This is a genomic window from Bradyrhizobium sp. 141, assembly GCF_023074055.1.
Classification (GTDB): domain Bacteria; phylum Pseudomonadota; class Alphaproteobacteria; order Rhizobiales; family Xanthobacteraceae; genus Bradyrhizobium.
This window is the reverse complement of sequence record NZ_JADPKR010000082.1, coordinates 342,810-562,184: the sequence shown is the minus strand read 5'-3', so window position 1 is coordinate 562,184 and position 219,375 is coordinate 342,810. Positions and strand designations below refer to the sequence as shown.

The 219,375-nt window shown below is 64.8% G+C and carries 193 protein-coding genes, 1 other RNA gene and 1 riboswitch (1 of these 195 cut by a window edge); of the genes, 98 read left to right on the top strand and 96 right to left on the bottom strand.

Features of this window, described 5'->3' with window-relative positions; all coding sequences use genetic code 11:
• Positions 1-188: 188 nt before the first annotated feature.
• Positions 189-512: a hypothetical protein gene (locus IVA81_RS25970; RefSeq protein WP_247323181.1), complete on the bottom strand. Its 324-nt coding sequence runs from the start codon at positions 510-512 to the stop codon at positions 189-191.
• Positions 513-815: 303 nt separating this feature from the next.
• Here IVA81_RS25970 and IVA81_RS25965 point away from each other — a divergent pair, with 303 nt between their 5' ends.
• Together IVA81_RS25965 and IVA81_RS25960 are read left to right on the top strand one after the other, a co-directional pair.
• Positions 816-1,613, top strand: coding sequence for a L,D-transpeptidase (locus IVA81_RS25965; protein ID WP_247323180.1), 798 nt, complete (start codon positions 816-818; stop codon positions 1,611-1,613).
• A gap of 67 nt (positions 1,614-1,680) precedes the next feature.
• Complete coding sequence (locus IVA81_RS25960) at positions 1,681-2,664, top strand: glycerophosphodiester phosphodiesterase (protein ID WP_247323178.1); 984 nt, start codon at positions 1,681-1,683, stop codon at positions 2,662-2,664.
• Between the two features lie 146 nt (positions 2,665-2,810).
• Here IVA81_RS25960 and IVA81_RS25955 read toward each other — a convergent pair whose 3' ends face one another.
• Positions 2,811-5,090 carry a fused MFS/spermidine synthase gene (locus IVA81_RS25955; RefSeq protein ID WP_247323176.1) on the bottom strand — a complete coding sequence of 760 codons (2,280 nt, stop codon included), beginning with the start codon at positions 5,088-5,090 and terminating at the stop codon, positions 2,811-2,813.
• A 239-nt stretch (positions 5,091-5,329) separates the two neighbouring features.
• On the opposite strand from IVA81_RS25955, the gene IVA81_RS25950 reads away from it, so the two are divergent.
• Positions 5,330-6,940: an NAD(P)/FAD-dependent oxidoreductase gene (locus tag IVA81_RS25950; RefSeq protein ID WP_247323174.1), complete on the top strand. Its 1,611-nt coding sequence runs from the start codon at positions 5,330-5,332 to the stop codon at positions 6,938-6,940.
• 281 nt (positions 6,941-7,221) lie between these two features.
• Here IVA81_RS25950 and IVA81_RS25945 read toward each other — a convergent pair whose 3' ends face one another.
• A complete protein-coding gene (locus tag IVA81_RS25945) occupies positions 7,222-7,386 on the bottom strand; it encodes a Flp family type IVb pilin (RefSeq protein WP_247323173.1) in 165 nt (54 codons plus the stop codon).
• A gap of 153 nt (positions 7,387-7,539) precedes the next feature.
• Here IVA81_RS25945 and IVA81_RS25940 point away from each other — a divergent pair, with 153 nt between their 5' ends.
• Entirely contained in the window at positions 7,540-8,427 is an 888-nt protein-coding gene (locus IVA81_RS25940; protein WP_247323219.1) for a 50S ribosomal protein L11 methyltransferase, read from the top strand.
• Between the two features lie 182 nt (positions 8,428-8,609).
• Here IVA81_RS25940 and IVA81_RS25935 read toward each other — a convergent pair whose 3' ends face one another.
• Positions 8,610-8,789: a hypothetical protein gene (locus IVA81_RS25935; RefSeq protein WP_247323171.1), complete on the bottom strand. Its 180-nt coding sequence runs from the start codon at positions 8,787-8,789 to the stop codon at positions 8,610-8,612.
• 186 nt (positions 8,790-8,975) lie between these two features.
• Here IVA81_RS25935 and IVA81_RS25930 point away from each other — a divergent pair, with 186 nt between their 5' ends.
• Together IVA81_RS25930 and IVA81_RS25925 are read left to right on the top strand one after the other, a co-directional pair.
• Complete coding sequence (locus tag IVA81_RS25930) at positions 8,976-10,805, top strand: aminopeptidase P family protein (protein WP_247323170.1); 1,830 nt, start codon at positions 8,976-8,978, stop codon at positions 10,803-10,805.
• Between the two features lie 327 nt (positions 10,806-11,132).
• Positions 11,133-12,407 (top strand): multidrug effflux MFS transporter, encoded by a 1,275-nt coding sequence (locus IVA81_RS25925; RefSeq protein ID WP_247323168.1) that lies wholly within the window; start codon positions 11,133-11,135, stop codon positions 12,405-12,407.
• 117 nt (positions 12,408-12,524) lie between these two features.
• On the opposite strand, the gene ligA is transcribed toward IVA81_RS25925, so the two are convergent.
• The 19 genes from ligA to rsmH form a co-directional block, all read right to left on the bottom strand.
• Complete coding sequence (ligA, locus tag IVA81_RS25920) at positions 12,525-14,672, bottom strand: NAD-dependent DNA ligase LigA (RefSeq protein WP_247323166.1); 2,148 nt, start codon at positions 14,670-14,672, stop codon at positions 12,525-12,527.
• Positions 14,673-14,845: 173 nt separating this feature from the next.
• A complete protein-coding gene (gene recN, locus IVA81_RS25915; RefSeq protein ID WP_247323164.1) occupies positions 14,846-16,516 on the bottom strand; it encodes a DNA repair protein RecN in 1,671 nt (556 codons plus the stop codon).
• A gap of 13 nt (positions 16,517-16,529) precedes the next feature.
• A complete protein-coding gene (locus IVA81_RS25910; RefSeq protein WP_247323162.1) occupies positions 16,530-17,420 on the bottom strand; it encodes an outer membrane protein assembly factor BamD in 891 nt (296 codons plus the stop codon).
• Between the two features lie 244 nt (positions 17,421-17,664).
• Positions 17,665-18,627, bottom strand: coding sequence for a UDP-3-O-acyl-N-acetylglucosamine deacetylase (gene lpxC, locus IVA81_RS25905; protein WP_247323160.1), 963 nt, complete (start codon positions 18,625-18,627; stop codon positions 17,665-17,667).
• 361 nt (positions 18,628-18,988) lie between these two features.
• Positions 18,989-20,782 carry a cell division protein FtsZ gene (gene ftsZ / locus IVA81_RS25900; RefSeq protein WP_247323158.1) on the bottom strand — a complete coding sequence of 598 codons (1,794 nt, stop codon included), beginning with the start codon at positions 20,780-20,782 and terminating at the stop codon, positions 18,989-18,991.
• A 90-nt stretch (positions 20,783-20,872) separates the two neighbouring features.
• Positions 20,873-22,195 carry a cell division protein FtsA gene (gene ftsA / locus IVA81_RS25895; RefSeq protein ID WP_247323156.1) on the bottom strand — a complete coding sequence of 441 codons (1,323 nt, stop codon included), beginning with the start codon at positions 22,193-22,195 and terminating at the stop codon, positions 20,873-20,875.
• A complete protein-coding gene (locus IVA81_RS25890; RefSeq protein WP_247323153.1) occupies positions 22,192-23,208 on the bottom strand; it encodes a cell division protein FtsQ/DivIB in 1,017 nt (338 codons plus the stop codon). The genes ftsA and IVA81_RS25890 overlap by 4 nt, the downstream gene beginning before the upstream one ends.
• Before the next feature lie 350 nt (positions 23,209-23,558).
• On the bottom strand, positions 23,559-24,545 hold the full coding sequence (locus IVA81_RS25885; protein ID WP_247323151.1) for a D-alanine--D-alanine ligase: 987 nt from the start codon (positions 24,543-24,545) through the stop codon (positions 23,559-23,561).
• Between the two features lie 22 nt (positions 24,546-24,567).
• Positions 24,568-25,488 carry a UDP-N-acetylmuramate dehydrogenase gene (murB, locus tag IVA81_RS25880; RefSeq protein ID WP_247323149.1) on the bottom strand — a complete coding sequence of 307 codons (921 nt, stop codon included), beginning with the start codon at positions 25,486-25,488 and terminating at the stop codon, positions 24,568-24,570.
• A 5-nt stretch (positions 25,489-25,493) separates the two neighbouring features.
• Complete coding sequence (gene murC / locus IVA81_RS25875) at positions 25,494-26,897, bottom strand: UDP-N-acetylmuramate--L-alanine ligase (RefSeq protein WP_247323148.1); 1,404 nt, start codon at positions 26,895-26,897, stop codon at positions 25,494-25,496.
• Between the two features lie 166 nt (positions 26,898-27,063).
• Entirely contained in the window at positions 27,064-28,164 is a 1,101-nt protein-coding gene (gene murG / locus IVA81_RS25870) for an undecaprenyldiphospho-muramoylpentapeptide beta-N-acetylglucosaminyltransferase (protein WP_247323146.1), read from the bottom strand.
• Between the two features lie 184 nt (positions 28,165-28,348).
• Positions 28,349-29,500 (bottom strand): putative lipid II flippase FtsW, encoded by a 1,152-nt coding sequence (ftsW, locus tag IVA81_RS25865; protein ID WP_247323145.1) that lies wholly within the window; start codon positions 29,498-29,500, stop codon positions 28,349-28,351.
• Positions 29,501-29,712: 212 nt separating this feature from the next.
• Complete coding sequence (murD, locus tag IVA81_RS25860) at positions 29,713-31,110, bottom strand: UDP-N-acetylmuramoyl-L-alanine--D-glutamate ligase (protein ID WP_247323143.1); 1,398 nt, start codon at positions 31,108-31,110, stop codon at positions 29,713-29,715.
• A 7-nt stretch (positions 31,111-31,117) separates the two neighbouring features.
• The gene (gene mraY / locus IVA81_RS25855) at positions 31,118-32,221 is read right to left on the bottom strand and encodes a phospho-N-acetylmuramoyl-pentapeptide-transferase (RefSeq protein ID WP_063202105.1); all 1,104 of its coding nucleotides are present in this window, start codon (positions 32,219-32,221) and stop codon (positions 31,118-31,120) included.
• A 168-nt stretch (positions 32,222-32,389) separates the two neighbouring features.
• Complete coding sequence (gene murF, locus IVA81_RS25850) at positions 32,390-33,769, bottom strand: UDP-N-acetylmuramoyl-tripeptide--D-alanyl-D-alanine ligase (protein WP_247323142.1); 1,380 nt, start codon at positions 33,767-33,769, stop codon at positions 32,390-32,392.
• Positions 33,766-35,223, bottom strand: a complete 1,458-nt coding sequence (locus IVA81_RS25845; RefSeq protein WP_247323140.1) for a UDP-N-acetylmuramoyl-L-alanyl-D-glutamate--2,6-diaminopimelate ligase — start codon at positions 35,221-35,223, stop codon at positions 33,766-33,768. The genes murF and IVA81_RS25845 overlap by 4 nt, the downstream gene beginning before the upstream one ends.
• An 85-nt stretch (positions 35,224-35,308) precedes the next feature.
• Positions 35,309-37,051: a penicillin-binding protein 2 gene (locus IVA81_RS25840; RefSeq protein WP_247323139.1), complete on the bottom strand. Its 1,743-nt coding sequence runs from the start codon at positions 37,049-37,051 to the stop codon at positions 35,309-35,311.
• Positions 37,048-37,440, bottom strand: coding sequence for a hypothetical protein (locus IVA81_RS25835; protein WP_247007354.1), 393 nt, complete (start codon positions 37,438-37,440; stop codon positions 37,048-37,050). Before IVA81_RS25835 ends, IVA81_RS25840 begins: the two co-directional genes overlap by 4 nt.
• A gap of 3 nt (positions 37,441-37,443) precedes the next feature.
• The gene (gene rsmH, locus IVA81_RS25830; protein ID WP_247323138.1) at positions 37,444-38,433 is read right to left on the bottom strand and encodes a 16S rRNA (cytosine(1402)-N(4))-methyltransferase RsmH; all 990 of its coding nucleotides are present in this window, start codon (positions 38,431-38,433) and stop codon (positions 37,444-37,446) included.
• A 525-nt stretch (positions 38,434-38,958) separates the two neighbouring features.
• Here rsmH and IVA81_RS25825 point away from each other — a divergent pair.
• A complete protein-coding gene (locus IVA81_RS25825) occupies positions 38,959-39,741 on the top strand; it encodes an N-acetylmuramoyl-L-alanine amidase (RefSeq protein ID WP_247323137.1) in 783 nt (260 codons plus the stop codon).
• A 125-nt stretch (positions 39,742-39,866) separates the two neighbouring features.
• On the opposite strand, the gene IVA81_RS25820 is transcribed toward IVA81_RS25825, so the two are convergent.
• Both IVA81_RS25820 and IVA81_RS25815 read right to left on the bottom strand, forming a co-directional pair.
• Positions 39,867-41,099: an RNA polymerase sigma factor gene (locus IVA81_RS25820; RefSeq protein ID WP_247323136.1), complete on the bottom strand. Its 1,233-nt coding sequence runs from the start codon at positions 41,097-41,099 to the stop codon at positions 39,867-39,869.
• Positions 41,100-41,118: 19 nt separating this feature from the next.
• Positions 41,119-41,472, bottom strand: coding sequence for a YciI family protein (locus IVA81_RS25815; RefSeq protein WP_246923026.1), 354 nt, complete (start codon positions 41,470-41,472; stop codon positions 41,119-41,121).
• Positions 41,473-41,622: 150 nt separating this feature from the next.
• Between IVA81_RS25815 and rnpB the strand changes: the two genes are divergently transcribed.
• An RNA gene (gene rnpB, locus IVA81_RS25810) (RNase P RNA component class A) lies at positions 41,623-42,040 on the top strand.
• 182 nt (positions 42,041-42,222) lie between these two features.
• On the opposite strand, the gene IVA81_RS25805 is transcribed toward rnpB, so the two are convergent.
• Both IVA81_RS25805 and IVA81_RS25800 read right to left on the bottom strand, forming a co-directional pair.
• Positions 42,223-42,936 carry an alpha/beta hydrolase gene (locus tag IVA81_RS25805; RefSeq protein WP_247323135.1) on the bottom strand — a complete coding sequence of 238 codons (714 nt, stop codon included), beginning with the start codon at positions 42,934-42,936 and terminating at the stop codon, positions 42,223-42,225.
• A gap of 168 nt (positions 42,937-43,104) precedes the next feature.
• Complete coding sequence (locus IVA81_RS25800; RefSeq protein WP_247323134.1) at positions 43,105-43,545, bottom strand: DUF983 domain-containing protein; 441 nt, start codon at positions 43,543-43,545, stop codon at positions 43,105-43,107.
• Positions 43,546-43,624: 79 nt separating this feature from the next.
• On the opposite strand from IVA81_RS25800, the gene IVA81_RS25795 reads away from it, so the two are divergent.
• Complete coding sequence (locus IVA81_RS25795) at positions 43,625-44,995, top strand: PLP-dependent aminotransferase family protein (protein ID WP_247323133.1); 1,371 nt, start codon at positions 43,625-43,627, stop codon at positions 44,993-44,995.
• Between the two features lies 1 nt (position 44,996).
• Here the strand turns inward: IVA81_RS25795 and IVA81_RS25790 are convergent, their stop codons facing one another.
• Positions 44,997-45,260, bottom strand: coding sequence for a hypothetical protein (locus IVA81_RS25790; protein WP_247323132.1), 264 nt, complete (start codon positions 45,258-45,260; stop codon positions 44,997-44,999).
• Between the two features lie 224 nt (positions 45,261-45,484).
• On the opposite strand from IVA81_RS25790, the gene IVA81_RS25785 reads away from it, so the two are divergent.
• Positions 45,485-46,228: a sulfite exporter TauE/SafE family protein gene (locus IVA81_RS25785; RefSeq protein WP_247323130.1), complete on the top strand. Its 744-nt coding sequence runs from the start codon at positions 45,485-45,487 to the stop codon at positions 46,226-46,228.
• On the opposite strand, the gene IVA81_RS25780 is transcribed toward IVA81_RS25785, so the two are convergent.
• From IVA81_RS25780 to IVA81_RS25760, 5 genes are all read right to left on the bottom strand, one after another.
• Positions 46,225-47,496, bottom strand: coding sequence for an O-antigen ligase family protein (locus tag IVA81_RS25780; protein ID WP_247323128.1), 1,272 nt, complete (start codon positions 47,494-47,496; stop codon positions 46,225-46,227). The two genes, IVA81_RS25785 and IVA81_RS25780, sit on opposite strands and share 4 nt — an antisense overlap.
• Positions 47,497-47,562: 66 nt before the next feature.
• A complete protein-coding gene (locus tag IVA81_RS25775) occupies positions 47,563-48,969 on the bottom strand; it encodes an MATE family efflux transporter (protein ID WP_247323125.1) in 1,407 nt (468 codons plus the stop codon).
• 55 nt (positions 48,970-49,024) lie between these two features.
• Entirely contained in the window at positions 49,025-50,824 is a 1,800-nt protein-coding gene (locus tag IVA81_RS25770) for an ABC transporter ATP-binding protein (RefSeq protein ID WP_247323123.1), read from the bottom strand.
• A 348-nt stretch (positions 50,825-51,172) separates the two neighbouring features.
• The gene (locus IVA81_RS25765) at positions 51,173-52,756 is read right to left on the bottom strand and encodes a DHA2 family efflux MFS transporter permease subunit (protein WP_247323122.1); all 1,584 of its coding nucleotides are present in this window, start codon (positions 52,754-52,756) and stop codon (positions 51,173-51,175) included.
• A gap of 30 nt (positions 52,757-52,786) precedes the next feature.
• Positions 52,787-54,088: an HlyD family secretion protein gene (locus IVA81_RS25760; protein ID WP_247323115.1), complete on the bottom strand. Its 1,302-nt coding sequence runs from the start codon at positions 54,086-54,088 to the stop codon at positions 52,787-52,789.
• 195 nt (positions 54,089-54,283) lie between these two features.
• Between IVA81_RS25760 and IVA81_RS25755 the strand changes: the two genes are divergently transcribed.
• Positions 54,284-54,919, top strand: coding sequence for a TetR/AcrR family transcriptional regulator (locus tag IVA81_RS25755; protein WP_247323113.1), 636 nt, complete (start codon positions 54,284-54,286; stop codon positions 54,917-54,919).
• Positions 54,920-54,973: 54 nt separating this feature from the next.
• On the top strand, positions 54,974-55,315 hold the full coding sequence (locus IVA81_RS25750) for a DUF6665 family protein (RefSeq protein ID WP_247323110.1): 342 nt from the start codon (positions 54,974-54,976) through the stop codon (positions 55,313-55,315).
• 81 nt (positions 55,316-55,396) lie between these two features.
• Here the strand turns inward: IVA81_RS25750 and IVA81_RS25745 are convergent, their stop codons facing one another.
• Positions 55,397-56,611 carry an extensin family protein gene (locus tag IVA81_RS25745; RefSeq protein WP_247323107.1) on the bottom strand — a complete coding sequence of 405 codons (1,215 nt, stop codon included), beginning with the start codon at positions 56,609-56,611 and terminating at the stop codon, positions 55,397-55,399.
• A 350-nt stretch (positions 56,612-56,961) separates the two neighbouring features.
• Positions 56,962-57,858 carry a DUF2147 domain-containing protein gene (locus IVA81_RS25740; RefSeq protein WP_247323106.1) on the bottom strand — a complete coding sequence of 299 codons (897 nt, stop codon included), beginning with the start codon at positions 57,856-57,858 and terminating at the stop codon, positions 56,962-56,964.
• A gap of 195 nt (positions 57,859-58,053) precedes the next feature.
• On the opposite strand from IVA81_RS25740, the gene IVA81_RS25735 reads away from it, so the two are divergent.
• Positions 58,054-58,833: a DUF2147 domain-containing protein gene (locus IVA81_RS25735; protein ID WP_247323102.1), complete on the top strand. Its 780-nt coding sequence runs from the start codon at positions 58,054-58,056 to the stop codon at positions 58,831-58,833.
• 294 nt (positions 58,834-59,127) lie between these two features.
• Entirely contained in the window at positions 59,128-60,591 is a 1,464-nt protein-coding gene (locus IVA81_RS25730) for a FecR domain-containing protein (RefSeq protein ID WP_247323218.1), read from the top strand.
• A gap of 378 nt (positions 60,592-60,969) precedes the next feature.
• Here the strand turns inward: IVA81_RS25730 and IVA81_RS25725 are convergent, their stop codons facing one another.
• Complete coding sequence (locus IVA81_RS25725) at positions 60,970-61,539, bottom strand: NUDIX hydrolase (RefSeq protein WP_247323099.1); 570 nt, start codon at positions 61,537-61,539, stop codon at positions 60,970-60,972.
• A 66-nt stretch (positions 61,540-61,605) separates the two neighbouring features.
• A complete protein-coding gene (gene asd, locus IVA81_RS25720; RefSeq protein WP_247323098.1) occupies positions 61,606-62,469 on the bottom strand; it encodes an archaetidylserine decarboxylase in 864 nt (287 codons plus the stop codon).
• A gap of 35 nt (positions 62,470-62,504) precedes the next feature.
• Between asd and IVA81_RS25715 the strand changes: the two genes are divergently transcribed.
• A complete protein-coding gene (locus IVA81_RS25715) occupies positions 62,505-64,169 on the top strand; it encodes an aminotransferase class III-fold pyridoxal phosphate-dependent enzyme (protein ID WP_247323084.1) in 1,665 nt (554 codons plus the stop codon).
• A gap of 143 nt (positions 64,170-64,312) precedes the next feature.
• On the opposite strand, the gene IVA81_RS25710 is transcribed toward IVA81_RS25715, so the two are convergent.
• The 3 genes from IVA81_RS25710 to IVA81_RS25700 form a co-directional block, all read right to left on the bottom strand.
• Positions 64,313-64,972 carry a hypothetical protein gene (locus IVA81_RS25710; protein ID WP_247323083.1) on the bottom strand — a complete coding sequence of 220 codons (660 nt, stop codon included), beginning with the start codon at positions 64,970-64,972 and terminating at the stop codon, positions 64,313-64,315.
• Positions 64,973-65,098: 126 nt separating this feature from the next.
• Positions 65,099-65,788, bottom strand: a complete 690-nt coding sequence (locus IVA81_RS25705; RefSeq protein ID WP_247323082.1) for a methyltransferase domain-containing protein — start codon at positions 65,786-65,788, stop codon at positions 65,099-65,101.
• Positions 65,789-65,823: 35 nt separating this feature from the next.
• Positions 65,824-66,876, bottom strand: coding sequence for a glycosyltransferase family 1 protein (locus IVA81_RS25700; protein WP_247323081.1), 1,053 nt, complete (start codon positions 66,874-66,876; stop codon positions 65,824-65,826).
• Between the two features lie 274 nt (positions 66,877-67,150).
• Here IVA81_RS25700 and IVA81_RS25695 point away from each other — a divergent pair, with 274 nt between their 5' ends.
• Both IVA81_RS25695 and IVA81_RS25690 read left to right on the top strand, forming a co-directional pair.
• Positions 67,151-67,867 (top strand): L,D-transpeptidase, encoded by a 717-nt coding sequence (locus IVA81_RS25695; protein ID WP_247323080.1) that lies wholly within the window; start codon positions 67,151-67,153, stop codon positions 67,865-67,867.
• Positions 67,868-67,975: 108 nt separating this feature from the next.
• Positions 67,976-68,386, top strand: coding sequence for a c-type cytochrome (locus IVA81_RS25690; RefSeq protein ID WP_247323079.1), 411 nt, complete (start codon positions 67,976-67,978; stop codon positions 68,384-68,386).
• A 36-nt stretch (positions 68,387-68,422) separates the two neighbouring features.
• On the opposite strand, the gene IVA81_RS25685 is transcribed toward IVA81_RS25690, so the two are convergent.
• Positions 68,423-68,698, bottom strand: coding sequence for a hypothetical protein (locus tag IVA81_RS25685; RefSeq protein WP_247323078.1), 276 nt, complete (start codon positions 68,696-68,698; stop codon positions 68,423-68,425).
• Positions 68,695-69,489 carry a DUF899 domain-containing protein gene (locus IVA81_RS25680; protein ID WP_247323077.1) on the bottom strand — a complete coding sequence of 265 codons (795 nt, stop codon included), beginning with the start codon at positions 69,487-69,489 and terminating at the stop codon, positions 68,695-68,697. Before IVA81_RS25680 ends, IVA81_RS25685 begins: the two co-directional genes overlap by 4 nt.
• A 144-nt stretch (positions 69,490-69,633) precedes the next feature.
• Between IVA81_RS25680 and IVA81_RS25675 the strand changes: the two genes are divergently transcribed.
• The 9 genes from IVA81_RS25675 to IVA81_RS25635 all read left to right on the top strand — a co-directional run bounded on the left by IVA81_RS25675 (position 69,634) and on the right by IVA81_RS25635 (position 79,489).
• Complete coding sequence (locus tag IVA81_RS25675; protein ID WP_247323217.1) at positions 69,634-70,854, top strand: helix-turn-helix domain-containing protein; 1,221 nt, start codon at positions 69,634-69,636, stop codon at positions 70,852-70,854.
• Between the two features lie 28 nt (positions 70,855-70,882).
• A complete protein-coding gene (locus IVA81_RS25670) occupies positions 70,883-71,521 on the top strand; it encodes a PQQ-binding-like beta-propeller repeat protein (RefSeq protein ID WP_247323076.1) in 639 nt (212 codons plus the stop codon).
• A gap of 138 nt (positions 71,522-71,659) precedes the next feature.
• Positions 71,660-73,222, top strand: coding sequence for a DUF4403 family protein (locus tag IVA81_RS25665; protein ID WP_247323067.1), 1,563 nt, complete (start codon positions 71,660-71,662; stop codon positions 73,220-73,222).
• A gap of 127 nt (positions 73,223-73,349) precedes the next feature.
• Positions 73,350-74,459, top strand: a complete 1,110-nt coding sequence (locus tag IVA81_RS25660) for an ABC transporter ATP-binding protein (protein ID WP_247323066.1) — start codon at positions 73,350-73,352, stop codon at positions 74,457-74,459.
• A gap of 82 nt (positions 74,460-74,541) precedes the next feature.
• Positions 74,542-75,600 (top strand): ABC transporter substrate-binding protein, encoded by a 1,059-nt coding sequence (locus IVA81_RS25655; protein ID WP_247323065.1) that lies wholly within the window; start codon positions 74,542-74,544, stop codon positions 75,598-75,600.
• A 22-nt stretch (positions 75,601-75,622) separates the two neighbouring features.
• Positions 75,623-76,885 carry an ABC transporter permease gene (locus tag IVA81_RS25650; protein ID WP_247323064.1) on the top strand — a complete coding sequence of 421 codons (1,263 nt, stop codon included), beginning with the start codon at positions 75,623-75,625 and terminating at the stop codon, positions 76,883-76,885.
• On the top strand, positions 76,882-77,712 hold the full coding sequence (locus IVA81_RS25645) for an ABC transporter permease (protein WP_247323063.1): 831 nt from the start codon (positions 76,882-76,884) through the stop codon (positions 77,710-77,712). The genes IVA81_RS25650 and IVA81_RS25645 overlap by 4 nt, the downstream gene beginning before the upstream one ends.
• 344 nt (positions 77,713-78,056) lie before the next feature.
• Complete coding sequence (locus tag IVA81_RS25640; protein ID WP_247323062.1) at positions 78,057-79,268, top strand: ABC transporter substrate-binding protein; 1,212 nt, start codon at positions 78,057-78,059, stop codon at positions 79,266-79,268.
• Positions 79,269-79,348: 80 nt separating this feature from the next.
• A complete protein-coding gene (locus IVA81_RS25635; RefSeq protein WP_247323061.1) occupies positions 79,349-79,489 on the top strand; it encodes a hypothetical protein in 141 nt (46 codons plus the stop codon).
• A 15-nt stretch (positions 79,490-79,504) separates the two neighbouring features.
• Here IVA81_RS25635 and IVA81_RS25630 read toward each other — a convergent pair whose 3' ends face one another.
• Both IVA81_RS25630 and IVA81_RS25625 read right to left on the bottom strand, forming a co-directional pair.
• The gene (locus IVA81_RS25630; RefSeq protein WP_247323060.1) at positions 79,505-80,035 is read right to left on the bottom strand and encodes a PRC-barrel domain-containing protein; all 531 of its coding nucleotides are present in this window, start codon (positions 80,033-80,035) and stop codon (positions 79,505-79,507) included.
• Positions 80,036-80,261: 226 nt separating this feature from the next.
• Positions 80,262-80,831: a hypothetical protein gene (locus IVA81_RS25625; RefSeq protein WP_247323059.1), complete on the bottom strand. Its 570-nt coding sequence runs from the start codon at positions 80,829-80,831 to the stop codon at positions 80,262-80,264.
• A gap of 180 nt (positions 80,832-81,011) precedes the next feature.
• Here IVA81_RS25625 and IVA81_RS25620 point away from each other — a divergent pair, with 180 nt between their 5' ends.
• Positions 81,012-81,797 (top strand): response regulator, encoded by a 786-nt coding sequence (locus tag IVA81_RS25620; RefSeq protein WP_247323058.1) that lies wholly within the window; start codon positions 81,012-81,014, stop codon positions 81,795-81,797.
• A 13-nt stretch (positions 81,798-81,810) separates the two neighbouring features.
• Complete coding sequence (locus IVA81_RS25615; protein WP_247323057.1) at positions 81,811-83,130, top strand: ATP-binding protein; 1,320 nt, start codon at positions 81,811-81,813, stop codon at positions 83,128-83,130.
• A 63-nt stretch (positions 83,131-83,193) separates the two neighbouring features.
• Here IVA81_RS25615 and IVA81_RS25610 read toward each other — a convergent pair whose 3' ends face one another.
• Positions 83,194-83,394: a hypothetical protein gene (locus IVA81_RS25610; protein ID WP_247323047.1), complete on the bottom strand. Its 201-nt coding sequence runs from the start codon at positions 83,392-83,394 to the stop codon at positions 83,194-83,196.
• Between the two features lie 255 nt (positions 83,395-83,649).
• Here IVA81_RS25610 and IVA81_RS25605 point away from each other — a divergent pair, with 255 nt between their 5' ends.
• From IVA81_RS25605 to thiC, 6 genes are all read left to right on the top strand, one after another.
• The gene (locus IVA81_RS25605; RefSeq protein ID WP_247323045.1) at positions 83,650-84,213 is read left to right on the top strand and encodes a lytic transglycosylase domain-containing protein; all 564 of its coding nucleotides are present in this window, start codon (positions 83,650-83,652) and stop codon (positions 84,211-84,213) included.
• Positions 84,214-84,346: 133 nt separating this feature from the next.
• A riboswitch (TPP riboswitch) is annotated at positions 84,347-84,475 on the top strand.
• On the top strand, positions 84,463-85,473 hold the full coding sequence (locus IVA81_RS25600; RefSeq protein WP_247323043.1) for an FAD-dependent oxidoreductase: 1,011 nt from the start codon (positions 84,463-84,465) through the stop codon (positions 85,471-85,473). Its footprint overlaps the riboswitch before it by 13 nt.
• Positions 85,464-85,661: a sulfur carrier protein ThiS gene (gene thiS, locus IVA81_RS25595; RefSeq protein WP_247323040.1), complete on the top strand. Its 198-nt coding sequence runs from the start codon at positions 85,464-85,466 to the stop codon at positions 85,659-85,661. The genes IVA81_RS25600 and thiS overlap by 10 nt, the downstream gene beginning before the upstream one ends.
• 190 nt (positions 85,662-85,851) lie before the next feature.
• Positions 85,852-86,634 (top strand): thiazole synthase, encoded by a 783-nt coding sequence (locus tag IVA81_RS25590; protein ID WP_247323039.1) that lies wholly within the window; start codon positions 85,852-85,854, stop codon positions 86,632-86,634.
• Complete coding sequence (locus IVA81_RS25585; RefSeq protein ID WP_247323037.1) at positions 86,621-87,229, top strand: thiamine phosphate synthase; 609 nt, start codon at positions 86,621-86,623, stop codon at positions 87,227-87,229. The genes IVA81_RS25590 and IVA81_RS25585 overlap by 14 nt, the downstream gene beginning before the upstream one ends.
• A 280-nt stretch (positions 87,230-87,509) precedes the next feature.
• Positions 87,510-89,408: a phosphomethylpyrimidine synthase ThiC gene (thiC, locus tag IVA81_RS25580; protein WP_247323035.1), complete on the top strand. Its 1,899-nt coding sequence runs from the start codon at positions 87,510-87,512 to the stop codon at positions 89,406-89,408.
• Between the two features lie 154 nt (positions 89,409-89,562).
• On the opposite strand, the gene IVA81_RS25575 is transcribed toward thiC, so the two are convergent.
• The gene (locus IVA81_RS25575; RefSeq protein ID WP_247323033.1) at positions 89,563-90,015 is read right to left on the bottom strand and encodes a hypothetical protein; all 453 of its coding nucleotides are present in this window, start codon (positions 90,013-90,015) and stop codon (positions 89,563-89,565) included.
• Between the two features lie 113 nt (positions 90,016-90,128).
• Between IVA81_RS25575 and IVA81_RS25570 the strand changes: the two genes are divergently transcribed.
• Positions 90,129-90,650 (top strand): mismatch-specific DNA-glycosylase, encoded by a 522-nt coding sequence (locus tag IVA81_RS25570; RefSeq protein WP_247323031.1) that lies wholly within the window; start codon positions 90,129-90,131, stop codon positions 90,648-90,650.
• Positions 90,651-90,777: 127 nt separating this feature from the next.
• Here the strand turns inward: IVA81_RS25570 and IVA81_RS25565 are convergent, their stop codons facing one another.
• A complete protein-coding gene (locus IVA81_RS25565) occupies positions 90,778-91,323 on the bottom strand; it encodes a phosphohydrolase (protein ID WP_247323029.1) in 546 nt (181 codons plus the stop codon).
• 327 nt (positions 91,324-91,650) lie between these two features.
• On the opposite strand from IVA81_RS25565, the gene IVA81_RS25560 reads away from it, so the two are divergent.
• Positions 91,651-92,301 (top strand): glutathione S-transferase family protein, encoded by a 651-nt coding sequence (locus tag IVA81_RS25560; RefSeq protein ID WP_247323027.1) that lies wholly within the window; start codon positions 91,651-91,653, stop codon positions 92,299-92,301.
• Positions 92,302-92,423: 122 nt separating this feature from the next.
• On the opposite strand, the gene IVA81_RS25555 is transcribed toward IVA81_RS25560, so the two are convergent.
• Positions 92,424-92,858, bottom strand: a complete 435-nt coding sequence (locus IVA81_RS25555) for a hypothetical protein (RefSeq protein ID WP_247323025.1) — start codon at positions 92,856-92,858, stop codon at positions 92,424-92,426.
• A gap of 517 nt (positions 92,859-93,375) precedes the next feature.
• Here IVA81_RS25555 and IVA81_RS25550 point away from each other — a divergent pair.
• From IVA81_RS25550 to IVA81_RS25540, 3 genes are all read left to right on the top strand, one after another.
• Complete coding sequence (locus IVA81_RS25550) at positions 93,376-93,759, top strand: RidA family protein (RefSeq protein WP_247323023.1); 384 nt, start codon at positions 93,376-93,378, stop codon at positions 93,757-93,759.
• 147 nt (positions 93,760-93,906) lie between these two features.
• Positions 93,907-94,167 (top strand): hypothetical protein, encoded by a 261-nt coding sequence (locus IVA81_RS25545; protein ID WP_247323022.1) that lies wholly within the window; start codon positions 93,907-93,909, stop codon positions 94,165-94,167.
• A gap of 240 nt (positions 94,168-94,407) precedes the next feature.
• On the top strand, positions 94,408-94,659 hold the full coding sequence (locus tag IVA81_RS25540; protein WP_247323020.1) for a hypothetical protein: 252 nt from the start codon (positions 94,408-94,410) through the stop codon (positions 94,657-94,659).
• Between the two features lie 199 nt (positions 94,660-94,858).
• Here the strand turns inward: IVA81_RS25540 and IVA81_RS25535 are convergent, their stop codons facing one another.
• Complete coding sequence (locus tag IVA81_RS25535) at positions 94,859-95,344, bottom strand: J domain-containing protein (protein ID WP_247323019.1); 486 nt, start codon at positions 95,342-95,344, stop codon at positions 94,859-94,861.
• Between the two features lie 111 nt (positions 95,345-95,455).
• Here IVA81_RS25535 and fabG point away from each other — a divergent pair, with 111 nt between their 5' ends.
• From fabG to IVA81_RS25520, 3 genes are all read left to right on the top strand, one after another.
• Complete coding sequence (gene fabG / locus IVA81_RS25530; RefSeq protein ID WP_247323018.1) at positions 95,456-96,223, top strand: 3-oxoacyl-ACP reductase FabG; 768 nt, start codon at positions 95,456-95,458, stop codon at positions 96,221-96,223.
• Between the two features lie 187 nt (positions 96,224-96,410).
• The gene (locus IVA81_RS25525) at positions 96,411-96,659 is read left to right on the top strand and encodes a helix-turn-helix domain-containing protein (protein ID WP_028145592.1); all 249 of its coding nucleotides are present in this window, start codon (positions 96,411-96,413) and stop codon (positions 96,657-96,659) included.
• 112 nt (positions 96,660-96,771) lie between these two features.
• Positions 96,772-97,293, top strand: coding sequence for a collagen-like protein (locus IVA81_RS25520; protein ID WP_247323017.1), 522 nt, complete (start codon positions 96,772-96,774; stop codon positions 97,291-97,293).
• A 150-nt stretch (positions 97,294-97,443) separates the two neighbouring features.
• On the opposite strand, the gene IVA81_RS25515 is transcribed toward IVA81_RS25520, so the two are convergent.
• Positions 97,444-97,665 carry a hypothetical protein gene (locus IVA81_RS25515; RefSeq protein WP_028145595.1) on the bottom strand — a complete coding sequence of 74 codons (222 nt, stop codon included), beginning with the start codon at positions 97,663-97,665 and terminating at the stop codon, positions 97,444-97,446.
• A gap of 97 nt (positions 97,666-97,762) precedes the next feature.
• Positions 97,763-98,029: a DUF2277 domain-containing protein gene (locus IVA81_RS25510; protein WP_247323016.1), complete on the bottom strand. Its 267-nt coding sequence runs from the start codon at positions 98,027-98,029 to the stop codon at positions 97,763-97,765.
• Between the two features lie 130 nt (positions 98,030-98,159).
• On the opposite strand from IVA81_RS25510, the gene IVA81_RS25505 reads away from it, so the two are divergent.
• The 3 genes from IVA81_RS25505 (at position 98,160) to IVA81_RS25495 (ending at position 100,410) form a co-directional block, all read left to right on the top strand.
• Positions 98,160-99,236 carry an alpha/beta fold hydrolase gene (locus IVA81_RS25505; protein WP_247323015.1) on the top strand — a complete coding sequence of 359 codons (1,077 nt, stop codon included), beginning with the start codon at positions 98,160-98,162 and terminating at the stop codon, positions 99,234-99,236.
• A gap of 146 nt (positions 99,237-99,382) precedes the next feature.
• Entirely contained in the window at positions 99,383-99,736 is a 354-nt protein-coding gene (locus tag IVA81_RS25500) for a hypothetical protein (protein WP_247323014.1), read from the top strand.
• Positions 99,737-99,807: 71 nt separating this feature from the next.
• Complete coding sequence (locus tag IVA81_RS25495; RefSeq protein ID WP_247323013.1) at positions 99,808-100,410, top strand: MSMEG_1061 family FMN-dependent PPOX-type flavoprotein; 603 nt, start codon at positions 99,808-99,810, stop codon at positions 100,408-100,410.
• Positions 100,411-100,623: 213 nt separating this feature from the next.
• Here the strand turns inward: IVA81_RS25495 and bfr are convergent, their stop codons facing one another.
• From bfr to IVA81_RS25480, 3 genes are all read right to left on the bottom strand, one after another.
• Entirely contained in the window at positions 100,624-101,112 is a 489-nt protein-coding gene (bfr, locus tag IVA81_RS25490) for a bacterioferritin (RefSeq protein ID WP_011089420.1), read from the bottom strand.
• A 132-nt stretch (positions 101,113-101,244) separates the two neighbouring features.
• On the bottom strand, positions 101,245-101,517 hold the full coding sequence (locus IVA81_RS25485; RefSeq protein ID WP_247006817.1) for a (2Fe-2S)-binding protein: 273 nt from the start codon (positions 101,515-101,517) through the stop codon (positions 101,245-101,247).
• Positions 101,518-101,678: 161 nt separating this feature from the next.
• The gene (locus IVA81_RS25480; protein WP_247323012.1) at positions 101,679-101,972 is read right to left on the bottom strand and encodes a hypothetical protein; all 294 of its coding nucleotides are present in this window, start codon (positions 101,970-101,972) and stop codon (positions 101,679-101,681) included.
• A gap of 145 nt (positions 101,973-102,117) precedes the next feature.
• Between IVA81_RS25480 and IVA81_RS25475 the strand changes: the two genes are divergently transcribed.
• Positions 102,118-102,441, top strand: coding sequence for a hypothetical protein (locus tag IVA81_RS25475; RefSeq protein WP_247323011.1), 324 nt, complete (start codon positions 102,118-102,120; stop codon positions 102,439-102,441).
• A gap of 228 nt (positions 102,442-102,669) precedes the next feature.
• The gene (locus tag IVA81_RS25470) at positions 102,670-102,954 is read left to right on the top strand and encodes a hypothetical protein (protein WP_247323010.1); all 285 of its coding nucleotides are present in this window, start codon (positions 102,670-102,672) and stop codon (positions 102,952-102,954) included.
• An 81-nt stretch (positions 102,955-103,035) separates the two neighbouring features.
• On the opposite strand, the gene IVA81_RS25465 is transcribed toward IVA81_RS25470, so the two are convergent.
• Both IVA81_RS25465 and ettA read right to left on the bottom strand, forming a co-directional pair.
• On the bottom strand, positions 103,036-104,262 hold the full coding sequence (locus IVA81_RS25465) for a lytic murein transglycosylase (RefSeq protein WP_247323008.1): 1,227 nt from the start codon (positions 104,260-104,262) through the stop codon (positions 103,036-103,038).
• Between the two features lie 7 nt (positions 104,263-104,269).
• Positions 104,270-105,919 (bottom strand): energy-dependent translational throttle protein EttA, encoded by a 1,650-nt coding sequence (gene ettA, locus IVA81_RS25460; protein ID WP_247323006.1) that lies wholly within the window; start codon positions 105,917-105,919, stop codon positions 104,270-104,272.
• Positions 105,920-106,152: 233 nt separating this feature from the next.
• Between ettA and IVA81_RS25455 the strand changes: the two genes are divergently transcribed.
• Together IVA81_RS25455 and IVA81_RS25450 are read left to right on the top strand one after the other, a co-directional pair.
• A complete protein-coding gene (locus tag IVA81_RS25455; RefSeq protein WP_247323005.1) occupies positions 106,153-106,368 on the top strand; it encodes a hypothetical protein in 216 nt (71 codons plus the stop codon).
• Between the two features lie 129 nt (positions 106,369-106,497).
• Complete coding sequence (locus tag IVA81_RS25450) at positions 106,498-107,460, top strand: D-2-hydroxyacid dehydrogenase family protein (protein ID WP_247323004.1); 963 nt, start codon at positions 106,498-106,500, stop codon at positions 107,458-107,460.
• Between the two features lie 57 nt (positions 107,461-107,517).
• Here the strand turns inward: IVA81_RS25450 and IVA81_RS25445 are convergent, their stop codons facing one another.
• Entirely contained in the window at positions 107,518-108,720 is a 1,203-nt protein-coding gene (locus IVA81_RS25445; RefSeq protein ID WP_247323003.1) for a L,D-transpeptidase, read from the bottom strand.
• Between the two features lie 320 nt (positions 108,721-109,040).
• Between IVA81_RS25445 and IVA81_RS25440 the strand changes: the two genes are divergently transcribed.
• On the top strand, positions 109,041-109,874 hold the full coding sequence (locus IVA81_RS25440; RefSeq protein ID WP_247323001.1) for a hypothetical protein: 834 nt from the start codon (positions 109,041-109,043) through the stop codon (positions 109,872-109,874).
• A gap of 165 nt (positions 109,875-110,039) precedes the next feature.
• Here IVA81_RS25440 and sseA read toward each other — a convergent pair whose 3' ends face one another.
• The 3 genes from sseA to IVA81_RS25425 form a co-directional block, all read right to left on the bottom strand.
• Positions 110,040-110,900, bottom strand: a complete 861-nt coding sequence (gene sseA, locus IVA81_RS25435) for a 3-mercaptopyruvate sulfurtransferase (RefSeq protein WP_247322998.1) — start codon at positions 110,898-110,900, stop codon at positions 110,040-110,042.
• Between the two features lie 141 nt (positions 110,901-111,041).
• The gene (locus tag IVA81_RS25430; protein WP_247322996.1) at positions 111,042-111,455 is read right to left on the bottom strand and encodes a rhodanese-like domain-containing protein; all 414 of its coding nucleotides are present in this window, start codon (positions 111,453-111,455) and stop codon (positions 111,042-111,044) included.
• 155 nt (positions 111,456-111,610) lie between these two features.
• The gene (locus IVA81_RS25425) at positions 111,611-112,786 is read right to left on the bottom strand and encodes a VWA domain-containing protein (RefSeq protein WP_247322995.1); all 1,176 of its coding nucleotides are present in this window, start codon (positions 112,784-112,786) and stop codon (positions 111,611-111,613) included.
• A 123-nt stretch (positions 112,787-112,909) separates the two neighbouring features.
• Between IVA81_RS25425 and IVA81_RS25420 the strand changes: the two genes are divergently transcribed.
• Together IVA81_RS25420 and IVA81_RS25415 are read left to right on the top strand one after the other, a co-directional pair.
• Positions 112,910-113,155, top strand: a complete 246-nt coding sequence (locus tag IVA81_RS25420; protein ID WP_036028526.1) for a GlsB/YeaQ/YmgE family stress response membrane protein — start codon at positions 112,910-112,912, stop codon at positions 113,153-113,155.
• Between the two features lie 95 nt (positions 113,156-113,250).
• On the top strand, positions 113,251-114,093 hold the full coding sequence (locus tag IVA81_RS25415) for a MoxR family ATPase (RefSeq protein ID WP_008140272.1): 843 nt from the start codon (positions 113,251-113,253) through the stop codon (positions 114,091-114,093).
• A 1,059-nt stretch (positions 114,094-115,152) separates the two neighbouring features.
• Here the strand turns inward: IVA81_RS25415 and IVA81_RS25410 are convergent.
• The 4 genes from IVA81_RS25410 to IVA81_RS25395 form a co-directional block, all read right to left on the bottom strand.
• The gene (locus IVA81_RS25410; RefSeq protein ID WP_247322994.1) at positions 115,153-116,799 is read right to left on the bottom strand and encodes a GMC family oxidoreductase N-terminal domain-containing protein; all 1,647 of its coding nucleotides are present in this window, start codon (positions 116,797-116,799) and stop codon (positions 115,153-115,155) included.
• Positions 116,800-116,815: 16 nt separating this feature from the next.
• On the bottom strand, positions 116,816-117,409 hold the full coding sequence (locus IVA81_RS25405) for a GNAT family protein (protein ID WP_247322993.1): 594 nt from the start codon (positions 117,407-117,409) through the stop codon (positions 116,816-116,818).
• A 201-nt stretch (positions 117,410-117,610) separates the two neighbouring features.
• A complete protein-coding gene (locus tag IVA81_RS25400) occupies positions 117,611-118,537 on the bottom strand; it encodes an SMP-30/gluconolactonase/LRE family protein (RefSeq protein ID WP_247322992.1) in 927 nt (308 codons plus the stop codon).
• 136 nt (positions 118,538-118,673) lie between these two features.
• Positions 118,674-119,519 (bottom strand): AraC family transcriptional regulator, encoded by an 846-nt coding sequence (locus IVA81_RS25395; protein WP_247322991.1) that lies wholly within the window; start codon positions 119,517-119,519, stop codon positions 118,674-118,676.
• Positions 119,520-119,690: 171 nt separating this feature from the next.
• On the opposite strand from IVA81_RS25395, the gene IVA81_RS25390 reads away from it, so the two are divergent.
• Entirely contained in the window at positions 119,691-120,794 is a 1,104-nt protein-coding gene (locus tag IVA81_RS25390; protein WP_247322990.1) for a mandelate racemase/muconate lactonizing enzyme family protein, read from the top strand.
• Between the two features lie 9 nt (positions 120,795-120,803).
• Here the strand turns inward: IVA81_RS25390 and IVA81_RS25385 are convergent, their stop codons facing one another.
• Positions 120,804-121,160, bottom strand: a complete 357-nt coding sequence (locus tag IVA81_RS25385; protein WP_247322989.1) for a hypothetical protein — start codon at positions 121,158-121,160, stop codon at positions 120,804-120,806.
• 185 nt (positions 121,161-121,345) lie between these two features.
• On the opposite strand from IVA81_RS25385, the gene IVA81_RS25380 reads away from it, so the two are divergent.
• Positions 121,346-121,570, top strand: coding sequence for a hypothetical protein (locus tag IVA81_RS25380; RefSeq protein ID WP_247322988.1), 225 nt, complete (start codon positions 121,346-121,348; stop codon positions 121,568-121,570).
• A 280-nt stretch (positions 121,571-121,850) separates the two neighbouring features.
• Here IVA81_RS25380 and IVA81_RS25375 read toward each other — a convergent pair whose 3' ends face one another.
• Positions 121,851-122,507 carry a glutathione S-transferase family protein gene (locus IVA81_RS25375; RefSeq protein ID WP_247322986.1) on the bottom strand — a complete coding sequence of 219 codons (657 nt, stop codon included), beginning with the start codon at positions 122,505-122,507 and terminating at the stop codon, positions 121,851-121,853.
• A gap of 154 nt (positions 122,508-122,661) precedes the next feature.
• Here IVA81_RS25375 and phaZ point away from each other — a divergent pair, with 154 nt between their 5' ends.
• Positions 122,662-123,885 (top strand): polyhydroxyalkanoate depolymerase, encoded by a 1,224-nt coding sequence (gene phaZ, locus IVA81_RS25370; protein WP_247322984.1) that lies wholly within the window; start codon positions 122,662-122,664, stop codon positions 123,883-123,885.
• A gap of 47 nt (positions 123,886-123,932) precedes the next feature.
• Here phaZ and IVA81_RS25365 read toward each other — a convergent pair whose 3' ends face one another.
• On the bottom strand, positions 123,933-127,262 hold the full coding sequence (locus IVA81_RS25365) for an adenylate/guanylate cyclase domain-containing protein (RefSeq protein ID WP_247322982.1): 3,330 nt from the start codon (positions 127,260-127,262) through the stop codon (positions 123,933-123,935).
• Between the two features lie 312 nt (positions 127,263-127,574).
• Positions 127,575-128,090: a hypothetical protein gene (locus IVA81_RS25360; protein WP_247322981.1), complete on the bottom strand. Its 516-nt coding sequence runs from the start codon at positions 128,088-128,090 to the stop codon at positions 127,575-127,577.
• A 651-nt stretch (positions 128,091-128,741) separates the two neighbouring features.
• Between IVA81_RS25360 and IVA81_RS25355 the strand changes: the two genes are divergently transcribed.
• Complete coding sequence (locus IVA81_RS25355; protein WP_247322980.1) at positions 128,742-129,437, top strand: XRE family transcriptional regulator; 696 nt, start codon at positions 128,742-128,744, stop codon at positions 129,435-129,437.
• Positions 129,438-129,455: 18 nt separating this feature from the next.
• On the opposite strand, the gene IVA81_RS25350 is transcribed toward IVA81_RS25355, so the two are convergent.
• The 3 genes from IVA81_RS25350 to IVA81_RS25340 all read right to left on the bottom strand — a co-directional run bounded on the left by IVA81_RS25350 (position 129,456) and on the right by IVA81_RS25340 (position 134,209).
• On the bottom strand, positions 129,456-130,919 hold the full coding sequence (locus IVA81_RS25350; protein ID WP_247323216.1) for an aldehyde dehydrogenase: 1,464 nt from the start codon (positions 130,917-130,919) through the stop codon (positions 129,456-129,458).
• A 108-nt stretch (positions 130,920-131,027) separates the two neighbouring features.
• Positions 131,028-132,230 carry an ABC transporter substrate-binding protein gene (locus IVA81_RS25345; protein WP_247322979.1) on the bottom strand — a complete coding sequence of 401 codons (1,203 nt, stop codon included), beginning with the start codon at positions 132,228-132,230 and terminating at the stop codon, positions 131,028-131,030.
• Between the two features lie 44 nt (positions 132,231-132,274).
• On the bottom strand, positions 132,275-134,209 hold the full coding sequence (locus tag IVA81_RS25340; protein ID WP_247322978.1) for an autotransporter domain-containing protein: 1,935 nt from the start codon (positions 134,207-134,209) through the stop codon (positions 132,275-132,277).
• Positions 134,210-134,347: 138 nt separating this feature from the next.
• On the opposite strand from IVA81_RS25340, the gene IVA81_RS25335 reads away from it, so the two are divergent.
• Both IVA81_RS25335 and IVA81_RS25330 read left to right on the top strand, forming a co-directional pair.
• Complete coding sequence (locus tag IVA81_RS25335) at positions 134,348-135,541, top strand: CaiB/BaiF CoA-transferase family protein (protein WP_247322976.1); 1,194 nt, start codon at positions 134,348-134,350, stop codon at positions 135,539-135,541.
• Positions 135,538-136,467, top strand: coding sequence for a hydroxymethylglutaryl-CoA lyase (locus IVA81_RS25330; protein ID WP_247322974.1), 930 nt, complete (start codon positions 135,538-135,540; stop codon positions 136,465-136,467). The genes IVA81_RS25335 and IVA81_RS25330 overlap by 4 nt, the downstream gene beginning before the upstream one ends.
• A gap of 139 nt (positions 136,468-136,606) precedes the next feature.
• Here IVA81_RS25330 and IVA81_RS25325 read toward each other — a convergent pair whose 3' ends face one another.
• Positions 136,607-137,935, bottom strand: a complete 1,329-nt coding sequence (locus tag IVA81_RS25325) for an FAD-binding oxidoreductase (RefSeq protein ID WP_247322972.1) — start codon at positions 137,933-137,935, stop codon at positions 136,607-136,609.
• Positions 137,936-138,000: 65 nt separating this feature from the next.
• Between IVA81_RS25325 and IVA81_RS25320 the strand changes: the two genes are divergently transcribed.
• Together IVA81_RS25320 and IVA81_RS25315 are read left to right on the top strand one after the other, a co-directional pair.
• Positions 138,001-138,162, top strand: coding sequence for a hypothetical protein (locus IVA81_RS25320; protein ID WP_247322971.1), 162 nt, complete (start codon positions 138,001-138,003; stop codon positions 138,160-138,162).
• Between the two features lie 69 nt (positions 138,163-138,231).
• The gene (locus tag IVA81_RS25315) at positions 138,232-140,106 is read left to right on the top strand and encodes an ATP-binding protein (protein ID WP_247322969.1); all 1,875 of its coding nucleotides are present in this window, start codon (positions 138,232-138,234) and stop codon (positions 140,104-140,106) included.
• Between the two features lie 203 nt (positions 140,107-140,309).
• Here IVA81_RS25315 and IVA81_RS25310 read toward each other — a convergent pair whose 3' ends face one another.
• Positions 140,310-141,335 (bottom strand): AraC family transcriptional regulator, encoded by a 1,026-nt coding sequence (locus IVA81_RS25310; protein ID WP_247322968.1) that lies wholly within the window; start codon positions 141,333-141,335, stop codon positions 140,310-140,312.
• A 188-nt stretch (positions 141,336-141,523) separates the two neighbouring features.
• Here IVA81_RS25310 and IVA81_RS25305 point away from each other — a divergent pair, with 188 nt between their 5' ends.
• From IVA81_RS25305 to IVA81_RS25290, 4 genes are all read left to right on the top strand, one after another.
• Positions 141,524-141,973 carry a cupin domain-containing protein gene (locus IVA81_RS25305; protein ID WP_247322967.1) on the top strand — a complete coding sequence of 150 codons (450 nt, stop codon included), beginning with the start codon at positions 141,524-141,526 and terminating at the stop codon, positions 141,971-141,973.
• A 98-nt stretch (positions 141,974-142,071) separates the two neighbouring features.
• Positions 142,072-143,562, top strand: a complete 1,491-nt coding sequence (locus IVA81_RS25300; RefSeq protein ID WP_247322966.1) for an NAD(P)/FAD-dependent oxidoreductase — start codon at positions 142,072-142,074, stop codon at positions 143,560-143,562.
• Positions 143,563-143,657: 95 nt separating this feature from the next.
• Positions 143,658-144,725, top strand: coding sequence for a hypothetical protein (locus IVA81_RS25295; RefSeq protein ID WP_247322965.1), 1,068 nt, complete (start codon positions 143,658-143,660; stop codon positions 144,723-144,725).
• A gap of 65 nt (positions 144,726-144,790) precedes the next feature.
• A complete protein-coding gene (locus IVA81_RS25290; RefSeq protein WP_247322964.1) occupies positions 144,791-145,774 on the top strand; it encodes an NAD-dependent epimerase/dehydratase family protein in 984 nt (327 codons plus the stop codon).
• Here IVA81_RS25290 and IVA81_RS25285 read toward each other — a convergent pair.
• From IVA81_RS25285 to IVA81_RS25275, 3 genes are all read right to left on the bottom strand, one after another.
• Entirely contained in the window at positions 145,771-147,114 is a 1,344-nt protein-coding gene (locus IVA81_RS25285; protein WP_247322959.1) for a cytochrome c peroxidase, read from the bottom strand. The genes IVA81_RS25290 and IVA81_RS25285 overlap by 4 nt on opposite strands.
• A 16-nt stretch (positions 147,115-147,130) precedes the next feature.
• Positions 147,131-148,855, bottom strand: a complete 1,725-nt coding sequence (locus IVA81_RS25280) for an alkaline phosphatase family protein (RefSeq protein WP_247322957.1) — start codon at positions 148,853-148,855, stop codon at positions 147,131-147,133.
• A gap of 189 nt (positions 148,856-149,044) precedes the next feature.
• Entirely contained in the window at positions 149,045-149,836 is a 792-nt protein-coding gene (locus IVA81_RS25275) for a transporter substrate-binding domain-containing protein (RefSeq protein ID WP_247322955.1), read from the bottom strand.
• A gap of 245 nt (positions 149,837-150,081) precedes the next feature.
• Here IVA81_RS25275 and IVA81_RS25270 point away from each other — a divergent pair, with 245 nt between their 5' ends.
• Both IVA81_RS25270 and IVA81_RS25265 read left to right on the top strand, forming a co-directional pair.
• A complete protein-coding gene (locus tag IVA81_RS25270) occupies positions 150,082-151,275 on the top strand; it encodes an efflux RND transporter periplasmic adaptor subunit (protein ID WP_247322953.1) in 1,194 nt (397 codons plus the stop codon).
• 10 nt (positions 151,276-151,285) lie between these two features.
• Positions 151,286-154,444 carry a multidrug efflux RND transporter permease subunit gene (locus tag IVA81_RS25265; protein ID WP_247322951.1) on the top strand — a complete coding sequence of 1,053 codons (3,159 nt, stop codon included), beginning with the start codon at positions 151,286-151,288 and terminating at the stop codon, positions 154,442-154,444.
• Between the two features lie 192 nt (positions 154,445-154,636).
• On the opposite strand, the gene IVA81_RS25260 is transcribed toward IVA81_RS25265, so the two are convergent.
• Both IVA81_RS25260 and IVA81_RS25255 read right to left on the bottom strand, forming a co-directional pair.
• Entirely contained in the window at positions 154,637-156,904 is a 2,268-nt protein-coding gene (locus IVA81_RS25260; protein ID WP_247322949.1) for a cation:proton antiporter, read from the bottom strand.
• Between the two features lie 567 nt (positions 156,905-157,471).
• Positions 157,472-158,644 carry an MFS transporter gene (locus IVA81_RS25255; protein WP_247322946.1) on the bottom strand — a complete coding sequence of 391 codons (1,173 nt, stop codon included), beginning with the start codon at positions 158,642-158,644 and terminating at the stop codon, positions 157,472-157,474.
• 62 nt (positions 158,645-158,706) lie between these two features.
• On the opposite strand from IVA81_RS25255, the gene IVA81_RS25250 reads away from it, so the two are divergent.
• Positions 158,707-159,504, top strand: a complete 798-nt coding sequence (locus IVA81_RS25250) for a helix-turn-helix transcriptional regulator (protein ID WP_247322945.1) — start codon at positions 158,707-158,709, stop codon at positions 159,502-159,504.
• Positions 159,505-159,515: 11 nt separating this feature from the next.
• Here IVA81_RS25250 and IVA81_RS25245 read toward each other — a convergent pair whose 3' ends face one another.
• Entirely contained in the window at positions 159,516-159,740 is a 225-nt protein-coding gene (locus IVA81_RS25245) for a hypothetical protein (protein WP_247322943.1), read from the bottom strand.
• Between the two features lie 52 nt (positions 159,741-159,792).
• On the opposite strand from IVA81_RS25245, the gene IVA81_RS25240 reads away from it, so the two are divergent.
• Complete coding sequence (locus IVA81_RS25240; protein ID WP_247322941.1) at positions 159,793-161,145, top strand: malonyl-CoA decarboxylase; 1,353 nt, start codon at positions 159,793-159,795, stop codon at positions 161,143-161,145.
• Positions 161,146-161,293: 148 nt separating this feature from the next.
• Here the strand turns inward: IVA81_RS25240 and tarD are convergent, their stop codons facing one another.
• From tarD to IVA81_RS25215, 5 genes are all read right to left on the bottom strand, one after another.
• Positions 161,294-162,463: a mandelate racemase/muconate lactonizing enzyme family protein gene (tarD, locus tag IVA81_RS25235; protein ID WP_247322939.1), complete on the bottom strand. Its 1,170-nt coding sequence runs from the start codon at positions 162,461-162,463 to the stop codon at positions 161,294-161,296.
• Between the two features lie 120 nt (positions 162,464-162,583).
• On the bottom strand, positions 162,584-162,826 hold the full coding sequence (locus IVA81_RS25230; protein ID WP_041748727.1) for a DUF3297 family protein: 243 nt from the start codon (positions 162,824-162,826) through the stop codon (positions 162,584-162,586).
• 11 nt (positions 162,827-162,837) lie between these two features.
• A complete protein-coding gene (locus IVA81_RS25225; RefSeq protein WP_247322938.1) occupies positions 162,838-163,314 on the bottom strand; it encodes a glutathione peroxidase in 477 nt (158 codons plus the stop codon).
• Between the two features lie 2 nt (positions 163,315-163,316).
• Positions 163,317-164,717 carry an amidase family protein gene (locus IVA81_RS25220; RefSeq protein WP_247322936.1) on the bottom strand — a complete coding sequence of 467 codons (1,401 nt, stop codon included), beginning with the start codon at positions 164,715-164,717 and terminating at the stop codon, positions 163,317-163,319.
• A gap of 194 nt (positions 164,718-164,911) precedes the next feature.
• On the bottom strand, positions 164,912-165,169 hold the full coding sequence (locus IVA81_RS25215; protein WP_247322934.1) for a hypothetical protein: 258 nt from the start codon (positions 165,167-165,169) through the stop codon (positions 164,912-164,914).
• Between the two features lie 249 nt (positions 165,170-165,418).
• Here IVA81_RS25215 and pqqA point away from each other — a divergent pair, with 249 nt between their 5' ends.
• The 10 genes from pqqA to IVA81_RS25165 all read left to right on the top strand — a co-directional run bounded on the left by pqqA (position 165,419) and on the right by IVA81_RS25165 (position 175,541).
• A complete protein-coding gene (gene pqqA / locus IVA81_RS25210) occupies positions 165,419-165,499 on the top strand; it encodes a pyrroloquinoline quinone precursor peptide PqqA (RefSeq protein WP_007595659.1) in 81 nt (26 codons plus the stop codon).
• Positions 165,500-165,632: 133 nt separating this feature from the next.
• Positions 165,633-166,562: a pyrroloquinoline quinone biosynthesis protein PqqB gene (pqqB, locus tag IVA81_RS25205; protein ID WP_247322932.1), complete on the top strand. Its 930-nt coding sequence runs from the start codon at positions 165,633-165,635 to the stop codon at positions 166,560-166,562.
• Positions 166,559-167,338, top strand: a complete 780-nt coding sequence (pqqC, locus tag IVA81_RS25200; RefSeq protein ID WP_247322930.1) for a pyrroloquinoline-quinone synthase PqqC — start codon at positions 166,559-166,561, stop codon at positions 167,336-167,338. Before pqqB ends, pqqC begins: the two co-directional genes overlap by 4 nt.
• A gap of 10 nt (positions 167,339-167,348) precedes the next feature.
• A complete protein-coding gene (pqqD, locus tag IVA81_RS25195; RefSeq protein ID WP_247322928.1) occupies positions 167,349-167,660 on the top strand; it encodes a pyrroloquinoline quinone biosynthesis peptide chaperone PqqD in 312 nt (103 codons plus the stop codon).
• Positions 167,657-168,838, top strand: coding sequence for a pyrroloquinoline quinone biosynthesis protein PqqE (gene pqqE, locus IVA81_RS25190; RefSeq protein WP_247322925.1), 1,182 nt, complete (start codon positions 167,657-167,659; stop codon positions 168,836-168,838). The genes pqqD and pqqE overlap by 4 nt, the downstream gene beginning before the upstream one ends.
• Positions 168,828-169,814, top strand: a complete 987-nt coding sequence (gene pip / locus IVA81_RS25185) for a prolyl aminopeptidase (protein ID WP_247322924.1) — start codon at positions 168,828-168,830, stop codon at positions 169,812-169,814. Before pqqE ends, pip begins: the two co-directional genes overlap by 11 nt.
• Before the next feature lie 13 nt (positions 169,815-169,827).
• Positions 169,828-170,505, top strand: a complete 678-nt coding sequence (locus IVA81_RS25180; RefSeq protein WP_247322922.1) for a DUF4286 family protein — start codon at positions 169,828-169,830, stop codon at positions 170,503-170,505.
• 236 nt (positions 170,506-170,741) lie between these two features.
• The gene (locus tag IVA81_RS25175) at positions 170,742-172,541 is read left to right on the top strand and encodes an FAD-dependent oxidoreductase (RefSeq protein ID WP_247322921.1); all 1,800 of its coding nucleotides are present in this window, start codon (positions 170,742-170,744) and stop codon (positions 172,539-172,541) included.
• Positions 172,511-174,358, top strand: coding sequence for a 2-oxoacid:acceptor oxidoreductase subunit alpha (locus IVA81_RS25170; protein WP_247322919.1), 1,848 nt, complete (start codon positions 172,511-172,513; stop codon positions 174,356-174,358). The genes IVA81_RS25175 and IVA81_RS25170 overlap by 31 nt, the downstream gene beginning before the upstream one ends.
• A gap of 127 nt (positions 174,359-174,485) precedes the next feature.
• Entirely contained in the window at positions 174,486-175,541 is a 1,056-nt protein-coding gene (locus IVA81_RS25165; RefSeq protein ID WP_063201775.1) for a 2-oxoacid:ferredoxin oxidoreductase subunit beta, read from the top strand.
• Positions 175,542-175,545: 4 nt separating this feature from the next.
• Here IVA81_RS25165 and IVA81_RS25160 read toward each other — a convergent pair whose 3' ends face one another.
• On the bottom strand, positions 175,546-175,992 hold the full coding sequence (locus tag IVA81_RS25160) for a DUF4399 domain-containing protein (protein ID WP_247322917.1): 447 nt from the start codon (positions 175,990-175,992) through the stop codon (positions 175,546-175,548).
• Positions 175,993-176,009: 17 nt separating this feature from the next.
• The gene (locus IVA81_RS25155) at positions 176,010-177,563 is read right to left on the bottom strand and encodes an SUMF1/EgtB/PvdO family nonheme iron enzyme (protein WP_247322915.1); all 1,554 of its coding nucleotides are present in this window, start codon (positions 177,561-177,563) and stop codon (positions 176,010-176,012) included.
• Positions 177,564-177,889: 326 nt separating this feature from the next.
• Here IVA81_RS25155 and IVA81_RS25150 point away from each other — a divergent pair, with 326 nt between their 5' ends.
• The 6 genes from IVA81_RS25150 to IVA81_RS25125 all read left to right on the top strand — a co-directional run bounded on the left by IVA81_RS25150 (position 177,890) and on the right by IVA81_RS25125 (position 180,713).
• Entirely contained in the window at positions 177,890-178,510 is a 621-nt protein-coding gene (locus IVA81_RS25150) for a hypothetical protein (protein ID WP_247322913.1), read from the top strand.
• 40 nt (positions 178,511-178,550) lie between these two features.
• A complete protein-coding gene (locus IVA81_RS25145) occupies positions 178,551-179,000 on the top strand; it encodes a DsrE family protein (RefSeq protein ID WP_247322911.1) in 450 nt (149 codons plus the stop codon).
• Between the two features lie 253 nt (positions 179,001-179,253).
• On the top strand, positions 179,254-179,577 hold the full coding sequence (locus IVA81_RS25140) for a metalloregulator ArsR/SmtB family transcription factor (protein ID WP_247322909.1): 324 nt from the start codon (positions 179,254-179,256) through the stop codon (positions 179,575-179,577).
• On the top strand, positions 179,574-180,005 hold the full coding sequence (locus IVA81_RS25135; RefSeq protein WP_246918837.1) for an SRPBCC domain-containing protein: 432 nt from the start codon (positions 179,574-179,576) through the stop codon (positions 180,003-180,005). The genes IVA81_RS25140 and IVA81_RS25135 overlap by 4 nt, the downstream gene beginning before the upstream one ends.
• Before the next feature lie 43 nt (positions 180,006-180,048).
• Positions 180,049-180,273 carry a hypothetical protein gene (locus IVA81_RS25130; RefSeq protein ID WP_247322908.1) on the top strand — a complete coding sequence of 75 codons (225 nt, stop codon included), beginning with the start codon at positions 180,049-180,051 and terminating at the stop codon, positions 180,271-180,273.
• On the top strand, positions 180,270-180,713 hold the full coding sequence (locus IVA81_RS25125; protein WP_247322906.1) for a DUF1801 domain-containing protein: 444 nt from the start codon (positions 180,270-180,272) through the stop codon (positions 180,711-180,713). The genes IVA81_RS25130 and IVA81_RS25125 overlap by 4 nt, the downstream gene beginning before the upstream one ends.
• Positions 180,714-180,921: 208 nt before the next feature.
• Here IVA81_RS25125 and IVA81_RS25120 read toward each other — a convergent pair whose 3' ends face one another.
• From IVA81_RS25120 to IVA81_RS25105, 4 genes are all read right to left on the bottom strand, one after another.
• Entirely contained in the window at positions 180,922-182,460 is a 1,539-nt protein-coding gene (locus IVA81_RS25120; RefSeq protein ID WP_247322904.1) for a SpoVR family protein, read from the bottom strand.
• Positions 182,457-183,734, bottom strand: coding sequence for a YeaH/YhbH family protein (locus IVA81_RS25115; RefSeq protein ID WP_247323215.1), 1,278 nt, complete (start codon positions 183,732-183,734; stop codon positions 182,457-182,459). Before IVA81_RS25115 ends, IVA81_RS25120 begins: the two co-directional genes overlap by 4 nt.
• Before the next feature lie 31 nt (positions 183,735-183,765).
• A complete protein-coding gene (locus IVA81_RS25110; protein ID WP_246918845.1) occupies positions 183,766-185,709 on the bottom strand; it encodes a PrkA family serine protein kinase in 1,944 nt (647 codons plus the stop codon).
• A gap of 297 nt (positions 185,710-186,006) precedes the next feature.
• Complete coding sequence (locus tag IVA81_RS25105; RefSeq protein WP_247322903.1) at positions 186,007-186,651, bottom strand: hypothetical protein; 645 nt, start codon at positions 186,649-186,651, stop codon at positions 186,007-186,009.
• A gap of 329 nt (positions 186,652-186,980) precedes the next feature.
• Here IVA81_RS25105 and IVA81_RS25100 point away from each other — a divergent pair, with 329 nt between their 5' ends.
• The 6 genes from IVA81_RS25100 to IVA81_RS25075 are packed head-to-tail and all read left to right on the top strand — an operon-like array spanning position 186,981 to position 194,484.
• The gene (locus IVA81_RS25100; protein WP_247322901.1) at positions 186,981-189,830 is read left to right on the top strand and encodes a bifunctional transaldolase/phosoglucose isomerase; all 2,850 of its coding nucleotides are present in this window, start codon (positions 186,981-186,983) and stop codon (positions 189,828-189,830) included.
• 12 nt (positions 189,831-189,842) lie between these two features.
• Positions 189,843-190,841, top strand: coding sequence for a phosphogluconate dehydrogenase (NAD(+)-dependent, decarboxylating) (gene gnd, locus IVA81_RS25095; protein WP_247322900.1), 999 nt, complete (start codon positions 189,843-189,845; stop codon positions 190,839-190,841).
• A gap of 27 nt (positions 190,842-190,868) precedes the next feature.
• Positions 190,869-192,380: a glucose-6-phosphate dehydrogenase gene (gene zwf, locus IVA81_RS25090; RefSeq protein ID WP_247322899.1), complete on the top strand. Its 1,512-nt coding sequence runs from the start codon at positions 190,869-190,871 to the stop codon at positions 192,378-192,380.
• Complete coding sequence (gene pgl, locus IVA81_RS25085; RefSeq protein ID WP_247323213.1) at positions 192,380-193,129, top strand: 6-phosphogluconolactonase; 750 nt, start codon at positions 192,380-192,382, stop codon at positions 193,127-193,129. The genes zwf and pgl overlap by 1 nt, the downstream gene beginning before the upstream one ends.
• Complete coding sequence (locus IVA81_RS25080; RefSeq protein ID WP_247322898.1) at positions 193,116-193,646, top strand: gluconokinase; 531 nt, start codon at positions 193,116-193,118, stop codon at positions 193,644-193,646. Before pgl ends, IVA81_RS25080 begins: the two co-directional genes overlap by 14 nt.
• A 25-nt stretch (positions 193,647-193,671) precedes the next feature.
• Complete coding sequence (locus tag IVA81_RS25075; RefSeq protein WP_247322897.1) at positions 193,672-194,484, top strand: HAD family hydrolase; 813 nt, start codon at positions 193,672-193,674, stop codon at positions 194,482-194,484.
• A 273-nt stretch (positions 194,485-194,757) separates the two neighbouring features.
• Here IVA81_RS25075 and IVA81_RS25070 read toward each other — a convergent pair whose 3' ends face one another.
• Together IVA81_RS25070 and malQ are read right to left on the bottom strand one after the other, a co-directional pair.
• Positions 194,758-196,557, bottom strand: a complete 1,800-nt coding sequence (locus tag IVA81_RS25070; protein WP_247322896.1) for a glycoside hydrolase family 15 protein — start codon at positions 196,555-196,557, stop codon at positions 194,758-194,760.
• Positions 196,558-196,601: 44 nt separating this feature from the next.
• Positions 196,602-198,593, bottom strand: a complete 1,992-nt coding sequence (malQ, locus tag IVA81_RS25065) for a 4-alpha-glucanotransferase (RefSeq protein WP_247322895.1) — start codon at positions 198,591-198,593, stop codon at positions 196,602-196,604.
• Between the two features lie 205 nt (positions 198,594-198,798).
• On the opposite strand from malQ, the gene IVA81_RS25060 reads away from it, so the two are divergent.
• The 6 genes from IVA81_RS25060 to treY are packed head-to-tail and all read left to right on the top strand — an operon-like array spanning position 198,799 to position 212,809.
• A complete protein-coding gene (locus tag IVA81_RS25060) occupies positions 198,799-200,745 on the top strand; it encodes a maltotransferase domain-containing protein (RefSeq protein WP_247322893.1) in 1,947 nt (648 codons plus the stop codon).
• 12 nt (positions 200,746-200,757) lie between these two features.
• A complete protein-coding gene (treS, locus tag IVA81_RS25055) occupies positions 200,758-204,051 on the top strand; it encodes a maltose alpha-D-glucosyltransferase (protein WP_247322892.1) in 3,294 nt (1,097 codons plus the stop codon).
• Positions 204,044-206,191 (top strand): 1,4-alpha-glucan branching protein GlgB, encoded by a 2,148-nt coding sequence (gene glgB, locus IVA81_RS25050; protein ID WP_247322890.1) that lies wholly within the window; start codon positions 204,044-204,046, stop codon positions 206,189-206,191. Before treS ends, glgB begins: the two co-directional genes overlap by 8 nt.
• Before the next feature lie 3 nt (positions 206,192-206,194).
• Complete coding sequence (glgX, locus tag IVA81_RS25045) at positions 206,195-208,273, top strand: glycogen debranching protein GlgX (protein WP_247322888.1); 2,079 nt, start codon at positions 206,195-206,197, stop codon at positions 208,271-208,273.
• Positions 208,270-210,021, top strand: a complete 1,752-nt coding sequence (gene treZ / locus IVA81_RS25040) for a malto-oligosyltrehalose trehalohydrolase (protein WP_247322886.1) — start codon at positions 208,270-208,272, stop codon at positions 210,019-210,021. Before glgX ends, treZ begins: the two co-directional genes overlap by 4 nt.
• A gap of 1 nt (position 210,022) precedes the next feature.
• A complete protein-coding gene (gene treY, locus IVA81_RS25035; RefSeq protein WP_247322884.1) occupies positions 210,023-212,809 on the top strand; it encodes a malto-oligosyltrehalose synthase in 2,787 nt (928 codons plus the stop codon).
• A 2-nt stretch (positions 212,810-212,811) separates the two neighbouring features.
• Here the strand turns inward: treY and IVA81_RS25030 are convergent, their stop codons facing one another.
• Positions 212,812-213,129, bottom strand: coding sequence for a polyhydroxyalkanoic acid system family protein (locus IVA81_RS25030; RefSeq protein WP_247322883.1), 318 nt, complete (start codon positions 213,127-213,129; stop codon positions 212,812-212,814).
• 183 nt (positions 213,130-213,312) lie between these two features.
• On the opposite strand from IVA81_RS25030, the gene IVA81_RS25025 reads away from it, so the two are divergent.
• A complete protein-coding gene (locus tag IVA81_RS25025) occupies positions 213,313-213,477 on the top strand; it encodes a DUF3309 family protein (protein WP_018318514.1) in 165 nt (54 codons plus the stop codon).
• 129 nt (positions 213,478-213,606) lie between these two features.
• On the opposite strand, the gene ligD is transcribed toward IVA81_RS25025, so the two are convergent.
• Positions 213,607-216,294, bottom strand: a complete 2,688-nt coding sequence (ligD, locus tag IVA81_RS25020; RefSeq protein ID WP_247323209.1) for a DNA ligase D — start codon at positions 216,292-216,294, stop codon at positions 213,607-213,609.
• A gap of 117 nt (positions 216,295-216,411) precedes the next feature.
• Between ligD and IVA81_RS25015 the strand changes: the two genes are divergently transcribed.
• Positions 216,412-217,296 carry a Ku protein gene (locus tag IVA81_RS25015; RefSeq protein ID WP_247322881.1) on the top strand — a complete coding sequence of 295 codons (885 nt, stop codon included), beginning with the start codon at positions 216,412-216,414 and terminating at the stop codon, positions 217,294-217,296.
• A 124-nt stretch (positions 217,297-217,420) separates the two neighbouring features.
• Here IVA81_RS25015 and IVA81_RS25010 read toward each other — a convergent pair whose 3' ends face one another.
• Entirely contained in the window at positions 217,421-218,110 is a 690-nt protein-coding gene (locus IVA81_RS25010; RefSeq protein ID WP_247322879.1) for a response regulator transcription factor, read from the bottom strand.
• A protein-coding gene (locus tag IVA81_RS25005; protein WP_247322877.1) for a sensor histidine kinase KdpD crosses the window boundary here: on the bottom strand, positions 218,107-219,375 show its final stretch. The gene runs 1,455 nt beyond the window's last position; 1,269 of the gene's 2,724 nt are visible here — the last part of the coding sequence; its start codon lies off the right edge, out of view; it ends in the stop codon at positions 218,107-218,109. Before IVA81_RS25005 ends, IVA81_RS25010 begins: the two co-directional genes overlap by 4 nt.

The following is a 219,375-nucleotide window of genomic DNA, read 5'->3' as shown; positions in this document are numbered from 1 at the left end:
GACGGCCACCGCGCCGATCCCGTACAGAAGCAAGTGCCCAGCGAGTGGATGACGCAAAAAGGGATTGACTAACCAAGGCCCGTTACAGAAGCCCGGATGGAGCGTCAGCGAAATCCGGGACCGATGTCACGTCAGGGCTCCAGCGGCCCCGGGATTGCGCTTCGCTCCATCCGGGCTACAGGACTGCTTCACCGATAGCAGTGGAAGCGGTGATAGCCGTCATAGTACCCGCGGCAATGGCGGTAATGACGGTGGGGAATCCCGAGCACGCCCTCCACTGCACCGACGGCGCCGCCGACACCGGCACCGACGACGCCTCCGACCGCGCCGCCCACGGGGCCGGCGATCCGGTTACCTTCATAGGATCCGTCCTGGGCGCCGCGGACGATGCCCTGGGCGTGGCCGGCTTGCGGCAGTGACAACAGCGCGAGCAAGAGGGCGGCAGCTGCGAACAGCAGGCGGACGCACAAACCGGCCGGCGACGGCGCGGCGGCGATACGGGCTTTGTTCATCTTCGATCCCAAAAGGTGAATGGCGGCGAGCGCCGCCTGTCAAAGGTAGGCGATCATCAACGCACCGAGCGGCGGAATGGTTGCGCCTTTATGACGAATTGTCGGCGTTGTGAACGCGCGCCGCTCGCGAAAATGTCAGCGTCGCCGCAAGCTACGCGGCACAAAGCGGCCTTGCTTACGCCGGCCGTCGCGTTAACGATGGGCAGGCAGGCCGCTGGAACGAAAGCCGGATTGCAGGCATATTGAACGCCGGGGACGGAGAGCCGCGGCGCTAGCGTGAACAGGCCGGAGGCCAGAATTCAAATGCGTTTCCAGATGCGTTCATTCTTCATTGCTTTTACATCCCTGATGCTTTTGAGCGCGGGCACCGCGCAGGCCAAGGTCGAGATCACCGTCGACAAGGACAATCAGCAGATGACCGTCGCCGTCGACGGCGTCGCGCGCTATCACTGGCCGGTGTCGACCGGCATCCCCTCGCGCGAGACGCCGAACGGCGGCTTCCGCGCCTTCCGGATGGAAGAGGACCATTACTCCAAGGAGTTCGACGACGCGCCGATGCCGCACGCGATCTTCTTCACCAAGGTCGGGCACGCCATCCACGGCACGGACTCGGTTGGCCGCCTCGGCTCGCCCGCCTCCCATGGCTGCGTGCGGCTGTCGCGCCAGAATGCCTCGACGCTCTATGCGCTGGTGCAGCAGCAAGGCGTGCTCAACACCACGGTGACGCTGACCGGCTCGGCGCAAGTGGCGCTTGCGCGCAATCCGCGTGGCCGCGCCAACACTGCGGTGGCGCGGGCTCCGCAGCAGCCCACTGAGGAGCAATACGCCACCACAGGCGATCCCGTGAACCTGACGCCGCCGGCGCAGCCCGCCCGCCGCTACATGCCGCAGGACGACAACTACATCTATCCCGCTGACGGCAGCGACACCGGCGCGCGCTATCCGGCGCCGCGTTCGGCCGGCCGCCCGCTCTATGACGCCCAAGTGTATCAGCAGCAGCCGCAGCAATATTACAATCAGGGCTACGGCCAGCAGGGCACCTATTATCAGCCGCAGCCCCGGCAGGTTTATCAGCCGCGCGGCTATTACTATCAAAACTGACCATCCGCGGTCGCCATCGACCTCTCTCGCCGATTAACACGAACAAACAGATTCACCTCGAGGCACCATGCCATCACGTGCCGCGACCGTCGTGACTGCGTTATCGGTTCTGATGGCGGGACAGGCCATGGCCTTCGATATCGAGGCGCATCGCGGCGGGCGGGCGCTGTTGCCGGAAAACACCCTGCCGGCCTTCGCCAACGCGCTGTCGATGGGCGTGGACACGCTGGAGCTCGACGTCGGCGTCACCGCGGACGGTGAGGTCGTCGTCTCGCATGAGCGTGGGCTCAATCCTGATCTCGCACGTAGCGCCGACGGCGCTTACATGACTGCGCCCGGCACTCCCCTGGTAAAACTGCGGCTCGATGAGGTCAGGAGCTATGACGTCGGCCAGATCCGGCCGGACAGCGCCTATGCGAAACAATTCCCCGACCAGCGCGCCGTGCCGGGGACACGCATTCCTAGCTTGAGCGAGCTGTTCGCGCTGGTACGAAAATCCGGCAACTCGCGTGTGCGCTTGAACATCGAGACCAAGATCGATCCGAACCATCCGGACCAATCCCTCGAGCCGCCAGCCTTTGTCGCGAAGCTGCTGGGACTGATCGAGACCGAAACGTTTTCCGACAGGGTCATGATCCAGTCCTTCGACTGGAGAACCTTGCAGCTCGTCCAGCAGCAGGCTCCGAAGATACCGACGGTGTACCTGACGCTCCAGCGCGGCTCAGGCCAGACAGTGGCGCTGGACAAGGCCACCAACTGGACGGCGGGCTTCAGCCCGGCTGATCACGGCGGTTCGCTGCCGCGGACGATCAAGGCTGCGGGCGGCGCGATCTGGTCGCCCTATCTCGGCGATGTGACCGCCGCGCTCATCTCGGAGGCCCATGGACTCGAATTGCGCGTGGTGGTGTGGACGGTCAACAAGCGCGAAGACATGGCGCGGATGATCGAGCTCGGCGTTGATGGCATTATCTCGGACAGGCCGGACCTGTTGAGAGCCGTCGCGGGCGAGAAAGGAATTGCGCTGCCGGCGGGAACGCCGGTCGAGCCGTAAGAAGATCTCGTGTCCCGGACGCGGTGCAGCGTGCAACGCTGCTCCGCAGAGCCGGGACCCAGGACGCCGCGGCATGGGCCCCGGATCTGCAGCGCATCACTTCGTGCTGCGCGGCGTCCGGGGCACAAGTCTCCGCACGTGCCGCCCTACTCCCCGTCCCGCAAGCGCCGATACAGCGCGCCCAGGATGTTGGAATAGTCGTCGGTCCAGACCCGCACCCTGTCGTCGGCTTCGATCTGCTCCCATGACTTGGAGGCGGCGAGCCGGCCGATATCGGCATCCTCGCGCGCGGAGATGACGACGTCGGTCGAGAAAATGTAGTCACCATCGCGCCCGGAATCTTCGTTGAAGACCCAGCTCTTGAGATCGTTGGCATCCGCTATGCCGACCACGACGGTCTCGAGATCGAGGTGGCGGTTGGAGACGTGCATGACCACGGCTCCGTGCGGCGCGAGCTTATCCTTGTAGATCTTCATCGCCTCTTCGGTGGCGAGATGGATCGGGATCGCATCCGACGAATAGGCATCGACGATGATGAGGTCGTAGGCGCCGTCGGTCTCCTTGGCGAAGGTGAGGCGCGCATCGCCGATCACGGGCATCATGTCCGGCATGCAGTTCGAGATGTAGCGGAAATTTTTGGGGTCACGCGCGGCATCGACCATCGACTGGTCGATCTCGAAAAATTTCCAGTCCTCGCCAGGCGCGGCGGCACAGGCGAGCGTGCCCGATCCGACGCCGATCGCGGCGACCTTGAGGGCTGCGCCCTTGCGCTCGCGGATCGCGCTGACGGCCTGACCGATGCCGCCATCCTTGTGATAATAGGTGATCGGCTCGGGCCGGCCGGCGACCGGCGTGCCGTCATTGTTGCGGAAGCGCTCGGCGCCATGGATGGTGGTGCCGTGCATCAGCACATGGAAATAGCCACCGGGCGTCACCACGATCTTGTGCACGCCGAAGAAGCTGCGCACCGTGGTGACGCGGCCCTCGTCCGCCGGATAGACCCGGATCAACGCCAGCGCGAGCGCGACGGTCGCAAAAATCTTCCAGCGGCCGGCATTGAGCGCCAGCGCGAGCAACGCTGCGAGCACGCCGACGCTGCCCGCGACCCAAACGCGGTGATCTTCGAACCAGGTCGAGAGGCCGCCCGTGGTGGTGGACGGCACAACGAGCGCCACCGCGAGCGCGGCGAGCGCGAGCCAATACCATTTGACGATGCCCGCCAGCCGCTCGTTCGCAAGCGGCCGGCACAATGCCGCGAACGCAATCAGGATCGGATATTCGGCGATCCACGAGAAGGTGAACGGCGCGAGGAGTCCCGCAAACAGGCCGCCGACCATGCCGCCGAACGACAGCGCGACATAGAAGCCGGTGAGATATTTGGCGGCGGGCCGGGTCCGCGCCAGCTCGCCATGGCACGCCATGGCGATGACGAAGAAGCAGAGCTGGTGACCGCCGAGCGTCAGCAGCAGGTTCTGCTCGCCGCCGAAGGCCAGCAGAACGACGACGCCCGCGATCGCGACCGGCTGCAGCATCAGCATCCATTTGTGCGGCAACAGCGGCCGCGACTGGAACACCACCACCCAGGTGAGCAGATACAGCGACAGCGGCAACACCCAGAGCAGCGGCGCCGCCGCGACGTCGGTGGAGATGTGCGCGGTCACCGCGATGAGCAGGCCCGACGGCACCGCGGCGAGGAAGATCCAGCGTAGCCGCGTCACGAAGCCCGGCGCCGGCGCATGCGCATCCTCGGCTCGCGCAACGGCCTCAGCCAGCTTCGGCGAGCGCAACAACAGCACACCGCAGGCGCCGATCAGGAGGATCAGCAGGCCATAGCTGGCGGTCCAGAACCGGTTCTGCGTGTGCAGCGTGAATATCGGCTCCAGCAGGAACGGATAGGACAACAGCGCAAGGAAGCTGCCGATGTTGGAGGAGGCATAGAGGAAGTAGGGATCGTGTCCGGCCGGATGGCCGGTGCGGACGAACCAGGCCTGCAGCAGCGGATTGTTGGCGGCGAGCGCAAAGAACGGCAGACCGATCGAGACCACGAACAGGCCGAGCAGCCAGAACGCATAGCCCGAAGCGGGCGGCTCGCCATAGGCGGAGGCGATGCCGAGGGGCAGCGTGGCGAAGGCTGCGATCAACAGCACGAGATGCACCGCGACCGGAACGATGCGGTTTTTGACCTGCATCAGCAGATGCGCATAGGCGTAGCCCGCCAGCAGCAGCGACTGGAAGAACACCATCGCCACCGACCACACCGCCGGCGAGCCGCCGAGCCGCGGCAGCACCATCTTCGTGAACAGCGGCTGCACCGAGAACAGCAGCAGCGCGCTGACGAAGATCGCCGCGGTGTAGACCGTCAGCAGCAGCCGGTTGCGCGACGAAGACGGCTGCTCCGTGGCGGCAGGTTGCACGATCGAATCCATGAGCGCTCCGGCAAACATTCCCCGGCGGGCGCCGGACGCGCGCAATGGAGCATAAGGCGCCTGAACGGGCAATAAAGGGAGACGTGATGTTGCCGCGAGAAATGCCTGATATACAGATGTCGTTCCAGCGCGATGCGAAGCATCGAACCCGGAACCTCGAGATTCTCCGGTGCGGACCCCCGCACCGTAGCCGCGCTCCGCAACGCCCGGAATGACGGTGGATTGGACTTGAACTGATCATGAGCGAAACCGACGTCGTCATCATCGGCGCTGGCCATAACGGCCTCACCTGCGCGGCCTATCTCGCGATGGCCGGCCTGCGCGCGCATGTGGTCGAGCGCCGCAAGGTGGTCGGCGGTGCCGCGGTCACGGAGGAGTTTCACCCGGGATTCCGCAATTCGGTCGCGGCCTACACCGTGAGCCTGCTCAATCCGCAGGTGATCCGTGACCTCAAGCTCGCCGAGCAGGGCTTGCGGATCGTCGAACGGCGCGCCCAGAATTTTCTGCCCGCGCTAGATGCCACCTATCTCCTCACCGGCGAGGGACGGACGCACGCATCGGTCGCGCGGCTGAGCGCGCATGACGCAGCCGCGCTCGACGGGTTTTCACGCGAGCTGGAAGACATCGCCGACGTGCTACGGCAGTTCGTGCTCCGCGCGCCGCCGAACCTCGTCGACGGTTTTGGCACAGCGGCCGTCCGCGAAGGCGTCAACGCCTGGAAGACTGCCAACATCCTGCGCGGCCTCACCCTGGAACAGAGCCGCAGCCTGCTCGATCTCTTCACCCGCTCGGCGGGCGAGATGCTGGACGAGCGCTTCGAGCATGATCTGGTCAAGGCGCTGTTCGGCTTCGACGCCATCGTCGGCAACTATGCCAGCCCCTACGCCGCCGGCTCGGCCTATGTGATGCTGCATCACGCCTTCGGCGAGGTGAACGGCAAGAAGGGTGTCTGGGGCCATGCCATCGGCGGCATGGGCGCGATCACGCAGGCGATGGCGCGCACGGCCCGAGACCGCGGCGTCCTGATCGACACCGACGCGGGCGTCCGTGAGATCATCGTCGAGCGCGACCGCGCCGTCGGAATCGTGCTGGAGAACGGCGAGACCATCCGCGCGAAATATGTCGCGGCCAATGTCAATCCAAAGCTGCTCTACACGCACCTGGTCGCGGCCGATGCCCTGCCTGCGGACTTCCTCGCTCGCATCCGGCACTGGAAGAACGGCTCCGGCACCTTTCGCATGAACGTGGCGCTGGACCGCCTGCCCTCCTTCACGGCGCTGCCGGGCGAAGGCGATCATCTCTCATCCGGCATCATCCTGGCGCCGAGCCTCGACTACATGGACCGCGCCTATCTCGATGCGCGGGCGCAGGGCTGGAGCAGGTCACCCGTCGTCGAGATGCTGATCCCCTCGACGCTAGACGACACGCTGGCGCCCGCGGGAAAGCACGTCGCGAGCCTGTTCTGCCAACACGTCGCGCCGGAGCTTCCCGACGGAAAGTCGTGGGACGACCATCGCGACGAGGTCGCCGATCTCATGATCGCGACGGTGGATCAATACGCGCCGGGTTTTGCCGCGAGCGTGCTCGGCCGCCAGATCCTGTCCCCGCTCGATCTCGAACGGCAGTTCGGTCTTCTCGGCGGCGACATCTTCCACGGCGCGCTGACACTGAACCAGCTGTTCTCGGCGCGGCCGATGCTAGGCCATGCCGATTATCGCGGGCCGTTGAGGGGCCTCTACCATTGCGGCTCAGGCGCCCATCCCGGCGGCGGCGTCACCGGCGCTCCCGGCCATAACGCCGCGCAGGCGATCTTGAGGGATCATCGGTCGCTATTCGGAAGCCGTGGATAGGCCTGTGGATCTCTTGTGGACAGGCTGTTGAGTGGTCGGTGGGCAGGCCGAGGATGCTCGGACCAAAACGTCGAGACGCCCTGGGGAAAATCGGTGGAAAATCGCAGGGACAATGGCGGGAAAAGCCGGTGGATAGCGTCCCGGCAAGCTGCGGACAACCTGTGAATATCGAAAGCGCGCGCCAAAAACGACCTCGCCCGCCAGGGGAATTCCCCTCGCGGGCGGTGATCAGGAATAGCCTCAAAAGAAAAACAGCCCCCGCTGGGAAATGGAGGCGGAAATTACTTCAAGGAGGTGCTAATCGAAGTGAACTTATCGTTCAGGGTGGTGCCCAGGTTGTTCACCACGGTGATGATCGCAAGGGCGATGCCCGCGGCAATCAGACCGTATTCGATCGCCGTTGCACCCGACTCATCCGACCAGAACTTCTGAACCATGCTTTTCAAGGGTAGCCTCCGTTTCAATTACAAGGTGTATTGGATTAATTCGACACCTGGAAATGTACGGGACACAACCTTCGTCCCAGTTAACCGGGGAACCGCAAGTTATGCGGTAAATTGGGAACAAAAGTTCCAAAAATTGAACCCAACGGAACCATGATGCAGCCTTCACCGACCCATCGCGCCAGCTTTTCGATCGGCAGTGAGGCCGACGCCAGGCGCGTCGTCGACGTGCTCACCGAGGTGTTTTTCGAGGGCGATGCGGCGGTCGCCGCCTTCGAGCGGCCCGACGGACAATGGGACGTTACGCTTCATTTCGCCGAGGCGCCGGACCAGGTGCTATTGCGCGAACTCGTTGTAACTTCGGCAGGAAATGAGATTGCCGGTACGCTCATCTTCGACACGATGGAGGCCAAGGACTGGGTCAAGGCCAGCCTGGAAGACCTCGTCCCGGTGCCGGCCGGCCGTTTCGTCGTGCACGGCAGCCACGACCGCGACCGCGTGGCGGCGAACAAGCTCAAGATTGAGATCGAGGCCGCGCTCGCCTTCGGCACCGGCCATCACGGCACGACCCGCGGCTGTTTACTGCTGCTTGACCATGTCTTGAAGAGTTCCCGCCCAAGGAACCTGCTCGACCTCGGCACCGGCACCGGCGTGCTGGCGATCGCCGCGGCAAAATCGTTGCACCGCCACGTGCTCGCCTCGGACATCGACCCGCCGTCGGTGCGGGTGGCGGCCGAGAATGCGGGGCTGAATGAAGTTGGCAACCTGGTGCGGGTGATCCGCGCCACCGGCTTCGCCGCACCGGATTTTGGCCAGGCCGGTCCGTTCGACCTGGTGCTGGCCAACATCCTTGCCAACCCGCTCAGGCAATTGGCGGGCCCGATGGCGCGGCATCTCGCGCCCGGCGGACTTGTCATCCTCTCCGGCCTGCTGACGCACCAAGCCCCCGCCGTGATCGCCGCCTACCGCGCGCGCGGCCTCGTGCCGTTGAAGCATCTGCGGATCGAGGGGTGGAGCAGTCTGCTGCTGCGGAAGGTGGGATAAATTAACCGCGTCCGCGACGGTGGTGCGCTCCCTCGCCCCGTTCTTACGGGGAGAGGGTTGGGGTGAGGGGCCTCTCTCCACACGCGAGATCGTCGAGAGACCTGTACCCCCTCACCCGGATCGCATCTTGCGATGCGATCCGACCTCTCCCCGCAAGCGGGGCGAGGTGAACAAACACCGTCCTACTCCGCCGGCTTCTCGTCGCCGCGCATCGCGTGCTCGTCTTGCAACGTACGTCTTGCGCGGCGCTCGGCGATGCGGTCGATCATCTGGCTGATGACGCTGCGCGGCTTCTTCGGTACCGCCGCAGTCGGAGCCCGACGCACCGGCGGCGAAATCTTCTCAAACGTGAACGCTGGCATCGTGTGTCCCCTCGTCGTTGAGATGAACCACCTGCTCGAATTTCCCTGTTATCCGGACAAAGCGCGACTGCCGCATCCTTACTCCACTCGACTCGAGTGGAACCATTTCAAGCACGGTCCATGCCAGATGCGACGCAAATGCGCCCAGATTGCGGACTCGTCCTCATGATCCTAAAGTGATCCACCATGTTCGAAGCACACTTTCAGACATTCGAGGAGCCGGAGGCCGGCGTCGCATTGACCGCACGGCTGGCCGCACTTCGCGAAGAACTCGCCCGCCGCAAGCTGACCGGCTTCGTCGTTCCACGCGCCGATCAGCAGCAGAACGAATATGTGCCGCCGTCGGAAGAGCGGCTGGCCTGGCTGACCGGTTTTACAGGCTCGGCGGGGTTCGCGGTGGTTCTGACCCAGGAGGCCGCGGTATTCGTCGATGGCCGCTACACGCTTCAGGCCGCCAAGCAGGTCGATGCAAAGGCTTGGGCCGTGGAATCGCTGATCGACCCGCCGCCGGAGAGCTGGGTGTCGGCGCATCTGAAAGCCGGCGACCGCCTTGGATTTGATCCGTGGCTGCACACTTTTGCGGCAGCCGAACGCCTGTCCGCCGCCTGCGCCAAGGCCGGCGCCGAGCTGGTTGCCGTCGACAGCAATCCCGTCGACGCGATCTGGCAGGATCGTCCGCAGCCGCCGCTCGCCCCCGTCGCCGTGCACGGACTGCATCATGCCGGCGTCACTGAAGCCGAGAAGCTGACGCAGATCAGAAGCGAGATCGGCAAGCTCGGCGTCGATGCGCTAGTGCTGTCTGATAGCCACGCGGTCGCCTGGACCTTCAACATCCGCGGCGCCGACGTCGCCCATACCCCACTGCCGCTGTCCTACGCGCTGGTGCCGAAAGACGGGCGTCCGACCATCTTCATTGACCATCGCAAGCTCTCCAACCTCACGCGCGACCATCTCGAGCAGTCCGCCGACGTGCGCGAGCCCGACGCGATGGCGCCGACGCTGATGGCGCTGGCCAAGAGCGGCGGATCGATCGCGCTCGACAGCGCCACCGCGGCCGACGCGCTCAGCCGGCTGATCGCGGGTGCCGGCGGCAAGCCGGTGCGCGGCAGCGATCCGATTGCCCTGCTCAAAGCGGTCAAGAACGCGACCGAGATCAAGGGGACGCGGACGGCGCATCGGCGCGACGCCGTGGCGCTGGCGCGCTTCCTCGCCTTCATCGACCGCGAGGCCGCAAGCGGCAAGCTCACCGAGATCGACGCGGTCGAGGCGCTGGAAACGTTTCGCCGCGACACCGGCGCGCTGAAGGACGTGTCGTTTCCGACCATCTCCGGCACCGGCCCGAACGGCGCCATCGTGCACTACCGCGTCACCCGCAAGAGCAACCGGCGGATCGCCTCCGGCGACCTGCTGCTGATCGATTCCGGTGCGCAGTACGAAGACGGCACCACCGACGTCACGCGCACCATGGCCGTGGGCGAGCCGACGGACGAGATGCGCGACCGCTTCACCCGCGTGTTGCGCGGCCATATCGCGATCGCGCGCGCGATCTTCCCGGACGGCACCACGGGCGCGCAGCTCGATACGCTGGCACGGCAATATCTCTGGGCCGTCGGCGTCGATTTCGAGCACGGCACCGGCCATGGCGTCGGCAGCTATCTCTCGGTGCACGAAGGCCCGGCGCGGATCTCGAAGCTCGGCACCACGCCGCTGAAGCGCGGCATGATCCTCTCCAACGAGCCCGGCTACTACAAGACCGACGGCTTCGGCATCCGTATCGAGAATCTCGAGCTGGTGGTCGCCGCCGACATCAAGGGCGCCGAGAAATCGATGAACGCGTTCGAGACGCTGACCTTGGCACCGATCGACCGCCGGCTCATCGACGAAGCGATGCTGAGCCGCGACGAGCTCGCCTGGCTCAACGCCTACCATGCGCGCGTAAGAGCCGAGGTCGGGCCGGCGCTGGACGAGGCGACCCGGGCCTGGCTCGATCAGGCCACGGCGGAGCTGAAGGGTTAGCGCGCCGGAGCGCGTTGCATGGCGCCACGCGATTTGCGCAATGCTCCCGCCTCACACTCGCTGTCATGCCCCGCGAAGGCGGGGCATCCAGTATTCCAGAGACAGCAATCGGATGCGGACGGGCCGCGGCGTACTGGATTCCCCGCCCTCGCGGGGAATGACACTGGTGATGCGGCACCACCGCCCAACATCTCAGCACAAGCGCCCCGCAGATCTCCGACCGTCACCACAACCATCCCGGAATCCGTATAGCCGCATTCCGAAACGCCGATGTCGGACTTGCGCGAGCCCGCTACAGTCGGATTTGAATTCGAAAGACGGACACGCATGCACGGCATGATCAGCAAGCCGCCGGGAGCGGCAACCAACCTTGCGACCTCTCGCGTGGTGTTGCTGCTGCTCGTCGTCATGACCGGGGTCGCGCCGATCTCGCTCTACATCCTGGTTCCGGCGCTGCCGGTGCTGGCGACGAATTTCGGGCGCGACATCTCGATCGCGCAGATGACAGTGTCGCTCTACATGGTCGGCATCGCGCTGTCGCAGCTCATCATGGGGCCATTGTCGGACAAGTTCGGCCGGCGCCCGGTGCTGCTGGGAGGCCTTGCGCTGATGGTCGCGGCGAGCATCGCCTGCATCTTCGCCGAAACCCTGCCGCAACTGATCGCAGCGCGTTTCTTCCAGGCGCTCGGCGGCGCCTCCGGCATGGTGGTGAGCCGCGCCATCATCCGCGACATCTACGAGCGCGACCGCGTCGCGTCCATGATCAGCCTCGTGGTCGCAGCGCTGATGATCGGCCAGATGGTTTCGCCGCTCACCGGCGGGCTGATCGAGACTGCGTTCGGCTGGCGCGCGATCTTCTACGCCATCACCGTCGCCGCGATCATTGTCGCCGTCGGCATCGCGCTGGCGCTGCCCGAGACGCGTCGCAGCCGCGCCGCCGGCAGCGGCTTCCGTGGCGACATCGGCATCCTGATCCGCAACCGCGCCTTCGTCGGCTATGTGATGTGCCAGGTGCTGGCCTCGCAGATCATCTTCACTTTCGCCGGCGGCGGCCCCTACATCGTCGTGACGCAGATGGGCCGGAGCAGCGCCGAATACGGCGCCTGGTTTGCGACCTCGGGCTTTGCGTTTCTGGTCGGCAATCTGCTCTGCGTACGCTTTGCGCCGCGGCACTCGCTGGCAAAGCTGATCTGGTTCGGGCTCGCGCTCCAGCTCGCCGGCAGCCTGTTGAATTTGCTGTGGAGTTTTACCGGCTGGAATGAAGCGCCTGCCTGGCTTTTCGGCACGCAGATGATCGTGATGGTCGGCAATGCCTTCGTGATGGCGAATTCCGCGGCCGGTGCGATCAGCATCCGACCCGAAGCCGCAGGCACCGCCTCGGGCGCCATGGGCTTTCTGCAACAGGGGATCGGCGCGCTGATGTCGCAACTCGGCGCCTATCTCGGCGGCCACTCCGCAACGACGCTGCCGCTCACCGCCGCGGTGCTGGCGATCTCATTGCTCTGCGCCTGCATGATGTTCTTCGTCGTTCCTCGCCGCGAGGTCGTGGTCAGCGAGACGCTGATCGGGCAGGCGGAGGAGGAAGAGAGCGGGATGATGTGAGGGGGCCGACGCTCTCTCCCCGTCATTGCGAGCGGAGCGAAGCAATCCAGAATCTCTCCGCGGCGGCAGTCTGGATTGCTTCGTCGCAAGGGCTCCTCGCAATGACGGGGAGAGGCCTCACTCCCCGATCAGCTTCAGCCACTCGTCCTCGGTCAGCACTTGGACGCCGTGCTTGTTGGCCTCGGCGAGTTTCGAGCCGGCGCCCGGGCCGGCGACGACGAGATCGGTCTTCTTCGACACCGAGCCGGACACCTTTGCCCCTAAACGCTCTGCCGTCGCCTTGGCCTCGTCGCGCGTCATCTTCTCCAGCGATCCCGTGAACACCACGGTCTTGCCGGCGACTGCCGAATTGCTCTTCGGCTTCTCGGCGTCGACGATCTCGACTTCCCCGGTCAGCCGCTCGACAATGCCGCGATTGTGGCTCTCGCCAAAATAATCGGCAATGCTCTTGATCACGGTGTCACCGATCTGGTCGAGCGCGTCCATGTCCGCCATCGCCTCCTCGTCGCCGTGAGCGACCTTCAGGCAGGCATCGTGGAAGGCGTCCCACGAGCCGTAGCCGCGTGCCAGCGCCAGCGCCGTGGTCTCGCCGACATGGCGCATGCCGAGCGCGTAGACGAAGCGCTCCAGCGCGATTTTGCGCCGGCTCTCGATGGCGCCGAACAGGTTGCGCACCGAGGTCGCGCCATAGCCCTCGATCTCCTCGAGCTTGAGCTTCGAATTACGCTTCTCCAGCGTGAAGATGTCGGCGGGCTCCTTGACCCATCCTTCGTCGAAGAAATACTGGAGCTGCTTCTCGCCGAGACCGTCGATGTCGAAGGCGCGACGCGACACGAACAGTTTCAAGTGCTCGATCTTCTGATAGGGGCAGGCGAACTCGCCGGTGCAACGGGATCGCGACTCCTCCTCGCCCGCCGCCGTCTCCCCGCGTACGACGTCGGTGTGCAGTGGGCAGGGACACTTCTTCGGGAGGTGAAACTCTTTTGCCGTCTTCGGCCGCTTGTCGAGCACGACGTCGACCACCTGCGGGATGACGTCGCCGGCGCGCTGGATCACGACGGTGTCGCCGATCCTGATGTCGCGGCCCTCGCGCAGCACCTCGCCCTTGTTGCCGATGCCCTTGATGTAGTCCTCGTTGTGCAGCGTGACGTTCTGCACGATCACACCGCCGACCCCGACCGGCTCGAGCTTGCCGACCGGCGTGAACGAGCCGGTGCGGCCGACCTGGATCTCGATGTCGCGCAGCACCGTCATGGCGCGCTCGGCCGGAAATTTGTGCGCGATGCCCCAGCGCGGCGTGCGCGAGACGAAGCCGAGCCGTTCCTGCCAGTCGATGCGGTCGACCTTGTAGACGACGCCATCGATATCGTAGTCGAGCTCGGCGCGCTCTTCCTCGATGCTCTGGTGGAACGCGATCAACTCCTCGACGGAGTGGCACAGCTTGGTCAGCGGATTGGTCTTGAAGCCGCAGCGCTCGAACCAGCCGATCATGCCGCTCTGCGTCCCTTCGGGCATCACGCTCATCTCGCCCCAGGCATAGGCGAAGAAGCCGAGCGGACGCGAGGCGGTGATGGTTGGATCCTTCTGCCGGAGCGAACCCGCGGCCGAATTGCGCGGATTGGCGAAGATGGTATCGCCCGCCGCCTTCTGCCGCTCGTTGAGCGCGAGGAACGCCTTCTTGGTCATGTAGACCTCGCCGCGGACCTCGCAGATGTCGGGGACGTTGCGTCCTTTCAGCTTCTGCGGCACGTCTTCGAGGGTACGGATGTTGGCGGTGACGTCCTCGCCCACCGCCCCGTCGCCGCGCGTCGCCGCGGTGACGAGCTCGCCGCCCTCATAGCGTAGCGACATCGAGAGGCCGTCGATCTTCGGCTCGGCGGAGAAATTGACCTCGTCGTCGTCGAGCTTCAGGAAGCGCACGATGCGGCCGACGAAGTCGCGCACGTCCTCTTCGGCAAAGGCATTATCGAGCGACAGCATCGGGACGGAATGCCGGACCTTCCTAAAGCGGCCTGATGGTGCCGCGCCGACCTTCTGCGAGGGCGAGTCCGCCGTGACAAATTCCGGAAAGCGCTTCTCGATGGCGTTGAAGCGCTCGCGTAACGCGTCGTATTCGGCGTCGGTGACGGTGGGCGCATCCTCCTGATAGTAGCGCTCGTTATGCCCCTCGATATCGAGGGCGAGCCGCATGTGCTCGACCTTGGCCTGGGCCTTGGTGAGGTCGGCGACGTCGCGAAGCGGTTTCGATTTTGCTGCTCTTGCCATGATGCTTGGATACGATGGAGCGGGCGGGAGGGTAAAGGCGTGTGGAAATCTCATGCCCCGGACGCAGCGCAGCGCGAAGCGGTGCGCTGCAGAGCCGGGGCCCATGGGGCAACATTCTGGGCCCCGGCTCTGCGGAGCAGCGCTACGCGCTGCACCGCGTCCGGGACACAGGTCTAACTCGCCGCCTTGAGCAGCCGTTCCGCCGCTGCCCTCGCCTCCGCCGTGATCTCGGCGCCGGCCAGCATGCGGGCGATTTCCTCGCGGCGGTGGTCGGCGGCGAGTGCATTGACGCGGGTGGCGACGCGCTTGCCCTTGTCGAGCGCGTCCTTGGAGATGAGCAGGTGCTGGTCGGCGCGGGCAGCGACCTGCGGGGCGTGGGTCACGGCCATCACCTGGACCTTGCCGGCAAGCCGCGCCAGGCGCCCGCCGATGGCGTCGGCAACCGCACCGCCGACGCCGGTGTCGATCTCGTCGAACACCAGCGTCGGCGCGGAGCCACGGTCGGACAGCACGACCTTGAGCGCGAGCAGGAAGCGCGACAGCTCGCCGCCGGAGGCGACCTTCATCAGCGGTCCCGGCTTGGTGCCCGGATTGGTCTGCACCCAGAACTCGACGCGGTCGATGCCCTGCGGGCCTGGAGCTGCCTCGTCGGTCTCGACCTGGGTCATGAATTTCGCGCGTTCGAGCTTGAGCGGCGCGAGCTCGGCATTGACGGCCTTGTTGAGCTTGTCCGCCGATTTCTGCCGCGCCAGCGACAGCTTCTTGGCGGCGGCGGCATAGCGGCTATCAGCCTCGATCGCGGCCTGCTCCAGCCTTTTCAACCGCGAGGCGCCAGCATCGATCAGGACGACGTCGGCGGCATATCTGGCGGCCAGCGCGGCGAGCCCGTCGACCGGCGTCGAATATTTGCGCGAGGCGGCCCTCAGCGCGAACAGGCGCTCCTCGATGCGTTCGAGCTCTGAAGGGTCGAAATCGGTCGCGGCAAGCGCGGCCTGCAGATGCTGGTCGGCCTCCTCAAGCGCGTTGATCGCCATGTCGATCGCCTTCACGGCGGGCTCAACCAGCGCCGGCGAATTGACGCCACGGCGCTCCAGCCGGCGCACCGCCGCCGACAGCGCCGCCACCGGCGAATGGTTGCCGCCGACCGCCTCCTGCGCCTCGCGCAAATCGGAGGCGATCTTCTCGCCCTGCATCATGCTGGTGCGGCGATGGGCCAGCGAGGTCTCCTCGCCGTCCCTGGGCGCGAGCTGCTTCAGCTCGTCGGAGGCGTGGCGCAGATAATCGGCCTCCCGCGCGGCGCGCTCCATGCCGGCGCGATGCTCCTCCAGCGCGGTGTTGGCGGTACGGCGCGCGTCCCAGAGCGCTTCCACGGCGGCAACGTCCTTCTCCAGGCCGGCAAAGGCGTCGAGCAGGCGGCGGTGGGTGGCGGCATCGACCAGCGCGCGCTCGTCGTGCTGGCCGTGAATCTCGACCAGGGCGGCGCCGACCGCCTTCAGCGTCTGCACGCTGATCGACTGGTCGTTGATGAAGGCGCGGGTGCGGCCGTCGGCGAGTTGCACGCGGCGGAGAATCATCTCGCCGGTATCGTCCAAACCGTTCTCGGCGAGGATCTTCGTCGCGGGATGATTCTTGGGGATATCGAACACGGCAGTGACCTGCCCCTGCTCCGCGCCGTGGCGCACGAGGCCGGCGTCGCCGCGGCCGCCGAGCGCCAGCGCAAAGGCATCGAGCAGGATGGATTTGCCCGCACCGGTCTCGCCGGTCAAAACCGCGAGGCCAGTGGCGAATTCGATATCGAGCCGTTCGATCAGGACGATGTCACGGATCGACAGACGCGCCAGCATGGAACCAAATTTCCTAGCCGAGACCCATCTTCTTGAAGGTCCGGCTGATCCAGGACCCCTGATTCTCGCTCGGTTCGAGACCGCCGGATTTTACAAGATTATAGGCGTCCTTGTACCAGCGACTGTCAGGAAAATTGTGCCCAAGCACGGCCGCCGCGGTCTGCGCCTCGCCGACGATGCCGATCGCCATATAGGCCTCGGTGAGCCGGAACAGCGCCTCCTCGACATGGCGGGTGGTCTGGTACTGCGTGACGACGGTCTTGTAGCGGTTGATCGCCGCGGTGTAGTCGCGCTTCTGCGCGTAGTAGCGGCCGACATTCATTTCCTTGCCGGCGAGCTGGTCACGCGCACCCTCGATCTTGGCCTTGGCCGATGTCGCATATTCCGAGTTCGGATATTTGCGCACCACCTCTTCCAGAGCGGCGATCGCCTTCTCGGTGCGGGCCTGGTCGCGGCTGATGTCCGGGATCTGGTCGTAATGGGAAGCCGCGATCAGATATTGCGCATAGGCCGCATCCGGGCTGCCGGGATGCAGCGTGACATAGCGGGTGGCGGCGCCGATGCAGCCGTCGAAGTCGCCGCCCTGGTAGGACGCATAGGCCGACATCAGCAGCGATTTGCGGGCCCACTCGGAATAAGGATGCTGGCGGTCGACCTCTTCGAACTTCCTGTTCGCCGCCTTCATGTCCTTCTTCTCGTTCATGAGGTACAGGCCCTCATTGTAGATCTTGTCGGCGGGCTCCTCGACGAAGGTGTCGTCCTTGGCAGTGAACTTGTCCCAGAGCGAGCCGGTGCCGCAGCCGGCGAGCGGCAACGCGAGCATGATGAAGGTGACGGCCTGAAGCAGCCCACGGGCTCGCGACGAGCCTGAGAAATATCCGCGCGTCATACGCTGTGCCGACATGAGTTTAAGCCCTGACGCCCTGTGATGCGGTGCCCGCCAGCCCATGAACCCCGTCACGGGCGCGAAATGTGACCGTGGTGCCTGCCATGCGACCACGCCGATGTATCCGAAAAGCGATCTTTAACCAACCGGATAGGCAGGCATTCCGCCCGGATTAAGGCGAAGGTGCCGCAATGCTAGCCGATCATGGTTACCAGGAGTTTCCCGGGGTAAGCCGCGGCCAATGCCTGCGACAGCAAGGCCGTCAGGACACGTCCGGCCCGTAGGCCGCAGCAATCCGGCCGCCGACGATACCGCGACCGACTTCGCCCTGGGGACGCGTGGTGCGGCGGGCCGCCTCGCCCTCGACCACCCGCCAGGCGGTACGGTCGGCGAGCAACGCGGTCAGGACGGCGTGGTTGAGCTTGTGGCCGCCACGCACCGAGCGGTAGGCGCCAAGCAGCGGCAGGCCGGCCAGCGAGAGATCGCCGATCACGTCAAGCACCTTGTGGCGGGCGCATTCATCGGCGTAGCGCAGGCCCTCGGTGTTGAGCAGCCGCTCGTCGTCGAACACGACGGTGTTGTCAAAGGAGGCGCCGAGGGCATAACCCGCGCTCCAGAGCCGCGCGACGTCGGACATCAGGCCGAAGGTCCGGGCCCGGCCGACTTCGCGGCGGAAACGTTCCGGGTTGAGGTCGAAAGCGTAAGCCTGCTGGCCGATGACGGGATTGGTGAAGTCGATCTCGACCTCGACGGAGAACCCGTTGGCGTAGGGCCTGATCTCGCCGAAGGAGTCGCCGATCTTGACCGAGATCGGCTTCAAAACCTGAATGAAGCGGCGCTGTGCCGGCTGGGACACGATGCCGGCCTGGTCGATCGCCGCAATGAAGGCGGCGGCGCTGCCGTCCATGATCGGCACTTCCGGACCGTCGATCTCGATGGTCGCATTGTCCACACCCATGCCCCGCAGTGCAGCAAGCACGTGCTCGGCAGTGGAAACCAGCGGACCGTTGCGATCGCCGAGGACGGTGGCGAAGTCGGTCGCGATCACCTGGTCAGCGGTCGCCTGAACTTCGCGATCACTTCCCTCAAGGCCTGTCCGGACAAAAATATAGCCTGCGTCGACAGGCGCAGGCCCAAGCGTGAGGGTGACGGGAAGACCGGAATGAACGCCCACGCCTGCCACGGAGGCTTGCGCACGAAGCGTTGTTTGCCGGCTAAATTTCATCAGGAACCCGCCCCACTACGACCCACTGCGACTTATACTAGACCCACTTGGCCGGCCAGTGCCGGCGCCGCGAATCCGTATCCCCAAGTCACGGCAAACCATAGTCACTGCCTCAAACAGCGCCAACTCACGCTTTTTTACCGATTGTTACCCCAAACCTGCCGTATTCGCGCCAAGGCTTAACCAAATTGCGCCGAGGTTTTGGGCCGCTGCCGGCAGTTTTACTGAACACCCGAACACGTAATTAATGATTTAAAATCAGTTGTTTGTCTGCGCAATCCGGGCATGCACGGGACAAAAGGAAAGGTCCCGGCAAGCTTGTTGCCGGGACCTTTTTTCGTCTGCCTTATTGTAACAATCCTCAGGTCGCCTGCCGCCGCAGGAAGGCCGGGATATCAAGATGGTCGTCGCCCTGTGGCGCAGGCGCAACAGGCGCGGGACGGCCATGCATGTCCAAGCCCTGCGGCGCGGGCCGACGGGCATACTCTGATACCGGCTCGCTCGACGCGATCTGCTGCGCCACGGTCTTCTGCTGCCGGCGCTCGGGCAGCGGCGGCATCGCGGGACCGGCGGTTCGGGCCGCGACCGGCGGCTCGCTTTCCTCGTCGCGACGGCCGAGGCCGACATTGGCGAGGCGCTGGAGCAGCGACAGGCGGCTCTTCTGCGGCGCCTCCTCCTCGACCTCACCGCGAGCCTGGCGAAGCTCGGCCTGGGCCGGCATCGGCAGCTCGTCAATGCGCGGCATCCGGGGCGCACGGACCGGGCGCTCGGCCTGCGGCGGGATGAAGGTCTCGGGCGTCATCGGCTCCTGCATCGCGACCGGGGCCTGCTCGGGCTCCGGAAACAGGGTCGGCTTTTGAGCGATCGGGCGCACGGTGACGTCGCCGTAGGTCTGCATCGGCGCTGGTGCCTGCGGGACCTCCGAAACGGCGGCGGCGATAGCGGCGAGCGCAGCGCGCTCGACGTTCTGACGGGGCGCGGCAGCGAGCGGAGCCTGTCCTGCGGCCGGGATCTGCGCTTCCAGCTTCTGGGCGCGCTCGGCCATACGCTGATTGTCGGCGCGGAGCCGTGCGGTCAAATCGGCGAGACGGCTCTCGGCAGCCACGGCCGGCGCTGCGGGCGCCTGCTGTGCCTGCGGCGCGGCGTTCGCGACGGGAGCGCTGGTCGCCTGGCTGTTGCGGGCGATCGCGGCCTGCTCGATGCCGGTGGCAACGACCGAGACGCGGATCAGGCCGTCGAGCGCCTCGTCGAAGGTTGCGCCGACGATGATGTTGGCGTCCTGGTCGACTTCCTCGCGGATGCGGGTCGCGGCTTCGTCGACCTCGAACAGGGTGAGGTCCTTGCCGCCGGTGATGGAGATGAGGAGGCCCTTGGCGCCCTTCATCGAGCTATCGTCGATCAGCGGGTTGGCGATCGCAGCTTCAGCGGCGGTCAGCGCGCGCTTGTCGCCGGAGGCTTCGCCCGTGCCCATCATCGCCTTGCCCATCTCGCGCATGACGGCGCGGACGTCGGCGAAGTCGAGGTTGATCAGGCCTTCCTTGACCATCAGGTCGGTGATGCAGGCAACGCCCGAATAGAGCACCTGGTCGGCCATCGCGAAGGCGTCGGCGAAGGTGGTCTTCTCGTTGGCGACCCGGAACAGGTTCTGGTTCGGGATGATCAGGAGCGTATCCACGACCTTGTGCAGCTCGTTGATACCGGCTTCGGCGGTGCGCATGCGGCGGCCGCCCTCGAAGTGGAACGGCTTGGTCACGACGCCGACGGTGAGGATGCCCATGTCGCGCGCGGTCTTGGCGATCACGGGAGCAGCACCAGTGCCGGTGCCGCCGCCCATGCCGGCGGTGACGAACACCATGTTGGCGCCCGAGAGATGGTCGCGCAGCTCGTCGATCACCTCTTCCGCCGCCGCGGCGCCGACGTTCGGCTGCGAGCCGGCGCCCAACCCTTGCGTGACCGCGGTGCCCATCTGCACGATGCGCTGCGCCTTCGACATCGTCAGCGCCTGCGCGTCCGTGTTGGCGACAACGAAGTCGACGCCCTGAAGGCCCGCCGTGATCATGTTGTTGACGGCGTTGCCACCGGCGCCGCCGACGCCGAACACGGTGATTCGGGGCTTCAGTTCGTGAATATCAGGAACGTTGATGCTGATGGTCATGGTTGCTGCCTCTCGATCACGCGCGCGTGGGTTCGCCCCGGCCGGTGGCCGCGGGAGTTGATGAAAATCGATAATTGCGGAAAGGAGTCATCAGAAGCCCTCGCGTAGCCATCGTCCGACCTTTCCGAAATAACCGCCCGTCCCTGTCCTGACCTGCTGCCGCGTATGCCGCGGTTCGACATGCTCGAGGTGAACATATTGCGGGTAGACGAGAAGTCCGGCCGGCACCGCGAACGCGGCGTTCTTCGCCTCGTTCGGCAGCCGGCCAAAGCCGAGCGGACGTCCGACCCGCACGGGCCGGCCGAGAATCTGGGTTCCGAGTTCGACGAGACCGGTGAGCTGCGAGGCGCCGCCCGAGAGCACGACGCGGCCGTTGGGCTCTGCGGCGAAGGGCGAATCCTTCAGCTTGTCCCGAACCATTTCGAAGACTTCCTCGGCACGGTGCTTGACGATGTTGGCGATGGTGGCGCGGGAGACGATCTGCGGCAGATCCTGCTCGTCACCGGCTGTCGGCACAGACATCAGCTCACGCGAGTCCGATCCGCCGGTGATGACGGTCCCGTATAACGTCTTGATTCGCTCGGCATCGGCAATGGTCGCGGAGAGTCCGCGCGCGAGATCCATCGTGATGTGTTGCCCGCCGACCGCAAAACCCGCCGCATGCACGAAACGGCCGCCTGAATAAACGGCAATCGTGGTGGTGCCCGCGCCCATCTCGACGACCGCGGCGCCGAGATCGGCCTCGTCGTCGGTCAACACCGACAGGCCGGCCACATAGGGGCTCGCCGCCATCGCTTCGACATTGATGTGGCAGCGCTCGACCGCCAGCATCAGGTTCCGCGCCACGGTGGCGTCGCAGGTGACGACGTTCATGTCGATGCCGAACTGATGGGCGACCATTCCGCGGGGATCGCGGATGCCCTTGACGCCATCGAGCGTGTAGCCGACCGGCAGCGCGTGCAGCACGGTGCGGCCTTCGCCGGTGGCGTGACGCATGCCGGTGGAGGTGACGCGGCTGACATCGGCCTGCGTCACGGCGCCACCACGGATGTCGGCGGCGGCTTCGACCAGCTGGCCGGAAAGCCGGCCGCCGGAGACCGAGAGCAGCACGGACTCGACCCGCACCTTGGCCATCTTCTCCGCGAGCGCGACGGCCTGGCGCACTGCCTGCTCGCATTCGGTAAGATCGATCACCGCGCCGGCCTTCATGCCGCGCGACTGGATCTGGCTGTATCCGATCAATTCCACTGCGTGGGTACGGCCGCGCAGCGCCTCGCTCGGCGCCGACGGCTTCAGCCGCGCGATCATGCAGGCGATCTTGCTGGTGCCGATATCGAGACAGGCGACCAGGCCGCCGCGCTTGTGCGGCATCGGGCGCGTCTTCGGCGTCTGGGTGCGATCGAGACCGGTCATGCGGAATCCCCGGCCTTCTTTTTCTTCTTGTCCTTGAACAGATCCTCGCGCGCCTTGGCGGCGTCCTCGGACAGCTGCACCACCAACCGATCAGGCAGGCGCATGTCGACGGCGACGATGTCGCGGGAGAACAGCCGGTCCTCCTTGTCGAGCTTGGACAGCATCGCAAGCGCGTTGCCGACGTCCTGCTCCGGCAGGCGGATGTCGAGGCCGTCCTTGAGCCTCAGATTCCAGCGCCGCTCGCCGACGAAGATCGCGGCCTTCGTCACCGCATTGACCTGCGGATAGCGCGCCAGCAGCGCGAGGAAATCGCGGGCCTGGGTTTCGGCGCCCTTGCCGACCACGAGCGGCAACGACAGGAAGCGACGCGAGACGTAGGGCTCGAGCACGGCGCCGTCGTCGGCGATGACCGAGAGCCGGCCGGCCTCCTGCCACAGCGCGAATGCCTTGCGCTCGGTGAGCTCGATCATGAGTTGGCCCGGATAGAGCTTCAGCACGGTCGCATCCGCGATCCAGGGATTGGCCTTGAGCTTGTCGCGCACCGCGTCGGCGTCGAGGAACAGCAGCGAGGAGCGGCCGCTGACGCCGCCGATCGCCAGGATCTCGTCCTGGGTGAGCTGCTTGCGGCCGTTGATCACGACGGAGGTGATGCGGAACCCGGCGGAATTGGCCAGCGCGTTGCGGGTGTCGCTGACCGCGGTGATGAAATCCTGGAGATGGCCGCCCTTGACGATGCCGAAGCCGCAGCTTCCGATCAGCAGCAGCACGGTCATGCTGATCCCGACCCGGCGCGGCAGGTAGCGCTCGACGAGTGCGACCACGCGCGGCGGCGGCTCGCGCTCGACGACGGCCTTTGCTCTGGTCTTGATCTTGGCGGCAGCGCGCCTCTCGTCACGCTTGTCCTGCAGCCACTCGCGCAGAAGCACGACCGCTCCGATCGCGGCCGCCTTCAGGTCAGCTTGGGGCCTCAGCGATCTGAAAAGCGACCGGGTGAGGCTTCCTGCTCCATCCATTGCACGAGCTCGTCAACAGTTTGCCCGCGACACCGCGCGGATCCTGGCGAACATGACGTCTTGGACATGCCGGGCCGGGTGCTGGTCTTCAGCAGAAGAAAACCTCTCCCCTTCAAAGCGTTCGCTGGAGGTGACATCACCCGCGACAGCTCACGCGCCGGCAGCCAAAGCGCCATATTCGCCGCCAGCGTTAACCTTCGGACGTCCTGGTAAACAAAAGGTAAAGTTCGTTAACGTCCGGCGCATTTTGCCCCGCTATGTGAGGCATTTATGCCGCGATGTCCGGCATTTTACCGGCTTTGGGCGCCAAACCGGCCCATTTCGACCATCCGGCCGTTAACCAGTCCTAACTATTTCCGCACGCCCCGCCCGGCGAGCTCCACCAGGCCGCGCAGAAAGTCGACGAATTCGATGCCCTCGGCTTTCAGCGCCTTGGGGTAGAGCGAGGACTTGGTCAGCCCGGGCAGCGTGTTGGTCTCGAGATAAACCAGGCCCCTGTCCGAGACGATGAAGTCCGACCGGGAATAGCCGGTGCAGGACATCGCGCGGTGCGCCAGCATCGCCTGCGCCTTCAGTGCGGCGGTGATCTCGGGTGCGAAACGGCCGGGGCAGATCTCCTGGGTCGACTTCAGGAGATATTTTGCGGCGTAGTCGAAATTACCCTCGCCCGGAATGATCTCGATCGGCGGCAGCGAGATGATCGAACCATCGGCGCGCTCCAGCACGCCGCAGGTCGCCTCGACGCCGACGATATAGGGTTCGATCACATATTCTTCGTGCTTGGCCGCATTGCGGACGGCGACGAGATCCTGCTTGGCGTTGACGAAGATCAGGCCATAGCTCGAGCCGTCCTTCGCAGGCTTGGCGATCAGCCTCCCGAATTCGGCGAAGGCTTCATCGATGTTGTCGAGCGCAACGTTGGCCGGCGGCGTCACGCCGCCGAGGGCGGCGAAGTGCTTGGCGGCGATCTTGTCGAAGGCGAGATGCGAGGAGGCCGAGCCCGATCCGGTGAAGGGTACGCCCCGCGCCTCGCACATCACCTGCAATTCGCCGTTCTCGGCACGCCCGCCATGCAGACCGAGCACCAGCACGCGATCCTCAGTCTTGGCCTGGTCGAGTGCCTGCTCCAGCGGAATGCCTGATGTGCCCGGCTTGAACTCGTCCTCGAACGGACGGGCATGTTCGAGCAGTTGCTTCGATTGCACGACATGCACCTTGTCCTCAACGTCCCACCACCAGAGATCGGCCTCAGGAAGTGCCTGATGCAGCGCCTGGGCCGAGGCGACCGAAACCAGACGCTCCCGGTTGGAGCCGCCGAAGAGGATGGTGATGCGCATGGTCTCTCGTCGCCTGTTCAAATTAGCCGGGAAGCCCGATCCGCTTGATTTCCCAGTGTAGCTCAATTCCGGAATTTGCCTTCACCCGTTCGCGCACGGTCTCGCCCAGCGTCTCGATGTCGTGCGCGGTGGCCTCGCCCGTGTTGATCAGGAAATTGCAGTGCATCTCGGAGACCTCAGCGCCGCCGACACGCAGACCGCGGCAGCCGGCGGCGTCGACCAGCTTCCAGGCGGAATGGCCGGGCGGATTCTTGAAGGTCGAACCACCGGTCTTCTCGCGGATGGGCTGCGCGCTCTCGCGATGGCTTTGCACCTCCGCCATGCGCGCGCGAATGGTATCAGTGTCCCTGATCTCGCCGCGGAAGCGCGCGGAGGTGAAGATGATGGAGGGATCGACGCCGCTGTTGCGATAGACGAACTTCATGTCGGCATTGGAAAACGCGTGCTTGGTGCCGTCACGCCCCACGCCCCGTGCCTCGATCAGAACGTCCTTGGTCTCGCCGCCATTGGCGCCCGCATTCATGCGCAGCGCGCCGCCGATCGTGCCGGGAATGCCGAAGTAGAATTCGAGCCCGCCGATATTGGCCGACGCGGCGACCTCCGCCACGCGCTTATCGAGCGCAGCAGCACCGGCGGTGACGACGTCGCCGCTCGCGCTCGCCTCGCCGAATGCGCGTGGCGCCAGCCGGATCACCACGCCCGCAATGCCGCCGTCGCGCACGATCAGGTTGGAGCCGACGCCGACGACATAGACCGGGATATCGCTGGCGAGACGCGCGAGGAAGTAAGCGAGATCGTCCTCATCCGCCGGTGTGAACAGCACCTGCGCGGGACCGCCGACGCGAAACCAGGTGAGCTCGGCGAGCGACTGGTTGGCCAGCAGCCGGCCGCGAAGCTCGGGCATCGCGGCTTTGAGTTCAGGCGTGATGTCGCGAAAGCCCATCGTCCCTATCCCAGCGCCTTCAATTCACCGGGCAGTGCATAAGCCCATTGCGTGATGTTGCCGGCGCCGAGGCACACGACGAGATCACCGGACTGCGCCAATGCCTTGACGATACCCGCGAGCTCCGACGCTCCCGGCAGCGGGATCACCTCGCGGTGGCCATGGGCGCGCAAGCCGGTGACGAAATGGTCGCGATCGATACCGTCGATCGGCGCTTCGCCGGCGGCATAGACATCGGCGACAACAACCGCGTCGGCGTCGTTGAAACAGGTGCAGAATTCCTCGAACAGTGATTGCAGGCGGGTGTAACGATGCGGCTGCACCACGGCGATGACCTTGCCATCGTAGGAATCGCGAGCCGCTTTCAGCACCGCCGCGATCTCCACCGGGTGATGGCCGTAATCGTCGATGACGGTGACGCCGTTCCACTCGCCGGTCTTGGTGAAGCGGCGCTTGACGCCGCCGAAGCCGGCCAGCGCCTTGCAGATGGCCTCGTCCGAGACGCCGAGCTCATGCGCGACCGCAATCGCAGCCGTCGCATTCGAGGCGTTGTGCCGGCCCGGCATCGGCAGCGCGAGGTCGGCGATCTCGTGCACAGCCCCGCTCTTGCGGTCACGGATCACGACCTTGAATTTCGAGCCCCCGCCGCCCGCCGTGAGATCGACCAGCCGCGCATCGGCCTGCGGATTCTCGCCGTACGTGACGATGCGGCGATCCTCGATCTTGCCGACGAGGCTCTGCACCACGGGATGATCGATGCACATCACGGCAAAGCCGTAGAACGGCAGGTTCTCGACGAAATGGCGGAAGGCGTCCTGAACGGCCTCGAAGGTCTTGAAGTGATCGAGATGCTCGGGATCGACATTGGTGACGATCGCAACATCGGTCGGCAGCTTCAGGAACGTGCCGTCGCTTTCGTCGGCCTCCACCACCATCCAGTCGCCGGCCCCTAAGCGCGCGTTGGAGCCATAGGCGTTGATGATGCCGCCGTTGATGACAGTTGGATCGAGGCCGCCGGCGTCGAGCAGCGTTGCGACCATCGTGGTCGTGGTGGTCTTGCCGTGAGTCCCGGCGATGGCAACGCAGCTCTTCAGCCGCATCAGTTCGGCGAGCATCTCGGCGCGGCGCACCACAGGAATGCGCCGTTCGCGCGCCGCCATCAGTTCCGGATTGTCGCGCTTGATCGCCGTGGAGACCACGACGACCTCGGCACCGTCGACATTCTCGGCCTTGTGGCCGACCGAGACTTTTGCGCCCTTCTTGCGCAGACGGTCGAGATTGTAATTGTCGGACGCGTCCGAGCCCTGCACGGCATAGCCGAGATTGACCAGCACCTCGGCGATGCCGCTCATGCCGATCCCGCCGATCCCGACGAAGTGGATGGATCCGATCTCGCGCGGCAGTCTCATGCTCTATCCCGTCGTTCCATCGTCATGCCCGGGCATAAGCGCGAAGCGCGTCTTTGCGCAAGGCGTCCCGGGCATCCACGAATCCCAAGCTACTTCATGCAAGACGTGGATGGCCGGGACAAGCCCGGCCATGACGGCAAAAATACGAAAATCGGCCCGTTTAGGCTCAGATTCCCGCGACCTTGACCACCAGATCGGCCAGCCGCTCGGCGGCATCGAGCCGCCCTGCCCCCTTCGCGGCTTCGGCCATGGCGGCAAGGCGCGCAGGCTCGGCGGCAAAGTCGGAGATCTCGGACGCCAGCCGATCCGAGCTGAACTCGGTCTGCGGGATGCGGACGGCGCCGTCGACCTTGACCAGCACGCCGGCATTGGCGAACTGATCCTGGTCGATCGAGCCGGGCAGCGGCACCAGGATCGAGGGCCGGCCGATCGCGGCGAGCTCGGCCACGGTGCCGGCGCCGGAGCGCGACACGATCAGGTGGTTGGAGGCAAGCCGGGCCGGCAGATCCGTGAAGAACGGCGCAAGCTCTGCCTTGATCTTGAGCTTGTCGTAGACTGTGCGGACGCGAGTCATGTCTTCGTCGCGCACCTGCTGGGTGAGAACGAGGCGGCTCCACAGCGCGGGCTCGAGGCGCTCGATTGCGCCCGGCACTATGTCGGCCATGATGCGCGCGCCCTGGCTGCCACCGACCACGAGCAGCCGCAGCGGGCCGTTCACCTCGGGCGCGGCATATGGCACAGCAGCGGCAGCGAGGACCGCGGGCCGCATCGGCGTGCCAACCGTCGTGGTCTTTCCAGAGAGCGCCGGATCGCGGTCGAGCACGCCGGGCAAGGACGTCGCGATGGCGCGCACATGGCTCGACAGAAACCGGTTGGCGCGGCCGAGCACCGCGTTGGCGTCGTGGATGATGCCGGGCACGCCGGCGAGTTTCGCAGCGACCAGCGGCGGCAGCGTCGGATAGCCGCCGAAGCCGACGACGGCGACGGGCTTCAAGCGCTTGATCAGCGCGTAGGCTGACAGCGTGCCGGCAACGAGCGTGAGACCGGCATAGGCGAGCTGAAACGGATTGCGGCCGCGTGCGGTCTCGCTTGAGACGACGTCGATCATGTCTTTGCTGAACAGCCCGCTATAGCGCAGCGCGCGCTCGTCCGTGACGAGGCGGACGCGATAGCCGCGCCGGATCAGCTCGACACCGAGCGCCTCGGCCGGAAACAGATGGCCGCCAGTGCCGCCCGCGGCGAGAAGAATCAGGGGGGAATTGTCCATGGTGGAGGCGTTTTACAGGCTGTCAGCGGTCATTGCGAGCCGCAACGACGGTGCTCGTGCCCCGGGCGCAGCGCAGCGCGCCGCCTTCGGCATGGTGAGCTGCTGAACCGGGGCCCATGCCGCGGCACTCTGGGTCCCGGCTCTGCGCTCCGCTTCGCTTCGCTTGTCCGGGACACGAGAGCAGCTAAGCGTAACTCCGCATCGCGTCGGCGTGGCCGCTGGCCTCGACCTCTGTGCGCGGGCGCAGCCGCGTCAGCGCCAGCATCATGCCGACGCCATAGGCCAACGACACGATCGAGGAGCCACCATAGGAGATGAAGGGCAGCGTCATGCCCTTGGCGGGGATCAGCTGAAGGTTCACCGACATATTGATTGCGGCCTGGACACCGAACAGGATGGCGAGCCCTGAAGCCGCAAAGCGCGAGAACATGTCTTCGTTGGCATAGGCGCGCGACAGCGTGCGGATGACGACGAAGGCGAATAGCGTCAGCATCGCAAGGCACAGGATGATGCCGAACTCCTCGGCAGCCACCGCGAACACAAAGTCGGTGTGGCTGTCCGGCAGGCTGCGCTTGGCGATGCCCTCGCCCGGCCCGAGCCCGAACCAGCCGCCGTTATAGAAGGCTTCCATGGCAGTATCGACCTGGAAGGTGTCGCCGGAGGCCGGGTTCATGAAGCGCTTGATGCGCCCCGCCACGTGGGGGACGAACAGATAGGCGCTGAACAGGCCGGCCGCACCGATCCCCGCCAGGCCGAACACCCAGATCATGCGCATGCCCGCGATGAAGAACAGCGAGCCCCACACCATCAGGATCAGCATGGTCTGGCCGAAGTCCGGCTCCATCACCAGCAGCGCGACCAGCATCAGGAGCAGCACCAGCGCCATCGAGGTCGCCGGCATCTCCGGCCGCTTGGTCGATTCCGCGAACAGCCAGGCGGCGATCACGACGAACGAAGGTTTTGCGATCTCGGAGGCCTGGATGTTGACGCCAAGCAGCGTGATCCAGCGCCGCGAGCCCTTCACTTCGGGACCGATCGCAAGGGTCAGCACGATCAGGATGATGCTGGCGGCGAAGATGATCAGGGCCGAGCGGCGGATCGCGCGCGGCGACAGGAAGGACACCCCGAGCAGCACCATGCAGGACGGCGCCAGGAACATGACGTGGCGGCTGAAGAAGTGGAAGGGATCGAGCCCGATGCGGGTCGCGACCGGCGGGCTCGCCGCCAGCGACAGGATCACGCCCGTGAGCATCAGCGCCAGGATGGCGCCCATCAGCGGCTTGTCGACGGTCCACCACCACTCGGAAAAGGGGGTGCGTTCTTCACGGGAGAGCATGGGCGGCCGCTTTCGGACAGAGGTCGCTCCATTGGTCGCCGAGGTTGGTTACCGGGGGGTTAATGGGATCGAGGAACTTGTGGAGAGTCTCGTGCCCCGGACGCAGCGCAGCGCTCTTGCGGTGCGCTGCAGAGCCGGGGCCCAATGTGGCTTCTGGGTCCCGGCTCTGCGGAGCGTCACTTCGTGCCGCACCGCGTCCAGGACACGAGTGCTCACACCACCGGCTTCACACCCGGCAGCGCCTGCACCAGGTCTCGAAACTTGGTGCCGCGGATCTCGAAGTTGCGGTACTGGTCGAAGGAGGCGCAGGCCGGCGACAGCAGCACGACGGCGTCGGCAAGACCTGAGGCTTCTGCATCCCGTGCGGCGTGCTCGACGGCAACCTCCAGCGTCTGGCTGATCTCGTGCGCGACCGCGCCGAGCGTGCCCGAAAATTCCTGCGCGGCTTCGCCGATCAGATAGGCTTTTCGGATGCGCGGGAAGTAGCCGGCAAGGCTCGTGATGCCGCCCGCCTTAGGCTTGCCGCCGGCGATCCAGAAAATATCGGCGAAGGACGACAGCGCATGCGCGGTCGCATCCGCGTTGGTGCCCTTGGAATCGTTGACGAACAGCACGTTGCCGCGGCGGCCGACCTGCTCCATGCGGTGCGCCAGGCCGGGAAAGCTGCGCAGGCCGTTCTGGAGAACATCGAGACTGATGCCCATCGCGAGCGCGGCGGCGGCAGCGCAGGCCGCGTTCTGCGCGTTGTGCTGGCCCCGCAGCGAACCGATGCCGCCGAGCTTTGCGACCGCGCTGCGCGCGCCGCCCGCCGTGCGCACGATATTGCCGTGCTCGACATGGATGCCGCTCGCGAGCGGATTCTTGACGGAGATGCGCACCACGTTCTTGCCGACGCGATCGAGCCGGTCGGCGATGTCGCGGCAAAAGCCGTCGTCGACGCCGACGATCGCAGTGCCGCCACCTTGCACCCCGGCAACGAGGCGCTCCTTCACAGCAGCATAATGTTCGATGGTGCCGTGACGATCGATATGGTCTTCGCTGATATTGAGCAAAATGCCGACCGAGGGATCGAGCGAAGGAGTGAGGTCGATCTGGTAGGACGACATCTCGATGACGTGAACGCGGCCCATGCGCGGCGGCTCCAGCGACAGGATCGCGGTGCCGATATTGCCGCCCATCTGGGTATCGTAGCCGGCGACCTTGGTCAGATGCGCGATCAGCGCCGTTGTGGTCGACTTGCCGTTGGTGCCGGTGATGGCGACGAAGGGCGCATCCGGCGCATGCCGGCGCCGCTCGCGGCAGAACAGCTCGATGTCGCCGATCACCTCAACGCCGGCCTCGCGCGCCTTCAGCACGCTCCAGTGCGGCACCGGATGCGTCAGCGGCACGCCTGGCGCGAGCACGAGCGCGGCAAAGTTGGCCCAGGAGACATTGCGCAGATCCGCCGTGATGAAGCCGGCCTGCGCGGCCTTGGCGACGTTCTCGGCATTGTCGTCGGCGGCGATCACCTCGGCGCCGCCGGCCTTCAGCGCGTGGCAGGAGGCGAGCCCCGAACCGCCGAGGCCGAACACCGCGACGGTCTTGCCGGCAAAGGACGTGACGGGGATCATCGCTCGATCACCGCAGCTTCAGCGTCGACAGGCCGGCCAGCGCCAGCATCACCGAGATGATCCAGAAGCGGATTACGATCTGCGGCTCGGTCCAGCCGAGCTGCTCGAAATGGTGGTGGATCGGCGCCATCCGGAAGATGCGTTTGCCGGTCAGCTTGAACGACACCACCTGCACGATGACGGAGACCGCCTCCAGCACGAACAGGCCGCCGATCACCGCGAGCACGATCTCGTGTTTCACCGCGACCGCGATGGCGCCCAGCATGCCGCCGAGCGCGAGCGAGCCAGTGTCGCCCATGAAGATCGAGGCCGGCGGCGCGTTGAACCAGAGGAAGCCGAGGCCGGCGCCCAGCAGCGCGCCGCAGAGCACCGCGAGCTCGCCGGTGCCGGCGACATATTTGATCTGGAGATATTCGGCGAACACCGCGTTGCCGGCGAGATAGGCGATCATCGCAAAGCTCGCGGTCGCGATCATCACGGGAACGATGGCGAGGCCGTCGAGACCGTCGGTGAGGTTCACCGCGTTGCCGGAGCCAACGATGACGAAGGCACCGAAGATGACGAAGAACCAGCCGAAATGCAGCACCGTGTCCTTCAGGAAGGGAATCGTCAGCGCGGTGGACGCAGGATCGCGGTTCAGCCGCACCAGGGCGTAGCAGGCCACCAGCGCGATCGCGGCTTCGATCAGCAGACGAAGCTTGCTGCCGAACCCGGTCGTGGTCTGCTTGGTCACCTTGAGGTAATCGTCATAGAAGCCGACGAAGCCGAAGCCGAGTGTTACCGCCAGCACGATCCAGACGTAGGGGTTGAGTGGATTGGCCCACAGCACGGTGCCGACGGTGAGGCCGGACAGGATCATCAGCCCGCCCATGGTGGGCGTGCCCTTCTTGGCGAGATGCGATTGCGGGCCGTCGCTGCGGATCGGCTGGCCCTTGCCCTGGCGGATGCGCAAGTGATCGATGATCCAGGGCCCGAACAGGAACACGAACAGCGCCCCGGTGACGACGGCGCCGCCGGTGCGGAAGGTGATGTAGCGGAAGACGTTCAGGAAGGTGCGAACGGCACCGAAGCCCGGAAATGTGTTGGAGAGCTCGATCAGCCAGTAAAACATTCAGTCGGTCCTATGGCGCCTATGCACGCGGTTTTGGCCTTGATCTTGGCCTCAACGTGTCTCACGCGCATTCGCTGGTCTTCATCATGGGTCGCGCGACCTCTGGGGAAACCGGGACGGCTTCGCGCCGCAAAGGGTGGGATTCGGGAACAGCGCCTTCCAAGCAGTTTACGCCTTTGCCTGCAAGGCGGCCACCAGGCCCGGCACAAACTTGTTGACCCAGAACATCTTCTTGCTGCCCTTGACAACCACGACATCGCCCGCCCTCAGCAGATTTGCGACCTCGCCCGGCCTCAGCGTGGCGGGATCGTCGTGCCAGCCGAGGGCCTTGCCGGCCGGGAGCACCTCGAAGAGGTGGCGCATCAGGGGGCCGACGCAGTAGACGCCGTCAATACCGTCGAGATGCTTGGCGAGGGCGGTGTGATAATCGGGTGCATCTTCGCCCAGCTCCAGCATGTCGCCGAGCACCGCAACACGGCGGCCGCCGGTCACGTTGCGCGCTTGCAGGCTTTGCAGTGCGGCAGCAACGCTGGCCGGATTGCCGTTGAAACTGTCGTCGATCACGGTGATACCCCTGACCGCCTGCTCGACGCCGCGGCCGGTCATGATGCCGACCCGGTCGAGCTTGATCGCGAGCGTCGCCGCATCGAGATTGGCCGCACGGATCGCGGCGAGCGCGGCCAGCGCATTCTGCACGCGGTGCGGCGCACCCGGCGTCAGGCTGAAGGCGATCTCCTTCTTGCCGATCATGGCCACGACCTGCCAGCTCTCGCCATGTGGCGCGTGCGCGACCTCATGGACCTCGGCATGCTCGCCGAAGCGGACGACCTTGCCCTTCCATTCTGCCGCCTTGAGCCCAGCAGGCAGCACCAGTACGCCGTCCTCAGGCAGGCCGAGCGCGATCGACACCTTCTCGCGCCTGATAGCCTCGAGCGAGCCGAGCTTTTCCAGATGCACCGGCTGGACGTTGACGACCAGCGCGACGGTCGGCCGCGTCAGCTCGCTGAGCCGCGCGATCTCGCCTTTCTGGTTCATGCCCATCTCGACGACCCAGAGGCTGGCGTCGGGCTTCGCGTTGCACAGCGTTAGCGGCACACCCCAGAAATTATTGAAGCTCGACGGGCTCGCATAGGCGTTTGGATAGGCCGCCAGGAATTCCTTGGTGCTGGTCTTGCCGGCGCTGCCGGTGAGCCCGATCACCGGTCCCTTAAAGCGGGCGCGCGCGGCGCGCGCGAGGCCCCAGAGACCGTCGATCAGCGTGTCCTTGACGACGATCTGCGGAATGCGGATGCCCGCGATCTCGTGCGGCACGATCATCGCGACCGCGCCCGAAGCTTCAGCCTTGTCCGCGAACTCCCATCCGTCGCGCGCACTGGCGAAGGCCGAGACGAAGCCGCCGCTCGGCGTGCCGCTCAGCGCGACGAACAGACTGCCCGGCTTCACCAGTCGGCTATCCTGGGTGACGAAATCGATCGCGGTGTCCGGGAACGATCCGGCAGCGCCCAGCGCGCGCGCCACTTCGGCCACCGTCCATATCGGCGCGTTCATGCAACCCTCGACGCTAATGCGGCGGCGACCGCCTCGTGATCACTGAAGGGCAAAACCTCTGCCCCGACGATCTGCCCGGTCTCGTGACCCTTGCCGGCGATGAGCAGCGCATCGCCATCCTGCAATTCCTCGATCGCGGCGTGGATCGCAGCAGTGCGGTCGCCGATTTCGCGGGCGCCCTTCGCCGTGGCGAGGATCGCGGCGCGGATCGCTTCCGGCTTCTCGCTGCGCGGATTGTCGTCGGTGATGATGACGCCGTCGGCGTTCTCGGCCGCGATCTCGCCCATGATCGGACGCTTGCCGGCATCGCGATCGCCGCCGGCACCGAACACGACGACCAGCCGACGCTTGGCATAGGGACGCAGCGCCTGCAGCGCCTTCGCCAGCGCGTCGGGTTTGTGCGCATAGTCGACGAAGATAAGCGCCCCGTTGCGCTCGCCGACGCGTTCGAGTCGTCCCTTGGCGCCTTCGAGATGCTCCAGGCTTGCGAACACATTGGCCGCATCGCTGCCGGTGCCGATGGCAAGACCGGCCGACACCAGCGCGTTCTCGATCTGGAATTCGCCGACCAGCGGCAGGCGGATCGAATAGCCCTTGCCACGATATTCGACGGTAAGCTTTTGCGAAAAACCCTCGACCACGGCTTCGGTGAGACGGATGCCCTCGCCTGCCCCGTCGCCGTTGCGGCCGACCGTCATCACCCGCAGGCCGCGCGAGCTTGCCGCGCCGATCACGTCTGCCGAGCAATCATGATCGGCCGAGATCACCGCCGCGCCGCCCGGTGAAACGAGTTCCCGGAACAGGCGGAGTTTCGCCGCAAGATAGTGCGCGACCGTCGGATGATAATCCATGTGGTCGCGCGAGAGATTGGTGAAGCCGCCGGCGGCGACGCGCACGCCGTCGAGGCGGTACTGGTCGAGCCCGTGTGAGGACGCTTCGAAGGCGAGATGCGTGACGCCCTCACGCGTAATCTCGTCGATCTGCCGATGCAGCGCGATCGGATCCGGCGTCGTCAGCGAACCGTAGACCGTGCGCTTGGGCGAGACGAGCCCGATGGTGCCGATGCTGGCGGAGGCATGTCCCAGCCGCTCCCAGATCTGGCGGGTGAAGGCTGCGACCGAGGTCTTGCCGCTGGTGCCGGTCACGGCCGCGATGGTCGCGGGTTGGGCGGGGAAGAAGCTCGCCGCGGCCAGCGCCAGCGCGCGGCGCGGATTGGCAACCGTGACAAACGGCACCTTGCTCTGTTCGAGGGCGTGGTCACCGACGACGGCGGCCGCACCTGCGGCAATCGCAGCATCGATGAAGCGTGCGCCATCGGTTTTGCTGCCCGCAAGTGCGAAGAAGAGATCGCCCGGCCTGACCACGCGGCTGTCGAGCGCAAGGCCGGTCACGTCGAGCGCCGCGACAGCGGGCTCGATCGCGGCATCATTGCCTAGCAGGTCGGAGAGCTTCATGGTCTTCCAGTCGACATGCCCTCCCGCAAAGCCGAATCTCCGGGAAAAGCCCCGACTCAGCAGCGGCGATGGCCTACCCCGTTGATTACTGGGTTGTCCTGGATGCTGCAAGAATAAGGCGTTCCGCAGGCGGCAGATCGAACCGCGGCTCGACGCCCAGAAGCGGCGCGATCCGCTCGATCACCTTGCCGCCGGTCGGCACCGCGTTCCAGCCCGAGGTGATGAAACCCTTCGTTTCAGGAATGGCCTGCGGCTCGTCCAGCATGATCAGGATCTGATACTTGGGGTCGTCGCAAGGCATGATCGCCGTGAAGGAATTCAGCACACGCTTCTTGGCATAGCGGCCGTTGATGACCTTTTCGGACGTGCCGGTCTTGCCGCCGACATAGTAGCCCTTGACGTCAGCGGTCTTGGCGGTGCCGATTTCGGCGTTAAGCCGCATCAGGAACCGCATCTTGTCGCTGGTCTCCGGCTTGATGACGCGCTTGGCCATCGCCGCGGCCTCGGACTCGCTGCGCTTCATGAAGGTCGGCGGAATCAAATAGCCGCCGTTCACCAGCGCGTTGATTCCCATCACCGCCTGGAGTGGCGCCACCGACATGCCCTGGCCGAATGCGATGGTGACCGTGTTGAGCTCACCCCAGCGTCGCGGCACCAGCGGAGCCGCGCTCTCCGGCAGCTCGGTGCGCAGCCGCGTCAGCTGGCCCATCTTGGCGAGGAACGCCTTGTGTGCCTCCACGCCCTGGCTCAGTGCGATCCGCGCAGCGCCGATGTTGGACGAGTAGGTGAACACTTCCTTGGTGTTGATGAAACGTCCGAGCGGGTGGCTGTCGTGGATGGTGAACTTGCCGTAGTGCAGGTTTCCGCGCGCGTCCCAGGACGTGTTCAAATTGATCTTTCCGGAATCGAGCGCCATCGCCAGCGTGAACGCCTTGAAGGTCGAGCCCATCTCGTAGACGCCGGTGGTCAGGCGGTTGATGCGGTCAGGATCGTGCGCTTCCTTCGGATTGTTGGGGTCGAAATCCGGAAGGGAAACCATCGCCACGAGCTCGCCGGTCTTGACGTTCGAGATGATGCCGGAGGCGGCCTTGGCGTGGAACTTGTCCTTGGCCTTCAAGAGCTCGTCGCGCAGCGCATGCTCGACGCGCAGATCGATCGAAAGCTCGATCGGCTTTTGCAGCCGGTCGGTGGCAAAGCCGGCGCGGTGGAGATCGGCGAGGCCCTGATTGTCGAGCCACTTCTCCATGCCGGCGATGCCCTGATTGTCGATGTTGACGAGACCGATGAGGTGGGCGACCTCGTTGCCGGTCGGATAGACGCGCTTGTTCTCGCGCAGGAAGCCGATGCCGGGAATGCCGAGCTTGTGAATGGCTTGCTGCTGCTTCGCCGTGACCTCGCGCTTGAGCCAGACGAAGCCCTTGCGCGTCCTCAGGCGCTCTCGCACCTCGGCCTCGTCGAGGTCGGGCACGGTGGCGGTGAGAAGCTCGATCGCCTCGTCCTTGTCGATGATGCGACGCGGCTCGCCGAACAGGCTCGCCGCCTTGACGTCGGTCGCAAGGATGGCGCCGTTGCGGTCGACGATGTCGGGGCGCGCGGTCGCAACCACCTCCTGCGCCGCGGCGCGGCGTGCGCCATGGGCATCCGCGCCGATCGCAAACATCACGAGCCGGCCGCCGATCAGGGCGTAGACCGAGGCGAAAGCGAGCATCGCCAGACCCACGCGCGCGCGCGCCTTCGCGGCGCGATCGACATTGCGCCCGTAGAGCAGGCTGCGGATCAGCCGCTGGCGCCAGGGTTCTGTGGGTTTGGCCGGAGTCGCAGCGCTCATTGCTTGTCCTCGGGCTGAGGCACGGAGCCCGTCACATTGTCAGGATCGCTCGCGGCTTCGATGGTGTTGAGCATGGCCCCGATCGGATCGGGCTCGCCCGGCCTGAACATCCGCGGCGGACGCTCCGGCAGGTTCTTCAGCGAATCATATTGCGTGCCGTTGACCGGCTTGAGCTGCAAATGCCGGTCGGACAGGCCCTGCAGCCGGTGGGGCGCATCGAGCTTGGCCCATTCGGAACGCAGCGAGGCGATCGCGTCGCGCTGCTCGCGGATCTCCGCATGCAGCCGCAGCACCTTCTCGGTGCGCGCCGTGGAGTCCATCTTGATCCGGTAGACATAGGCCGCCGCGAAGATCAGTGCGCCGATGACGAGGAGGTGGATGATGCGCATGCGCTAGCCGCCCCTCATCACGTCGGAGAGCTTTGGCCACGACGATGGCTCGCCATCGTCATGCGCCGGCGCGGAGGTGCGCTCGGCTGCGCGCAGTTTTGCGGAGCGGGCGCGCGGATTATGCGCGACTTCATCCTCGCCGGCGGTGACAGGCCGCCGCGTCAGCAGCTGGAAGCTCGGCGGAACTTGCGCCACCTCCGGCAGATGCCGCGAGCCGCCGCCGGTCTTCGAACGCTCAGAGAGGAAATTCTTGACGATGCGGTCTTCCAGCGAATGGAACGAGACCACGACGAGGCGGCCACCCGGCTTGAGCACGCGCTCGGCCGCAACGAGCGCGGTCTGGAGTTCCTCGAGCTCTTCGTTGACGAAGATGCGCAGCGCCTGAAACGTCCGGGTCGCCGGATGAATGTCCCCGGGCTTCGAGCGCACGACCCTGCCGATGAGATCGGCGAGCGCGCGCGTGGTGGTGAACGGGGTTTCCTGACGGTCCGCGACGATGGCGCGGGCGACGCGACGCGAATGCCGCTCCTCGCCGAGGAGATAGATGATGTCGGCGAGATCGCCTTCCGAAGCGCGTGCGACGACGTCGGCCGCGGTCGGCCCGGCCTGCCCCATCCGCATGTCGAGCGGACCGTCGAGGCGGAAAGAGAAGCCGCGGCCGGCCTGGTCGAGCTGCATCGAGGACACGCCGACGTCCATCACGACGCCGTCGACGCCATCGATGCCCTGCGCCGCGCAGACCTCGGCGAGGTTGGAGAAGCGGTCTTCGACCAGCGTCAGCCGGCCCGCCGAATGTTCGACCAGTTCGGCGCCGCCCGCGATCGCAGTGCGGTCGCGGTCAATGGCAATGAGCCGGGTTCCGGGCACGTCCAGGATCGCACGGCTATAGCCGCCGGCGCCAAAAGTGGCGTCGACATAGATGCCGCCCTCGCGCGGGGCGAGATGGGCGACGGCCTCGCGGCCAAGAACGGGGATGTGCGGAGCCGAGCTCATGCGCCACGCCGGCCGGAGGTCCAGCCTGACGTCCAAGCGAGATCGGGGACGAACAAGCCCATAACGCCTCGAATCATTCCGCGTCGCGGCGGTTCCACGACAAAGCCCCAGTCCAGCATGGTTACCGAACCCGGTCGTCCCGGGCTGCAAACCCAGTGTTGCCAGTGGAATTTGTCGGGCAGCCATGGGATTTCGAGCCAAAATACGCTTTGGCCGCCTCCGGGCACGGGTCGGCTCTTCATCCCTCAGTAACGGCCCTTAGCGTTAAGAAAGCGTTGATCGGCTCATTACAAGACGAAAAGGTGCAGCGGCGGTGATGCTTCATCCACACACATGCGCCAAAATGCATCCGTTAACCGCGCCGCGCGATTGCGCGCAATGGAGGGTAAAGGAATAGTAAAGAGAAGGGCTTGGCCCATTCTCTTTCGACTTGGTTTGTCTATGCCGCCGTCCGGTTCGTCCACACCGTCTGGATCTGATTCGAAACGCCAACGCGTTCTCCCGGTTCCCAAGGCCGCGGCGAACATGCGGACGTTTGAGCCTGACTCCTCGATCGTCTCCGATATCATCCCCTCGCCGAACCATGGCGAGCGCAACAAGGGACGGCAGCCCGACATGATCGTGCTGCACTACACCGGCATGCCCGATGTCGAGGGTGCGCTGGCCCGGCTGTGCACGGCCGGCAGCGAAGTCTCGGCGCATTACGTCGTGCTGGAGGACGGCCGCATCGTGCAATGCGTGCCCGAGACCAGGCGCGCCTGGCACGCCGGCGTCTCGTCCTGGGCCGGCGAGGACGACATCAATTCCTGCTCGATCGGCATCGAGATCGTCAATCGCGGCCATGACTGGGGCTATCCCGAGTTTCCGCTGCGCCAGATCGCCGCCGTGATCGCGCTGTGCCGCGGCATCATGCTCCGCCGCAAGGTGCCGACCCACCGGGTGCTCGGCCATTCCGACGTCGCGCCCGCGCGCAAGAAGGACCCCGGCGAAAAGTTTCCGTGGCACTCGCTGGCCAATTCCGGCGTTGGTCACTGGGTCACGCCCGCCCCTGTCGTGCGCGGCGAGACTCTGATGCTCGGCACCATCAGCGACGAGGTGCTGGGTCTGCAACAGGCGCTCGCCAGATACGGCTATGGTGTGCCGCTGACCGGCAAATACGATGCCGCGACCATGGAAGTCGTCACGGCCTTCCAGCGCCATTTCCGCCCGGCGCGGCTGGATGGTGTCGCGGACCATTCGACGCGGTCGACCTTGCAGGCGCTGCTGGCGAGCTTGCCGGCGGAAGGGACGAACGTCGCATCGAAATAGCAGACGTCTTCGAGAATGCGACCTCTTGCTTTCCGTCATGCCCGGGCTTGTCCCGGGCATCCACGTCTTTGTCTCCGCGCAAGAAGGACGTGGATGGCCGGGACAAGCCCGGCCATGACGAAAACTTAGTCCATCTCCCTCACTCTCCGCGCATACAACCTCCGCAGCGGCTCGAGCTGCGTTGCCTCCGTCGCCGCGTGGTAGGCCTCGCGCGCCTCCTCCGTCCTGCCGAGCCTTCGCAACAGGTCCGCGCGCACTGCGGGCAGCAGCTCATAGCCGCGGAGCCCGCCTCGGGCGCTGATCGCATCGACGAGATCGAGCGCACGGGCCGGCCCATCGACCATCGACAGCGCGGCAGCGTGGTTGAGCTCGATCACCGGCGAGGGACCGATGCGCAGCAACACCTCGTAGAGCCCGGCGATCTGCGGCCAGTCGGTCTGCTCGAAGCTCGGCGCACGCGCATGCAGCGCGGCAATCGCGGCCTGCACGGCATAAGGCTGCGGCCGGCCGGGGACGCGCAGCGCATCGTCGACCAAACGCAGGCCCTCCTCCATCTGCGCGCGATCCCACAGCATGCGGTCCTGCTCTTCCAGCAGCACGATATCGCCGGCCGTCGTCTCGCGCCCGGCGCGGCGCGCATCGTGCAGCAGCATCAAAGCCAGCAGGCCCTTGATGCCGGCGCGATCCGGTATCAGCCGGTCGAGCAAGCGGCCGAGCCGGATGGCCTCAGCCGCAAGATCGGGCCGCATCAGATCCGCGCCGGCGGTCGCGACATAGCCCTCGGTGAAGACGAGATAGATCACGGCGAGCACGCCATCGAGCCGCGGCGCCAGCGCGCCGCGCTCGGGCACCTCATAGGGGATACCGGCGAGCCTGATCTTCTGCTTGGCGCGCACCAGCCGCTGCGCCATTGCCTCCTCACTGAGGAGAAAGGCGCGCGCGACCTGCGTGGTCGACAGCCCGCAGACCGTGCGCAGCGTCAGCGCGACCTGGACCTCGGCTGCGAACGCCGGATGGCAGCAGGTGAAGATCAGCCGCAGCATGTCGTCGTCGAGCATCGAGGCTGGCTCGTCGACGGTTTGCGCGTTCAGCTCGAGCTCGTGCACGAGCGCCTGCTGCTTGCCGCGGAAGGCCGCCTGGCGGCGAACCCGGTCGATCGCCTTGTGCTTGGCGACATTGACCAGCCACGCGCGCGGATTGTCGGGGACCTCGCACGCCGCCCAGCGTTCGAGGGCAACCGCAAAGGCGTCCTGCAGCGCGTCCTCGGCGAGATCGAAATCGCCGACGAGGCGGATCAGCGTGGCGAGCGCCCGCCCCGCCTCGTCGCGGAAGATCGTTTCGATCTCACCGGGGGTCATGCGACGCGCAGCTCAGCTGTCACTTGTCGTAAACCCAGATCGGACGCACCTCGATCGAACCGACGCGCGCGCTCGGAATTCGCGCTGCGATCTCGATCGCAGCGTTGAGATCCTTGGCCTCGATCAGATAGTAGCCACCGAGCTGCTCGCGCGTTTCCGCGAACGGACCGTCGGTCGTCAGCGTCTTGCCGTCGCGCACGCGCACCGTGGTCGCAGTCGTGGTCGGGCGGAGCCGATCGCCGGCCTTGAAATTGCCGTTCCGGATGATGGATTGCGTAAAGGCCTCATACTCCGCCGACATCTTCTGGGTGGTGCCCGTGTCAATCTTCGCGTACTCGACCTCATTCTGGTAGATCATCAGCAGATATTGCATCGCTTCACTCCTGTTGTTCGGCTCTGTCGCCGACACCCAGTCGAACGGGGCACGCTCCAAACGACATCTTCAGGATAATTTATTTCCGATACCGCGTGCGCGGCGATCTCGGCTTGACGGAACCGTCACAAATGCCCCATGCGTAAGGCGTCAGTCGGCCGGACGGCCGCTCCGGCAAGCGCCGAAAGGCCGCCGGGGAGGAAAGTCCGGGCTCCCTTGACATGCGGTGCCGGATAACGTCCGGCGGGGGTGACCCCAGGGAAAGTGCCACAGAGAACGAACCGCTTCCTCCTCGGAGGAAGTAAGGGTGAAAAGGTGCGGTAAGAGCGCACCGCGGTTCCGGCAACGGAGCCGGCATGGCAAACCCCACCGGGAGCAAAACCGAATAGGGACGGCAAATGCGGGCCGATCGCGCAAGCGATAACGCCGCGGGGCGATGTCAGGCCCGCCGTCCGGGTAGGTTGCTCGAGGCCGTGTGCAAACACGGTCCCAGAGGAATGGCCGTCACGTATCGTCCGCGCAAGCGGACGGTGCCTTACAGAACCCGGCTTACAGGCCGGCTGATATCTTGCAACGAGGGGTTCGGCGTGAATGCGCCGGGCCCCTCACCATTTGGGCCGACGCGCAGCCATTCAAATGACGTCATTCCGGGGCGTGCGCTGCGCGAGCCCGGAATCCATTCATCCACCGGCTCTGCCGCCTGATGGATTCCGGGTTCTCGCTGCGCGAGCCACGGAATGACGGCGAGAGTTACGCGACGATCTTCTCCAACACCGCCATCAGCGCCTCCGGCGCCGTCACATTCGGTGCATGACTGGCGTCGAGCTCGAAATAGCGCCAACCCTCCTCGCTCTTCGTCCGCGTCGCGAATTGCCCGAACGCATCGCCCGGCGGAATGCGCGTGCAATAGATGTAGCTGCGCGGCATCGATGGCTCGCCATGTGCGAGCCTCAAGCTCGTCTCGAAGCATTTGATCGGCATGTCCACTCGGCGGGCATTCAGCCAGTCGAGATCAGCTTGCGGCGTATCCGGCGGCGGCGGGTTCGGCGGAACACGATAGCCGTCGCCGGAGCTTGCGGCCTTCCGCATCGGCTCGCGCCCGCCCTCGTGGAGATCGAACAGCGACTGGCCGCTACGCGGCACGAAGGCGTCGAGATAGATCAACTGCGTCACGCGCTCGCGGGCGCGATCGGCGACGCCGGTCGCGACCATGCCGCCGTAGCTGTGGCCGAGCAGCACGATGTCGTTCAGATCTTCGAATCTGATGACGTTGAGGATGTCCTGGATATGCGTCTCGAGGTCGATCGAGGGACTGGCCAGATGCGCGCGCTCCCCAAGGCCGGTGTAGGTCGGCGCCACCAGGCGGTGACCGGCCTTAGCCATCAGCGGATGCATCTTCTTCCAGGCCCACCCGGCGGACCAGGCGCCATGACAGAGCAGGAAGGTCTTCGCGCGCGTGGCCATCGGCGTTTCCATCGTTCTTGTTGATACGATGGAGTGTAGCGGCCGGGCGCGCGATGTAAACGCTGCGGCTCAGAGCGTGATCCGGAAAAGTGTGCAGCGGTTTTCCGAAAAGATCATGTTCAAACAATAACCTAAAGCGCGATGACGATTCATCGATCTCATCGCGCTTTAGGCCGCGCGCGTGTCCGCCTTCACCAGCACCGGCGCAAGCTCATCGGCCTCGCGCCGCAGCTTGCTCGCCTCGAATCCGTGCATGCCGAGTTGCCATTGCAGCCCGACGATGGCGCCCTTGGTCGGCTGCAACAATGCGAGCGAAGCGAACAGCGTCACCGGCAGCCACACCGCGAGTTGCAGCCACTCCGGCGGCGCGTAGGCGGTCTCGACCGCGAGGATCGCCGGCACCACGAGATGGCCGACCACGACCATCACGAGATAGGCCGGAAAGTCGTCTGCGCGCTGGTGAAACAACTCCTCGCCGCAATGATCGCAAGCGCCAGCCACTTTCAGGAAGCGGCCGAACATGTGCCCTTCCCCGCAATTTGGACATTTGCCGCAGAAGCCGCGCCACATCGCCTTTGCCAGAGAGACCGTCGCCAGAGAGACCGCCATGACCACACCTCTTCCTTTCCAATGATCCATACAATAATATCTTGCATCCATACATTCAAAAGAATACGGACCTAATTGCATGGATTGGACTCCTACAATCTCGGAGCTATCAGGGCCGCGCTACCAGCGTATCGTCGAGGCCATGGAGGCCGACATTGCCGCAGGGAGGCTGGTGCGCGGCCAGCAATTACCGACCCAGCGCGCGCTCGCAAAAACGCTCGGCATTGACCTCACCACGGTGACGCGCGCCTACACCGAGGCGAGGCGCCGCGGCATCATGGAAGCTCGCGTCGGGCAGGGCTCGTTCGTGTCGGAGACCAGCGCGCGCCGCGCGGTCGACCTGCCGCATCCCGTCGCGATCGATCTTTCGATGAACGTGCCGCCGCATCCGCTGGAGGCGCAGCTCGACGAGCGCATCATCGCCGGGATGGAAGCCATCCGCGCGCAATCGGGCCTGACGGCGTATCTCAACTATCAGCCGCCCGGCGGCAGCGCACATGAACGCGAAGTCGCCGCGCGCTGGATGCGTTCACGGGTGCCGCACGCGCAGGCCGACAAGCTCGTGGTCTTTCCGGGCGCGCAGACGATCCTGTTCAACCTGCTCGCCCAGCTCGCGCGGCCCGGCGACATCGTGCTGACGGAGGCGCTGACATTTCCCGGCATCAAGGCCGCAGCAATGCGGCTCGGCATCAAGCTCGTCGGCGTCGCCATGGATGACGGCGGCATCCTGCCCGACGCGCTGGCAAAGGCTTGCCGCGTGCACCGGCCAAGGGCGGTCTATCTCATTCCGACGCTGCACAATCCGACCACCGCGACGCTTTCCCCCGAGCGGCGCAGCGCCGTCGCCAAGATCATCCGCGATACCGACACGATCCTGATCGAGGACGACGCCTACGGTCTGCTCGACCGCTCGGCCTCGCCGATCGCGGGCCTCATTCCGGAGCGGACCTATCTTGCGACCACGCTGTCGAAATGCATCGCGCCGGCGCTGCGCGTTGCCTATCTGGTGACGCCCGACAGCGATGCGCAGCGGGAAATGCGGACATACTTGCAGGCGACCGTGCAGATGCCGGCGCCGCTGATGGTCGCGCTGGTAACGCATTGGATCGAAAGCGGCATTGCCGATCGCATCATCACCGCCATCCGGAGCGAGGCGATCGGACGTCAGCAGCTCGCGCAGCGCGCGCTGAAGGGCTTCCAGTTCGTGGCCAAGCCCGCCGCGCATCATCTGTGGCTGCGGCTGCCTGACGACCGGCCCGATGTCGCCGCATATCTCCTGCGGAATGGACTTGCAGTCGTCGCCGGCGATGCCTTCACCGTCGATGGGACACCGCCGCATGCGGCACGCGTCTCGCTGGGGGCGGCGCGGAACAGATCGCAATTGACGGAAGCGCTGCGTATCCTGGTCGGCGCGCTGCAGAAGCCCGCCGACACCAGACAGATCGTCTAGATCAGCGACGATGACGGCGATGGCCGGAGCGCACGGCCGGTGCCACAGGCGACGGATAGGCCTGCGATGCATACGCATCATCAGGCATTTTCTGCAGCCCGCGCGCCGCCCTGCCCGCAGGCGTGAGCTGGCCGCCATTCAGCACATCGCGATCGGGATGAGCGGCCTGATAGGCCGCAGGCTCCGAAAGCTGCGCCTCGGCCATTGTCGGCATCAACGCCGCCGCCAGCAGCGCGGCTGCAACGGCAATCTTGGCGCGGGTCATGGTCATTCTCCATCATCGTATTCGGGACCGATCGATCCGAGCGGATGATTACGTCGGACGGCCCCAAGATTGAGGTACGACCGTCATGTAGGCGCGTCTTCCGCGAAAGCCCGATGCCGCAGATCACGCCTGCGTGCAGCACGGATTGACCCGCACGGCAGCAAGCGTGTTATGCGAGCGATGGCCATCAACACTTCGGGATCGGCCGGGGAAGAGGCAATCTGTTGGAAACGCTCACCTATGTCCTGCTGCTGTTCGGCGCGCTGGCCGGGGGCTTCGTCTCGGGGCTGGCCGGATTCGGCACGGCGCTGATGGCGCTCGGCATCTGGCTCTACGTGCTGCCGCCCTCGCTCGCGGTGCCGCTGGTGCTGATCTGCTCCGTGATCGCGCAGACCTCGACGCTGCCCTCGATGTGGAAGAGCTTCGACCTCTCGCTGGTCTGGCCGTTCCTGATCGGAGGGCTGATCGGCGTGCCGCTGGGCATCATGATGGTCGCCTCTGCCGATCCAAAAGTGTTCAAGCTGAGCGTCGGCGTCCTGCTCTTGATCTTTTCGACCGCGCTGTATCTGAATAAGAAGCCGCTCGCCTTCAAGTTCGGCGGCCGCATCGCCGACGGCGCAATCGGCTTCGCCGGCGGCATTCTGGGCGGGCTTGCCGGACTGTCGGGGCCGCTGCCGATCCTGTGGGCCAACATTCGCGGCTGGAACAAGCACGAACGGCGCGGCATCTTCCAGCTCTTCAATTTCACGGTGCTCGCCACCGCGTTGGTGTTGCAGACGGCCTCGGGCCTCGTCGCGTTCAAGGTGGTCTGGCTCGCGCTGATCGCGTTTCCGGGGACCTTGATCGGCGCATGGGCCGGCGCGCGCGTCTATCACGCGCTGAGCGACAAGCACTTTGGCGATGTCGTGCTCGGCCTCTTATTCCTGTCGGGCCTCGGCCTCGTCTGGAACAGCTTTGGCGCGCATTAGCCTTGCTTTTTTTTGGCGAGCGCCATGCCACCGGCGACACCGACGCCGAGCACATAGATCCAGCCCTCGACGAAATCGAACAAATGCGAGTTGAGCAGCGAGGACAGCATGTTCTGCGCGACGACCAGGAGGCCGATCCAGGAGGCCAACCCCTCGCCGCGAAACAGCGACAGATGCGCGAACCAGAGCGCGTAGAGGATCAAGACGCCGACGACGCCCCACTGCACGGCGACGCTAAAGGTCTGATTGTGCGGGTTGCTGACGATCTCCCCGCGCAGTGGATCGCTCTGCGCATCGACAACCACGCTTGCGAACAGGCCGCGGATCGAGCCGGTGCCATGGCCGACCAGCGGCGCATCGGCGATGAAGCCCAGGGACTTTCGCCAATACTCCAGACGTGAGCCCATACCACTGACCTGACCATCCTGCACGCTCATCTCATAGTCTCCGCTGAACTTGGCCACCGTCGTGCGCAGATTCGGCGAGACGTTCCAGAGCAGCAGGGCCAATAGCGCCATGGCGCCTGCGACGAGCAGCGCCGTACGTCGGCGCAGATGCAGGAGCGCGAAGATCACGATCAGGATCGGCAGTGTCACCAATGCGGTGCGCGAAACCACGACGAAGATCATGTTGGCGACAAATCCGATCGCGAGTGCCGCGAACAGCACCGCGATGGCGACGCGCCGTTGTCGCAGCAACGACACGATCGGATACACCAGCGCGAGCGCGCAGAGCGCGAATTCCTGGCTCTGGTCGATATAGTTGCGCACCGCGATCCCGCTTTCGACCTTGTAGGGCCCGCGCGACAGATGGAGCTTCAGCGAGAGTGCCGGGTCGATGGCGACGGCGAAGGAATAGAGCGCCAATACCGTGCAAGACAGCAGGAAGGCGGAAAACACCCAATGGCCGTAGGGCCAGTGCTCGAACTGGTAGATCAGGAGCGGAATGACCAGCAGCTTCGCTGCCGGCCCGATCGCATGGATTCGTTCCGGCCACGGCGCATCCGACCAGAGCGTGCCGACGGCGGCGAGCGCGACCAGCGCGATCGGCAGCAGGCAGATCGGACGAAGCAGCGAACGGGGAAAATCGCGGAGATCGACGAACGCGAACGCGATCAGCCAGGGTATGAGCGCGAAGATCAGCCCGGTCGTGGTCCACGGCAGCAGCAGCGCGATCAGCGCGACGAAGCGGGCCGGCGTGCGATAGCGCGCCGCCCAGATCGCCGAGAGCCATGACGCCGCCTGCTGTTCGTTCGACACCCCGGTCATCGCGCCCCTTTGGCCAACCCACGGCGCGGCAAATTAACCGGAGCCGTGGGCTGGTCACAAGCGTCGCTACGCCGGCGCACGCGCGGGAGGCGTCACGGGATCGGCCTCGGTCTGCGCCGGAGCCTCGGGCTGGCGAACAGGCGGCAGGCGCTTCCTGAACTCGCGGCGCAGCAGCCACAGGCTCAAGCCCGCCTGGAACGTGGTCGCCGCGATCGACAGATACCAGACGTGCTCCATGCGAAAGCCCGGCCGCGTCGAGAGCCAGATCGCCGGCAGCGAGTAGGTGAACACGCGCGTCGCCGAGCTCAAGAGCACCGGCTTGGTATTGCCGAGGCCCTGGAACATGCTCGAGCAGGTGAAGATCAGACCCTGCGCGACCATGTTGAGCGAGATGATCCGCAAGAACAGGAAAGCGACCTCCATCGTTTCCCGGTCGTTGGAGAACCCGGCGAGCAAGAGTTCGGGCTTGAACTGCGCCACGCACATGAAGCCGATCATCACGATGGTGGTGATCAACGCTGCCTGGACGAAGGTTTCGCGCACGCGCGCGCCGTTTGCCGCGCCGACGTTCTGGCCGGCGATCGGCCCGGCCGCGAGCGCAACCGCAAGCGCCGGCATCTGGATCAGGGCGAGGACGCGCTGTCCGATGCCGAAACCCGCCTGCGCCGCCGCGCCGAAATCGCGCAGCACGTAGTAGACCACCGCCATGAAGATGAACATCATCGCAAACTCGCCGCCGGCCGGCAGGCCGACATCGAGGATGCGCTTCAAATGGCGCGCCTGCGGACGCCACTGCGCCGGATTGAACGCGACGTAGCGCTCGACCTTGCGGAAATACGCCAGCAGCATCAGAGCACCGATGGCCACGGCGATCGAGCTCGCCAGCCCCGCGCCGGCAACGCCGAGCGCGTAGCCGGTGCCCCAGCCTGAGATCAGCACCGGCGCCAGCGCGATGTTGATCACGACCGCGAGCACCCGCACCAACATCGCGGGGCCTACGATGCCGGTCGCACGCAGCGCGGATGCCAACACTTGCATGGCGAATTCCAGCGCGAGCGCCGGCATGAACCACAACAGGTAAGTCGTCCCCGCCTCGATCGTGGCCTGGTCCGCGGCAATCGAGCGCATGTAAAGGCGCGACATGGCTGCGCCCATGACCAGAGTCAGCAGGCCGAACAGCACTGACAGCGCTACCGCCTGGTTGAAGATCAGGTTGGCGTCCTGCCGGTCCTTGCGGCCCACGGCATGCGCGATCAGCGCCACCGTGCCGACGCCGAGCACCTGCATCAGCGCGTTGATGAGAAAGCCGGCATTGCCGGCCGCGGCAACGCCGGCGACGGCGGCATCGCCCAGGCCCGACACGAAGTAGAGGTCGACCAGCTGGCAGATCATGATCGTGACCATGCCGACCATGATCGGAGGTGCCATGGCCAGGATGTGTCTCACGATGGAGCCGTTCGTCAGGTCTTTCATGTCTTCACCCTTAGGCGGCGTGGCGGCGGAACGTTCGCCCCGCCGCCCGTGCCTCTCATTCCGCTGCTGCGATGTGTCCGAGCTCCACCACCTGACGCTCGAACAGGCCGCGATAGATGCCGCCCGGCTTGCCCGCGAGCGTGGCATGGGTGCCTTGCTCAACGATCTCGCCGCGGTCGAACACCAGGATCCGATCGAGGCTGCGCACCGTCGACAGCCGGTGCGCGATCACGATCGAGGTACGTCCCTTCATCAACCGCTCCATCGCCTGCTGGATCAGCGCCTCCGATTCCGAATCGAGGCTCGATGTCGCCTCGTCCAGGATCAGCACCGGCGCGTCCGCCAGGAATGCGCGCGCCAGCGCCACGCGCTGCCGCTCGCCGCCCGACAATTTGACGCCGCGCTCGCCGACCAGCGTGCCGTAACCCTTCGGCAGGCGCAGGATGAAGTCGTGCGCGTTCGCCAGCCGCGCCGCCTGCTCGATTGCCGCCAGGCTGGCGCCGGGCCGGCCATAGGCGATGTTCTCGGCGAGCGAGCGATGAAACAGGATCGGGTCCTGTTGCACGATCGCGATCTGGCTGCGCAGTGATTGCTGCGTGGCGTGCGCGATGTCCTGCCCGTCGATCAGCACGCGGCCGCCGCTGACGTCGTAGAGCCGCTGCACCAGCTTGACGAAGGTGGTCTTGCCGGACCCCGAGCGTCCGACGAGGCCCACACGTTCGCCGGCCCGGACCGTCACCGACAGCCCGTCATAGAGCGGCGTGCGATGGCCGCCATAGTGGAACGTGACGTCGTCGAACAGGATCTCGCCACCCTCGATCGCGATCCGCCGCGCATCGGAAGCATCCGCAATCCCGATCGGCTCGTCATGGATCGCCACCAATTCGTCCATGTCGTTGACCGAGCGCTGGAGGTTGTTGATGTGCATGCCGACGTCGCGCAAATAAGCGTGGATGACGTAATAGCTCGTCAGCACATAGGTGACGTCGCCGGGCGAGGCGTGACCTGACATCCACAGCAGCACCGAGCCGCCGATCACGGAGGCGCGCAGGCACAGCAGCAGGGAAAGCTGCGACATCGCCGTGTAATTGTAGCGATACCAGGTCCGCCGCACGCGCACGCGCCAGCGATTGACGACGCGCGCGAGCCGCGCATCCTCGCGCCCTTCCGCGCCAAACGACTTCACCACGGCGTTGCAGGTCAGCGCGTCCGCCAGCGTGCCGCCGACCTTGGTGTCCCATGCATTGGAGAGGCGTGCGGCCGGCGCGATGTAGCGCGTCGAGAACACGACCGTGATGGTGACGTAGAAGATCGCCCCGATCGCGATCACGAGGCCAAGCGAGGCCCAGTGCACGCCGATCAGGATCATCGAGCCGACCAGCACCAGCAGCGAGGGCGCCAGCGCCATCAGGATGGTGTCGTTGAGCAGGTCGAGCGCCCACATGCCGCGGGTGATCTTGCGCACCGTGGAGCCGGCAAAGGAGTTCGCGTGCCAGTCTGTCGAGAAGCGCTGCACGCGCGTGAACGCGTCCTGCGCGACGTCGGACATGATCTTCAGCGTGAACGGCACGATCGCCTGCAGGCCGATGAGCCGCAACACCATCGAGACCGCGCCGAGCGCCACGATGGCGCCGAATGCCACCAGCGCCGCGTGGCGTGCCTCGGGATCGGACGGGCCGCGCGTCAGCGCATCGACCAGATGTCCGGAGAAAACCGGCATGAACAGGTCTGCGATGGTCGCGCCCAGCAGGCCGCCGGCCACGATGAGGCCGCGCCCCGGCTGCTTCAGCCAGTGCCGGAACACGAAGGGCAGCACCACGCGAATTGCGGCGGGTTTCTTGGACAGAGCGGTCATGACATCATCCGGCCGCACGCGCGGGCCGGCTCCATCGATGGACGCAGGCCGGCCACGATGGCCGAAACGGCGTCACTCAAAACTGACTTTGACTTGGGAAGCGGGGCGATCGGGATGCCTGGTCGAAACCTTGGCCCAATCGAAGCTGGCGGAAGAGGCCTCTAACAGGCCGCGTACATACCGAGCCAGGACATCATCGAAGACATCATCGAGCGCGGGCGTACGATCTGCGAATGCGACGAAACCATGCAAATCCCTCCCGGTTCGATTGAATGAGGTGCGCTTTATAGATGTGTCGCCCGCGCTTTGCAACGGGGCTCGCGCGAGATCACGGATGAGTGTTGCAAATTAGTGCGCGTCGCCGCCGCCCGTCATCGCGGCCGGTTTGTTCAGCAGCGTCACCAGCAGGCTGAGGCCGAGGTAGAACAGCGTCAGGATGAAGAAGGCGTCGCCGAAGCTCATCACCACGGCCTGGCGATGCACGAGCTGGGAGAGCTGCTTCATCGCCATCAGGGTGGAATCGCCGAGCCCCTGGAACTTCTGCATGAACATGGTCAGGGTTTCGGTCGCTGTCGCGTTGCCCCAGGTCACGCGCTCCTGCAGGCGGGTGATGTGCAAATCGGTGCGGTCGTTGAGCACGGTGTTGATGACGGCGAGGCCGACCGCGCCGCCGAGGTTGCGCATCAGGTTGAACAGGCCCGAGGCGTTCTTCACCCTGTCAGGCGCCAGCGTGCCGAGCGCGATATTGTTGGTCGGCACCATCGCGAACATCATGCCGACGCCGCGGAGGATCTGCGGCACCAGCAGCTCGTAGAAATCGTAATCGCGGGTGATCCAGGTCATCTGGTAGGAGCCGATCGCGAACACGACGAGGCCGAACGCGATCATGTAGCGCATGTCGAGCTTCACCATGAGGCGGCCGACCAGCGGCGCGACCAGGAACATGGTGATGCCGGAGACGAACATGGTCTCGCCAATCATCAGCGCGCTGTAGCCGCGCACTTCGGCGAGATAGCGCGGATAGATGTAGGTCAGGCCATAGAGGCCGATGCCGATGCAGAATTGCAGCACGCAGCCCACAGCGAAATTGCGGTTGGAGAAGGTGCGTAAGTTCACGATCGGCTCGGCCGCCGTGAAGACGCGCCAGAAGAAGGCGATCGCCGAGATGACGCAGATCCAGGCGCAGATCGCGACCGAGGTGTCCTGCATCCATTCATATTGCGGGCCCTCTTCCAGCACGTATTCCAGCGTGCCGAGGAAGCCGGCCATGAACAAGAGACCCCACCAGTCGAAGCGGTCGAGCAATTCGAAATGCGGCTCGTCGAAATCGACCAGCGCCAGCACGCCCAAGGTGATGCCGATGCCGGGGACGACGTTGATGAAGAACAGCCAGTTCCACGACATCAGGTCGGTGATGTAGCCGCCGACCGTCGGGCCGATCGTGGGAGCGAGGGTCGCGACAAGCCCGATGATGGGGCCGACGATGTGGAATTTCGATCGCGGGAAGACGGTATAGGCCGAGGCGAACACCGTCGGGATCATGCCGGCGCCGAGGAATCCCTGCAGCGCGCGCCAGAGGATCATCTCCTCGATGGTCGTGGCAAAGCCGCAGAGCAGGCTCGAGGCGGTGAAGCCGGCCGCAGAGATCGCGAACAGCAGCCGCGTGCCGAAGGCGCGCGACAGGAATCCCGACAGCGGAATGGCGATGACCTCGGCGATCAGATAGGCGGTCTGGACCCAGGAGACTTCGCTGGAGCTCGCCGACAGCCCGGCCTGGATTTCACTGAGGGACGCCGAGACGATCTGGATGTCCAGGATCGACATGAACATCCCGAACACCATGATGATGAACGCGAACAGCCGCTTCGGCGCGATGCGCTCCGAAGCGGGATCCGCCATCATGGCAGGTGAAGCAGTCGTGGCGTTGGCCATGGTCCGACCTCGCAGCGCTAGGGTCGCTATTTACTGCGGGTGGATCGCGGTGGGATCGTCGAGGTCGACCTCGCTGTCGGCGTCGGCCGCGCCCTTGTTGGTGTCGACGGTCGCATAGACCGACATGCCGGCACGAAGCAGGTTCTGCTTCGCCACCGACTTCGGCACGCGGATGCGGACCGGCACGCGCTGCACGATCTTGGTGAAGTTACCGGTGGCGTTGTCGGGCGGCAGCAGCGTGAACACCGAGCCCGCGCCCGCCGCGATGCTGTCGACCACGCCGGAGAACTTGCGCATGCCGTAGGCATCGACCTTGATCGTCACCGGCTGGCCGGGACGGATACGCTTGAGCTGGGTTTCCTTGAAATTGGCGTCGATATAGACGTCGTCGAGCGGCACGACGTTGCCGAGCCGCTGGCCGACCGCGACGAAGTCGCCGGTATTGACCAGGCGATTGGAGAACGTGCCGTTGACCGGTGCACGCACCGCGGTGAAGGCGAGGTCGCGCTCGGCCTTGGCCAGCGTGGTCTTGAGCTCGGCGAGCTGGGCCTGCGCTTCGGCCTGCTGTGCCTTGGCGACGTCGACATTGCTGACGGCGACGTCGTAGGCGGCCTGCGCGGCCTTGACCGCGGCAGCGCCCTGGTCGCGTCCGGCTTCCGAGCTCTCGAACACGGCGCGCGAGGCAAAGCCCTTGTTGCTCAGCGCCTGCTGGCGCTCGTAATCGAGATCAGCACGCTTGAGGCCCGCCTCGGCCGAGACGAGCTGCGCCTTTGCCTGCGCGACCTGACTGTCGAGCGCGGCGACCTGACGGCCGATGCGATCGATGGTGGCCTGCTGGGTCGCGATTTTGGTCGCGGCGGCATCGACCGCGATCTTGTAATCACCGTCATCGATGCGGAGGACGATGTCGCCGGCTTTCACCGGCGTGTTGTCGCCGGCGAGGATCGAGGAGATGTGGCCCGCAACGCGCGCTCCCAGCATGGTGTTGTTGGCGCGGACATAGGCGTCATCGGTGGAGATGTAGAAGCGGCCGACCAGCGTGTAATAGCCGGCATAGCTCGCGGCGGCGAGCGCGAGCACCAGACCGACGCCCATCAGGACGAACTTGCGCTTGCCGGATTTGGGAGCGCCGGCGGCGGGTGCGTCTGACGCAGGTGCGGCCGGCTTGTCGGTCACGGGCTTCTCCGGCGCCTCACCGGTGCGGCGTTTGGCTTCATCGGCCACATGCGCGCGCGGAGGTGCAGAGCTCTCGCTCGCAGCATCACCGCCCGCGTGCTCCTCCACCGCTTCTGGGCGAAGGACGCGCGCAGCCTGGTCTCTCGATACGGCCATAAAGGCCTCCCCAAAAAAAGGCGATCAAGGTGACGGCAGGCGTGCGGCCTGTTCCCCACTCTCTGATCAAAATACCATTGACCGAACGGTTCGGTCAATATACATAAATCCTGGCCGCACCCTACTGACGAGAATCCTTTATTCGGATTGCAGGGCCGCAGATTCGACGCGAAAACCTTCCGAGACCCTGAACCAATGGTTGTAGCTGCCAGCGAACATCTGCACGTCATCCAAGAGGAGGACAGCTCCAAACGCCGCCAGATCCTCGACGGGGCTCGCAAGGTGTTCATGGATCTCGGTTTTGACGGCGCCAGCATGGGCGAGATCGCGCGCGCGGCGCAGGTCTCCAAGGGCACGCTCTACGTCTACTTCGCCGACAAGGGCGCGCTGTTCGAAGCCATCCTCGAGCAGGAGGCGCTCCAGCACGGCCAGGTCGTGTTCAATTTCGATCCCGCGCGCGATGCCGAGATCACGCTGAAGGAGTTCGGCCGGGCCTACATCCACCTGCTCTGCCGGCCGGGCGGCGGCTCGGCGATCCGCACCGTGATGGCGATCGCCGAGCGCATGCCTGATGTCGGCCGCCGCTATTATGCGCGGGTGCTGGACAAGAGCATCAACCGCCTCTCCGACTATCTCAAAACTCGTGTCGCCTGCGGCGATCTCAAGATCGACGATTGCGACCTTGCGGCGTCGCAGTTCATGGAACTGTGCAAGGCTTCACTCTTCCTGCCTTTCGTCTTCCAGGCCGCCCCCGCACCGTCGGAGGAGCGCATGACCGAAGTGGTCGACAGCGCGACGCGGATGTTCCTGGCGGCGTATAAGGCGAAGTGACGGCAAGCAGTGCGCGCGTTGCGCCGGCCGGTCCGGCGGCACTATATTGCGATCATGTCTCGTGATCTTCGCCCGCCGGTCGATATCCTCCATTATGAGATCGTCCAGGAACAGGCCTCGGCGCTTGGACGGATGGGCCGCACCCTCGAACAGAGGCTGGCGCGTTTGCGCGAGTTTGATGCTGCCCACGCGCCCGAGAAGGTGCCGGCATCACAGCAGCCGGCCAGGCGCAAGCTGGTGATGGAAGCCGGCCAGGCACTCTGGATGTTCGTGGTGCAGCGTGAGGCGACCGGCTTGCGTGACAGCCGCCACATCATGCGCACCTACAACGTCCCGGGCGAGGTGCAGCTTTGCATGGGGCTGGGCCCCGCACCGTCGAAGCCTGCGAGATCGTAGCCTCGCATGAGCGCAGCGACATGCGGGAGACTTCCCCGATGTCGCTGCGCTCATCCGGGCTACAAGGGAAGCGCACGCGCCCTAATCGTCGGCGTACTCGTCTTCCTCGTGCTTGCGCGTCGCGCTCTTGCGCGCACCGAGCGAGCCGGTCACGGAGGGATCGCGCGCGTTGGCATAGGGGCTGCGCGATTGCGCACGCGCGGCGACCTCGTCGCCGGAGGCGGCGGCCGGCTGGCAGATCAGGCGGCGGCTGGCGCGGCGCATCAGATCGACGTGGATGTGATCGTAGTGATAGACGTTGGAGCCCGGCGCGAGCACCGTGGTGAAATGCGCGCAGGCACCCGCCTGCACGTCGCGCAGGAACCCCTGCTCTTCCGGCATGCCGCGCCAGCCGTCCTTCACGGTGACACGGCGGCCATCGGCAAGCACGAAGGCCGAGATGTCGAGCGCATTGCCGAAGGCGTGCTCGGAAATGTGGGCGCGCGAGTTACCGTTCATGCCGCGGCAGGAATAGGCGGAGATCTGCTTGATCTCGGCGACGCGGACGCCGAACCAGCGCATGGCCGAGGGCTGCACGGTGTCGGCGAGCCAGCGGTCGAGCTCGGACACGATCGGACAAGCCAGCGTCGCCGTCGGCTTGATCGCAACGGGACCGACCGCGGTGACGGGATTGCCCTGCGCCGGGCCAAGACGCGGCAGCGGCTGCTGTACGGGTGCCTGCGAGTAAGGCGCGGGATTTGCCGGCCGTGCCGGATAGCTCGGCGCATTCATGTAGCGGGAGGCCCCCGCAGCATCGGCGCCCTCGGGCGGCAGATCGATCTCGTCTTCCTCCGGCGCGACGCCGGGCGCGTTCAGCGACATCGGCCCGGACGAGGTGCCGTAGCCGGACGGCTGACGCACCGCGCTTTCGGGATAGTTCGAGCGCGACGGATAGGAGGATGACGGATTGTTCTGGCTCTGCGGATAGTTCGAACGCGGCTGCGTCACCGGCCAGCGCGGCTGGTTGCCGATGCTGCCGGGCGGGCGCAGTTGCTCGTCGGCAAAACCGTAAGTGCCGGAAGCTTCGCCGATGGCGGCGACCTTGAGTGGGAATTCGGCGCCGCACTGACCAGGGCCCGAAATGGGGTCGATCCGGACGAGATCCGGCCCCTCCTTCACCGTGCCCGATTTCAGGCAAGCGGCTTCCGCCTCGGCCCGCCACGGTTCGCGTTCGGCCTGGAAGAAGCCGCGTCCGCAACCCGCTAGCGAAACAAGGACGATGGAGCCGACGAGATACAAACGAACTCCGCGCGTCATGAACGCACGTTCGGTGAATTTACTTAAAGACTCTTCAACACGTTGATTTCATGATTCTTTAACCATGCCGGCCTGCGCGCGCCGAAACCTCGGCCGGCCTGAGCGACAGCAAGGCTGACTTTTTCGGAAAGACACTTTCTGTTAACCATAAGGTCGCGCGCCAAGCAGCGCGCATTGAGGGAGGGACCTCATGACGTTCGCCGGGAGACTGAGCGTTGTCACCGCGTACCTCGCCATGGCCTTCGTCGGCGCCATCGTGCTCGGCATGATCTAGACTCATCAAGCGCGTCGAAGACCTCTCTTCCCTTCTCCTCTTGCAGGAGCGGGAGAAACATTGCGCCATCGACGAGCTACGACCGTGCGCCCCACTGCGGCGATGCCGTGATCAGTTTCTCGCGCGGCTCCTCGACCCGCCTCCAGTCGTTGCCCGAGCACCAGAAGCGGCCGATCGCGCAGGCCTCGACATGAAGCGTGCCGGAGCTCTTCAGCGACATCGTTCCGTAATAGGTGCTACCGCTGGAACGACTGTAGATGCTGCCGGTCCAGACGTCGTGCGTCTTCGGCTTCAGGTTGACGAGCACGCTCTCACCCCGGTTCGACGCCTCCGTGAGTGCGAAACCGCACAGTGCAGGTCCACAGCGTTCGATCCGAACAGTGCCCTTGGCACCCAGGCTTTCCCATTCGCCGAGCGGCGAATAGGCCGGCTCGTCGTCGCCGCGCTGTGCGACCGGTGCCGCCGGCTTGATCTCGGTCCTCGGCGCAACGACCGGCGGCTCCATACGCGGCGGATCGAGCGTAACAGTTTTCGGCGGATCGACGCGCGGCAACTCAATCGGTGGCGGATTGGGGCTCAGCGCCTCGGATCTTGCTGCCTCTGATCTCGGCACGGGCGGCGGCACAACCGGCTGCGATGTTGTCGCGGCAAGGACGGGGGCTCGAGCTGGCGGCGATGCCGCGACAAATGTCGCCTGTGGCGGCCGGACGGGAGCAGCTGGATAGACCGACTGCGGCGCCTGCGCGACCGGCGCGCGCGCAGGCGGCGGAGCTGGCCTGGTGTCGACATCCTCCGTCGGCCGAAGGCTGCGATTGGAGGAAATTGAAACGCAGGACGCGGATCGGCAATTCTTTGGCGACTCGACGCGGAAGCGGTGGCCGCCGATCGAGAAGGAATAGGAACCGGCCTCGGCCGCGGGCACGACCGCCATCAATGCGATCAATGTACCAAGCGAAGTCACAAGCCGGGTCATCGGCGCCTCCTGTCGTGTCGCGGCAAGGTTACGCGGAATAAACCGCGGCTGAATGTGCGCTGCCTCACCCAGGCGCCGCCGTCCCTTGTGACGTCTATCACAGAGAGGCTGAGCGGCTGGGCGTAGGGTCGAACCACGCTTCATCCACCAGCGACTTTCGGTCCATATCGGGACCACGCAATTTCGGAGGTTGTCATGAACAAGCTCACCATCGCCGCCACCGCGCTCTTCCTCGCGTCGACCGCCGCCGCACATGCGGGCGGCAATTCGATCTCGTTCCAGATCGAGGGCCAGCACATCCGCATCGAGACGCCGCGCAACTGTGCCTCGCTCAACTGCGTGACCATCGTCGCGCCGGGCCTGTCGGACAAGCCGATCAAGCTGAACAACATCAACCTCAAGGGCCTCGGCGGCTCCAAGGACGATGATGTCGACACCACGCCGGCTCCGGCCACGACGGCGCAGCCCGCGCCGGCTCCGGTGCAGCCGCCCGTGCAACAGGCGCCGGTTCAGGCGACCGCACCGGCAGCTCCCGCCGCGCCCGTGACGACCGCAACCGCCGCGCCATCCGTCGGCTTCGACAACACGACGCAGCCCGCACCGGCGGCGGCGCCCGCTCCTGCGGCTGCACCCGCGCCGGTCGCGGTTGCTCCCGCGCCAGCTCCGGTGGCCGCCGCGCCCGTGGCCGCGCCGAACTCGCCGGTCGGCGTCTGGGCCACCGAAGAGAACAAGGGCAATGTCCGCGTCGAACAGTGCGGCGCCAATCTCTGCGGCTATGCCGAGAAGACCAACGCGCGCATCCTGATCAACATGAAGCCCGAGGGCTCGAAGTGGAGCGGCCGCATCCACGATCCCGACTCCGGCCGCAATTACGACTCCACGATCGCCATGAAGGGCCCGAATGCGATGCGCGTGCAGGGCTGCGCCTTCGGCGGCATGTTCTGCGGCGGCCAGACTTGGAAGCGGGTGAGCTGACGCTGGAGGCGCCGTCTCCGACGATCGTCATCCCGGGCAGAAGCGCGAAGCGCGTCTTCGCGCTAGATGTCCCGGGCATCCACGTTCTTGGTGCCGCAAAACAAGGCGTGGATGGCCGGGACAAGCCCGGCCATGACGGCGTGGAGATATTCGAGCCCTACTCGCTAGACTCGCCTAGCCGTTTGCACACTCACCCCCTCCCTTGCCACACATGTTCATCCGCCATTCAGCCTGATCCGGCTGATATCGCCCGATCTCGCCTCGCGTTCTCACCGGGACATCCTCGTGACTTCATTGGTGGCTTGGCGCCGCTTCGTCCTCGCGTTTGCTCTGGCCTTGCCGCTGGCTGGCAGCAGCGTGGCGTCCGCATCCGATGCCATCGAGCTTGCGCAGGCGCAGCCACAAGCGCAGCCGACACCGGATCCGTCGCCGACTCCATCGGCTTCCCCCACCCCCGCGCCGGACGCACAATCCACCGCCGTCGAGCCGATCGGCAACGTCGCGACCGTCACGGGGATCGCGACCGTGATCCGCGACAAGAATTCCTATCCGCTGCGCGTGCGCGACGACATCTATCTCAACGACGTCGTGCAGACCTCGTCGAACTCCTCGCTCGGCATCACCTTCAACGACGCGACCACGTTCAATCTCTCGGCCAGCGCCAGGATCACCATCGACAATTACGTTTACGAGGACGGCGGCAAGCAGAATTCGGGGATTTTCGACGTCGGCAAGGGCACGGTCGCCTTCGTCGCTGCGGCGGTGGCGAAGACCGGCAACATGAAGATCACGACGCCGACGGCGACGCTCGGCATCCGCGGCACCACCGGCGTCATCGACGTGCCTGAAGGCGCGGCAGCGAACAGCGCGCGCAACGTCAACATCAAGCTCTATCCTGATGCCGACGGCCGCGTCGGTCACATCGACGTCGACGACCGCACCAGCGGCACGCGGCTCGGCGCGCTGACGCAAGGATCAAGCGGCTTTGCGATCCGGCCTGGCGCAGCCACTGCCGGAATCATGCGCTTCGCCGCGGTACCGATCACGATCGCGCCGCAGCAGATCGCGCGCGACCGCGGCTTCGTCGGCCAGGTGCATCTGGCGCAAACCACGGGCCGCCAGATTGTCACCGAGCAGCGCGACTTCCGCCGCGCCAATCCAGGTGCGCTCAGCCGCATTCCGCGGCCGGCCCAGCCGCCGCAGCAGCAACAATTGCGACCGAACGCGGCGCCGGGACAGCAACCGCAGCGGCCGAACGGCCAGCCCGGCCTGAACAACCGTCCGGGTCAGCAGCAACCGGGCACACCGGGCCGCCAGGGAACGCAGCCCGGCGCCCAGCCGCAGCGGCAGGGCCAGCAAGGACAACAAGGCGGCACTGTGCAGCCGGGCAACCCGCGCGCGGGTCAGAGCCAACAGCCGCGAGGCCAACAGGAGCGAGGCGAGAGGCAGCCGGGCCAGCAGCAAGGCGCCGGGCGTCCAGCGCGCCCCGGACAAAGCCCCCTGCCGAACGGCACGCCGCAAACCCAGCCGCGACGTGGCGGGCAAATTCAGCCTGGCGAAGGCACGCCGCAGCCGGGCGTGATGCCGCAGCCCGGCCCGCAGCCGCAGCTGCCACGCACCGGCATGCAGCCGGGCCAGCCGCCCGCGGTTCAGCAGCCAGGCCTACAGCGCCGCTTCCAGCAGCGCCTCCCTGCCGCGCAGCGCCCTGCCGCGCCACGCAAGCCGCCGCCCGCTCCGAGGGACAAGGAGCGGCGATGACCCTCGACGCGGCGGTCGCTTCCGCACGATGATGCCAAAGGAACGCCCCTCTCTTCTCCGTCGTTGCGAGCGCAACGAAGCAATCCAGTATCGTAGGGTGGGCAAAGCGCAGCGTGCCCACGGCTTGGATACTTGTTAGAAGACGTGGGCACGGCGCGAGCGCGCCTTTGCCCACCCTACAAGTTTTCGACGCGCGGAGGGATAGGCCTCACCCCGCTGCTTGCTCCGTCATTGCGAGCGCAGCGAAGCAATCCAGAGTCTCTCCGCGGAAAGATTCTGGATTGCTTCGCTGCGCTCGCAATGACGAGTTGGAAGGAACTGGCGTTACCGCCAAAGCACTGACTTGCGGATGCTGTCCTTGACCAGCACGCGGCGCGCTCACGCCTCGCCGCGCAGCCAGGCCTTCACCTTCTGCAACAGACCGTGCCGCAGCTCGTCGACCGAGGCGGCTTCGGCCGGTGTCAACGTCCGCAAGGCTGCATCGAGATCGTCAGTGGCTCGCATTGGCGTCGCCTCCGGCTCCGACGCAGGCGACAGTCCCGCAGCCGCGAGCGCGATCGGGCCGGTCTGGATCAGGAACACGCGTTCATACTCGCGCGACAGCCGCCCGATCGCATCGTCCAGCGTCAACCAGTCGACCGCCTTGATGTCGTTCATCAGCTTGCGGACAGGACCGCCCTCGGCCTCCATGCGCCAGAAATGCACAACCTTTGAGCGCCCGCCGGATTGATAAACGAGCGTGCCGAGGAATTCATGCACGGCGACGTCGTGGCCGGTCTCCTCCAGCACCTCGCGATGCGCAGCTTCCTTCGGCGTCTCGCCGTCGTCGAGCTTGCCCTTAGGAAGAACCCATTCGTTGCGCTTGCGCTGGCGGACGACCGCGATCAGCGGCGTCGAACCACGCCGCAACACAATACCACCCGCCGCCATCACCGGCGCCCGCGCCATCACCAAATCCGTCGTCTAGAATCGCCCCCACGGACGATATAGGCCGCGGGCGCGGCGGATTGAAGGCTACTTTCTTTTCAACAGAGCTTGACCTGCGCGAATGCGCGTGCCCTCGGCGATGCCGTCGCAGAATGTGAAGTCGCCGGGCGCGAGGATGATGATGGTCGAGCCGTGCTCGAACCAGCCGAGCTCCTCGCCCTTGGTCACGTTGACGTCGCAGGAGAAGTTGACCGGGCCGCGCGTCTGCGCGTTCAGCACCATATCGAGGAAATGCAGGCGGATGCTCGCGACCAGGATTGCCGCGACCGGTACCAGCGTCACGGCTTCGCCGGTCGCTAGACGCGTGCGGATCACGGCACGCTCGTTCTTGCAGAACAGACGTTCGACCCGCTTCAGCGCGATCGGATTGACGTTCCAGACGTCGCCATGGATCAGCGTCACGCGCTCGATATGCGCGTCAAAGGGCGCATGGAAGCGGTGATACATGCTGGAGGTCAGCCGCAGCGTGACGAAGGAGCCATTGCGGTGCTGGTCGACCAGCGCGGAATCGCCGAGCAGGTCCAGCAGCGAATAGGGCGCGCCCTTGACCTGAAACAACTCGGTGTCGGCGATCTTCCCGTGAGCGCCGACGATGCCGTCCGAGGGGCTGGCGATGACGGAGGGATCCGGATCGAACGGCCGCAGGCCCGGCTTCAGCTCCCGGGTGAAGCAGTCGTGCAGGCTGTTGAAATGGCTTTTGCGCGCCTCCGACAAATCGAGGTCGGAGAACAGCTTCCACAGCGCGATTGAGAAGTCCCGCACCAAGGGGTTCTCGATCTTGGAGAACCAGCCCATGAAGCGGGTCAGCGCGGCTCGGGGGATGCGGTTGGTCAACAGGAAGTTGAGGTCTTCCTGCTGGGTGAAAGAGGCGATGAGGGCTTTGACTGTCATGAATCTGTCAGCTCACAGAGTTAGCGCTTGTTGTCATGGAAACGACACTCCCGATTCTCTCGATGTCCGTGGCCGCCGCAGCGTCCGCTGCCGCCGTCCTCCCGAAGCTGAAAGCGCGGATCGAACTCTCCCGCGCCAAGCATCGCTCGCTCGCCGGGCACTCCAAGATGTCGCGCCGGGTGGCAAAGCTGCTCCCGTTCTACGAGTTCAGCGGTGACCAGTATTTCGGTTGCGACGGCGCGCCCGACAACGTGGTGAAGCAGCGCAAGGAAGCCTTCTTCCGCCTTGCAGCCCTCTACGCCGATCGCTACCCCAAGGGCCGCGCGATGACGAAGGAAGCGGCGGAGACGATCTCCGACCTGCACTTCACCGAGAGCTACCGCGTGCCATTCCAGTTCTCGCGTCTCGTGCGCGAGCATCTGGGCACCTCGACCTTCATGGAATCCTCGAGCGGCGTCACCGTCACGGATGTCGACGGCAATACCTCGTACGATCTCACGGGATCCTACGGCGTCAACATCTTCGGCAACGATTTCTACAAGGAGTGCATCGAGGGCTCGGAGAAGCGCGCACACGCGCTCGGCCCGGTGCTCGGCCCCTACCATCCGGTCATCCTCGAGAACGTGAGCCGGCTCTGCCAGATCTCGGGCCTCGATGAAGTCTCGTTCCACATGTCCGGCACCGAAGCCGTGATGCAGGCCGTGCGGCTGGCGCGCTACCACACCAAACGTACGCATCTGGTTCGTTTCGCCGGCGCCTATCACGGCTGGTGGGGCGACGTGCAGCCCGGCGTCGGCAACCCCATCGCCGCGCACGAAACCTACACCCTCGCCGAGATGTCCGAGAAGACGCTGCACGTGCTGCGTACGCGCAAGGACATCGCCTGCGTGCTGGTCAACCCGCTCCAGGGTCTGCATCCGAACGGCAACGCGCCCGGCGATTCCTCGCTGGTCGATTCCTCCCGCGGCGGCAACTTTGATCGCGCGGCGTACACCGAGTGGCTCAAGAGGCTGCGCGAAGTCTGCACCGAGCGCGGCATCGTGCTGATCTTCGACGAGGTCTTCGTCGGTTTCCGTCTCGCCGCCGGCGGCGCCCAGGAATATTTCGGCGTCAAGGCCGACATGGTGACCTACGGCAAGAGCCTCGCCGGCGGCCTGCCGGTCGGCGTGGTCTGCGGCAGACGCGAATTGATGCGCCGCTTCCGCGACGATCGTCCCGCCGATATCTGCTTCGCCCGCGGCACCTTCAACTCGCACCCCTACGTCATGACGGCGATGGACGAGTTCTTGAGCCGGCTCGCCAGCCCGAATTTTCGCGCGGTCTATGAGGGTCTTGAGGAGACCTGGAATGGCCGCGTCCAAAAGCTCAACCAGATGATGACCGACGCCGAGCTGCCGGTGCGGTTCGCCAATTTCTCGTCGATCTGGACGGTGAAATACACCACCCCGTCCCGCTACAACTGGATGCTGCAATATTACCTGCGCGCAGAGGGTCTCGCGCTGAGCTGGGTCGGCACCGGCCGGCTGATCTTCAGCCTCAACTACACCGACGCCGATTTCACCGAGGTCGCCGAACGTTTCGTCCGCGCCGCCGAGAAGATGAAGGCCGACGGCTTCTGGTGGCACGACGGCGTGCTCACCAACAAGAACATCAAGCGGCAGATTTTGAAAGAGATGCTGGCCAAGCGTTTCGGGCGCTGAGGCCGATTCCTCCAACTCCGTCATGGCCGGGCTTGTCCCGACCATCCACGCGTCACCACACGATGGCTCCAAGACGTGGATGCCCGGGACAAGCCCGGGCATGACGTAAATCATGGACATTCGCAGACTGGGCGACGGCCGGATCAGGCGTGCTGCTCTTCGAGCGTGGGCTCGCCGATGAGGCCCAGCGTATGCTCCGGATTGAGGTGCAGGCCGGGATCCATCAGTTCGCCGCGCATCAGGGCGAGCGGAGCGCTGCGATAGAGCATCAGGTCGTGGAACGGGTCGGTCAGGATCTTGGTCATCCAGACGAGGCCGGTCTCGACGTCGCGGATGAAGAACAGGTGCACGGTGCGGAACAGAAGACCGCCGCCGCCGACCACAAGCCAGATCTTGGCAACCTGCCGCATGAAGTCGGTCGCGGTCGCCCAGGGGGTGAACAGGCCGAACAGCGTCGGATCGGCGAACAGCACCAGCGGCGATGCCGCCCAGATCGACATCAACACCACCTTGCGCTGAAGGTTGTAGCCGACCTTGATCTCTTCCTTGTGCTCGTGCGTCGCTTGGTTGATGTGGTCGTAGTCATGCGGCTCGAAGAAGAAGTGCCCGGCCTGGCGCGAGGTCATCGAGACCAGCCAGCCGACCAGCGCGGAGACGACAGGATCGATGAACAGCCAGACATAGGCGAAGAGGAAGCTCAGCGCGCTGACGAAGTGCAGGCTCTGATTAATGCGGCTGTGGTGATAGTAGCGATGGTCGTCCCAGCGCTGGATCCGCAGCTGCTCGAGATAATTCTTGATCATGCTCTCCCCCAAAATGCTTTCGGGTACGGTATTTAAAGGGATTCGATGTAGGCCGTGTGACATCATCATTTTGTCATGTGACGATGTGCAGCGGCGCGATGACGCACGCGACGCGTGAGCTTCAGGTCACGCCGCTTTGGCGACGTCGACCTTGCGGAAGCGCACCAGCGAGAAATGACCGAGCGGCGGGATCAGGCGGCGCTCGGCGAGCTCGATGCCATGGGCACCGGCCAGCCACTTGGCATAACGCGACCAGGCGAACTCGGCGGTGCGGAAGCCGAGCGGACGCACCACCGGCTGCAGCTTCTGCTCGATGAAGCGGCGCACGCCGGCATCCGCGCTGACGCGGGTGAGGATGATCAGCTCGCCGCCCGGGCGCAGCACGCGGGCGAATTCGTCGAGCGCCTTTTCGGGGTTCGGCACCGCGGTGACGACATATTGCGCCATCACGACGTCGAAGGAATTGTCGGAGAATTCGAGCTTCTCGGCGTCCATCACCGCGAGGCCCTCGACGTTCTTCAGCCCGCCCTCCGCAACGCGCTGGCGCGCCTTGTCCAGCATAGCTTCCGAAATGTCGGTGCCGAAGATACGGAGGTTCGGGGCATAGAGCGGCAGCGAGATGCCGGTGCCGACGCCGACCTCGAGCACGCGGCCGCCGATCTTGTTGGTGGCCGCGATCGCGGCCTGCCGGCCCTTGGCGAACACGCCGCCAAACACGAGGTCGTAGACCGGCGCCCAGCGGTCATAGGCCTGCTCGACCGCGCCACGGGTGAGGTCGAGCTGCTGAGTGCCGTCAAGGTTCATGATCTTAGCCATCGGTGAGGTTCTCGCTGTGGTTCAAAACGTAAAGGTCAACCGCGCACCGGCCGCCGCGCCATGCGAGGCGAGGCGCGCAAGGCACGGCTGGGCTGAAGTGAGGTCAGGTTGCCGACGAACTGGCGCGCGCTGTTCTCCCAAGAGCGCTCCAGCGCGAAGTTGCGGCAGGTCTCGCGCGACATGATGAGCGCGCGCAGGCACGCGGTGCGCAGATCATGGTCGATCGCGCCGATCGGATGATCGGCGATGACGTCCTTCGGACCCGTGACCGGAAACGCCGCAACCGGCGTGCCGCAGGCCAGCGCCTCGAGCTGCACCACGCCGAACGTATCGGTCAGGCTCGGAAACACGAACACGTCGGCCGCCGCGAGATGCGCGGTGAGGTCCGCGCCCTTCTTCTCGCCGAGGAAGACGACGCCGGGATATTTCCTTTCGAGCGCCGCCTTCTGCGGGCCGTCACCGACGACGACCTTGGTGCCGGGCAAATCGAGCGAGAGGAATGCTTCGAGATTCTTCTCCACCGCAACGCGGCCCATGGTCATGAAGATCGGACCCGGCAGATCGAGCCTGACTGGGGCGTCGGGATGGAACAGCTCGGTGTTGACGCCGCGGGTCCAGAAGCCGAGCCGCTTAAAGCCGCGCTCGGACAGCTCCTGCCGCAGCGAAGGCGTTGCCACCATGGTCATGGCGGCGGCATCGTGGAAGTGGCGCAGCACGGCATAGCCGACCGCCGCCGGGATGCCGGTCCGCACCGACACATATTCCGGAAAGCGGGTGGTGTAGGAGGTGGTGAAGGCAAGCCGGTTGCGCCGGCAATAGGCGCGTGTGGCCCAGCCGATCGGCCCTTCGGTTGCGATGTGCAGGGCTTCCGGCGCGGCCTTCTCGATCCGCCGCGCGATCTCTTTGCTGCTCGGCAGCGCGAAGCGCAGGCCCGGATAGGTCGGCAGCGGCCAGGACGGAAAGCCATCCGGCGTCAGGAAGTCGATCTCGACATCGAGGGCCTTGGCCGCATTCGCCAGCGAGGTCAGCGTCCGCACCACACCATTGACCTGCGGATGCCAGGCGTCAGTCGCGATTAATACCCGCATGGGAAAATCCCGAGAGTTTGATGATTCTCAGGCATCGACCATCAACGAAGGATATTTCAGGCGTGTGACGTCATAGAAGTGTCGGCGGGCCGTTTTGTTCGTTAACGAGCCGGCACGGCCACGAAACTGTCATGAAACAATCCTTGCCGCGACGAAACCGTTTTCGGTTTTCCGCGCAAATGTCCCGAAACGTTTCGCCCTTAGTGATTGACGCAACGGAGCACCGAAATGGTGCCGCGGTGATCAACGACACCGAGCAAACAGGGGCGATCAAATGTTCAATCTGGATACCTTCAAGACGTTTTCGCGCGCCGTTGCTTTTGGCGCAGTCGCAGTTTCCGCAATTGCTTTCGCAGGAACGGCGAAGGCCGCGCCCGTGCAGCTCTTTCCCTTCTTCCAGCCGCTGCCGCCGCTCGCCGCGCCGCAGCCGTTCCAGCCCTACCAGCCCTACCAGGCGCCGACCTATCAGACCGAACCGTCCGAGGATCAGGACGCGGTCGAGACGCCGGCGCGCTTCCGCCGCCAGACTGTCGCCTACGCGACGCGCGAGGCCCCGGGCACCATCATCATCGATACGCCCAACACCTACCTCTATTACGTGCTCGGCAATGGCCAGGCGTTGCGCTACGGCATCGGCGTCGGCCGCGACGGCTTCACCTGGTCCGGCGTCCAGTCCGTGACCCGGAAGGCCGAGTGGCCGGCCTGGACTCCTCCGCCGGAGATGATCGCCCGCCAGCCCTATCTGCCGCGTCACATGGCCGGCGGCCCCGGCAATCCCCTCGGTGCCCGCGCCATGTATCTCGGCGGCACCATTTACCGCATCCACGGCACCAATGCGCCCGACACCATCGGCAAGCGCGTGTCCTCCGGCTGCATCCGCCTGACCAATGACGACGTGTCCGACCTCTATTCCCGCGTCAACGTCGGCACCAAGGTGATCGTGCTGCCGATGACGGAGCGCCGTGCGGATCTCGGATCTGCCACGCGCTAACGCGACAGGACATTCTGACGCGAACGGCCCCGGAACCCACCGGGGCCGTATTCGTTTGCCCTCGACATCCCCACGCGCTTGTGCGGCGCGGCCCCGATGGAGGCGCAAATGCAACCACGCCTGCAACCCTCGCCATATCAGTGGCTGCACGCGGTCGCCGGCGCCGGAGCACTGACGTTGCTCCTGTCCGCGCCTTCCTCGATACCCGCCGGTGACGACTCGGGCCATCAGGCCTTCAACAATTCCTGCCGCACCTGCCACTCCGTGAAGGAAGGCGACAACCGCCTCGGTCCCAACCTCAACAAGATCGTCGGACGCAAGGCCGGCTCGCTGCCGAACTACAACTACTCGCCGTCGATGAAAGACGCCGGCTTCGTCTGGGACCAGGACAAGCTCACCCGCTTCATGGTCAAGCCGGACGAGGTCGTGTCCGGCAACAAGATGCAGCCCTATGGCGGCGTCTCGGCGGAGGAAGCGGGCAAGGTGGTGGCTTACTTACAGTCAGCCGGTGGAAAGTAGCGCGCCGGCGCGCCGCGCCATTCTGCTTTACTGCATTCACCGACCGACCGCGCGCCGCCGCTCCGCGATCCACCTCAGCCACGCCGCCGAATGAAACGCGCTCATCAAGAGATACATCGGCACCATCCCGCCGAGCACGGATCCATGCCCGGCGGCGCAGAGCATGTCCGCCGGGCCGCCGATCATGGCCGTCAGCACGGCCATGATCGCGAAGGTCGGCATGGCGGCCAGCCCGAGCCATCTGGCGAGGTGGCGCGCGGCCACGACGCCATTGCCGCTGGCGTCAGAAGTCGCGCTGACCGGAGCGGTCATTTCCGTTCTCCCGCAGCCTCCTCGCGAAAAGCCTTCTCGCCGGCGTCGGAGATCTCGACCCACTTCTTGTCGGGCGCCGCGCCTTCCGTGTAGCTGTCATGCCAGTTCCACCATTTGTAGGTCGGCGTCTGCGGATAGCCCGTCGGCGAATCCTCCCAGACCTCCTGCCGGCCGAGCGGCGTGATGTCGAGGTAGTTCCAGGTGCCGCCCATCTGCTCGTCGCCGCGGCTCTTGACGAAATAGGTGCGGAAGATGCGCGTCCCGTCGCGGTAGAACACGTTCGTGCCGTGCCATTCGTCGACGCCGAAATCGGCATCGAAACTGTCGGTGACGGTGACCCACGGCATGGTCCAGTCCATCCGTTGCTTCAGCCGCGCAATGTCGGCCTGCGGCGCGCGCGATGCGAACACGAGCGTGGTGTCGCGGGCGTTCAAATGCGCGACATGGGCTACCTGGTCGGCCACCATGGAGCAGCCCCGGCAGGCGTGATCGGGCCAGCCGAACACACCGGGCTCGAAGAAGGCGCGGTAGACGATCAGCTGCCGCCGGCCCTGGAACAGGTCAGGCAGACTGAGCTTGCCGTCGGGCCCCTCGAACGCATAGGTTTTGGTCACTTCCATCCAGGGCATGCGCCGGCGCTCGGCCGCCAGGGCGTCGCGGGCACGGGTATGCGCCTTTTCCTTCACGAGCAGTTGCTGACGGGCTGCCTCCCAGTCCTGCGGCGACACCACCGGCGGTGTCTGCATGGCGGTCTGTCCGTTCGTCCCTGCTTTGTCTGCTGACGTCATCATGGTTCTCCAAACTTCCTGTCCGGGCGGCCATTCCGCGTCTTGCAGGCGCGGAACCGTTCGCCCCTCGCCGCATGGTGTCGGCCGTCAACGATTTCTGGCACCAAGCGGTTGCGCGGTGGGAGTAACAAGTGTGGCGGGATTGGCATGGAGTCGCTGATCACGGCCGCAGCGCGCGCGCTCGCAGCGGGCGACCCGCTCGGCGCGCTGAACCGTGTTGCGCTGCGCAACGATGCGCCGTCGCTGGCGCTGCGCGGCATCGCGATGGCACAGCTCGGCGATCTCGCCAAGGCCAAGTCGCTGCTGCGCAGCGCCGCGCGCGCTTTCGGTCCGCGCGAGGCGGTAGCGCGCGCCAGATGCGTGGTCGCCGAAGCCGAGATCGCGCTCGTGTCGCGCGACCTGAACTGGCCGGAAAAAACACTCGCCGCGGCGCGTGCGACCCTCGAAAGGCATGGCGATCTTGCCAATGCAACGCACGCGGGCCACATCGAGGCACGTCGTCTTCTTCTCCTCGGGCGCCCGGACGAGGCCGGGCGTACCTTGGCCGATCTCGGCCCCCTCCCGCTCCCGCCCGCATCGCAAGTCGTCCGCGAGCTCGTCATCGCCGGCATCGCGATCAGGCAACTCAGGACGAAAGACGCGCGCGCGGCACTCGGCCGCGCGGCTCGCGCAGCCCGGCTGGCCGGCATCGCTGCGCTCACGGCCGAGGTCGAAAGCACGAGCCTCGTGCTCGATATCCCGGCAGCGCGGCTGATCACGCGCGGCGAGGAGCGGCCGCTGCTGCTCGAACAGATCGAGGATCTCGCCACATCGGCGGCGCTTGTCGTGGACACGTTCCATCATTCTATTCGCAGGCAAGGCACCATCGTGCCGCTCGGCACGCGGCCCGTGCTGTTCGCGCTCGCGCGCATCCTGGCGCAGGCCTGGCCTGCGGATGTCTCGCGCGAGGCGCTGATCACGGGAGCGTTTCAGGCCAGGTATCTCGATGAATCGCATCGCGCGCGGTTGCGGGTCGAGATCGGGCGGCTCCGCGCGAAGCTCAGGCCAATCGCCGATGTGACGGCGACGAAGCAGGGTTTTGCGCTGACACCGCGCAAGACGCGACAGGTTCTCGTGCTGGCACGGCCCGTCGAGGAAAAGCACGCCACCATCCTCGCCCTGCTCTCCGATGGCGAGCCCTGGTCGAGCTCGGCGCTCGCGCTGGCGCTGGGAACGAGTGCGCGCACGGTGCAGCGATCCCTCGACGAGCTGGCGCGGACGAACAAGGTGCAGTCCTTCGGACATGGGCGGGCGCGGCGCTGGATGACGCCGCCGATCCCGGGTTTCCCGACAACCTTGTTACTCCCCGGACCGCTGCTGAAGACGTAGGATGGATGACATCACAGGGATCAAGCACATGAAACGTTCAGCCGCCGAGATCGTCAGGGAGTATGGGCCTTTTGCAGGCGTCGAAGCCGTGCATGGCGTCACCTATGACGGCAGCCATGTCTGGTTCGCATCCGGCGACAAGCTCAATGCGGTCGATCCTGATAGCGGCAAGGTCGCGCGCTCCATCGATGTCGCCGCGCATGCGGGCACCGCGTTCGATGGCCGGCACCTGTTCCAGATCGCCGAGGATCGCATCCAGAAAATCGACGCAGCCTCGGGCAAGGTGCTCACCACCATTCCGGCGCCGGGCGGCGGTGGCGATTCCGGCCTTGCCTGGGCCGAGGGCTCGCTGTGGGTCGGGCAATATCGCGAGCGCAAGATCCACCAGGTCGATCCGGAAACGGGTAAGGTTCTCCGCACCATCGAGAGCAAGCGCTTCGTGACCGGGGTGACCTGGGTCGACGGCGAGCTCTGGCATGGCACTTGGGAGAACGAAGAGAGCGACATCAGGCGGATCGACCCTCAAACGGGCAAGGTGCTCGAGCAGCTCGACCTGCCCGCCGGGACGGGCGTATCGGGACTGGAGTCCGATGGTGGCGACCGCTTCTTCTGCGGTGGCGGTGCCAACGGCAATGTGAGGGCGGTCCGCCGTCCCCGGCGCGGTTAGGGCCGCGACGATGGTCTGAATGCACGGCGGCGATGCGGTCGCTGCCGTTAACCCATTCGCCCCAATTCCACCATCGGTGCGCTCTAGCGCCCTCCTCGCCTGCCCTGTAAAATCCCCGCCGGGCGGCCTGGGGGACTGATGCGGCTAACGTGGAACTTGAAGACCATCCTGATCGGCGTCGCGGTGCTCGCGGCGTCGTTCTTCATCAGCTTGAAGGCGATGGACTTCCTGTCGCCGCGCGCGACGAATTCGGCGCCGCCGGTCGCACAATTGCCGCCGCTGCCGCCGGTTGCCAAGAGCTCGATCGTGATCGCGCCGGTCGCCATCGCGATATCGGCGATCCGCGAGCAGGCCGAGAAGGCCGCGCCGCGCAATTTCGCAGGGAAGGCCGACAACCCGATCTCGCAGATCCTGGAGAATGCCGATATCGGCTGGACCGCCGTGCGCGGGCCGATGGCAGCTAACGGCGACAAGGATGTGCTGACGATCTCGACGCCGCTCAGCGGCAAGCTGAACGTGACGGGCTCGCTGTCCTCGAAAGCCACAGGTGCGCTCGGCGACGCGCTCGGCAGCGTGCTGGGGGGTGACGCCGCGAAACGGATCGGCGCAGTCAACATCAAGAATTTGAACGCCAGCGCAGAGATCAAGGGCAACGTGGTCGTCACCTCGCGCCCGAAGCTCGCGGCCAACTGGCATCTCGAGCCTAATCTCGGTGCCCAGGTCAATCTCGGCGATACCAACCTCAACGTAGCCGGTGCCAAGGTCAACGTACCCGCGCAGGTGAAGCCGCTGATCGACAAGAATGTCGGCGAGCAGATCAATGCCGTCTCCGAACGCATCCGCAACGATCCGAGCCTGCGCGAGAACGCGAAGCTGCAATGGGCCAAGGCGTGCCGCTCGATCCCGCTGCAGGGCTCGGGCTCTTCGGCCGGGCTTCCGCCGCTCTGGCTGGAGATGAAGCCGATCCGCGCCATCGCCGCGCAGCCGCGCGTCGATGCGCAGGCCGTGACGCTGCTGATGGGCCTGGAAGCGGAGACGCGCGTCACCTCGACGCCGACCAAGCCGGACTGTCCGTTCCCCGACAAGATCTCGATCGTGCCGCCGACCGGCACCGGCGTGAACATCGGCGTTCCCATCGACGTGCCCTTCACCGAGATCAACAAGCTGATCACGGCGCAGATGGTCGGTCGCACCTATCCCGAGGACGGCTCCGGTCCGGTCGACGTCACCGTCAAGAGCGTCAACGTGATCCCGTCCGGCGAGCGCCTGCTGATCTCGCTCCTGGTGCGCGCCAAGGAAAAGAAGAGCTGGCTCGGTCTCGGCGCCGAGGCCACCGTGCATATCTGGGGCCGGCCGGTGCTCGACCAGGCGCAACAGACCCTGCGGCTCACCGACATCCAGCTCGCGGTGGAATCGGAAGCCGCCTTCGGCCTGTTGGGCGCGGCGGCGCGCGCGGTGGTGCCGCAGATGCAGCAGGCGCTGGTGCAGAAGGCGACGCTCGACCTGAAGCCGATCGCCGCCAACGCGCGCGAGAAGATCGCCGCCGCGATCGCCGACTACCAGAAGACGGAGGACGGCCTCAAGGTCGAGGCCAAGATCGACAGCCTGACCCTCGCCGACATCGCCTTCGATTCCAAGACGCTGCGCGTGGTCGCGGAAGCCGGCGGCACGCTGAATGTGTCGGTGACGAAGCTGCCGTAGATGTAGCGCGGGTCCGCCCGCGTCTTCATCGCTTGCGCCGCTGGCATTCTGATCGGAGGGTGCTAAGCTGTTCCTCGCACCCTCGAACGAGGTGCTGACAGCATTGTAGCGGCAAGCCGAGGATAACATGGAAGCCGGCATGGTCACGCCCGCGCCGGCATTGGTGCGCTTTTCCGGCATTCAGAAGTCCTATGATGGCGAGCATCTCGTGGTGAAGAACCTCGATCTCGACATCAGGAAGGGCGAGTTCGTCACCCTGCTTGGCCCGTCGGGCTCGGGCAAGACGACCACGCTGATGATGCTGGCTGGCTTCGAGGTTCCGACCCATGGCGAGATCTATCTCGCGGACCGGCCGATCAAGAACATGCCGCCCCACAAGCGCGACATCGGCATGGTGTTCCAGAACTATGCCCTGTTTCCGCACCTGACGATCGCGGAGAATATCGCCTTCCCGCTATCCGTTCGCAAGATGAGCAGGGCGGAAGCGCAGGAGCGCGTCAAGTCGGCCCTGCGCATGATCAAGATGGAAGCCCTGGCACACCGGCGGCCCGGACAACTCTCCGGCGGTCAGCAGCAGCGCGTGGCGCTGGCCCGCGCGCTGGTCTTCAATCCGCAGCTCGTGCTGATGGACGAGCCCCTGGGCGCGCTGGACAAGCGCCTGCGGGAGCAGATGCAGCTGGAGATCAAGCAACTGCACGAGAGGATGGGCATCACCGTCGTCTACGTCACCCATGATCAGAGTGAAGCGCTCACCATGTCGGACCGCATCGCCGTGTTCAACGACGGCGTCGTGCAGCAGATCGACAGGCCCGACGCGCTGTATGAGCATCCGGTGAACAGCTTCGTCGCTCACTTCATCGGCGAGAACAACGTGCTGGCCGGCACCGTCGAGGCCGTCGACAAGGACTTTTGCCGCGTCGTGCTGGCTGGTGGCGGCACTGTGACGGCACGGGCGGTCAACATAGCAGGCGCGGGCGCATCGACCTCGCTGTCAGTGCGGCCGGAGCGGATCGTCATTGTCCCGGACGGCAGCTCCAGCGACGGACCGAACCGGCTGCCGGCTAAAGTGCAGAACGCGATCTATCTCGGCGACCATGCGCTGGCCGTGCTCGATGTCGCCGGCAACGGGGAGTTCATGGTCAAGCTTCAGCCGGGCGCGCATGACAGCCTGCGACATGGTGAAAGCGTGTTCGTCACCTTTCGCCCCGAGGACTGCCTGGCCCTCGATCCGGTCTGATCCAACCCTGCAGCATTGCCAACGCAAACCGGCCTGAGACAATCAACCTCAACGCAACTGACATGAAGAAGGAACCAAGACCATGCTGAAGCGCAAGACTGGCAAGATTGCTCTGGGTTTCGCCGCGGCGCTCGGTGCCAGCGCTGCGCTGGCGAGCGTCGCGCAGGCGCGTGACCTCACCATCGTGTCGTGGGGCGGCGCCTATCAGGATGCCCAGAAGAAGGTTTACTTCGAGCCGTTCAAGAAGGCGGCCGGAATTGCCATGAACGACGAGTCCTGGGACGGCGGCGTCGGCGTGTTGCGCGCCAAGGTGCAGGGCGGCGCCGCCACCTGGGACGTCGTCCAGGTCGAGAGCGATGAGCTCGCGGTCGGCTGCGAGGAAGGCCTGTTCGAGAAGATGGACTATTCGAAAATCGGTGGCGAGGCCGCCTATATCCCGCCGGCGGTCAATCCCTGCGGCGTCGGCTCCATCCTCTACGATTTCGTTCTCGGCTACGACAAGGACAAGCTGAAGGAGGCCCCGCTCGGCTGGGCCGACTTCTTCGATACCAAGAAGATTCCTGGCAAGCGCGCCCTGCGTCAGGGCCCGAAGACCACGCTGGAGATCGCGCTCATGGCGGACGGCGTCGCGCCGAAGGACGTCTACAAGGTGCTGGCGACCGATGAGGGCGTCGAGCGCGCTTTCAAGAAGCTCGACACCATCAAGGGCGACATCGTCTGGTGGAAGGCCGGCGCCCAGCCGCCGCAATTGCTCGCCGCCGGCGAGGTGGCGATGACCTCGGTCTACAATGGCCGCATCGACACCGCGAACAAGAACGAGAAGAAGAACTTTGGCATGGTGTGGGACGGCGCGCTCTTCACGCTCGACAGCTGGGTCATCCTGAAGGGCAGCCCGAACAAGGATGCGGCTTACAAATTCCTGGACTTCGTCGGCAAGGCGGAGAACCAGTCCAAACTGTCGGAGAACATTGCCTACGGCACCTCGAACAAGGACGCGGCCGGAAGGCTCGCGCCCGCCGTCCTGAAGGACCTGCCGACAGCGCCCGACAACATCAAGAACGCGGTCGAGATCAACGTTGGTTTCTGGCTCGAGAACATCGATCGCCTGACCGAGCGCTTCAACAAATGGGCGGCGAAATAGCGCGCCGCGCAAGGCTCACCCCATGACAGCAGCGTCCCTGACCGGCGCCAATGCGTCGACCGAGGTGCCGCTCAAGCGTCGATTGAGGCGCGCTGAGCGAACACGCCAGGTCAAGGCATTGGCGCTGGTAGCGCCGCTTCTCGTCTTCCTGCTCTTCACCTTCGCTGGGCCGATCGCCGGCATGCTGTGGCGCTCGGTCGATGACAGGGAGGTGCGTCAGGTTCTGCCCCAAACCGTTGCTGCTCTCGCCGCCTGGGACGGCAAGGACCTGCCGGACGAAACGGCCTTTGCTGCGCTGGCAAGCGACATCCAGGCGGCACGCGCCTCGGGCACTGTTGCCATCGCGGCCAAGCGGCTGAACTACGCGCTGAACGGTTTTCGCACGATCCTGACCAGCACGGCTCGCAATCTCAAAGCGGTGCCGGAGCCCGGCACCGCCAAGGAGACACTGGGCAGGATCAATGCGGCCTGGCGCGAACGCGCGACATGGACGACGATCAAGGACGCCGGCGGCCCCATCACGGGCTTCTACCTTCTGGCGGCGCTCGACCTGACGCGGAACGTGGACGGCGCGATCGTCGCGGCCTCGCCGGACCAGGCGATTTACCGCAGCCTGTTCGCCCGCACCTTCATCATCAGCTTCAGCGTCACCGCTCTCTGTCTGATCCTTGGCTTCCCGGTCGCCTATCTGCTGGCGACGCTGCCGCCCGGCCGGTCGAACCTCTTGATGATCTTCGTCCTGCTGCCGTTCTGGACGTCGCTCCTGGTCCGCACCTGCGCCTGGATCGTGCTGCTGCAGAGCAAGGGCGTCGTGAACGACAGCCTGCACTGGCTTGGCATCATCGACGAGCCCTTGCGTCTCATCTACAACCGCTTCGGCGTCTGCGTGGCGATGACCCACGTTCTCCTGCCCTTCATGATCCTGCCGCTGTACAGCAGCATGAAGGCGATCTCGCCCGCTTACATGCGGGCCGCCGCCTCGCTCGGTGCGCCACCGGTCACCGCCTTTTTGCGAATCTACCTGCCGCAGACGCTGCCCGGCATCGGCGCGGGAAGCCTGCTCGTCTTCATCCTCGCGCTTGGCTACTACATCACGCCGGCGCTGGTCGGCGGCGCCGCCGACCAGATGATCAGCTATTTCATCGCGCTCTACACGACCGAGACGGCCAACTGGGGACTTGCTTCGGCGTTGGGTGCCGTGCTGCTGCTGGCCACCCTTCTGCTGGCGCTCGTCTACGGCAAACTGGTGCAGGGCCAGCAGGTCACGGGAGGGATGAAGAATTGAACGACAATTCCTCCCTCCGCACGCCCAGCCAGCGCATCGCGTGGACCGCGACTATCGTCGTCTCGACGCTGGTGTTCATCTTTCTGATCGCGCCAATCCTGGCGATCATGCCGCTGTCCTTCAGCTCGGGCTCATATCTCACTTATCCGCTGCCCGGCCTGTCTTGGCGCTGGTACGACGACTTCATCACTTCGCCGCGCTGGATGAATTCGCTGAAGAACAGCCTGATCATCGGCGTCGCCTCGACCGCGCTGTCTATGGTGCTCGGCACGCTGGCCGCGCTGGGGCTGGCGCAGTGGAAGAGCCGCTTCAAGCCGCTCGTGCTGGCTTTCGTGCTCTCGCCCGTCGTCGTGCCCGGTGTCATCACCGCGGTCGGTCTGTATTTCTTCTTCGCGCCGATCGGACTGACCGGCAGCTATCTCGGCTTGATCCTGGCCCACACCGCGCTGGCGACGCCCTTTGTCGTCATCACGGTCGGCGCGACGCTGCAAAGTTTCGACACCAATCTGGCGCGCGCCGCCGCCTCGCTCGGCGCCTCGCCGCTGTATGCGTTCCGCCGCGTGATCCTGCCGCTGATCCTGCCCGGCCTCGCATCCGGCGCGCTGTTCGCCTTCGCAACCAGCTTCGACGAGGTGGTGATCGTTCTGTTCATGGCAGGTCCCGAGCAGCGCACCCTGCCGCGCGAGATGTTCAGCGGCATCCGCGAGAACATCAGCCCGACCATGACGGCAGCGGCGGTGATCCTGACGACGGTCTCGGTCATCCTGCTCGCCACCATGGAAGGCCTGCGCCGACGCAACGAACGGCTCAAGGGTGGCGGGAGCTGAGCGGCACGTTTCTTCCTTCTCCCCTTGTGGGAGAGGGTGGCGCGAAGCGCCGGATGAGGGGTGTGTCTCCGCAAACTCATCGCAACGATGTCACGCGCGGAGAGAGACCCCTCACCCGAGCGAACTTGTGTCCGCCGACGTCGCCGCCCTCTCCCACAAGGGGAGAGGGCACAGCAACCCGCATCGTGCCGTTGCGGTACTCCTCCTTCCCCCGGAAGACCACTGGCCCCTTCCTATTTTGCATCCCGCTACGGCGCGGATCGCTTAGCTGCGGCTGCGGTTAGCCGTTAAGACTCTCCCCTGCAACAAAGCCCAAACAACAACACACAGGGAGAACAACAACCATGCAAAAACTCATCGCCGCCGTCGCGGCCGGCATCGCCCTCGCCGCCACAGCGGGCACCGCGCGAGCGCAGATTTCCGATGATGTCGTCAAGATCGGCGTGCTCACGGACATGTCGAGCCTCTACGCGGACGCGACCGGCAAGGGCTCGCTCGCAGCCGTCGAGATGGCGGTCGCCGATTACGGCGCCAAGGTCGCCGGCAAGCCGGTCGCCGTGGTCGCCGCCGATCACCAGAACAAGCCTGACGTCGGCGTCAACATCGCCCGCAACTGGTACGACAACGACAAGGTCGACGCGATCTTCGACGTGCCGACGTCATCTGTGGCACTGCCGGTCTCGGCGCTGACGCGGGAGAAGAACAAGATCAACATCAATTCCGGCGGCGGCTCCTCCGACATCACCGGCACCGCCTGCTCGCCCAACACGGTGCACTGGACCTACGACACCTATGCGCTGTCGAACGTCGCCGGCAAGGCGATGGTCAAGCGCGGCGAGGACTCCTGGTTCTTCGTCACCGCCGACTACGCCTTCGGCATGGCGCTGCAACGCGACGCCGCCAACGTGGTCAAGGAGAGCGGCGGCAAGGTGCTGGGCGAGGTCCGCTATCCGCTCAACTCGTCGGACTTCTCCTCCTTCCTGCTGCAGGCCCAGGCCTCCAAGGCCAAGGTGGTCGCGCTGGCGAATGCCGGCGGCGACACCACCAATGCATTGAAGCAGGCTTCCGAGTTCGGCCTGACCCAGGGCGGCCAGAAGATGATCGCGCTGCTGCAGGAAATCACCGACACGCATTCGCTTGGCATCAAGGCGACGCAAGGCCTGATCGTCACCGACGCCTTCTACTGGGACATGAACGAGGAGACGCGTGCCTTCTCCAAGCGCTTCAACGAGAAGGTCGGCCACATGCCGACCATGATCCAGGCCGGCCTCTATTCGGCGACCATGCACTATCTGAAGGCGATCGACGCCATCAAGTCGGACGAGGCGCCGAAGGTGATGGAGCAGATGCGCAAAACGCCAGTCAACGACTTCTTCGCCAAAAACGGCAAGATCCGCATCGACGGCCGCATGGTCCACGACATGTATCTGTTCGAGGTCAAGAAGCCCGAGGAGTCCAAGGGCGAGTGGGACCTCTACAAGCTGATCGCCACCGTGCCCGGCGACGAGGCCTTCCGGCCGCTCGACAAGGGCGGCTGCCCGCTGGTGACGCATTGAGAATTTGCCTCTTCCTCAATAGCGACGGGCAACAGCATTTAGGATCGTCACTGTTGTGGTGCGGAAGCTTCGACAACGTCATGGCCGGGCTTGTCCCGGCCATCCACGCCTTTTCCGGCTGCGCGAAGAACGTGGATGCCCGGGACAAGCCCGGGCATGACGGCACGGAGACGAAACGACACGACGGCGCGCCCGGTGAAAACCAGGCGCGCTTCGTTTAGGTGATCAGAGCTGCATTACTCGGAGTACTTGAACTCCGGCATGTTCTTCAGCTCGTCCTTGCTCGCATTGAACACGGCGTGATCCGGATACCACTTCGACGTGGTCGACGTCGCGGTCGCAGCAGGCTTGTTGTCGGTGCCGGTCGCAGCGCCCGTCGTCGTGCTCGCGGCGGGCTTCGCGCCCGGGTTCGTGCCGGTGCCGGTGTAGGCGACGGCCTCGTTGACGAACTTCAACTTCTCATAGGGCACGGCGACGAGATGCTCGCCGAGGCCAAGGAAGCCGCCGACGCCGATGACGGCGATCTTGATGTCGCCGTTCTTGTCCATCAGCAGGTCGTTGACCGTGCCAATGTTCTCGTTGGCCTCGTTATAGACCTTGAGGCCGTCCATCTTGGACGTGCGCCACTGGCCGGACGCGGTCGTGGACGTCGTCGTGGCGGTGGCCGCGGTCGGCGCCTTGTCGGTGGTGGCGGTCGGCGATTGCGCGAACGCAACGGTCGTGAGCAGTGCGGTGCCGGCAAGGCCGGCGATGATCGACTTCATCATGTGTCCTCTCCTTCACTAGAAACTCGTGTTGAGAAAACAGCGCTGATCACACGCAGTTCCGTGCGCGCGGCAATTTCGTCGCGCATTGCGCGAGCGCGAAGTCTCGCACGGGCTGTTCCTGCGTCACTCAGGAACATATTGCGGCGCACGGTTCCCCGCCGACGATCGTGCGCCCTGGGTGAAGCACGATCGCGGCGAGGACCGCGCCGACCCGCGTCGCTCAGGGTCAGCTCTTGTAGTCGATCAGAAGCGCGGAGAAGTCGGCATTGCCGGATGAGCTGCCGTTGGCGCCGTAGGACGATGCCGAGGATTGCGATTGCTGCAGCGCTTGGAGGAACTGCTGCAGGATCTCGGCGGTGGTCTGGCCGCTGGAGGCGGTGCTGGTCGTGTCCGTGGACGACGCATCCGACGAGTTGTCACCCGGCGGCGGACCGGGCGGCGGTCCGCCTGCGCCACCGGGGCCACCCGCCCCGCCCGGACCCTTCGCGAAGGCGGACTGAAACACGCCCTTGAGTTCTTCGGCCTGGTCCGAGGTCAGCGTCCCGTTCGACACCTCGTTCGAGATGAGGTCGTCGATCTTCGACTGCATGTCGTCCTTAGAGGGACGCGTGCCGCTCGCCTCCCTGCCCGACCGGCTCTGCTGGAGTGCCGTGTCGATGTCGGTCAGCGCCGTCGAGAGCGCGGACTGGTCCGACGACGAGATCGTGCCGGCGGACACTTCCGATTGCAATTCCTGCTGCAGCCGCTGAAGCGGCGACTGGGTGTTGCCGGCGGAGGCCGCCGAAATCGAGGTCATGATGGCTCCGTGGATGTTGCGGGGTGTTGTCGCGGACCACGCCACGCTATGGTTAACGGACTTAACGAGACCTTGCCGCTCCGCGACGGCGCGATTGCCGCCTGTTGCGGCAAGCCGGACAGAAACAATCCGAAACAAAAATCTTCGCCATTTGGCCCGAATTTTGGACAAACAAAGCGCATGGCCATTCCCAATCCCAACATTCTGGTCGTCGAGGACGACCGCGAAACCCGGACGTTGATTGCGAAGTACCTGCGTAACAACGCCTGCAACGTCACCGCCGTGAGCGACGGCCGCGAGATGTCGCGCGCCATGGCCGATCACCGCATCGACCTCATCATTCTCGACGTCATGCTGCCCGGCGAGGACGGGCTCAGCCTGTGCCGCAAGGTGCGTGCCGAGGCGCAGACGCCGATCATCATGCTGACCGCGCGCGGCGAGGACGTCGATCGCATCGTCGGCCTCGAGATGGGCGCGGACGACTATTTGCCCAAGCCGTTCAACCCGCGCGAGCTGCTCGCCCGCATCAACGCGGTGCTGCGCCGCCAGGCCGCAGCTCAAACGGCAAGTTCGATCGAGGGCGCCTCCACGCTCGCCTTCGAGGGCTGGCACATCGATTTGCGCCTGCGCGAGCTGCGCAATCCGGAAGGCGCACGCGTCGCGGTGACCAGCGCCGAGTTTGATCTCTTGCGCGCGTTCTGCGAACGACCCGGCCGCGTGCTGTCGCGCGACAGCCTGCTCGACCTCACGCAGGGGCGCAGCACCGGCTCGTTCGAACGCTCCATCGACGTGCTGGTCAGCCGCATCCGTCGCAAGATCGAGCCCAATCCGGCCGATCCCACCCTCATCAAGACGGTGCGCTCCGGCGGCTATCTGTTCACGCCAAGGACTGAAGCGGCAAGAACTGAAGCGGCAAGGACTGAACCAGCGAGAACTGAAGCGGTTGCGGCACCCCTGAGCAGCTGAAGGGGACGCGACGATGAAGCCGTTCGGGTTCTTCCACCTCAAGGGGATCGGCGGGCAGATCGCCGCGCTGGTGCTGGCGTCGACCGTCGCGCTCCATCTCGTCGTCACCACCGCGTTCCTGATCAGCCGGCCGGACCGCGCCGACGCGCCGCCGGACGGGGCCCATCAACTGACCGATGCCGCGCTGCTGCTCGGCTCGGCCGAGGCCGGCGAGCGTCCGCGCCTCGTCGCCGATCTCGCGCGCGCCTTCCCCAAGCTCGGCATCGAAATGCTCTCACCCGGCACCGCAAGCGGCGAGGAGAGCGACAGCCTGCACGGGATACGCCGCCATCTCGGGCGCGGCTACAAGGCGATGCAGCTCGCCCCTGACGGTGCCGCGCATCGCGTCGGTATCGAACTGCCCGACGGCACCGTGATCGCCGCCCGCGTCGATCGCGGGCCACGGCCGTGGTTCTGGGGCGCCCCGTGGCTGATGGCGCTGATGACCGCGTTCATCTGTGTCACCGTGCTTAGCCTGTGGGCGGCGCGCGCGCTGGCAGCACCGCTGTCGTCCTTCGCCAAGGCCGCCGAGAATTTCAGCCTGGACGGCGGGGCGGAGCCCCTGCCCGAGCGCGGTCCGGAGGAGATCCGCTCCGTGGCGCGCGCGCTCAACCGCATGCATGAGCGGATCGCGCGTCTGATGTCGGATCGCACGCGGATGCTGGCCGCGATCAGCCACGATCTGCGCACGCCGATCACGCGGCTGCGCCTGCGTGCCGAGTTCATCGAGGACGAGGGCAACCGCAAGCGCATGCTGATCGACCTCGACCAGATGCGCGCGATGCTGGAATCGGTGCTGTCGCTGCTGCGCAACGATCGCAAGATCGAGGCCGTGACGCTGGTCGACATCGCGAGCACGCTCCAGCTCATCGCCGACCAGTTCGGCGACATGGGCCATGTCGTGCATTATGACGGGCCGGCCTCCGCGACCGCCGCCGCGCGGCCCGACGATCTGCATCGCGGCGTCACCAACCTCGTCGAGAACGCGGTGCGCTTCGGCGCCGAGGTGACGATCCGCCTCGACATGTCGGGGACCGAGCTCGTCATCGACGTCGAGGACGACGGCCCCGGCATTTCGGATGCACGCAAGCAGGAGATGCTGGAGCCGTTCGTGCGCGGCGACGACGCGCGCACCATGGACGAGTCCACCGGCTTCGGGCTCGGCCTGTCGATCGCGCGCGCGATCGCACTCGCCCATGGCGGCGAGCTGTCGCTGCACGACCGCGCGCCGCACGGACTAATCGTGCGGATGCAACTGCCGCTCCGGCAGCAGCCGCGGCTGGCGGCGGCTTAGGGCATGATCCGGAAAAGAGTGCAGCGGTTTTCCGGAAAGATCATGCCCTCTTAAGACAACGCGTTACGCCGCGAGCGGCGGGTGCTTGACGGCGACCTCGTCGAAGATCGCCACCGCCTCGAAGCGATAGTTACAGGCGTGGCAGGTCCAGAGATAGGAGACCCGGCCCTCGCCCGCCTCGATCCAGTCCGGCCGCGGGATCGGCGTGCCGCATTGGGCACAGGGGTTTTGCGTGGGGATGTCGCTGAGGATTGCTTTTGTCATGGCACCTCTCCCGATTTGCAGCGTCTTCTTACTCGCTTTCGCCGGCACGCGCGAATAGACAGGCGTGCTGCCGCGGGCGGGGACGTCGGCCCCGAAGCTTCCGCTTGCAGGCTCTCTTGCACCGGCTTTGAGTCGTAATGGCGGCTCGGCACTGCAAAATCGGGCGATGGCGGCGTTTGGTCACATCATCGCCGCGTTCGGAAGGCCTAACGGCAATTGGAGGCAGGTCACGTCAGGGGACCTCAGGAATAACAAATGAAAATTTTATGCATTGCCGCGCTGCTCGCGGCCGGATTGACATTGCCGCAGGCCGCCTTCGCCGGCGAAGCCGAATATGCCGAGATGGTCGCGGCCCACGCCCGCGCCAACGGCGTGCCGGAAGCGCTGGTGCACCGCGTGATCATGCGCGAGAGCCGCTATCAGCCTCACCTCGTCGGCCGCGGCGGCACCATCGGGCTGATGCAGATCAAGCTCGCGACCGCCCGCGGGGTCGGCTACACCGGCGATGCCGCCGGCCTGCGCGATCCCAACACCAACCTCACTTATGCCGTGAAATACCTCGCCGGCGCCTATCGCGCCGCCAATGGTGACCACGCCCGGGCCGTGCGTTATTTCGCAGGCGGCTATTACTACGCTGCAAAGCGTCAGCGGCAGGAAGCCGTGCAGGTCGCCAATATGGGCGCGACCGATCTGGGCCAGCCCAATATGGGTCAGCCTTGGCTCGAGCCGAACGGCAACCCGCAGCCGATGTTCGGCACCACACCGCACAGGAAGCTGGCCCAGCGCCTCCGCAACGCGCGAGCGCAGGTTCCACACTAATCGCCGTCATGGCCGGGCTTGACCCGGCCATCCACGTCTTTGTCCCCGCGGCCAAGAACGTGGATGCCCGGGACAAAGCCCGGGCATGACGACCGTTAACGCGTTGACACCGTCTGTCACTGGCATACATTAGAGCCGTTCCGAGGGGTGCTCCGAGGAGGAGCTGAGATACCGCTAAATGGGCAATACCGCCCAGGACCGCGGTGACCCTTTGAACCTGATCCGGGTCATGCCGGCGAAGGGACAGGGATGTTGCAGACGACCAAGCGACCGGATTCACCGGTATCCATCATCGGCGCAGGCATTGCGGGCGCCTGGCAAGCTCTGCTGTTCGCGCAGGCCGGCCATGCCGTGACCTTGCACGAGCGCGGTGACGAGGCGATGACGGACGCCACCAGCCATTGGGCCGGCGGCATGCTCGCACCCTATTGCGAGGCGGAGGTCGCCGAACCCATCATCAGCCGCTTGGGGCTGCGCTCGCTCGACATCTGGCGGCGCGAGCTGCCCGACACGCCGTTCAACGGCTCGCTCGTGGTCGCCCATCCACGCGAACGCAACGATTTCGAGCGTTTTGCCCGCATGACCGAGGACCACCGCCGGCTCGACGCCGCCGGCCTCGCCGAGCTCGAGCCGTCGCTGGAGGGCCGCTTCCGCGACGCGCTGTTCTTTCCGGCCGAGGGCCATGTCGAGCCGCGCCGCGTGCTGCCGCAGCTGCACGAGCGCATCCGCGCCGCCGGCGGCACTATCAAATTCTCGAGCGACGTCACAGCAAGCGATCTAGACGGCATCGTGATCGACTGCCGCGGCCTTGGCGCGCGCGACGAACAGCCTGACCTGCGCGGCGTCAAGGGCGAGATGATCCTGATCGAGACGGACGAGGTGCAGCTTGCGCGCCCGGTGCGGCTGATGCATCCGCGCTGGCCACTTTACGTGATCCCGCGCGCGGACAATCTGTTCATGCTGGGCGCGACCTCGATCGAGGCCGAGGACACCGGCGTCAGCGTCCGCTCCGCGCTGGAGCTGCTGGGCGCGGCCTATACGGTGCACCCGGCGTTCGGCGAGGCTCGCATCGTCGAATTCGGCTCGGGGCTTCGGCCCGCCTACCCCGACAATCTGCCGCGCATCGGCATTCGCGGCCGCAAGATCAGCATCAACGGCCTCTACCGTCACGGCTTCCTGATCGCGCCTGTTCTCGCCGAGCTGACGCTGGCCTATGTCGAGCGCGGCCAGATCGACAACGAGGTGATGCAATGCTTGTGATCATCAACGGCGAGCAGCGCGAGGTGAACTCGGGAAGCGTCGACGCGCTGCTTTCGGAGCTCGACTACGAGGGCACCCATTTCGCGATCGCGCTCAACTACGACGTCGTGCCGAAAAGCCGCTGGGCCGAGACGCCGCTGAAGGCCGGCGACGAAATCGAGATCATCACGCCGCGGCAGGGAGGGTGAGGTGAGATTTGCCGCCACGAACTCCGCCGTCATCCTGAGGTGCGAGCCGTCTTCGGCTCGCCTCGAAGGATGGCCACGCACGCGGCTGTCATCCTTCGAGGCGCGCAAGAGCGCGCACCTTCAGCGACGAGCGCTTCGCGCTCGCGCGGAGATGACGGTCCGAGCAAGTTGCCTATAAGGAAATTAGGACATGGTGACCTTCTACGGCAAAACCTTCGCCTCCCGCCTCCTGATCGGCAGCGCGCTCTATCCTTCGCCTGCGATTATGCAGTCCGCGATCCGCGCCTCCGGCTCGAACATCGTCACGGTGTCGCTGCGGCGCGAATCCGCCGGCGGCAAAACCGGCGACACGTTCTGGAATCTGATCCGCGAGCTCGACGTCACCGTGCTGCCGAACACCGCCGGCTGCCGCAGCGTGCGCGAAGCCGTGACGACGGCCAAGCTCGCGCGCGAATTGTTCGGCACGTCCTGGATCAAGCTCGAAGTGATCGCCGACAACGACACGCTGCAGCCCGACGTCGTCGGCCTGGTCGAGGCCGCGACCATCCTGATCAAGGACGGTTTTGAGGTGTTCCCCTATTGCACCGAGGATCTCTCGGTCGCGAACCGTCTGGTCGACGCCGGCTGCAAGGTGGTGATGCCGTGGGCAGCTCCCATCGGCAGCGCGAAGGGCATCACCAATCGCGATGCGCTGAAGCTCTTGCGCGATCGGCTGCCGGACATCACGCTGGTGGTCGACGCCGGCATCGGTGCGCCCTCGCATGCCGCCCACGCGCTCGAGCTGGGCTATGACGCCGTCCTGCTCAACACCGCCATCGCCAAAGCCGCCGATCCCGTCGCCATGGCCAAAGCCTTCCGCCTCGGCTGTGATGCCGGCCGCACCGCTTACGAAGCCGGGCTGATGAACGCCCGCGACTTCGCCTCGCCCTCCACCCCTGTCGTTGGGACCCCGTTCTGGCATGCCGTATCCTGATCGCTTCTATCCCGTCGTCGACAGCCTGAAATGGGTCGAACGCCTGACAAAACTCGGCGTCGGTACTATCCAGCTGCGCGCCAAGGACCTCAACGACGCCGACGCGCTGCAGATCGTCACCGACGCGCTGGCGATCACGAACGGCACGCAAGCCAAGCTGGTCGTGAACGACTATTGGCGCGCGGCCGTCGTCGCCGGCGCGAAATATCTGCATCTCGGCCAGGAGGATCTCGCCGACGCCGACCTCAAGGCGATCCGCGAGGCCGGGCTGTCGCTCGGCATTTCCACCCATGACGATGCCGAGCTTGCGACCGCGCTCGAAGCCAAGCCCGACTACGTCGCACTCGGCCCGGTCTTCTTCACCACGCTGAAGTCGATGCGCTTCGAGCCGCAGGGCATTCCCAAGATCACGGAGTGGAAGAAGCGCATCGGCCCCGTCCCGCTGGTCGCCATCGGCGGCATCAAGTTCGAGCACGCCGCTGAGATCTTTGCCGCCGGCGCGGATTCGATTGCCGTCGTCAGCGACGTCACGCAAAATGCCGATCCGGATGCCCGCGTGCGGCAATGGCTCGGCCTGTCCGAGGAGGCGGCGTGATGCCCACACTCTCTCCTCACCGTCATTGCGAGCGCAGCAAAGCAATCCAGGATCTTTCCGCCGAGGCAGTCTGGATTGCTTCGTCGCAAGAGCTCCTCGCAATGACGGAGCAAGACCTTAGCGGCGTCAGTCTCCCTTCACTCCGTCACCCTGAGGTGGCCGCGCAAGCGGCCCTCGAAGGGCGACAGCCCGGCTCTTTCATCCTTCGAGGCGCGCAATTGCGCGCACCTCAGGATGACGAGAACGAATATCGCGTACACGAATTAAACCGGAGGATCCCATGAACATCCGCTCCAACCCCGACAAGACCGTCCCCGCCGTCACCACCGGCCCGCTCCCCTCCTCGCGAAAGATCTTCGCATCGCCCGATGCCGCGCCCGACCTGCGCGTGCCCTTGCGCGAGATCATTCTCTCCGAGGGCGCCGGCGAGCCGAACCTGCCGGTCTACGACACCTCCGGCCCCTACACCGATCCGTCCGTGACCATCGACGTCAACGCCGGCTTGGTGCGCAACCGCAAGCAATGGGTGCTGGAGCGTGGCGGCGTCGAGGAATATGACGGACGCCAGATCAAGCCGGAGGACAATGGCAGCGTCTCCACCGACAAGGCCGCGCGCGCGTTCAGCGCCTATCACAAGCCGCTGCGCGGACTCGACGGCCACAAGATCACCCAGCTCGAATTCGCCCGCGCCGGCATCATCACCAAGGAGATGATCTACGTCGCCGCCCGCGAGAACCTTGGCCGCAAGCAGCAGCTCGAGCGTGCCGAAGCCGCGCTCGCCGACGGCGAGAGCTTCGGTGCATCGGTGCCCGCCTTCATCACCCCGGAGTTCGTGCGCGACGAGATCGCGCGCGGCCGCGCCATCATCCCCTCCAACATCAACCACAGCGAACTCGAGCCGATGATCATCGGCCGCAACTTCCTGACCAAGATCAACGCCAATATCGGCAACTCGGCGGTGACCTCGTCGGTCGAGGAAGAGGTCGAGAAGATGGTGTGGGCGATCCGCTGGGGCGCCGACACCGTGATGGACCTGTCGACGGGCCGCAACATTCACACCACGCGTGAATGGATTTTGCGCAACTCGCCGGTGCCGATCGGCACCGTTCCCATTTATCAGGCACTGGAGAAGTGCAACGGCGATCCGGTGCAGCTGACCTGGGAGCTCTACAAGGACACCTTGATCGAGCAGTGCGAGCAGGGCGTCGACTATTTCACCATCCACGCCGGTGTGCGCCTGCAATACATCCACCTCACCGCCAACCGCGTCACCGGCATCGTGAGCCGCGGCGGCTCGATCATGGCGAAGTGGTGCCTGGCGCATCACAAGGAAAGCTTCCTCTACACGCATTTCGACGAGATCTGCGACCTCATGCGCAAGTATGACGTCTCGTTCTCGCTCGGCGACGGCCTGCGTCCGGGCTCGATCGCCGACGCGAACGACCGCGCGCAGTTTGCCGAGCTCGAAACGCTCGGGGAACTGACAAAGATCGCGTGGGACAAGGGCTGCCAGGTCATGATCGAAGGTCCCGGCCACGTGCCGATGCACAAGATCAAGATCAACATGGACAAGCAGCTCAAGGAGTGCGGTGAAGCGCCGTTCTACACGCTTGGACCGCTGACCACCGACATCGCGCCGGGCTATGACCACATCACGTCGGGCATCGGCGCCGCCATGATCGGCTGGTTCGGCTGCGCCATGCTCTGCTACGTCACGCCGAAGGAGCATCTCGGCCTGCCCGATCGCAACGACGTCAAGACCGGCGTCATCACCTACAAGATCGCCGCCCACGCCAGCGATCTCGCCAAGGGCCACCCCGCCGCGCAACTGCGCGACGACGCCCTCTCCCGCGCGAGATTCGACTTCCGCTGGAGCGACCAGTTCAACCTCGGCCTCGATCCTGACACCGCCAAGAACTTCCACGACGAGACCCTGCCGAAGGAAGCCCACAAGGTCGCGCATTTCTGCTCGATGTGCGGACCAAAGTTCTGTTCGATGAAGATCACGCAGGACGTGCGGGATTATGCGGCGACGCTGAACGATCCGAACAGCGTCGGCATGTCGATGGCCGGCACGGCTGAGGACGGCATGGCCAAGATGAGCGCGAAGTTCAAGGAGATGGGCAGCAGCGTGTATCTGGATGCGGAGAAGGTGAAGGAGAGCAATCGGGTGTTGTGAGTGCTGCTCCGCTCGTCATGCTCGGGCTTGACTCGGGCATTCCTCTGAAAATGGAAGGCCGGGCAGGTGCCCGGCCTTTTTTTTGGAACAGTGTCAATTCAACAAGGCGCTGGAAAGCTTGCGCCCGGTGATCGTCGCTAGATAGATGTCGGACTCATAAGTTGCGCCGATCTTGGTACTCTTGTTCTGTGAGGTCCTCGGGATCGTGATCGCAGATTGCAAATGACCAACTCGCCCTTTGGATAGTCGGATCGTTTTGGCGCCCCCCGAGAAACCACCAGGATCTGAATTCCGGATTGTCGTAGATAGACAGCACGTCTCCATTTTCAAACACAAGATCGAGCTGGTCCTTACTGACAATCTTTGTCTCGGCGATTTTAACTCGTAGAATGCGATCAACATTCAAGGATTTATGATTGCCGTAGATCTCGTAAAGGAAATTGACTGCGCCGTCGGAGGATCGGAATGAAAAACGGTCCGCCACATTCAACAGCGCATTCTCGTCCTCGAACCAGAACATGATGTGATATTTATCGATTGTCACTTGATAGAGTTCCCATCCTATGATGGGGCAAAAATCAAAGCGTTGGGTAAAACCAATTGCCATATCAATTTTCTTCCAGATTCACCGCGAGAGAAAGCAAAGCCGGATAAGCGTAGCGGCATCCGGTGTCTTTGTCGTCCCACATATCGCTCCGCTCATGCGGGCCACAGCAGCGGATGATTGATACGTTGAACGCCACTTTCCACCGCCTCCCCGACCAGCTCCGCCCCAACCTCCGCCTCGTCTTCGTCGGCACCGCCGCCTCGACGCGTTCGGCCGAGCTCGGGCACTATTACGCCCATCCCGGCAACCGCCTCTGGCGCGCGATCCATGAAGCCGGGATTACGCCGCGGCGATATCAGCCAAGCGAGTTCGCATCGCTGATCGCGCTCGGGATCGGCTTCACCGATCTCTCCAAGACGGGCGCCGGGATGGATCACCAGATCGCGGCGGAGACGATCGACGTGCCGGGGTTCAGTGCCAAGATCGAGACATATCGGCCGCGGACGATTGCGTTCACGAGCAAGAAGGCGGCGAGCTTGTTTTACGGCAGGCCGTCGAGCGGGATTGCGCTGGGGCGGCAGGAGCGCGATGGGAGCCTGCCCGAGATCTTCGTGCTGCCCTCGCCGTCCGGCGCGGCGTCGGGGAATTGGACAATCGAGCCGTGGCGCGAGCTTGCGAAGTGGATCGCGGCGTAGGGTGGGCAAAGGCACCCTTGCACCGTGCCCACCGTCTTCCCGCGATCCCTCAGGATGGTGGGCACAGCGCGCGAAGAGCGCGCCTTTGCCCACCCTACGCACCACCACCCTATGCACCACCATTGCCTCAGCTCAGCGACGCCAGCTCGCGCGCGAGGTTGGCGCGGGCTTGCCGATCGAATGTCGCGGCGAAGTCGGGATCGGGAAAGATCACCTCGCGGGCCGCGAAGTGGCGGAGCACGCGGGCGCGGCCGACGCGATAGTCTTCCTCGCCGACATGGATGAATTCGCGGCGGATCGCGGCGGCGTAGGCGTCATATCGCGCGGAATCAGTGCCGAGAATGCTGAGGTCGATCGAGATCAGGATTGCCCCGAGGCGATCGCCGGCGGCAACGTCGTGCGTCCTGGTCAGGCGGATCAGACGGCCGACCTCCCGACGAAGCTCGGTGCGGACGTGCTGTTCGGCGAGCTCCGCGCTGCGCTCCTCGTTGTCCAACCGGGTCGGGTCGTAGACGACGTCGTGCCACCAGATCGCCTCCGACAGCGTTTCGCGTTCGGCGACTGAGAGACCCTCGACGCGCGCGAGCGAGGCCAGGCAATCCTCGATATGCGAGAGATTGTGATAGTGGCGGCCGGCCGCCGCATAGGCCGCGACCAGCTGTTCCCGATTCATCGGCAAGGCCTCATTCATCGAACCATTCCTTGACGAGCCTCTTTGCGCGTTTCGTGCAGGGTGAGATAAAGCAAGGCCCGGTATGTCTGCATAGTAGCAGGTGCAAGGTGGATCAGGCGACTTGTCCGCCGCGAAGGCGGACGTGTCATCCACCGATGGCGCTGGCTCCGCTGACGGCAAGTTGGTGGGTTACGCCTTGCGCCGTAACGTGTTGATGGACCGCGCATGTGAACGGCTAACCCACCCTACAAGGACGAGGCCGGATGTCGGAATCCGCTCCCATCGTTCGTCCTCTGCAGACCAAGCACCATCAACGCGGAACCCCAGATGCCTCCCACCATCACCGCCTTCGAAAACTCCCCCGACCGCGGCAGGGGCCAGGCCCGCGACATGCGGGTACGCTGGGCGCTGGAAGAAGTCGGCCAGCCCTACGACGTCCGCCTTGTCTCGTTCGCGGCGATGAAGGCGCCCGCGCATCTTGCGCTGCATCCGTTCGGACAGATCCCGACCTATGAGGACGGCGATCTCGTCCTGTTCGAATCCGGCGCGATCGTGCTGCACATCGCCGAGCGCCATGCCGGGCTGCTGCCTGACGACGCCAATGCGAGGGGCCGCGCGATCGCGTGGATGTTCGCCGCGCTGAGCACGGTGGAGCCGCCGATCGTCGAGCTCACCATGGCCATGCTGTTCGAGCGCGACAAGAGCTGGTACGCGGAGCGCTTGCCCATGCTGCAGGACCGCGTCCGCGTCAGGCTCGGCGAGTTGTCCCGCCGCCTTGACCATGCCGACTGGCTCGACGGCGCGTTCAGCGCCGGCGATCTCATGATGGTGACGGTGCTGCGGCGGCTGAACACATCGGGTTTGCTGGACGAGTATCCCGCTATCGCCGCCTATGTCGCGCGCGGCGAGGCGCGGCCGGCGTTCCGGCGCGCGTTTGACGCGCAGCTTGCGGTGTTCACCGCCGCATCGCGTTCGTAGTTCGTAGGGTGGGTTAGCGCAGCGTAACCCACCAGTTCTGTTACCGCGGAAAGAGGTGGGTTACGCCCAGCGGATTGCGCTTCGCGCATCCGCAGAGCTAACCCACCCTACGGCACCTCGCCCTACCGCATCGTGATCGCAAGGCCGCTGAGATCAGCATTCGCCATCAACCCGACCTGCGTGCCCGTCAATTCCAGCACCGCGCCCTTCTGGTTGGTCAGCACGATGGCGCGGGCGCCGCGGCCGACCGCAAGGCCGGCACCGGCGGCGCCGTAGACGCCGGCGACGTCGGAGGGACGGTTGATGTTGGAGACGCGGCCGCGCAGCACGGTTTTCGAGCCGCCGAACACGAGGCCGTAGTCGAGCCCGCCGGTGGAGAGCCCATAGGCGCGGCCGCGGAAGTTGAGCACGCCCGAGCCACCGGAGCCGCCGATGATCCAGCCCGCCTTGTAGATCGTCAGCGTCACGAAACCGCCGTCGGCCATCGCCGAGGTCGAGAGCCCGGCCAGGGCAGCAATGCCGACCAGCGCGGCGCGGAAGGTGGATGCGATCTTCATTTGTGTCTCCGGGGGCTATTTTTCAGGGGGAATCGAATCAGACGCGGCGAATCTACCCGATGGATCGCGGCGGCAACATGATCAGGGCGCGTGAGGCTTGGCAGGGGCTGCTTCCTTATGCGCAGCAACGCCGCATCTCACAAGTCGTCATCGGAGCCATGGTGCCTCCACAGCGTCATGGCCGGGCTTGACCCGGCCATCCACGTCTTCCTCTCGGCACAAAGAACGTGGATGCCCGGGACAAGCCCGGGCATGACGGCGGGGTTTGGGGCCACAGCTGAGGCCAACCGCCATCATGCCATTCTGCCCCTGTGTTGCCCGACGAAGCAAGCGAAGATTTCGCTCTTCCCGAATTTGAGAAACCCCAACGATCTCCGCATGATCGCTACTGTGCATGGGGTTGTTTTCGCAACTTTCTTGGAGCGGGCCCGCATCGGGACATCGCGAATGCGGTTGCAACTGTCCCGCATGTCGCTACGCTCATGCGAGCTACTCAGGGTCCTGTCGAGGTGATCCCATGCCGATCCAGCATTTTGCGCCCCCGCCGCACGTCAAGGCGCCGCCGCTGTCCTTTGCGACGCGCGTCGGCGATCTCCTGTTCGTCTCGGGCATTCCCGGCTTCGATGCCAATGGTGCGCTGCCCGATGGTTTCGAGGCGCAGTTCGCCAACGTCGTGGTCAACATCAAGCGCGTGCTCGACGAGGCCGGCGCAGGTGTCCGCGACCTCGTCAAGGTCAACGTGCTCCTGACCCGCCCCTCCGATGTCGCCGCCATGAATGCGCTCTATGCCGGCGCCTTCGGCCCGCCGCCTTACCCGGCGCGCACCACTTGCGTGGTGCAGGCCCTGCCCGATCCGAAGATGCTGATCGAATTCGAGGCGGTGGCCGCGCTTTCGAAGTGAGCCACGCCTGTGACCTGTCGGGCACGCGGCCAAACCAAATGCGCAGGCGCGACTGACATGTCCGTGAACGGCCGCCCCCCGGCTTGCAAAGAACCTGTTTTTACCGCACGAATTTTCGGATCCCACGTCCCCACAAGGAGATACTTCATGCGTCGCGTTCTCGCGCTCTGTGCCGTTGCCGGCATCGCCACCTCCGTCTTTGCCGTGCCGGCCTCGGCTGCGGTCGGCTATTACGTGATCCGCTGGGACAACACCGGCATCTGCCAGGTCTGGAACGAGGACCTGAAGTACAAGCCGTTCCAGTTTGGGGTGTCGACCTACAAGGTCGTCAGCAAGCCGCTGCCGACGTTCCAGGCCGCCTCCGACGTCCAGATCAAGTTGCGCACCGAGCGCCGCTGCACGCTCTAGGCTTGACGCGACAAAACGGTTTTCAAGGGCGGATCGCGCGAGCGCTCCGCCCTTTCGTTTTTGCAGGACCTTCGCGTTTTTCGGCCGAAATCAGCCGTGTCCCGCGCGCGCTCGTTGAACCTGATCAGCACACCGAACTACTCACATCTTGTCCGGCGCGCATTCCCCAGAGCGTCCGGCACCAGCCCTCCCCGTCATTGCCGGGAGGCGCATCACATCATTCATTTGAAGGAGCTGATCATGCGTCGTCTTTCCCTGCTGTGCGCTGCCGCCGGCCTTGCCGTCACTGCGTTCGTCGCTGCGAGCCCTGCGGAGGCGAGCTATCACCTGATCCGCTGGCAGGACACCGGCTTCTGCCAGATCTGGGACGACAGCATCCCGACCACGCCGTGGCCGGCCGGCTATCACCGCGCCAGCGCGACCGTGCCGACCTTCATCGACGCACTCGCGGCCAAGGACGCCGCGCTCAAGAACGGCAGCTGCACCTGGTAAGGTTTCGATCGGCGGACGAAGAGCCGGGCAAGGACGCGGGCATGCGTTCTTGCCCGGTTTGTTTTCGAGATGTCGTAGGGTGGGCAAAGCGAAGCGTGCCCACCATTGTGCGCGATCTGAGAAAGACGTGGGCACGGCGCAAGTGCGCCTTTGCCCACCCTACGAGACCTTTTGTGTGAACAAAGAAGCGGACGCGCTCTCACGCGTCCTTGTGCGCGCCGGGATGGATCAGGACGTCGCGGGCGGCGGCGAGGTCGATGAAGGCTTGCGCGCTGCCGCCGTGGTCGGGATGCATGCCCTTGGCGGCGCGGCGATAGGCCTGGTTGATATCCTCGCAGGTGAGCTGCACCGCCAGCGGCAGGCCGAGCATTTTGCGGGCGCGATCCTCGCTGGAGAGCTTCTTCGGCATGGCATTGCGGCGGCCGAAGCGCGGCGCGGTCAAATCGTGGACGACATCGAGCACCACACCGAGGCGGCGCTGGGCCGCCAGCGTGACGCCGTGATCGTCATTGCCCGCGGCCTGGCGCAGCACCGGAAGCGCCTGCTCGGCGGCCTGACGCAGCATGGTATCCGTGCTCATCCGCGCGATCTCGGCCACGAGCCGGCCCGCCTCGGCGAAGTCGGCTGACGGCGCCGACCGGAGGCGTTCAAGGGCGAGTTTCCAGGAGTCGAGCCGTTCCATCATGCGCGCAACGTTTAGCAATGAAGATCAGTATGCCAAGGCTGCCGTTTCCGACCCCTTAATTTCGAGTTAGCGTTTCGTGAAACTTCGAAACGAAATCGGGAGGAATATGTCATGGCACTGCTTGCAAACCACATCGCCGTCGTCACCGGTGCCGGTTCCGGCATCGGCCGCGCCATCGCCGCCGGCTATGCGCGCGAGGGCGCGCAAGTGGTGCTGCTCGACGTCAATTCCGACACCGTCGCGGACGCCGCCCAGGAGATCCGAAAATCGGGCGGCAAGGCCGAGAGCTTCGCACTCGACGTGACCCGGCGGGAGGATTGCTTCGCACTGGCTAGCCAAGTCGCGGACAAGGTCGGGCAGATCTCGATCCTCGTCAACAATGCCGGCATCACCCGCCGGAACGCCTTCACCGCGGAGACCGAGACCGTGGCGAAGGACTGGAACGACATCATCTCGCTCAACCTCAACGGCGTCTTCAACATGACGCAGGCCTTCCTCAGCCCCTTGCGCGCGAGCAAGGGCCGCATCGTCAATATCGGCTCGATCCAGTCCTTCGTGCATCTGCGCACGCCGAGCTCGGCGGCCTACACCACCTCGAAACACGGCGTGCTCGGCTTCACCAAGGCGCTCGCGGTCGAGCTCGGCAAGGAGGGCGTGCGCGTCAACGCGATCGGGCCCGGCTTCATCGAGACCAACATCAACGCCAATGTGCGCGCCACCAACCCGGCGCTGGTGCAGGCCTTCGTCGATCACACCCCGCTGGCGCGCACCGGCAAGCCCGAGGACATCGTCGGACCCGCGATCTTCCTGGCGTCGGATCTGTCGGCCTATGTCACCGGAACCATCGTGATGGTGGACGGCGGGTATCGGACGGTGTGAGCGGGCCCCTTACTCGGCCGCTGCCAATCGCGGCGGCTTCGCGGCATTCCTGAGGTCATCTGGTGCGATGGGCCGCGGTTAACCTTCCGTTAACCAAACCGGACCACCGTACATGTACGGCTTGGGGGTCGTTTGTTCTCGATCCGCTTCCAACGATGGAAGCGGGCGTTGATCGGGGAGTATGTTGATGACCACTGTTCATGTCGCCGCGTCCGAGTCGGGCGCACAATTTCTTGCTCCTAACCAGATCGTTCCGTTGCTGATCGGCGCGACCGTCGACGAGGTCGAGCGCGAGCTCGTGCTCCAGACGCTAGCGCGCTGCGACGGCAACCGCACGCGCGCCTCGCGCGTGCTCGGGCTGTCGGTCCGCACGCTGCGCAACAAGATCAGGATCTATGCCGCCTCCGGCATCGACGTGCCCGCCTATCAGGATTGACGCGCGGTTGCGTGCCGATTGATGTTGACCGATCCCACGCGAAGCGCGGGCGGAATTGCTGCTGTCGTCAAACGCCGCTAAGTAGCTTGCTTCCGGTCAAGGGAGCAGTGGCGTGGCAGACGATCAGGGACGACGGCAGGGATCTCAGGGACCGCGCGGGCGGCAGGGTGAGCCGGGACGGCCGGGACCGCAGGGTCATCCGGGCCGACGCGGGCCGGATGGCACGCGCGGCAAGCCTGGTCCACAGGGCAAGCCGGGGCCGATCGGAAAGGCGGGACCTCAGGGCAAGCCCGGTCCGCAAGGCAAGCAGGGCGAGGCCGGCCCGCGCGGGGCAATTGGCGCGCAGGGTCCTGCCGGACCACAGGGGCCAGTAGGGTCGCAAGGCCCGCGCGGCGAGGCCGGGCCGCCCGGTCAGCTGCCGTCCATCGAACAGGTGCTGCCGTGGCTCGATCAACTGTTCGACGCCTGGGACGAGCGCCGCCGCCAACGCGAGCGCGAAGCCGCCGAGCGCGAAGCGCTGGAGACCGCCGTGCAGGAGCCCGATGAGGCGATCGTCCACGACGAGAGCGACGACGGCGAAGGCGACGAGCACAAGAAAAAGAAGAAGAAGAGGAAGCACGGTCAGAAAGTCTAGCCGCTTGCTCGTGCCCCGGACGCAGCGCGGCATGCAATGCTGCGCTGCTGAGCCGGGGCCCATGTCCCTGAGACCTGCGCTGACGATTTCTGGGTCCCGGCTCTGCGGAGCGGCACTTCGCGCCGCACCGCGTCCGGGACACGCGCCAAATCAAGACGCGCCGGAAGCATCATCTTTCCGCGGCAGCATGCCCATCCGCTCGAACTGCCAGCGCATGGCGCGATACCAGAGATAGCCAACCGCCGCGCCGCACAGAGCGAGGATGATCACGTTCGCGCTCGAGAACGAGCCGCTCCACCACATCATCCACGCCGTCCACAGCAGCGTGAAGACGATGGCACCTGCTTTGAGCGGAAGAAGGGGGCGGCTCATGATCGTGCTCCGGGCTGTCAAAACCCCGGCGAACATCATCGCGTACGAACAGGCCTTCTTCCGTGAGCCAGATCACGGAATGGCTCGTCAGCGATCGCTAACCGAAGCGCAGCCGGGAGCGTTCCCTCGCCTTTTCCGCCTCGACCTCGCGGTCGCGCGCCGGCACATGGGTGTGCAGCGAAGTCAGGAGGTTTCGCGCGGCCTCCGAGACCTCCGCCACCGCACGGTCGAACGCCGCCTCGTTGGCCTGCGACGGCTTGTTGAAACCGGACAGTTTTCGCACGAACTGGAGCGCGCTGGCGTGGATCTCATCCTCCGTCGCCGGCGGCTCGAAGTTGAACAGCGTCTTGATGTTGCGACACATGCAGGCTCTCTCTCCGGATGTTTCCTTGAAGACGATCGGCGAAGCCGAAATCCTACATCCTTCTCCGCACTTCTGCTAAGTTCCGCCGCAACGCGGCCGCCGACCATGAGCCGCAATGGGGGAGAGAAACATGAAGGCTTGTTGCGTCGCGTTGACGGCTGTCCTGCTTTCCTTTTCGACACCGGTATGGGCGGCCGACTATCCGGCACCCAAGCAGGGCGACTGGATCGCCAGGGATTTCAAGTTCCACACCGGCGAAACCATGCCGGAGCTGAAGCTGCACTACACCACCGTCGGTGAGCCCACCGGCCAACCTGTGCTGGTGCTACATGGAACGGGCGGCTCGGGCACCGGCATGCTGGGTCCTTCCTTCGGTGGTGAGCTGTTCGGGCCAGGGCAACCGCTCGACGCCTCCAAATATTACATCATCCTTCCCGACAGCGTCGGGCATGGCAAATCATCGAGGCCGTCGGACGGGATGAAGACGAGCTTCCCGAAATACGATTACGACGACATGGTCGAGGCGCAGCATCGCCTGGTGACGGAAGGCCTCGGCGTCAAGCATCTGCGGCTCGTCATCGGCAATTCGATGGGCGGCATGCAGACCTGGCTGTGGGGTGAGAAATATCCGAAGGCGATGGATGCGCTGATCCCGATGGCCTCGCAGCCGACCGAAATGGCGTCGCGCAATTGGATGCTGCGGCGGATCATGCTCGACACCATCCGCAACGACCCCGACTACAACGGCGGCAACTACACCAGCCAGCCGCGCATGATGAAATATGCCATCACCGCCTACGGCATCGCGAGCATCGGCGGCACACTGGCCTATCAATCTCAGGCGCCGACGGCAGCGAAAGCCGACAAGATCGTCGACGATCGACTGGCGACGCCGATCACGGCGGATGCCAACGACTTCGTCTATCAGTGGGAGTCCTCGCACGACTACAATGCCGGCGAGAAGCTGGAGGCAATCGAAGCATCCCTGCTGCTAATCAATTCCGCCGACGACGAGCGCAATCCGCCCGAGACCGGCATCACGGACGCTGCGATGAAGCGGGTCAAGAACGGGCGCCTGCTCCTGATCCCGGCGAGCACCGAGACACGCGGGCACGGTACCACCGGCAATGCGAAATTCTACAGCGAGCAGGTGCGGCAGTTGCTGGAGACCACGCCTCAGCAAACGACTGAAGCGGCGCGCCGCTGATTTTGCATCGCATCATGTGCGGCGCATCGGAGCCGCATATTATTTGGGCATGCAATGCACTGATAGCTCGGGCTTAATCCGTCAACGATGGAATGGACGCGAGCAAGAATCTCGCGCGAATAGCAAGACGCGACGAGGAGGATGGCATGCACAGGCTCGCACTGTGCGTTTGGCTGGCCGCGATGACGGCGCTGACGAGCGCCGCATTCGCGTTCGACAACGGGCAATACGATCACGTTCCGCCCGACATCCGCGCCTGGTTCAAGAGCGTGATCGCGCCGAACGGCGTGCCCTGCTGCGACATCTCCGACGGCCATCGCACCGACTACGACGTGCGGAGCGGCGCCTATTGGGTGCCGATCGAGGGACAATGGATGGAGGTGCCCGAGCGCGCCATCATCCGCGGCCACGGCAATCCGGTCGGCCAGGCCGTGGTCTGGTACGTTCACCACCGCGGCGCCATCATCATCAGCTGCTTCGTGCCGGCGGATGCAGTCTAGCATGATGGATTTCGTTGGCTGAGGCGGCCCGATCGGGTAGCTTGTCGCAAAGCTGATGCGGAGGCACGCCGTTGACCGATCTTTGCGCCGAAGACCTCGCCACCATCTATGCCAAGCCGAGCCCGCGCGTGATCGCGAAAGCGCGTCCTGCGATCGATGCGCATGCGAAGAAGTTCATCGAGATGTCGCCGTTCTGCGTGCTCGCGACGTCGGGCGCGGACGGCAGCGTCGATGCCTCCCCACGCGGCGGCAGCATCGGCTTCGTCCACGTCGCCGGCCCCAACCAGCTCTTGATGCCTGACCGCTCCGGCAACAACCGGATCGACAGTTTTCGCAACGTCGTCGAAGGCTCGGGCTTCGTGCATCTGCTGTTCTTCGTGCCAGGGATCGACGAGACGTTGCGCGTCGGCGGACGCGGCACGCTGTCGGCCGATCCGGAGCTGATCAACTCTATGGTGGAATTCGGCAAGCCGCCGCGCGCGGTGTTGAACGTCGCGGTCAGCGAAGTCTATTTCCACTGCGGCAAGGCGCTGATGCGCTCGAAGCTGTGGTCGCCCGAGAAGGTGCAGCGCTCGGTGATGCCGAGCATCGTCGAGGTCATTCACGATCAGACTGGCCTCGGCGAACCGGCGAGCCAGGAGATCGTGGAAGAACTCTACAAGACGCAGCTGTAGCTGGGGCGGTTGCTGGTAGACATAACTGCGCGGCAATCACAGTGTCGTCCCGGACAAGCGAAGCGCAGATCCGGGGACCCATAGCCACAGGAAAACGTTTGTTGCTCGGTACTAGCTCCGCAGTGCCACGGAAAGATTCCGCGGTATGGTCCCCGCTTTCGCGGGGACGACATTGGAGTGTGTGGCGATGACGTCTATCGCGACGCCGAAGCCTTAATGCCCCTCGCCCTCGAGCCCGCCGACGTGCTTCTGGGTGTAGAGTTCAAGACCGATGCGGCCGATCAAATCGAGCTGGGTTTCGAGGAAGTCGATGTGGTGCTCCTCGTCGCTCATCAGCTTCTCGAACAGGTCACGCGTGACGTAGTCCTTGACGCCGTGGCAGTAGGTTGCCGCTTCCTGGTAGAGCGCGCGCGCGCTCATCTCGGCAGCGAGGTCGCACTCGATGATCTCCTTGACGTTCTGGCCGATGCGCAAGGGGTCGAGCACCTGCATGTTCGGGAAGCCGTCGAAGAACAGGATGCGCGCGGTGAGCTTGTCGGCGTGCTCCATCTCCTCGATGGACTCCTTGCGCCAGACCTTGGCCATGTCGAGGAGGCCCCAATTGTCGAGGAAGCGGTAGTGCAGCCAGTACTGGTTAATCGCAGTCAGCTCGTGACGCAGTGCCTTGTTGAGATAGTCGATGACTTTTGCGTCGCCCTGCATGGTTCACTCCAGCTCTTGCAGTCCAAATCGGCCCTAACCGAGTTTAGAACGCTTCTAAGTCAGTTTGCGAATGAGGGCAACTGGCTACGGAGACGCAGCCGAGGAAAAGCTCGACCGAGCTGGCGAAGGCTTTCAGCAGGCCGCGAGGGCGAATTGAGCGGGCTGGGCCGTCTCGTCATTGGCGGCCACGGTGTGGCTATGCGGGCAGCCGGAGCAACAGGACTGGGCGCAGGGGCCAAGCGCTTCGTCGATGATGGTCTTGATCGTCCGGGCGCAGCGGCCGCATTCGGCGCTACAGCCGAGGCACCCATAGACCTGCTTGGCATGGCGCACAGCGTCGTCGGACTCGGCGACGGCGGCGCGGATGTCGTCGTCGCTCAGCACGTTACAGGAACAAACGATCATGGAAGCGGCAGGCCCTTCGGTGATGCTTCACCATCGATATTTAACGGGCCGGCCGGATGCAAAAGGAAAAAGCGGTATTTGAAGCTATTCCAAACTGGCCCAATAGCAGCCTAGAACGGCTCCAAAACCCAGCGTTGCGCTGAATCAAGATTAGAGCGGATCTAGTCCCCGCCGCCCCCTCCACCACCGTCGCCGCCTCCGCAATCCCCGCCACCACTGCCGCTGTCACTGCTGGAACAGCTGCCGCCGTCGCTCGAGCTCCCCGAACCGCCCCCGGAAAACCAGCTCCCCAGCGAGAAGCCGTCATTCGTCCCCGTGTAGCTGTCGCCGCCGCCACTCCCGCCGTCGCCGCCGGCCGCGGCCCGCGAGCGGCGCTGGCTGCGGTTCTGAAGATGCACGATCCAGCCGTAGCCGATCGCGAAGACAACTCCAGCAGCGATCAATGCACCTATCATCGTGGTCCAACTCGCCTCCCAGGCACATCTGTGCCCGATATTCATTGGTCGCGCCCGGCAAAGGGGCCGTTCATTGATCATTCAAACGAAGTATGGAACTCTGCTCCCAAAGAGTTCCCGCGTGTTCCTGCGAAAGGCCAAGCCCATGAAGAAGTTGCTCCTGGCGGTTACTGCCGTCGCTACCTTGGCCTTTGCGGCCGGAACACCGGTCCATGCGCAGCGCGGCGTCGCGGCGGGCGTGGCGGCCGGGATCATCGGCGGCGCCATTGTCGGCGGCGCGCTGGCCTCTCCGCATTATTACGGACCCGGCCCGGGCTATTACGAACCCGGCTATTACCCACCCCGCTACTACGCGCCGGGTCCGGGCTATGTCTCCGACGGCTATTATGGTGGCGGCTGCACCTGGCAGAAGCAGCGCTTCTGGGACGGCTACGGCTGGCGCGTCCGCCGCGTCAGAGTCTGCGGCTGAAAACGTCGCGGGCCGGTTTCGTCTGGACCGGTTCACTACGGATGTGCCGTTCATCTCCGGGCCCGAAAAAGACCGCTTTTTCTCGTCACAGCTCCGTGCGCGTTTACCGTGGATTGACCAATTGCGCGCTTCCTAGCTGCACGGTCACTTCCATCAGCGTGTTGCGTGAACCTTTGAAACCCGGGCGCCTCTAACAAGAGGAGCCCATCTCCCAGGAGAGCCTAGAGCATGAAGAAGACTTTAGTTGCCGCCCTTACGGTAGCGACGGTTGCTGCTTCGCTGGTGACGGTCACGCCGCCCGCGAAAGCTGGCGACAACATTGGCGCCGGTATCGCAGCGGGCCTGATCGGCGGCGCCATCGTCGGCGGTGCCATCGCGTCGAGCCGTCCGGCCTATGGTGGTCCGGTTTACGTCGCCGAGCCCGGCCCGCCGCCCCCGCCCTGCTACTGGCAGCGCCAGCGTTATTGGGACGGCTACGGCTGGGTCGTTCGCCCGGTTCGCGTTTGCTACTGATCTGATCGCACGGCGCTCACCAGCGCCGCGATCGAAGCCCGGCCGAGACCTTCGGCCGGGCTTTTTCTTTTTGGTCAAACCCTATCGCGCCGCCTGGATCGAGCGCAGCACCTCTTCGCTCGGCCAGCAATCAACCTTGAGGCCGGCCGACTTCTGATAGGCGCCGAGCGCCGCCCGCGTCAGCATGCCGGCCTTGCCGTCGATCTTGTCCTTGTAGAGCCCGACGCGCGTCAGCCCGCGCTGCATGGTCTCGACATCCTTGGTGCGCAATTGCTTGGAGGCCGCCCAGGGCGTTGCGAACGGAAGCGGGCTCGTCATGCGGTCGCCGAGATGGCCGACGAACAGTACATAGAGGTCCGAGAAATTGTATTCCTTGATGACGAAGTAGTTCTTCGTGGTCAGGAACGACGGGCCGTAGATGCCTTCCGGCTGAAGCAGCGAAGCCGGCTGCGCCTGCTCGGCGGCACTTAGCTTCTGGCCGCGCACCGGCACAAAACCCTCGCGCAGCCACTGGCCGATCGGCTTCGTCACCTCCGGCACGCCCATCGTGCAATCGACCTTGGCCGGCGCCTGCACTTCGTAGGCCCAGCGCACGCCGCTCTGCCAGCCCTTGTTGACGAGTTGCTGCGCGGCGGAGGCCAGCGCATCGGGCACGGAATGCCAGATGTCGATGCGACCGTCGCCGTCGAAGTCGACGCCGTGTTTGTAATATTCCGACGGCAGGAACTGCGTGAGCCCGGTGGCGCCCGCCCAGGACGAACGCATGTCCTTGCGCGTCACTATGCCCTCGCCGAGGATCTTCAATGAGAGGATGAACTCGTTGCGGTACTGGTCCTTGCGCCGCCCGACATAGGCCTGCGTCGCCAGCACGCGGACGAGATCGTAAGGCAACGTGTAGCGGCCATAGTTTGTCTCGCGGCCCCAGATCGCGAGCATGACAGTCGCCGGCACGCCGGACTTCCTCTCGATCTCGCTCAGCGAGGTTCGATATTTCTGCAGCAGCCGCTGCCCCTCGCCCGCAAGCCGCGCGATCGAGGCTTCCTTGACGTAATCCGCCGGCACCTGCACAAACTCGGCCTGCGACGGCGCACCTAGCGCGGGACGTCCAGGCAGGATCAGGTCGGGCAGCTTGTAGTCGGGCTCGAGCCCGCGCGTCTGCTCGTCGAACGTCTTGCGCGAGACGCCTTCGGCCTGCGCCTCCGGCCAGAGTGAGGCGATGAACTGCGTGAAGGCCGCGTCGGCAGCGCGGGCGGACGACGAGCCGCAGGTGACCGCGATCACCGCAGCGATGAGCGCCCGCCGCATCATGCCGCCATCACCGCGTCAGCTTCTTGTACTTCACGCGGTGCGGAATGATGCTGTCCTGGCCGAGCCGGCGCATCTTGTCCTTCTCGTAATCCTGGAAGTTGCCTTCGAACCATTCGACGTGGCTGTCGTCTTCGAAGGCCAGGATGTGGGTCGCGATACGGTCGAGGAACCAGCGGTCATGGCTGATGATGACGGCGCAGCCGGCAAAGTCCTCCAGCGCCTCTTCGAGCGCGCGCAGCGTGTCGACGTCGAGGTCGTTGGTCGGTTCGTCGAGCAGCAGCACGTTGGCGCCGGACTTCAGCATCTTGGCGAGATGCACGCGATTGCGTTCACCGCCAGAGAGCGCGCCGACCTTCTTCTGCTGGTCGGCGCCCTTGAAGTTGAACGCCGAGCAATAGCCGCGCGAGTTCACTTCCTTCTTGCCGAGCAGGATCAGCTCGTTGCCGCCGGAAATCTCCTCCCACACGTTCTTGCTGCCGTCGAGCGCGTCGCGCGACTGGTCGACATAACCGAGGTGCACGGTCTCGCCGACCGTGATGGTGCCCTTGTCCGGCTGTTCCTGCTGGGTGATCATCTTGAACAGCGTGGTCTTGCCGGCGCCGTTAGGGCCGATCACGCCGACGATGCCGCCGGGCGGCAGCTTGAAGGTGAGATCGTCGATCAGCAGGCGGTCGCCGAAGCCTTTGCTGAGACCTTCGAAGTCGACGACGTTCGCGCCAAGGCGCTCGGCGACGGGAATGATGATCTGAGCGGTCTGGGTCTGCTTCTCGCTCGCCTGCTTGAGCAGGTCCTCGTAGCGCTGATAGCGCGCCTTGGACTTGGCCTGACGCGCCTTCGGTGACGAGGCGACCCATTCCTGCTCGCGCGCGAGCGTCTTCTGGTGCGCGGCGTCCTCGCGTCCCTCCTGCTCCAGCCGCTTCTGCTTCTGCACCAGCCAGGACGAGTAGTTGCCCTCGTAGGGAATGCCCTTGCCGCGATCGAGCTCGAGAATCCAGCTCGTGACGTTGTCGAGGAAGTAGCGATCATGGGTCACGATCAGGATCGCGCCGGGATAGCTGCGCAGATGGCCTTCCAGCCAGGACACCGACTCGGCGTCGAGATGGTTGGTCGGTTCGTCCAGCAGCAGCAGCTCGGGCTGATCGAGCAGCAGCTTGCACAGCGCGACGCGGCGACGCTCACCGCCGGAGAGCTTCGTCACGTCGGCATCGTCGGGCGGGCAGCGCAGCGCGTCCATGGCCTGGTCGACCTTGCTGTCGAGATCCCAGAGGCCCTGGGCCTCGATCTCGTCCTGCAGCTTGGTCATCTCGTCGGCGGTTTCCTCGGAGTAGTTCATCGCCAGCTCATTGTAGCGATCGAGGATGGCCTTCTGCTTGGCGACGCCCAGCATGACGTTCTCGCGCGCGCTGAGTGCCGGATCGAGATGCGGCTCCTGCTCGAGATAGCCGACACGGGCGCCCTGCGCGACCCAGGCCTCACCGTTATACTCCTTGTCGAGGCCGGCCATGATCTTGAGCAGCGTCGACTTGCCCGAGCCGTTGACGCCGAGCACGCCGATCTTGGCGTCCGGGTAGAAGCTCAGATGGATGTTATCGAGCACCTTCCGGGTCGGGTAGCTCTTGGTCAGGCCCTGCATGAAATAGATGAACTGGCGCGCCATCGGTCCCGAAAACCTTCGATTTGAGGAAATTTGCTTGCCGCCGATGTAGCGATCCCGCCCCGAAAGGGCAACGTTTTCCGTCCGTTCACCACGGATGAATACGGGACGGACACCATCCGGCCACCGATCCGGACAATTGAAACCATCTTTTAATAAATCAGGCCGAAAGCTCGGTTTCGCGCGGAAACAGCGCCACCCGCTCAGAACGAACGGGAGCACAGCGAGGCCGCATCATGGCTCTGATCGAGACCCATTCTCTTCCTGTTCCGGCAGAAGCCGGCCACGTCTCCGACTTCGCCTCGGAGATCAAGGGATTCTGGAAGCGCTTCTTCGCCACCGCCTTCAATCCCTACCGCCCCGAACTGCACTACATGCGCGGACCCGGCCCCGCCTGGCGCGCCAAGCACGGCATGGATGCGCCGTTCCGCCTGAAGCCCCGCGATTTCTGAGCCGCCTGTCCTATCGGATTTTTGAAGACGCAAGCTGCTTGCGCAACGCTCTGATTGCGCGCAACCATGGCCTGGTTCCGACGACGGCGCTCGCCTGGCGCCCTCACCTCTCGCCATGGATGAACGCTGATGAGCCGGCTGCGCTGTGCAATTCTCGACGACTATTTCAACCTCGCGCTCGACGTCGCCGATTGGCAGAAACTGTCCGACCGCCTCGACGTCACCGTGTTCAGCCATCCCTTCGCCTCCGAACAGGCAGCAGTCAGCGCGCTCGCCGATTTCGACATCATCTGCGCGATGCGCGAGCGCACCGCATTCCCCAAGAGCCTGTTCGAGAGCTTGTCGAAGCTGAAGCTGCTGCTCACGTCAGGCATGCGCAATGCCGCGATCGACATGGAAGCCGCGAAGGCACGCAATGTCGCCATTGGCGGCACGCAATATTCGCGCGACCCGACCGCACCGCTCACCATGGGCCTGATCCTGGAGCTGACCCGCGGCATCGGCCGCGAGAACGCGCGCATGCATGCCGGCGAGCCGTGGCAGACCTTTGCCGGGGTCGAGATCGAGGGAATGACGCTCGGCATCGTCGGGCTCGGCAAGCTCGGCAGCAAGATGGCCGGGATCGCCAAGGCGTTCGGCATGAACGTGATCGCCTGGAGCCCGAACCTCACGCCGGAGAAGTGCGCAGGCGCAGGCGTCGGCTACGCCACCAAGGAGGAGCTGTTCGCCAAGGCCGACATCGTCACCATCCATGTGGTGCTGAGCGAGCGCTCGCGTGGCCTCGTCGGCGCTGCCGATCTCGCGCGGATGAAGCCGACGGCCTTTCTCGTCAACACCGCGCGTGGGCCGATCGTGGACGAGCAGGCGCTGCTCGAGGCGTTGCAGCAGCGCAAGATCGCGGGCGCCGGCATCGATGTGTTCGCGGTCGAGCCGCTGCCGGTCGACCATCCCTTCCGCAAGCTCGACAATCTCGTGCTGACGCCGCATCTCGGCTACGCCACCGAGGACGGCTTGCGCATCCACTATGGCCAGATGGTCGAGGCGATCGACGCCTTCACTGGGGGCCGCGAGTTGCCGCGCAAGCTGGCCTGAAACGATGAAGGGCGTGCCGATGGCACGCCCTTCGCTCGATCAGATTTCGTGGAGCTGTTAGCGCACAGTGACCGGCGCAGGCAGCGGCGGCACCACGGTCGGCTGCGTGCCCGGGACCGGACCGGCCTGGGCGGCCATCGGAGCCGGACCGGCAGCAGCGGGTGCGGGCGCAGCGGAGGCGGTCGCCGTTCCCGGCGGCGGGCCACCCGGCATCACCACCACGCGAGTGCCGACCTTGACGCGGTCGAACAGGTCGGAGACGTCCTCGTTCAGCATGCCGATACAGCCGGACGACACGAACTTGCCGATCGTGGAGGGCTGGTTGGTGCCGTGGATGCGGTAGACGGTCGAGCCGAGATACATCGCGCGAGCGCCGAGGGGATTGCCGGGACCGCCGGCCATGAAGCGCGGCAGATAGGGCTGGCGCTCGATCATCTCGGTCGGCGGATGCCAATCCGGCCACTCGGCCTTGCGGGTGATCTTCTGCACGCCGGTCCAGGTGAAACCGTCGCGGCCGACGCGGACGCCGTAGCGGATCGCTCGGCCATTGCCGAGCACGTAATAGAGGTAGGTGTTCGGCGTATCGACCACGAGCGTGCCGGCCGGCTCCTTGGTCTGGAACGCGACTTCCTGGCGGCGCAGGTTCTGCGGCAACTGCACCGGCGCAGCATCGGGCTGCTCCTCGGGCGGGAGCGCGGCCATTGTCATCGGCCGGCCATCGGCGCCGACTGGCGGCTGACCGGCCTGGACCGTTCCGGTTGCGGCGGGACCACCGACGGCTTCCGGCGGACGCATGCCGTCATTGGCCGGTGCCTGGCCCTGACCCGGACGATTGGCATAGATCACCGGCGGCGGGCCGGCGGGGCGGCCGTAGCGGGGATCGTCGGGCGACATCACGGGGCCCTGCGGCGGGGCGGCCGAATAGACCGGAGGAGCGCCAGCCGGGCGGCCATAACGCGGATCATCCGGCGACATCACCGGACCCTGCGGCGGCGCGGCCGAGTAGACCGGGGGCGCGCCGACCGGGCGGCCATAGCGCGGATCGTCGGCCGGGCCGGGCGGCGGCAACGATGCCTGCGGCATCGCGTCGTCGTCATCTTCCAGCGCGTCGAAATTCGGTGTGCGGTCGCCGGGCCGATATTCAGCCGGGGCGCCATAGCTCGGCGTCTGCTGGACCGGATAGCTCTGAGCCTGCGCGAGCGAGGTTCCCGCCGCAGCGACTGTTGCGGCAGCGCATATCGTCAGAAAATGTTTGATCATCATCGCTCTTGTATAGTCCCCAAGCCCGATCGGACCGTTAACGGCCAGATGGCCGAAGATAGCGGCACATTCAAGACATATCAGGCTTATTTGCGCCGGATTTGCCGATTTGTGATCCGCAAGACTACCGTTGCCCCGTTGCATCACGGGGCGGAAATCGCATCACGCCGTGGATTGCCGGAGTCATGAGGCCCGAATTTAAGGGAACGGGGCGGAATCGTTGCGGTATGTTCGAATCAGCCTGATTCGCCCCCGCTTTGAGCTCCAACTCCGCGTGGCGAACGCGGCAAACAGTACCGTCACCGCGTTTCAGATGGCTCATGGGCCCTGGCCACTTCGCCGCCGGGGCGGAAATTCGCAACCGCTCGATGCTTCCCGGCTTTCGCTTCCTGTTTGCCGCGATCCTGCTGTCAACCTCCATCCTGGTGTTCGGCCTGGGCGCCGCCGCGCTGCTGCGGGCGAGCCATGAGCAGTATGCCAACAACCCCTCCTGGCGGCACGGCCCGCAGGAGCAGGTGTTCGCGCAGGCGTCCGAGCCTGCCGAGCCGGTGCTCGCGGTCCTCCGCGCGGAGCCGGAGGTGACGGCCGAGCCCGAGCCGTCATTGCGCGACCAGGTGCCGACCATCGGATTGCCGGCAACCGAGCCCGAGCCGGTCGCCGTGCTGACGACCGAGGCTGACGTACCGACGCAGGTCGCCGCACCCGCGACCGATCCCGTGGCCGCCGAACCGGCCAAGGCCGAGACGACGACGGAGGCCGCAGCGCCGGCGCCCGCCGACACGCTCACCCCCGCCGACACCACGGCCTCAATTCCCGAAGCCAAGCCTGACCTTAAGCCTGCCGCTGTCGCAACCGCCGGCGAGCCGGCGCCGGCTGACCCCAGCGCGGCCCTGGCCTCCTCTGCGCTCGACGTCGCCGCGGCCAAGCTGGCCGCACTGAACGAGCCGGCGACGACGGCCGTGAAGGCTCCGCCGGCGAAGGCCAAGGTCGATGGCAAGGTCGATAGCGGCGCCTCGGACAGCAAGGCGACCAAGCGCAAGGCGGCCAAGAAGCGTCATCGCGTGGTGCGGCGTCCTCCGCCTCAGCAGCTGCAGCAACAGCTCGATCCGTTCGGACAGCAGACCTTCGCGACCACGACCACGCGCACAAGGTGACTGGCGTCAACGCTCAGAAGAGGTCGTCATGCCCAGGCTCGTCCCGGGCATCCACGTTCTTCGTACCGCGCTTCAAGACGTGGATGGCCGGGTCAGGCCCGGCCATGACGCCGTGGAAGCGTGGGGCGAGGGAGCGCACCTTCAGCGCGGCCACAGTCGAATGACTCACGCCGGCCCGGTCGCGATTGCCGGGCCTTTTTCCTGGCCCCATTCCGACCAGGAGCCGTCATAGAGCGCGGTGTCGGTGACACCTAAGCGATAGAGCGCGAGTGTCAGCACGCCGGCCGACACACCCGATCCGCAGCTCGTCACGATCGGCGCATCGAGCTTGACGCCTGCGCCCGTGAAAGCGGCGCGGAGATCGTCGAGCGGCTTCATCTCGCCGGTCGCGGCATCGAACAGGAGATTGTAGGGCACGTTGCGGGCGCCGGGGATGTGGCCGGAGCGGATGCCCGGCCGCGGCTCGGGCGCGCGGCCCTCGAAGCGCTCGGCGGCGCGCGCGTCGATCACCTGCTCGGCACGGCTTTCGACGTTGGCGATCAGCTGCTGCATGCTGCGCACGCGCTTTGGATCGTAGCTCGCCTTGAACGTCGCCGGCTTCGGCTTCACCTCGCCGCTCTCGACGGGACGCGCTTCGGCGCGCCACTTCTTCAAGCCGCCGTTGAGGATGCGCACATTGCCGTGGCCGAAGGCCAGGAACATCCACCACGCGCGGGGAGCCGCGACCCAGCCGCCGGCATCGTAGAGGACGACGGTGTCGCTATTTCCGATGCCGAGATTGCCGACGTCGCGACCGAACTGCTCGGCGCTCGGATACATGTGCGGCAGCGGGTTGGAATGGTCCGACACGGCATCGACGTCGAAGAAGGCCGCGCCCGGCAGATGCGCGGCGAGATAGTCGTCCTTCGGCAGCGGCAGCACGCCCGGCAGCTTGAAGCTGGCGTCGAGGATCTTGACGTTGGCGTCGCCCATATGGGCGGCGAGCCATTCGGTGGAGACGAGGGGGTCGGTGGGGGTGTCAGTCATTGATGCACTCTCTGGCAACTTTCTGGGTCGCCATGCCCGGGCTTGTCCCGGGCATCCACGTCCTTCGGCGCGCGGGCCAGTACGTGGATGGCCGGGACAAGCCCGGGCATGGCGGAGTGTGTAGTACGTGCGGTATCCACCTCACCCCTTCTTCTTCGGCTCCCACGCTTCCGTCGGCCCGCCGGCGTCGCGCCAGGCGGCGTAGCCGCCGGCGATGTGGGCGACGGGCTTCAACCCCATGTCCTGCGCGGTCTTGGCGGCGAGCGCGGAGCGGAGGCCGCCGGCGCAGTGGAAGACGAACTTCTTGTCCTCCTGGAAGATCGGTTTTGCATACGGGCTCTGCGGATCGATCCAGAATTCGAGCATGCCGCGGGTGCAGGCGAACGCGCCGGGGATGCGCCCCTCACGCTCGATCTCGCGGGGGTCGCGGATGTCGACGATGACGACGTCGCCGTTCCTGGAGATCTCGATGGCGTCCTTGGCATTGAGCGTCTCGATCTCGGCATTGGCCTCGTCGATCAGCGCCTTGATGCCGCGGGTGATGTTCTGGGGCATGTGGTTCTCCCTCCCTCTTCTTGTCATTCCGGGGCGCGCGCAGCGCGAACTATGGTGCGCAATTGCGCACCTGAGAATCCATTTATCCACTAACTATGTCGCCCGATGGATTCCGGGTTCGCCCTCCGGGCGCCCCGGAATGACGACGGAGGAGATCAGTGCGTCAATTCCTTCATCGCACCTTCGAGCCCCTCGATCGTGATCGGATACATCCGGTTGGCGAAGATGCGTTTGATGATGGTGGTCGATTCCGAATAGTCCCAATGCTTCTGAGCGACCGGGTTCAACCACACCGAATGCGGATAGGTGCGGATGATGCGGTCGAGCCAGATCGAGCCCGGCTCCTCGTTCACGTGCTCGACCGAACCGCCGGGCACCATGATCTCGTAAGGCGACATCGAGGCGTCGCCGACGAACACGACCTTGTAGTCGTGCGGGTATTTGTGCAGCACGTCCCAGGTCGGCGTGCGGTCGGTGAAGCGGCGCTTGTTCTGCTTCCACACGCCCTCATAGAGACAGTTGTGGAAGTAGAAATACTCCATGTGCTTGAACTCGCTCTTCGCCGCCGAGAACAGCTCCTCGACCTGCTCGATATGCGCGTCCATGGAGCCGCCGATGTCGAAGAACACCAGCAGCTTCACCGCATTGCGCCGCTCGGGGCGCATGTGCACATCGAGATAGCCGTGATTGGCGGTCTCCCGGATCGTGGTGTCGAGGTCGAGTTCGTCAGGCGCGCCGGTGCGCGCGAACTTGCGCAGGCGCCGCAGCGCCACCTTGATGTTGCGGATGCCGAGCTCGACATTGCCGTCCAGATCCCTGAACTCGCGCTTGTCCCACACCTTCACGGCGCGGTTGTTGCGGTTCTTCTCCTGGCCGATGCGCACGCCCTCGGGATTGTAGCCGTGGGCGCCGAATGGCGAGGTGCCGGCCGTGCCGATCCACTTGGAGCCGCCCTGGTGGCGGCCCTTCTGCTCCTCGAGGCGCTTCTTCAGGGTCTCCATGAGCTTGTCCCAGCCCATGGCCTCGATCTGTTTCTTCTCTTCCTCGGTGAGATATTTCTCGGCGAGCTTCTTCAGCCAGTCCTCGGGGATCTCCGCCTTCTCCATGGCGTCGAGCAGGCTTTCGAGCCCCTTGAACACCGAGCCGAAGACGCGGTCGAACTTGTCGAGGTTGCGCTCGTCCTTCACCAACGCGGTGCGCGACAGATAGTAGAAATTCTCGACCGAGTAGTCCGCAAGGTCAGCGTCGAGCGCCTCCACCAGCGTGAGGTATTCGCGCAGCGTCACGGGGACCTGCGCGTCGCGCAGAGAGGTGAAGAATTGCAGGAACATGGGTGACAGATTGCCCGTCGGGTGGCTGACGTCAAGGGGCGGAGGCCATCGCTCCGCGCTGGACCCGGGTGCTTTTTGCTCTAGAATTGGCGCCCTCACGGGGTTGTTTTGGGGACGTTTGGCATGGGAATTCTCGCCGCGCTCATCATTGGCGCGATCGCAGGCTGGCTCGCGGGCAAGATTGTCCACGGGGCGGGATTTGGACTGATCGGCAACATCGTCGTCGGCATCATCGGCGCGCTGGTCGCAAGCTGGGTGCTGCCCCAGCTGCACATTCAGCTCGCCACCGGCACGATCGGCGCCATCGTGGACGCCACCATCGGCGCAGTGATTGTGCTCGTCATCCTTTCGCTGATAAAACGGGTCTGAAAGCCTGACCGAACCAGGAACGGCCGCCGCGAGAGGCCGTTCGCTTGTCGCGCCGGGGCGACAGCCTCTCGCCGACGATGACCCAAGGACACGCAATGAAATTTACCGGCACCAAGGACTATGTTGCGACCGACGATCTCAAGGTCGCCGTCAATGCCTCGATCGTGCTCGAGCGCCCGCTGCTCATCAAGGGCGAGCCCGGCACCGGCAAGACCGTGCTGGCCGAGGAAGTGGCGAAAGCGCTGAACGCGCCGCTGCTGACCTGGCACATCAAGTCCACCACCAAGGCGCAGCAGGGCCTCTACGAATACGACGCGGTGTCGCGCCTGCGCGACAGCCAGCTCGGCGATGCCCGCGTGTCGGACATCAAGAACTACATCAAGCGCGGCAAGCTGTGGGAGGCCTTCACCGCCGAGCAGCGCCCGGTGCTGCTGATCGACGAGATCGACAAGGCCGACATCGAATTCCCGAACGATTTGCTGCTCGAGCTCGACCGCATGGAATTCCATGTCTACGAGACCGGCGAGACGATCAAGGCCAAGCAGCGCCCGATCATGATGATCACCTCCAACAACGAGAAGGAGCTGCCGGACGCTTTCCTGCGCCGCTGCTTCTTCCACTACATCAAGTTTCCCGACGCCGACACGATGGGCCGCATCGTCGACGTCCACTTCCCCGGCATCAAGAAGCGCCTGGTCGAAGAGGCCTTGCGGATCTTCTTCGAGGTGCGCGAGGTGCCCGGCCTGAAGAAGAAGCCGTCCACGTCCGAGCTGCTGGACTGGCTCAAGCTGCTGCTCAACGAGGACATGAGCGTCGAGCAGCTGCGCGAGCGCGACCCGCGCAAACTGATCCCGCCGCTGCACGGCGCGCTGCTCAAGAACGAGCAGGACGTGCATCTGTTCGAGCGGCTGGCGTTCTTGAGCCGACGGGAAGTGTGAGCTCGCTCCCGGTCCCGTCATCCTGAGGTGCGAGTGGCGCGATGCAAGGCATCCCGCCGGGAGCCTCGAAGGATGAACGGCCGAGATGCAGCCGGGCCGTCGCCCTTCGAGGCTCGCCGAAGAGGCGAGCGCCTCAGGGCGACGGTGAGAGGTTTGAGCCGCTCTCTCCACACCGTCATTGCGAGGAGCCCTTGCGACGAAGCAATCCAGAATCCCTCCGCGGAAAGACTCTGGATTGCTTCGCTGCGCTGGCAATGACGGAGCTAGTGGCATGGACATCGCTCTCAAACCCGCATCGTAATCGCAGACACGCCTTCGCAGCCTCGCGGAGCATTTCGCCCGAGCTTTGCTTGGTCTCTCCACCCTCAAATCAAAGAGGGCGCAGGGAAGGCCGGGTGCCAGCTCGCACCCGCGGTCTGCTGCGCGAAACGCACGCGCAGAAAAACCGCACAGCAGCATACAGGTGGCGCCGAACACTCGGCCTTCCCTGCGCGATGGTCGGACGGCTTATGCCGTGCTCTCCCGGGAGCCGAACTTTCCTTCTGGCCTCCCTCGCCGCTCGAAGTGACGATGCCGTCTACCCGGTTGGGCTCGCGCACATCTTCGACCGGCTTGACCGTAGCAACGACGGCCAGGACCACACGGTTTTGCCGTACGCAAACAGCGCCGCTCGTCCGCACGCGGGTTGCGGGCTCACAGAGACTACCCGCCCTGCCCGCCCCATCTCGTGCACGACGCTGTCGCGTCCACCGCAACCCGGCCCGCGCTTCGAACGACTCGCGAACCGCCCCTCTTCGTCGGGCCGGGCTGTGTCGACTTATGCCGTAAAACCGAATTTCGGTAAAGTGGAATCTTTTTGCGGGGAAGGGTTGACGAGGCGGCGACACAGCAAGTTTCGCAGGCCAGGAGCCAGCGAACGTGTCCCGGACGCGCTGCAGCGTGCAACGCTGCTGCGCTGAGCCGGGACCCAGAAGTCACGCGGGGATCGTGGCGAGATGGGCCCCGGCTCTGCAGCGCACCGCCAAGGCGCTGCGCTGCGTCCGGGGCACGAGAGCGCCCTTACGCCACCGCCGTATCCGGGATGCGCGCAGCTTCCATCGGCGCCTTGCCGCGGATCAGGTCCGACGCGCGGTCGGCGATCATCATGGTCGAGGCGTTGAGGTTGGCCGAGATCATGCGCGGCATGACCGAGGCGTCGATGACGCGGAGGCCTTCGAGGCCGTGGACGCGGAGCTGGTCGTCGACCACCGCCCAGGTGGAATCAGCCGGACCCATGCGGCAGGTGCAGCCCGGGTGGAAGGTGGTGGTGCCGCGCTCGGTGGCGGCGGCGAGGAATTCGTCGTCGGTGTTGATGTTGGGGCCGGGGAAATCCTCGTAGGCGTAATAGGGCGACAGCGGCGCGGACTTCAACAGACGCCGCGCGAGCTTCATGCCGCCGACGATGACGCGGCGGTCGAGCTCGGCGTCAAGATAGTTGGTCTGGATGATCGGCGGCGCGAACGGATCAGACGAGCGGATGCGGACATAGCCGCGGCTCTCCGGGCGCTGCTGCCAGGAGGCGACGGTCATGCCGGGCTCGTCCTCGAGCTGGCCCTGCACGCCTTCCTTGTAGCTCGCCGGGGTGAAGGTGAGCTGCAGGTCGGAACTGTCGGCGCTCTCGCCGGAATGCCAGAAGCAATAGACCATGGTCGGCGACAGCGACAGCAAGCCTTTGCGCGCGGTCGCCCATTTCAGTGCCTCGATCCACAGCGAAAAGCCGCGGCGAAGCTCGTTGATGGTCTTGATGTCCTTGACGCGCGCCACCGTGCGCGGGGCGTAATGGTCCTGCAGGCCTTCGCCGACCGGCAGCGCGTGACGCACGGCGATGCCGTGTTGCTGCAGTAGGCCGGGCGAGCCGATGCCGGAGAGCTGCAGCAGCTGCGGCGAATTATAGGTGCCGCCGGAGAGGATCACTTCCTTGTTGGCGCGCACCTCCACGGGCGTGCCACGAGGACCGCCCTTCATGTAGCGCACGCCGACGGCGCGCTTGCCCTCGAAGATGATCTCCGTCGCATGCGCATGCGTGTGCACATCCACGTTCGGCCGCTTCATCGCGGGCTTGAGGAACGCCGTCGCGCCGGAGACGCGCAGGCCCTTGTCGATGGTGCGCTGGCAGTAGGAGACGCCTTCCTGTGTCTTGCCGTTGTAATCGGGGTTGCGGGGAATGCCGAGCGAGACCGCGCCTTCCATGAAGGCCTCGCAGAGCGGATCGCGCCACTCCATCGTGGTGACGGTGAGGCTGCCGTCGCGGCCGCGATAGGTGTCCTCGCCCTCGCCCACGCGCTTCTCCAGCCGGCGGAAGTACGGCAGCACGTCGGCATAGCCCCAGCCGCGATTGCCCATCTGCGCCCAGGTGTCGAAATCCATGCGCTGGCCGCGGTTGTAGATGTGGCCGTTGATCGAGGACGAGCCGCCGAGCGTCTTGCCGCGCGGCGCGTAGATGCTGCGCCCGCCGGTCCAGGGCCCCGGCTCCTGCTGATAGGCCCAGTTGATGCTCTTCATGTGGAAGGTCTTGATGAAGCCCGCCGGCAGATGGATGTAGGGATGCCAGTCGGAAGGGCCCGCCTCGAGCACGCAGACGCTGGTGTTGGGATCTTCGCTGAGCCGGCTGGTGAGCACGCATCCGGCGGAGCCCGCGCCGACGATCACATAATCAAATCTATCCATGGTGCCTCGGCCGCCTCTAGCGCGGCTTGTCGTTGAGTTGAAATTCCAGATGCGTCTTCACCGTCGGCCATTCGGCCGCGGTGATGCTGTAGACCACCGTGTCGCGCAGCGTGCCATTCGGCGCGACCTGGTGGCTGCGCAGGATGCCGTCCTGCTTGGCGCCCAGGCGCTCGATGGCGCGGCGGCTCTGGTGATTGAAGAAGTGGGTGCGGAATTCGACCGCGATGCAGTTCAGCGTCTCGAAGGCGTGGCGCAGCAGCAAGAGCTTGCACTGTGTGTTAAGCGGGCCGCGTTGCGCGCTCTTGCCATACCAGGTCGAGCCGATCTCGACGCGGCGGTTGCCGGCATCGATGTTCATGTAGGTCGTCATGCCGACGACGTTGCCGTCGGCATCGAACACGGTGAACGGCAGCATCGAGCCCGCGGCCTGCAGACCGAGGCGACGGTCGATCTCCTTGCCCATGTTCTCCGGCAGCGGAATCGCGGTGTACCAGAGCTTCGAGAGCTCGCCGTCTTTCACGGCCTCGACCAGCGCCTCACGATGCTGATGCGACAGCGGCTCGAGACGGGCGTGCTGTCCACGCAGGGTGACGGGATCGGGCCAGGGCATTGAAGTCACTCTCCGTTGTCATTGCGAGCGAAGCGAAGCAATCCACACTGCCATATCCTCATCCTGAGGAGCGCGTCTTCGCGCGTCTCGAAGGATGAAGGCCCGGCTGGTGGCCTCGCCCTTCGAGACGCGCGCTAAGGGCGCGCTCCTCAGGGTGAGGGTCTGGGAGTTGCCTCGCCTCCCGTACAATGACGGCTTGGCTCACTTGTTCAAAAAGTTCAACGGCAAACCACCGCGCGGCCAGTCCATGGCGACCAGCTCGCCCTTGCCCGACAGGGTGATGTAGGCCGTCTTCAGCTCGGGGCCGCCGAAGGCGATGTTGGTGGTGACGCGGTCGCCGGTCGGGACCTGCTCGACCAGCGTGCCGTCGGGCGCGATCACCGAGATGCAGCCGGAGACGAGGGTGGCGACGCAGACATTGCCGCCTGCCTCGACCGCGAGCGAGTCGAACATCTGGTAGCCGCCGAGGCCGCAGATCGGCTTGCCGCGCTCGCCGCGATAGATCACATCGCGCGGCTTGAGCGTGCCGGGCGCGGAGAGCTCGTAGGCCCAGAGCCGCCCGGTCGGCGTCTCCGCGATGTAGACAATGTTCTCGTCCGGCGACAGCCCGATACCGTTGGCCGGCAGAACGCCATGCACGACCTCGACGAGCTCGGTCATGCCGGGCTTGAGATAATACATGCCGCCCACGTCCATCTCGCGGGCGCGGCGCTTGCCGAGATCGGAGAACCAGAGGCCGCCCTGCTTGTCGAACACCAGATCATTCGGCCCGCGCAGATCGTGCGCGCCGCATTTCGTCACGACGGTCTCGACCTTGCCGGATTGCAGGTCGACGCGCTGGATCGAGCCGCCGAGATAATCGTCGGGCTGCGGGCCCGGCATGATCATGTTGCGGGTCGGGATCCAGGAGAAGCCGCCATTGTTGCAGATGTAGATCTTGCCGTCGGGGCCGAGCGCGGCGCCGTTCGGGCCGCCCGGAATTTTCGCGACGATCTCCTTGCGGCCGTCGGGGTAAACGCGCGTCAGGCGCTGGCCGCGGATTTCCACCAGTACCACCGAGCCGTCCGGCATCACGACCGGCCCTTCGGGAAATTCGAGGTCGGTGGCGAGAACGCGGACGTCAGACATTGTGGGACCCTCCCGGCTGCTTGTTATGACTTGCACGGGATGTCCGGCACGGGCCCCGCAGGCAAGATTTGCCTGCGGTTATGACAAAGTCGCTGGGGCTTGCCAAGCAAGGCGGACGGTATGCCAGCGTTGCGTGCTACTCCGTCACCGGCACCCAGATCTCGAAGCCGCCATTTCCGGTCGCCGGATCGAACTTTTCGTCATAGCGCTCGAAGTTCGGTGCGTCTGCGGCTTTCAGGCCCGATGCCGGCAGCCACTGATTCCAGATCGTGTTGACGGTGCGGCGGATCGAGGCGACGTGATCGGTGTGGGTGAAGACGGCGTAGCGCTGCTCGGGGATGCGGATGCGGCCGAAGCGGCGCGGCAGGTCCGAGAAATCGGCGACCTCGACGCCGGCGATGTAATCGAAATTGCCGGCATCATCGCCGTTGCAGCAAACACCATAGGCGACTTGATTTTTCCCTTGGCCGACGCGCGCGGGGATGTCGGCGACGTCCTGGTGAAAGCGCTGCCATAGGCCGGGGATCATGGCGCCGTTGTCGCAGGCGATGCGCTCGGCGGGACCGGCGACGAGGAAGGCCTTTGCGGTTTCGAACCGCGGCGGGGCAAGATGGTCGAGCATGGTAGAGTCCATGAGGATCGCCTCCTGAAGCTTGAGGTGGCTCACACACGTTGCCGCCCTCACCGCTTCGGGCGTCGTGCCGAACTGGTCGCGGAACGCGCGGGTGAATGCTTCGTGCGAGCCGTAATCCGCTTCCAGGGCCAGCGACAGGATGTCGGGCGCACCGTTTGCAAGACTGCGCGCAGCCTCCGACAGCCGCCGCGCGCGCACATACCGCATCACCGGAAGCCCGGTGGCTGCGGCAAACGCACGCACGATGTGGAACCGCGACACGCCGGATATGTCCGCGATCTCGTCGAGCGTCATCGGCTCGGCCAGATGGCTCTCGATATACCAGAGCGCGCGCTGGGCTGGGTTCATGGCGATTTGGGCCCTCGTTCGAAGCGTCGCAATGGTGCGCCGGTCATGCCCGCTTCGCTTGATCGGCGTTGCTGTCCGCGCAGGAGGATAGTCCGGGAATGGCCACTGGCAACGCCTTGGCGTTCGTGGCTAAACTCCCCCGAACCGCTCACGAGAAAGGGGAACCGCGCCATGGAAATCACCGATGTGCGGGCGCACCATATCCGCATCCCCTATGACGCCGGCGTCGCGAGCTTTCGCCAGGGCGCTTCCGCGATCACGGCCCTCGACATGGTGCTGGTCGAGGTCACCACCGATGCCGGGCTGACCGGCTGGGGCGATGCCTTCGCCTATGTCTGCCCGCGCACCACGCGCAGCGCCGTCGAGGAGATGATCGCGCCGCAGGCCCGCGGGCTGAAGGTGCCCGATGCGGCCGGCATCCCCGCGGTCATGGAGCAGATTCAGCGAAATCTGCATCTGTTCGGCCGCTACGGCATCACCATGTTCGCGATCTCCGGCCTCGACATCGCGCTCTGGGACCTTGCTGCCAAGATCGAGGGCGTACCGATGCATCGCCTGCTCGGCGAGACCAGGCGCCCAGCCATTCCAGCTTACGCCAGCCTGTTGCGGATCGGCTCGCCCGACAACATCGCGGCCGAATGCAGGAAGGCGCTCGCGCTCGGCTATGGCGCGATCAAGCTGCACGAGACCACGACGCCGGCGGTGTTCGCCGCGCGGGAGGCGATCGGCCCCAACATTCCGCTGATGGTCGACATGAACTGCCCGCTCACGGCTGAGCAGGCGATCGCGTTCGCCGCGACGTGCCGCGACGCGCGACCGATGTTCCTGGAGGAGCCGGTCTGGCCGCCGGAAGATTTCGCAGGGCTCGCCGAGGTCCGCAGCAAAGGCGGGCTCGACATCGCCGCCGGTGAGAATGCCTGCACGGAACATCAATTCCGCCAGATGATGGAGGCGGGCGCGGTCAGCCACGCCCAGCCGTCGGTGACCAAGGTTGGCGGCATCACCGAATTTCTGAAGGTCGCGGCGCTGGCCGATCAGCTCGGCGTCAAGATCGTTCCGCACTCCCCGTATTTCGGTCCGGGCCTGCTCGCGACACTGCACTTGCTCGCGACGCGCGACGACGGGCTCGTCGAGATGTTCTACCTGAAACGCGAAGCGTGTCTTTGGGGCGGCCGCGCGGATAGCGATGCCACCGGCCATGTCGCGGTGCCGACAGGACCCGGGCTCGGCTATGAGCCTGATCGCGGCGTGATGGAACGATATCGCGTGACGTGATCGGCAGGCTTATTTCGCAGCGTCCTTTGCCGGCGGCGCGTCCTGCTTCTTCTTCAGATCCTCGGCCGTCTTCGCTTGCGCGGCCTGGAGATCGCCGAGCGTCTTCTGCAGGCCGGCGATGCCCGTCTTCAACGCATCGATCTGGCGACCCGCGGCGTCCAGCTTCTGCTGGTGATCGAGGTTGAGCTTGGTGATCGTCTTCTGCAGGAAGTCGACATTGCTCTGCAGGCAGCTGGTGCGGCGCTCCATGGTCTTCTCGACCGTGCAGATCTCGATCCCGGGCACGTCCTGCGCGTGCACCAGGGCATTCGCCAGCGTTGCGAGCAGCAATATCGCGAAACAAATGCCGGCGTTTCGAAGCAGCATGAAGGTTCCTCGTCCGATCGATCACGTCAATGTGCGCTTTTTGCGCACAGCCAGATGAGGCTACCACACTCGTACCGCATTCTCGCGTTGAGCTTGTGCCCGTTCCCTCGGACGGGGAACGATGATCCGCACGCGGCAGATAGTGGGCGCTCTTTCCGCGGCTTTGTTTAGGGGAGATTTTTGGAATGGCAACGCGCGATAGACGATTGGCGGAATTCGATGGCGCCGGAGAACCACCGCCGGGCTTGGCGCTCGAAGTGCTGTGCGAGGACCACAGCGGAACGTACCAATTGCCGTTCGCCTGCCGCTATGTCGAGGGACGCTGGCAGAACCACGAGGCCGGCATCGCGGTCGAAGCCACCGTCATCGGCTGGCGCCTGCCCCGCGTGAGGCACCGCGGGGCCGCTTGACGCCTGCATTTGTTCCAAAATGCAACGGCGCCGCGCTCCGCCTTAACGGACGGAACGCGGCCTGAACAAATCACGCCCGAATCAGCCGAAAGGCCTTGTACGCAGCTGTTCACGGCTAGATGTCGATGCGGCTGCGCGGGCGTGTACAATATCTGTGCGGCGCGGCGAGCGGCATCGACCACTGGCAGGCGCCAAAGGTTAATCCTGACAAGGGCATAGCTCTCTCAGGCCGCCGCGACCGGTCCCGCCCCCGAAACAGGCAAGGCCGCGCGAGGCCTGCCTAATATTCGACCTCGAGCTCCTCGATCTCGGCCGGCTCCTCCCGCGCTGCCGCGATCCATTCCTGCATCTCGGGCATCGCCATGATGGTGTCGGCATAGGCCTTCAGCAGCGGCTCCAGCTTGACGTCGTAGGTGACGAAGCGCGTCACCACCGGCGCGTACATCGCATCCGCCATGGTGCGCTGCGCCCCGAACAGGAAGGGGCCGCCCGATACCGCCAGACAGTCGCGCCAGATGGACCAGACGCGGTCGATGTCGGCCTGCGCCCGCGACCAGATCTTGAAGCCGGGGAAATGTCCCTTCAGATTCACCGGCAGCGAGGCGCGCAGCGTGGTGAAGCCGGAGTGGATTTCTCCCGAGATCGAGCGGCAATGGGCGCGCTGCACGCGGTCGTCAGGCAACAGGCCGGCTGACGGCATCACCTCGTTGAGATATTCGCCGATCGCCAGCGTATCCCAGACCACCGCACCCTCATGCCGCAGGCACGGCACCAGGATTGACGACGACAGCAGCAGGATCTCGGCGCGCGCCGACGCATCGTCCGGCGCGGTGACGATTTCCTCGAAATCGAGCCCGGAGAATTTCGCCAGCAGCCAGCCGCGCAGCGACCAGGACGAATAGTTCTTGCTGCTGATGGTCAGTGTCGCCTTTGCCATATGGCCCTTCCCTGATCCCGCCTCCGCCGGCTCGCGGACTTGCCCTGTGCTTGCCGTGACGTGAACAGCAAGCGACGTGCCAATTTCGCGGCGGGTCCGGCCGACGTTTGGCGCCGTTATTGCATAGCCCTGCGGAAGGGGTGGGCGTTTCAGTATGATGTCGATGTATTATCAGGCTTTTCAGAACCACATGGACCTGACCGCGCCGTGGCGCGCGGGGGCTTCGTCCGCGCTCAGATTGCTCAATCTGGTGCCGCAGGGCGTGTCGGATCAGGTCGTCGGCCGGCTGTCGGCCGCGCTGGAGCTGATCTCGCGCTCCACCCTCACCTATCACCGTCCCGCCTACGGCATCGACAGCGTCATGGTGGGAAATCGCGAGGTCGCCGTCACCGAGGAGATCGCCTACGCGACGCCGTTCGGCTCGCTGCTGCACTTCAGGAAAGACGGCGTGTCGGAGCAGCCGCGCATGCTGCTGGTGGCGCCGATGTCCGGCCATTTCGCAACGCTGCTGCGCGGCACCGTGCAGACGCTGCTCCAGGACCACGACGTCTACATCACCGACTGGCACAACCCGCGCGACATTCCGCGCAGAGAGGGCCGCTTCGGGCTCGACGACTACACCGAGCATCTCATCGATTTCCTGGGGCAGCTCGGCCCGCGCCCGCACATGGTTGCGATCTGCCAACCATCGGTGTCGGCGCTCGCGGCGGCCGCGATCATGTGCGAGGACAACCATCCCTCGCGCCCGGCGACGCTGACGCTGATGGCGGGACCGATCGACACGCGGATCCAGCCGACCAGGGTCAACGACTTCGCCAAGAGCAAGCCGATCGAATGGTTCGAGCAGAACCTGATCAACTATGTGCCGATGCAGTGCCGCGGCGCCCTGCGGAAAGTCTATCCCGGCTTCGTGCAGCTCACCGCCTTCGTCTCGATGAACCTCGAGCGCCACATCAAGCAGCACATGGATCTCGCCAACCACATCGCCAAGGGCGAGAAGGACAAGGCCGCGACCATCAAGACCTTCTACGACGAATATTTCGCGGTGATGGACCTTCCGGCCGAGTTCTACATCGAGACCGTGCGCGACGTGTTCCAGGAGCATCTCCTGCCGCGAGGCAGACTGATGCATCGCGGCCGTCCCGTGAACACCAAAGCCGTCAGCCGCATGGGCCTGATGACGGTCGAGGGCGAGAAGGACGACATCTGCTCGATCGGCCAGACGCTGGCGGCACAAGACCTCTGCACCGGCGTGCGCGCCTATCGCAGGGTGCACCACATGCAGGCCGGCGTCGGCCATTACGGCGTGTTCTCGGGCAAACGCTGGAACAACGAGATCTATCCGCTGCTGCGGGATTTCGTCCACGTCAATTCGTGACCGTCATTCCCTGCCCGCGGATGGCTCGCTAAGGAAACGGCACACGCCTAACGCGCTTGCGCGAGCAGCTCCTTCGCTTCCATGACTTCGGGAAGACTTCGCTCCGCATCGAATTCGGCGAGCACGGGTGCGAGCACTTCGGATGCCGCACCCGCTCGGCCATTTGTCTTGTGCAGGCGAGCAAGTCCAAGGGCGCTGCGCAACTCGAAGGTCTTCGTCTGCTGGCCTCGTGCGATTTCCAGCGCTCGCTTGAGGGCATTTTCGGCACCGGAATCCTCTCGCGGGTCACGACGCAACAAAAGCTCGCCGAGGGCGCGGTGCAGCTCGGCATCAAGCCAATGCTGACCGGACTGCTCCGTCCATGCAATCAATTCGCTCAGGATTTCCAGTCCGGTTTCGAGTTGGCCCACCTCCGCGTCCGCCATGGCGACATGCATTCCCCAAAATGGTTCACAGAGATAGCAGTCATTCTCGTGCAACAAGGTCCAGCCGCGACGCATTTCCGTCAGTCCGGCCGTTCGGTCGCCGGCGCGCCACTTGGCCAGGCCATTGAGGTAGGTGCCGGCGGCCACATACAGCGGCATCGTGTGGTCGCGCGCGAGACCGAGCGCCAGGATCGTCTCTGTCTGCTGCAACATGCCCCCGCACAGCCCGTCGAACACAGCGCGGTGAACGAGCGCATTGGCCTGGGACAGCGCGCGTTTTTCTCCGGAAGCACTCACGGCTTCGGTGGCCAGCTGACGCGAGCGAGCGATCCCGCCGAGCGGCCAAAGCACGAGGGCAAGGAACCTCATGATCACGAACGGGAGATCCAGCGCGGACGCCCTGAACGTCGCCGGATCCGGCTCGGCGCCATAGATCTTCAGTGCCTGCTCGAGATGAACTCTCGCGCTCAGGTAATCACCACCGAACCAGCAGGTGACGCCGCCCGTCCAATGTCCGACGACGGCGGCGACCGGCGAGTCCGGTCGTCGTTCAGCGGCACTCCTGATGGCATCCGCCAGCTCCCGCATCGGAGCGAGTTCGCCGTGTGTCAGGCAGGCATTGAAAAGGCCTGAATGGACCGGCGCAAGTTCAACGGGATCATTGATGTCGGCTGCGAACTGCCGGGCGCGCGTCCAAGCAGCGACCGTTTCGGGAGCGCTGTGACCGAGGCTGCCCCGTAATGCACGACCATATGCGATTTGAAGATGCAGTCTGCTCATCATCCGGCGGGGCTCATCGGGCAGCTCATCGGCGGTCGCGATCGCCTTGCCGAGATGCGCGATCGCCTCGGAATAGGCCGAGCGTTTCAGCGCCTGCTGGCCCGCCTTGCGCCACCACTCGAAGGCGTCCTCGCTCAGCCCCGCCTCGGTGAAGTGATGCGCCAGAACCTCCGGCTCAGTCTCGGCGACGACTGGAAACTTCTCACGCAGGACATCGCCGATGCGCTTGTGAAGCACCTGCCGTTTGCTCCTGAGCAAGCCCTCATAGGCTGCTTCCTGAACGAGGGCGTGCCTGAAACTATAGTTTGCTTCGGGCAGAGCGCCGCGACGCACCAGCAATTCCGCTTCCTCGAGTTGCCCGAGCGCCGCGCTCAGCGTCAGATCATCGCGTCCAGCCACATATCGCAGCAGCGCGTACGAGAAGTCGCGGCCGATGGCGGCGCCTATTTGCGCAACCTCCTTCACGGGAGCCAGCCGGTCGAGCCGCGCCATCAGCGAATCCTGCAGCGTCGCCGGAATGGCAAGCGGCGGGAGTGGACTATCGAGGCGATAGCCCCCGGACTCCTCGACGAGCAATCCAGACTCCAGCACCATCTTGGTCAGTTCCTCGACGAACAGCGGGATGCCATCCGTCTTGTCGATGATCCGTTTCATCATCTCGCGTGGCAGCTGGCGGCCCATGGTGACCTGCTCGACCAACGCACGCGTGTCCTGCCGGTCTAGTCTGTCGAGCTGCAACAGACTGACATTGGCAAGGCCCGACCAGGAGGGCTCGAACTCTGGCCGGGATGTCATGAGCACGAGGATCGGCAGCGCCCTGATCCGGTCGACCCCGAGGTCGAACAGTTCAAGCGTCGTGGCGTCGGCCCAATGCATATCCTCGCAGATGATCAGCAGGGGCTGCTCTCGCGCCAAACCCTCGAGCTGATCGAGAAGCGAAGCAAATGTCTGTCGCCGCTGCTGCGCGGGGCTCAAACCAAGCGGCGGACAATGGTCGCCGGTTGGAATCGAAAGGAGAGCCGCAATGAGCGGTGTCGCCTGGGCGACCTGCTGTGTTCCAAGGGCCAGCATGGCCTCGAGCTTCTCGAGCTTTTGCCCCGGCGTGTCGTGCGAGCGGATGCCGGCGGCGCGCTCGAGCTGCGCGACAAAGGGATGAAGCGCACTGTTGGTGTGGTAGGGCGAACACTGGTATCGCACCCGCCGGTGCGCTCCCAACGCGGGGCTTTCGCACAGCGTTGCGACGAAGCGCGACTTGCCGATGCCGGCTTCGCCGGAAATCAACACCATCTGGCCGTGCCCCTGCCAGGCCAGAAGCTGGCGCGAGAGCGCAAATTCAATCTCCTCCTTGCGGCCGACAAAGCCGATCGAGCGCGCCGCGCGGACCGCCTCGAAGCGACTCTCCGATGCAGTCGCCCCCTCGACGGCCCAGACCGCGATGGGTTCGGCTATCCCCTTGACCTCGCGACGGCCGAGATTGCGAAACGTGAAGAGATCGCCAAGCAGCCTGCGCGTCGAGGAGGCAACGACGACCGCTCCCGGTTCGGCGAGGCTCTGGAGCCGCGCAGCGAGGTTTGGTGTATCGCCGACCGTGGCGTGCTCCTCCGACGCATCTCCGCTGATGAGGTCACCGACCACCACAAGCCCGGTCGCGATTGCGATCCGCAGTTCGACCCGTTCGTCGGTGCCCGTCTTGAGTCGCCCAATCGCAGAGATGGCGTCGAGGCCCGCTCGAACTGCCCGCTCGGCATCATCCTCGTGAGCGCGGGGATAGCCGAAATAGACCAGTATTCCATCTCCGACGAACCTTGCTATCCTACCGTCATAGGCAGCAATGACGCTTGCGCAGGCGGCGCGGTAGGCTCGGATCACTTCCCACATATCCTCGGGATCGAGACGCGCCGAGAGCGCAGTCGAGCCGACCAGATCGCAAAACATGACGGTGAGGTGACGCCGCTCGGCGTCATGAGGAGGAGACTGCGATGCGATCAACGCGGCTGGATCGAGGTCGGCGACAGCGCGAAGCATCTTGCGACGATGGCCGAGCAGGACGCCGAGCTTTTCGAAGTCCTCGTCCATAAGTTCGGGAACGACGCCCATGTCGATCCCATTTTGGGCAAAACGCTCTGCGTATTGCCCAAGCCCCAGCGTATCGAGCCACTCCGCAATCTGCATTGGCTCCACCGATCGTGTGGTTGGCGGTTCGCAGAATTTTGGACCACGGCGCGCGGGAACAATATCCCAACGCCATCATGATGGCACGTCTTGTTTGCTGCGCAATAATTAGGTTACTCAGTACCGGCACCGCTGCGAGGCACGTACTTTGCTCGATGCGAACGGCCGCGCTACTCAAAATCGTCTGCACGCCGCGTTGGACGACAAAGGTTGCGATGAGCCGTCAGCCACTCACTCAAGCTGAATCCGGCACTAGGGCTTGTGCTGACGTCACGACACCGAGCGGACGCCTTTCCGTGAGCACAGCAGCCTTCATTCCTTGTCCATGGGCACTTCATGGTTGCGCGCCATCGTTCCCGCCGCAACTTGAAGCGAAGAACCGACCACCCAACAGCCGGCAACAAAGCCGATGAGGCCGTTGGGAAGGTTTTGATCAAGGACAAGGATGCTGACGGACAGAGTTGCTGCGATCGCAGCCCCGAACGTTCCGGCCGCACTCATGAGCTCAGCCACCTCGGATCCGTTGTATTCCTCCGAGGTGCTCGCAATCGATGTCCGCGCAACACTGCGCGACAAATCAATCCCAACATAATAGCTGAGAGCTCCGTAGAACATCGTCAGCAGCACGATCCAGCCGCTTTCAAAAAGGCCGCCTTTCTGACGCAACAGGGTCGCACCCACATAGAGGCCGCAAGAGGCCCCAACAGCCGCAAGTCCAATTCTTTCAAGAAGATGGGCAGTCTTGATAAGACTGGAACGGGCGATCCGAAGATTGCCGGCGTGCTTTGTCAGAGAAAATGCGCTGGAAATCGGGTTGCTGATCTTCATTGGGGGCTCCTCGTAAGTAGCAGCCTACCGGCCGATCCCGAACAGAAGCTGCGTGAACGCGTTTCGCGATGCCCTTGATTCCAATTTCTGAAAGATCTGTGAGTGATGGGGCTGGCTTGCTCGTGAGCAAGACGAGAGCCAATCCAAAGCTGCGAGCACGTGGCTGCGCAGGCATTGCATCTCACCCGTGCCTGTCGGTCAGCTTCCGGGTGCGGCAATTTCTTGCGGGAGTGTTAGACCCTAGGAGAATGACGGAATATGAAGCGGTTCACATATCGCAGCACCCTGGCGTTTCAGCCGGTCACAATTTCCGGAGTTGACGTGGTCCGGCAGGTGATCGGCCATCACGCTCGCAGACACGACTCGCATGGCCACCCCGAATCTCGTGAGACAGCGCGTCAAGGCCGTGCTTGATCTCGTCCAGCGCGGCAGGTTGACGCTGCATCAATGTGACGGCGGGTTTGGATGCCGGCGCGCTCCGGTTCGATTCGTCCCTCGATGGCCTCGGCGGCTGCCGTTTGCGCCGGGGGCGTCGGGCAACGTCTGCACAGCGCCCCCCTTGCCGCACAGCCCGAGCCGGTGCGACGGAACGGCGCTTCGGCGAGCGCCGGGGCACATACAACCTTGTGAGGCGCCGCAACTTCTGAAAATATGCGGCGCATGCATGACAGATTGCCTGGACGACGTCCCAAAATTTCGGAAGCGCCCGGAAACGAGGGCGCAATTTCCCGTAAAGCATCGACGAAATCGAGGCGGCAGCCGCGAACAGGCCGCACGGCCGACGATGCCCTCATCATCGAGCTCGGCAGCCGGGTGAAGCGGCTGCGGACGCAGGCGGGCCTGACGCTGGAGGAATTTGCAGCGCAGTCCGGCGTCAGCCGCGCGATGCTGTCCAAGGTCGAACGTGGCGAGAAGAGCCCCACACTCGCGATCATCGTGCGCATCGCCAAGGGGCTCAATGTCTCGATGTCCACGCTGATGGGCGCAGAGCCCGATCCTGCGCAGGTCGCGGTCATCCGCAGCGCCAACCGTTTGGCGTTCAGGGATCCAGAGACCGGCTTTGAACGTCACAATCTATCGCCGTCCCATCTGGACAACGACCTCGAGTTCCTGCTGCATCGAATTCCGCCAGGCGAATCCTCCGGTGAGCTGCCCCCCTACAAGGTGGCGACGGAAAAATACCTGGTCGTGCACGAGGGCCAGCTAACGCTGCAGACGGGCGACGCGAATTACGTCCTTGAGACTGGCGACTCCTTCTACTTCGATGTGCGTGAGCCCTACCGTTTCACCAATGCGGGCAAGACACCATGCGCGTACTATCTCGTCATCCGGCGGCGCCGCTCCTGACCCGAATGACTGCCCGAATTACTGCAACGTAAACGGATTGGAGATCGACGGCGTCGGATTGATGAAGACGCTCTTGGCCTCCAGATATTCGTAGATCGCTTCGAGCCCGTTCTCCCGGCCGAGGCCGGACTCCTTGAAGCCGCCGAATGGCGACAGATAGCTGACGACGCGATAAGCATTGACCCAGACCGTCCCTGCCCGCAGACGCTTCGGCATCGCGAGCGCACGGGCAAGATCGGTGGTCCAGAGGCCTGCGGCGAGGCCAAACGGCGTGTCATTGGCGAGCGCGACCGCCTCGTCGTCGGAATCGAATTTGATCACGCTCAGAATCGGACCGAACACCTCCTCGCGCGCGATCCGCATGTCGTTGGTGACGTCGGCGAAGATGGTTGGCTCCACGAACCAGCCATCGCCGCATTCCGGCCGGGAAGCCCGCCGGCCGCCGAGCACACAGCGAGCCCCTTCCTGTTTGGCGAGCTCGATGTAGTTAAGCACCTTCTGCAACTGCTGCTCGGTCGCAACCGGTCCGACATCGGTATCGAGGCTGTCGGGATCGCCGAGGCGCGCCACCTTCATCACCTCGACGAGACGCGCAAGAAACGCATCGTGGATCGACGAATGCAGCAGCAGCCGCGATCCCGCCATGCAGGTCTGGCCGCTCGCGGCGAAGATGCCGGAGATGACGCCCTTGACCGCATCCTCGATGCTGGCATCGCCGAAGACGATGTTCGGCGACTTGCCGCCGAGCTCGAGTGACACCCGCTTGAACTGCCGCGCCGCTGCTTCATAGATCTTGCGGCCGGCAAGATTGCCGCCCGTGAATGCAATCCGGTCGACGAAGGGATGCTCCACCAGAGGCTCCCCGGTCTCGGCGCCGAGGCCGGTGACGACGTTGACCACGCCTTTCGGAAAACCGGCCTGTTCGAACAGCTCGACCAGGGCGAGCAGAGAGGTCGACGCGAATTCGGACGGCTTGATGACCACGGTGTTGCCGGCGGCAAGCGCGGGGGCCAGTTTCCAGACCGTCAGCAGCAGCGGCGAATTCCATGGCGTGATCGCGCCGACGACGCCGACCGGCTCGTAGGAGACGTAGTGCAGCATGCCCTTCTTGTCGGTCGGCGGCATGCGGCCTTCGATCTTGTCGGCAAGCCCGCCGTAATATTGAAACCAGCGCGGCAGGTATCTCATCTGGCCGAGCATCTCGACCTTGAGCTTGCCGTTATCTCGCACCTCCAACTCGGCCAACCGCTCCGCGTTCGCCGCAATAAGGTCGGCAACCCGGTTCAGCAGGACGCCACGGTCGCTCGGGTGCATGCTGGCCCACGGTCCGCTCACGAAGGCGCGGTTCGCCGCTTGGACGGCCCTGTCGACGTCCTCCGCATTCCCCCTGGGGATGACGGCCCATGCCTTTCCCGTATACGGATTCTTGGTCTCCAGCCAACGCCCCGAAGCCGACTCGCACCATTCGCCGTCGATGAACATCTTGAACGCCTGGAGCTGATGCGGGGCATCGCCCCGCACCTGATCCTGCGACGTCGCGCGCGTCGTACCTTCTGCATTCATGCCGGCACCTCAATTCCCAAGTTTGGCCTACCTCACGGCGAGGTACGGACATCCGCTCTTCTCGGCCGGGACGAACAGGCCATCGCCCGGCAGTGTCGCGACCAGCTTGTACAGATCCGCCGGGCTCTTGGAGTCCTGCGGGCTCTTCACCTCGAAAATATGCATGTCGGAAACGACGCGGCCGTTGGGCTGGATATGCGCGTGCTGGATCAGATTGCCTTCAATCGGCTGCTGCAGCATCTTGGCTTGCACTTGCGCGGCATCGTCGGAGCCGACCGCGGCGACCGCTTTCAGATAGTGCGTGGTCGCGAGATAGGCGAGCACGTGGCCCATGGTCGGCACGGCGTTGCCGTTGCGGGCCATGAAGCGCTTCGACCATGCGCGGGTCTCGTCGTTCAGATCCCAGTAAAACGATGCCGCGAGTCGCAGGCCCTGTGCGGTCGAAAGCCCGAGCGCGGTGACGTTGTTCTCAAACACCAGCATGGTCGCGAGCTTGGCGCTCACGCCGAACTCTTTGGCCTGCTTGATCGCGAGCACCAGATCGGGCCCGGCATTGGCCAGCCCGATCACGTCGGCCCCCGAACCTTGCGCCGCCAGCAACTGGGATGCGAGATCGGTCACGTTGAGGGGATGCAGCACCTGGCCTACGACCTGCCCCCCGGAGGTCTTCACGGTCTCGCCAGCGTCCGCCGCGAGATTCTTGCCGAACACGTAATCAGCGATGATAAAGAACCACTTCTTGCCGCCCCCCTCGACGATGCCTTTGGCAATGGTCTTGGAGAGTTCACTGGTAGATGGCGCCCACTGGGTGCCATAGGGCGAGCAGCCGTCGGCGCTGAAATTCGAAGCATAGCCGCCGCTGACCAGGGTGGTCTTCTTCAGCGAGCGCGCCATCGCTTGCACGGCGAGCCCAACCGAACTCGCACCGCCCGGGATGATGGCGCTCACGCCCTGTTGCTCAATGTATTGGCGCGCGAGCGCCGCGCCGATGTCTGGCTTGCTTTGATGATCGGCGGAGATGACCTCGATCGGACGGCCCAGTACCTTGCCGCCGAAATCCTCCACCGCCATCTTGGTGGCGAGCACCGTGCCGGGCCCGCCATTGCCGGAATAGACGCCGGACATGTCGTCGATCACGCCGATCCGGAACGGCGCGTCCTCCGCGAACGCCGCCGCTGGAGCGCCCAGCAATATTGCGAGCGCTGCGGCGCGAAGCAGTGACAAGGTCATGTTTCCCTCCCTGATGTATCGCTGATTGCTCTTTCTCATCGTCGCTAGAACGCTACTTTGACCGCGCCTTGCAGGGCGAATTGCGGAGTGCTGGTGCCGAACGTTCCCGCCGCGGTCAGCATAGCGTTGACATTACCCGATAGCGCCGTGCTGAGACCCCCAACCACCTTGCCGTAGGTCCGATCGGGATTGCCCGCCACGACAGTGTAGATCGGCAAGGCGAGGGCCACGGTCTCCGCCGCAAGCAAAGTGCGCGCGCCGCCGAGAAAGTCGTGCTCGGCCGTCAAATTGATGAATGAATTGAACGGGCGCGTCCCGACCATGAACGGCGCACGGACCTGCACGCCCGCGCTGCCTGTCAGGCCTTCGAGCTTCTGCCGAGCGACGAACTGGGTGATGATGGGATCACCCGTCTCCGTGTACGGATTGACGTTGGTGTAGTCGTAGACGAGCCCGGCCAGCGGACCGATCCTGATGGCGCCCACGTCGAACAGATAGGCTGACTTGACGCCGACCGTGAAGGTGTCGCCCGTGGTGCTGCCGCGGATCGTATCGACGACGCCGGGGCGATCGATGCGGTAGTTGCTGTAGCCGTAGGTCGCAACGATGTCCGTCAGCAGATGCGGATAGGTGAAGGACGCATAGCCTCCGACCTGATAGCTGTCGAGATTGAGGTGACCGGTGCCACCATGCAGATTGGCAACCGGATTGGTATAGTTGAGCGCGCCGCCGACGCGAATGTTGGGATCGAGTTTGACGTCGGCGCCGAAGGTGCCGCCGGCCAGGGTATAGTCGAAGCCGACGGCGTTTCCGTCGGCGCCGAAGCGATCGCCGCGGCTGCCGCTGCCATAGGCTGCGGCGAGATAGACCGAGAGCGGCAATTCGGGCGCAACACGCGACGGTGTCTTCGTACTCATGCCGGACCGGTCCATGGATGCAAAGGCTTGCGACGGTGACGCCGCCCCTGTGACACGCGGATCGTTGCCGCGATAGGCATCCAGTCGCGAGAAGATCGAATTCGAAAAATTCTGGGCGGTGAGTTGCGCGATGTCGCCCTGCGCGGCAAGTCCGTCCTGCGCCGCAAGTATATTGGCCTCATAGCGCGCAATCACCGCATACCCGGCGTCGGTCGGGTGCAGATCGAACATGAAATGCTGGTTCTGCACGTCCTTCGACGCGGTGAGGCAGTTTCCGTCGAAAATGCAGGCCGTACCGGTCTTGAAACCCAGGCTGGTCGGATCGGTGTAGGCCTTGGTGTAGATCGCGGCAAGGTCGACGACGTGAAGGCGCACGCCGGGCCGGGCCAGCGGCGCGAGCGTGGCCGCAAGATTATCGTTGACCAGACCGAAGAACGTCGTCGCCCCCGGAATGTTCGGAAACGCGTAGGGCGCGCCGAGCGGATAGAAGCCGCCGATGACATAGAAATTATAGGCCGACGAGGAGAACATGTTCTCGACGACGAAATTGTGCCCGCCTGCTTTGATCAATTGCGAGATGTTGCTGTACTGCTGAGACAAGGTTGCCGCGGACAGCGTTTGCGGCGTGTACGCAAGTCCGATCGGATCGAGAATGCCCAGCAACGGTGCCGCCGAATTGTTGGGCATGCCACCGACGACGATCACGTCGTTCGGCTGGAAACTTCGGCCGGCGCTCGTGAACTCCACGATCTGCTGGGCGACTGTCGGCCCGCCATTGAAGGCGGGAAAGACGCCATTGCCCACGCCGTTGTAGGCGTAGTCGTTGCTCTTGATGAAACTATAGCTCGTGAGTTGCGACAGCCATTGCAGCGTCCCCTGGCCGTTGCCGCAGGCGCCGTACGGCGCAGATTGCGGAAACGCGATCGGACAGTTGCGCGCCACGTCGAGCAGGCTGTCGCCGAAGCCGTAGATCGTCCCGACCTGCTGCGCCTGCGCGCAGGTCACAGGCATTCCCGCGGCCAGCAGCAATGCTGCGGCCGGTACCGCTGACTTCAGTCTCACGGCGATCCCCCGTTTAGCGTTTACGTCCCTGCGTGGCGTCTTGATCCGCGCCTTGCAAAACGAAGCCTAGCAGAAATTTTCTATTATAAAAGAGAAATCTTCTATAGGAGATTTAGCCCATCGTTCGGAGGAGACAATATGGAAGGTCCACTCAGCGGCATTCGTGTGCTCGAGTTCGGCACGCTGGTAGCGGCACCATTTGCAGCGAGGTTGTTCGCTGAATTCGGCGCAGAGGTGATCAAGATCGAGCAGCCGGGCCAAGGCGATCCCTTGCGCAAATGGCGCAAGCTGCATCAGGGCACGTCGCTATGGTGGTACCTGCAATCCCGCAACAAGAAATCAATCGCGCTCGACCTGAAGTCCGAAGAAGGCCTTGCGATTGCAAAGGCTCTCGCGGCAAAGGCCGATGTCGTTATCGAGAATTTCCGGCCCGGCATGCTGGAGAAGATTGGCCTCGGCTGGGATGTGCTCTCCGCACTCAATCGCAGTCTGACGCTGGTGCGCATCTCCGGCTATGGGCAAACCGGCCCTTACCGCGACCGCCCCGGCTTCGGCGCCATCGGTGAAGCAATGGGCGGCCTCCGCTTCACGACAGGCGATCTCGAATCCCCGCCCGCGCGCACCGGTATCAGCATCGGCGACAGCCTCGCCTCGCTGCACGCCGTGATCGGCGCCCTGATCTCGCTGCTGCACGTCAAGGCCGGCGGCGGCAAGGGACAGATCGTGGACGTCTCGCTGTTCGAGAGCGTCTTCAATCTGATGGAGAGCCTCATTCCGGAATTCGATCTGATGGGCCATGTTCGCACGCGCAGCGGCGGTGCGCTGCCCGGCATCAGTCCATCCAACACTTATCCGACGCGCGATGGCGGTTACGTCGTGATTGCCGGAAACAGTGATGCGATTTTCAAACGGCTGATGGTGGCGGTCGGCAGACCTGATCTGGCTGCCGATGAAGAGCTGGCAACCAACGACGGGCGTGTCGCTCGCAATGCCGAACTCGATGGTGCCATTGCCGATTGGACCCGCCGGCATACCGTTGCAGAGGCGCTCGCGGTTCTTGAATCGGCCGGCGTTCCCGCCGGCCGCATTTATTCGGTAGCCGACATTGTCGACGACCCGCACTATCTCGCGCGCGAGATGATCGTCCCGGCCGTACTGCCCGGCGACGTGCGCGTGAAAATGCCCGGCATTGTCCCGAAGCTTTCGGACACTCCCGGCGCGGTACTCTGGAGCGGCCCAGAACTCGGTGCGCACACCGAAGTGATCCTCACCGAACTCGGCAAGACCGATCAGGACATCCGGGAGCTGCGGCGGCGGGGTGTCGTCCAATGAGCGACACACCCGATATCGCCATTCAGGAGGTCTGCCCGCGCGACGGCCTCCAAATCGAGCCGGTCATCGTGTCGACCGAACGCAAGATCGCTCTGATCGACCGCTTGTCCGAGTTGGGGTTTCGCCGGATCGAGGCGGGCTCCTTCGTCTCGCCAAGAGCGGTCCCCGCCCTCGCCGACGGGGATGCCGTATTCCGCTCCATCGTTCGACGCCAAGGGGTGACGTTCGTTGCGCTTATCCCCAACCGCAGGGGCGCCGAACGCGCCATCCTGGCCGGCGCCGATGAGCTAAATTTCGTGATGTCGGCGAGCGAGACGCACAATCGCACCAATATGGGCATGGACCACGAGGGTTCACTATCGGCCCTCGCCGAAGTGACCGCGACGACCGGCGTACGCATTCACATCAATGCAACCCTCGCGACCGCCTTCGGATGTCCGTTCGAAGGCGAGCAGGACGAGGGAAAGGTGCTACGCCTGATCGAGGCATATCTCCGCCGCGGCGCGCAAAGCATCACCCTCGCAGATACAACCGGCATGGCGAATCCGAAGCTCGTGAGACAGCGCGTGAAATCCGTTCTCGGTCTCGTCCCTCGCGACGAGTTGACCTTGCATTTCCACAATACGAGGGGGCTCGGACTCGTCAACGTGATGGCCGGTTTCGACGCCGGCGCGCTCCGTTTCGATGCGTCTCTCGGCGGTATCGGCGGCTGTCCCTTTGCACCGGGCGCCTCGGGTAATGTCTGCACCGAAGACCTCGTCAATCTCTGCGAGGACATCGGTCTGAACACCGGCCTCGATCTGGAAGGCCTGATTGCACTGTCCCGCGAGCTGCCGTCGATGATCGGGCACGCCGTACCGGGACAAGTGGCCAAGGCCGGGCGGGCTTGCGATCTCCACCCGGTCGGGATGGCGCCGACAAGCTGACGGAGGCGAAGAACGCTGATCGTGAAACACGCTTTCGGTCTCCGGTTCGCGCCGGGGCGGCGCGCCTTCAGGCCGACCACTGCTCGCCTCCGAGCACAGAGGCGCTCCACCGGGCGAGGACTTTCCGCCTCCAACACTCTCAGAACGGGCTGACTGGCACCAGTCGCCGGCCGTCGATCATGCGCTTGTGGCTGTAGGCGGCGGGATCGACCAGCGGCGTCGCGCCGGTCACGATGTCGGCGGCGAGCTTGCCGGCCGCGGGGCCGATGCCAAAGCCATGGCCGGAGAAACCGGTCGCAAGGAAGAAGCCCGGCAAGGCATCGACCGGCGAGATCACCGGGATCGTGTCGGGCGTGCAATCGATGGTACCGCCCCAGGCCTCAGCGATTGCGATGTCCTTCAGTTCCGGGTTTGACTTGATCAGCGACGCCAGCGCGGCATTGACCAGCGACATGTCGGGCTCGGGATCGCGTACGCGCTCGGTCTCGAACGGCGACGGCCTGTCAAAGCTCCAGTTGATGCCGCGCACGATCTGGTCGAAGAAAGACTTGCCGAACGACAGCTTCAGCCCGTTCTTGCGATGCTGGTAGGTCGGCCAGAAGGTGCGTGCATAGCGGAACAGGTCGGGCGACAGCTCGACCGTGCCGCGGTTGCGCAGCGCCAGCGTGAAGCCGCCATCGAGGCGGCGACGAATGCAATAGAGATCCGTGCCGAGCGCGCCCGAGGTGATCTCCGGACCCGGCGTGGTCCGGCACGCGGTGGCGTTGACGAGGCCGATCGGCAGCTCGATGCCGTGACGGCGGCAGAACAGAGACGACCACGCGCCGCCCGACAGCAGCACGGATGGGGTGCGGATTGTACCTTTCTCGGTGACGACGGCGCTGATGCGGCCGCCTTGCGTCTCCAGTCCGCGCGCAGCGCAGCCCTGATGGATGGTGACGCCATGTTTTCGCGCGGCAGTGGCGAGCGCCGGCACGGCCATCGAGGGCTCGGCACGACCGTCGCTCGGCGTGTGCAGCCCGCCCACCCATGCGTCGGTATTGCCCGGCATGCGCTCGGCGACCTCTGTTGGCGTCAGGACGGTGGAGTGGACCTGCATCTCGCGCGCAACCGCGGCCCAGCGCTCCCAGCTCGCGAGCTCCTCCTTGCTCTTGGTCAGGAACAACACGCCGGTACGGCGGAAACCGGCATCGACGCCGGCATCGTTCTGCATGTCTTCCCACAGATGCAGCGCCTCGCGGGCCAGCGGAATCTCCTCGCGGGCGCGGCCCTGCTGCCGGCACCAGCCCCAATTGCGGCTCGACTGCTCGCCGCCGACATGGCCCTTCTCGAGAAGCGCGACGGAGTGTCCCTTCTTCGCCAGATGATAGGCCGCGGAGACGCCGATCACGCCACCGCCGATGACGACGACATCCACCTGCGCCGGCAGGGTCTGGTCGCTTGCTATGCGGTTGAGCGGCGGAGACACGGGACACTCCTGGACTTCAGTTCGAACGATCATGACCAAATACAGCTGTCAATCGCATTGCTAGTATGCGCGACCTTTTCACTCCGCGCCGCGACACCAACAGTCCGAAGGACGCCCCGACGATCGAAGCGGACGGCCGCGCCAGACTGATTCGCCCGCAGGTTGCGCTCGCCCGCCGCCGGTACCACCGCAAATTGACCCTCGACGCCGCCAAGCGGAGCCTGTAGCTCACATCGAGCGGCCCCCTGGACCGGGCGGCCGATGCGGTCCGCTTCTGGCGTCTTTGGTGTGAGACCATGAAACTCAGGGGGCTTCTGACACTCGCGCTGGCCGCACAGGTCATCGTGACGGCCGCAGCCCTTTTCGCCTCCTATGCCGTGACCGGCAGCGGCACGCGTGAATTCGGCATTCCCCAGCTTGTCGCCCTGCTGGCAAGCGCCGTCGTCGCGGTGCTGATGGCTCGCCTCTGCACCCGCACGATCGAGACGCGGGAGGAAAAGCGCGCCGCCGCGCAATCGGCTGAGCTGGCGCGGGCAGGCAGCGACAGCGCACAGATGATGCAAGCCGTCATCAAGACCGCGCTCGATGCCTTCATTCAGATCGACGACAGCGGCGCCGTGCTGGAATGGAGCTTTCAAGCGGAGGCCCTGACCGGATGGACGCGCAAGGAGGCTCTCGGTGCCGACGTCGTCGATCTCATCGTCGCCGAGCCGCTGCGTGCCGCCTTCAGGCAGCGCATGGCGCGGCTGGTTCCGGAATTGTCGGACACACCTGCCGGCATGCGCTTCGAGCTCACTCTGATCCACCGGAACGGTGACCGGATCCTGGCCGAGGCGTCCAGCACGGTCTTGCGGCTGGGCGGGCGCGCCATCGTCAACACTTTCGTCCGGGACATCACGCAGAAGCGCGCCGCCGAGGAGCAACTGGTCCAGTCCCAGAAGATGGAGGCGGTCGGGCAACTCACCGGCGGCATCGCGCACGAATTCAACAACATGCTCACGGTGATTACAGGCACGATCGAGATCCTCGCCGACGCCGTCAAGGACAACCCGCCGCTTGCGACCATCACCAAGCTGATCAGCGAGGCCGCCGATCGCGGCGCCGCGCTGACATCCAGCCTGTTGTCCTTTGCCCGCAAGCAGGCGCTGCAGCCGGCCGAGATCGACGTCAACGAGCTGCTGGAAGAGCTGGCAAAGCTGCTGCTGGCAACCTTCGACAAGAAGATCGAGATCGCCACCAGGCTCGACCGCAACGTCTGGCTCGCCTTCGCCGATCGCAGCCAGCTGAGCTCGGCGCTGCTCAACCTCGCGATCAACGCCCGGGATGCCATGCTGGACGGCGGCAGGCTGACGCTGAAGACGCGCAACGTCGTGTTCGGCGTGCGCGAGGCGGTCGCGGTCGGCGCCGGCTATGCCGGGGACTACGTCGAGATCGAGATTGCCGACACCGGCACCGGCATTCCGCAGGCCATCCTCGAACGCATCTTCGATCCGTTCTTCTCCACCAAGGAGGTCGGCAAGGGCACGGGGCTCGGGCTCAGCATGGTGTTCGGCTTCGTCAAGCAGTCCGGCGGCGGCATCAAGGTCGCCTCCGAAGAAGGTCGCGGCACGATCTTCACGGTCTATCTGCCGAAGGCGGAGGCGAGCGCGTTGCGCCCGACCGGCTATGACGACCGCAAGATCGTGGGGGGCCAGGAAACCGTTCTCTGCGTCGAAGACGATCGCGATGTCCGTCAATATGTGACGGTTCAGCTCGAAGCCCTCAGCTACAAGGTCATCGCGGCCGCCAATGCGACCGAGGCCCTCGCCATCTCCGCCGAAGGCACGCCGTTCGACCTGCTCTTCACCGACATCGTGATGGCCGGCGGCATGAACGGACGGGAGCTCGCCGAGCAGATGGTGGCCGCGCGCCCCTCCTTGCGGGTCCTGTTCACGTCGGGCTATGCCTACGACTCGCTGCACGCGCATGGACGCGCCACCATGGGCGCACCGCTGCTGAGAAAGCCTTATCGCAAAGCCGAGCTCGCACGCATGCTGCGCCGCTGCCTCGACACCGCCGTCGATTCCGCCGGCGACGCGATCCCGACGCCCTACTCGGTGCAGGCCGATGTCGAGGCTTTTCTACGCAGGCAGGCGGCGGAAGACAGCGGCACGGGGAAGCCGCGGAAGTAGTTTCCTCCTAGCTGGAGTGCCTTAGCCTCTGCGTCGTCATGGCCGGGCTTGTCCCGGCCATCCACGTCTTGCCTGCGGCACGAAGAACGTGGATGCCCGGGACAAGCCCGGGCATGACGACCTCTTGAGCAGGTGCCAATGCGATCACCCTACGCAGAGATGAGCTTTCGGTGCGCATCGAATGAACCAAAACTCGTCCTGCCTCAGCTCAACCTTCTCCGCAACGTCGCCGACGGCGTCTCGCCGAATTTCTCGCGGTAGGCGCCGGCCATGCGGCCAAGATGGGTGAAGCCGAGATCGAAGGCGAGGTCGGTGATGGAGACATCGGGTGACGCCTGCGCGAGACGTGCGTGGAGACCGGCGAGGCGCATGTCGAGCAGCATCTGCGAGATCGACAGGCCGAAGTGACGGCGGAATCCGAGCTGGAGCGCGCGGATGCCGATGCCGGCGGCGCAGGCGAGCTGCGCGAGGTCGAGCGGCTCGCCGGCACTGTCCGCAAGATGGTCCCGCGCGGCGCGGAGCGCGCGCGGCAGCCGCTCGGCCCGGCCGGAGAATGTCGCGATCGCATCCGACAGGCCATGCCGCTGGCCATTGAGCAGATGATCGAGCAGAAGCTCGCGCCAATCGGCCATCGCGACCGCTGACAGCCTGCCGGAGGGACCAAGACGCTCGGCGAGCATCATCAGCTCGGCCAGGCTGGTTCGCAAGGCGCGCCCCGACGGCGCCTCCAAATCGATCATGGGATCGAACTCGACCGTGCCTGACGCCCTGCCCGACAGCGCCGCGGCGCGCTGCTCGACCATGCGGCGGTCGAACAGCAGGATCGCCTGCGCGCAGTCGCGCCACATCATCCGGGTCGGGATCGTCGGCGACAGCAGCGACGCCGTCCTGTCAGGCGCGGCATCGAGCTCGGTGACGCCGGCGCGAATATGGGACGTGCCCGTGAGCGGGACCTGCACCAGGAAGAAGCGCTCGAGGCAGCCGGGATCGATGCCGACCACTCCGCCATAGGCAACGTAGTTGATGGAAAAACCGTCGAAGGCCGCACAATTGTGCCGGGCGGAGAAGCCCGCCGCCCGCGCGCCTGCCGGCTTGAGGTCGTGCGGGCAGAAGATGCGCCCGATCTCTTCGGCCGCTTCGTCGACATCGTCGGTGGTGACGCGGGCGAAATCCGCGAGCCGTTCGGCCGGGGGCACCCTTGCGCTCATTTCCAGCACGGCTGCGGACATGGTCGACCACGGTTCGCGTCACGGAATTGCTTTAAGCCTATAATAGTTCCCCGGACCCGAAAAGGGCGGCGTCGGCAAAATCGTCATGCTGCACGGCAACAGGCCCCTCCGGATTCGTTTAGCGGATAGACAGGCGGCCCATTGATGACTGAAGCTCCATCCTCGCCGGAATCCAATGGGAGCGCGCCATGACTGCACTCGAAAAGGGCATTACCGCTAACGGCACAGGCTACGGCGGCAAGAGCTGGAACATCCTGGGCCAGGTTTATTTCCCCAAGGCCGTCACCGAGTCCACCTTCGCGTTCGAGACCAACAGCGAGCCCGGCCAGTTCGTGCCGGTGCACATCCATCCGACCCAGGACGAGTTCATCCTGGTGCAGGAGGGAACGCTCGACCTCAAGCTCGACGGAAAATGGGTCAAGGCCCATGCCGGCGATCTCGTGCGCATGCCGCGCGGCATCCCGCACGGCTATTTCAACAAATCCGACAAGCCGTGCCGCGCGCTGTTCTGGGTCTCGCCGATGCAGAGGCTGGAAACACTGTTCAACCAGCTGCACAATCTGACCGACCCTGCCGAGGTCGTGCGCATCTCGGCGCAGCATGAGGTCGACTTCCTGCCGCCCGAGGCCAACGACTAGGCGCCGCCTCCACTTCCATTTGCTTGCGGTTCCGCCGGCTGCGCCTTGCGGCCGAACGAAGCCGCTTGCGCGCGAAACACATGATTGCGAGCCATCCCATGATCACCCCTAAGCATGTCTGCGTGATCGGCGCCGGCGTCTCCGGCCTTGCTGCCGCCAAGGCGTTCTCCGCCCGGGGCCACCGCGTCACCGTCGTCGAGCGCAGTGCCGATCTCGGCGGCGTCTGGGAGCCGGCGCGCTCCTATCCTGACGTGCAGACCCAGAGTCCGAAAGAACTCTACCGCTACACCGACCGCGCCATGCCGGAGGCCTATCCGGAATGGCCGACCGGGCCGCAGGTCCATGCCTATCTCGCCGATTATGCCAAGAGTTTTGGCCTCGACCGCATGCTGCGCCTCGACACCGAGGTCGCCGCGATGGCTCGACGCGCCGATGGCAAGCCCGGCTGGACACTCGCGCTCGGCGGCAAGGACGGCGTGACAACGAACGAGGATTTCGATTTCGTCGCGGTCTGCACCGGCCAGTTCAACGAGCCGCGTGAGCTGCATTGCCCCGGCGAGGATGCATTCTTGGCACAGGGCGGCCAGATCCTGCATTCGTCGAAATACGGCGATCCGACGCTGGCGAAAGGACGCCGAATCGTTGTGCTCGGCGGCTCGAAATCGGCGACCGACATCGCGGTCAACGCGGTGAAGTCGGGTGCGCGCGAGGTGACGATCGTGATGCGCGAGCCGGTATGGCGCATCCCCTATTTCATCGGCGGGCTCGTGAACTTCAAGCGTATCCTCTACATCCGCGCGCAGGAAGAGATGTTCCCGGGCTGGGGCATCGGCGCGATGGCACGGCTTGCACACCGCCTCGCCACGCCGCTGGTGTGGGCGAACTGGCGCGGGCTGGAGAGCCTGTTGAAAGCGCAGCTCAAGCTTGGCCGCTGCAAGATGGTGCCGAAGGAGCGGATCGAGGACGGCGTCAACTGCTCGGTGCCGATCGCAACACCGGGCTTCTATCCGATGGTCGCCGACGGCCGCATCAAGGCGGTGTTCGGCACCTTCGACCGTTATGACGGCGACAGCATCATGATGAGCGGCGGAGAGCGTGTCGGTGCCGACATCGCACTGCTCGCGATCGGCTACAAGCTCGGCGTGCCGTTCCTGCCCGAGACCTACAAGCAGAAGCTGGTCGATGCCGACGGGCAGTACCGGCTCTACCGCCTGATCGCCAACCCCGACCTGCCCGAGCTTGGCTTCGTCGGTTTCAACTCGTCGTTCTGCACCGTGCTCTGCGCAGACCTCGCCGCCAACTGGCTGGTGCGCTATGCCGACGGCCGGCTCGCCAGCCAGCCGACGGCGGCGCAGATGCACGACAACATCGAGATGATGCTGCACTTCAAGCGCGTCGAACGGCCGGCCGCGGGCGTCTATGGCGGCCTCTGCGTCGCGCCCTATCACTACCGTCATTTCGACGAGCTGATGGCCGACATCGGCGCGAAGAACCAGAAACGCGGCGGGCTTGCCGGACGCTTCCAACCGCCGGATGCGGATGCCTATGCGAAATTCCTGGCGACGGCGCCGGACTACCGGGTGGCCTGAGCGACAAATTGCGGCTGAGCGGGATTTGCGTCTCGCCAGCCCGCGCTTCTGATGCTTACGATCTCCCTGGCCAGCGAATCGATGGGGAAACGGCCATGGGATTCAGACGTCTTGCAGTCTTTGCGGCTGTTGCATTCTTCGCCGCGGCGCCCGCCGTCGGACAACAGCGCGCGCTCACGACCCGGCAATCAGAGGCGCTCGCTGCCTATGACCGCGCGCTCGCCGACTTCAAGTCAGTCCTGGCCGAGCGGCGGCGCCAGATCGAGGCGAAGCAGCCGCTGCCGAACCTGCCGGGACAGGCACTCTATCTGGCGCGCGTCGCCGTGATCAGCAGCTACAAGGATCTCACCGACGCCATGCCGTCGCGGATCGGCAGGCCCAACAAGTTCGAGATTCCCCCGGCCTATTTCGACGCCGAGATCGAGCCGTTGATCGACGAATATTCAAAACTGTTCGACATCATGGAGGCGCCGCCCACCGGCGCGCAGAACTCGGCGACACCGTTCAAGGACGTCGTCGATCTCGCGACCGTGATCGCGCGCGCCAAGGGGCTTGCGCCTGACCACGCCGACGCTGCCGGCCGCATCAGCCTCGGGCTGTTTTTTGCCGAGACCAACGGCAAGCAGAATGTTCGCAACGGACGCTCGAACACCTATATGGGCAGCTTCCAGACCGGCCCGTCCGAGGACCGCAACGGCCGCAGGAAATGGGAGGCCATCAAGGGCGGCATCGCGGCGATCGATCCGGGATTGAGCGCGCGTGACGACAAGGAGGAGGCGCGGGCCCGCGGGACCGACCACCGCTTCAATCATTGGACCAACGTGCGCGACGGGCTGATGAACGCACATGCAGATGTGTTCCGTGAAATCCCTGGAATCGTGAAGACGCTGCCCAACCCGATCGACCAGATGAAGCTGTTCGAGCTGATCCAGATCGTTCCCACCCCGACCAGATCGGCCCTGAAGTCGGGTGACCTCCTGAACTACAGGGTGTCCAGCCCGACGATCATGAAGCATCTACGCAACAACAGCATCTTTGCGTTCGGGCAGGCCGACCGGGCGCGCACCTCGGCCAGCTTCCGCGAGATTCTCGCTGCGATGTGGCTGTTCAATCGCAAGTTCGAACGGGCGATGGCGAAATACGCGGAGATCAAGGCGAACTGAGGAGGCGGTTGCAACCGCTACCGGACGTTGTAGACTCTTCGCCTCGACGAAAGCACGGACATTCCATGCGCCTGCTCATTCTCGGCGGCAGCCAGTTCCTTGGCCGCGCGATCGCTTCCCATGCTTGTGCTGCCGGCCATGACGTGACCTGCGCCGCCCGCGGTCTCGCGGGGCCGATCGCACCGGGCGCGCGCCTTGTGCGGATCGATCGCGACGTCACTGACGGACTTGCGCCACTGACCGGCGAGACGTTCGATGCAATCGTCGATGTCTCGCGTCATCCCGGCCAGGTCCGCCGCGCCGTTGCCGCGCTGAAACGGCCGGGCGTGCATTGGACCTTCGTCTCGACCATCAGCGTGTACGCGGATAATCGCATACCGGGGCAACGCGCCGACACGGCACCGCTGCGCGAGCCCGTTACGGCGGAGATCGAGCACAGTACCGATGCCATCTACGGTGCCGCCAAGGTCGCTTGCGAGCAGGCGGTCGGAGCCGACGCCTTCATCTGCCGAGCCGGCCTGATCGCCGGGCCGGAGGACCCGACCGGGCGCTTCGCCTATTGGCCGGCGCGGCTCGCGCGCGGCGGCGAGGTGCTGGCGCCGGGATCGCTTGATGATGCCGTCCAGTTCATCGACGTGCGCGATCTCGCGCGATGGATCGTGCATGCCGCAGCGGTTCGCCTCACCGGCATCTATGACGGGATCGGACCGGTGCGCACGCGGGGCGAATTGCTCGCCGAATGCGCAGCCGCGCTGAACGCGTCGTGCACGTTCACCTGGATTGACCGTGCGTTTCTCGAGGCACACGACGTTCGGCGCTGGGCGGGTCCGCGGTCACTGCCGCTGTGGCTTCCCCTGCCCGACTTCGCCGGCTTCATGACGCGCGACCCCTCGCCGGCGCGCGCGGCCGGCTTGACGGCGCGGCCGCTCGGCGTCACCGCGCGCGATACGCTTCATTGGCTCCGCGCCGGCAACGGGCCAGTGGTCGGTCTGACAACCGACGAGGAGAAGCACGTGCTCGCCGCCTGGCACGCGGACAAGGCGCGCTAGTTCTCCGGCACGTAGCCATCCGTCAACGTCTTCAGGAATGCGATCACGTCGGCTTCGTCCTGCTCCGTCATCGCTGGCTTGTCGCCGAGATGCCGGTCGAACGGCGGATCGGTGACGTCGACATTGGCGTGATATTTTTGCGGCAGGTCGTCGTACTTGCGCACCGTGTCGTCTGCCGAGCGCGGAAAGACCTTTTCGGGATTGGTGTCGCGAAAGTTGTAGAAGTCGAGCACCTGCTCGAGGCTGCGGAAGACCCCGTTGTGGAAGAAGGCGTGGCGTGTCGCCGTGTTGCGCAGCGTCGGTGTCAGGAACATGCCGCAATATTGCGTCTGCTCAGGGATGTCGGTGCGATGCGGACCGCAGACGCCGAGGTCGAAATAGTCCGGATCGCGATTGCCGGAGAGCGCGGCATTGCGCGGCGCGCCGAGCGCCTCGTATTGGTGATCCGTGAACAGCGGCGGCAGGCCGTCGCGGGTCGGCGCCGAAGTGTGGCAGCCGGCGCAATTGGCCTTGTCGGGATCGTTGAAAACCTCCAGGCCGCGCAGCTCGCTCTCGGACAGCCGCGTCTTGCCTTCGAGCCAATAGTCGTACTTGCTGGTGTAGGGATGGAAGCTCGGCTCCTCCACCTGGTAGCGCGCCACGGCGAACATCGCCTCCGCGATCAGGAGCCGCTGATTTCTCAGCACACCGGCGCCGAACAATTCGACGAAGCGCTGCACATAGGGCGCGCGGCGCAGCTTGTCCGCAACGATCTCGGCGCTGCCGCCATCCATCTCGTTGGGATCGAGCAGCGGAAACAGCGCCTGGTCCTGGAGGGTGTCGGCGCGGCCGTCCCAGAACAGGCCGCCCTGCGGCACGATGTTCGCCGACGCGCCGCTGCCGCCCGCCGTCTTCGTGGTGCGCGCCGCCTGCTGTCCGAGCGCGGCCATCTGCGCGAGGTCGATGACGTTGTCGTCATCGCCCTTGTCGGGACCGATGCTGAAATTGGGGTGACGATCGAGATAGGTCAGCGACGGCACCGCGCGGGCGCCCTGCCGCAACAGGGTCGCGCCGCCGAGCATGACCGGCCCGTCATTGGGCGGGCCGTATGCGTGATCCGGGCTGTGACAGGACGCGCAGGACAGCGCGCCGGACGACGACAGCGAGGCGTCGTAGAAAATCTCCTTGCCCAGCCGCGCCATCGCCGACAACGGCGCGACGGGCGGACGCATGAGACGAACCGGATTCGGATTCGCGCCCGTACGGCCCGTCGGCGCAAGTCCTTGCGTCTCCGCTGCAAAGACGGCGCCGGCCCAAGCAAGAAGGCCGGCGCCAAGGAGCCACATGGTGCGGCTGTTCATGAAGCGCCCCGCTGGACTAGTGGTGGTGGTGCTCGTCCGGCGGGCTGGTGATCACCGTGCCGGAGGTCGGATCGAGGAATAGCGCGTCGGTCCGGAAGTCATGGCTGTGATCCTGATCGAAGTCGAACAGGTCGATGATCGATCCGGCGCTGGCATCGAACGAGCCGCCGCCGAGGCGCCGGCCACGCAGCCAATTGTCCTCGATGAACCGCACCACGGAAGCCTGCGAGATGTAGGTGTGGCTGACGAAGTTGGTCTTGGCATAGGGCGAGATGACGATGAAGGGAATGCGCGTGCCCGGACCGCAGCGGCCGTTTACCGGCTTGCCACCCAGTCCCTTCGGCGCGGGCTGCCTGTCGGCGCCGAGGCCGCAGCGACCCGAACCGTTGACCTGATCGGCGGTCGGATCATAGGAGGCGTTCCTCGGCGCGACGTATTGGTGGTCGTACCAGCCGTCGGAATCGTCATAGGTGATGATGACGGCGGTCTCGCGCCACTCCGGCTGCTTCTGGAGGAAGTTGATCAGTTCGACATTGCCGACCTGCTCGTCCAGCGGATCGGAGTTGCCGGCATGACCGTCCTGGAAGGCCGGCATCTTGACGTAGGAGACGGCCGGGAAATTGCCGGCCTTCACCGCGGCGTAGAAGTCGTCGAGATCGTAGCCGTGATTGGCCGGATCGATCTTGCCGTCCATCGCATAGGTGTGGCCGACGGCATGGATCGAGCTCGGCCGCGCATGGGTCGGGTTGGCGGTCGACTTGTAGTACTGGAACCAGGCGTGGTGGGGGATGTAGTCCACGATGGTGCCGTTGACGTTGCTGGAGAAGGTGCTGCGCCCGCAGCCCGTGGTGCCGTTGGCATTCTTCAGCGTGAGGTCGAAGCCGCCCATGAAGCTGCCCCAGCTAATGTGCTCGTCGTTGAGCAGATCACCGATGTTCTTGCCGTCCATCAGGATCGTGCTCGTCGTGCTCGAGCAGGGATCGTTGCCCGGATCGGTATCGCCGATCAGCGTCAGGCCGCCCTGGCCGTCGGCGATCGAGGACGACGTGCCGACGACGTTCTGCACGCCGTTGGTCTGGCCGGAGATCACCTCAAGCATTCCCGGCGTCGACGGACCGAAGGTGTCGGTCCAGGCATTGTCGCTCATGGAAAAGTGCTGTGCATAATTCCACAAGGCGGTGACGGTGTTGCCGTCGAAATAGCCCATCACCTGCCCGTTCGTGCCGAAGGCGCCGGCGCCGCCGGCGGTGCCGCGGCCGGTGAATTTCGGGAACAGGTCTTCCTTGCCGTTGTCGACGGCCTGCTGCTCGGGCGTATAGCTGTGGTTCTGCGAGCGCGTGTTGGCTTGGGTGCGGTCGAGGCGGAACGGGTCCGTCGCGCCGGTGCCGTTGGCCGGATTGTTGTTGGGATTGTTGACCAGCAGGTTGGCCGTGACGAGGTTGTTGACCTTCGGCGTATGCGGCTTCGGCCCGAAGGGCAGCGAGCCCGGCGGATTGGCCGCGGTCGGATAGGTCGCGAAGTAATGATCGAACGAACGGTTCTCGTTGAAGACGATCACGAGATGCTTGATCGGCGTCTCGGTGTGGATGTCATGCGGATGACGGTGATGATCACGGCCATTGTCATGATCATGGCTTTGGCCGCGATCCCGGCCGAAATCGTCCGCGAGGACGGGAATGCTGCATGCAAGGGCGGCCGCGGCTGCGAAAAACGCGACCGTCGTCAGAAGTCTGGATTTCATTGTTGTGTTGCCCCGAAGGATTGACGCCGACCTTGAGGACATTAGCGACGGGCGATGACAAAGCTGTGTCAGTTTGACGCACGAGACAATTTGCGCAATTGCTCAGACAAAATTGTCTATCCAGCCAGGAGCGATCAGGGCGCTGCCGCGTCACCACGAAGTGTGGTGCAAGCCGAGAATTCGACAGCATTATTCCGTCCGGATCGGCGCGTCCTTCAGACCATTATTGTCATAGGCCTTGCGCAGCGTGCCGTTCGTCCTCGCGTCCGTCATGAACTTGGTGACGAACGCCAGCGCCTGGTTATGGCCGAGCGGCACGGCGACCGCCGTGAAGGTCTTCTTGAAGGTCTCGTCCAGGACGCGCGTGCCGGGAATCTGTAGCGCCATCTTGTTGAGCTGGTCGCGCGACAGCGCGAAGGCATCGATCTCACCGTTCTTCAGCAGGCTGAAGATTTCGTCGTAGGTCTGATAGCCCGTGACTGTTGCGTTCTTCAGATGCGCGATCGCGCCGCGCATGGTCGTTGTGGCGTTGACGGCGGCCACCTTGACGCCGGGCTGATCGAGGCCGGCGAAGTTCGTGACGGCGGAGCCGGGCTTGACGATGTAGGTGGCGTCCGCGACCTCGTAGATCGGGCCGAACATCATTTTACTCTCGCGCTCGGGATCCCTGGGGAGCCAGGTGACGTTCCAGGTCCCCTTGCCAGCGGCATCGGTGATCTGTCCGGAATTCTGGTGCACGACATATTCGACCGATACGCCGAGCTGTGCGGCCATCGCCTTGCCGAGATCGACGGGAACGCCGGCATAGCCGGATTCGGTTTTGGTCGACCAGAATGCGCCGCCCGCGGGGCTGATTGCGATCGCGACCCGCAGCTTGCCGGTCGGTGCGATCTCGTCCTTCAGAGCGTCTGCTAGCGCGGGCATCGCAACCATCGCTGCGAGAACGAGGCCGGCGAGGGCCGACTGGAGGGGCGTGGGCATGTCATGGTCTCCTCACCTTTTCTTCTTGGCCTCTTCCCGGCTCGCTCGCGCATCGTCACACGGTCTTTGACATAATTCTGGTCGATCGTGCGCTCGGTGAAAAGCGGTTTGTCATGACAAATCTGTCAAAGGCCACACCGCCCCGGGCAGCGCAAGGCCCGCGACTGCCATAGCCATGGTGTTTCACGGCCGGACATTTGTTGGTAGCCTGCCGCACCGATAGACGATACTCGGGGGGCTACCGAATGACCTCATCCAATCCCGCATCCCCTGCACGGCGCAATGAAGCGTGGAGACAGGCCGGGCGGACACTGGCCGCCGCGGCGGTCGTGATCGCGCTGACCGGCTGCGAGGACAAGAACACGTTCGTGGCACCGCCGCCCCCCAAGGTCGACGTGGCAACGCCGGTGCAGCGTCCGGTCACGCGCTACATCGAGGCCACCGGCAACACCGCGCCGATCAAGAGCGTCGATCTCGTGGCGCGGGTGCAGGGCTTCCTGCAATCGATCGACTATCAGGACGGCAGCTTCGTCAAGCAGGGCACCCAGCTTTTCACGATCGAGCCCGAGACCTATAAGCTCAAGCTTGAGCAGGCGCAGGCGGCCGAGACCGGCGCGCAGGCCACGGTCAAGCAGGCGGAAGCGGACTTCAAGCGGCAGGTCGAGCTGGTGCAGCGCCAGGCGGTCTCGCAGTCGACGCTCGACACCTCGACATCGACCCGCGACAACGCGCAGGCCAGTCTCTCGCAGGCCCAGGTCAACACCAAGCTCGCCCAGGTGAACTACGGCTACACCAACGTGACCGCGCCGTTCGACGGCATCGTCAGCGCCCACATGGTCTCGGTCGGCGAGCTCGTCGGCGTTTCCTCCCCGACCCAGCTTGCGACCATCGTCGCGATGGACCCGATCTGGGTGAACTTCACGGTCAACGAGCAGGACGTCCTCCGCATTCGCGCCGAAGCGGCCCGCCGCGGGCTGACCGTCGCCGACCTCAAGCAGTTACCGGTCCAGGTGGGCCTCCAGACCGAGACTGGATATCCGCATGAAGGCCACCTCGACTACGTCTCGCCGACCCTCAATACATCGACGGGCACGCTCGCGGTGCGCGGCGTCGTGCCCAACGACAAGCGGGCGCTGCTGCCAGGTTATTTCGTCCGGGTCCGCGTGCCCTTCGACCAGGAAAAGAGTGCCCTGCTCGTCCCCGACACGGCGCTCGGCAGCGACCAGGGCGGCCGCTACCTCCTCGTCGTGAACGGCGACAACATCGTCGAGCAGCGCAAGGTGCAGATCGGCCCTGTCGACAACGGGCTGCGCGTCATCGAGAGCGGCTTGAAGCCAGAGGACCGCGTGGTGATCGCTGGGCTGCTGCGGGTGATACCGGGCCAGAAGATCGACCCGCAGGTGACGAAGATCGAGCAGCCGCAGGCATCTGCCAAGTAGGAGCCGCGCCATGATCTCAAAGTTCTTCATCGAGCGGCCGGTCCTCTCGAACGTCATCGCGCTGTTGATGATCCTGATCGGCGGCGTCGCGCTGTTCAATCTCGCCGTCGCGCAATACCCCGATGTGGTGCCGCCGACCGTGCAGGTCACCACGCGCTATCCCGGCGCCAGCGCCAAGACCGTGATCGACACCGTGGCGCTGCCGATCGAGCAGCAGGTCAACGGCGTCGAGGACATGCTCTACATGCAGTCCTATAGCGGCTCGGACGGCACCTACACGCTGACGGTGACCTTCAAGATCGGCACCGACCTCAACTTCGCGCAGGTGCTGGTGCAGAACCGCGCCTCCAGCGCACTGTCGCAACTGCCGAGCGCCGTGCAGAACCAGGGCGTCACCGTGCAGAAGCGGTCGACCTCGATCCTGCTGTTCGTGACCCTGACCTCGCCGGACTCCAGATACGACAGCCTTTACTTGAGCAACTACGCCACCATCAACATCCGCGACGAGCTCTCGCGCCTGCCCGGCATCGGCAACGTCACCGTGTTCGGCGCCGGCCAGTATTCGATGCGGGTCTGGCTCGATCCGAACAAGCTGCAGGTCCGCGGGCTGGTGCCGCAGGACGTCATCAACGCGATCCAGCAGCAGAGCCAGCAGGTCTCCGCGGGTCAGGTCGGCGCACCGCCGACGCCGCCGGGGCAGGCGTTCCAGTACACGCTCAACGTCAACGGCCGGCTCGACGACACCAGCCAGTTCGAGAACATCATCGTCAAGTCGGGCACCAGCGGCGACGTCACGCGCGTGCGCGACGTCGGCTGGGTCGAGCTCGGCGCGCAGACCTACAGCCAGATCTTCTCGCTCAACAAGCAACCGGCCGTCGGCATCGGCGTGTTCCAGTCGCCCGGCGCCAACGCGCTCCAGGTCGAGCAGGCCGTCGAGAAGAAGATGGCGGAGCTCGCCAAGCGGTTCCCGGAAGGCATCAAATACGACACGCCGTTCGACACCACCAAGTTCGTCGAAGCCTCGGTGCACGAGGTCTACATGACGCTGATCGAAGCCGGCCTTTTGGTGCTGGTCGTGATCCTGGTGTTCCTGCAGGACTGGCGCGCGATGCTGGTGCCGGCAACCACCGTGCCGGTGACCATCATCGGCGCCTTCGCAGCGATGGCGGCGCTCGGCTTCACCATCAACATGTCGACGCTGTTCGCGATCGTGCTCGCGATCGGCATCGTGGTCGACGACGCCATCGTCGTGGTCGAAGGCGCCGCCCACAACATCGAGCAGGGGCTGAACGGCCACGACGCCGCGATCAAGGCGATGGACCAGCTGTTCGCGCCGATCGTCGGCATCACCCTGGTGCTGATCTCGGTGTTCTTGCCGGCCTCGTTCCTCGCCGGCCTCACCGGGCGCATCTATTCACAATTCGCGCTGGTGATCGCGGCGACCGCGCTTTTGTCCGCCATCAACGCGGCGACATTGAAGCCGACGCAATGCGCGCTGTGGCTGCGGCCGGCGGTGCCGCCGGAGCAGCGCAATTTCTTCTATCGCGGCTTCAACGCGGTCTATGACCGCGTCGAGCGCGGCTACACGCGGCTGATCACCTTCCTGTGCAGGCACGCGACGGTCTCGGTCGCGTTCGCGCTGCTGGTCATCGGAGCCAGCGGCTACGGCTTGTCGCGGGTGCCGACCGGCTTTCTGCCGATCGAGGACCAGGGCTATCTGATCGCCGCCGTGCAACTGCCCGACGGCGCCGCGCTGGAGCGGACGCAAGCCGTGCTCGACAGAGCGAGCGAGATCATCAAGGACACCCCTGGAGTCCAGCAGGTCATCACCATCGCCGGCATCTCCGCGCTCGACAACAGCGCCAGCCTTGCCAATGCCGGCGTCGCCTACATCATCCTGAAGGACTGGGAGGCGCGCAAAGGCCCAGGCGAGGATCTGCGCTCGCTGGTGTACGGACTGAACGACAAGCTCGCGACCATCATGGAAGCGCGCACGCTGGTGCTGCCGCCGCCGCCGATCCAGGGCATCGGCAACGCCGCCGGCTTCTCGATGCAGGTCGAGCTGCGCGACGGCAACAGCGACTTCGCCAAGCTGCAGGCGATCACCGGGGCGATGGTCAGCAACGGCCAGAGCCAGAGCGCGCTGCAGCGCGTGCAGTCCTCGTTCCGCTCCTCGGTGCCGCAATTCAACATCGAGATCGACCGCGTCAAGACCCAGACGCTGCACGTCACCACCGATCAGGTCTTCTCGGCGCTGTCGACCTATCTCGGCTCGTCCTTTGTCAACCAGTTCAACAAGTTCGGCCGTGTGTTCCAGGTCTACACCCAGGCCGATCCCGCCTTCCGCGTCACCGAGCGCGACATCGCCAACATGCAGGTGCGCAACTCGAACGGCGACATGATCCCGATCGGCACTATCGCCAAGATCACGCCCGCCACCGGCCCGTCGCTGATCAGCCTCTATAACCTCTATCCATCGTCCACCGTGATCGGCCTGCCGGCGCAGGGCTACTCCTCCGGCCAGTCGTTGAAGCTGATGGAAGAGATCGCGGAGAAGACGCTGCCGCCCGGCACCGGCTATGAATGGACCGCGATGTCCTATCAGGAGAAGGCGGTCTCGAACCAGATCTACTGGGTGTTCGGCCTCGCCATGCTGCTGGTCTATCTCGTGCTCGCCGGCCAATACGAGAGCTGGTACGCGCCGATCTCGGTGATCCTCGCGGTGCCACTGTCGCTGCTCGGGCCGATGCTGATCCTCTCTGCGCTCAAGATCGACAACAACCTCTATTGCCAGATCGGCCTGATCCTCTTGATCGCGCTGTCGGCCAAGAACGCGATCCTGATCGTCGAGGTCGGGCTCGAGCTGCACGGCCGCGACGGCAAGCCGGTGCTGGAGGCCGCGATCGAAGCGGCGCGCGCCCGCTTCCGCCCGATCCTGATGACCTCGTTCGCCTTCATCCTCGGCGTGGTGCCCCTGGTGCTCGCGACCGGCGCCGGCGCCAGCGCACGCAAATCGATCGGCATCACCGTGTTCTCGGGCATGCTGGCCTCGACCTGCCTCGCGGTGCTGTTCGTGCCTGCTTTCTTCGTGGTGGTGCAGCGGTTCGAGAACTGGCGGGCGTCGAAGAAGGCACCGAAGGTGGAGAAAGTGGCGGAGGTGAAGCCTTAAGAGCCGTTGAGTCGGATCGGCCGTGCCGCGTGCTCGGTGTAACCTCTCCCGCTTGCGGGAGAGGTCGGGCGTAGCGCCGGGTGAGGGCTCTCTCCTCGTCGGGAGTGTCCCAATGAGGAGAAAGCCCTCTACCCTGCCCTCCCCCGCTTGCGGGAGAGGGAGCGCACCGCCCAGGCGGAAATAGCTTGCCCCTCAAGCCTTCTCCGCCGGCACCTGCCGGGCCTCGCCGCTCGACACCAGCAGCACCGAGACCTTCGACTGCCTGAGCACGGCGTCGGCGACGCCGCCGAAGGAGAGATGATCGGCCTGGATGCGGTCGACGCCCATGACGACGAGATCGACGTCGGTGGTGTCGATCTCGCGCAGGATCGCGGCCTCCGGCGCCCGGTTCACCCGCAGCGTGCTGGTGATGTCGACGTCGTAGCGGGCGGCGAGATCGCTGGCGTCCTTGAGGATGCTCGCCTCGTGGCTGAGGCCGCGGGAGGCGCCGCGCTGCGCGCCCTTGTCGCGCGTCGTCGCGACATAGATCACCCGAAGCGAGCCTGATCCGGCCTGCGCCAGCGCGACCGCGACCTCGGCGCCGCGCTTGGAGACGCCGCTGCCGGAAACCGGAACGAGGATGTTGAGCCCTTCGGGCATCGGCTGCTTCAGATGCTTGCCCTTGGCCGCGGCGATCGCGAGCGGTCCTTCGAACGTCGCTGCGATGTCCTCGATCTTGCGGTCGAAGCGATCCTTGGTCGCAGCGACCTTGTCGATACCGACGACGAGCAGGTCAAAACCCTTGCGCGCCTCGTCGGCAATGGTCTCACAGAGCTCCGCACGCCGCGCGCGGGTGACGACATCGACGCTGCCGGCCCCGCCGTCGCCATGCGCGGACACCGCCTCGGCCGCCTTCTTCACCACGGCTTCGTGGCTCTCCTCCTCGTCGCGGCCCTTCTCCTGCTCCTCAGGCCGCTTGCCGATGTGGAGAACGGTGATCGGCAGGCCGCGCATGCCGACGACCAGGCCCGCGATGTGGGCGGCAAAGGTGGCGTTGACGCTCTCGTCCACCGCCAGCAACGGGCGCTCGAGATTGGCGAGGAAGCCGCGCTTGTCGAATTCCTCCCGCTCCAGCCGTTCCCTCTCCTCCTCCTTCATCGGCAGCCTTGCCAACGCCGCGCGCAGCATCGGCGGCATCGCCATCGTGGTCACGATCGCCATGGTCACGATCATCGTGAACAGGTTCTGGCTGAGCACGCCGATGGAGAGGCCAATGGTGGCGATGATGACCTCGGTCGAGCCGCGGGCATTCATGCCGCTCGCGAGCGCCAGCGACTCCCGATTGTTCAGGCCGCCCAATGTGCCGCCGACGAAGGCGCCGCCGAATTTGCCGACGCTGGCGATCACGACCAGCAGGCCGGTGAGCATCAGGAGGTTGGGATCGCGCAGCACCGAGAGATCGGCGGCAAGGCCTGCCAGGCCGAAGAACACCGGCATGAAGAAGCTGGAGATCAACCCGCGCAGGCGCTCGTCGATCTGCCGCGTTAGGATCGGGGATTCCCCGACCAGGATGCCGGCGACGAAGGCCCCGAGCACGGTGTGAACGCCGATCAGGTGCGTGATCATCGCCATGACGCTCATCAACAGCAGGATCACCGTGATGACCGCCGCCGCGCTGACGAGATTGTCGTTGGCCCAGCGGATCAGCTGGAACACCAGGCGGCGGCCGATGGTGAAGCTGACGGCGAGGAAGGCGAGCGTTCCCAGCACGGCCTTCGCCACCGAGGCGATATCCAGCGTGCCGTGCGAAGCCAGGCTGAAGATGACGGCGATGATGATCCAGCCGATGGTGTCGTCGATGACAGCGGTCGCGACGATGATCTGGCCGACGTTGCGCCGCATGAAGTTCATCTCGCGCACGACCACCGCGACGATCTTCACCGAGGAGATCGACAGCGCCGTGCCCATGAACAGCGAAGCCACCAGGCGCTGCTGCGGATTGGGCAGCAGCGCGTCCGGCAGGAACTCGCCGAGCGCAAAGCCGCAGGCAAAGGGCACGAGGATGCCGGCGATCGAGATCGCGATCGCGGCCCTGCCGACCTTCCGGACCAGCTTGAGGTCGGTCTCCATGCCGGTGAGCAGCAGCAGGAGCAGGATGCCCACTTGCGCGATGCCGTCGATCATCGCCTTCTGCTCGGGTGTCCTCGGGAAGATCGCGTGCTGGGCCTCCGGCCAGATCCAGCCGAACAGCGACGGCCCGAGAATGATGCCGGCGAGCAATTCGCCCATCACCGAGGGCTGGCCGATCCGCTGCATGATCTCGCCGAGGCCCCGGCCGACTGCGATCAACAGCACGATCTGCGCCACCAGCAGGAATTCGGACGGGCCGGCCGACGTGCCGCCCGCGGCACCGGCCGCAGCGGGGGTGAAGACAAGCGCCGCGGAGACAAGGCCAACCGGTCGGAGCAGGCTCCATCGCATGCAGGTGATTTTCCCCCTTCGTCCGCCCAGGCGGGATGCCTGTGGCGACCGGGAGTAGAACCCGCGGGAGGTGGAGCGGGTTCCCGCCGTCCGCGGCAAGGTTGGGCGCCGAAAGCCAAAAGGCGAAAACAACCCCATGCGCAGTAGAGATGGCGTTGGCAAAGCTTGAAAAATTTCGGCATCGCCGAAATGACTTGCGCCGTCGGGCAAAACACCGGCAGAATGACATCGTGGTTGGTGTGCCCAGCGTGCCGCCTCACCCGTCCTTGCGAGCGTAGCGACTTGTCCGCCGAAGCCTTGGCGAAGGCGGAAGCAATCCAGAGTCCTTCCGCGGACGTAGCCTGGATTGCTTCGTCGCAAGAGCTCCTCGCAATGACGGGGGAGAGAATTGCGGCCTCACGCCCGGCTCGTGCCCCGGACGCAGCGCAGCGCCACTTCGGCGGTGCGCTGCAGAGCCGGGGCCCATTCGACACGGGAATTCGCGGCTTCTGGGTCCCGGCTCTGCGCTCCGCTCAGGACAACGCTACCCGTTGCGCAGAGCTGCGCTTGTCCGGGACACGAGGTCCTTCACACCGCCTGCGGCGTCCTGATCTCGCGCGGCAGGATGATCGCGGCCGCGATGGCGAGCAGGCAGAGCGCGGCGAAGGCGTGCAGCATGGTGACGAAGCCGCCCTGCTCGTAGAGCCAGGCGACCAGGCCGACCGAGGCGCCGGCCGCGGTGAAGCCGATGAAATAGCGCACCGCGTAGGCGCGCGAGCGCCATTCCTCGCTGGTGTATTTGCCGACCATGGCGTCGTTCACCGTGACCTGCCCGAACGCGCCCATGACGATGCCGATCGAAACCAGGATCAGCGGCAGATTGTTCAGGGTCGCGGCCAGATACAGGAACGGCGCCAGCATGAAGGATAGCGGCAGCGCCACCGTCTTCAGCGAGTAACGGTCGAGCAGCCGGCCGATCGTGTACTGGGTCATCGCGCCGAACACGTAGACGCAGGCCGCGATGACGCCGAGCAGCGCCGGACTCTTCGTCAAATCCGCGAGCCGCTCCGCAAACAGTTTTGGCAGCGCCACCGTGACGGCGTTGAACGTGGTCGAGATCGCGATCACGACGATCAGCAGCGACAGCACCACGCGCCACATGTCCTGCTTGGCGACGCGTGCCTGCGCCGCCGCCTGCTTGGCGCCCTTGCGGTCCTCATGCACGACCATCGTCGCAAACGCGATGCCGATCAGGATCGTGACCACGCCGGGAACGATGAAGGCAAAGCGCCAGCCGAGATATTGGCCGATCACGCCGGTCACCAGCGCCGAGGAGGCGACACCGAGATTGCCCCAGACCCCGTTGATCCCCATCTCGCGGCCGAGCCGGTCGGCATAGGACACGATCATCGCGGTGCCGACGGGATGATAAATCGAGGCAAAGACGCCGATCGCCAGCAGCGCGGCACCGAGCTGCGCCGGGGTCTGCACGAAACCGACCGCGATCATGGAGGCGCCGATGCCGACGAAGAAGATCAGCATCATGTGGCGGCGGCTCCAGCGGTCTCCCAGCCAGCCGGTGAGCAGCGAACCCGCGCCGAAGGCGACGAAGCCCGGTGTGGCGTAAGGCAAAAGTTCCGAATAGGCCATGCCGAGCGCCGGCCCCATGATGATGACGGCCGCGGCGAAGATCAGCATCGAATAATGGTCGATGAAATGGCCTGCGTTGACGAAACTGATCACCCGGCTGGGGCTGTTCATTTCCCGAATCCTCTCCTGCTGCGAAATGAGTTATATGTCCTCCCCATGACGGGATGCTGCCAATGACTGTCTTGGAAACGCCAATCCTCCGGGAGGTCCGGAGCAACCACCGCTCGCCCGCCGGCGTTCACCTGGTCGCGCGCGACTATCCGAGAGGTTTGCGGATCGATCCGCATTTGCACCGTGAGGCGCAGCTGATCTATGCCGCGAAGGGAACGATGCAGGTGACGACGCCCGGGGGGCGCTGGCTGGTGCCGCCGGACCGGGCCGTGTGGGTCCCGGCCGGGCTCGAGCACGCCATCGACCTGCTCGCCGACATCGAGATGCGGACGCTGTATTTCGACCTGTCCTGGCTGAAGCGCGAGCAGCGCCATGAGGGACTGACCAAGGAATTCGTGGTGCGGGTCTCGCCGTTGCTCAACCAGGCGATCCTTGCGCTGTTCGACGCGCGCAACACGGAGGAGCGCACCGAGCTGCTGGTTCGGCTCGTGATGCTGGAATTGCACCAGGCCGAGGATCCCGCGACCTTCGTGCCGCTGCCGCGCGAGGTGCGCTGCCGCCGTGCCGCGATGATCGTGCTCGACGACCCCACCGGTCTGCACGACATCGACACGCTCGCGCGCGAGGTGGGAACCTCGGCACGCACGCTGTCGCGGCTGTTCTCGACGGAGACGCAATTGAGCTTCAAGAGCTGGTGCCAGCGCGCCCGCATCGCCGCCGCAATCCAGCGCCTGTCGACGGATGCAAGCGTGTCGGTGAAGCAACTCGCAACGCAGCTCGGCTATGCCAGCGTGCCGGCGTTTTCGGCGGCGTTCCGCCAGGTGACGGGACGGACGCCGACGGAGTTTGTGGGGAAGTAGACTGCCGGCATTCATAAGAGGTCGTCATGCCCGGGCTTGTCCCGGGCATCCACGTTCTTCGTGCCGCGTGGCGAGGCGTGGATGGCCGGGACAAGCCCGGCCATGACGATGTGGAAATTGGAATGCCTCAAACTGCCATATGCGATGCTCGCCTCTTCCGACATGCCAGCATTCTTCAAAGGCACCCCCCAGCTAAAGTTGCCGCATTCCCCTGCTTGATTGTGATCGGCTTCCACCCAAATCCCGTGTAAGCTTCCCGCAACGCACAAACCTGACACGAAAGCCCAGATGGCCAACGCGTTCTTCTCCGACCTGCTCGCCACCATCTCCGAGCGCGGCCGCACGCTGCTTCGTCGGGGAGACTCCGCTGACACCAGACGGGATGCCGATGGGCTGATCGAGCTCTGCGATGCGCTGCTGTCGGGACGGGGCGAAGCCTCCGGCACCGCCATGGCGCGTGAGGTGCTCGACATCTACCGGGAGCTGGATGCGGCGGGACGCCGCGCCTTCTTTGACGGACTGGTGCGCGATTTCGGCCCCGATCGGGAGCGCCTGTCCAAGGCGATCGAGAAATGGCGCGCCGAGCCGAGCGACGAGGACGCAAGCTCCTTGCACTTCGCCTCGGAGCCGCGGCGGCAGGAGCTGATCCGCCGGCTCAACCGCGCGCCCGGCGGCACCGGCGATCTCGTCAACATGCGCGCCGATCTGCTCGGCATGATGAACGGACACACCGATCTCGCCGCGCTCGATCGCGACGTCTCGCATCTTCTCTCTTCGTGGTTCAACAGGGGGTTTCTCGTGCTGCGCAGGATCGACTGGTCGACCCCGGCCAACATCCTCGAAAAGATCATTCGTTATGAGGCCGTGCACGAGATCAGCGATTGGGACGACCTGCGCCGGCGCATCGATCCGGTCGACCGCCGCTGCTACGCCTTCTTCCATCCCGCGATGGTCGACGAGCCCCTGATCTTCGTCGAGGTGGCGTTGACCGAGACCATCCCCGGCGCGATCGCGCCGCTGCTTGCGGTCGACCGCCAGCATCTGCCGATCGACCGAGCGCGCACCGCCGTGTTCTATTCGATCTCCAACACCCAGCGCGGCTTAGGGGGCATCTCCTTCGGCAGCTTCCTGATCAAGCAGGTGGTCGAGGAGCTGCGCCGCGAGACGCCCAAGCTCGACAGCTTCGTGACTCTGTCACCGGTGCCCGGCTTCATGCCATGGGTGAAGCAGGACAAGGACCTGCCGTTGTCGGACGAGGACCGCGAGGCGCTGAAGCGCCTCGACGATCCCAAATGGTTCGAGAGCCCCGAGACGACGGCGCTGCTCCGCAGTGTGCTGGAGCCGTTAGCTGCGCACTACTTCCTCAAGGCGCGCACGCCGAAGGGCAAGCTGATCGATTCCGTCGCCCGCTTCCATCTCGGCAACGGCGCGCGGCTCGAGCGCATCAACTGGCTCGGGGACCTCTCGCCGAAGGGGTTGCGGGAATCGGCCGGCGTGATGGTCAATTACCTCTACCGCCTCGACGACATCGAGAAGAACCACGAAGCGTATGCCAATGACGGCGAGGTCGTGGCCTCCAGCGCGGTGAAGAAGCTGCTGAAGGGCGAAGGGCGACGGCTGCTGGATATGCGGTTGTCGTAGCGAGCGCTCACTCCCCGCCGTCATTGCGAGGAGCAAAGCGACGAAGCAATCCAGACTGCCGCTGCGGCAAGATTCTGGATTGCTTCGCTGCGCTCGCAATGACGGAGAATGTGGAGCGGCCGTCGCGCTCTAATTGCCCTCAGCCGCCCTACTCCGCCAGCGCCTTCATTTCCTTGTAGAGATCGGACTTGCCCTCGAAGCCGATGCCTACAAGCTCGGGCATGGTGATGTGGCCGTTCTCGACGCGCACGCCGTCGGGGAAGCCGCCGTAGGGCTGGAACAGGTCGGGGTAGCTTTCGTTGCCGCCAAGGCCGAGGCCGGCCGCGATGTTGAGCGACATCTGGTGGCCGCCATGCGGGATGCAGCGGCTGGGGGACCAGCCGTGGGTCTTCAGCACCTCCAGCGTGCGCTGGTATTCGCACAGGCCGTAGGACAGCGCGCAGTCGAATTGCAGCCAGTCGCGATCGGGGCGCATGCCGCCGTAGCGGATCAAATTGCGGGCGTCCTGGTGGCTGAACAGGTTTTCGCCTGTCGCCATCGGGCCCGGATAGAATTCGGCCAGCGCGGCCTGCAGCGCGTAGTCGAGGGGATCGCCGACCTCCTCGTACCAGAACAGTGGATAATCGCGCAGCATCTTGGCGTAGGCGATGCCGGTCTCCAGATTGAAGCGGCCGTTGGCATCGACGGCGAGCTGCGCGTCCTTGCCGATCTCCTTCAGCACCGCCTCGATGCGGGTGCGATCCTCATCAATCGGCGCGCCGCCGATCTTCATCTTCACGACGTTGTAGCCGCGGTCGAGATAACCGCGCATCTCGCCGCGCAGCATCGAGAGATCCTTGCCGGGATAGTAATAGCCGCCGGCGGCGTAGACGAAGACGCGCGGATTGGCATTGACGCCATGACGTTCGGCCAGCAGGCGGAACAGCGGCTTGCCCGCGATCTTCGCCACCGCATCCCACACCGCCATGTCGATGGTGCCGACCGCGACCGAGCGCTCGCCATGGCCGCCCGGCTTCTCGTTGGTCATCATCGCGGCCCAGACCTTGTCGGGGTCGAGATTGTCGCCGGAAGCGTTCAGCAGCGACTTCGGATCGGCCTCCAGAATGCGCGAGGCGAAGCGCTCGCGGATCAACCCGCCCTGCCCGTAACGGCCGTTGGAATTGAAGCCGTAGCCGACGACGCGCCTGCCGTCGCGAACGACGTCGGTGACGATGGCGACGAGGCTGGTCGTCATCTTCGTGAAGTCGATATAGGCGTTGCGGATCGGCGAGGAGATCGGTTTGGTGATCTCTCGGACGTCGACGATGCGGACGGACATGGGGGTGGCTTTCTCGCGGGCTCTCTCGTCTCGTCATGGCCGGGCTTGACCCGGCCGTCCACGTCTTTGCCGCTCAGAGAACGTGGATGCCCGGGACAAGCCCGGGCATGACGGCTCACGCTATTTCTTGTCTCGAAAATACGGCTCGACCGGCCCGTGCACCTTGATGGTCAGCGGGTTGCCGTGGCGGTCCTTGGCGTTCCCTGCGGTGACGCGGACCCAGCCTTCACTGATGCAGTATTCCTCGACATTGGTCTTCTCGACGCCCTTGAAGCGGATGCCGACGTCGCGCGACAGGATGTCCGCGTTGTAATAGGGGCTGTTCGGATCGACCGACAGGCGGTCCGGAAATTCGTCGCTCATGATTGTCTCGCTCACAACAGGGTCTCGATTTGATTGCGCAATCCTTCGGGCCGCGCGGTCGGCGCGTAGCGCGCGATCACCTTGCCGGCACGGTCCACCAGGAATTTGGTGAAATTCCATTTGATGGAGGCGCCGAGAAGTCCGGATTGCTGGCGTTTCAGGTACTCGTACAGAGGGTGCGCATTTGCGCCGTTGACGTCGATCTTCTCGAACAGGGGAAAGGTGACGTCGTAATTGGTCGAGCAGAACGCCTGGATCTCGTTCGCCTGCCCCGGTTCCTGCGCGCCGAACTGGTTGCAGGGAAAGCCGAGCACGGAGAAGCCGCGCGGCGACAGATCGCGATAGAGATCCTCAAGGCCCCGATATTGCGGCGTGAAGCCGCATTTGCTCGCGGTGTTGACGATCAGCAGGACCTGCCCTTCGAAGCGGCTCATGGCGATCTCGTCGCCGGCAAGCGAGTTGGCCTTGAAGTCGTAGATCGCGGTCATCGCTAGCTCACGGGGTCGATCGGCGACGGCGGCACGCCGCCCGCCTCGATCGCTTCGCCTGCGAGGAGACACAGATCCTCGCGATAGCGGCCGGAGACGATGTGCACGCCGACGGGCGCCTTGCCGACCAGATCGGTGGACACCACGAGGCCGGGCAATCCCATGAAGGGAATTGCGATCTGCGGCAGCTGCGCTTCCCAGACCCGCTTGAAGGAGTCCTCGTCCTTGCGGTCGAGATGATCGGGGAACGGCAACTCGCCGGAGACCGGCGTCAACAACACGGCATATTTTTCGAAGAACAGCATCCACTCACGCGTGAGCGTGGCGCGTCGGGTCAACGCCTTCGCGTAGTTCGCCTGGTCCATCGGCGTGACCCTGCTGCGGTTGCCGCGCAGGCAGGCCAGCGCGCCGGGATCGCCCTCACGCTCGGCCGCCTCCAGCTGCGCCTCATAGCCGTCGCCGAGCCAGAGCTTGATCTGCCACTCCACCGCTTCGCGCATCGGCGGCGTGTCCTCGATCACGTCGACAGTCCAGCCCGCGCGCTCCAGCCGCTTGCCGGCATCGCTCACCGCCGCCTTCACCTCCGGCGTGGTGGCAAGCCCGCCCGGATTGAGGCAGAGCGCGGCGCGCTTGTCCCGTGCGGGGCCTTGCAGCGGCACCGGCACGAACCAGGGGTCGCGGATGTCGCGGGCCGACATGGCTTCGAGCGAAATCCTGATGTCGTTGACCGTGCGCGCCAGCGGACCCGAGACCGCCATGATCTGCGGCCCGATCGGGCGCTCCGGCAGCGCCGGGTTGAAGGCGGGGATGCGGCCGAGGGTCGGGCGCAGGCCATGCACGCCGCAGGCATAAGCGGGATAGCGGATCGAGCCGGCGATGTCGGTGCCGTGGGCGATGTGGCCGATGCCGGCCGCGACCGCCGAGCCCGCGCCGCCGGAGGAACCGCCCGGCGTCAGCGCGGCGTCGCGGGGATTCTTGGTGTCGCCATGGATCAGATTGGTGGTGAACCAGCGATAGGAGAAGGCCGGGCAATTGGTGCGGCCGAGCAGAATGGCGCCGGCCTTGCGGAAATTGGCGACGACCGGATTGTCCTCGCGTGCGATCACATCGCGCTGGAGCTTCAGGCCGTTGGTGGTGGCAAAGCCCTCCTGGTCGACATTGGCCTTGATGGTGACGGGCACGCCGGCGAGCACGCCGGGGTCCTCGCCCCTCGCGATGGCGGCATCGACGGCATCGGCCTGCTTGAGCACGTCGTCCGGGCGGTGATCGATCACCGCGTTGAGCTGGGGATTGACGGCATCGAGGCGGGCGAGACCGGCCTTGGCGGCCTCCCTGGCGGAGACCTTTCTGGACTTGACGAGGGTGGCGAGGTCGGCAGCCGACAGGCGCCAGAGATCTTGCATGGCTTGCTCCGTATGACCGGCGTCTTTTAGCGCCGGGAACGCGGCAAAGCCATGCGGATTTCGCAGGGGCGAAGGGCCCGAATTGCCCGATTCCCCGTCATTGCGAGGAGCCCTTTGCGACGAAGCAATCCAGACTGCCTCCGGGGGGGCACTCTGGATTGCTTCGCTATGCAAGGACGGGGGGAGAGCTGGGCCTAATGCCGCGTCGCCGACGGATCCGGGATGTCCAGCAGGGCCTCGGTGAAGGGGAACTCCAGCACGATGTCGCCTTCGACGTCGGTGACCTCGATCACGGCGTCCAGCAGGGCCCGCTGGGCGCCCTCGGACTTCACCACCTCCAGGATCATCTGGCGGGCGACCTCCCAGGCGCGGTCGGGGTTGCGCAGATCCTCGCCTTCGGGATCCACGATCAGTTCGTCGCCGATGCGGGTGTTGAAGAAATATTTGGGCATCACGAAGATCCAGTTTGGGTCGCCTGTACCGAATTGAAGGCTGCACTGCACTCACAACTGCTTTATCAGGACAGGGTTCGCGACCGAATGCGCCGGACGCAAGGCAGCGCCTCAGAAGTGGTGTTCCTGAGGCACTTTTCGCGCCGCAACATGGCCTTTCTCGGGAAAATTTCACTGGCGAAGTTTTCGGCGCGCACTAACTTAACGGCCGGGCGGATACGTCCGATTTCGCGAAAATGGAGTGCCAATATGGCCTGGAAAGCCCCGAAGATCGTCGAAGTGCCCTGCGGCATGGAAATCAACATGTATGTGAGCGCCACCCGCAAGTAAGCGGTTGGTGAGTTTGCGTTCTGTGCAGGTGGATCTTTCGGCCCACGTTCTTTCGGTCACAATCAGTTTCCGGAAGACAAAAACTGTGTCGGCCTGAGATCCACCTGGCGACGTTGCCTCCAGGAGACGGATCATGCTTCGCGTCGTCGTCCTGGGCGCCGCAGCCGGTGGCGGAGTGCCGCAATGGAATTGCGGCTGCGAGGGTTGCCGGGCGGCCCGTGAAAACGGCCCAGAGCTTCAGAGAACCCAAGCCTCGGTCGCCTTCAGCGGCGACGACGAGCATTGGTTCCTGATCAATGCCTCCCCCGATTTGCGCCAGCAATTGAATGCCACGCCGCAACTGCACCCCAAGACCGGGGCGCTGCGCCATACGCCGATTGCGGGCGTGATCCTGACCAACAGCGAAGTGGACGCGGTGGCGGGCCTGCTGTCGATGCGCGAGAGCTCGCCGTTCACGATCTATGCGCACGAGAAGGTGCTGGCGATCCTTGCCAGCAACAGCATCTTCAACGTGCTGAACGAGAAGCACGTGCGGCGCCAGCCGATGGCTATCGGCGAGCCATTCGAGCCGCGCCTCACCGACGGCGCGCGCTCGGGCCTGGAGGTGCTGCCCTTCGCAGTCTCAGGCAAGTCCGCCTGGTATCTGGAAGGCAAGGCGCATCCCGGCGGGGAGAGCGGCGACGGCGATACGCTGGGGCTGAAGATCACCGACAAGGCGACCGGCAAGTGCTTCTACTTCATCGCAGCCTGCGCCGAGGTCACCGATGCGCTCAAGGCCGAGATCGACGGCGCCGCGCTGGTGTTTTTCGACGGCACGGTCTGGCAGGACGACGAGATGATCAGGGCCGGGCTCGGCCACAAGACCGGCAAGAGCATGGGCCATGTCGCCATGTCCGGCGAGGCCGGCGCCATCGCACGGCTGGCCGACCTCACACTCGACAGGAAGGTCTTTCTGCATATCAATAACTCGAACCCGGCGCTGCTGCCTGCCTCCCCGGAGCGCAAGGCCACGGAGGCGGCAGGCTGGCAGATACCGGCCGACGGAACGGAGATCGTGCTGTGAATGCGGCGTCAATGACTGGAATAACTGCGCTCTCGATCGGCAAGGACATCCGGCTTACCAGCGCCGATGAGCTCGAGGCGACGCTGCGCCATATCGGAGCGACGCGCTATCACAGCCTGCATCCGTTTCATAAGCTGCTGCACGGCGGCAAGCTTAACAAGGGCCAGGTGCAGGCCTGGGCGCTGAACCGCTATTATTACCAGAGCACGATTCCAATCAAGGACGCGGTGGTGATCTCGCGCTTCCGCGACCGCGCTACCCGCCTGGAATGGCGCCACCGCATCGAGGACCACGACGGCGATGTCGGCTCCGAAGGCGGCATCGAGCGCTGGCTGAAGCTGACCGAAGGCCTCGGTCTCGACACGGCCTATGTGGAATCGACGGAAGGCATTTTGCCGGCGACGCGCTTCGCGGTGGAGGCCTATGTCCACTATTGTCGCGAGAAGAGCCCGCTGGAGGCGATCGCCTCCTCGCTCACCGAATTGTTCGCGCCGAACCTGCACGAAGAGCGCATCGCCGGCATGCTGGAGCACTATGACTTCGTCAACCCCGACATCATGAGCTATTTCAAGCGCCGCCTGGCCCAGGCGCCGCGCGATGCCGGCTTTGCGCTCGACTATGTCAAGGCGCACGCCACGACGCCGGAGCAGCGCGCGCAGGTGTGCAACGCGCTGATCTTCAAGACCAACGTCTTGTGGGTGCAGCTCGATGCGCTCCAGCACGCCTATGTCGAGGGCCACATTCCGCCGGGCGCGTTCGTGCCCAAAGCGAGCTGAGGGAACAGCGATGGCCGGGCCGCGCAATATCAGCGTCAGCGAGGCAAGCCGCCCGGTGCTGCCGCGGCATGCCAAGCTGAAATATGACGAGACGCGACAAGTCTGGGTGATCCTGGCGCCGGAGCGGGTGCTGGCGCCCGACGAGATCGCGGTCGAGGTCTTGCAACTCTGCGACGGCAAGCGCAGTGTCGGCGACGTGTCTGATCAGCTCGCGGCGAAATACGCAGCGCCGCGCGAGGCGATCCTGGCCGACGTCATCGTCATGCTGCAGGACCTCGCCGACAAGGGCTTCCTCACCGAGATCAGGGAGAAGACGTCATGAGCGACGTGACCATCCCACCCAGCGACAGCCTCGCGGTGCTGGAGAAGCAGCGCTCGACGGCGGAGACCTTCGGCATTCCGCTCGCGGTGCTGCTCGAGATCACCCATCGCTGCCCGCTGCAATGCCCCTATTGCTCCAATCCCGTCGAGCTTGACCGCTCCGGCAAAGAGTTGACGACGGAAGAGTGGAAGAAGGTGCTGAGCGAGCTTGCCGAGATCGGCGTGCTCCAGGTGCATTTCTCCGGCGGCGAGCCGACGGCGCGCAAAGACTTGGTCGAACTGGTCAAGCATGCCAGCGACGTCGGGCTCTACACCAACCTCATCACCTCCGCGGTGCTGCTGACGCGCGAGCGGCTGAGCGAGCTCGCGGATGCCGGGCTGTGCCATGTGCAGATCAGCTTCCAGGGCGTCGAGGAAGGCCTCGCCGATCGAGTCGCCGGCTACAGGAACGGCCATCGCAAGAAGCTTGAAGTCGCGAAATGGACGCGCGAGCTCGATTTGCCGCTGACCGTGAACGCGGTGATGCATCGGCAGAATTTGCACCAGCTTCCTGACATCATCCAGATGTCTGTCGATCTCGACGCCGACCGGCTCGAGGTCGCCAATGTCCAGTACTATGGCTGGGCGCTGAAGAACCGCGCCGCGCTGATGCCGACGGTGGCGCAGCTGGATGAGTGCACTGAAATCGTCGAGGAGGCGCGCGAGCGGCTCAAGGGCCGGCTGACGATCGATTACGTCGTTCCCGACTATTACGCGCTGCGGCCGAAGAAATGCATGGGCGGCTGGGGCCGGCAGTTCTTCAACATCTCGCCCGCGGGCAAGGTGCTGCCCTGTCACGCCGCCGAGAGCATCACCGGGCTCGAGTTCGAGTCGGTGCGCTCCAACCATTCGATCGCCTGGATCTGGCAGAACTCCGAGGCCTTCAACCGCTATCGCGGCACCGGCTGGATGAAGGAGCCGTGCAAGACTTGCGAATTCCGCGAGATCGATTTCGGTGGCTGCCGCTGCCAGGCCTTTGCGCTGACCGGCGATGCCGCTAATACCGATCCGGCCTGCGCGCTGTCGCCGCTGCACGAGACCATCTTCAAGCAGGCCGAGCGCGAGGCCGAGGGCGAGACCAGCCGATTCCTCTATCGCAACTTCGCCGGCGGCACCCTGGAATCCGAGAATGGGACCTGACGCCGACGCGGCCGCATCCGCCAGGCGTGCCGATCCCTTTGCGCCGCTGACCTCCGACATGCTCGACGTCGGTGACGGCCATGAGATCTATGTCGAGAGCGTCGGCCGCAGCGACGGTATCCCCGCGATCTATCTGCACGGCGGGCCCGGCTCAGGCTGCCAGCCCGACCATCGCCGGCTTTTTGATCCCGAGCGTATGCATGCGGTGCTGTTCGACCAGCGCGGCTGCGGCCGCAGCCGTCCCAAGGCATCGCGCGAGCACAACACCACGGCGCACCTGATGGCGGACATGGAGAAGATCCGCGAGAAATTCGGCATCACACGCTGGATGGTGGTCGGAGGCTCCTGGGGCGCGACGCTGGCGCTGGCGTACGCGCAGGCGCATCCCGAGCGCGTGTCCGGCATTGCGCTGCGCGCGACGTTTCTCGGCACGCGGACGGAGGTCGAGACGGCGTTCACCTCGCGCCTGCCGCAATTCTATCCCGCGCTCTATGAGGATTTTCTGAGTGTGCTGCCAAGGGAAGAGCAAGCGCGGCCGGTGGACGCCTATTGGCGCCGCATCCTCGATGCCGATCCTGCCGTTCACGGACCGGCGGCACGTGCCTGGCACGACACCGAGCGCGCCTTGTCCGAGCACAAGCCCGCCAAGACGCGGCTCGACCTGGCCTCGTTGAACGTCTGGCGCACGCTGCCGGCGACGCCGTTCATGGAGGCGCATTACTTCATCAACAACTCCTTCATGAGCGAAGAGCAGCTGTTGCGGAACGCGGGCCGGCTCACAGGCATTCCCGGCATCATCATCCAGGGCCGCTACGATCTGCTGTGTCCTCCTGAGACATCGCAGGCACTAACGAAAGTATGGCCCGGTTCCGAGCTTCGCGTCGTGGAAGGAGCCGGGCATTCGCTCTATGATGCCGGCGTGAGGGATGCGGTGATGAAGTCGATCGCCGACCTCGCATCGAAGATCGGGCGATGAGAGGACAAGAAGAATGCCGCTCGCCGGGAAAGGCATGCTGCTGACGTCGATGAATGTCGATGCAGCCGATGAGGCCGATTTCAACCGCTGGTACGATCGCGAGCATCTGGAAGAGCGGGTCGCGATCGACGGATTCCTCGAAGCACGGCGCTATGTCGCGCATGCCGCCAACCCCAAATATCTCTCGCTGTACTCGACCGCGACACTCGACGTGCTCGACAGTCCCGCCTACCGGGCGCGGCTCGCCAATCAGACCGACTGGTCGCGGCGCAGCATGGCGCGCTTCAAGGACATGCTGCGCGTCGTCGCGCGCATTACCATCAGCAACGGTACCGGGCGCGGGGCTGCGCTCGGCGTGGTGCGGCTGCGGCCGACGCCGGACAATGCCGCGTCCTGGCGTGATGCATTGCAAGACAAGCTCAGGCCCGAAGGGCGCGACGGCATCATCTCGATGCATCTGCTCGAAAGCGAGCCGGAATTGTCGGGCGCAACGGCGGGCATTCCGGCGGTGCGCAATGAAGGCGCCCGCGACTGGTTCGTGCTGATCGACGGCACGCATGTCGGCGCGGTCTCGGCCGTGATTGCCGAACGCTTCACCGGCCCTGCCGCGACGCCCTTCCCGCTCCCCGTCTCGGTCGGCACTTACAGCCTGATGTGGGATCTGGCGAAGAGCGACATCGCGCGCGGCTGACGCGCTCACACGCATTGCAACATGCTGCACCGCACGCACATCGTCCGCGCCGTTAATGCTGTGCGCGCTTGGCTCCTATGAAACAGGGGAAGCGCGCAAATTTGCCGTTGTACTTCGGAAGGGTTCTAATAAGCTAACCCAATGACGTCATTCAGAAACCAGATCGACGCGCGTTAAGCGTTCGCCAAGCTCAGAAGAGGCCGCCGGGTCTTTGAGCCTGCGCGGACAGGGTAGGAATGAAACCGACCGATATTGCGGCCCCCGACTACTTTCACAAAGTGGTCGATTGCCAATGGGCCTGTCCTGCGCACACCCCGGTTCCCGAATACATCCGACTGATCGCACAAGGCCGCTATAGCGACGCCTACATGATCAATTGGAAATCGAACGTGTTTCCCGGAATTCTGGGACGCACCTGCGATCGTCCCTGCGAGCCGGCTTGCCGCCGCGGACGCGTCGAGGAAACGCCGGTCGCGATCTGCCGGCTCAAGCGCGTGGCCGCCGATTTCAAGGACGACATCAAGCAGCGCCTGCCGCGCCCCGCAGCGAAGAACGGCAAGCGCGTCGCCTTCGTCGGCGGCGGCCCGGCCTCGCTGACGGTGGCGCGCGATCTCGCGCCGCTCGGCTATCACTGCACCGTGTTCGACGGCGATCCGGAAGCCGGCGGCATGATGCGCACGCAGATCCCGAAATTCCGCCTGCCGAATTCCGTCATTGACGAGGAGACCGGCTACATCCTGGGTCTCGGCGTCGAGTTCAAAGGCGGCCACCGCATCGAGAGCATGAAGGCGCTGCTCGGGGAGAAGTACGACGCGATCTTCGTCGGCTCCGGCGCGCCGCGCGGCCGCGAGCTCGACATTCCCGGCCGGAAAGAGGCAGCCGCCAACATCCATATCGGCATCGACTGGCTGTCCTCGGTCTCCTTTGGCCACATCGACAAGATCGGCAAGCGCGTGATCGTGCTCGGCGGCGGCAACACCGCGATGGATTGCTGCCGCACCGCGCGCCGCCTCGGCGGCGAGAGTGTCAAGGTTGTCGTCCGCTCCGGCTTCGAGGAGATGAAGGCCTCGCCTTGGGAGAAGGAAGACGCGCTCCATGAGGATATTCCGATCCTCAATTACATGGTTCCGGTGGCTTTCAAGCATGTCGCCGGCAAGCTGATCGGCGTCACCTTCCAGAAGGTGAAAGCCGAGTACGACGCCAAGGGCCGGCGCAACCTCGTGCCGTCGGGCGAGCCGGATGAGACCATCGCCTGCGACGACGTGCTGGTCGCGGTCGGCCAGGAAAACGCCTTTCCCTGGATCGAACAGGATTGCGGCATCGAGTTCGACAAATGGCACATGCCCAAGGTCGATCCGAAAACCTTCGTCTCGACCAATCCAAAGGTGTTCTTCGGCGGCGACGCCGCGTTCGGGCCGAAGAACATCATCTGGGCGGTGGCGCAGGGCCATGACGCCGCGCTGTCGATCCACAAGATGCTCTCGGGCGAGGACATTACCGAGCGCCCGCTGCCGGACGTGCAGGTCTCATCGCAGAAGATGGGCATCCATGAGTGGAGCTATGACAACGACATCTCCATCGACAAGCGTTACAAGGTGCCGCATCGCGACAAGGTCGTCGCGCTGAAGGACATCCGCGCCGAGGTCGAGCTCGGCTACGACGTCAAGCTGGCCTTGGGCGAAGCCGAGCGCTGCCTGAACTGCGACGTGCAGACGGTGTTCTCGACCTCGCTCTGCATCGAATGCGATGCCTGCGTGGACATCTGCCCAATGGATTGCATCACCTTCACCGGTAACGGCGAGGAAAGCGATCTGCGCCAGCGCCTGAAGGCGCCCTCGCCGCATCCGGACCAGGATCTCTACGTCTCCTCGGATCTCAAGACCGGGCGCGTCATGGTGAAGGACGAGGACGTCTGCCTGCATTGTGGGCTGTGCGCCGAGCGTTGTCCCACCGGCGCCTGGGACATGCAGAAATATTTCATCGAGATGACCCACGCAGGTTCGACATGCCCGACAAGAAGCCGATCAGCAGCGTAAACGACTTCGTCGTCCGCTTCGCCAACGTTAACGGCTCGGGTTCGGCCAGCGCCAACGAGATGTTCGCGCGCGCGATCCTGCGTCACGGCGTGCCGGTGTCCCCGCGCAACATCTTCCCCTCCAACATCCAGGGCCTGCCGACCTGGTACGAGGTGCGGGTCACCGAAGACGGCCATCTCGGCGCCCGGGGCGGCGTCGACATGATGGTCGCCATGAACCCGCAGACCTGGGACAAGGACGTCGCCGGCATCGAGCCAGGCGGCTATTTGTTCTACGATTCCACCAAGCCGATGCCGTCGACCAAATTCCGCGACGACATCACCGTGATCGGCGTCCCCTTAACCGCCATCACCAACTCGACCTACACCGATCCGCGCCAGCGCCAGCTGTTCAAGAACATCATCTATCTCGGCGCGCTATCGGCGCTGCTCGACATGGATCCGAAGCTGATCGAGCAACTGATCGGCGAGCAATACAAGGGCAAGGAGAAACTGCTCTCCTCCAACGTCCATGCGCTGCATCTCGGCCGCGACTGGGCGCTGCAGAACCTGAAGTGCCCGACCGGGCTTCGGGTGAAGAAGTCCGACAAAGTCGGCGACCGCATCTTCATCGAGGGCAACAGCGCCGCCGCGCTCGGCGCGGTCTATGGCGGCGCCACCGTCTGCGCCTGGTATCCGATCACACCGTCCTCATCCGTGGCGGAGGCCTTCACCGCGCATTGCAAGAAGTACCGACACGATCCCGAGACGGGCAAAGCCAAATACGCCATCGTGCAGGGCGAGGATGAGCTGGCCTCCATCGGCATCGTGATCGGCGCGTCCTGGAACGGCGCCCGCGCCTTCACCGCGACCTCCGGTCCCGGCATCTCCTTGATGACCGAGTTCATCGGCCTCTCGTACTTTGCCGAGATCCCGGCCGTGATCATGAACATCCAGCGCGCCGGCCCCTCCACGGGCATGCCGACCCGCACCCAGCAATGCGACATCATCGCCTGCGCCTATGCTTCGCACGGCGACACCAAGCATGTGCTGCTGTTCCCCGAAGATCCCGCGGAGGCCTTCGAATTCGCGGCCGCCGCGTTCGATCTCGCCGAGCGGCTCCAGACCACGATCTTCCTGATGCTCGACCTCGACATCGGCATGAACCACCGGCTCTGTCGCCCGCTGAAATGGGACGACGCCAAGCAATATGACCGCGGCAAGGTGATGACCACGGAGATGCTGGATGAGGGCCGCGACTTCGGCCGCTATCTCGACGTCGACGGTGACGGCATTCCCTACCGCACCTATCCCGGCACGCATCCGACCAAGGGCTCCTATTTTACCCGCGGCACCTCACGCGACCGCTATGCGCGCTATTCCGAGGAAGGCTCGGTCTACGCCGACAACATGCAGCGCCTGATGCGTAAATTCGAGACCGCACAGGACCTGGTGCCGCGGCCGCTGCAGGCTAATGCGGAGCGACCGACCAAATATGGCGTGATCTATTTCGGGTCCACCTCGCCGGCGATGGACGAGGCGATTGGCCTGCTGGAAGCGCGCGGGCACCAGCTCGACCGCCTGCGCATCCGCGCCTTCCCGTTCCATTCGAGCGTGGCGAGCTTCCTCGCCGAGCACGACTTCGTCTACGTGGTCGAACAGAACCGCGACAGCCAGCTCCGCCAGCTCATCGTCAACGAGAACGGCATCGACCCGGTGCGGCTGGTGCCGATCGTGCACTATGACGGCTCGCCGATCACCGCCCGTTTCATCGCGAAAGCCATTGGCGACCACCAGGATCACCTCAAGGTGACCCCGCTCCGCAAGGCCGTGTCATGATCCACGTTTCGCTCTCTCCGTCGTCATGCCCGCGCTTGTCGCGGGCATCCACGCCTTTCTTCCCGGCCACGACGTGGATGGCCGGGACAAGCCCGGCCATGACGGGCTTGGGATCGCAGGTGATCTGATGACCTACATTGCAAAGCCGAAATTCCATCATCCGAGCCTGAAGAAGAACGAGCTCGGCTACACCCACCGCGACTACGAGGGCAAGATCTCGACGCTGTGCGCCGGCTGCGGCCACGATTCGATCACGGCCTCGATCATCGAGGCCTGCTACGAGCTCTCGATCGAGCCGCACCGGGTAGCGAAGATCTCCGGCATCGGCTGCTCGTCGAAGACGCCGGACTATTTCCTCGGCAATTCGCACGGCTTCAACTCCGTGCACGGCCGCATGCCCAGCGTGCTGACCGGCGCCAATCTCGCCAACCGCGATTTGATCTATCTCGGCGTTTCCGGCGACGGCGATTCCGCCTCGATCGGCTTCGGCCAGTTCGCGCATTCGATCCGGCGCGGCGTCAACATGACCTATATCGTCGAGAACAACGGCGTATACGGCCTGACCAAGGGCCAGTTCTCGGCGACCGCCGACCGCGGCTCGAAATCCAAGAAGGGCGTCACCAACACCGACAACGCCATCGACCTCGTCGCGATCGCGCTGCAACTCGGCGCCACCTTCGTCGCGCGCTCGTTCTCCGGCGACAAGACCCAGCTGGTGCCGCTGATTGCGGCCGCGATCCGCCACAAGGGCGCGTCCTTCATCGACGTCATCAGTCCCTGCATCGCCTTCAACAACCATGCCGGCTCGACCAAGAGTTTTGATTATGTCCGCGAGCACAACGACGCGGTGAACCGGCTCGACGTGCTGGTCGGGCGAGATCCGATCGCCGTCGACTATGCGCCGGGCACGGTGCAAATGGTCGAGCAGCATGACGGCAGCAAGATCGCCCTGCGCAAGATCGACGCGGACTACGATCCGCATGACCGGTTAGGGGCCCAGACCTTCCTCGCAAGGCACGCCGCCAAGGGTCAGATCGTCACCGGCCTGCTCTATGTCGACCCGGACGCGGAAGATTTGCACGAGCATCTCAACACGGTCGAGACGCCACTGAACACGCTGGAGGCGGACACGCTCTGCCCGGGCTCGGCAGTGCTGGACAAGATCAACGCCAGCCTGCGCTGATCGTTTACTTCCGCGCCGAAGCCGGCGGCCTGACGCGTATCGTGATCTTCTCCGACACGACAGGCGGCTCGAACGGATAATGCTTCGCATCGCCCAGCACAAGCTGGAGCGTGTGCGTGCCGGGCGGAAGCTCGAGGAGGGTTTCAGTCTGCCCCGCCCCAAAATGCAGGTGCGACTTGTCCTGCGGGATCGGCTCCTTGGAATCGATGGGCTCTTTGACGTCGACCAAGAGATGGTGATGACCGGCATTCTGGTACTCGTCGCCGGCATGCGTCACGCCCATGTTGCGCAAGCCGAACCGGACCCAGAATCCACCGCGAACTTTCTGCCCGTCATGCGGCGTGATGAAATAGAGCTTCGCGTCCTTGGGCGCGGTCTTGCCTTGCGAGTTGGCCGCGCCCGAATGCAATGCAATTGCGGCCGCCAGCGCGACACACGAAATGATCCTCATCAATTATACTCCAGCACCTAAGGACCGAGCGCGACACGGAATCCATGCGTGGGGTAACGGACGTTGGTGTCGTAGCCGTCGCGATTGGACGGCCGCACGTATCTCGAATCGTTCTTCCAGGAACCGGAGCGGAGGACGTGCGAGGCGCAGTCGCTGCCGCTCCACGCCGAGCCGTCGCCCGGCGCTCCCTGATAGCTCCTGTGCCAGCAGTCCTGGACCCACTGATCGACACTGCCGCCCATGTCATAGAGGCCGAACGGATTGGGCTTGAAGCTGCCGACCTTGGCCGGCTGCTCGGCCGCAAGATCACCGCAATCCTTGCAGCCGGCCATGCCCGGCTGGAGCTTGTCGCCCCACCAATATTTGCTCTGCGTTCCGCCGCGCGCCGCATATTCCCATTCGGCTTCGCTGGGGAGCCGGTAGGGCTTCTTCGTCGCCTGCGCGAGCCAGGCGGCATATTGCTGCGCGTCGGTCCAGCTCACATTGCTGACCGGGGCATCGTCCTTGCCGGTGGCGGTGAAGCCGCATGCCTTGGCGGCGGCGCATTCGTTCCACTCCTGCACCGTCACCGGATATTTGCCGATCGAGAACGGCTTGATCGCGACCTGGTGAACGGGACGTTCGGTCGGATCATCATTGCTTCCCATCGCAAAGCTGCCGCCGCGAATGGCGATCATCTCGGGTTCGCGGACCGCCATCGCTGACGGGCTGGGCGTCGGAGATGGTGAGGGCGATGGCGTCGTTGTGGGCAACGGCGAAGCCGCGGGTGCGGCTTGTGGCGCCGGTACTGCCGGGCTCGGTAACGACGGAACGGATGGCGGCGTCGGCGAAGCTGACGGCGCCGCGATCGGAGGAGCGGCAGCCTGTTGCCCCACCTTGCTGCGGTGCTGCACCAGCACGTACCAAAGCACGTAGCCCGCAATCACCAGCAATGCCGTGATCAGAAGAAGGAGCAGGACACGCTCGCGCCGGCTTCGCGTCCTGCCGACCGCATCCGCGTCTGGCAGCACGCGATAGACGCGCACAGGATCGGTGATGTTCTTGACCTTGCGGTCCCCGAGCGACTCATAGCCGCATACCACCTTGTGCTTGATCTGCTCGTAGATCGCGCCTGAGATGAAGACCTGACCAGGCTCTGCGATGCCTTCGATGCGCGTGGCGATATTGACGCCGTCGCCGTAGATGTCGTCCGGCTCGACGATGACATCGCCGAGATTGACGCCGATCCGGTATTCGAGCCGCGAATGCTTCGGAAGCGAGGCGTTGCGGCCGATGAGGTTCTGCTGGATGACGATGCTGCAGCGAACGGCCTCGACGGGACTGTCGAAGATCGCGATGAAACCATCGCCCGTCGTCTTCACCAGCGCCCCATGGTGCTCGACGATGCTTGGCTGAATGAGATCCCGCTCGATCCGCTTGACGCGGACATGCGTGCCTTCCTCGTCAGCCTGCATCATGCGGCTGTAGGAAGCGATGTCACCGACAATGATGGCTGCGAGGCGGCGAGGCATTGGGCCGTGTGGAGGCGGCTCATCCTGATTTCCGGATCTGAAGTTGCGAATTTCGCCCATTGCAGGGGACTCCACAAACTTACAAGGCAGCCCCAGCCTACGACTGCCAAAGGCGGCCGTCTGTGAAGGCTATCACATTGACGAACCGAGACAATGTCAGAGCAACGGGAGGGCGTCGGGTTCCGAGGAATGAAGGCGCTCCTCCGCTTGAACCTTCTTGATCCCCTCTGTGACTAAGGCTCGGCCTGAAAACAACTGGCCCGAGTCGGCATCGCGATGGCGGCTGGAGCGACTTGGGACGGTTGAACGCGGGGCACCGCGCCTGCGTCTAACAGACAGCAGTTCTGTCCTGCTGCGATAGAAATCGCCACGCGCTCGAGGCCGTCATGAAGCACTCCATCTTTGCTGCCTTCATTTTGGCTGCGCTGACCAGCGCCGCCGTGGCCGAGGAAGGCGATGACATTCGTGAGGCCAGCAAGGCCGAAGCCGAAACCTTCAATACGCGCATGTATGCGGGCGCGCCCGGCGACAAGGCCTACGCTTGCTTCGTCCGCCGATACGATGCCGATCATTTGGCGCGGCACCCCAAGCAGAAGGTCGCCGCGATGAAGCTGCTGATCTCCGCGGAGGTCGACAAGGAGGACAAGGAGCTGCACAACTCCTTCCGTCTCGGCTTCAGGTACCGTCACCGCAACGGCGATTTCGACTCCAGCGGCTCGTGTAACCACGCCGTGTTCACCAGGAACGGCAGCGAGGTTCGTCTCGGCTGCGGCGTCGACTGCGAGGGCGGCGGCATCGGCGTTGCGCTGTCGAAGGACGACAAGTCGGCGATCGTGCGGCTCGAACGGGTGCGAGTCTGGCAGAACAACAAGCCGGACGACGATGCCGAGCAATCGCTGGTGGCCGGCGCCGATGACAAGATCTTTCGCCTCGATCGCACCGACAATAGCGAATGCGCCTCGCTCGTGACCGACCGCAAGGAACTCGCAGCGCTGCGCCACAAATGATATTTGTCCGGCGAACTGGGATCAGTCGAGGGAGGTCGCCATGAATCGCCGGAACATCTTGTGGAGCGCCGTTTCGGCTTTGGGCGCAGCGTTTGGCGCCTCGCGTGCACGAGCCGCCACCGAAGCCAGCGCGGGCAACAAGCTGAAGGTCGTCTATCACCTCAGCGATGCCGAGAAGGTCAATTTCGTGCTCGGCAACCTTCAGAACCACATCGACGGCGTCGGCGGCCCCGAGCACGTCACGCTCGCGCTGGTGATCCACGGTCCCGCGTTGAAGGCATTCCACGGGGCGCAGGCCAACCCCGATGTCAGCAAGCGGGTCGGCGAATTCTCCAAGGACGGCGTCGAGCTCGCCGCCTGCGGCAACACGATGAAGGCGCAGAGCGTCACGCTGACGGATCTGTTGCCGGGCTTTGTTAGTGCTGAGAAAGGCGGCGTGGTCCGCCTGGCCGAGCTGCAGTCGCAGGGGTATTTGTATCTGCGGCCTTAGCAGCCGGGACATCCGTGCGCTCCCTCGCCCGCTGCGGGGAGGGTTGGAGGAAGGGTGAATGAACGACGAAGACTCCCCCAGAGGAGAAAACCCTCACCCGGCGCTCCGCGCCGACCTCTCCCGCAAGCGGGAGAGGTAAGAGGAGCCCGCGGATAGGCTTTCGGTTCGTAGCTCCCAACGCCGCGATGTCGCTTGACTCACCCATAACTCCGCGGTTATGAGTTAATCCATAACTTCCTGGTTATGGATCTCCATGTCCCCCGCCCCCGACCTTCTGTTCAGGACGCTCGCCGACCCGACAAGGCGGGCGATCTTCGAGCGGCTGTGCCGCGAGGGCGAGCAGACGGTCGGGGCACTGACGGCGCTATCGGGCGTTTCGCAACCGGCGGTCTCGAAGCATCTCGGCGCGCTGAAGCAGGCCGGCCTCGTACGTGACCGCCATGAAGGACGGCAGACCCATTACAGCGCGCTGCCCGGCGCGCTCGATCCGCTGATCGACTGGACCAGCCAGATGGCCGGGTTCTGGCAGAGGCGGCTCGACGCGCTCGACGATCTCCTGAAGAGGATGGACCAATGACTGAAGCCTCCAGCCAGACGCGCTCCGTGGTCGTCGAGCGCGAATTTGCCTTTCCGCCCGAGCGGCTCTGGCGCGCGCTGACGCAGCCGCACCTGATCGAGGAATGGCTGATGAAGAACGACTTCAAGCCTTCAGTCGGTCATCGTTTCAATCTGCGCGGCGAATGGGGCGGCGTGCTGGACTGCGAGGTGCTCACCATCGAGCCGCAGAAGAGCCTCGCCTACACCTGGAATTTCTCGCATGAGGATTCCGCCTTCGACCTCAAGAGTGTCGTGACCTTCACGCTCACGCCGACGAGCGCGGGCACGCATTTGCGCGTCGAGCAGGCGGGCTTCGGCCCGACGCAGAAGCAGGCCTACGGCGGCGCGCATGCCGGCTGGAAGCAGTTCTTCAACAAGCTGGACGAAGTGCTGGCGCGGGCCGACTAGCTCCGCCAACGTCCATTCCGATCAATCTCAAAGGAGGTCTCTCGTGAGCACGCATATGTGGGTTCGGCAGATTCATCGCTGGCTGTCGATGGCTTTCACGCTCGCGGTCATCGCCAACATCGTGGCGATGACCATGCAGGTCCAGGCCATGTGGATCGGCTTCCTGGCGCTGGTGCCGTTCATTCCGTTGCTGGCGACGGGGCTCTATCTGTTCGCGCTGCCCTATCTCGGCCGGCGTGGCGGCGCGCGCAGTGAGGCAAGCTCGTGAAGAAGGCGGTGGCGAAGAAGAGCAGCGCGAAGGACGCGGATGGGCCATCGCCCTCCAAAATGATCGACGGCAGGGTCAAGGAGCTCGGCGATTGGCGCGGCGAGATGCTGGGGCGGATTCGCGGCCTGATCAAGCAGGCCGATCCTGATGTCGTCGAGGAGTGGAAATGGCGCGGTGTTCCCGTATGGGAGCATGACGGCATCATCTGCACGGGCGAGACCTACAAGGCGGTGGTGAAGATGACCTTCGCCAAGGGCGCGGCGCTGGAGGATCCGGCCGGTCTGTTCAATTCCAGCCTCGACGGCAATGTGCGCCGCGCGATCGATATTCGCGAAGGCGACAAGATCGACGAGAAGGCGCTGAAGGCGCTGATCCGCGCCGCGGTGGCGTTGAATGTGAGTAAGGCGAAGAAGAAGCCGGCGAAGAAGCGGCCGGCCTAGAGAAATCTTTGTGCAGCCTCGAACGCCTTCCTTCTCCCCTTGTGGGAGAAGGTGGCGCGAAGCGCCGGATGAGGGGTCTCCATCGACAAGGCACGGTGCGGAGAGATACCCCTCACCCAAATGAGCTTGTATCTGCCGGCGTCGCTGCCCTCTCCCACAAGGGGCGAGGGCACATCAACGCGCATCTGTGTGTGTGTGGCAGATCGCCTCACGCCACCGCCGCGGGGATCGGGCGCGGGCTCACGACATATTCGCGCATGACCTTGTCGTTGGCATCGACCTCAATCAGCGAGACGTCGTAGGTCCAGAGATCGGCCAGATGCTGCAGCACCCGCTTGGCATCGGTCTCGTTGAGCTGCGAGCCCTTGATGACGTGATGATGCAGGATCAGGCGGCGGTCGCCGGAGAGATCGACGTCGACCACCTCGATATTGGCGTCGATGAAGCCGACATCGTGCTGCCGCGCCAGCTCGCGGCGAACGCGGCGGAAGCCGCGCTCGTCATGGATGGCATCGACCCGGATACCGGCGCGTTCCTCGGGATCATCATGCAGGTGGAACATGCGGAAGTGCCGCATCAGCTTCGGGCTCAGGAACTGCGCGATGAAGCTTTCGTCGCGATAGTTGGCCCAGACGTCGCGCAGCACGCCCATCACGTCGTTCTTGCCGGCGATGTCGGGGAACCATTCGCGGTCCTCGTCTTCCGGCCGGGTGACGATGCGCTCGATGTCCTGCATCACGGCAAAGCCGAGCGCATAGGGATTGAAGCCGGAGAAGCGCTGATCGTCGAATTCGGGCTGGAACACCACGTTGGTGTGTGATCCCAGGAATTCGAGGAAGTTGCCGTCGGTGATGCGGCCCTGCTGATGCAGCTTGGTCATGATGCGATAGTGGACGTAGGTCGCCGTCCCCTCGTTCATCACCTTGGTCTGGCTCTGCGGATAGAAATATTGCGCGATGTGGCGGACGATGCGGAGCAGCTCGCGCTGCCACGGCGCCAGGCGCGGCGCGCTCTTCTCCAGGAAGTAGAGCAGGTTTTCCTGCGGCAGGCCGAGCAGCTTGCGGCGGCGCTCGATGCTGAGCGCGGTCCGGCTCTTGGCTGCGCCCTTGGGCACCGTGCGCCAGAGGTCGTTGAAGACCTCCTCCTCGTGCTGACGGCGGCGGCCGGCCCGCTTCTCCTCGGCGCGCAGATCAAGCTTCTTCTTGCCGGGATAGCGGTCGATGCCGTGCGACATCAGCGCGTGCGCGGCATCGAGCGTACGCTCGACCTCGACGCGGCCGTAGCGATCCTCGCACTGCATGACATACGTCTTGGCGAAGTCGAGATAATCCAGGATGCCGTCGGCGTCGGTCCACTGTTTGAACAGATAGTTGTTCTTGAAGAAGTGGTTGTGGCCAAAGGCGGCGTGGGCGATCACCAGCGTCTGCATCGTCGCCGTGTTCTCCTCCATCAGATAGGAGATGCAAGGCGAGGAGTTGATCACGATCTCATAGGCGAGCCCCATCAGGCCCTTGCGATAGGACGCCTCGTGGTACGCAAAATGCTTGCCGAACGACCAGTGCTTGTAGAACAGCGGCATGCCGACCGACGAATACGCATCCAGCATCTGCTCGGCGGTGATGACCTCGATCTGGTTCGGATAGACGTCGAGCCCGAGATCTTTCAGCGCCACCTCCTCGCAGGCATCGGTGATGCGCTGCAGGGTGTGGAAATCCCAATCCGCGCCTTCGAACAATCGTTCCGTCATGGAGCGGCCTTCTCCTGGGCAGTATCGCGACGCTGGAACAAATCGTGGAACACCGGAAAGATCTCGCTGCGTTCCGAGACCTTGCGCATCGAGAGCGGTGCGCCGCTGTTGCGCAGGCGCTCATAGAGGGTCCAGAGCGAGGAGTCGGACAGATCGAAGGCGCTGCCGCCTGATTCCCCGACCTCGAGATAGGCAAAGAACTGGCAGACCGGCAGGATCTTGTCGGTCAGCAGCATGCCCGTGAGCTCGCCGTCGGAATAGGAATTGTCGCCGTCGGAGGCTTGCGCGGCATAGATGTTCCAGTCCGACGGGTTGAAACGCTCGCGCACGATCTCGTGCATCGCCTGCAGCGCGCTGGAGACCAGCGTGCCGCCCGAGGCCGGGCCGTAGAAGAAGGTCTGCTCGTCGACCTCCTCGGCGCGGTCGGTGTGGCGGATGAAGACGATCTCGACATGCTTGTAGCGGCGCTTGAGGAACACGTAGAGCAGCATGTAGAAGCGCTTGGCGAGATCCTTCATGTGCTCGGACATCGAGCCCGACACGTCCATCAGGCAGAACATCACGGCCTGCGCAACGGGCTTGGGCACCGTCTCGAAACGGCGGTAGCGGATGTCGAGCGGATCGATGAAGGGAATGCGCTTGGTTTTCGCTTTCAGCTTTTCGAGCTGGGCGATCAGCTCCAAACGCTCGTCCTCGTCCGTGCATGCGGCGATCGCGGCTTCCAGCTCTTCGATCTCCTCCTTGCGGGGACGCTTGAGCGCGATACGGCGCGCCAGCGCGAGCCGCACCGTTCGGCTGACCGAGATGTTGGCGGGCGAGCCCGACGTGGTGTAGCCGGCGCGCTGGATGCCCTCGCTCTCGGTGTGCGCGATCTTGCGCTTGGCGAGATCCGGCAGCTCGAGATCGTCGAGGAAGAGATCGACGAACTCGTCACGGCTCAGCACAAAGCGGAACGCGTCCTCGCTGTCGCCTTCGCCCGGGCCGGAATCCTTGGCACTGCCCTGGCCGGAGCGCTGGAGATAGTCGCCCTCGATGAACTTCTTGTTGCCGGGCAGCACCATGTCGCGCGTTCCGCCTTCGCGGCGGAAGCGCGGCTCGTGCATGCCGTCGAGGGGAATCGTGACTTCGCCCCCCTCCAGGACGTCCTTGATGTCGCGTTCCTGCGAGGTCTTCTTGACGGCGCCCTGCACCAGGGACTTGGCCCGACGCAAGAACCGCTGGCGGTTCTCAAGACTCTTGCCGCCTGGATTCAGGCGCCTGTCAATAATGTGAATGGGCACTTTACCATTCGCCTCCCACTCCGCCTCAACCGGCCTGCTTCACGCGCATGTACCATTCGACGAGCCGGCGAACCTGACGCTCGGTGTAGCCGCGCTCCACCATGCGTGCGACGAACTCGCCATGCTTCTTCTCCGTCTCGCCGTCCTTCTTCGAGCCGAAGGAGATGACCGGAAGCAGGTCCTCGACCTGGGAGAATATCCTCTTTTCGATCACGTCGCGAATCTTCTCGTAGGAGGTCCAGGTCGGATTCTTGCCGCCGTTCTGGGCCCGCGACCGTAACGAGAATTTGACGACCTCGTTGCGGAAGTCCTTGGGGTTGGCGATGCCCGCCGGCTTCTCGATTTTCGTCAGCTCCTGGTTCAAAAGCTCGCGATCGAGCAGCTGGCCGGTGTCGGGATCCTTGAAGTCCTGATCCTCGATCCAGGCGTCGGCATAGTCGACGTAGCGATCGAACAGGTTTTGGCCGTAATCCGAGTAGGATTCCAGATAGGCCTTCTGGATCTCGTTGCCGATGAACTCGGCATAACGCGGCGCGAGATCCGCCTTGATGAATTCGAGATAGCGCTTCTCGACTTCCTCCGGCAGCTGCTCGCGTTTGATCGACTGCTCCAGCGCGTACATCAGGTGCACGGCGTCGGCGGCGACTTCCTGCGGATCGTGGTTGAAAGTGGCAGCCAGGATCTTGAAGGCGAAGCGCGTGGAGACGCCGTCCATGCCCTCGTCGACGCCGGCGGCGTCACGATATTCCTGGACGCTACGCGCCTTCGGATCGGATTCCTTCAGGCTCTCGCCGTCGTAAACCCGCATCTTGGCGAACACCGTGGAATTCTCGTGCTTGCGCAGGCGAGACATCACCGAGAACCGCGCCAGCGTCTCCAGCGTCGAGGGCGCGCAAGGCGCCGCCGCCAGCTCGGAGCCCTGGATCAGCTTCTCGTAGATCTTCTGCTCCTCCGTGATCCGCAGGCAGTACGGCACCTTGATCACGCAGATGCGGTCGATGAAGGCCTCGTTGTTCTTGTTGGCCTTGAAGCTCGACCACTCCGCTTCGTTGGAATGCGCGAGGATGACGCCGGTGAAGGGAATGGCGCCGATATTCTCGGTGCCAATGTAGTTGCCTTCCTGCGTCGCGGTCAGCAGCGGGTGCAGCATCTTGATCGGCGCCTTGAACATCTCGACGAACTCGAGCACGCCCTGGTTGGCGCGGTTGAGGCCGCCGGAATAGCTGTAGGCGTCGGGATCGTTCTGCGCGTAGGTCTCGAGCTTGCGGATGTCGACCTTGCCGACCAGCGAGGAGATGTCCTGGTTGTTCTCGTCACCGGGCTCGGTCTTGGAGACTGCGATCTGGCGCAGCCGCGACGGCTGAATCTTGGCGACGCGGAATTGCGAGATGTCGCCGCCGAAGGCTTCGAGCCGCTTGTAGCACCACGGGCTCATCAGGCCGGTGAGCCGCCGGCGCGGAATGCCGTACTTCTCCTCCAACATCGGCCCGAGGTTATCCGGATCGAACAAGCTGAGCGGGCTCTCGAACACGGGCGAGAGTTCATCGCCGGCCTTGAGCACGTAGATCGGATGCACTTCCATCAGCGACTTCAGCCGCTCGGCGAGCGAGGATTTGCCGCCGCCGACCGGCCCGAGCAGATAGAGGATCTGCTTGCGCTCCTCCAGACCCTGCGCCGCATGGCGGAAGAAACCAACGATGCGCTCGATGGTTTCTTCCATGCCGTAGAAGCCGGCGAAGGCCGGATAGGTACGGATCGTGCGGTTCAAAAAAATACGGCCAAGGCGTGGGTCCTTGGCCGTGTCAATCGTCTGGGGGTCACCGATCGCTGCTAGCAGTCGTTCGGCCGCGTTCGCGTATTTCATGGGATCGCTTCGACACGATTCCAGATATTCCGCCATCGACATGTCGTGCTGGCTTCTCGCCTCGAACGACCGAGCGAAAGCGTTGAATAGAGAATCGTTGTACATGATCCCTCTCCGCGTGAGTTCCGCTACAAGCTGAAACGAAAGCAGTTACCGGACCGTTCCTCAGGCCGTTTCGAATCAGCGTGAGCACATGACGATCATTGGACACCCGGGTGCCAACACGACGCAACGCACAACGTAGGCAGTCGCTGAGTTACGAACAGGCACCTGCCCGTAATTTGTGCGAATCTCTGTATATATTGGCTCATTTCCAGAAATTGTCACTTGGTCGCAACATCCGGGCGTTACCGGGGATGAGTCCATCCGGCGCTGCAGCATAGCGATCGGCGAGCGGCGATCTTATGACGCTTGTACGGCGAAGCCTTGAGCGCCGCCTTGGGTGCCGCGTTCATCTTCCTGCTGCAATGCGGTGCGCGGATTGCTGGCAGCAATGTGACAGTCGCGACAAGCGCGCAGCAATGTATCAAAATCGGCCGCCAGGCCCTCCGACCGGATGACGATGCGACCGTCCCGCGCGCAATCGGCCAAATTGCGGATGCTGCAGAGCTGGCGCTGCAAGCCCGGCGTCGGCGTCAGCACGATGATGTTGTGGCCGCCGCGCTCTTCAGCCGAAATCTCCGCAATCGAATCCCACGGCAGAAATTCATTGCCGATGCGGAGATCGCGGATGCCGTAGGGGGTGACCACCACCACCGCTCCCCGCTCGGTCGGGAGCATCCAGATCAGACGGATCGTCATCAGGGCGAACACCAGGACGCCGGCAAATCCGACCATCGTGTCGTACTCGCCAAGACCATCCCACCAGTCGAAGGCGAGGCTCGCGCTGAGCAGCGTCATGGCAAAGCCCGCCGCGACCAGCAGTCGCAGCGAGGTCGTGCACGGGCTGATTTCGAGATCGTGGAATGCGTCGACGCATCCGGCCGGCGCGTCCGGCGGCGGACCGTTGGGGACGGCGAAGGCGACACCGTCATTTTGAACGTGCATGCTTTCCCCCAGCATGGGCCATTCGCGGCCGAGCGACGATACACCAGACGGACCGGAATCCGCCGATGGCACTCCACGCAGCCCCTGGCTGACAAAACGAAGCGGCCGACGTTACGCAACGAGACCAGGCCGAACCTTCGGCCAACGACTTTATTACGCAACAAGGGCTACTCCCGCCCGGATCGCCATGATCGCGACGGAGTTACACTGGAGGGTATGACGCCTGTACCCTTGATTGGTTCCCTCCCGGGAGCATGTAAGTTAGAGGATAGCGCGTCAGGACCGGCGCGGAAACCCCTCGCCCGCAGGCTTGGAGATAAATAAGCATCATGAATCCCGTCAAAGAACTGGAAAAGCACGGCCAGGCCGTCTGGCTGGACTTCCTCGCCCGCGGCTTCATCGCCAAGGGCGACCTGAAGCGGCTGATCGACACCGACGGCGTCAAGGGCGTCACCTCCAATCCCTCGATCTTTGAGAAGGCGATCGCCAGCTCGGACGAATACGACGCCCCGATCGGCAAGGCGCTGAAGCGCGGCGACCGGACCGTGGCCGACCTGTTCGAGGCCGTCGCCGTCGAGGACATCCAGAACGCAGCCGACGTGCTGCGCCCGGTCTATGACCGCCTCAAGGGTGGCGACGGCTATGTCAGCCTGGAGGTCTCGCCCTATCTCGCCATGGACACCGCCGGCACAGTCACTGAAGCACGGCGGCTGTGGAAGGACGTTGGCCGCAAGAACCTGATGGTGAAGGTGCCGGCGACGCCCGAGGGCCTGCCGGCGATCGAGACGCTCATCGGCGACGGGATCAGCATCAACATCACGCTGCTGTTCTCCAGAGCGGTCTACCTGGAGGTGGCCGAAGCCTACATCGCCGGTCTCGAAAAATACGTCGCCGGCGGCGGCGACCCCTCGCACGTCGCGAGCGTTGCGAGTTTCTTCGTCAGCCGCATCGACTCGGTGGTCGACAAGCAGCTCGACGAGAAGATCGCCCGCGCCAACGATCCAAGCGAGAAGGAGCGGCTCGCCGCGCTCAAGGGCAAGGTCGCCATCGCCAACGCCAAGGTCGCCTACCAGGACTACAAGCGCCTGTTCTCGGGTCCGCGCTGGGACAAGCTCGCCGCCAAGGGCGCCAAGCCGCAGCGCATGCTGTGGGCCTCGACCGGCACCAAGAACAAGGATTACAGCGACGTCCTCTATGTCGAGGAGCTGATCGGCCCCGACACCATCAACACCGTGCCGCCGGCGACGCTGGACGCGTTCCGCGACCACGGCAAGCCGCGCGACAGCCTTGAGGAGAATGTCGACGACGCGCAGCGCGTACTGGAAGAGCTGGAGCGCTCCGGCGTCTCGCTCGACGCCATCACCGAAGAGCTCGTCAAGGATGGCGTCAAGCAGTTCGCTGATGCCGCCGACAAGCTCTACGGCGCGGTCGCCCACAAGCGCGCCACCGTGCTCGGGCCCGCGATCGACCGCCAGCTTCTCTCGCTCGGCGACGGGCTCGGCAAGGCGGTGGCCAAGAGTACCGAGGAATGGCGCGCATCGGCAAAAATCCGCAGGCTCTGGCAGCGCGACAAGTCGGTTTGGACCGGCGCGGACGAGGACAAATGGCTCGGCTGGCTCGACTGCGCAGCCAAGGCCGACATTGCCGACTATGAGGACTATGCGGGCCGGGTGAAGGGCCAGAAATTCTCCGACGCCGTCGTGCTCGGCATGGGCGGATCGAGCCTCGGCCCGGAGGTGCTGGCCGAGACCTTTGGCAAGAAGCCGGGCTTCCCGAAGCTGCACGTGCTGGATTCCACCGATCCGGCGCAAGTGCGGGCGATGGAGGCCAGGATCGACATCGCCAACACCGTGTTCATCGTGTCGAGCAAGTCCGGCGGCACCACCGAGCCGAACGCGATGAAGGACTATTTCCATGAGCAGGTTGCCAAGGCAGTCGGGCCGAAGGTGAGGACCGGCCACCGCTTCATCGCGGTGACCGATCCGGGCTCGTCGCTGGAGAAGGCGGCCAAGAGCCTCAACTACGCCCGCATCTTCCATGGCGAGCCCTCGATCGGCGGACGCTACTCCGTGCTCTCGCCGTTCGGCCTGGTACCGGCAGCGACCGCCGGCATCGACGTCAAGACCTTCGTCAAGCATGCGCTGGCGATGGCCCGCTCCTGCGGACCGGACGTGCCGCCCAGTGAAAATCCGGGCGTGCAGCTCGGCCTCGCCATCGGCCACGCCGGCCTTGAAGGCCGCGACAAGGTGACGATCCTGTCCTCGAAGAAGATCGCCGATTTCGGCGCCTGGGCCGAGCAGCTCATCGCGGAATCGACCGGCAAGGAAGGCAAGGGCCTGATCCCGATCGAGGGCGAGCCGCTGGGCGACCCCTCAGTCTACGGCAACGACCGGTTCTTCATCGACATCCGCATCGAAGGCGAGGCGGACGCTGCCCATGACTCCAAGCTTGCCGCGATCGAAGCGGCCGGCCACCCCGTGGTGCGCATCGTCATGAAGTCGATCGACCATCTCGGCCAGGAGTTCTTCCGCTTCGAGATGGCAACCGCGGTGGCGGGCTCGATCCTCGGCATCAACCCGTTCGACCAGCCGGACGTAGAAGAAGCCAAGATCAAGACCCGCGAGCTCACCGCGTCGTTCGAGAAGACCGGCGCACTGCCGGCCGAGGAGCCGGTGGTCAGCACGGACGAAGCCGATCTCTATACCGACGAGGCCAACGCAACGGCGCTGCGCGCCGCCGGCGCCAATGGCGATCTCACCTCCTGGCTGAAGGCGCATCTCTCCCGCTCGGGCGACGGCGACTATGTCGCCCTGCTCGGCTATATCGCACGTGACAAGATCACGATCGATGCCCTCCAGGCCATGCGGTTAGAGGTGCGCGAGAAGCGTCAGGTCGCGACCTGCGCCGAATTCGGACCTCGCTTCCTGCACTCGACCGGGCAGGCCTACAAGGGCGGGCCCGACAGCGGCGTGTTCCTCCAGATCACGGCTGACGATGCCAAGGATCTTCCGGTGCCTGGCCAAAAGGCGAGCTTCGGTGTGATCAAGGCGGCGCAGGCGCGCGGCGATTTCGACGTGCTCACCGAGCGCGGCCGGCGCGCGCTGCGCGTCCATCTCAAGGGTGGGCTCAAGAAGGGTCTTGCGGCCCTCAATGCGGCGCTTAACGACGCACTGAACTAAGGAAGATTGCAAATGCAACTCGGCATGATCGGCCTCGGCCGGATGGGCGGCAACATCGTTCGCCGCCTGATGCGCCAGGGACATTCGACCGTGGTCTATGACAAGGACGCCAAGGCCGTCGCTGGCCTTGCCGCCGACGGCGCAGTAGGCTCGGCGACGCTCGAGGAATTCATCTCGAAACTCGAACGTCCCCGCACCGCCTGGGTGATGCTGCCTGCGGGGCACATCACCGAGACGACGATCGACACGATTGCGGGCGTGATGCAGGACGGCGACGTCATCATCGACGGCGGCAACACCTTCTGGCAGGACGACGTTCGCCGCGGCAAGGCACTGAAGGCGCGCGGCATCCACTATGTCGACGTCGGCACCTCCGGCGGAGTCTGGGGCCTCGATCGCGGCTATTGCATGATGATCGGCGGCGAGAAGCAGGTCGTCGACCGGCTCGATCCGATCTTCGCCGCACTCGCGCCCGGCGCCGGCGACATTCCGCGCACGGAGGGACGCGAGGGCCGCGATCCCCGCATCGAGCAGGGCTACATCCATGCCGGCCCCGTCGGCGCCGGCCATTTCGTCAAGATGATCCACAACGGCATCGAATACGGCCTGATGCAGGCCTATGCCGAAGGTTTTGACATTCTCAAGAATGCCAACATCGAGGCGCTGCCGGCTGATCACCGCTACGATTTCGAGCTCGCCGACATCGCGGAGGTGTGGCGGCGTGGCTCGGTGATCCCGTCCTGGCTGCTCGACCTCACCTCAACCGCGCTCGCCGACAGCCCGCAGCTGTCGGAATATTCCGGCTTCGTGGAGGATTCCGGCGAGGGGCGCTGGACCGTGAATGCGGCGATCGACGAGGCCGTGCCGGCCGAGGTCCTCACCGCGGCGCTCTACGCACGTTTCCGTTCCCGCAAGGAACACACCTTCGCCGAAAAAATTCTTTCCGCGATGCGCGCGGGGTTCGGCGGCCACAAGGAGCCGAAGCAGCCGGGCGCAGCGAAGCCCAAGTAGGCGTAACAAAACGAAGGCTGACAATTCGTGACAAAAGACCCGCAAGCAAAGCGCAAGCCGGAAAATTGCGCCTTCGTCATCTTTGGCGTGACCGGCGACCTCACCCATCGCCTGGTGATGCCGTCGCTCTACAATCTGGCGGCCGAGAACATGCTGCCGGAGAAATTCTGCGTCGTCGGCGTGGGCCGCAAGGCGCAGTCGGATGGCGAACTGCGCGACAGCCTGATGAAGGGCCTGCGCGAGTTCGCCACCCGCCCCGTCGACGACGTCGTCGCGAAACAGCTCCTGCAATGCGTGACCTTCGTCGAGGCCGATCCGAAGGATCCGCCGTCGTTCGATCGCCTGCGAGAGCACCTGGATTCGCTGGAATGCTCAGAAGGGACCGGCGGCAACCGGCTGTTCTACCTCGCCACCCCGCCGGCCGCGTTCGCGCCGACCGCGCGGGAGCTTGGCCGCACCGGCCTGACCAAGGAGAACGGCGCCTGGCGCCGGCTGGTGATCGAAAAGCCGTTCGGCACCGATCTCGCCTCGGCGCGCGCGCTCAACGCCGAGCTTTTGAAGATCATGGAGGAGCACCAGATCTACCGGATCGATCACTATCTCGGCAAGGAGACGGTGCAGAACATCCTGGTGCTGCGCTTTGCCAACGGCATGTTCGAGCCGATCTGGAATCGCAACCATATCGACCACATCCAGATCACGGTCGAGGAGAAGCTCGGCGTCGGCCATCGCGGCGGCTTCTACGATGCCACCGGCGCGCTCCGCGACATGGTGCCGAACCATCTGTTCCAGCTGATGTCGCTGGTCGCGATGGAGCCGCCTGCGCGATTCGATGCGCATTCCGTGCGCTCCGAAAAAGCCGAGGTGCTCACGTCGATCCAGCAGCCGAGTCCGGAGGAAGCACTGAGGAATTCGGTGCGCGCGCAATATCTCGCAGGGCGCAGCGGCGACGACGAGATCCCGGACTATCGCAAGACCGAGGACGTCAAGCCCGGCAGCAGCACCGAGACCTTTGTCGCGCTGAAGCTGATGATCGACAATTGGCGCTGGGCCGGCGTTCCCTTCTATTTGCGCACCGGGAAGGCGCTCGGCCACAAGCGAACCGAGGTCGCGATCAAGTTCAAGCAGGCGCCGCTGTCGATGTTCTCAGGCACGACGGTCGATCGCCTCTCGCAAAATTTCCTCACCATCGGCATCGCGCCGACCGAGACTATCGAGCTCCAGTTCAACGCCAAGATCCCGGGGCCGAGCGTCACCATCGACGGCGTCGAGATGAAGTTCCGCTATGGCGATTATTTCCGCGCCGATCCTTCGACCGGATACGAGACGCTGATCTACGACTGCATGATCGGCGACAACATTCTGTTCCAGCGCGCCGACGGCATCGAGGCCGGATGGCAGGCCGTGCAGCCGTTCCTGGACGCTTGGAAGAGTGCAGGCACCAACGGCATCGAGACCTATGAGGCCGGCAGCGACGGCCCAGCCTGCGCAGACGAGCTGCTCCGACGCGACGGGCGAAGCTGGCGGAAGTTGTCGTGATGGCGGCGGCCGAGCAGCCGAAGCTGATCGTCGCGGCCGACGCCGAAGCCCTGGCGCGCGCCGCGGCCGAACGGGTGATGGCGCGGATCGCCGCCAATCCCGGCCGCATCGCAATCTGCCTGACCGGCGGTTCGAGCCCGAAGAAGCTGTATCGATTGCTCGGCAGCGACGACTGGCGCGGTACGATTCCGTGGGAGCGCGTCCACTGGTTCATCGGCGACGAGCGATTCGTGCCGGAAAGCGATCCCCTCAACAACATGGCGGTCGCGCGCGCGGCCTTCCTCGATCGCAGTGCGCCTTCGGGCCATATCCACCCGATCCCGACCACAGCCGACAATCCCGATCGCAGCGCCGAGGCCTATGCGCGCGAGCTGCAAGCCTTTTACGGGGCCGAAAACCTCGATCCGGCGCGGCCGCTGTTCGACCTGGTCCTGATGGGCGTCGGCCCCGACGGCCACACCGCCTCGCTGTTTCCCGGCTTCCCCGAAATCGAGGAGACCCAACGCTGGGTGGTCGGAGTGCCCAAGGCCAATGTCGCGCCCTTCGTGCCGCGGGTCTCGCTCACCCTGCCCGCTTTGGCCTCCTGCCGCGAAATGCTGTTCGAGATTGCCGGGCATGACAAGCAGGCGATCTTGACGCGCCTCCTCAATGGCGAGACTCTGCCGGCCTTACGCGCGCGCTCGAATGGTGAGACCGTCTGGCTGGTCGATAGGGCCGCGCTTCCGGAGGACATTCGTGGCGGGCGTTGAAGCACCTTGTGCATTGATCGTGATGGGCGTGTCGGGGTCGGGCAAGAGCACGATCGCGGAAGCGCTCGGCCAGCGGCTCGGCTGGCGCTTCGAGGACGGCGACAGCTTCCATCCCGCCAGCAATGTCGAGAAGATGCGGGCGGGCCATCCGCTCACCGACGAGGACCGCTGGCCCTGGCTCAACGCCATCGCCGACGAGATCGCGCGGGTCTGCGGACGCGGCGGGCACATCATCATCGCCTGCTCGGCGCTGAAGCACACCTATCGCGACGTGCTGCTGCGCGGACGCGACGACGTGCGCTTCGTCTTCCTGAAGGGTACGAAAGAGCTGATCGCCGAGCGGCTCGCGCAGCGCAAGGGCCATTTCATGCCGCCCGAGCTGTTGAAGAGTCAGTTCGACACGCTGGAACCGCCGGCGGCGGGCGAGCACGTCATCACCGTTTCGATCGACGAAACCGTGGAGGCGATCGTGGATGGCATCGTGCGGCAACTGAAACTGGGCGGCGCGAAACGCTGAGGCAAGAGGAACGTTAGGTCCTGCCATGACGCAAATCTCACTCGTAGTGTCCGACGTCGACGGCACGCTGCTGACCAAGGACAAGACGCTGACCGAACGCGCGAGGTCCGCGGTGCAGCGGCTGCACAAGGCCGGCATCGGTTTCACCATCACCTCCAGCCGTCCCGCCATCGGCATGCGCTTTTTGATCGAGCCGCTGGCGCTGTGGCTTCCGGTCGGCCCGTTCAACGGCTCCTCGATCGTCGATCCCGAGATGAGGCCGGTCGAGCAGCATCTCATTCCGCCGGGGGCGGCGGAGCGGTCCTTGCAGATCCTCCGCGAATTCGGCGCAGATATCTGGCTGTTCACCACCGACAAATGGCTGATCGACAACCCCAGCGGCAAGTACGTCGCGCATGAGCAGCACACGATCCGCTCCGATCCCACCATCGTGACCGATTTTTCGCCCTACCTTGCCAGCGCCTGCAAGATCGTCGGCGCCAGCGCCGATGCGGCGGGTCTCGCCGCTTGCGAGAAGGCGATGCAGAAAGCGCTCGGCAGCGAAGCCACCGCCGTGCGCTCGCAGACCTATTATCTCGACATCACCCCGCCCGGCTTCAACAAGGGCACGTTCGTCGAGGCGATGGCCAAGCGCCTGGGGATTGCCACCGACGCAGTCGCCACCATCGGCGACATGCAGAACGACCTCGCGATGTTCGCCGTCAGCGGCGTCTCGATCGCCATGGGCAACGCCGCCGACAATGTCAAGGACCAGGCCACCCACGTCACCGCGACCAACGAGCAGGACGGTTTTGCGGAAGCGATGGAGATGATTTTGAAGCGGAATGGGGTGGGCTAGCTAGTCTCGAGCCACTTGGCCTTGGGCAGGTTAATCGAGCCGCGGGCTCTCTGTAACCTCTCCCGCTTGCGGGAGAGGTCGCCGCGTAGCGGCGGGTGAGGGTTCTCTCCTCTTGGGGGTTCTCGCCCAGCGGAGACACCCCCACCCATAGCCGATGCTCCGCATCGGCGTTCTTAATTAAGAACGGCGGCCGAAGGCCGCCTACGCCTCCCCCGCAAGCGGGAGAGGGAGCGCACTTCCGCTCTGGATACAGTCGGGACTAGCCGCGCCGATCTACTTCGACCGCTGCATCGCCGGCTTCTCGCTCCTCTGCCGTGCCGCCGACAGATTGTGCGCGGTGTTGATCAGCGCGATGTGGGTCAGCGCCTGCGGGAAATTTCCGGTCTGGCGCCGGGCGACCGAATCGTATTCTTCGGCCAGCAGACCGACGTCGTTCGCGATGCCGGCCACGCGGTCGAGCAAGCCTTGCGCCTTGTCGAGATTACCCGACAGCACATGGGCATCAGCCAGCCACAATGTGCAGGCCAGGAACGCGCCTTCGAGCGGCGGCTGCCCCGCAGGCAACTCGCGCGGATCGTGCCGCAGCACGAAGCCATCGCGCATCAGGCATGTCTCGACCGCCGCGATGGTGCCGCGGATGCGTGGATCGTCCGCCGGCAGAAAACCGACAGAAGGCAGCAGCAGCACGCTGGCATCGAGCAGTTTCGAGCCGTAGGATTCGACGAAGGCGTTTTCCTCCGCGTCAAATCCCCTGTTGCAGACGTCGCGATGAATGGCCTCACGCAGGGTGCGCCAGTGCAACAGCGGCGCCTTGAAGCCAAAGGTCTCGGCGCTCTTGATGCCGCGGTCGAAGGCGACCCAGGTCATCACCTTGGAGAAGACGTAGTGTTTGGGCTCGCCGCGGCGCTCCCAGATGCCGTGATCGGGCCGGTCCCAAACCTCGGCGAGATGATTGAGCACGGCGCATTCCAGCGCCCAGGTCTGCTCGTCGAGCTTGAGCTTGGCCATCCGCGACTGGTGGAAGGCGTCGATCAACTCGCCGTAGACGTCGAGCTGGAGCTGCGCATGCGCGGCATTGCCGACGCGCACCGGACGGGCGCCCTCATAGCCGTCGAGCCAGCCCGCCTCCCATTCCAGCAGCCGCCGCTGGCCCCAGATGCCGTACATGATCTGCATGTTCGCCGGCGCGCCGGCGGCCGCACGCAAGAGCCAATTGTGCCAGGCCGACGCTTCCTCGGTGTAACCCGAGTTCATCAGCGCCAGCAGCGTGAAGGTGGCATCGCGCAGCCAGCAGAAGCGATAATCCCAATTCCGGCTGCCCCCGAGCTTCTCCGGCAATGAGGTGGTGGGCGCTGCGACGATGCCGCCGGTTGGGCCGAAAGTCAGCGCTTTCAGCGTGATCAGCGAGCGCAGGATCAGGTCGCGATAGTCGCCGTCGCGGGTGCAATGGCCGCACCAGTCCTTCCAGAATTCCTCGGTGTCCCGGAGCGCGATCTCCGGATCGATCGGCGCGGGTGGGTCGAGATGCGAAGGGCCGTAGGTCAGTACGAAAGGCACGGTCTCGCCGGCCTTCACCTCGAAGTCGGAGACTGTGGTCAGATTTTCGCCGCGGCTCTCGACCGGCGTGCGCAGCACCGTCATGTCCTGGCCGGCGATCGCCATCAGGGAATGATCGATCCGTCGCACCCAGGGAATGTCGGCGCCGAAGCCGAAGCGGATGACGAGCTCCATCCGCATCTTCACCGTGCCGCTGACGCCGCGCACCAGCCGCACGATATCGGACGCCTTGCCGCGCAGCGGCATGAAGTCGATCAGCGCGACGGTACCGCTCTTCGTCTCAAAACGCGTTTCGAGGATGAGTGTATCGCCGAGATAGCGGCGCGACGTCTTCGTGACGTCCTCGCTCGGTGCGATCAGCCAGCGGCCGTTCTTGTGGTTGCCGAGGATGGCGGCAAAGCAGGCATCGGAATCGAAGGCCGGCCAGCACAGCCAGTCGATCGAGCCGTTGCGCCCGACCAGCGCCGCGGTCTCGCAATCACCGATCAGCGCATAGTCCTCGATCCTCTGAGACAATGTCGTGCGAGCCTGGACAATAGCCCCTGGAAACCCCTCGCGCGTCAACTCCCGCCGGTCAGCGAACGTTCCCGCGTCGCGGCCTTCAAAGCCGAGAGATCGATCTTGGCGGCGATCTTGTCGAGCGCGACGGGAAGGCGCTGGCGCCAGTTCGGATGTTCGTCGATCGTGCCCGGAATGTTGGGCTGGTCGATCACGCCCAGCAGGTCCTCCATCGACACCGCGAGCAAGCGGGACGGCGTGCGCGACAGGAACGCCAGCACCGAATAGAGGTCGTTGGCCTTGATGCCGTTCTGGCGCAGGATCTCGTCGAGCCTGCCGAGCGCATCCCAGCGCGCCTGGTCGTTCTCGCCGGGATCGAGCCCGAGCGAGCGCTTCATCTTGAGATCGCTGAAGGAGCGCCAGCCGGCATAGGTCGACAGGTCATGCGTGTTCAGCGTGACGAGCGCATTGGGCCGGTAATGGTCGACGTTGCGGAAATGGCCGGCGTCGTCGCGCTCGAACATCATGACGAGATAGGACCAGATGCCGAAATCCTGCATCATCTCGCGAAAACCTTCCGGCACGGTGCCGAGGTCCTCGCCGATCACGATGCATTTGTGGGCCGCGCTCTCGCGCGCCACGGCGCCGAGCAGCGCCTCGAATGGCATCTGCACATAGGCGCCGTTGTCCGGCTTGAAGCCGCGCGGCACGAGATAGAGCCGCTTCAGGCCGAGCACGTGGTCGAGGCGGATCGCGCCGGCATGGCGCATCGAAGCCGCGAGCATGTCGGCGAACGGCACGAAGGATTGCGCTTCCAGGCCACCGGCGTTGAAGCCGGCAAGGCCCCAGTCCTGGCCGATGGTGTTGAGCACGTCGGGCGGCGCGCCGACGGCGAGATGACGGGAGATCGCCATCTGCTCGTTCCAGGCATCGAATCCGTTGGACTGCACGCCGACGGCAACGTCGAGATAGAGCCCGACGCGCATGCCGAGCTGGCTGGCGAGCTCCTTGGCGGCATGCAGCTGCGCGTCAGCCGTCCATTGCACGAATTCGACGAACTCGACTTCGCGCTTGTCAGGGCCATTGCGCAGCCCGGCGCATTTGGCCTCGTCAGGCTGCTGCCATTCCACCGGCCATTCCCACCACGGCGCGGTGAAACGATGGCGCAGCACCTCGAAGCAGGCAAAGCGCGACAACAGCGGTGCACGGGCAGCGCGGAAGGCGTCGAATTCCTTGCGGCGCGCCTCGCTCGCGCTTGTCACGAAGCTATTGAAGGCGGCGCGCAAGGCCAGCCATTTCAGCGCCGCCATGTCGGCATAGGGAACGCGATCGCCTTCACGCAGACGGGCGGCGGTCGCGGCTGCGTCGGGCACGAAGTCCCCCGAGAATTCGGGAATGGCCTCGACGTCGATATAGAGTGGATTGAGGAACAGCCGGCTGTTCGGCGAATAGGGGCTGCAATCGGCGGGGTGGTCGTCGAACAGGACGTGCAGCGGATTGAGGCCGACGCCGTCGGCCCCGAGCTGCTTGGCGAGCCGCACGAGATCGGCAAGGTCAGTGAAATCGCCGATGCCCCAATTGCGGTCCGATCGGACGCTGTAGAGCTGCACGGCGAGCAGCCATCCGCGGTCGAAATCGCCGCCGAAGGCCCGCTCGGGCGCCACGATCATCGGCACCTCTTCCGTCACACCTTCGGCATCGGTCAGTGTCAATCGGTGATAACCGAGCGGCAGACCGGCGGGCCAGGCGATCACGGGCTCGCGCGTCTCGCCTTGGGCAATCGATCCTTGGGCAATCAATCCTTGGGCAATCGATTTGCCGTTTGCGGCCAATGTCCATTTCAGCGGCGGCGCGCCGATGGCCGTCAATTCCGTGCGCGGATGGCCGAGCGCGCGAACCACCACCGGCCCGCTCACGAAGCGGTAAACCCGCTTCTCCGGCAGGGCGTCGAGGATCGATTTGAGGGCCACGGGGTCTGTGACCCGCAACTTCCCCAGGGCATCGACGAATTCGGATTGAACGCCCTTGATCCGGGCTTGAGCTAAAAGATCCATTCGGCACGCAGCTTGCAGGCCACCCGTTTGCCGGGGGCATCGATTTTAACGAGGCAGCGGAAGACGTTAGTCGGCCTTAACGCACAAACGGCGGTTGCCGTTCCCAGGGGGAACTAATGACACACAAGCGGCTTTCTATATAGGTATCAAGCGTAGGTTCCCGACAAGGGAAACGGGCTCCTGCTTTCTTGTCAATGGCATCACCGTGAACAAGACAATTCAAACTGTCGAAAGTGCCGCAGCCGGCAGCGCTTTCCTCATCGAAGACGTCTATCCCGCGATCGATGGCGGCCGCTTCGCCGTGAAGCGGATCGCGGGCGAACGGGTCGAGGTGTGGGCCGATGTTTACCGCGATGGCGACGCTGTGGTCAGCGCCGCGCTGCTCTGGCGTCCTGAGCAGGACCGGGACTGGCGGCGCGAGCCGATGATCCATCATGGCAATGACCGCTGGTCCGGTGCTTTCACGCCGGCCGAGCCCGGCCAGTACGTCTATGCGGTCGAGACCTGGACCGACGAGTTCGCCACCTGGTCCCATGGGGTCGTGCGCAAGCAGCGAACTGGCGCCGATGTCAGCCTCGATGCCATCGAGGGTGCCGGGCTCTTGACCAAGGCGCATGGCGCTCCGCAGGCCGCCGCGGCGATCATCGTCAGGCAATGCGAGGATTATCTTCAAACCGGCGATGTCACCTCGCTGCTTGCGACCGAGCTCGGCGATGCCATGGCAGAGAGCCAGTCCCGGCCTGACCTGACCCGCTCACAGCCCTTTCCGCTGACCGTCGACCGCGACAGAGCGCGGTTTGGCGCCTGGTATCAGATGATGCCGCGCAGCCAGAGCCGGATCCCCGGCCAGCACGGCACGCTCCGCGACTGCATCGCCCGCGTGCCCGACGTCGCGGCGATGGGTTTTGACGTACTTTATTTCACGCCGATCCACCCGATCGGCCGTCGCCGCCGCAAAGGTCGCAACAATGCGCCGGTGGCAACCGAAGGCGAACCCGGCTCGCCCTATGCGATCGGAGCTGCCGAAGGCGGCCACGATGCGCTGCATCCCGAGCTCGGTACCATCGAGGATTTTCGCGCGCTGGTCGCGACCTGCCTGGAATACGGCCTTGAGTTCGCGCTCGACTTCGCCGTGCAATGCTCGCCGGACCATCCCTGGCTGACGCAGCATCCGGAATGGTTCAAATGGCGGCCGGACCGCTCGGTGCGGACGGCGGATGGCCCCTATTCCGACATCGTGATCCCCGATTTCGCCTCGGTCGACCGCATCGGCCTGTGGAACGCCTTTCGCGATGCCATGCTGTTCTGGATCGACCATGGCGTCACCATCTTCGCCATCGACAACCACGACACCGCGCCGCTTGCCTTCTGGGACTGGCTGGTTCGCGACATCCGCCGCCGGCATCCCGAGGTGATCCTGTTCTCCAAGACTTTTGCGCGGCCAAAGCTGATGAAGGGCCTCGCCAAGCTCGGCTTTGCGCAGTCCTTCACCTATTTCCCCTGGCGCACCTCGCGGTGGGAGCTGGAGCAATATCTCGGCGAGCTGACGCGCTATCCCGAGCGCGACTTCTATCGTCCGAACCTGTTCGTCAACACGCCCGATCTGCTGCCCTATCATCTCCAGAGCGGAGAAGCCTGGGCGTTCAAGTCGCGCGTTGCGCTGGCGGCGGGTTTGTCGGGCAGCTACGGCGTTTACAGCGGGTTCGAGCTGCTCGAACACGAGGCGGTCCCCGGCCGCGAGGAATATCTCGATTCCGAGAAATACCAGATCAAGCAGCGCGACTGGGACAAGCCCGGCAACATCAAGTCCTACATTGCCGAACTCAACCGCATCCGCAACGACAACGCCGCACTTCAGCAAATGGCGAACTTGCGTTTTCTCGGCATCGAAGACGGCGAGACCATCGCCTTCGTCAAGGAGGCGGTTGAGCCCGCCAACACCGTCGTGATCGTGATTGCACTGTCGCGCCATGTGCGCGAATGCTGGCTGCCGCTCGGCGACGTCACCGTTGACACCGGCGGGCAGCGACACCATGTGACGACACTCGAAAACCTCCTCACGGGCGAACGGTTTCACATCGAATGGGGCGGGATCAGGTTGCGTATCGATCCCGACCGCGATCCGGCGCTCTTGTTCCGCTGCCTGGCGTAAGGGGGGCACGCCATGAATGTTCTATCTTCCGTCGACACCAAGAAAGCCGAGGCTGCCGAGATCGTGGATGAGCTCTGGTACAAGGACGCCATCATCTACCAGCTCCACGTCAAGGCCTTCGCCGACAGCAACAATGACGGCATCGGCGACTTCGCCGGATTGACCGAGAAGCTGCCCTATCTCCAGGAGCTCGGCGTCACCGCACTGTGGCTGCTGCCGTTCTACCCGTCGCCCGGCCGCGACGACGGCTACGACATCGCCGACTACGGCTCGGTCAATCCCGATTTCGGGACAATGAAAGATTTCAAGCGCTTCATCCAGGAAGCGCAGAAGCGCGGCCTGCGCGTCATCACCGAGCTCGTCGTCAACCACACCTCGGACCAGCACAACTGGTTCAAGCGCGCGCGCCGCAGCCATCCGGGCTCAAGCGCTCGCAACTGGTATGTCTGGAGCGACACCGACCAGAAATACCAGGGCACGCGCATCATCTTCACCGACACCGAGAAGTCGAACTGGACCTGGGATCACGAGGCCGGGGCGTTCTACTGGCACCGGTTCTTCTCGCACCAGCCGGACCTCAATTTCGACAATCCGCGCGTGGTCAGCGCGCTCATCCAGGTGATGAAGCGTTGGCTGGATGCCGGCGTCGACGGCTTCCGGCTCGACGCCATTCCCTATCTCTGCGAGCGCGACGGCACCAACAACGAGAACCTCCCCGAGACTCACGCCATCATCAAGCGTCTGCGCCAGGAGCTGGACTCCTACTCCAAGGGCAAGCTGCTGCTGGCCGAGGCCAATCAATGGCCGGAGGACGTGCAGGAATATTTCGGCCGTGGCGACGAGTGCCACATGGCCTACCACTTCCCGCTGATGCCGCGCATCTACATGGCAATCGCCCAGGAGGACCGCTTCCCGATCACCGACATCCTGCGCCAGACGCCGGACATTCCGGCGAGCTGCCAATGGGCGCTGTTCCTGCGCAATCACGACGAGCTGACGCTGGAGATGGTCACCGACGTCGAGCGCGACTATCTCTGGACGACCTACGCCAACGACCCGCGCGCGCGCATCAATGTCGGCATCCGCCGGCGCCTCGCGCCGCTGATGGACAACGACCGGCGCAAGATTGAGTTGATGAACTCGCTGCTGCTGTCCTTCCCCGGCACGCCGATCATCTATTACGGCGACGAGATCGGGATGGGCGATAACATCTATCTCGGCGACCGCAACGGCGTGCGCACGCCGATGCAATGGAGCCCGGACCGCAATGGCGGCTTCTCGCGCTGCGACCCGGCCCGCCTCTACGCGCCGCTGATCATGGACCCGGTCTACGGCTACGAATCGGTCAACGTGGAGGCGCAGTCGCGCAGCCTGTCCTCGCTGCTCAGCGCCACCAAGCGGCTGATCTCGGTGCGCAAGTCGACGCTCGCCTTCGGCCGCGGCACAATGACCTTCATCCGCCCGGCCAACCGCGCCGTGCTGGCCTATGTCCGGCAATACCGCGACGAGGTGATCCTGTGCGTCGCCAATCTCTCGCGCGCCGCGCAGGCGACCGAGCTCGATCTGTCGCCGTGGAAGGACCGCATCCCGCAGGAGATGCTCGGCCGCACCCGCTTCCCCGCGATCGGCGAGCTGCCCTACATGATCACGCTGGGGCCCTACGGCTTCTACTGGTTCCAGCTTCAGGAGCGCGACAAGTCCGAGCCGGTGACGCCGCGCGCGGTGCCGGAATTCGAGACGCTGGTGGTGCCGGTGAATTCGAACTGGGTGTCGCTCGCCCGCGAGCGCGGCGTGTTCGAGCGCGACGTGCTGCCGGGATTTTTGTCACGGACGCGGTGGTATCCCGAACACAATCCCAAGCAGATCAAGACCACGTTGACCTCGGCCGTGCCGTTCTGCGATATCGGCGACAACAGGCCCTGGATCGCGTTCTTTGAGAGGGCGGACCAGGACGCCGCGCGGCGTTACGTGCTCCCGATGCAGATCGAGTGGGTGCGCTTCGACCGGGAGCGCTTCAACCCCAAGGCGCTCGCCGCGGTGCGCCAGGGTGCACGCGAAGGCACGTTGCTCGATGTCGCGACCGACCAGATCTTCATCGGCCTCTTCCTGCGCAACCTGTCGCAGAATTTGGTGGTGGAGGAGAACAATCTGCGGCTCGAGTTCAAGGCGACCAGCCGGTTCGCCGACTACACCATCAAGGAGCCCGAACGGATCCGCGCGATCGAGCAGTCGAACAGCACCGCGCTGGTCGACAACCAGTACGTCGCCAAGCTCTATCGTCAGCTCGAAAGCGGCGTCAATCCCGAGATCGAGATCGGCCATTACCTCACCGAGGTCGCGCGCTTTGCCAATACGCCGGCACTGCTCGGCAGCGTCGAGCTGGTCGAGGGCGATCACCGCAGCGCGCTGGGCGTACTGCATGCCTATGTCGAGAACCAGGGCGACGGCTGGACCGTGACCACGGGTTATCTCGATCGCTATATCGACGAGCAGCGCGTGTTGTCGGCGGGCGAAGCGCCCCGCGAGACCCAGGAGCAATCGCCCTATCTGCACTTCATCGCGCAGATCGGCAGGCGGCTCGCCGAGATGCATGTCGCCCTGGCCGCGGCGAAGGCGGGCGATCTCGCCCCGGAGCCGATCGGCCCTGCGCACGTCAAACGACTTGTGTCCGACCTCAAGGCGCGGGCCGAGCGGGTTTTCGAGCGGCTGGCCGACAGCCGCGACGGCCTGCGGGAGGCGGACCGGCCGCTGATCGACCGGCTCGCCGCAGTGCGCACGACCCTGCCCGACCACCTCGATGCGCTATTGCCTTCAGAGATCGGCGGGTTGAACATCCGTCATCATGGCGACTTCCGCCTCGGGCAAACTCTGATCGTGAAGGACGATATCTTCATCATCGACTTCGACGGCGATCCGCGTCTGCCGCTGGCCGGCAAGCGGCGCAAGCTGCCTGCCGCGCGCGACGTCGCGGGCCTGATCCGCTCGATCGATGGTTCGGTGAACGCGGCGCTGAGCCGCGCGCTCACCGGTGCCTCCGACGAGCAAGGCCGGCTCACGGCCGCGCTCGACGAATGGCGCGAGCGCGCCGCCGCAACCTTCCTGTCCGCCTATCGCGACGCCATGACCGATCGGCAGCTGTGGCCGGAGAACCGGCAAACCGCGGAAGGCCTGTTGAGATTTTTCCAGCTTGATCAGGCCTTCCATGATGTAGAGTACGAGCTGTCCCACCGGCCTGAGGGGCTCCATGCGCCGCTGACCGGACTGCTTCGCATTCTGTCCAGTACCGAGAGCGAAGCCCATGCCTAAACTGCCTGCCGAAGCCTATGCGATCATCGAGGGCCGCCACTCCGACCCCTTCCACTATCTCGGGCTGCACCCTGAGGGCGGTAGAAGCGTGGTGCGCGCGTTTCTGCCCGAGGCCTCCAATGTCGACGCGGTCGGCGACCATGGCGAGGTCGCCTCGCTCGACCGCGTGCACGATGCCGGGTTGTTCATCGGTGCCCTGCCCAACGGCTCGAAGCACTATCAGCTGCGCGCAAAGTTCGGCGGCAACGTCGTCGAGTTCGAGGATGCCTATCGCTTTCCGCCGATCCTGACCGATTTCGATCTCTATCTGCTCGGCGAAGGCACCCACCAGCGCATCTACGACAAGCTCGGCGCCCATCCGATGCGGCACGAAGGCATCGACGGCATCGGCTTCGTGGTGCTGGCCCCGAATGCACGGCGCGTGTCCGTGGTCGGCGATTTCAATTTCTGGGACGGGCGGCGCCATCCCATGCGGGTGCGCGGCGCCGGCTATTGGGAATTGTTCATCCCGCATGCCAAGGCTGGCGATCACTACAAGTTCGAAATCATCGGGCCGCATGGCCATCTGCTGCCGTTGAAGTCCGATCCCATGGCGTTCGCCAGCGAGGTACGGCCGAAGACGGCCTCCATCGTGTTCGACGAGGCGCATCTGCCGCGGCCACGCCCGGCACCCGATGGCATCAACGCGCTGTCGGCGCCGATGTCGATCTACGAGGTTCATCTCGGCTCATGGCGCCGCAAGAACGGCGATGAATGGCTGACTTATCGCGAGCTGGCCGAGCAGCTGCCGGCCTATGCCCGCGACATGGGTTTTACCCATCTCGAATTCCTCCCCGTGAGCGAGCATCCGTTCGACGGGTCCTGGGGCTATCAGCCGACCGGCCTCTATGCCCCGACCAGCCGCTTCGGAACCCCTGAGGATTTTGCCGCGCTGGTCGATGCCTGCCATCGCGAGGGCGTCGGCGTGCTGCTCGACTGGGTGCCCGGTCACTTCCCGGACGATCCGCACGGGCTCGGCAGCTTTGACGGCACCGCGCTGTACGAGCACGCCAATCCGCTGCAGGGGCGCCACCTCGACTGGGGCACGCTGATCTACAATTACGGCCGCACCGAAGTGACGAACTTCCTGGTGTCGAACGCGCTGTTCTGGCTGGAGCGCTACGCGATCGACGGGCTGCGCGTCGATGCGGTCGCATCCATGCTCTATCTCGACTACAGCCGCCCGCCTGGCGCCTGGGTCCCGAACCAGTATGGCGGCCGCGAGAACATCGAGGCGATCAACTTCCTGCGGCGCTTCAACACCGAACTGTTCGCCCGCTTCCCGCAGGCGACCACGGCTGCGGAAGAATCTACCGCCTGGCCGCAGGTCTCGCGCCCGGTCGAATTCGGCGGTCTTGGCTTCGGCTACAAGTGGAACATGGGCTGGATGCACGACACGCTGAACTACATCAGCAAGGATCCTGTTCACCGCAAGCACCATCACGGCGACATCCTGTTCGGCCTGCACTACGCCTTCTCCGAGAACTTCATCCTGCCGCTCTCGCATGACGAGGTCGTGCACGGCAAGCGCTCGATCCTCGGCCGCATGCCCGGGGACGAGTGGCAGCGCTTCGCGAATTTGCGTACCTATTACAGCTTCATGTTCGGCCATCCCGGCAAGAAGCTGTTGTTCATGGGCGCCGAAATCGCGCAGAGCCGCGAATGGAACCACGATCAGTCCCTCGACTGGCACCTGCTCGAATACAAATACCATTCCGGCATCCAGGCGCTGATCCGGGACCTCAACCGGCTCTATCGCGCGGTGCCGGCGCTGCACCAGATGGACTGCGACCAGGCCGGTTTCGAATGGCTGATCACGGACGACGCCAACCGCAACCTGTTCGCCTGGCTACGCAAGGGATTTGACGAGGACGCGCGATGCCTGGTGATCATCAACTTCTCGCCCAACGTCTATCAGAACTATCGCGTTCGCGTCCCCTTTGGCGGCAAGTGGAAGGAAGTGTTCAATTCGGACTCCGCCCATTATGGCGGCAGCAATGTCGGGAACATCGGCGAGGTCCATGCCGTTGACGGCAAGACGCCCGAGCTTCGCCTCACCATTCCACCGCTCGCCGCGATCTTCCTCGTTCCGGAAAGCTGACACATGCGCCTGACTGCTGGATCGCCCGCACGCCTCGGCGCAAGCTGGGACGGACGCGGCACCAATTTCGCGCTGTTCTCCGCCAACGCACAGAAGGTCGAACTCTGCCTGTTCGACGGCCAGGGCCGTCGCGAGCTCGAGCGCATCGAATTGCCTGAAAGAACCGAGGACGTCTGGCATTGCTATCTCAACGACGTCTCGCCCGGCCAGCTCTACGGCTATCGCGTGCACGGTCCCTATGAGCCCGAGCACGGCCACCGCTTCAACGCCAACAAGCTGCTGCTCGACCCCTATGCCAAGCGGCTCTCGGGGCGCCTGGTCTGGAGCGATGCGCATTTCGCCTACCGCACCGGGAGCCCGCGCGAGGATCTCTCCTTCGACCGCCGCGACAACGCGCGCGGCATGCCCAAGGCCGTCGTGGTCGACGAGACCTTCAACTGGGGCCGCCGCGAGATCCGTCCCAACATCCCCTGGGAAGACACCGTCATCTACGAGGCGCACGTCAAGGGTCTGACGCAGAAGCGCGACGACGTGCCGCCGAACCTGCGTGGCACCTATGGCGGCCTGTCCTCGCCGGCGATGATCGAGCACCTGAAGAAGCTCGGCGTCACCACGGTCGAGTTGCTGCCGGTGCACAGCTTCGTCGACGACCGCATCCTGGTGGAGAAGAAGCTCGTCAATTACTGGGGCTACAACACGCTGTCCTTCTTCGCCCCCGAGCCGCGCTACGCCCAGGACAACGCGCTCGACTCCTTCCGCACCACAGTGGCGCGCCTGCACGATGCCGGCATCGAGGTGATGCTCGACGTCGTCTACAATCACACCGCCGAGGGCAATCACCTCGGCCCGACGCTGTGCTACCGCGGCATCGACAACGCCTCCTATTACTGGCTGAACCGCGAGAACCCGCGCTATTACGACGACTTCACCGGCTGCGGCTCGTCGGTGAACCTCACCCATCCGCGCGTGCTGCAGATGGTGATGGATTCGTTGCGATACTGGGTCGAGGTCTGCCACGTCGACGGCTTCCGCTTCGACCTCGCCACCACGCTCGCGCGCGGCCCGAACGGCTTTGATCGCGGCATCTCGTTCCTGACCGCGATCCGGCAGGATCCGGTGCTGGCGACGGTCAAGCTCGTCGCCGAGCCCTGGGACCTCGGGCTCGGCGGTTACCAGGTCGGCGCATTCCCCTCGCAATGGTCGGAATGGAACGATCGCTATCGCAGCGCCATGCGCCGCTACTGGAGCGGCGAAGGCAGCCTGATCGGCGACATCTCCAGCCGCATGACGGCGTCCTCCGACCTGTTCAACCACGACGGACGGCGGCCGCGCGCCAGCATCAACCACATCACCGTCCACGACGGCTTCACGCTCGCCGACCTCTTCAGCTACAACGAGAAGCACAACGAGGCCAACGGCGAGGACAATCGCGACGGCTCCAACGACAACCACAGCAACAATTGCGGTGTCGAGGGTCCGACCGACGATCCTGATATCATCGGCCTGCGCCGCCAGCTTCGCAAGAACGTGCTGGCCTGTCTGATGCTCGCGCAGGGCATTCCGCTGATCCTCGCCGGCGACGAGATCGGCAATTCGCAATCCGGCAACAACAACGCCTATTGCCAGGACAACGAGATCGGCTGGGTCGGCTGGGACAATCTCGGCAAGGAGGGCGACGACATGGTCGATTTCGTCGCCCATCTCGCCGACATCCGCCGCCGGTTCTCGCAACTTCGCAGCCATCGCTGGCTCGACGGCCGCCCCAAGGACGGCATCTCCTACGGCGCGCTGTGGTTGACCCCGGCCGGCGACGAGATGACGGAGAACGACTGGAAATTTCCGGAAGGCAGGTTCCTCTCCTATGTGATGGGGCCGATGGAACCAGGCAGCGCCGCGATCTTTATCGTTCTGAACGCCGCCCCGGAAGAGATCGCATTCAAATTGCCCAAAATGACCGAATACAAAGGCTGGCAGCAGATCCTGAACACGACGGATGCCAAGCTGAACACGGTCGACTTCCCGCCCGGAAGCGACAGCAAGGCACCGCCGCGCTCCGTGCTCGCCTTCGCGGGGGCGCTATGAGGCCATCCTTCGGGGCGAGGCCGACGAAGGACGGCGTGTCGTTCCGTCTGTGGGCGCCCGCGGCGCGTCGCGTCGACCTCCTGCTCGACCGAAGACACGCGATGCAGCGCCGCCAGGATGGCTGGTATGTCGCCGATATTGTCGGCCTTCCCGTGGGCAGTCGCTACAAGTTCAGGATCGACGACGAGATCGACGTGCCCGATCCGGCATCGGCCTTCCAGCCCGAGGACGTGTTCGGCCCGAGCGAGGTGATCGATCACGACGGCTTTTCATGGCGTGCGCGCGATTGGCGCGGCCGCCCCTGGGAAGAGACGGTGCTGATCGAGACCCATGTCGGCACCTTCACCTCTGCGGGCTCTTACCGCGCCATGATCGACAAGCTCGATCATCTCGCCGCAACCGGCATCACCGCGCTGGAACTGATGCCGCTGGCCGATTTCGCAGGACGCCGCGGCTGGGGCTATGACGGCGTGCTGTGGTATGCGCCAGATAGTGCCTATGGCCGCCCCGAAGACCTGAAGACGCTGATCGACGAGGCGCATCTGCGCGGGCTGATGGTGTTCCTCGACGTCGTCTACAATCATTTCGGCCCCGAAGGGAATTATCTCGGCCGCTATGCGCCGGCCTTCTTCACCGACGCGCACACACCGTGGGGCAGCGCGATCGACTATCGCGTGCCGCAGGTGCGCGCTTTCGCGGTCGAGAATGCGCTGTCCTGGCTCAGCGATTACCGTTTCGACGGCCTGAGGCTGGATGCCGCCAATCACATCATGGCGGTCCCCGGCGAGCAGTCGATGCTGCAGGACCTCAGCGTCGCCGCCGGCGAGCTCGCCAAGGCGACGGGGCGGCAGATCCATCTCGTGCTGGAGAACGGCGACAATCGCGCCAGCCTGCTCGATGCCGCGCAAAATCCACCAAACGGCAAATATCGCGCGCAGTGGAACGACGACTATCATCACGTCTGGCACGTGATGCTGACCGGCGAGCTCGCCGGCTACTACGCCGACTACCAGACGCCGCGCATGGACCTCGCGCGCGCGCTCGCCTCAGGCTTCGTCTATCAGGGCGAGGTTTCGGAGTTCTGGGGCAAGAAACCGCGCGGCGAGCCGAGCGGCGAGCTGCCGCCGGCGACCTTCGTCAACTTCCTGCAAAACCACGATCAGATCGGCAACCGTCCGCTCGGCGATCGGCTCGAAAGCCTGGCATCGCCGCAGCAGATCGAGGCCGCGCTCGCAGTGACCCTGCTCGCGCCGATGGTGCCGATGCTGTTTCAGGGCGAGGAATGGGGCTCGACGGTGCCCTTCCCGTTCTTCTGCGATTTTCAGGGCGAACTTGCCGACGCCGTCCGCAAGGGGCGCAAGCAGGAATATGCCTGGGCCTACGAGAAATACGGCGACGAAGTGCCCGACCCGCTCGATCCGGCAACGCTGCAATCGGCCGTGCTCGACTGGACCGGCCGCACCGCGGAGCAGGACGCACGGCTCGCCTTGGTCCGGGAACTGGTCGCAGTCCGCCGCAAGGAGATCATGCCGCGGCTGAAGGGTGCGACTTTCGGCGACGCCGACGCTGCCGACAACGGCCTGCTCACTGCGCATTGGCGCATGGGGGAAGGCGCGACGTTGCACCTGACCGCCAATCTGTCGGACCAGGAGATCACGTCCGATGTCAGCGCAGGCACGCCGATCTGGGGCGGCGGGGCCGGCGAGCGGCTCCCCCCCTGGTCGGTGGTCTGGCGCCTCGGAGGTTGACATGCCTCCCGCCATTCCTCTTGCGACCTACCGGCTTCAGCTCACCGCGGATTTCGACTTCGACAAGGCCACCGCGGTCGTTCCCTACCTCAAGGCGCTCGGGATCACGCATCTCTACGCCTCACCGGTAATGAAGGCCCGCAAGGGCTCGACCCACGGCTACGACACCGTCGATCACGGCCAGTTCAATCCGGAGCTCGGCGGCGAGGCCGGCTTCGCGCGGCTGAGCGAGGCCCTCATCAAGAACGACCTCGGCCTCATCATCGACTTCGTGCCCAACCATGTCGGCGTTCATTTTGCCGACAATCCCTGGTGGCTGGACGTGCTGGAATGGGGCCAGGCCTCGCCGCACGCGGTCTCCTTCGACATCGACTGGGATCAGCTCGCCTACCGCGCCCGCGGCGGCGTGCTGCTGCCGATCCTGGGCGCATCCTACGGCGAGGCGCTCGAGCGCGGTGACATCGAGCTGCGCTACGATCCGGATCAGGGAAGCTTCTCCGCCTGGTATTTCGAGCATCGCTTACCCATCGCGCCGGAGCGCTATGGCGAGATGCTGCGCATGATCGTGAAGGAAGCGGATGCCGCCGAGACGGAGCCCGGTCAAAGCCTGCTCTCGCTCGCAGCGCGATACACCGGACTGCGCCGCCCCAACCGCAAGGAAGCCCCCGCGTTCAAGACCGAGCTCAGGGAGATCGTGGGTGCCGCCGAGATCATCGCGCGTGGTCTTGCCGCCTATCGGGCCGCCAAGGATCGCCCGGCGCAGACGCTGGCGCTGCATCACCTGCTGGAGCGCCAGCATTACAAGCTCGGGCATTGGCGGCTCGCCTCCAGCGACATCAATTATCGCCGTTTCTTCGACGTCAACGGGCTCGCAGGTCTGCGCGTCGAGGACGCGAGCACATTTGCCGCCACGCACCGGTTGGTGAAGCAGCTCATCGTCGACGGCAAATTGCAGGGAATTCGGCTCGATCACATCGACGGCCTGCGCGATCCCGCCCAATATTGCCAGCGCCTGCGCCGGCTGGTGCGCGACGCGCAAGGCAACACAAAGCCGTTCTATACGGCGATCGAAAAGATCCTGTGCGAGCACGAACGCCTGCCGCACTTTGCCGGCGTCCAGGGCACCACCGGCTATGAATGGATGAACGTCATCACCCAGGTGCTGGTCGACACCAAGGGGCTGACGGCGCTGGACGAGACCTGGCGGCAGATCAGCAACCGGCCGCCGCGGCTCGCGCCTTACGTCAAGGAAGCCAAGCGGCGGGTGCTGGAGACGCTGCTCACCAGCGAATTCACCGTGCTGACGCGCCTGCTCGCGCGCATCGCCAACGGGCATTACTCGACCCGCGATTTCTCCGCCGACAGCCTACGCCAAGCGCTGGAACTCCATGTGCTGCATTTCCCGGTGTACCGCACCTATCTGACCAACAGCGGCCCGACGGCCCCCGACCGCAAGCTGATCGACGACACCATCGCGCGCGCCCGTTTGGAATGGTTCGCCGCGGACGAAGGCATCTTCGATTTCCTGCGCGACGCGCTGACCATGGACCTGCTCAAGCCCGGCCGTCCGCCGCACAGTGTCCCGCGCGTGCGCCGCTTCGCGCTGAAGGTGCAGCAATTCACCGGGCCGGTGATGGCGAAGTCGCTGGAAGACACCGCGTTCTATCAGTTCCACCGACTGCTCGCCCTGAACGAAGTCGGCGGCGATCCCGCCAGCACCGGCCTCACCATTCCCGCTTTCCACGAGGCCATGCAGGCCCGCGCCAAGGAATGGCCGCAAGGAATGACGGCGACTGCCACGCATGACACCAAGCGCGGCGAGGATGCCCGCGCGCGGATCGCGGCGCTCAGCGAAATTCCCGGCGAATGGACCAGCGCGGTTTCGCGCTGGAAGGTGTCGAACGCGCCGCACCTCGCGCTCGACGGCAATCTACGCGCGCCATCGGCGACGTTCGAATACATGCTCTACCAGACGCTGCTCGGGGCCTGGCCGCTGCAGACGCCGGTCGATGCCGGCTTCGTCGAGCGCATCCAGGCCTATACGCTGAAGGCCGCACGCGAGGGCAAGGAAGAGACCAGTTGGCTCAATCCGCACGAGGCCTATGAGACCGGCGTGAAGAGCTTCGTCGACAAAATCCTCGACCCCGCGCTGTCAGGCGAATTCCTGGAGGCGCTGCGAACGCTGGCCCGCCGCCTCGCACTGCTCGGCATGTTGAACTCCCTGAGCCAGCTGACCCTGAAGGCGACGCTGCCCGGCGTGCCCGACTTCTATCAGGGCACCGAATTCTGGGACCTGTCGCTGGTCGATCCCGACAACCGTCGCCCGGTCGACTTTGCCGCGCGGCAGGCGGCGCTGAGCTCACTGGACGATCCGGATTGGCGTAGCCTGATCAGGAGCTGGCCGGACGGCCTGATCAAACTGGCCTGGACACGGCGTCTTCTCAAACTGCGCAATGAGTTCGCCGACGTTTTCGCACAAGGCGACTACGAGCCGCTGGCGGTGCGCGGCGCGCATGCCGACCATGTCGTTGCCTTCGCCCGCCGCTACGGCCGCGCTGCCGCGATCGTCGTGGTCGGGCGTCAGTTCGCGCCGTTCACGCAAGCCGGGCGGGAATGGCCGGCGCTCGAAGGATTCGACGCAACCGTCGATATCACGGGCTATGCCGCGGCGGGCTTTGCAGGCAACGAATTGCCGCTCTCGCAGGCCTTCCGTGATCTTCCCGCCTCCGTCATCGAGGCCCGCACGGCAAATGCCATCCGGCCCGCGCGGCCGCGCATGCGCGCCTGACGTTACTTTCGCTCGTCCTTGGACAGCAGCAACTGCCCGCGCTTCTTGATCGTGGCTTGCGCCATCTCGGCAAAGCGCTGCAACAGCCAGGGCAGCACCACCTGCACCTCGACATGGTCGTCGGCGACATCGACCTGCCCCGTCGCGACCTGTCCGAGCGCGCGGATACGAAAGGCCATGCTATCGCCGGTCCAGCGTTCCTCCTCGACCTGCATCACGGGAATGCTAGCGGCCGCACGGCCGAGCCCGGTCTTGAGCCGGCGCACCGCCTCCTCGCGACCGAGACGATGCGGAATTGAAACGACAAGCGGTGCTGACATGGCCGTGCCTCGTGGATTGATTCTCACATAGTCATGCCGGCCGAAACGCCAACCGTTCCATGCAGGTTTGGTCCTGCAACCGGTGTTTCCATGGACGGAACTTTAAAACCTGCGGCAAGTTGCCCTTGCACCACGGGGACACGTGCAAACGACCCTTTCAACAAAGGGCTGGAGGAGATTCGCATGTCAATCGGTACGATCATTCTGATCATTCTGGTCATCGCCCTGCTTGGCGGCTTCAGCGGCATCGGCGGCGGTCCGTTCTATGGCACCGGCTATTACGGCGGCGGCGGCCTCGGGCTCGTCATCGTCATCCTGCTGATCCTGCTCCTGATGGGAAGGATCTAGCGACACAGCGAGGATTTCGTAGGGTGGGCAAAGGCGCTCTTGGGCCGTGCCCACCTTCCCTCGCCGCAACAAGATGGTGGGCACGCTTCGCCTTGCCCACCCTACGGGAGTCGCGCCCGTAGCGAGGACTTACTTTCTTTTCCCCGCGAGCTTCTTGATCGACGCCTTGATCGACGCGGCCGCATCCTCATAGCCCTCCCACGCCTTCGACCGCGGCAGCAAGCCGGGCGCGGTCCGCAGCGTATAGCGCTTTGGATCGAGATCGCTCTTCACCTGCGCCCAGGTTACCGGCATCGATACCGTGGCGCCGGCGCGCGCCCGCGGCGATAATGGCGCCACCGCCGTCGACATGCGGTCGTTACGCAGATAATCCAGGAAGATCTTTCCCTTGCGCAGCTTCTTCGACATGTTGAGCAGATAGCGCTCTGGATCGTCATCGGCCATCCACTGGCAGACGCCTTGCGCGAAGCCCTTGGCTTCCTTCCAGCTCACCTTGTCGCGTGCGCCGTGGCGCAGCGGCACGACGACATGCAGACCCTTGCCGCCCGTGGTCTTGCAGAAGCTCTCCATGCCGATGTCGGTCAGCCGCTGCCGCATCTCCTTGGCCGCCTCCACCACGTCGGCGAACTCGACATCCGGCGCCGGATCGAGATCGAACACCAGCCGGCCCGGCGTGTCATAGGCGTTTGGCGCGCAATTCCATGGATGCAGCTCGACGCCGCCAATCTGCGCAACGGCGGCCAGCCCTTCGATGCGATCGATCTGCAAATAGGGTTTACGATCGCCCGAGACCTTGGCGAGCTCGAGCAAATTCGAGGTGCCCTGCATGGCATGACGCTGGAAGAACGTCTCTCCACCGATGCCGTCGGGCGCACGCACGATCGAGCACGGGCGGCCCTTCAGATGCTCGATCATCCAGGTCCCGACCGCCTCGAAATAGCGGGCGAGATCAAGCTTCGTCGCGCCCTCGCCATCACCGCCATCCGGCCACAGCTCCTTGTCCGGCTTGGAGATGACGACGCCCATCACCTCGGCCGTGCCGGCGTCCTTCGATCGCTTGGCCGTCTTCGTCACGCGCTTGCTGACTGTGGGCTCGGCGAGTTCGGTATCGACGGGCGTTTCCGCCTCGACCTCCTCGGCGGGCTTGTCCTGCCGCAAGCCCTTGAACGCGGCCTGGCGGATATTGCCGTCGGCGGTGAAGCCGGCGAACTCGATCTCCGCGACCAGCTCCGGCTTCAGCCAGTGCACCTCTTTGGCTCTCTTCGGCGCGTTCTTGCCGCCGAAGGGGCTTTCCTTGGCTTCCATGGCCTTCAAGGACGGCATGATGCGCTTGACCTTGTCGGCGCCGAAGCCGGTGCCGACCATGCCGACGAAGACGAGATGGTCGCCGCGATGCACGCCGGCCATCAGCGAGCGGAATTTGCCGTTCGTGGTCTTGTAGCCGCCGATCACGACCTCATGGCCGGCACGGCATTTGGCCTTGATCCAGCTCTCGGTACGGCCGGAGCGATAGGGCGCGTCCAGTTTCTTCGACACCACGCCTTCCAGCTCGAGCTTGCAGGCCGATTGCAGCACCGCATCGCCGCCGCTCTCGAAATGCTCGACATAGCGGATCTGGGCTGATTTCCGCTTGCGCTTCTCCAGCAGCTCCTTGAGCAGGGCCTTGCGCTCGCCGAGCGGCAGCCGGCGGTAGTCCTGCCCTTCTGCGAACAGGAGGTCAAAGGCAAAGAAGATCAGCTCGCCGGTCTTGCCGTCCGACAGCGCAGCCTGCAGCGAGGAGAAGTTCGGCGCGCCATTGTGATCGAGCGCGACGATCTCGCCGTCGATCATCACGTCCGGCAATGACCCCGCCTCTTTCGCGATCGCCGCGAACTTGTCGGTCCAGTCGAGGCCCTTGCGCGTCTTCAGCGTTGCCTTGCCGTCTTCGACCCGGAGCTGCACCCGATAGCCGTCGAACTTGATCTCGTGGCACCAGCCTTCGCCGGCCGGAGGGCGCTCGACCGACGTGCAGAGCTGCGGCGCCACGAAATCCGGCATCTCGGCAACCTTCCTGGCGTTGGTCGCGGTCGTGGCTTTCTTCTTCACCGCTTTGCTCTTGGAGATCTTGCCGGCTTTCAATGCCGTGCGCGGGGCCGGCTTGACCGTGTGCCCTTTCGTCTCCTCCGCGCGGTTGGATTGCCAGACCGCATCGGCCTTGGTCTTGGCACCCTTCGTCAGCATGAACGGTTTCGGGGCACGCCCCTTGCCTTCGGCGATCTGCTCCATCGCACGGCCGGAGGCGACCGATCTGTCCTCATCGAGAATGTCGTTGTCCGCGCCCTCGCGGACAAATTCGTCGCGGTGCTTGATCAGGAGCCAGTTGGTGCGCTTGCCGCCAGTGCGGTCGTTGCGCATGCGCACCAGGACCCAGCTCCCATGCAGCTTGTCGCCATGCAGGGTGAATTTCAAATCGCCTTTCTTGAATCCGCGCTCCGCGTCCTCCGATTCCCAGGTGCCGCGGTCCCACAGCATCACCGTGCCGCCGCCATACTGCCCTTCCGGAATCGTGCCTTCGAAATCGCCATAGTCGAGCGGGTGGTCTTCCACCTCGACCGCAAGCCGCTTGTCGTGCGGATCGAGCGAGGGTCCCTTGGTCACGGCCCAGGACTTGAACACGCCGTCGAATTCGAGCCTGAGATCGTAGTGCAGCCGGCTCGCATCATGCTTCTGGATCACGAAGCGCCGCTGCTTCGATGGCGCCACTGCGGACTTGCCCGATGGCTCGGGCGTTTTCTCGAAGTCACGCTTCTGTCGGTAAGTGGAGAGTTTTTGCAGCACGACCGGTCCCGCTTCTCTTTCGGCATTCAAGCCTATCACGGCCAAAGTCCCACCCGGAACCAAAACCCTATGGGAGGGTTGGGGTTCCAAAACGCACTGAAAACGCTGGAGAATGGAATGGCCCCGCGTGCCTATTGGAAGGGAACGTTGAAGCTGTCGCTGGTCAGTTGCCCGGTCGTGCTTTATCCGGCGACGACGGCAGCGGAGAAGACGCGATTTCACCTGATCAACCGCGAGACCGGGAACCGGCTCAAGCAGCAGATGATCGATGCCGAGACCGGCGACGTCGTCGAGAGCGACCAGAAGGGCCGCGGTTACGAGCTGCGCAAGGGCAAATACGTCGAGATCGAACCGGAGGAGCTCGAGGCTGTCCAGATCGAGAGCAACCACACCATCGACATCGAGAGCTTCGTGCCGAGCGAGGAGATCGACCAGCGCTATCTCAACCATCCCTATTACATGGCGCCCGACGGCAAGGCCGCGGTCGACGCGTTCGCGGTGATCCGCGACGCCATGAAGGACCAGGAGCGCGTGGCGCTCGCCAAGATCGTGCTCACCAACCGCGAACACATCATGGCGATCGAGCCGCTCGGCAAGGGCCTGCTCGGCACCACGCTGCGCTACCCTTACGAGCTGCGCGACGAGGACCAGTTCTTCGACGATATCAAGAGCCCGAAGATCACCAAGGACATGGTCGAGCTCGCCGGCCACATCCTCCATACCAAGGCCGCGCATTTCGACCCCGGCAAGTTCAAGGACGAGTACGAGAACGCGCTGAAGGCGCTGGTAAAGCGCAAGGCCAGCGGCAAGACAATCGAGCTGCCCGAACCCGAGGAGCGGCCGAGCAACGTCGTCGACCTCATGGACGCGCTGAAGCAGAGCCTGAAGGGACGCGGCCGAAAAAAGACGGCGGCGCAGTCCCATGCGCGCCGCGCGACCGGGCGGCAACGCGCGGCGAAGAAGACGCACCGTTCGACGGCGCGGCACAGGAAGGCGGGCTGAGGGACTACTCGCCTAGTATTCGTAGGGTGGGCAAAGCGAAGCGTGCCCACCACCTTTGTCGAAATCGAGAGAATGGTGGGCACGGCGCTTTGCGCCTTTGCCCACCCTACGGGTCTGAGGAACGTTAATCCCCCGCCTTCAGCCGGTAGCCGATCCCCGTTTCCGTCAGCACATATTGCGGCCGTTCCGGATCGGCCTCGATCTTTTGGCGGAGCTGGCGGACATAGACGCGCAGATATTGCGCATCGGTCAGCTCGTCCCAGAGCTCCCTCAGCAGGAAACGGTGAGTCAGCACCTTGCCGGCGTGCTGCACGAGCACGCGCAGAAGGTCATATTCCTTCGGCGACAGCTTCACCTCGCGGTCGCCGGCCTTGACGATGCGGCGGACGAGATCGACCGAGAGATCTCCCGTGCGGAACACGGGGCGTTCGCCCTGCACCTGGAGCTGGTGCCGCAGCGCGGCGCGCAGGCGGGCCAGCAGCTCGTCCATGCCGAACGGCTTGGTCAGATAATCGTCGGCACCGAGATCGAGCGCCTGTACCTTGCCGGCTTCGTCGCCACGGCTCGACAACACCACGATCGGCACGCCTTCGTTGCGGGCGCGGATGGTGCGCAGCAGCTCGTGTCCCTGAACGTCGGGCAGGCCGAGATCGAGAATGATCAGCGCCGGCTCCTCAACGAGCTTCTCCAGCGCAATCTTGCCGTTCGACGCCTCGAGGATTTCATAGCCCTGCGTCGATAATCCCATCCGCAGCAATTTGCGGATCGGCGGTTCGTCGTCGATGACCAGGACCTTGATCGGCGCAGCGCTCATGCGGCGGTATCCAATGCGCGGCTTTGTGCCGGAACGGGAAGACGGATGGTGAGGACAGCGCCACTCCGGTCGTTGCGGTTGGCGGCCGAGATCGTGCCGCGCATCGCCTCGACGAAGCCGCGGGAGATGGCGAGGCCGAGCCCCGTGCCGGGACGGACATGATCGCCCTTCTGCACGCGGTAGAACTTGTCGAACACGCTCTCGAGCTCGTCGGGCGGGATGCCGGCGCCCTCGTCCGCGATCTCAAGCACGACATGATCGCTGTCGCGCCGGCTGCGGACCGAGACCGTGCTGTCGGGCGGCGAATATTTGGCCGCGTTGTCGAGCAGGTTGAAGAGCACTTGCTCGAACAGCACGGCATCGAGCTGGAGCATCGGCAGATCGGCGCCCAGCACCAGCTCGACCTTATGGCTGTCAAGGATCTTGGCTGCCCTCCGCAGCGCGCTGCCGACGATCTCTCCGAGATCGTGCAGCGCCGTGTTCGGCACGATGGCGCCGGATTCGAGCTTGGTCATGTCGAGCAGGTTGGCGATGAAGCGGTTGAGCCGTTCGGATTCGTCGATGATGGTGGCGAGCAGGTCGCGCTTCTCGGCGTCGGACAAGGCCCCGGCGAGATCGCGCATGGTCGAGGCCGCCCCCAGCACCGAGGCGAGCGGCGTCTTCAAATCGTGCGAGATCGAGGTCAGGAGCGCCGAGCGCAGGCGCTCGGATTCGACGGTGCGCTTGACGCGGTCCATATCCTCGACCAGCAGCACACGCTCGATCGCCAGCGCGCCCTGGTCGACCAGCGCATCCAGGAGCCGGCGCTGGTCCGGCGTCAGCAGCGGCCCGGTACGGTCGTTGTCGATGCCGATGACGCCGATCGGGCCGCGCCCGGTGCGCATCGGCAGGAACAGCCGTTTTGCACCCGGCAACGTATCCGAGCCGCGGCCGGCGGGGCGGTCGTTGCTCCAGGCCCAGTTGGCCGCGGCGAGATCGGCCTGATCGAGCTCGTCTTCGGGCGGATAGCCGGATTTCACCGTGAGCAAGCCATCTTCCGGCAGCAGCAGCACCACGCGGACCTTCAGCATCAACGCAATCTGGTAGGCCGTCGCCCACAGCACGTCGTCGAGCGTCGCGGTGCCCGCGAGCTTGCGGCTGAAAGCGTAGAGCTGCTCGGACATCCTGATCCGGCCGATGGCGGCGTCGGCCTGCGTGCGCACGCGCGCCGCGACATTGGAGACAATCATCGCCACCGCCATGAACAACACGAAGGCGGCGACGTT

Bases quoted from the DNA above. Each gene is read 5' to 3' on its own strand.
- IVA81_RS25970 (WP_247323181.1), bottom strand. From the start codon at position 512: ATGAACAAAGCCCGTATCGCCGCCGCGCCGTCGCCGGCCGGTTTGTGC.
- IVA81_RS25965 (WP_247323180.1), top strand. From the start codon at position 816: ATGCGTTTCCAGATGCGTTCATTCTTCATTGCTTTTACATCCCTGATG.
- IVA81_RS25960 (WP_247323178.1), top strand. From the start codon at position 1,681: ATGCCATCACGTGCCGCGACCGTCGTGACTGCGTTATCGGTTCTGATG.
- IVA81_RS25955 (WP_247323176.1), bottom strand. From the start codon at position 5,090: ATGGATTCGATCGTGCAACCTGCCGCCACGGAGCAGCCGTCTTCGTCG.
- IVA81_RS25950 (WP_247323174.1), top strand. From the start codon at position 5,330: ATGAGCGAAACCGACGTCGTCATCATCGGCGCTGGCCATAACGGCCTC.
- IVA81_RS25940 (WP_247323219.1), top strand. From the start codon at position 7,540: ATGCAGCCTTCACCGACCCATCGCGCCAGCTTTTCGATCGGCAGTGAG.
- IVA81_RS25935 (WP_247323171.1), bottom strand. From the start codon at position 8,789: ATGCCAGCGTTCACGTTTGAGAAGATTTCGCCGCCGGTGCGTCGGGCT.
- IVA81_RS25930 (WP_247323170.1), top strand. From the start codon at position 8,976: ATGTTCGAAGCACACTTTCAGACATTCGAGGAGCCGGAGGCCGGCGTC.
- IVA81_RS25925 (WP_247323168.1), top strand. From the start codon at position 11,133: ATGCACGGCATGATCAGCAAGCCGCCGGGAGCGGCAACCAACCTTGCG.
- ligA (WP_247323166.1), bottom strand. From the start codon at position 14,672: ATGGCAAGAGCAGCAAAATCGAAACCGCTTCGCGACGTCGCCGACCTC.
- recN (WP_247323164.1), bottom strand. From the start codon at position 16,516: ATGCTGGCGCGTCTGTCGATCCGTGACATCGTCCTGATCGAACGGCTC.
- IVA81_RS25910 (WP_247323162.1), bottom strand. From the start codon at position 17,420: ATGTCGGCACAGCGTATGACGCGCGGATATTTCTCAGGCTCGTCGCGA.
- lpxC (WP_247323160.1), bottom strand. From the start codon at position 18,627: ATGAAATTTAGCCGGCAAACAACGCTTCGTGCGCAAGCCTCCGTGGCA.
- ftsZ (WP_247323158.1), bottom strand. From the start codon at position 20,782: ATGACCATCAGCATCAACGTTCCTGATATTCACGAACTGAAGCCCCGA.
- ftsA (WP_247323156.1), bottom strand. From the start codon at position 22,195: ATGACCGGTCTCGATCGCACCCAGACGCCGAAGACGCGCCCGATGCCG.
- IVA81_RS25890 (WP_247323153.1), bottom strand. From the start codon at position 23,208: ATGGATGGAGCAGGAAGCCTCACCCGGTCGCTTTTCAGATCGCTGAGG.
- IVA81_RS25885 (WP_247323151.1), bottom strand. From the start codon at position 24,545: ATGCGCATCACCATCCTCTTCGGCGGCTCCAACCGGGAGCGTCTGGTT.
- murB (WP_247323149.1), bottom strand. From the start codon at position 25,488: ATGGGCTTTCGCGACATCACGCCTGAACTCAAAGCCGCGATGCCCGAG.
- murC (WP_247323148.1), bottom strand. From the start codon at position 26,897: ATGAGACTGCCGCGCGAGATCGGATCCATCCACTTCGTCGGGATCGGC.
- murG (WP_247323146.1), bottom strand. From the start codon at position 28,164: ATGGACAATTCCCCCCTGATTCTTCTCGCCGCGGGCGGCACTGGCGGC.
- ftsW (WP_247323145.1), bottom strand. From the start codon at position 29,500: ATGCTCTCCCGTGAAGAACGCACCCCCTTTTCCGAGTGGTGGTGGACC.
- murD (WP_247323143.1), bottom strand. From the start codon at position 31,110: ATGATCCCCGTCACGTCCTTTGCCGGCAAGACCGTCGCGGTGTTCGGC.
- mraY (WP_063202105.1), bottom strand. From the start codon at position 32,221: ATGTTTTACTGGCTGATCGAGCTCTCCAACACATTTCCGGGCTTCGGT.
- murF (WP_247323142.1), bottom strand. From the start codon at position 33,769: ATGAACGCGCCGATATGGACGGTGGCCGAAGTGGCGCGCGCGCTGGGC.
- IVA81_RS25845 (WP_247323140.1), bottom strand. From the start codon at position 35,223: ATGAAGCTCTCCGACCTGCTAGGCAATGATGCCGCGATCGAGCCCGCT.
- IVA81_RS25840 (WP_247323139.1), bottom strand. From the start codon at position 37,051: ATGAGCGCTGCGACTCCGGCCAAACCCACAGAACCCTGGCGCCAGCGG.
- IVA81_RS25835 (WP_247007354.1), bottom strand. From the start codon at position 37,440: ATGCGCATCATCCACCTCCTCGTCATCGGCGCACTGATCTTCGCGGCG.
- rsmH (WP_247323138.1), bottom strand. From the start codon at position 38,433: ATGAGCTCGGCTCCGCACATCCCCGTTCTTGGCCGCGAGGCCGTCGCC.
- IVA81_RS25825 (WP_247323137.1), top strand. From the start codon at position 38,959: ATGCGGACGTTTGAGCCTGACTCCTCGATCGTCTCCGATATCATCCCC.
- IVA81_RS25820 (WP_247323136.1), bottom strand. From the start codon at position 41,099: ATGACCCCCGGTGAGATCGAAACGATCTTCCGCGACGAGGCGGGGCGG.
- IVA81_RS25815 (WP_246923026.1), bottom strand. From the start codon at position 41,472: ATGCAATATCTGCTGATGATCTACCAGAATGAGGTCGAGTACGCGAAG.
- IVA81_RS25805 (WP_247323135.1), bottom strand. From the start codon at position 42,936: ATGGCCACGCGCGCGAAGACCTTCCTGCTCTGTCATGGCGCCTGGTCC.
- IVA81_RS25800 (WP_247323134.1), bottom strand. From the start codon at position 43,545: ATGGCGGTCTCTCTGGCGACGGTCTCTCTGGCAAAGGCGATGTGGCGC.
- IVA81_RS25795 (WP_247323133.1), top strand. From the start codon at position 43,625: ATGGATTGGACTCCTACAATCTCGGAGCTATCAGGGCCGCGCTACCAG.
- IVA81_RS25790 (WP_247323132.1), bottom strand. From the start codon at position 45,260: ATGACCCGCGCCAAGATTGCCGTTGCAGCCGCGCTGCTGGCGGCGGCG.
- IVA81_RS25780 (WP_247323128.1), bottom strand. From the start codon at position 47,496: ATGACCGGGGTGTCGAACGAACAGCAGGCGGCGTCATGGCTCTCGGCG.
- IVA81_RS25775 (WP_247323125.1), bottom strand. From the start codon at position 48,969: ATGAAAGACCTGACGAACGGCTCCATCGTGAGACACATCCTGGCCATG.
- IVA81_RS25770 (WP_247323123.1), bottom strand. From the start codon at position 50,824: ATGACCGCTCTGTCCAAGAAACCCGCCGCAATTCGCGTGGTGCTGCCC.
- IVA81_RS25765 (WP_247323122.1), bottom strand. From the start codon at position 52,756: ATGGCCAACGCCACGACTGCTTCACCTGCCATGATGGCGGATCCCGCT.
- IVA81_RS25760 (WP_247323115.1), bottom strand. From the start codon at position 54,088: ATGGCCGTATCGAGAGACCAGGCTGCGCGCGTCCTTCGCCCAGAAGCG.
- IVA81_RS25755 (WP_247323113.1), top strand. From the start codon at position 54,284: ATGGTTGTAGCTGCCAGCGAACATCTGCACGTCATCCAAGAGGAGGAC.
- IVA81_RS25750 (WP_247323110.1), top strand. From the start codon at position 54,974: ATGTCTCGTGATCTTCGCCCGCCGGTCGATATCCTCCATTATGAGATC.
- IVA81_RS25745 (WP_247323107.1), bottom strand. From the start codon at position 56,611: ATGACGCGCGGAGTTCGTTTGTATCTCGTCGGCTCCATCGTCCTTGTT.
- IVA81_RS25740 (WP_247323106.1), bottom strand. From the start codon at position 57,858: ATGACCCGGCTTGTGACTTCGCTTGGTACATTGATCGCATTGATGGCG.
- IVA81_RS25735 (WP_247323102.1), top strand. From the start codon at position 58,054: ATGAACAAGCTCACCATCGCCGCCACCGCGCTCTTCCTCGCGTCGACC.
- IVA81_RS25725 (WP_247323099.1), bottom strand. From the start codon at position 61,539: ATGGCGCGGGCGCCGGTGATGGCGGCGGGTGGTATTGTGTTGCGGCGT.
- asd (WP_247323098.1), bottom strand. From the start codon at position 62,469: ATGACAGTCAAAGCCCTCATCGCCTCTTTCACCCAGCAGGAAGACCTC.
- IVA81_RS25715 (WP_247323084.1), top strand. From the start codon at position 62,505: ATGGAAACGACACTCCCGATTCTCTCGATGTCCGTGGCCGCCGCAGCG.
- IVA81_RS25710 (WP_247323083.1), bottom strand. From the start codon at position 64,972: ATGATCAAGAATTATCTCGAGCAGCTGCGGATCCAGCGCTGGGACGAC.
- IVA81_RS25705 (WP_247323082.1), bottom strand. From the start codon at position 65,788: ATGGCTAAGATCATGAACCTTGACGGCACTCAGCAGCTCGACCTCACC.
- IVA81_RS25700 (WP_247323081.1), bottom strand. From the start codon at position 66,876: ATGCGGGTATTAATCGCGACTGACGCCTGGCATCCGCAGGTCAATGGT.
- IVA81_RS25695 (WP_247323080.1), top strand. From the start codon at position 67,151: ATGTTCAATCTGGATACCTTCAAGACGTTTTCGCGCGCCGTTGCTTTT.
- IVA81_RS25690 (WP_247323079.1), top strand. From the start codon at position 67,976: ATGCAACCACGCCTGCAACCCTCGCCATATCAGTGGCTGCACGCGGTC.
- IVA81_RS25685 (WP_247323078.1), bottom strand. From the start codon at position 68,698: ATGACCGCTCCGGTCAGCGCGACTTCTGACGCCAGCGGCAATGGCGTC.
- IVA81_RS25680 (WP_247323077.1), bottom strand. From the start codon at position 69,489: ATGATGACGTCAGCAGACAAAGCAGGGACGAACGGACAGACCGCCATG.
- IVA81_RS25675 (WP_247323217.1), top strand. From the start codon at position 69,634: ATGGAGTCGCTGATCACGGCCGCAGCGCGCGCGCTCGCAGCGGGCGAC.
- IVA81_RS25670 (WP_247323076.1), top strand. From the start codon at position 70,883: ATGAAACGTTCAGCCGCCGAGATCGTCAGGGAGTATGGGCCTTTTGCA.
- IVA81_RS25665 (WP_247323067.1), top strand. From the start codon at position 71,660: ATGCGGCTAACGTGGAACTTGAAGACCATCCTGATCGGCGTCGCGGTG.
- IVA81_RS25660 (WP_247323066.1), top strand. From the start codon at position 73,350: ATGGAAGCCGGCATGGTCACGCCCGCGCCGGCATTGGTGCGCTTTTCC.
- IVA81_RS25655 (WP_247323065.1), top strand. From the start codon at position 74,542: ATGCTGAAGCGCAAGACTGGCAAGATTGCTCTGGGTTTCGCCGCGGCG.
- IVA81_RS25650 (WP_247323064.1), top strand. From the start codon at position 75,623: ATGACAGCAGCGTCCCTGACCGGCGCCAATGCGTCGACCGAGGTGCCG.
- IVA81_RS25640 (WP_247323062.1), top strand. From the start codon at position 78,057: ATGCAAAAACTCATCGCCGCCGTCGCGGCCGGCATCGCCCTCGCCGCC.
- IVA81_RS25635 (WP_247323061.1), top strand. From the start codon at position 79,349: ATGGCCGGGCTTGTCCCGGCCATCCACGCCTTTTCCGGCTGCGCGAAG.
- IVA81_RS25630 (WP_247323060.1), bottom strand. From the start codon at position 80,035: ATGATGAAGTCGATCATCGCCGGCCTTGCCGGCACCGCACTGCTCACG.
- IVA81_RS25625 (WP_247323059.1), bottom strand. From the start codon at position 80,831: ATGACCTCGATTTCGGCGGCCTCCGCCGGCAACACCCAGTCGCCGCTT.
- IVA81_RS25620 (WP_247323058.1), top strand. From the start codon at position 81,012: ATGGCCATTCCCAATCCCAACATTCTGGTCGTCGAGGACGACCGCGAA.
- IVA81_RS25615 (WP_247323057.1), top strand. From the start codon at position 81,811: ATGAAGCCGTTCGGGTTCTTCCACCTCAAGGGGATCGGCGGGCAGATC.
- IVA81_RS25610 (WP_247323047.1), bottom strand. From the start codon at position 83,394: ATGACAAAAGCAATCCTCAGCGACATCCCCACGCAAAACCCCTGTGCC.
- IVA81_RS25605 (WP_247323045.1), top strand. From the start codon at position 83,650: ATGAAAATTTTATGCATTGCCGCGCTGCTCGCGGCCGGATTGACATTG.
- IVA81_RS25600 (WP_247323043.1), top strand. From the start codon at position 84,463: ATGTTGCAGACGACCAAGCGACCGGATTCACCGGTATCCATCATCGGC.
- thiS (WP_247323040.1), top strand. From the start codon at position 85,464: ATGCTTGTGATCATCAACGGCGAGCAGCGCGAGGTGAACTCGGGAAGC.
- IVA81_RS25590 (WP_247323039.1), top strand. From the start codon at position 85,852: ATGGTGACCTTCTACGGCAAAACCTTCGCCTCCCGCCTCCTGATCGGC.
- IVA81_RS25585 (WP_247323037.1), top strand. From the start codon at position 86,621: ATGCCGTATCCTGATCGCTTCTATCCCGTCGTCGACAGCCTGAAATGG.
- thiC (WP_247323035.1), top strand. From the start codon at position 87,510: ATGAACATCCGCTCCAACCCCGACAAGACCGTCCCCGCCGTCACCACC.
- IVA81_RS25575 (WP_247323033.1), bottom strand. From the start codon at position 90,015: ATGGCAATTGGTTTTACCCAACGCTTTGATTTTTGCCCCATCATAGGA.
- IVA81_RS25570 (WP_247323031.1), top strand. From the start codon at position 90,129: ATGATTGATACGTTGAACGCCACTTTCCACCGCCTCCCCGACCAGCTC.
- IVA81_RS25565 (WP_247323029.1), bottom strand. From the start codon at position 91,323: ATGAATCGGGAACAGCTGGTCGCGGCCTATGCGGCGGCCGGCCGCCAC.
- IVA81_RS25560 (WP_247323027.1), top strand. From the start codon at position 91,651: ATGCCTCCCACCATCACCGCCTTCGAAAACTCCCCCGACCGCGGCAGG.
- IVA81_RS25555 (WP_247323025.1), bottom strand. From the start codon at position 92,858: ATGAAGATCGCATCCACCTTCCGCGCCGCGCTGGTCGGCATTGCTGCC.
- IVA81_RS25550 (WP_247323023.1), top strand. From the start codon at position 93,376: ATGCCGATCCAGCATTTTGCGCCCCCGCCGCACGTCAAGGCGCCGCCG.
- IVA81_RS25545 (WP_247323022.1), top strand. From the start codon at position 93,907: ATGCGTCGCGTTCTCGCGCTCTGTGCCGTTGCCGGCATCGCCACCTCC.
- IVA81_RS25540 (WP_247323020.1), top strand. From the start codon at position 94,408: ATGCGTCGTCTTTCCCTGCTGTGCGCTGCCGCCGGCCTTGCCGTCACT.
- IVA81_RS25535 (WP_247323019.1), bottom strand. From the start codon at position 95,344: ATGATGGAACGGCTCGACTCCTGGAAACTCGCCCTTGAACGCCTCCGG.
- fabG (WP_247323018.1), top strand. From the start codon at position 95,456: ATGGCACTGCTTGCAAACCACATCGCCGTCGTCACCGGTGCCGGTTCC.
- IVA81_RS25525 (WP_028145592.1), top strand. From the start codon at position 96,411: ATGACCACTGTTCATGTCGCCGCGTCCGAGTCGGGCGCACAATTTCTT.
- IVA81_RS25515 (WP_028145595.1), bottom strand. From the start codon at position 97,665: ATGAGCCGCCCCCTTCTTCCGCTCAAAGCAGGTGCCATCGTCTTCACG.
- IVA81_RS25510 (WP_247323016.1), bottom strand. From the start codon at position 98,029: ATGTGTCGCAACATCAAGACGCTGTTCAACTTCGAGCCGCCGGCGACG.
- IVA81_RS25505 (WP_247323015.1), top strand. From the start codon at position 98,160: ATGAAGGCTTGTTGCGTCGCGTTGACGGCTGTCCTGCTTTCCTTTTCG.
- IVA81_RS25500 (WP_247323014.1), top strand. From the start codon at position 99,383: ATGCACAGGCTCGCACTGTGCGTTTGGCTGGCCGCGATGACGGCGCTG.
- bfr (WP_011089420.1), bottom strand. From the start codon at position 101,112: ATGCAGGGCGACGCAAAAGTCATCGACTATCTCAACAAGGCACTGCGT.
- IVA81_RS25485 (WP_247006817.1), bottom strand. From the start codon at position 101,517: ATGATCGTTTGTTCCTGTAACGTGCTGAGCGACGACGACATCCGCGCC.
- IVA81_RS25480 (WP_247323012.1), bottom strand. From the start codon at position 101,972: ATGATAGGTGCATTGATCGCTGCTGGAGTTGTCTTCGCGATCGGCTAC.
- IVA81_RS25475 (WP_247323011.1), top strand. From the start codon at position 102,118: ATGAAGAAGTTGCTCCTGGCGGTTACTGCCGTCGCTACCTTGGCCTTT.
- IVA81_RS25470 (WP_247323010.1), top strand. From the start codon at position 102,670: ATGAAGAAGACTTTAGTTGCCGCCCTTACGGTAGCGACGGTTGCTGCT.
- IVA81_RS25465 (WP_247323008.1), bottom strand. From the start codon at position 104,262: ATGATGCGGCGGGCGCTCATCGCTGCGGTGATCGCGGTCACCTGCGGC.
- ettA (WP_247323006.1), bottom strand. From the start codon at position 105,919: ATGGCGCGCCAGTTCATCTATTTCATGCAGGGCCTGACCAAGAGCTAC.
- IVA81_RS25455 (WP_247323005.1), top strand. From the start codon at position 106,153: ATGGCTCTGATCGAGACCCATTCTCTTCCTGTTCCGGCAGAAGCCGGC.
- IVA81_RS25450 (WP_247323004.1), top strand. From the start codon at position 106,498: ATGAGCCGGCTGCGCTGTGCAATTCTCGACGACTATTTCAACCTCGCG.
- IVA81_RS25445 (WP_247323003.1), bottom strand. From the start codon at position 108,720: ATGATCAAACATTTTCTGACGATATGCGCTGCCGCAACAGTCGCTGCG.
- IVA81_RS25440 (WP_247323001.1), top strand. From the start codon at position 109,041: ATGGGCCCTGGCCACTTCGCCGCCGGGGCGGAAATTCGCAACCGCTCG.
- sseA (WP_247322998.1), bottom strand. From the start codon at position 110,900: ATGACTGACACCCCCACCGACCCCCTCGTCTCCACCGAATGGCTCGCC.
- IVA81_RS25430 (WP_247322996.1), bottom strand. From the start codon at position 111,455: ATGCCCCAGAACATCACCCGCGGCATCAAGGCGCTGATCGACGAGGCC.
- IVA81_RS25425 (WP_247322995.1), bottom strand. From the start codon at position 112,786: ATGTTCCTGCAATTCTTCACCTCTCTGCGCGACGCGCAGGTCCCCGTG.
- IVA81_RS25420 (WP_036028526.1), top strand. From the start codon at position 112,910: ATGGGAATTCTCGCCGCGCTCATCATTGGCGCGATCGCAGGCTGGCTC.
- IVA81_RS25415 (WP_008140272.1), top strand. From the start codon at position 113,251: ATGAAATTTACCGGCACCAAGGACTATGTTGCGACCGACGATCTCAAG.
- IVA81_RS25410 (WP_247322994.1), bottom strand. From the start codon at position 116,799: ATGGATAGATTTGATTATGTGATCGTCGGCGCGGGCTCCGCCGGATGC.
- IVA81_RS25405 (WP_247322993.1), bottom strand. From the start codon at position 117,409: ATGCCCTGGCCCGATCCCGTCACCCTGCGTGGACAGCACGCCCGTCTC.
- IVA81_RS25400 (WP_247322992.1), bottom strand. From the start codon at position 118,537: ATGTCTGACGTCCGCGTTCTCGCCACCGACCTCGAATTTCCCGAAGGG.
- IVA81_RS25395 (WP_247322991.1), bottom strand. From the start codon at position 119,519: ATGAACCCAGCCCAGCGCGCGCTCTGGTATATCGAGAGCCATCTGGCC.
- IVA81_RS25390 (WP_247322990.1), top strand. From the start codon at position 119,691: ATGGAAATCACCGATGTGCGGGCGCACCATATCCGCATCCCCTATGAC.
- IVA81_RS25385 (WP_247322989.1), bottom strand. From the start codon at position 121,160: ATGCTGCTTCGAAACGCCGGCATTTGTTTCGCGATATTGCTGCTCGCA.
- IVA81_RS25380 (WP_247322988.1), top strand. From the start codon at position 121,346: ATGGCAACGCGCGATAGACGATTGGCGGAATTCGATGGCGCCGGAGAA.
- IVA81_RS25375 (WP_247322986.1), bottom strand. From the start codon at position 122,507: ATGGCAAAGGCGACACTGACCATCAGCAGCAAGAACTATTCGTCCTGG.
- phaZ (WP_247322984.1), top strand. From the start codon at position 122,662: ATGATGTCGATGTATTATCAGGCTTTTCAGAACCACATGGACCTGACC.
- IVA81_RS25365 (WP_247322982.1), bottom strand. From the start codon at position 127,262: ATGCAGATTGCGGAGTGGCTCGATACGCTGGGGCTTGGGCAATACGCA.
- IVA81_RS25360 (WP_247322981.1), bottom strand. From the start codon at position 128,090: ATGAAGATCAGCAACCCGATTTCCAGCGCATTTTCTCTGACAAAGCAC.
- IVA81_RS25355 (WP_247322980.1), top strand. From the start codon at position 128,742: ATGCGGCGCATGCATGACAGATTGCCTGGACGACGTCCCAAAATTTCG.
- IVA81_RS25350 (WP_247323216.1), bottom strand. From the start codon at position 130,919: ATGTTCATCGACGGCGAATGGTGCGAGTCGGCTTCGGGGCGTTGGCTG.
- IVA81_RS25345 (WP_247322979.1), bottom strand. From the start codon at position 132,230: ATGACCTTGTCACTGCTTCGCGCCGCAGCGCTCGCAATATTGCTGGGC.
- IVA81_RS25335 (WP_247322976.1), top strand. From the start codon at position 134,348: ATGGAAGGTCCACTCAGCGGCATTCGTGTGCTCGAGTTCGGCACGCTG.
- IVA81_RS25330 (WP_247322974.1), top strand. From the start codon at position 135,538: ATGAGCGACACACCCGATATCGCCATTCAGGAGGTCTGCCCGCGCGAC.
- IVA81_RS25320 (WP_247322971.1), top strand. From the start codon at position 138,001: ATGCGCGACCTTTTCACTCCGCGCCGCGACACCAACAGTCCGAAGGAC.
- IVA81_RS25315 (WP_247322969.1), top strand. From the start codon at position 138,232: ATGAAACTCAGGGGGCTTCTGACACTCGCGCTGGCCGCACAGGTCATC.
- IVA81_RS25310 (WP_247322968.1), bottom strand. From the start codon at position 141,335: ATGTCCGCAGCCGTGCTGGAAATGAGCGCAAGGGTGCCCCCGGCCGAA.
- IVA81_RS25305 (WP_247322967.1), top strand. From the start codon at position 141,524: ATGACTGCACTCGAAAAGGGCATTACCGCTAACGGCACAGGCTACGGC.
- IVA81_RS25300 (WP_247322966.1), top strand. From the start codon at position 142,072: ATGATCACCCCTAAGCATGTCTGCGTGATCGGCGCCGGCGTCTCCGGC.
- IVA81_RS25295 (WP_247322965.1), top strand. From the start codon at position 143,658: ATGGGATTCAGACGTCTTGCAGTCTTTGCGGCTGTTGCATTCTTCGCC.
- IVA81_RS25290 (WP_247322964.1), top strand. From the start codon at position 144,791: ATGCGCCTGCTCATTCTCGGCGGCAGCCAGTTCCTTGGCCGCGCGATC.
- IVA81_RS25285 (WP_247322959.1), bottom strand. From the start codon at position 147,114: ATGAACAGCCGCACCATGTGGCTCCTTGGCGCCGGCCTTCTTGCTTGG.
- IVA81_RS25280 (WP_247322957.1), bottom strand. From the start codon at position 148,855: ATGAAATCCAGACTTCTGACGACGGTCGCGTTTTTCGCAGCCGCGGCC.
- IVA81_RS25275 (WP_247322955.1), bottom strand. From the start codon at position 149,836: ATGCCCACGCCCCTCCAGTCGGCCCTCGCCGGCCTCGTTCTCGCAGCG.
- IVA81_RS25270 (WP_247322953.1), top strand. From the start codon at position 150,082: ATGACCTCATCCAATCCCGCATCCCCTGCACGGCGCAATGAAGCGTGG.
- IVA81_RS25265 (WP_247322951.1), top strand. From the start codon at position 151,286: ATGATCTCAAAGTTCTTCATCGAGCGGCCGGTCCTCTCGAACGTCATC.
- IVA81_RS25260 (WP_247322949.1), bottom strand. From the start codon at position 156,904: ATGCGATGGAGCCTGCTCCGACCGGTTGGCCTTGTCTCCGCGGCGCTT.
- IVA81_RS25255 (WP_247322946.1), bottom strand. From the start codon at position 158,644: ATGAACAGCCCCAGCCGGGTGATCAGTTTCGTCAACGCAGGCCATTTC.
- IVA81_RS25250 (WP_247322945.1), top strand. From the start codon at position 158,707: ATGACTGTCTTGGAAACGCCAATCCTCCGGGAGGTCCGGAGCAACCAC.
- IVA81_RS25240 (WP_247322941.1), top strand. From the start codon at position 159,793: ATGGCCAACGCGTTCTTCTCCGACCTGCTCGCCACCATCTCCGAGCGC.
- tarD (WP_247322939.1), bottom strand. From the start codon at position 162,463: ATGTCCGTCCGCATCGTCGACGTCCGAGAGATCACCAAACCGATCTCC.
- IVA81_RS25230 (WP_041748727.1), bottom strand. From the start codon at position 162,826: ATGAGCGACGAATTTCCGGACCGCCTGTCGGTCGATCCGAACAGCCCC.
- IVA81_RS25225 (WP_247322938.1), bottom strand. From the start codon at position 163,314: ATGACCGCGATCTACGACTTCAAGGCCAACTCGCTTGCCGGCGACGAG.
- IVA81_RS25220 (WP_247322936.1), bottom strand. From the start codon at position 164,717: ATGCAAGATCTCTGGCGCCTGTCGGCTGCCGACCTCGCCACCCTCGTC.
- IVA81_RS25215 (WP_247322934.1), bottom strand. From the start codon at position 165,169: ATGCCCAAATATTTCTTCAACACCCGCATCGGCGACGAACTGATCGTG.
- pqqA (WP_007595659.1), top strand. From the start codon at position 165,419: ATGGCCTGGAAAGCCCCGAAGATCGTCGAAGTGCCCTGCGGCATGGAA.
- pqqB (WP_247322932.1), top strand. From the start codon at position 165,633: ATGCTTCGCGTCGTCGTCCTGGGCGCCGCAGCCGGTGGCGGAGTGCCG.
- pqqD (WP_247322928.1), top strand. From the start codon at position 167,349: ATGGCCGGGCCGCGCAATATCAGCGTCAGCGAGGCAAGCCGCCCGGTG.
- pqqE (WP_247322925.1), top strand. From the start codon at position 167,657: ATGAGCGACGTGACCATCCCACCCAGCGACAGCCTCGCGGTGCTGGAG.
- pip (WP_247322924.1), top strand. From the start codon at position 168,828: ATGGGACCTGACGCCGACGCGGCCGCATCCGCCAGGCGTGCCGATCCC.
- IVA81_RS25180 (WP_247322922.1), top strand. From the start codon at position 169,828: ATGCCGCTCGCCGGGAAAGGCATGCTGCTGACGTCGATGAATGTCGAT.
- IVA81_RS25175 (WP_247322921.1), top strand. From the start codon at position 170,742: ATGAAACCGACCGATATTGCGGCCCCCGACTACTTTCACAAAGTGGTC.
- IVA81_RS25170 (WP_247322919.1), top strand. From the start codon at position 172,511: ATGCCCGACAAGAAGCCGATCAGCAGCGTAAACGACTTCGTCGTCCGC.
- IVA81_RS25165 (WP_063201775.1), top strand. From the start codon at position 174,486: ATGACCTACATTGCAAAGCCGAAATTCCATCATCCGAGCCTGAAGAAG.
- IVA81_RS25160 (WP_247322917.1), bottom strand. From the start codon at position 175,992: ATGAGGATCATTTCGTGTGTCGCGCTGGCGGCCGCAATTGCATTGCAT.
- IVA81_RS25155 (WP_247322915.1), bottom strand. From the start codon at position 177,563: ATGGGCGAAATTCGCAACTTCAGATCCGGAAATCAGGATGAGCCGCCT.
- IVA81_RS25150 (WP_247322913.1), top strand. From the start codon at position 177,890: ATGAAGCACTCCATCTTTGCTGCCTTCATTTTGGCTGCGCTGACCAGC.
- IVA81_RS25145 (WP_247322911.1), top strand. From the start codon at position 178,551: ATGAATCGCCGGAACATCTTGTGGAGCGCCGTTTCGGCTTTGGGCGCA.
- IVA81_RS25140 (WP_247322909.1), top strand. From the start codon at position 179,254: ATGTCCCCCGCCCCCGACCTTCTGTTCAGGACGCTCGCCGACCCGACA.
- IVA81_RS25135 (WP_246918837.1), top strand. From the start codon at position 179,574: ATGACTGAAGCCTCCAGCCAGACGCGCTCCGTGGTCGTCGAGCGCGAA.
- IVA81_RS25120 (WP_247322904.1), bottom strand. From the start codon at position 182,460: ATGACGGAACGATTGTTCGAAGGCGCGGATTGGGATTTCCACACCCTG.
- IVA81_RS25110 (WP_246918845.1), bottom strand. From the start codon at position 185,709: ATGTACAACGATTCTCTATTCAACGCTTTCGCTCGGTCGTTCGAGGCG.
- IVA81_RS25105 (WP_247322903.1), bottom strand. From the start codon at position 186,651: ATGCACGTTCAAAATGACGGTGTCGCCTTCGCCGTCCCCAACGGTCCG.
- IVA81_RS25100 (WP_247322901.1), top strand. From the start codon at position 186,981: ATGAATCCCGTCAAAGAACTGGAAAAGCACGGCCAGGCCGTCTGGCTG.
- gnd (WP_247322900.1), top strand. From the start codon at position 189,843: ATGCAACTCGGCATGATCGGCCTCGGCCGGATGGGCGGCAACATCGTT.
- pgl (WP_247323213.1), top strand. From the start codon at position 192,380: ATGGCGGCGGCCGAGCAGCCGAAGCTGATCGTCGCGGCCGACGCCGAA.
- IVA81_RS25075 (WP_247322897.1), top strand. From the start codon at position 193,672: ATGACGCAAATCTCACTCGTAGTGTCCGACGTCGACGGCACGCTGCTG.
- malQ (WP_247322895.1), bottom strand. From the start codon at position 198,593: ATGGATCTTTTAGCTCAAGCCCGGATCAAGGGCGTTCAATCCGAATTC.
- treS (WP_247322892.1), top strand. From the start codon at position 200,758: ATGAATGTTCTATCTTCCGTCGACACCAAGAAAGCCGAGGCTGCCGAG.
- glgB (WP_247322890.1), top strand. From the start codon at position 204,044: ATGCCTAAACTGCCTGCCGAAGCCTATGCGATCATCGAGGGCCGCCAC.
- glgX (WP_247322888.1), top strand. From the start codon at position 206,195: ATGCGCCTGACTGCTGGATCGCCCGCACGCCTCGGCGCAAGCTGGGAC.
- treZ (WP_247322886.1), top strand. From the start codon at position 208,270: ATGAGGCCATCCTTCGGGGCGAGGCCGACGAAGGACGGCGTGTCGTTC.
- treY (WP_247322884.1), top strand. From the start codon at position 210,023: ATGCCTCCCGCCATTCCTCTTGCGACCTACCGGCTTCAGCTCACCGCG.
- IVA81_RS25030 (WP_247322883.1), bottom strand. From the start codon at position 213,129: ATGTCAGCACCGCTTGTCGTTTCAATTCCGCATCGTCTCGGTCGCGAG.
- IVA81_RS25025 (WP_018318514.1), top strand. From the start codon at position 213,313: ATGTCAATCGGTACGATCATTCTGATCATTCTGGTCATCGCCCTGCTT.
- IVA81_RS25015 (WP_247322881.1), top strand. From the start codon at position 216,412: ATGGCCCCGCGTGCCTATTGGAAGGGAACGTTGAAGCTGTCGCTGGTC.
- IVA81_RS25010 (WP_247322879.1), bottom strand. From the start codon at position 218,110: ATGAGCGCTGCGCCGATCAAGGTCCTGGTCATCGACGACGAACCGCCG.